This is a genomic window from Acinetobacter sp. CIP 53.82, assembly GCF_000369465.1.
GTDB classification, from domain to species: domain Bacteria; phylum Pseudomonadota; class Gammaproteobacteria; order Pseudomonadales; family Moraxellaceae; genus Acinetobacter; species Acinetobacter indicus.
The window spans coordinates 1,442,623-1,673,308 of sequence record NZ_KB850046.1 but is presented as its reverse complement, the minus strand read 5'-3'; the positions used below and the strand labels follow the sequence as shown (position 1 = coordinate 1,673,308).

The following is a 230,686-nucleotide window of genomic DNA, read 5'->3' as shown; positions in this document are numbered from 1 at the left end:
GCCGGTCACCACCGGTGGAAAGAAACGGATAATCTTGGCAAAAAACGGCGCCAGCAATAACCCGATTAAGGAGGAGGCAATCACCGCGCCCAGAATGGCATTAAAACCGCCACCCGTGGTGGCAATACCCACCATGGTGGCTACGCCGGCAAAGGACACGCCTTGTACCAGTGGCAAGCGTGCCCCGAAATATTTCACCCCCAAGGTTTGTAACAGGGTCGCCAGTCCGCCCATAAATAATGAAGCAGTAATCAAAATCCCGATTTGCGCAGCAGTTAAACCGGCCGCTGTGCCGACAATTAATGGCGGTGCCACAATACCGCCATACATGGTTAATACATGCTGTAAGCCATAAGTCAGGCTTTTTCCTGTCCCTAAAAATTCATCTTCGGGCGAAATATTCTGTTTGCTCGTTGTCATATGTAGCCCCACGCCGCAGCTTAGTGATGCTTTTCTCTGAAGCCATCCTTAAAAATATACTGGCCCTTGCCTGCATGTTGCAGACAAGCGCGATTCCTGCGGGATTGGAGCAATTACTATGCCATTTTAAAAAATCTGGCGGATTTTGCTGGTAAATCGGCACTAACATGAGGATGAGATGAACTAGTTAAAGACAGGAAAAAACAGAGAGATACTTTCTAAAATTTTAGAATTTTATCAATTACTTAGACCAATTTTTTTCATTCATAATTTTATTTTTCTACTCTGTTTAAGTAGATCACGCACGATGCTGTCCATGTATATAACTTGTAGCCATCCACACCCTGAAAAAGCGCTAGAGACTGTACAGTCACAGTGCATTTTCATAGCCATCTCGGCCAGCAGCAGCACTAAAATATATCCTGAGCCCGTGACTCTATGATCGTTAAGGATACACCTTACATCTACCGATACTGCCTCATCACGGTATTGGGGCAGTATTAAGCTTTGGCTTAAAACAGGTGCAAGAAGTTGAGCTGTTGCTTATAGCTTTTCAGCCAGTGCCTGCTGATGCGCCTGGGTAATGTCCTGCATTTGCTGATTCAGCTTGAGCATGTCCTGATAGGCCTGATTAAACTGTTTCAGGCCTGCATCTTCATAGAACATAAACAGGTTGTTTTTCATTTCCCAGCGATTATTTTTTAGAATCCCAAGCAGCACATAGGCCTGACTCAGGCTTTGTTTTTCCAGCTCAAACAGCACCGTGCCTTCATCATTCTGGCGGCTTTCCAGCAGAGATTCACTTAACTGACGGCGCAGGTGCGATTTAATCGGTAATTCTTCAATTTGGGCCAGCGCCTGTGCTTCATGTTCAGTCAGATGCTCCTGATATAGCTCCATCATAGCCTTGACCTGTGACAGCATGGCTTCAGTTTCGGCATAGTCCTGTTTTTTATCTTCATTCAGGCGTTTAATATCCAGAAACTGATCCCATTGCAACGCTTTCAGTTCGCGTAAATAGCTATTACGCGCTTCGGCACTTTGCACCAGATGGCTAATCACAAATTCAGCCATCAGGGCATAATCACCGCTTAAACGCGGATCGGACGGATCAACCTGAATCGGGGTCGACCAATCCTGCGCCTGTACATAAATCTGCTCGGCCTTTTCATACAGTACGTTCTGATATTCGTGTAATTGGGTCAGTTCTTTTTGTTGTGCCTGATATTGATAAAACATCAATCCAAACACGGCACAGGTCACGAGGACGATGATCCACACTATACGTCGCATATCCTGTCCTCTTGTTGTAGTTCTCGTTATCATAACGCTTTGTTGTTGTATCGCCCGTTTTTTAGACAAAATTATTCAACAAAGCACACAAAAGATCAAACAATAAAAATGACTTAAGTGATTTATTTTATTAAGCTAATTTTTTATTGTTTAGCTCATTTTGGAAAAATATAAAGTGATGAGGATGAAAAATACGGTTTGCTGGCGGCAAAGTACCCATCTCGGCTTTAATTCAGGCAAATCATCCCCATCAATAGTTGAAAACAAGGCAAAGAGAATATTCATGCGTGTAGATATCTGGTCCGATGTGGTCTGCCCTTTCTGTTATATCGGCAAAAAACGTCTTGAAGCCGCGGCAGCACAGGTCGGCGTAGAACTTGAGGTGCACTGGCACAGTTTCCAGCTTGACCCCGACGCACCGGAACGTCAGGAAATTTCCAACTCTGAACGTCTGGCGCAAAAATATGGCCGTACCTTGGCAGAAGTAGAAGACATGCAGCGCAATATTGCCAGCATGGCTGCTGAAGAAGGTATCCAATTTAACTGGGAACAGGCCAATTCCGGCAATACCTTAAATGCCCACCGCCTGATTCATCTGGCGCAAAGCAAAGGCTTGGGCAATGAAGCCAAGGAAGCCTTTTTCTACAGCTATATGACCCAAGGTCTGGCCATTGGCGAACGCGAAACGCTGGAAGATGTCGCTGCACGTATCGGTTTAAACCCGGTGGAAGTCGATGATGTGCTCGATTCCGATGCCTATGCCGATTTTGTGAAATTTGATCAGGATGTAGCGCGTGATCAGCTTAAAGTGACGGGCGTACCCTTTTTTGTATTTGACCAGCGCGTTGCTTTAGCCGGTGCCCAGCCACGGGAAGTGTTTGAACAGGTGCTGAAAAAAGCTTTGGAAACACCTACAGACAACGGCGCGCAATGTCAGGATGACCAGTGCGATGTACCGGAACAATAAGCAGTTACATCCTTAAGCATCGCTGCCATAAAAAATCCCCTTACGGGGATTTTTTTCTATGTACTTTATTCCACCAGGAAACTGATTTTTAAATTAACCCGATACTCGGTAATCTTATTGTCCTTAATCACCACTTTCTGTTCATTAATCCAGGCACCCTGCAGGTTTTTGACTGTTTCACCGACTTTGGCAATGCCGCTTTGAATGGCATCTTCAAAACTTTTATTACTGCTGGCATTCACTTCTACTACTTTTGCAATCGCCATGATTGATCCCTCAGTGTTGGTATAAACGTTCATCTTAGAATAAAAAAAAGACAATAAAAGAGCGCTTAACCATACCGCGTCAAAAACTTACATCTCTATACAGATCAAGGGATTTGTACAGAGATGACGCGTGGATGGGGCAAAAAATCTGGAGATTTTTTCATCTTAAAACAGGATGATCTCGTTCTTGTAAAAATCATCATTAATTTAAATCTTGTAGCTAAATGATTAGAGCAATTATTCTAATTTATTGTTTTTAAATGTTATTTTTTAACAAAAAGTCTTAAACTTGCCGATATGATCATTTTCTCTCAATCACAACGCGCTATCATAGCTGTTGTTTGAATACACTCTCTCACGATGACTTTTCTCCCAAGTCATCCTTTTTTGTGAAGGTAAGATTGATGAACTTTTTAAAAGCGCTTGGCCTGTTTATGGTCACCCTGTATGCAGCCAATGTATCAGCAGAAATGGTTTATGTACCAAGCTTCCCGACTGAAAAAGCCCACACTGAAACCGTGAGCAACGATCAGCCTGCAAGCGCTGAACAGAACAAAGAAGCTTAAGCACTTCTTTAAATACAAGCAGACCTCAGGTCTGCTTTTTTTATTGTGGTTTAGAACAATTCTGCGGCTGACACCTGATCCGACCGGACAATTTGAGACTGACATTTTTTGTCAATTCGGCAGCATGATCTGTTTATTCTCTGATTTAACTGAAATTTATCTAAAAAATTTTTTAATATTTCTTATATTGAAATCCCAATTTCTGTCATAAATGCCTAAAAATCCACAAAAGCTGACATTTTTTTTCATGTAATTTTTAGTGAAATACCTATAATCAAAGTGATCCAAAACAATTATTTAAGTACAGGTTGATGAGAGAGCAATGCACGAACTTCAAGCCCTGATTCAGAGAAAAATTTCTCCACAAGAGATTAATGTAGAAAATCTGGTGGCGCTGGCGGAACATTATTCACAGCCGCATTCTGCCGAATACAAATTGGTTGAACTGGCCCTGAATATTGTCCTGGCCAGTTATCTGGAAAAAGCACAACAACTGGTTTAAGTTTCCACCATGAATACTTTAGAAAAATCCCGGCTGATTAAAGAACTGCATGACCTGACGGGCGCGCTGGAGCGTCGTTCCTTGAGTCTGTATGAAACTGCCAAGGCCAAAAGCCGGATTAAAAGTATTTTTGTTGAATGCGACCAGCCTCTGTTTAAAAAGCAGATTCTGGCCTATAAGACACAGGTGCAGCCGGAACGTTCTGCCGAAGAATTTGCGCGTGACACCATTTATGCACGTTCTTTTCGGGGCGTGTTTCAGCAGGTCGAGGCGCTAGAACAGGCCTTATATGCCCAGCCCGATTCAGGTTGGGCCATCTTGTATCAGCCCGCCTCCGGCTGGCAAATCTGGCTGATTCCGGCACCCGCACGTACTGCCCTGCTCAGTGACTGGGGCAATCTGGAACAGGTCTATCGCTGGATGTTGCAACAGCAGCATCAGTATCGCAGTCTGCACACCGATCTGGAATTACTTAACCAGCAAAACTATGCCGCAACGCAGGCCTTTCAGCATACCGTCGCAGCACGTTCATCTGTAGCGATAGAACCTGAAGAAGCAGCTCAGCAGTTCAAGCCTACCAAAGCCGCACCTGTTCAGCCTGAACAGCAAGCAGATTCCGTACCCGAAGCAGAGTCTAGCGCCCGTCATCTGCTGCTCAATCAGCTCAGCTGCCCGATTTCCGAATTACCCCTGGACCATCTGCCGGCGGAAAAACTGTGCCGGGTATTTTTACCAGCCCGGCCTGAAGTGATGCAGTATGCCGATGTGCTGGTTCATGATGCAGAGCAAGCAGCTCTGCTCAAGCGCCCCGGTTATGTGGCCGAGCAGATCAATGCCCAAGGTCGTTTTATTAAATATCTGGTCTTGTTTGGCGCCTTGGATGCCATGCAAGCCACCCGTTTTGCCCACGCCTTTAGCCAGCAGCATGAACATGAAATTGCCGCAATTCGTGAAATAGACAGCGCTGTACTGGAAAGCCAGCTGTTTGCGCTGGACAGTCTGTTTCAGTGCTATCAACATGCCGAGCAGATGATCTGGCACAAAGAAGATTATTATCCGTTTATTCCGCTGCACCTGATTCATACCCAGAAATTTATCCAGTTTGAGGAAACAGCAGCCACGCTGGCCACCCCGCTGATTTTATTAAAAGAGCGACAAAAAATTCGCCTGATTCATGGCCAGCAGCGTTTACAACTGGCGCGTACCGAACCGGCCTATCCCTATATTCTGCTCGATCGTCAGCAGGGCGTGAGCTGGCAAATCATTCAAAAAGTCTTGAATCACCTGCCTGCGCCGGTCGACCCTTTACGTCTGGTTCAGGCCATTCAACGGCTCACCGCCAGTTAATGTTTATGTTTTTGTAGCTGCATCTTGCTTTTCGCCTGAAGATTTTCAACACTAGCAAAAAGAGCTTAAAGATCAGTAAATAATGCCAAGAAAAGTACATTTTATAGCGCCATCATTATTATTATTTTGCCTGTTAGGCAGTGGATATACGGTTGCAGACAACAATACCAACCTGGAGACAGAACCGCAGACCGCACCACCAGGTTATGAGGTGCCGCTGGTGCCCGAAACTGAGGCGGGTAATGGTTTTTTCTATACCCTGCCGCGCCTGATTGATGCCACCCCGACCATTTTGCCGGAACAGTCGAATGAACCGATTGTGCCGCCCACGCATGAAACCGAAGAACAAAGCTGGGTAGACCGGCGCCAGAAACAGATTCGCCACTGGGCAGACAATACCGCACATAAAATTGATAACTGGTTTGGAGAAACCAGCCCAGAGGAACCGGCCTCTGCGACCTTGCGTATTCTGGTCGACAGTCGCTGGAACAAATATGATGACTACGATATTAAACCGCGGGTACGTGGCCGGATTAAACTGCCGACGCTGGAACGCAAATTAAGTCTGGTCTTTGGTGATGACTCACTGGATAACGAACTGCAAAACAGTGTTGCCATTACCAATGAAAACCCCAGCAACAGCCCGGACAAAACCCTGGATGGTCGACGGGCGCGTGAAGACAACAGCTCCCTGGCCTTACGCTGGTCTGACTTCACTGAACGCTTACCCTTTGAAACTGATGCCGACCTCGGGGTGCGTTCTGGCGATGATATTTATGCCCGTTTAAAAATTGCCAAGGACTGGGAACTGGTCAATGATTTTTCCTTTCATGCCGAGCAGATTTACCGTTACGGCCTCGACAGTGAAAACTATTTAAGAACCAACCTGGAACTTATTCATGCCCGGCCTGATCATCCGTTTTTAAGCAACCAGTTTAGCCTGACCTATGCCGATGAACAGGATGATGACCTCAGATGGGACAATTACAGCTTTAGACAGCACCAGTTCTTCCACGGCAACCGTTTTAACTACGGACTCTACACCGGCGGTTATTATCATAATGATGATTTACGCCTGAACAGCTGGGGACCGTTTGTGTCCTGGCGTCAGCCGTTCTTGCGTGAATGGTTTTTTGTGCAGGGCGACCTGAATTACTATAATGATGACCGTGAAGACCGCAGCCATTTCCCGAGTGTCTTGCTGCGTTTAGAAGCCCTGTTCTAAAGCCGTCAACAATATAATCGTGCATTAAAAAACCTCCCGCAGGAGGTTTTTTTAATAGGCTTATTTTAAGAGCAGACTGTTGATGCGTTTCAGGTACTCTGCCGGATTTTCTGGCAGTCCCCCTTCTGCAATCAGGGCCTGATCAAAAATCACATTGGCCAGATCATCAAACTGAGCCGAACCTTGCAGTTTTTGCACCAACGGATGCTGCGGGTTAATTTCCAGAATCGGTTTCATTTCTGGCACCGGCTGACCGGCATCTTTCAGCATCCGGATCAACTGTGGCGACAATTCCCCATCAGCCGTAACCAGACAGGCCGGAGAATCAACCAATCGTGTGGTCACGCGCACTTCTTTGGTTTTATCTTTCAGCGATTCAGACAGCTGCTCCACCACTGGCTTAAACTGCTCTGCCGCCTGTTCCAGTGCCTTCTTCTCTTCAGCATCTTGCAGATCGCCCAAATCGACCGCACCTTTAGACACGTTTTGCAGCGGTGTACCATCAAACTCATGTACGAAGTTCATGGCCCATTCATCAACACGTTCAGTCATCAGCAGGACTTCAATGCCTTTTTTCTTGAACAGCTCCAGCTGCGGCGAGTTCTTGGCCGCGGTCAGGCTATCTGCGGTTACATAGTAAATGGCTTTCTGGCCGTCCTGCATCCGCGCTTTGTAATCTGCCAGTGAGGTGCTGACCTCATCCTGGGTGGAGGTCGCATAGCGTAATAATTTCAGGATACGCTCACGGTTACCAAAGTCTTCGCCCAGGCCTTCTTTTAAGACCGAACCAAATTCACGATAGAAAGTCTTGAAGTTGTTCTGGTCTTTTTCATCTTCAGATTTGGCCAGACCATCCAGCATGGTCAGCACACGGCGTGCGTTACCTTCACGTATGGTTTTCACATCGCGGCTTTCCTGTAGCAGTTCACGGCTGACGTTCAGCGGTAAATCGGCGCTATCCACCACACCCTGTACAAAGCGCAAATAGTTTGGAATCAGGTTGTCAGCATCATCCATAATAAACACGCGTTTGACATACAGCTTGATGCCAGCTTTGGCTTCGCGGGTAAAAATATCATGTGGTGCTTTTGGTGGAATATACAGCAACTGGGTATATTCGGTGCTGCCTTCGACACGGTTATGCGACCAGGCCAGCGGCGCTTCAAAATCATGGCTCAGGTTTTTATAAAACTCGATATACTGTTCTTCGCTAATCTCGTTTTTACTGCGGGTCCATAAAGCACTGGCCGAGTTAATCGCTTCCCATTCATCAGTTTTCACATACTGGCCGCCTTTTGGCTGTTCACCTTCCGCTACTTCCTCTTCCTGCCAGACTTCTTTTTGCATTTGAATGGGCAGGCTGATGTGATCAGAATATTTATTGATAATCTGCTTCACTTTATAGCTTTGCAGATAGTCCAACGCATCTTCACGTAAATGCAGGATGATGTCGGTGCCACGACCTTCCTTGTTGATTTGCTCGACTTCAAATTCACCGGTGCCACCGCTGATCCAGCGTACACCTTCCGATGCGTCCAGACCGGCACGGCGTGATTCTACGGTAATTTTATCGGCCACAATAAAGCCAGAGTAGAAACCCACCCCAAACTGGCCAATCAGCTGGGCATCGGCTTTTTGATCACCGGTCAGCTTGGACATAAAGTCTTTGGTGCCGGATTTGGCAATGGTCCCCAGGTTATCAATCGCTTCCTGCTGGCTTAAACCAATACCGTTATCGGAAATGGTCAGGGTATTGTTCTCTGCATCCAGACGCACACGCACGCGCAGGTCCGGATCATTTTCATAATATTCAGGATGGTTGATGCCTTCAAAACGCAATTTATCGCAGGCATCAGAGGCGTTAGAAATCAGTTCACGCAGAAAAATTTCAGGGTTGGAATAAAGAGAATGCGTCACCAAATGTAAAAGCTGAGCCACTTCAGCCTGGAAACTGTGTTTTTGTGCGCTTTGTTCGCTCATTCATCACTCCTTAAATTGACAGCATTGTTGTATTGGAATGCCTTATGAATTGGAGTGAGGCGACGATTTTTCAATAGGAAAACAAAAAAATATTAAAATGGGCCCTGCTGATAGACCCGCTGCATATACTGCTCCAGCTTTTGCTGACGCATCTGGTAAACCTGGGTCAGACATTCAACCGACTGGCCACAGCGGTCACGCAGGGCCAGCCAGCGCACCTGTTCATCCCGTATAGCCGAACGTGTCCCCATCGGTACCAGACGGTTAATAATTTTATAGGTGGTGGCCATCTTCACATCGGCATCATTAACATTACGATATTCACAAATGGCATGTTCGGTTGGGGTTTGAGCACGTTCACAATTAAAGCTGGCTGCAGCGGCAGGCAGGCTGATCAAACTGGCGAAGACCAAGGCAAAGGTTGTATTTCTATTCATATTTGATCTTCTCACTTTTTCATTTCTTTCATTTCATTCACTACAAATTAAATGAAAACGAATACTTAACTCAATATTCTGATTTTGTTCTATTGTTATCATTTTGCAATAAAAAGGCCCCATCACCAGGATGGGGCTACGCTGAATTTTATTATTGGTACTTTTTTATAATTAGAATTTGTAGCTATAACCGATGGTGTACACCATTGGATCGATATCTAAATCGAAGCTTTCTAGACCTTCAATTTGAACTTCTGGGCTGATTTGTGCATAACGTGCATCAAAGAATACGCCCCAGTTTTTGGCATCTGCAGGCTGGAAGTTAAAACCAATCTGGCCGGCAAAACCAAAATCTTCTTTTACTTTAATATCAGCATCAGCTAAGGCATTTTTACCACGCTCATCCCAAGCCACAAATGCGGTACCACCGACACCAATGTACGGTGTAAAACCGGTATTGTTTTTAAAATGGTATTTTGCCGTCAGCGTTGGTGGTAAATGTTTAATACGTACCACATCTGTACCCGCTAACTGAACATCATGGTTAATTGGTGCAGCTAAAAGCAGTTCTGTCGAAATATTGTCATTAAAGAAATATTCAACTGAGGGGGTAAATGCATATTCATGATCTGCCTCAACTGTTGCGCCGCCGAGATTATAATCGCCTGTAGGTGCTACAACCGAACCGCCCAGCTTGACTTGCCATTGGCCTGCCATCACAGAAGCAGAAAGACCCATTAATGCAACGAGTGTAATTTGCTTTAACATTTTAATACCCCACTGGAAGATTATTTATTCAAAAATTAAACATTAATTAATAATAAACACGTTAGAAATTAATATGCAATACTTATCCGATATAATAATTTTATATTATTTTCAAACTATTGATTATTAAATTAATTTATTTTAACCAACCACACAACTTGGTTTTAAATACCAACCTTCTTTATCAAGATTAAATAATAATATTCAGATTAAAATACTCAGGTTTATTTTAAAAGCTCTATAATATATATTTTAAATACATCTATTATTAGATTATCAGAATAATTATAAGATTTATTATAAATAACCCGGATCCTGCTTAAGCCGATGATTCCTTAATTTGAATTGTTGGCTTATTTTGATGGGTTAATTGATATGCATATAGTGAGGCGTAAATTCCACTCAGAAATCCATGAAGACTACGTGCTTGACTCGTCACTAAATTGTATTGCCCCTTCAATAAACTGAATAATGTTTCTATCTTATTGCGTTGTCTTAGGTGATATTCATCTGATGCACAGAGTTGAATAGCCCGCATATTCTTTCGATGATAAGTAATCAAATCAATACCTTGATCTTTCAATCTGATTTTTAATTCTTGGCTGATGTAACCTCGATCCCCGTAAAGTTTTGCTTCTATACCAGCAACCAATTGCTCAACCATTTTTATGTCAGCAACATGTCCATTCGATAAAGCAGAACAGGCAATTTCACCAAATTGATTCATCGCAATATGTAATTTACAGCCATAAAACCAGCCCATTGAGCTTCTACCACGTGATGCAATTTGGACTAATGATTTATGACGCTGAATACGTTGATTTTTACAAACTGGCAGAGTTGTTGAATCAATCCATAAATATTGTGTAGCTTGGTCTTTCATCAGCGCCACATGTAAAGCGTGTAGGGCCAATTGGTGCATATTGATCAGATGAATCATCCTTTGATAGCAAGGCAAGTACTTAAATAAATGGCTTTTATCTTCTTTTAACCAGGTGAAAAAGGCTTTGAAATTATTGAAATGAGAGCATTTGTACCAAATGGCAATAAAGCAGATTTCTGAAATTGTGAGTTGAGCAGTTCTGATTCTTAAGGAACCACAGTTTTGTTTGAGAAACTCCCAATAAGTTGATTCAAATTTAAGAAAAAAATCATCAATTACGCAGAATAATTCGGTACTATTGAACATCAGGACTAGAGTTGTGAGTTTGGTGTGGTAACTCAACTGATGGCTCTAGTCCTCTTATTTTTCAAGTCAATTTCTTATCCGCGATTCAGGTTATAAATACATCTATGATTCAAAAAAAATCCCGGGATTTTATTCCCGGGATATTTCAGGTTAAAGCACCATGGCGGCAATCCAGCCAAAAATCATCAGCGGGATATTAAAGTGAATAAAGGTCGGCACTACACTGTCTTTCATATGGTCATGCTGACCATCCATATTCAGGCCTGAGGTTGGCCCCAAGGTCGAATCCGAAGCAGGTGAACCGGCATCGCCCAGTGCAGCCGCAGTCCCAATGATCGCAATAGTTGCTGCAGGACTAAAACCAAATTGAATACAGAGCGGTACATAAATAATCGCCAGAATCGGAATGGTAGAGAATGATGAACCGATACCCAGAGTAATCAGCAAACCAATCAACAACATTAAAAAGGCTGCAAGTGCCTGGCTATTACCAATCCAGTCAACCGATGCTTCAACCAGCGCAGAAACCTGTCCTGTTGCCTCAATCACAGCAGCAAAACCTTGCGCAGCAATCATAATAAAGCCAACCAGTGCCATCATCCGCATACCGGTAATAATAACATCGTCCGCTTCTTTCCACTTAAAGATCCCGGCACAGCTCAGAATCGCTACACCAACCAGACCGGCCAGAATCATCGAATCTGAATACAGCTGCACGCCAAGGGTTACCAGAATCGCAATGACTGCCATCCAGATGGTGAACGTCGCCACTTCAGGTTGACCTGATTTTTGTGCCACACCCATTTCAGCCGAAATGCTTTGCTGCTCTTCAATATGCACGTCTTTATATTCACGTGGCTTACGGTATGAGAAAAACACCGCGATCAGCAAACCGACAAACATCCCGAATACCGGAATGGCCATCGCTGTTGGAATCTGGTCATAGCTGATCTCAAATCCATACGGCTTGCCAAAGGTATTAATATTATGGCCCAGAATATCATTCAGGAAGATGGCGCCAAATCCGACCGGCACCAGCATATAGGTGGCCACCAGACCAAAGGTCAATAAACAGGCCACCAGACGACGGTCCAGTTTCAGGTGGTTAAATACCATCAACAATGGCGGAATCAGCACCGGAATAAAGGCAATATGTACCGGAATCACGTTCTGGGAGAATACCGCGGCAATGGCCACCACCAGGAAAATAAAGTATTTGACCCGGTTTTGCGCTTTCAGATCGGCCTCACCCTTTAAGGTGTGAATCATTTTATAGGCCAATAAATCAGGTAAACCTGAACGCGCCAGAGCCAGTGCAAAAGCACCTAAAATACCGTAGGCCAAAGCAATTTTAGCACCACCGCCCAGGCCATTATTAAACGCCTCTAAAGTACCTTGCAGGCCCAAACCAGCCAGCAAACCACCCGTAACGGCACCAATGACCAGTGCAAAAACAACAGGAACACGTGCCAACGACAGCCCGAACATGACTGCGATGGCGGCAAGAATTGCAAACATAAGAAAAGACGGATCGAGAAAAAACGCTATTTTATCAGAGATTGATCGCTATTTAGCTGCTGTTGTTGCGCTGTCCGATATTTGTCTTGACCTTGCCAGTAACAGTCAAATTAACTGCCTGATTTTGAAAATGCAAAATCCCGAAGATGTTGAGCAATCCGCTCCGGCTGGCTTAAAATTGCCCAGTGATTGGCCGCAATCTCCACTCGCTGGAAGTCTGCTGCCCAGTTCGGCACTTCATCAATCAGCTCTGGACTGACAAAGCGGTCTTCGGTCAGTACCACGGCCTGTACCGGACAAATCGCCACACGCTGACGTGGTTTGAGCAAACGTGGGATAAAATTGGCCCGATACAGGTTGACGCCATATTGACCATCTTGCTGGATATTCGGGTTTAAGGCCAGACCCGGGCGTTGCTCCAGCTGCTGTACCATTTTGCCCCAGCGCTCTGCACTCATGTATTGCCACACCGTCGGTGCCAGTAAGGGCAATTGAAACACAGCGATATACCAGGACTTGCCCAGCTGTTTTAAGAATTTAGTCTTACCCTGCTGTAACTGGGCACGCATCCAGAATGCAGCATGGTCCAGACAAGGCCCGGAAATGCTGCTGTAAGAAAGAATCCGCTGGCGAAACCGGGCATCGGTCACCGACTCCCAGGACTGAATTGAACCCCAATCATGCGCAGCCAGATGAAATGGCCGGTTGGGCAGCACTGCATCCACCACAGTCAGTAAATCTTCAGACAGGCGTGCCAGCCGATAATCATGAATATGCTTTGGAATGGAAGACTGACCGGCCCCACGCACATCATAGGTCACAATATAAAAATCCTGAATCAGCTGGGTAATAACAGCTTCCCAGACTTCCTGATTGTCGGGATAACCATGAACCAGTACCAGCGCCGGATTGTCCGGCTTGCCCCAGCTTTTGACATACAGGCGCTGCTGGTCTGAGGTATGAATCCACTGCGTATGAGCGTGCATGATGACATCCTGTTCTGTTTATGGGTGATTTCTTGTATTGGCTGTTTATTGGCAAGTGCAGTCAATCAAATCAATGCCACCTGCCGGTTTCTGTTCTAGTATGCAGATCAGTGCAATAAAAATAATTGACCCTTATGAGCCTTTTAAAAAAACTACAGACAATTCCGACCCTGTCCAAATTCCTGATCAATCGCTATGCCCCCTATCGCGGCGCCGGTATTGCGGTCGAGAAAATGGATCTGGCCAATTACCACATTCGTGTCAAAATGCCACTGACGCGTAAAAACCAGAATATTGTTGGGGTGCATTTTGGCGGTAGCCTGTATGCCATGGTCGATCCGTTTTATATGCTGCTGTTGATGCATCATCTTGGCTCAAAATATATTGTCTGGGATAAGGCCGCGACCATCCGCTTTCTAGCGCCCGGTCGCAGTATGGTCTATGCCGATATCCGCCTCAATGCCATGGAGGTCGCTACCATTCGGGAACTGGCCGAGAATTATGCACCGGTATATCGCAACTACCGCCTGAATATTTTTGATGAAGCCGGCGTACGTATTGCCGAGGTAGAAAAGACGGTATACATCCGCCGCAAAAAGCCGCATGCTGCCGGCTAAATAAAAAAGCGCTTATCTTTAAGCGCTTTTTTTATGTGAGATCGTCTAAACCAGACTTAGCGGTTCTGCTCAATCGCGGCACCTGCACCGCCACCAATCGCACCACCAATCGCTGCACCAGTACTACCACCGAAGATGCTTTTACCTACCGCAGAACCAATTGCACCGCCGACACCACTATAGGTCGCGTTACGGTTTGAACCATCCTGGGTTTTACTACCGACCGCTGCACCGGCACCACCACCAATGGCTGCACCTGCAGTACCGCCGACATTACCACCGACACCACCACCAATTGCACCACCTAAGGCCGCTGCACCAATACGCTGTTCATTTGGAGACATACTTTCACAGCCGGCCAGCATAAAGGTAGATAAGGTGGCGGCTGCCATAACACCGATAACTTTTTTCATGATCGCTCTTCCCCTGTTTTGGTCATAGCTTTAGCTTATTCGATATTGATGGGTCGAATCTGAGCAATATGTTACCAACTTGGTAACCAATAGAGGATTTATGTAAAAACACCCGCTTTGCAGCAGCAACCCGGCCCATCTAACGCCAAAGTACAGCGCGATACACTTTTTTCAGGCATAAAAAAAGACGCCCGAAGGCGTCTCTTGGTTGTCATTTCACCAGCTTAGAATTCCTGGTTAAATGCCTGACTTAATGCTTGGTCTACATCAGAGAAGTCATTTTGCAGTTCAAATTCTGCAGCTTCTGCTTCCTGACGACGACGCTCTAAGTGGTAAGCCAAACCTGTACCCGCTGGGATCAGACGACCAACAACGACGTTTTCTTTCAGACCACGTAGATCATCTTCTTTACCGGTTACAGCCGCTTCAGTTAACACACGTGTGGTTTCCTGGAACGATGCAGCAGAGATGAACGAATCCGTCGACAGCGATGCTTTGGTAATACCCATCAACTGGCGATCAAACTTCGCTGGGAACTTGTTCTGTGCAAGTACAGCCTGGTTTTCTTGAACCACGCGGATGTAATCCACCTGTTCGCCTTTGATGAAGCTGGTATCACCACCGTCAGTGATTTCAACTTTACGCAGCATTTGACGTACGATGACTTCAATATGCTTGTCGTTGATTTTTACACCTTGCAGACGGTAAACGTCCTGAACTTCGTTCACGATGTAGTTGGTCAACGCCACTTCACCTTTCAGACGTAAGATGTCATGCGGGTTTTGTGGACCATCAGAAATGGTTTCACCACGGTTCACATGCTCACCTTCGAACACGTTAATAGTACGCCATTTCGGAATCAGCTCTTCGTAGATCTCTGAACCATCATCCGGGGTAATCACCAGACGGTTCTTACCTTTGGTCTCTTTACCGAAGCTCACGATACCGGACACTTCTGCCAAAATCGCATGCTCTTTTGGTTTACGTGCTTCGAACAAGTCAGCAACACGCGGCAGACCACCGGTAATATCACGGGTACGTGAAGATTCTTGTGGTACACGACCAATAACGTCACCGACACCAATGGTTTCGCCATCGCGAACCGAAAGAATAGTGTTTTGTGGCAGGAAGTAGAACTGTTCACCACCGTCCACGGTGTCTAACACAACAGCAGGACGTAAATCTTTACCTGACGCAGGACGTGAAGTCACTGGCAAGATTTCGATTGTGGTCATACCGGTTGCATCATCCGTTTTCGAGGTTACAGTGACACCATCAGCAATCTGGCTGAAACGTACTTTACCTGCAACTTCAGTTACCAGCGGATGGGTATGCGGATCCCAAGTCGCCACGATACCGCCTGCTTCTACCGCTTCGCCATCTTTCAGCAAGATTGACGCACCGTAAGGCAGTTTATAGCGCTCGCGCTCACGACCTAAGTCATCTGCAATACCAATTTCACCTGAACGAGAGGTCGATACCAGGTGACCTTTGGCATGTTGTACAGTTTTCACGTTGTGGAAACGTACGGTACCTTTGTTTCGTACTTGAACACTGTTGGCAGCCGAAGTTCGGCTTGCCGCACCACCCACGTGGAAGGTACGCATGGTTAACTGTGTACCTGGCTCACCAATTGATTGAGCAGCCATTACACCCACAGATTCACCCGGGTTCACCAAGTGACCGCGTGCAAGGTCACGACCATAACATTTCGCACACACACCGAAGGTCGATTCACATGATACTACTGAACGTACTTTCACTTCGTCGACACCTTGCTCTTCCAGGAAGTTGGCAAGTTTTTCGTCAATTAAGGTGTTACGTGGCAGGATCACTTCATCTGAACCGGCTTTCTTCACGTCTTCAGCAACCACACGACCCAGTACTCGCGTACCCAGGTTCTCGATCACGTCACCGCCCTGAATGAATGGTGTCATCACCAGACCAGCCATGGTGCCACAATCTGGCTCAGTGATCACCAAGTCTTGCGCAACGTCAACCAGACGACGCGTCAGGTAACCCGAGTTCGCAGTTTTCAGTGCAGTATCGGCCAAACCTTTACGCGCACCGTGCGTTGAAATGAAGTACTGAAGTACGGTCAAACCTTCACGGAAGTTCGCCTTAATTGGCGTTTCAATGATCGAGCCATCCGGCTTCGCCATCAGACCACGCATACCTGCAAGCTGACGAATCTGAGCTGCCGAACCACGGGCACCAGAATCCGACATCATGTAGATCGAGTTGAATGATTTTTGCTTCTCGTCTTCACCCTGTTTGTTCTTCACAGTAGTGAAAGACAAGTTGTCCATCATCGCTTTCGCTACCTGGTCATTGGTACGTGCCCAGATATCGACGACTTTGTTATAACGTTCACCAGCAGTGACGAAACCTTGTTCGAACTGTTGTTCGATTTCACGAACTTCAGCTTCTGCCTTGTCAATAATCGCCTGTTTGCTTGGTGGAATAACCATATCTTCCATACCAACCGATACACCTGAACGCGTCGCTTGACGGAAGCCCAAGTACATTAATTGGTCAGCAAAGATTACCGTGTCTTTCAGACCCAGTTTACGGTAGCAAGAGTTGATTAACTTAGAGATGTTTTTCTTGGTCATCTCAACGTTAATTTGCTCGAAGCTCAAACCTTCTGGCACAACTTCCCAAAGCAGGCAGCGACCTGGCGTGGTGTCTACAACAATAGTTTGTTGCTCACGCTCACCGTTGTCATTGATGACAGTTTGGTATACACGCGCTTTTACGCGAGCGTGCAGATCAACCTGACCGGTTGCAAGGGCACGGTTAACTTCATGCGTATCTGCGAACACCATGCCTTCACCTTTGGCATTTACCGCATCACGGGTGATGTAGTAAAGACCCAAGACCACGTCCTGAGACGGTACGATGATTGGCTCACCGTTGGCTGGAGACAGAATGTTGTTGGTCGACATCATTAACGCACGCGCTTCTAATTGCGCTTCAAGTGTTAATGGTACGTGTACCGCCATCTGGTCACCGTCGAAGTCGGCGTTGAACGCAGCACAAACTAGCGGGTGCAGACGGATCGCTTTACCTTCAATCAGGATCGGTTCAAACGCTTGCAGACCCAAACGGTGAAGGGTTGGCGCACGGTTCAACATCACTGGATGCTGACGAATCACAGATGCAAGAACGTCCCAAACTTCTGGCGTCTCGCGCTCAACCATTTTCTTCGCAGCTTTAATGGTAGTGGCTTGACCAGACGCTTGCAGTTTCGCAAAGATGAACGGCTTGAACAGTTCCAGCGCCATTTTCTTCGGAAGACCACATTGGTGCAAACGTAAAGTAGGACCTACGGTAATCACCGAACGGCCTGAATAGTCAACACGTTTACCCAACAAGTTCTGACGGAAACGACCTTGCTTACCTTTGATCATATCGGCCAAAGATTTCAGCGGACGTTTGTTCGAACCGGTAATCGCACGACCACGACGACCGTTATCAAGCAATGCATCTACAGACTCTTGTAACATACGTTTTTCGTTACGTACGATGATGTCTGGCGCTGCAAGGTCAAGAAGACGCTTCAAACGGTTGTTACGGTTAATCACACGACGGTAAAGGTCGTTCAGGTCAGACGTTGCGAAACGGCCACCTTCAAGCGGAACCAGCGGACGAAGGTCTGGCGGAAGTACTGGCAGTACATTCATCACCATCCATTCTGGCTTGTTGTTCGACTCTTTGAACGCTTCCATCAATTTCAAACGCTTAGACGCTTTTTTCAGTTTCGTCTCAGAGGTTGTTTGTGGAATTTCTTCACGCAGGCGTGAGATTTCGTTTTCAAGATCGATGTCTTTTAACAGGTCCTGAACTGCTTCTGCACCCATTTTCGCTGTGAATTCATCACCGTGCTCTTCCAACGCATTGAAGTATTCTTCATCGTTCAGAAGCTGGTATTTCTCAAATGGAGTCATACCTGGGTCAGTCACTACATAAGATTCGAAATACAGAACACGTTCGATATCACGTAAGGTCATGTCTAATAACAGACCGATACGGCTCGGCAGTGATTTTAAGAACCAGATGTGTGCTACTGGAGAAGCAAGCTCAATGTGACCCATACGTTCACGACGAACTTTTGCAGTTGTTACTTCAACGCCACATTTTTCACAGATGACGCCTTTGTATTTCATACGCTTGTATTTACCACACAAGCATTCGTAATCTTTGACTGGACCAAAGATTTTGGCACAGAACAAACCGTCACGTTCTGGTTTGAAGGTACGGTAGTTAATGGTTTCAGGCTTTTTAACTTCACCATGAGACCACGACTTAATCATTTCTGGTGACGCAAGACCAATACGGATGCGATCAAACTCTACAGGAGCATGACCGTCTGAGTCCGTCTTTTTGCGCATGATATCGAGCAAGTCTTTCAATTTTTTTCTCCGTGTGCCGGTAAGATTTTCACTTTCCGACTGGGTCACAAATATTGTTTTTTAACTGAATTTTAATCTCCCTCAGTCCCCCTTTGTTAAGGGGGAAGCCCCTCTTTTATAAAGAGGGGTTTGGGGAGATTTAATGGAGATTCTTAGTCACCATTTTTCAGTTCAATGTTGATACCTAAAGAACGGATCTCTTTGGTCAATACGTTGAACGATTCAGGCATGCCCGGATCCATATAATGGTTGCCATCTACAATATTCTTATAGATGCGGGTACGGCCTTCAACGTCATCCGACTTCACAGTGAGCATTTCTTGAAGCGTATAAGCTGCACCGTATGCTTCCAGTGCCCAGACTTCCATCTCACCGAAACGCTGACCACCGAATTGTGCCTTACCACCCAGCGGCTGCTGTGTTACTAATGAGTAAGAACCAGTTGAACGCGCATGCATCTTGTCATCAACCAAGTGGTTCAGTTTCAGCATGTACATGTAACCAACAGTGACAGGACGGTCGAAACGCTCACCCGTACGGCCATCATACAATACGGTTTGACCGGTACGTGACAGACCCGCAAGTTCAAGCAAGTCTTTGATCTGACCTTCTTCAGCACCGTCAAATACAGGTGTTGCCAATGGAACACCAGCACGCAGGTTGCCAGAAAGCGCCAAGATTTCATCATCCGTCAGGCTGTCAAGATCTTCTTGCTCGCCGCCCACCTTGTTGTAAATCTTGTCCAAGAATTCACGCAGTTCAAGAATGGTGCGCTGTTCTTTCAGCATCTTGTCGATCTGATCACCCAGACCTTTGGCTGCCATACCTAAGTGCGTTTCTAGAATCTGACCCACGTTCATACGCGATGGTACACCAAGCGGGTTCAGTACCACGTCTACTGGTACACCGTTGGCATCGTATGGCATGTCTTCAACTGGCAGAATGTTGGATACAACACCCTTGTTACCGTGACGACCCGCCATCTTATCACCCGGCTGGATACGACGTTTCACTGCAAGGTAAACTTTAACCACTTTCAGTACGCCAGTGGTCAGTTCGTCACCTGTAGACAGTTTGCGTTTCTTCTCAGCGAATTTCTCGTCAATTTCAAAGCTCTTCTCTTTCAGGAAGGTTTGAATTTGCGTTAAACGTTCCGCAATCGCTTCGTCACTTGGCTGGATTTCAAGCAGATCAACCAGTTCAAGACCAGACAGCATATCTTCAGACAGTTTGTCGCCACGTTTAGTGCCGCCACCGCCATTCGATTCCTGACCTTTTAACAGACGAACAATACGTTCACGTGCTGCTTCTTCGAAGATTTTGTATTCTTCTTTCAAGTCTTTACGGTATGCATCAAGCTGCGCTTTCTCAATCGCCAGTGCACGTTCGTCTTTTTCCAGACCATCACGGGTAAAGACCTGAACGTCAATGACTGTACCTTTGGTGCCCGATGGAACACGTAAAGAGGAGTCTTTTACGTCCGCTGCTTTTTCACCGAAGATGGCACGAAGCAGTTTTTCTTCAGGCGTCAACTGGGTTTCACCTTTTGGCGTAACTTTACCCACCAGGATGTCACCGGCAGTCACTTCTGCACCGATGTAAACAATACCTGATTCGTCCAGTTTAGACAGCGCAGCTTCACCGACGTTTGGAATATCAGCCGTGATTTCTTCAGCACCCAGTTTGGTATCACGTGCAACACATGACAGTTCCTGAATGTGAATCGACGTTAAACGGTCTTCTTGAAGCACACGCTCAGAAAGCAAGATCGAGTCTTCATAGTTGTAACCATTCCAGGTCATGAACGCCACGCGCATGTTTTGACCCAGCGCCAGTTCACCGCCATCTGTCGATGGACCATCCGCCAGGATGTCACCACGTGCAACTTTATCGCCTAAACGTACGACAACGTTCTGGTTGATACAGGTGTTCTGGTTTGAACGCGTGTATTTGATCAGGTTGTAGATATCTACACCTGCTTCACCCGCGATCATTTCATCTTCATTCACGCGAATTACGATACGTGATGCATCAACAAACTCGATCACACCACCACGGCCTGCAACCACACACACACCTGAGTCACGTGCCACATTGGCTTCCATACCCGTACCAACCAGCGGCTTGTCCGCGATTAATGTAGGTACGGCCTGACGTTGCATGTTTGAACCCATCAATGCACGGTTGGCGTCATCATGTTCAAGGAATGGAATCAGCGATGCTGCAACAGAAACCACCTGCTGAGCAGATACGTCCATATGAGTCACTTTTTCAGGTGACATACGTACGAATTCACCGTGGTGACGTACAGAAACGAATTCTTCAGTCAGGTTGCCGTCCTGATCTACAACCGAGTCGGCCTGTGCAATCACAGTCCCTACTTCTTCAATCGCAGACAGATATTCAACTTCGTCTGTTACACGACCATCAACCACTTTACGGTATGGCGTTTCCAAGAAACCGAAGCTGTTGGCTTTGGCATAAACAGACAGCGAGTTGATCAAACCAATGTTTGGACCTTCAGGCGTTTCAATTGGACATACACGACCATAGTGAGTCTGGTGTACGTCACGCACTTCGAAGCCTGCACGTTCACGGGTCAAACCACCTGGACCAAGCGCCGATACACGACGTTTGTGGGTGATTTCAGACAATGGGTTGTTCTGGTCCATAAACTGAGACAACTGGCTTGAACCAAAGAATTCTTTGATGGCTGCAGCCACTGGCTTCGCATTGATCAGATCTTGCGGAGACAGGTTGTCAGTTTCAGCTTGTGATAGACGCTCTTTTACAGCACGCTCAACACGTACCAGACCCACACGGAACTGGTTCTCGGTCATCTCGCCCACTGAACGAACACGACGGTTACCCAAGTGGTCGATATCGTCGACTTCACCTTTACCGTTACGGATTTCAACCAATGTTTTCAGTACATCCGTGATGTCTTCGTTCGACAGGATGCCTTCAACTTCGCGCGACTTCTGGTCAGTACCCACTTCATAAGGACGACCCAGACGACGGTTGAACTTCATACGGCCGACTGGTGACAGGTCATAACGCTCAGAAGAGAAGAACAGGTTGTTAAACAGGTTCTCAGCTGCTTCTTTGGTTGGTGGCTCGCCTGGACGCATGACTTTGTAGATTTCAACCAGTGCTTCTTCACGACCTGTAGTCGTATCGGCACGTAGCGTATCTGCAATGAATGAACCGCGGTCGATGTCGTTGGTGAACAGGATATTGAACTGCTTCACGCCGCCTTCAGCCAGCTTCACCATCACTTCATGGCTTAACAGTGTGTTGGCCGGAATCACATCGCCATCTTTCAGCACGATGTCTTCGGCAGTAATGCGCTCATACAGGTATTCATCCGGCACTGACAGTTTGGTCAGACCAGAGCCTTCCATTTGACGAACATGACGTGCGTTGATACGCTTACCTTGTTCAACAATGACTTTACCATCGGCATCAGTGATATCGAATTGTGCCATTTCGCCACGCAGACGTTCTGGAATCAAGTCGATCTGATAGCTACCCATATCCAGGTAAACAGGAACTTTTTCGTAGAACAGGTCAAGAATCTGTTCGTTGTTATAGTTCAGGGCACGCAGAACCACAGTCGCTAGTAATTTACGACGACGGTCGATACGTACATAGACTAAATCTTTGGCATCAAATTCAAAGTCTAACCATGAACCACGGTAAGGAATAATACGCGCTGAATACAGCACTTTACCGCTTGAGTGAGTCTTACCTTTGTCATGGTCAAAGAATACGCCTGGTGAACGGTGTAATTGCGATACGATTACACGCTCGGTACCGTTGATCACAAAAGTACCGTTATCCGTCATCAATGGCATTTCGCCCATATAGACTTCTTGTTCACGTACGTCTTTGATTGATTTCGTTTCACGATCTTTCAGGATCAAACGAATTTTAACGCGCATTGGTGCCGCATAAGTTGAGCCGCGAAGGATACATTCACGTACATCAAACTCTGGTTTACCAAGACTATACTCAACAAATTCTAAAGCAGCATTGCCAGAATAACTTTCTATAGGAAAAACTGAACGAAATGCGGCTTGGAGACCGATATCTTCGCGGTTTTTTGGAGATTTGCCATCTTGCAAGAAAGTACGGTACGAGTCGACTTGAATCGCCAACAGGTACGGTGCTTCCATGACTTGGGGCAATTTACCAAAATTCTTACGGATCCGTTTCTTTTCGGTATATGAGTATGCCATCTGGAGTCCTCGGAAAGTAAACCAAGCCCGCCTGCAGAACGGGCTCAGAAGGAATTACGCAGGCCGATATGGCCACCACTCTTTACAAATGCTGCAATTTTTAGTGGTATTAAAACGCTTAACAATATTTTTTAACATTGAAAAATATTGGTAAGCGTTTGATTGTTATCTTTATTTTTAATTTGTATGAAATTTATATCATGCAAACAAAAATCGAGCCGATTATTGTAACGCAAAAAGGCTGATGACCCAAGAGCCATCAGCCATTTTTTGGAGTCGATTATAAAAAAATCGACTCCCCTTAAGCTATTACTTAAGTGTAACTGTAGCACCAGCTTCTTCAAGTTTCTTCTTAAGCTCTTCGCCTTCTTCTTTAGAAACGCCTTCTTTAAGTACTGCTGGAGCACCTTCAACCATGTCTTTCGCTTCTTTAAGACCAAGGCCAGTCGCTTCACGAACTGCTTTAATTACTGCAACTTTGTTTGCACCGAAAGAAGTCAACTCAACGTTGAATTCAGTTTGCTCTTCAGCAGCAGCAGCGCCAGCGCCTGGAGCAGCAGCAACTGCAACAGCAGCAGCAGATACGTTGAATTTCTCTTCGAAAGCAGAGATCAGTTCAACAAGTTCAAGAACAGTTTTTTCAGCAACTGCGTTTAAAATTTCTTCGTTAGTTAAAGCCATGAGAATAACTCCAAATGGAAATTGAATGGTGTGTAAATTGATTTAAGCTTAAGCTGCTTCTGACTCGTTTTTCTCTTTGAGTGCTGTAATAAGGCGACCCAATTTCGAAATAGGAGCTTGAAGAACGTTTGCAAGCATAGTAAGCGCTTTTTCTTGGTTCGGAAGATTTGCAATCACGCTAACTTCAGCACCTTCATAAACCTTGCCGTCAAATGCAGCAGCTTTAAGTTCAAATGCTTTGTTTGTTTTAGCGAAATCTTCGAACAAGCGTGCAGCTGCACCCATGTCATCTTCAGAAGTCGAGAAAGCTAAGATTGTTGGACCAACAAGAGTTGCATTCAAGATATCGAATTGAGTACCTTCGAATGCACGCTTAGCCAAAGTATTACGCACGATACGAGTCGTAACACCAAGCTTACGCGCTTCAACACGTAAAGCAGTTAATTGCTCAACGGTTAAACCTTGATAGTCAGCAACAACAGCAGAGAACGCGCGAGAAGCAACTTCGTTTACTTCTGCTACGATCTGTTTTTTGTCTTCGATAAGAAGAGCCATTGTAAAACCTCCTAACGGTGATTTATGTACCCACAAGGGATACACTCCCAATTCGTGAATTCATCACTGAACTCACACGCGGAGGAGGAATAAATCACACCACCGCGTCTACGCAGGCTGGAATTTTAAGAGAAGAGCATAAAACTCCCCTCGCCTGAGGTCTTTGACGCTGATAAATTCTCATTTACCAATTCAAAGTCCGCCTGAATGTCCCCTCTCCTTTCAGGAGAGGGCTAGGGAGAGGTTTAACCCTCATCCCAACCTTCTCCCAGAGGGAGAAGGAGACCTTTCAGGACTTTAAAATTCTGTCTAAGTTAAACTTAGTTAGAAACGTTGTTTACATCAACAGTCAGACCAGGACCCATAGTTGAGCTTAGAGTGATCTTTTTGATGTATACACCTTTAGAAGTCGCAGGTTTTGCTTTCTTCAGGTCAGCTACAAGAGCTTCAACGTTTTGACGAACAGCTTCAGCAGTGAAACCTACTTGACCGATCGCAGCGTGGATGATACCCGCTTTGTCTACACGGTAACGTGCTTGACCAGCTTTTGCATTTTTAACTGCAGTTGCTACGTCAGGAGTAACCGTACCCACTTTAGGGTTTGGCATTAAGCCACGTGGACCAAGGATTGTACCTAATTTACCTACAACGCGCATTGCATCTGGAGCAGCAATTACTACGTCAAAGTCAAGGTTACCCGCTTGGATGCTTTCAGCCAGGTCATCAAAACCAACTACGTCCGCGCCTTCAGCTTTAGCAGCTTCAGCAGCAGCGCCTTGAGCAAACACAGCTACACGTACAGTTTTACCTGTACCTGCAGGAAGTGTAGTCGCGCCACGAACAACCTGGTCAGATTTACGAGGGTCAACACCTAGGTTTACAGATACATCCAAAGATTCTTTGAATTTAGCTGCAGGAAGGCTGTTAAGAACTTGTACTGCTTCTTCCAAAGTATAAACTTTGTTTGCTTCTACAGCAGCAGCAATGGCTTTTTGACGTTTAGTTAACTTTGCCATGTCTTATAGCTCCACTTCCAAGCCCATAGAACGTGCAGAACCAGCGATGGTACGTACACGCGCGTCTAAGTCAGCACCAGTTAAGTCTGGTTCTTTCGTAGTCGCGATCTCTTCTAACTGAGCACGAGTCAACTTACCAACTTTAGTTTTGTTTGGTACAGCTGAACCCTTCTGGATACCAGCAGCTTTCTTAAGCAGAATAGCAGCAGGTGGAGTTTTCATGATGAATGTGAACGACTTGTCGTTGTACACAGTGATCACTACTGGAATTGGAAGACCAGCTTCAACTTTTTGTGTCGCAGCATTGAATTCTTTACAGAATGCCATGATGTTAACACCACGTTGACCCAGTGCAGGACCAATTGGTGGAGATGGATTTGCTTTACCAGCTGGAACTTGCAGCTTGATATAGCCGTCAATCTTCTTAGCCATTTTCAATTACCTCTGGGTACAAACGCCGCTAGGCTCCCCAATGATTTCTAAGTAACGATACCGTTACAACAACAATGCCCGATCCATAACAAATCGGGCGTTTTCAACCAGCAGTGAATTAAACTGATTTTTCGACTTGGCGAAATTCCAGCTCAACCTGTGTTGGTCGATTGAATACATTAATCGTCAACGTTAAACGCGACTTGTCGTAAAGGACTTCTTCCACCACGCCTTTAAAGTCGGTGAATGGACCGTCAATTACCAGTAATTCTTCGCCTGGTTCAAACATCGTCTTCGGACGAGGTGCTTCACCAGTATTGCGTACACGTGCAAGAATCGCATCAGCTTCACGCTGCGTAATTGGCGCAGGTTTTTCCGGTGTACCACCAATAAAACCTAATACTTTTGGACATTCTTTTACAATGTGCCAAGTATCATCATTCATTTCCATTTCGACTAGCACATAGCCCGGAAAGAATTTACGCTCAGATTTACGTTTCTTACCATCCTTCATTTCTACCACTTCTTCGGTAGGAACCAGGACTTCACCAAAGCTATCGGCAACAGCGCTACGCTGGATTCGATCATTAAGCGAACGCATCACTTGTTTTTCATAACCAGAATAGGCATGAATAATGTACCAACGTTTCATAGCTCTCTTACCCGATAATAAATTTAATTGCCCAACCTAAAACGTAGTCAAAACACCACAATAAAATGGATGCTACAACTACAACTGCAAGTACGTGCCAAGATGTGGTCACTGTCTCTTGCTTGGTTGGCCAAGTCACTCGACGCAGCTCGATTCGTGAATCTTTCAATAAACGAACAAAGCCTTTGCCTTGATGGGTGGCGTATAATAAACCTAAAGCCACTACGATACAAGCCAAAATTACCCCAACGCGCACCCAAATATCATTTGCCGGTGCCCAGTACGCTGGTAGATGCTGATTCACCATGGTTGCCGCAATGAATAAAATCAAGGCGATAATCCACAACACGTAGTCTAATGGAGAACCCGAATTTACAACTTCAGCAGGATTATTTCTTTGAGGAATTGGCGCTTCGCTTAATGCGTCACGCGATTTATCATTCGACATTTTTGTACTCGTCGTAGGATTCGCGACTTATTATATGACCAGTTTTGCCAGCATCAAGCTTTTTTTGAAAAATGGCAGGCCAGGAGGGACTCGAACCCCCAACATTCGGTTTTGGAGACCGACGCTCTACCAATTGAACTACTGGCCTGTAGAACAAGCCGAAATCCGCAAACTTCGGCTTGTGAAACTTATTTTATAATTATGCAGTTACTTTAGCAACTACACCCGCACCTACAGTACGGCCACCTTCACGGATCGCGAAGCGTAAACCAGCGTCCATTGCGATTGGGTGGATTAATTCTACTGACATTTCAACGTTGTCGCCTGGCATAACCATTTCAACGCCTTCTTTCAGCTGGATCGCACCAGTTACGTCCGTAGTACGGAAGTAGAACTGTGGACGGTAACCATTTAAGAATGGAGTATGACGGCCACCTTCGTCTTTAGAAAGTACGTATACTTCTGCGTCGAATTTAGTGTGCGGCTTGATTGAACCTGGTTTAGCAAGTACTTGACCACGTTGAACTTCTTCACGCTTAGTACCACGTAGAAGAACACCACAGTTCTCGCCAGCACGACCTTCGTCAAGAAGCTTACGGAACATTTCAACGCCAGTAACAGTTGTTTTCGCTGTATCTTTGATACCAACGATTTCAACTTCTTCACCCACTTTAACGATACCAGTTTCTACACGGCCAGTTACAACTGTACCACGACCAGAAATAGAGAATACGTCTTCGATTGGCATCAAGAATGCTTGGTCGATTGCACGTACTGGCTCTGGAATGTAAGAGTCAAGTGCTTCAACAAGAGCAACAACAGCGTCTTCGCCGTATTGACCAGCTTCACCGTTAAGTGCAGCAAGCGCTGAACCACGGATTACTGGAGTGTCGTCGCCTGGGAAGTCATAAGTAGAAAGAAGTTCACGAACTTCCATTTCAACCAGCTCAAGCAGCTCTTCGTCGTCAACAAGGTCGCATTTGTTTAAGAATACAACGATGTAAGGTACACCTACCTGACGAGAAAGAAGGATGTGTTCACGAGTTTGTGGCATTGGACCGTCAGTCGCAGCACATACAAGGATCGCACCGTCCATCTGAGCAGCACCAGTGATCATGTTTTTAACATAGTCGGCGTGGCCTGGGCAGTCAACGTGAGCGTAGTGACGAGTTGGAGAATCGTATTCTACGTGAGAAGTGTTAATTGTAATACCACGTGCTTTTTCTTCTGGAGCAGAGTCGATTGCAGCGTAATCTTTCGCTTCACCACCGAATTTCTTCGCACATACAGTTGCAATTGCAGCTGTTAAAGTTGTTTTACCATGGTCAACGTGACCGATTGTGCCCACGTTAACGTGTGGCTTATTACGTTCAAACTTAGCCTTAGCCATGTTTATTTTCCTCGTTTACGTCGAACACAATCTGAGTAATACCCAGCCTCGACATATCGCCTAAAAAACTAGACACTTAATACTTAAAAAGCAGACTAAATAGCCTGCTTTCTTTAAATCTAATGCAACCAAGTTGCTAAACTGTATCTGGAGCTCTTATCGAGATTTGAACTCGAGACCTCTCCCTTACCAAGGGAGTGCTCTACCACTGAGCTATAAGAGCGATCATCTTCGATGATGGAGCGGGAGACGAGGATCGAACTCGCGACATGCAGCTTGGAAGGCTGCCGCTCTACCAACTGAGCTACTCCCGCACATTGTTGGTAATGTACCACTTCATTCGAAGTTAATGGTGGTGGGAGAAGGATTCGAACCTTCGAAGCTTACGCGGCAGAGTTACAGTCTGCTCCCTTTGACCGCTCGGGAATCCCACCAATATCACACTTATTGCAGTGCTTGTTCTTTACTTCACATCTCGAATTCTCTAAGATGGTGCCGGCACACGGATTCGAACTGTGGACCTACTGATTACAAGTCAGTTGCTCTACCAACTGAGCTATGCCGGCGTTTCTTAGTGTTTCGTACGTTTCGTATCGGAACGGTGTGCAGTTTAGCAAAACTTGAAATCCGTGCAAGTGTTTTTTTTAAAAAAACCGTCAAAAACTCACAAAATCAATCCGTTTGACGATAATTCAACCGCTTTGATCACTGCGCGAGCTTTTATTTGGGTTTCATTCCACTCAGATTCAGGATTTGAGTCGGCAACAAGGCCTGCGCCAGCCTGCACATAGACCTTATTTTCACGAATAACACAGGTCCGAATCGCAATCGACATGTCCATTTCGCCATGCCAGCCTAAATAACCAACAGCACCACCAAAAATTCCACGTTTTACTGGCTCAACTTCGTCAATAATTTCCATGGCACGGATTTTTGGTGCCCCAGAAAGTGTGCCTGCCGGGAAAGTTGCCTTAAAAACATCCAATGCATCAACATCATCGCGCACTTCACCTTGCACATTGGACACAATATGCATGACATGCGAATAACGTTCGATCACCATTTGATCAGTCACCTGCACTTTACCAATTTTTGAGACGCGACCAACATCATTACGACCCAAGTCAATCAGCATTAAATGCTCGGCAATCTCTTTTTCATCAGAAAGTAAATCTTTTTCCAGGGCCAGATCTTCTTCTTTGGTTTTACCACGTGGACGTGTGCCAGCGAGTGGACGCACGGTGGCAATACCATTTTCCAGACGCGACAGGATTTCCGGCGATGAACCGACAATATGAAACGGGGTGTTATTGTCCAAGGTTCGCCCTTGCACCAGGAACAGATATGGTGATGGATTAAGGTGACGTAAAGCGCGATAGACCTGTAACGGCTCACCATCAAAGTCAGACACCATACGATGTCCCGGCACCACTTGCATGACATCACCAGCACGGATGTATTCTTTAACCTTCTCAACCGAAGCAATAAAGTTGTCATGCCCAGTTAAAGATTCAAAATGCGGTGCCATATGAGTCTGTGCTTGCAGATTCACCGGTGTCGCCAGCAACTGCTCCAGCGCATCCAGTTGTGCCTGTGCTTTCTGATAGGCATCAGCATCATTACTATCGGCGTGCACAATCAGGAATAAGGTATCTTTTAAGTTGTCAAACACGATCACGGTTTTAGACAGCATCATCCAGATATCTGGCAGGCCCACCGGATCGGCGTCTGGAATATTGTTCAGGCGCGGTTCGATATAACGCACGGCGTCATAGCCAAAGTAACCGACTAGTCCACCAGTAAAGCTTGGCAACGCCGGTAAATCGGCCTGTGTTGGCACTTTAAACTGGGCCTGGAAATCACGGATAAACTGGAAAGGATCACTACACGGCTGCTGTAGCAGTTCGCCATTGGCCTGCTGAATGGTCAACCGCCCTTCATTGCAGGAAAACACGGTTGACTCGCCCAGGCCAATAATCGAATAGCGCGCCCAGTTTTCACCACCTTCAACAGATTCAAACAGATAAGCCTGTTCATGCTCTTTTAAACGCGCAAACACAGACAATGGGGTTTCGGTATCGGCCAGACGCTGACGGTAGACAGGAATCAGGTTATAGCCGGCAGCTTGCAGTTGTTGATATTGGGCTTGAGTGGTCATGTTGAATCTCTTTCATTTTCGCGGGGTCATAGGAAGGTTGCTGGTAGGTGCTGACTTAGTGACGCCATCGAAAAACTACACAATCACTCATTGCGGTGTCCTTTTACATCTATTCTTACATTAGGAAGCTAATAATTCTGTCAGATTATCCACCACTTGCTGCGGCTGACAATCATAAATACTCTCGCCATGATTATAGCCATAGCTGACTACAATACAATCAATACCGGCACGACGTGCGGCTTCCACATCATTGGAAGAGTCGCCAATCATCAACACTTGGGATTTTTCTACCCCAAAGGTCTCAACACAGTGCAATAACTGGCGTGGATGCGGTTTACGTTCGCTAAACCGATCACCACCAATCACATCAACAAAATAATGGCTCATGTCCAGTGCATCTAAAATGGCGCGTGATGGCAGCTCGGGCTTGTTGGTGACACAGATCATTTTTTTCTGCTGCTGTTTGCCCCATTCCAGAAACTCCAGAATTCCGGCAAAAGGCTGGGTATCCAGACAAGGATCGGCATTGTAAATTCCTAGGAAAGTTTCCAGCAGCTGCTGATGCTGATCGGGATGCACCTCTCCGGTTAAATGCAGCAAGGTGCTGTGACAAAATACCGAGGTGCCTTTGCCAATCCAGGTGCGTACCTGTGCTTCGGTGACCATGGGCAGCTGCAAGGCATTCAGGCTCATATTCATGGCACGATACAGATCGGTGGCTGAATCGACCAGCGTACCGTCCAGGTCAAATAAAATCAGCTCACGGGTGTCAAGTTTGGCCACAGACATTTTGGTCCTCTCAAAAAATAAAGGCATGCCAAAGCATGCCTCGATTGTATGCTGTGTCGCGGTTTATTTAAACAACAGCCAGGCAATAATTGCCAGGATCACCAGCACAATAATGGTCATCAGGCCAACAGAGGCATTTTTCTGCTGCTCTTTTTCCTGCTCAACGCGTGATACAGGCTGCTCAACCGGTACCGGTTGTGGCTCTGGGGTGGCCGCGCTTAAATCGGTCCCTTCAGGAATTGGGGCCGGTTTTGGTACACCGACATTGGTTGGCATGCCATCACGTGTCAATTGTACCGATGCATCACGCTCTTTCAGCTCAGGCATACCCTGATCATTCATCTGCTGTGCCGGCGTTTTCACTGCTACAGTTTCTGTCGGCTCGGCTGCAGTAGCGGTTTCCACCACATCCAGCTCAGGAATCTGTTCTACTTCGGTGCCTGCAGGCGCAAGCGGCTCATCTGCCAACAGTTCCGGTTTGGCTGGTGCCAGGACTGAAAATTTAAAGCTGGCAAACTGGACAATATCACCTTCATGCAACGGAGTTTCCTGCTCAATCCGCAGGTCATTCACAAAGGTGCCATTGGATGAATTTAAGTCTTGTACCCACAGGTCTTCAGCTTTCAGTAACAACGCAGCATGTTTGCGTGATACTTCAGCCGACTGCAGCACCACATCAGCTTCCTGATGACGCCCCACCAGCATGTCACGATCAACACTAATTTCCTGCCCGGTAAATTCACCCGTAATTGCTTGTAATTTCCAAGTCATAGCGAACTTCTCTTTAAATTTTTGCCCATCATAACATGCTCAAAACCAGATTCCATGTCCGCTCTGTTAAGAGCGCGGTCTTAAGGTGGTCGTGGTGGTGGTATTGGTAGTATTGCTGACTTGCGGGCTTAAGGTCTGACGCTGCAGCGCCGGTTCTACCGCAACGGGCGTGGTCACCACAGCCGCCCCCGACTGTGCCGCAGGGGTCGCGGATGGCACCTGCTGATAACGGGTTTGATTTAGTGGAGTTTTAGACACTGGCACCCGCTGCTGATAGATATCTTCCACCCGCTCCGGCAGTTTGGCAAAATTACCATCCTGATCCAGTGCCAGTTGCAGACTATACAGCTGACTATAACGCTGCTGCGAAATCCGGCGGATATCATTCTGATCCCCAACAATGGTCGGGTGAATAAAGATCAGCAGATTACGCTTCTGATTGGACTTACCATCGGAACGGAATAAACGTCCCAGTCCTGGAATGGCACCCAACCCCGGCACGGCCTGGCGAGAATAGGCAGTGTTATCTGAAATAAGACCACCCAAGACAATAGTCTGACCATGCTCGGCCAGAATTGAGGTTTTAATTGCGCGTTTGCTGGTGACCAAGTCCTGCGCCTGACCTTTGCTGGATTTAACCCCAGAAACTTCCTGTTCCACTTCCAGACGCACTGTGCCATTTTCGCCAATGTGCGGCACCACTTTTAGGGTGACCCCGACGTCCTTACGCTCAATGGTGGTATAGGGATTGACGGTACCATTTCCGGTACTGACCGAACCGGTGACAAACGGTACGTTCTCACCAACCACAATATAAGCCTCTTCATTGTCCATGGTGACAATGGATGGGGTCGATAGCAGATTGGATTTGGTGGTTTCTTTTAAGGCTTGAATCAGCGCACCATACAAACGGCGTGAACCATCACTACCTTCCTGATAATCCCCCAGCACCAGTGAGGTACCCGCACCAATCGCACCACCGGCACCCGCTGCACCTCCAGTTAGATAGCCGGCGGCAATATTTTTCAGGCTGGAACCCAAGTTATCAAAATTGATCAGGCCAATGCCACTGCTTAAATCACCCAAGGCCCATTGCACGCCAAGCTGATCGGCATCGGTGCCTTCTACTTCAATAATCGCGGCTTCAATGAGAACCTGTTGACGGCGTGTATCCAGCTGTTGAATCGCAGATTCAATTTCACGCATCAGCTGTGGATCGGCTTTGACCACCAAGGCGTTCTGGCTACTATCGGCAATAATACTGACGCCATTGCCATTAAAGCTGGTGATCTGGCTCTGCTGATCAAAACCGTTATTCAGGGTAATACTTGGCGAGGTACTGCCCGTGCTATTGCTGGATGTACTGTTACTGCTGTTATTGACCAGATTGCTAACGCTATTATTACTGCTGTTTTTCGTATTGGAAGATGAACTGCTGACCGCCTGCCCCGATACTAGCCCTTGCAGAATTTCCGCCAGGCTTTGCGCACTGGCATATTTTAAGCGAAAGACTTTTAAGCCGCCGAGACGGTCGGCCGCCGGCACATCCATCATTTCAATCATCTGGCGGATACGCTTGCGGGTGGCGGTATCACCTTTAATGATAATGCGATTGGTCCGGTTATCCGCCACAATTCGCACCCGCGAACCTTTGAGATCTTTGGCATTGCCGGTCGAACTCATTGACTCCAATAGCCCGATCACTTCTTCGGCCTGACTGGACTGTAGCGAGATGGCTTCAATATCATTTTGGCCGGTGCCATCCAAATTACGGATGATATTTTCCAGCTGATAGATATTGCTGGCCCGGTCCGAAACAATCAGGGCATTGGTGCCAGCCACCGCAGACAGGTGGGCAAATTGCGGCATTAAAGGCCGTAAAGCCGGAATCATGTCATTGGCATTGGTATTTTCCAGCCAGATGACCCGGGTCACAATCTGGTCGCCGCGCGCATTCTGGCGTGCATCAAACGGAATTCCGGAGCTTTTGACATTGTTATCTGGCACCAGCTTGATGGTATTGCCCGAGGGAATAGCCACTACCCCATTAACATTAAGCACGCCCAGAAACAGGTCATAGACTTCATTGCGGTTCAACGGCTTGTTGGAAATGACCGTGACATTGCCGCGCACCCGCGGATCAACCGCGAAGTTCTTACCGGTAATATCGGCCACTTCATTAATAAATGCAGTCAGGTCAGCATCACGTAAATTAATTTTCCAGGTTTGTGCATAGCTCGCCGTACTTACCATAGCCACCAGAGGTGCGCCGACCACCAATGCCCAAAGCGGACGCTCATGATTTAATAAAGCCATAATCTACCGTGTTTCCTAACCCTATAAGGTGACAAATCCGTCACTTAAAATCTTGTTGTACCGTGATGACCTGGTCACCACGCTGAACTTCCAGTCTGACCTGACCCTCCTGTCTTGCCTGTTCCAGCAATTGGGCTTCATTTTGCCCTTGTCCGACAGTCTGACCATTTAAGGATAAAATCCGGTCGCCTGGTTGTAATCCCAATCTGCTTCTGAGTGCCGCCGGTGTCCGTGCGGTAATTTCATAGCCCTGACCATTGCCACTATTCACGCCCATATCCTGTAAATAGCGTTCCCGGTCTTGCTGAATCTTTTGCACTGCCTGACCAATCGCATTTTGCGCAGTTGTTGCCGGTGCCGGATTTCTGTTGGGTGCAGCTGGGCTTTGTGTCGGCACAATCGGCTGATTCAGCCCGTTTTCAATGCCTTTAAACTCTATCTCACGGGTGGCGCCACTGCTATGACGCAAAACCACCCGATCCCAGTACACTTCAGCCAACTGATAACCACTGCCTTCAATCACATCGCCGACGCGATAGCGCTCTGCCACCTCATTGACTTTGAGCACGGCAGAAGAAAACTGGTTGGGATAACCGACCATCACGCCTTGTAATTGAAGGTTCAGATTGTCTTCGGCCTGCGTACGCTGGCTCGCTTCATGAAACAAGGCAAAACTGCTGATATTCGGTACACGCAGCTGCTGCGAACCCAGTTCGACCCGATCCAGTTGCATCGCTTGAGGCGGCGCCAGTAATAGCCAGAACAGACTGGCCAGCTTCCAGCATAAATACAGAATCAGCAGCGCCAGCAATAACGGTGCGACACGATCGGCCTGTTTCAGCTGGATAGCCTGCAGCTGCTCCCAGATTTTCTGCATCAGAAGCCTCCCTTGAACAGCGGCTGGCGGGTACTGATTACATAGGTATCGGCACCAGCCTTACCTTCATAAGAAGGAACATGCATCAATAAACGCTGGGTCAGCTGCACATCCAGCATCATCTCCTGATCCAGACTCAGGTTAATCATTTTCTGGTCACGTGCATCACGCACATCAATTTTCAGTTTTCCGCTTTCATCCGACAGTGTGCCTTTCAGCGTTGGCACGGTCATGCGCTCTTGACGCTGGGCAAACTGATAGACCAGCTCCCCGCCGGCCCAGTTCAGCTGACCTTGCGCCTGGGCGAACCCTTGCTGCTTGTTATAGTTCAGATCAATATTTTGTAATTGAATCGGATTGGTCGGCCATTGCCAGTCGACCAGGGTTTTTAGAGTTTCTGGCGCAACACGGCCGTGTACAGCGTTCAGCATGAAGGTCCCAAAACGGTAACCCATCACGCCTTTTAGTTCGGTATGACCACTATGGATTTCAACATCGGCTGCCACTTTCAGCAATAACAGGTCTAAAGGACGCGTATTCCAGCTTAAGCTGCCACGCAACTGTCCCTTGTGCCAATCTGCCTGCCCCTGCCAGATGTTGCCACTGACATTATGTAAACTCTGATTGTTTTTATAAAACTTTGAAATTAACCAAGCTGCAGGAATCTGTAATAACACAAAAATTAAAAAAGCAATGATGGCGAAAATCCACCACGTGATGTATCTCGGTTTCTTTATCATTCCACCACGACCAACCTATCTAATGCATTCATGAACAAATTGTTATTTTCATGCACACATTATGCACACTTTTTTTACAACACCAACGGATACACATAAAAAAACCAAGCAGTTCTGCTTGGTTTCGACACTCTAGTGCGCTTAGATGACAATCTGATGAAGTTTAGATCAAGAAGTCTTCAAGCTTGGCACCTTTTTCCAGTTCTGCCACTAACCAGCGCGGTTGCTTACCACGACCTGTCCAGGTTTCATTGGCATTGGCTTTATTACGATAACGCGGCTCTACCGATTTACGTACATTCTTTTTACGTTTAGACGCACCAAACTCAAGAATCTGTTCAATGCTTAAACCCGCATTTTCAGCAATTGCCAAAATCTGATTATATGCATCTTCAACTGCCTGGTCCTTTTTCGATGCAATTAATGCTTCCGCTTCTTCCTGCAAGCGCTTTAATTGTTCTACAGACAAATTACTAATATCGGGCATCATATTTACTCCACAAGTATGCTTTTATATTAATTTACTTCAATTGCATTAATACATCATATTTTTATCTGAATTAAGTTTCAATCATTATTTGAAATGAAAAACAATTATTAACAGAGATAAATAATCTATTTATTCGGGATTAGAATTAATCCAGATAATGCCCCACACTATTTTCCAAAGCCAAAATATGCTGCCGAATCGACTCGGGTAATGGCATTTTCTGCATACTTTCAGAATTCACACAAACCATGATGGCTTCTGCACTCGCGACTACAGCCTGTTGCTGCTCGCTCCATAATATATAATGCATGCGAAAAGCACTATTTCGGATTTCCTCAACCCGTACACCTATTTTTAAGGTATCCGGATAAAATACCGGACGCATATATTTGCACTGATTTGATGCCACTACCGTCGAAAAGGATTGCTGCATCATTCTGATCTGATCCATATAATGAATGCGGGCACTTTCAATATAGCGGTAATACATCACATTATTGACATGACCGAGCGCATCCATATCGCCCCATGCCACCACTTGTTGATGAATTACTGGATAATCGGTTAATTGCATGCGACTTTACCTAGATTTAAATTTTCATGAAATGACTATTATTTTCAAACACCAGATTTAACTGCTGCTGTAAATGTGGTTGATCTTTTAATGCTGATTTAATTCTTAAATAGTTCATTAAAATATGTTCCGGATATAAATCTAGAAGCTGTGCTGCGTCGTCATGACGACCGGTAGCTTCCAATATATGCCATTTGGCAAAACTCAATACCGGTAAAGCAGGATATTGCTGTTCCCATTTATTCAGATAATCTTCAATCTTGAGATAATCTGGTGCCGGTTTTAATAGCTGCTGCTGGAACCATAAATAGAACACATCCTGATGAAACTGTTCACTCAGCAAATGCACCGCCAGATGTTCCTGCTGCTCACCCATATCACTTAAACGTGCCAGCACTTTTAACCACAGCACTTTAATCGCATACGGCTGGCTAAACATCTGCCCGGACAGGTTGCAATAACGCTGTTTTAAATCCTGTAATGCTTCCGGTGTAGCCTGCTCAAAATGCTGCAAGATTTGCTCAAGCCATAACTGCTTGCTGTCCAACCCTAAATGCCCATATTGAGTCGCACGCAAATATAACCACGGATATTGCAGTGCAAACTCCCCCCACAGTGCGGTTAAGCGCTGTTCATAGGCCTGTTTGACATCTTTGAGCCACGGCGACAGTTGATGGCCATTTAAAAATTCCAGATGGGTCAGGGCTTTTTCCGGTTGCTGCTGCGCCAGATAAATTTCAATACGCTGCAACTCGGCCAGCTCAAAGGCCATGGCATTGCTCTGGTTTAACATCTGCAAGGCCACCGGATAATCCTGCTGCATCAGCGACAGGCGTGAATGAATCACGGCTTTTAATAAACCAGACTGGTTAAATACCTGACGGATAAAGGCGTCCTGCTCACGCGCGGCATCCAGCAGCCAGATTACTGCCATTTGCTCATAAGGATGTAAATGCTGGAAATCAAACACCGCCGCCTGCTTACGCTGTTCACGGCTTAAATAACGCTTTAGCATCACCCAGATCAGCTGCACCACCAGACTGATCAGCATTAATAAAATCAGCAGCACCCAGATATTGGTCTGTAGCTGCCAGTCACGCCAATACAGATAAACATAGCCCGCGCCATAGCCATAACTGAATACACTGAGCAAGGCCACCAGCACCAACGTGACCAAGACATAGGCCAGAACAATCTGCTTCATGATCATTCATCCAATAAGGTGCGGCTGGTCAGCACCGGCACAGGAATCACGGTCAGGCTCTGAATTTCCGCCAATTCAGCGCTTAACTGCTGCGCCCCCCGATCCGGCAGCAGCTGTAACAGATGAAAAATTTCAGTCAGCTCCTGCTGATAATTCAGATATTGGCCTTGTCCTAATAACTGACGTGCCAGTAATAAACGCAACTGCGCTTCTTTTAACAGCAATTGACGCTGACTAAGTACAGTCGCTGGCTGCTCGGCGGCTTCCAGTTTCAACCACTTATGCCAGAAGGCCGGATTGGCCTCTTGCGCCGGCTGCAGTTGTGGCTGCTGGATTTCCTGACGCAACAGCTGATCCAGCTGCTGTAGAGCCTGAGTGACCTGCTGCTGCTGGGCACTGCGCTGTGCCGCAAATTGCTGGATCAGCTGCCGGTCTTTGCTCAGGGTTTGATGCAGGCTTTCGGCCAAGGCCGGTGACAAAGCCCACTGATTCAGCTGAACATCCAGCACTGCCAACTTTTCCAGTGCATACGGATATTGCGCCTGCTTTAAGGCAAATTCGATAAGTTCCAGCTGCTGTTGAAGCATCTGCTGCGGCGTGATCGTGGTCTGGCTGATCTGCACTGTAGTATTAGTTGCAGGCGCACTTGAAGATGCTGACGGTGAAGGATTGCTACTCTGGCGCTGCAAAGCCACCAGCTGGTCATTGAGATTGGCGCGGCTTTTTTCCGCCTGATGCATACTCTGAGACAATTCGGACTGCTGCGCCGTTATTTTAAATACGTCATAGCTCAGCTTTAACATCCAGGCCAAGCCGATGATCAATAATAAAATAAGTAGCTTCTTCATGCGTGTCCTGATTTAAGCTCAATCTGCTGCAGTATTGTTTCTGTTTTTAAATTCGTCAACTTGATCAGTTGAAAACGGGTGTGATGCTGTTGTTGATAATCCATCAACAGCGCTTCCAGGCGGTCACCCAACACCAGATAACGCCCCCGGTTCAATAATTCTTTTTGCGCTTGACTCAGCCGCAACCAGTTTAACCAGCTGGCCTCACTGCTAATCAGCATCCAATAGTCCCGGTGCTGCTGCAGTTGTGGCAATAGCGCGGGCATCTGCTGAATGGACGCAGCCGGACACTGACGCTGATATAAAATAAAATTCAGAATCTGCATTCCGGCCTGTTGCAGGCTGTCCATCATAAACTGACGACCGCCTTCACCGCGCCAGAAGGCAATACATGAACCGGCCGCCAGGGATTTTAATAAAGGCAGTTCCAGCATCCCTTCCGAGGTTTCAACCTCCGGCACGGCGCTCGAAATTCCGTATTCTGCCAGTACCTGCGCCGTTTTTTCACCAACCGCAATCCACTGTACATGTTGTAATTGATCGAGATGAATACCGCTTTGCGCCAGATACTCCATCCCGATGTGTACCGCGGTCGGGCTGACCACCACAATCCGCTGCGCCTGCAGTAATTGCTGGTACAGCTGTGCCAATGCATCGGACCAGGGACAGGCCTGTAATTCCAGCAGAGGCAGCTCAATCACCGACCAGGCCTGTTGCCTTAAAGCCTGTGACAAGGCACAGGCTCGATCGGCCGGGCGGGTATTAATAAACAGCATCTTAATATAAAGCTTTTAGCAGCTCACCTGCCCCTTGTGCCAACAGGTTCTGTGCCAGTTGTTCACCCAGCTGTTCGGCCTGCTCGGGTGCGGCACTGAGCTGTGCGCTTAACAAGGTCTGGCCATCGACACTGCCCACCCGGCCTTCCATCGACAGCTGGCCATCTTTTAAAGTGGCATAACCGGCAATCGGCACCTGACAGCCACCTTCCAGATAAGCATTAAACGCACGTTCTGCGCGTACACAGACATTGGTTTCATCATCCATCAACGGCAAAATCAGCTCGAGTACGGCCTGATCATTAGTCCGGCATTCCAGCCCCAAAGCGCCCTGACCCACGGCCGGCAAACTCACTTCAGGCGCGAGCGTATGACGAATCCGCTCACTAAGGCCCAAACGCTTCAGGCCGGCACTGGCCAGAATAATCGCATCATATTGACCTGCATCCAGCTTGGACAGACGGGTACCAACGTTACCGCGCAAATCGATAATCTCCAGGTCAGGGCGTGCTTTTAAAATCTGGCATTTACGGCGCAAACTGGACGTTCCGACTTTGGCACCCTGCGGCAAGTCCTGAAAGCTGGCATAAGTATTGGACACAAAGGCATCCAGCGGATCTTCACGCTCGCAAATCACCGCCAGGCTTAAGCCTTCTGGTAGCGCCATTGGCACATCTTTCATGGAATGCACAGCAAGGTCAGCACGACCATCTAGCAAAGCTGCTTCTAATTCTTTGACAAACAGTCCCTTGCCCCCAATTTTGGCTAAGGGGGTATCGAGAATTTTATCACCCTGGGTCACGAAGGTGACCAACTCCACGTTTAGACCGGCATGTAAGGCTTCTAAACGCGCACGAATGTGTTCCGCCTGCCATAATGCCAGCGGGCTTTGTCGAGTTGCAATTTTCAGGGTGTTCATCATGTCAGTGAAAGCAAATAAAAGGATTCCCTTAAACTTAACCTGATCGCTTGAAAATGCAAGTCAATTTGCACCCTGAGATGGCGAAAAAGCCATTTCAACCGGTGCTTACAGTTTCTGAATACGTTCTCTTAAGGTCGGTAAATGACGACGGCTTACTGCCAGACGTTCTTCCAGTTCACGACAACGCACCTGATACTGACCGGTATTAATCACTTCCAGTCCTTCAAGATAATGAATCGAGACCAGCGCATTGCGATGAATCCGAATAAACTGGTCGGCAAATTCATGCTCCAGATCTTTTAAGGTTTCGTCAATCAGCACACTGCCATTTTTATGGCGCACGGTGACATATTTTTGATCTGCTAAAAAATAATAAATATTTTCTACAGGCACCAGTTCAACACCACGATAAGTTTTCGCCGTGATCTGGTGGCGTTTTATATTCAATTCTTCCATATTTTCTTTTTGTTTTATGTGACTCAGCTGGGCTTGCGTGAGTTTGGTTAAGTGATCTAAAACCTGCTGCAATTCCTGTTGCATGACCGGTTTTAACAAATACCCTTCTGCCTGCGATTTAAATGCATCAAGTGCATGCTCATCATAGGCGGTACAAAAGACAATTGCCGGCATGGGGTCAAGCTCGCGCAAATGCTGGGCGCAGCTTAGTCCATCCATTTCTGGCATCTGAATATCTAATAACACGACATCTGGCTGATGTTCATCTGCTAGCTCAATGGCCTGCTCACCATGACTGGCGGTTGCCACCACCTGATGTCCAAGTTGAGTCACCAAGCGGGCCAAACGCTCAGTTGCAAGAGGTTCATCATCACAGATCAGAACATCCATTTATCCCTCCTTTACGTTAAATCATTTATTTTTATAGCTTAACGTGAATTTTTTTTTATTTATATGGATACTGTACCACGGTGGTATACATGCCCTCCCCTGCATACGTTTGAAAGACCACCTTTCTTCCATAAAAGGCGCGTAGACGCTGTTGCACATTTTGAATTGCAATACCATGTCCTTGTCGTAAATTCATTTTAGCGTTTACGTAAGGGTTTGTAATGACGATATTGACTTGATTTTCCAAAATTTCTACCAATACGCTAATGGTACTCGGTCTGGAAATTTTTTCAACACCATGAAAAATACTATTTTCCAGTAAAGGTTGTAAAGTTAATAAGGGAATTTGTACCTGACTGAGCAGTTGCGGCTGTTCAATTTTCCATTCCACCTGCAAGCGTTCACCCAGACGAATCTGCTCAATCTCCAGATAACGCTGGCATAATTCAACTTCTTCCTGCAGCTTGACCAGCTTGACTTCCTGTAAACTGGCACGAAACAGACGTGACAGATTGAGCAGCATCTGCTCGGCTTTTTCAGGATCAATCGCAATCAGGCTAATGACATTATTTAAACTGTTGAATAAAAAATGCGGATGGATACGCGCTTGCAAGGCATGCACCTTGGCCTTTAGAGCACTTTGCTCGCGCAGATAATTCTGTTCGCGCAAATATAAATAGCGAAAACAGAATGCTCCCAGCAAGATGCCATAACTTAAATGCAAATCCAGCCCGGCCCCCAGCTCGGCTGCAGTCAAGTCACGCAGATGAAAATTCTGGCCAAAATGCGTCAGCAGATTCAGGCTTAAAGTAGTCACCAGTACAATCAGCTGTAGCAATAAAAAACCAAAACCGAGCGAAAAGCCCAGACTCATCCGACCCAAACGTCTTTGAAAATATTCAATAAAGGCAGTAAAGGCCAGTAACACCCAGTTAATATACAGCACATATTGCAGCAGTCGTGAACCGGTTAATGCCTGCCAGCCTTGCGCTTCAGCCAGTGCCAGCACCATGGCCAATACATTGCTGGCAATAAATAATTCAATTAGATGTTGCCAACGCCCTATTTTCGTAAAAAAATAACTGTAATTTTTTTCATCAGCCGTATCTGCAAAAGATGATCTCACCTGCCCTTCGGCAAGTGATTCCGAATTTGTTATACTCGTTTTCAAATTACTGCTTTTTATTCTATTGAGCCGACATGACCACATCTTCTAATTCCTCAAATCCGTCACAAACCCAGACTTCGGGTATGTGGGGCGGTCGTTTCTCTGAAGCTACTGACGCATTTGTTGCTGAATTTACAGCATCTGTCCAATTTGACCAACGTTTTTATAAACAAGATATTGCCGGTTCAATCGCCCATGCAACCATGTTGGCCAAAGTTGGCGTGCTGACTGCACAGGAACGTGACGACATCATCAACGGCTTAAACACCATTAAAGCCGAAATTGAAGCGGGTCAGTTTGAATGGCGTATTGACCTTGAAGATGTGCACATGAACATCGAATCACGCCTGACCCAGCGTATTGGCATTACCGGTAAAAAACTGCACACCGGCCGTAGCCGTAACGACCAGGTGGCGACTGATATCCGTCTGTATGTGCGTGATGAAATTGATGCCATTTTAGAATTATTGAAAAAACTACAAACTGGTATTCTAAGCCTGGCGGCAAAAAACACTGACACGATTATGCCGGGCTTCACCCATTTACAAACTGCTCAACCTGTGACTTTTGGTCACCACCTTATGGCCTGGTTTGAAATGCTGGTACGTGACTCTGAGCGCTTAATTGACTGCCGTAAACGTGTGAACCGTATGCCACTCGGTTCAGCTGCACTGGCAGGTACAACCTATCCAATCGACCGCGCCTATACCGCAGAATTACTGGGCTTTGATGCCGTGGCTGAAAACTCTTTAGATGCAGTATCTGACCGTGATTTCGGGATTGAATTTAACGCTGCGGCATCGTTAATCATGATGCACCTGTCACGTATGTCGGAAGAACTGATTCTGTGGACCTCAGCCCAGTTTAAATTTGTGAATATTCCTGACCGTTTCTGTACCGGTTCATCGATCATGCCGCAAAAGAAAAACCCGGATGTCCCTGAACTGGTTCGCGGTAAAACCGGCCGTGTTTATGGTGATTTAATGAGCCTGTTGACCCTGATGAAAGGTCAACCACTGGCGTATAACAAAGACAACCAGGAAGACAAAGAGCCTCTGTTTGATGCAATTGATACTGTACGTGGTTCACTGATGGCGTTTGCTGACATGATTCCGGCATTGGTGCCTAACATTGCAGAAATGCGTGAAGCGGCGCTGCGTGGTTTCTCTACTGCAACCGACCTTGCGGATTACCTGGTGAAAAATGGCGTTGCTTTCCGTGATGCCCATGAAATTGTTGGTAAAGCGGTCGCACTGGGCGTACAGGAAGGCAAAGACCTGTCTGAACTGACCCTGGAACAGCTGCAGCAGTTCTCTGACCTGATTCAGGCCGATGTATTTGAAAAAGCCCTGACTCTGGAAGCTTCAGTGAATGCACGTAACCATATTGGGGGGACTGCTCCGGCACAAGTCGCTGCTGCGATTGAACGCGCCCACGCCCGTTTAGAGCAACTTTACGCTTAATCTTAAATTCGGAGTATGGATATGTCTCGACAAGTATTTTGCCGTAAGTATCAACAAGAAATGGAAGGCTTGGACTTTGCCCCGTTCCCGGGTGCCAAAGGTCAGGAATTATTTGATACCGTGTCTAAACAGGCCTGGAACGAATGGCTGAAACATCAGACCACGCTGATCAATGAAAAGCGTTTAAATGTGTTTGAAGCAGATGCGAAAAAGTTTCTGGAAGAACAGCGCGAAAAATTCTTCAATAATGACGAAACCTTAGAAAAAGCCGAAGGGCTAAAGCCTGAGTAAAACTTAAAGCGCTGCTTTAAGTTTTACGCAAGACAAGGACGAAGTCCGCGTAGGCTTTCATGCAAAAAGAATCTCCATTTTTTGGGGATTCTTTTTTATGCACGGTTATACAAATTACGCAAGACAAGCGAAGCGCGTGGGCTTAAATTTGAAAGGCTCCAGAAATGGAGCTTTTCTTTTACTCTATCCAAACCCAAGATCAATCACTGCACATAGAGTTCTATCTCGGAAGATGCTTTTAGCCTTTAATCCACAAAAATTTCATCGATAAAAAATGAATCCCTCTTCATTCACCCATTTCAGGCTTGGCACAGAAAAAGTAGATGAACTTTGTTGTTTTCCAGCCGCAAGCTCCCTGTTTATAGTGAGCTTAAGGTGATTGGTTTTTATTGAATTGACAGGTATATCTGGACAACTATAAAGTTTTACTTCACCAAAATCAGGGGTTTATAATTTAGATTAAAATTAACCTATTTAACCGATTGGTATTGTAACTGGCCGATACATTTGTTCATAAAACTCAACATTAGACTACAATAAGCTTAAAGATTTCCGCGCATCATCTTCCTATAATAACAATCAAGGAGATGGAAGCATCTCTTATAATAGATATAAATATCCCCGATTTCGATCTCAGATTTCCCCCAAAATCTGGGATTTTTTTTATCCATTTTATGCGTAATCCATAAAAAAAGCCTGAAATTATTTCAGGCTGTTTCTGGTATTCAAACTTAGCGTTCTTGAACTTTCTGTTCAATTTCTTCCATGCTGGTATGACGCACATCCAGACCTTTGACCATATAAATCACTTGCTCGGAAATATTACGCGCATGGTCACCAATCCGCTCTAGGGAACGCAGTACCCACATTACATTGATGACACGGGAAATATGACGCGGATCTTCAATCATATAGGTCATTAAGGTCCGGGTGGCCGACTGGTATTCACGGTCGATATCGGCATCGGCCAGCAGTACACGTAAAGCCTGATCGACATCTAAACGGGCAAAAGCATCCAGCGCATCATGAATCATGACTCGCACCTGGTTGCCAATATGACGGGTTTCCATATAACCGCGCGGCGAGCCACCTTCTTCACACAAGCTTTGTGCAATCCGGGCAATTTTAGCCGCTTCATCACCAATACGTTCCAGGTCGGTATTGGCCTTGCTCATGGCAATCACCATGCGCAGGTCAATTGCAGCGGGATGACGGCGCGCCAAAATCAGGGTTAATGCTTCATCAATTTCAGTTTCCAGACGGTTCACCGCATTGTCCTGAAATTGCACCTCTATTGCCATCGCGGCATCTGTGTCCAGCAATGCATGAATCGCATTGGCCACCTGCTGCTCTACCAAGCCACCCATGGTCATGAATTTTGTATTGACATCCTGTAGATCTTCATTAAATTGAGAAGAAATATGGTGATTTAACACAGGATTATTTGGACTCAAGAGATGTACTCCAATGCAATAATAACGGACTTATTTGATCATTGATTATTAAATCACATTAAACATTAAGCTTTTATGACAATTTAAACAAGTGCCCGATTGCATCATTTTATTTTATTGAAATTTAAGGTTTTTCTATTAACCACAAGTTCATCTCAGCCAGATCTTTTTCACTGAGTTGCCCCACCGATGCCCGGAGGCGCAGCACATTAATCAGATAATCATATTTGGCATTCAAATAGTCCTGCTTGGCCGAAAAAGCATTACGCTGGGCCAGCAGGACATCGACCATGGTTTTTAGGCCTTCATGATATTGGGCACGGGAGGCGCGCGATACCAGTTGCGCCGATTGCATGGCCGCCTGTCGTGCCTGTAACTTGGATTGATCGGTTTCCACCTGCAAATAGGCACTTTTTACATCGGTATTGGCTTTACGGATCGCCGCATCCAGCTCGGCTTCGGCTTTATCGACATTCACCGCTGCTTTCTGGATATTGCGCTGGGTACGGCCGCCGGTAAACACATTCCAGTTCATTTCAATACCGACCTGATCAAACTGACCATCCTGAGAAATCCGGCTTTGTGGCGTCTGCTTGTTATAGCCATAAGTGCCGACCGCTTCAATTTGCGGATAACGCGCGGCCTGCTCGACCCGTTTCTGGTCTTCAGCATAACGCTGCTGCAAGCGGGCCTGCAAAATGGATAGGTTCTGACTTTGCGCCAACTCGGTCCATGCCTCTAAACTGGCCGGATAAGGTTTTTGGAACTGAAAGTCATCTCGCAGTACCGCCAGATTTTCACGATATGGCCCGATCAGCTGTGCCAGTTGTTCCTGTGCCAGCACCAGCTGAACATGAGTGGCAATCCGGTTGGCCTTGGCATTTTGATATTGCGCCTCGGCTTCGCTGACATCACTGCGCGCAACCAGTCCTTCACGCAGCTTGGCATTCATCATGTTCAGCTGTTCCAGCAGCGCCTGCTCTTCCTGTAAATAGGCGGTGGTTAAAGACTGCTGACGTAGCACATTAAAGTAGGCTTCGGCCACATTTAAAATATGCTCCTGCTTTTGCAGTCTTAAGGTGACTTCACTGAGACTGAGTGAGGTTTTGACCTGTTTTAGGCCTTCCCAGGCATCCCAGCGGAATAAAGGCTGGCGTGCAGTGACACTCACCTGACGGGTGGTGGTTGCTGAAGGCGACAGGCTTTCAGAGCTGACTGGAAAACTTGGAATTGTCGCAGCATTGGCGTCCTGACTGCGCCGGGTGATATTGCCAGACACAGTCACGGTCGGCAGCAAATTGCCTTTGGCAATGCCTAAATTCAGTTGATCGGCTTCATATTGCAGCAGATTGGCCTGCCAGTTCGGATCGGTGGCTTTGGCACGCTCATAGGCCTCGACCAGATCCAAGGCTTGCGCCCAAGGGCTAAACAACAGCAGGCCCAATACACATATTTTTTTCTTCATTTTATTCGTTTAACTCATCTCGCCAAAATGGCCATGTCTCAGTCAAGCATTGACTCAATTTGCTCCATAGTAGCGATTTATCGCATTTTTTTCGTATGTTTTTGATTATTTTTTTATATTTTACCGCTTTAACTCAAGCAGCAAGCTGTCCAGTTGAGTTGAGCCAGGAGCGCACTCACAGCCATGTAACCAAACTTCAGCACAACGCTACAATTCACCGGCCCGAAGCTGGTTACAATAGCGCCATACATTCCGCACTTGTTATTTTTTTGCTGCTTTTTTAATTGGGTTATCGTGAAGCTTATTTCTCCCCGCTGGCGTACTTTACTGCTCAGTTTATGTTCTGCAATGGTTTTGACCGCGTGTCAAAGGCCAGAACCTCCTGTGGTCATTGAACAGAAGCCGAAGCAGGCTGTGGCTGAACAGGCGGTCGATTTAAAGTCGATCTGCCGCGGTATTGAACAGGAAATGCGCGAGATTAACCAGCAGCGCACCACCTTTGCCCTGGAACAGATTAACCAGGATTTAAAAGTCTGTTTGCCACTAATGGATTTCCCCGACCAGCAGCATCTGCTGGAACTGTCTGCCCAGATGTACCAGAATTTTCTGAAAGTCGAACGTACCGCCCAGCAGCAGACCGCTTTTGATCAGTATGCCTTTGATCTGGCCCAGCATCCCACCATTCAGCAAAGCCATTTCGAACAGTTTGCCTTACGCGACCAGTATCTGCTGAAACACAAAGGTCAGGCCTATGTCGACCTGTATGATGCCGGTGAAGGGCAACTGGTCTATCGGCGTAATCCGCAGTACCTGGCTCGTATTTTTGCGCCTTATCTGCCCGATGCCGAACGGATTTTTATTGAAAATCTGGCCGAACAGAATATGCAGCGTCCGATTCGTGATGGCGGCCTGACCATTGATGCCCAGGAAGTGGTGCGTCGCGCCCTGTTCTGGGAAGATTATGTCAAAAACTATCCTGACAGCAGTTATATCCGCGATGCGCGTTATCTGGATCAGGTCTATCGTATGTTCCTGTTTAAAGGCACCTTAAATACCCCGGTTTCAGACAGCTATGAAGCAGAATATGCGATTCAGCCCAGTGTCTGGTATGAAATTGAAAAGCTGGCCAAGCTGGAGCAGTCACGACTGGCAGATCAGGCGCGTAAATTCCACAGCTTTGTACAGATGTCGCCACAGGAACGGCGTAACCGTATTCCAGTCAGCCTGACCGCACAGGAACAAAACAATGAACGTGCCAACACCCTGGCGCTAAAGCAGCTGTCCCATTATCTGGATTTACCGCTAAACGGCTTAAGTCCGACCCGTGACTGTTTTAGCGATGCGGTCTGTATGCCTTATCAGAATAACTAAGCCACCCACCAATTTGGCAGTTTTATCACTGGCCTTTTTAAGCCAACCTGTTAAGATTTAAGCAGCTTGACGGAGCGCGAGTAAATCCTCGCTGAGATTGTGTAATTGTCTAACCGTATAGATGATTAAGCACAAGTACCGTTGAACCTGATCAGGTTAACACCTGCGTAGGAATCAAGCGCAACTAAACCTTAAGTTTCGATTTATTATTCAGGATAAATCCGTTTCGTTTTGGTCGTGCTTGATTCGTTGATGCTCTTCATAAGGATCATGGTATGAACCAATTAACGAATCTTTCTTCCGAGGCTATTTCTGCTCAACACGAGCAAGATGCCAAAGACCTCACCCGTATTTTACCCGCTTCGAGCAAAGTCTATATCCAGGGCTCACGTGAGGATATCCGTGTCCCGATGCGCCAGATTGAACTGACCGAGACCCCAACCAGTTTAGGCGGTGAACACAATCCGCCGGTAATGGTCTATGACACCTCTGGCGTTTACACCGACCCGGAAGTCAATATTGATCTGAACCAGGGTTTACCGAATGTGCGTGAACGCTGGATTGAAGAGCGTAACGATACAGAAATTCTGGATCAGCTCAGTTCTAAATTCGGTCAGGAACGCCTGCGTGACATCCGCACTGCCGACATCCGTTTTGCCCATATCCAGAAACCGCGCCGGGCCAAACGCGGGCATAACGTGACCCAAATGCACTATGCCAAACAGGGCATTATTACTCCGGAAATGGAATACATCGCCATCCGTGAAAACCTGCGCCAGCAGCAAGGCGTCGATATGCGCCAGCATCCGGGACAAAACTTTGGCGCACAAAATCTGCGTGAAATTACCCCGGAATTTGTACGTCAGGAAGTCGCTGCCGGCCGCGCCATTATTCCCGCCAACATTAACCACCCTGAAATTGAGCCGATGATTATTGGCCGTAATTTCCTGGTGAAAATTAATGCCAATATTGGTAACTCGGCACTGGGTTCCGACATTGCCGAAGAAGTGGCGAAAATGACCTGGGCCACCCGCTGGGGCGCCGATACCATCATGGACCTATCGACCGGGAAAAATATTCATGAAACCCGCGAATGGATTATCCGCAACTCGCCGGTGCCAATTGGTACCGTGCCAATTTATCAGGCGCTGGAAAAAGTTAACGGCGTAGCAGAAGACCTGACCTGGGAAATCTTTAAAGACACCCTGATTGAACAGGCCGAACAAGGTGTGGACTACTTCACCATTCATGCTGGGGTACTGCTGCGTTATGTACCGCTGACCGCCAACCGCCTCACCGGTATTGTGTCACGTGGTGGTTCAATCATGGCACAGTGGTGTCTGGCGCATCATGAAGAAAACTTCCTGTATACCCACTTCGATGAAATCTGCGAAATCATGAAAGCCTATGACGTGTCGTTCAGTCTGGGCGATGGTCTGCGTCCGGGCTGTATCCAGGATGCCAATGATGAAGCACAATTCAGCGAACTTCGCACCTTGGGCGAGTTAACGCATCGCGCCTGGGAACATGATGTGCAGGTGATGATTGAAGGCCCGGGCCATGTGCCAATGCATATGATCAAGGAAAATATGGATCTGCAACTGGAAGTCTGCAAAGAGGCGCCGTTCTATACCCTTGGTCCGCTAACCACCGATATTGCACCGGGCTATGACCATATTACCTCGGCCATTGGGGCCGCCATGATTGGCTGGTATGGCACGGCCATGCTGTGCTATGTGACGCCAAAAGAGCATTTAGGTCTGCCGAACAAGAAAGATGTTAAAGACGGTATTATCACCTACAAGATTGCTGCACATGCCGCCGATCTGGCCAAAGGCCATCCGGGTGCGCAGGCGCGTGACAATGCCCTGTCCAAAGCCCGCTTTGAATTCCGCTGGGAAGATCAGTTTAACCTGAGTCTGGACCCGGATACGGCGCGCAGTATGCATGATGAAACCTTGCCGAAAGAAGCACACAAATCGGCGCACTTCTGTTCGATGTGTGGACCGAAATTCTGCTCCATGAAAATCACCCAAAATGTGAGAGATTATGCGCAAAATCAGAATCTTGCTAAAGAAGCCATGCAAAGCGACACAGAGGTTGCGGAAGGTCTCAAAGCCATGAAGGAGACCTATCAACAGACTGGTCAAAAATTGTACCACGACGTCTAAACTATCGAAAAAGAGTTTGTGTTCCATTTAATCTCAGTTAGGATGAAAACTGATGTTCTTCATCCGTATGATGTTTTATGGAAATACTTAAACAGGCGACCTATGGTCGAAATGAACTGCGCATTCAACAGCGTGAATTCTTGTTTCGTGGCTTTATTCAGGTTGAAAAAGTCAGTCTGAGCCATCGCCTGTTTAATCAAAACCACTATACACCGGTCATTCATCGGGAGTTGATTCAACGCCCGGAGGCAGCCGGTGTATTGTTATATGATGAAAAAAAACATAAATTTGCATTAATAGAACAATTTCGTATTGGGGCAATGGATGATCAGGATTCTCCCTGGCAACTCGAAGTCATTGCGGGCGTACTCGATGGTGATGAATCACCGGAAAGCTGCATTCGCCGTGAAACCCTAGAAGAATCAGGCTGCGAAGTTGAAGAACTGCAGCATCTGTTTACCTTCTATCCTTCTGCAGGAGCTTGTGCGGAAATCTTTCATTTATATAGTGCGAAAGTAAATTTGCCTGAACAAGGCGGTGTGTTTGGTCTTAGTGAGGAAGGCGAAAATATTCAATTGCATATTTTTGAGTATGAGCACTTACCGATCTTATTGGCCAATGGTCGGCTCAGGAATGCGCCGCTGATCATCGCCCTGCAATGGTTACAACAACAAATTAAACCATAAGGAATGTCTAAGGGGTCAGGCATGACTTTTATAAGCAAAAATACACAAAGCTGGACCATCGTCCAGATTTCAGACACACATTTAATGGATCAGGAAGACCTTAAATTTGTGCAGATGAATCCGGAACACAGCTTTCATGGCATCATGCGTGATATTCAGCAACGTTATCCTGAGCTGGATGCCATTGTTCATACCGGGGATCTGGCACAGGTGCCGGTGCCGGCGACCTATGCGCGCTATCTGGCATTTATGCACCGCCTGAATATTCCGTTTTATCAGATTCCGGGTAATCATGATGAAGTCGAATATTTTCCATTTCACCAGCAGCAAAACCGGGTACATGCCATTCATTTGGGTCGCTGGACCATCATGCTGCTGAACAGTGCGGTCAAGAATCAGATTGATGGCCGGATTGAACCCTCCCAGCTCGCGCAACTGGACCAGCTGTTAACCGAACATGCCGGCCAGCATGTGATTCTGGCCTGTCATCATCATCCTTTTGCCATGCAGTCGCATTGGGTCGATCAGCACAAACTGAAAAATACCGCAGATCTGACTGAAATCATGGCCAAGCATCAGAATATTAAAGCGGTTTTATTTGGCCACGTGCATCAGGATTCACTGAACATCTGGAACAATATTCCTTTTTATTCAACGCCTTCGACTTCAGTACAATTTAAACCGCATAGTGATGATTTTGCCCTGGGACAGGAAGCACCGGGCTATCGGGTCTTACATTTAAAGGACAACGGCGAGTTCGACACACAGGTGCATCGTGTTGAAAATTTAGTCGGTCAAATAAATAATGAAATTTCAGGTTATTAACTTTTCATTTTAATCTTTTTGCTTTAAGTTATGGCTGCGAAGGAAAACGTGATACGACGAAATCCAAACATCAAAGACTATCAATATACATAAAAAGTCTATATGATGACGACCCCCGAAGGGATAATCTTCTCCTTGGGAGTGGATAAAAACACTTGCATATCACCATATTTTTTGCGTATAGATAATACGTATATGATGAGGAATGCCCTACATGGCGAATGACAACCAAAATCAAGTCTTGGACGAACAAACAGATGTTGTAGAGGAAAAATCTACAAAGCGCGTGCGTAAGACAAAGCCAAAGGCGTCAGAAGGTGGTTCTACTGCTAGCTTATTTGGTATTGAGCCTTATCAGCCGAAAAAAAATGAAGAATATATGTCTGAGGGCCAGCTTGAGCACTTCCGTCAGATTCTCTTGGCCTGGAAAGCTGAGCTGATGTCTGAAGTTGATCGTACGCTAAACACAATGCAAGATGAAAATACTGCATTGCCTGACGTAAACGACCGCGCCACTCAGGAAGAAGAGTTTGCCATCGAGTTACGTACCCGTGACCGTGAACGCAAACTGATCCGTAAAATTGAACAATCCATTGAAGCCATTAAAAACGATGACTACGGTTTCTGTGAAACCTGCGGCATCGAAATTGGTTTACGCCGTTTAGAAGCGCGTCCAGCTGCGACTTTGTGTATTGACTGCAAAACTTTGGCAGAAATCAAAGAGAAGCAAAATAACGGTTAAGCATGTCTATTCGTAATCCCTCCCTGCCCCTCCCTTTGATAAAGGGAGGGAAAGCTGAAGAGAATTACGTGGGCCGGTTTGCGCCATCGCCAACCGGCCCTTTGCATTTTGGTTCCCTCATTACCGCGGTGGCCAGTTATTGCGATGCCAAGGCCCAGCATGGGCGCTGGCTGGTCCGTATTGAAGACACTGACATTCCCCGTATTTATCCCGGCAGTGAAGCGCATATCCTGCGTTCTTTAGATGCCTTTCAGTTCGAGCCGGATGGTGAGATTCTGTTTCAAAAAGACCGTTTGGCCATTTACGAAGACGTTCTTGAGCAACTCGCCGAGCAAGGCTGGGTCTATGCCTGCCAGTGCACGCGTAAAATGCTCGGTTCCAATCATATTTATGCTGGCACCTGTCGCAATCTGCAACTCCCCTTTGCACAGCAGGCCATCCGCCTGAAAGTGACCGATACAGACATCTGCTTTGAAGACCGCTTGCAGGGCCGGCATTGCTCCAACCTGCAACAAGATCTGGGGGATTTTGTCTTAAAACGCCGTGACGGGATTATTAACTATCAGCTGGCCGTGGTGGTCGATGACTATCTGCAAGGCATTACCGATGTCGTCCGCGGCGCAGACCTCTTGGACAATACCGAACGACAGATCTGGCTTGGGCGGGTGCTGGGCTATCCGGAACTGCGCTATCTGCATTTGCCGCTGGCCATGAATGATCAGGGGCAAAAACTCTCCAAGCAGAACCTGGCCCAGCCGCTGGATTTAAATCAGGCTCCTCTGCTATTACAACAGGCGCTCACGGCTTTGCACCAACCCCCGGTAGTTTTAGACACCCCGGCACGTATGCTGCAGCAAGCCATTGCCCAGTGGTCAATTGACGCCATTCCACATACAACTCAGCTACAGGGCAGCTACGCATAACTACACAATTTGCGCTAATCTAGAAAAAAATAACTGCAAGATGGGATTACTATGTTTTTTATTTTCGGGATTGGTCCAAAAACCAAAGTGCTGGAGAAAAACCAGTTTGTCTGTCCGGTCTGTCGCACCCGCACCAGCTATGAACTGAAGCAGCAGCGCAATTATTTTTCCTTATTTTTTATTCCTTTAATTCCGCTATCCAAAGCCAAAGGCAGCTTTGTCAAATGTCTGAACTGTAAAACGGAAATGCCAAGCACAGTGTTGCACCATGCTCAGCCAGATCCATTTCAGCAGAGCAATCTAGAAGCTTGATTCCTCACGGCTTGGATTGGTCTGCTGGGTAGTACTTTCAATTTTCAGAATCAGACTGACCATCACCGCACACATAATTAGCGATGAACCACCATAACTGATAAATGGCAGGGTCAGCCCTTTAGTCGGCAACATGCCCATATTCATGCCGGCATTCACCAGAATCTGTAACAGGAAGATGATGCTGATCCCATAAGCCAGATAACCAGCACGTAAATACTGATGTCGCAAGGCACGATGACCAATGCGAATACAGCAGACCAGCATGGTGAAAGACAGGCTCAGCACCACCAGGATACCAAAAAAGCCAAATTCTTCGCCTAAAACGGCCAGCATAAAGTCGGTATGCGCTTCCGGCAGATAGGACATTTTCTGGATACTATGCCCCAACCCCACCCCGGCCCATTCACCCCGGCCAAAAGCCATTAAGGCATTTGACAGCTGATAACCGGCCCCGAGCGGATCATTCCACGGGTTAGAGAAAGACATTAAACGTTCAAAACGGTAGGGCTCAAACACCACCAGGAAGGTAAACGCACCCAGCATCGCACCCAAGGCAATCCCGAACTGAATCAGTGGTGCACCGGCCAGGAAGAACACCCCGAGCATGGTCAACGCAATCACCACAGTCGCACCCAAATCCGGTTCTGCCATAATCAGGCCCACAGTCGCCGCCATAATCACTGCCAGCCGTACCAGACCTTTAATATTATTACGCACTTCTTCGGCACGACGTACCACGTAGTCGGCGGTAAAAATCGCCATCATCACCTTGGCCACTTCTGAAGCCTGCAAGGTAAACCCGGCCACCCGAATCCAGCGTTTAGAACCATTGACTTCGGTACCGACCACCAGTACCGCAATCAGCAAGGCAATGGTAATAATCCATAAAAAGAAGGTGTTATTGAACCAGAGGTTTAAGGGAGCTTTATACACGGTATAGGCGGCAATTAGCGCTACCGCAATTGATATACCATGCCGCAGTACATAATGGAAGGCATTTTCATGCATACGCTCGGCATAGGGCATTGAGGCAGACGCCACCATAATCGAGCCGATACAGAGCAAGGCCAATACGCTAAAAATGAGCACATTGCGCACATTCACTTCGGCCGGTAACCGCGGTAACCAGCGCTCATAGACCTGATTGATTTTATTGATCGTTGTCTGAGCAAAGCCAGCCATATCCCAAATCCTTATTATTCTTGACCAAGTTCGTTGACATAAGCCACGAACTGACGACCACGTTCCGGATAGCCCGAGAACATATCAAAACTTGCACATGCAGGTGACAATAACACGACATCCTGCGGCTGGGTATGCTGCTGGCACAGTGTGACCGCCTGTTGCAGACTGTCGGCATGGAGCAGCGTGGTAGTGCCCTGTACCGCCGCTTCAATCAGCGCGGCATCTTCACCAATCAACACTGCCAGTTTGGCGTATTGACTGAGCGCCTGACGCAGTGCCTTAAAGTCCTGGCCTTTGCCCTGCCCGCCTAAAATAATGGCCACCTGACCACCATACGGCTGAATTGCTGCACCCAAGCCTTCCAGTGCCGCAAGGGTGGCACCAATATTGGTGCCTTTGGAGTCGTTATAATAACGCACGCCTGCGACCTCTTCGACGAATTCACAGCGATGCTCCAGACCTTTAAAGCTTTTTAAGGTGTTCAGCATGCTGTCCATCGGCAGGCCAATCGCTTCACCCAGCGCCAGACAGGCCAAGGCATTGGCAATATTATGCGTACCCTGAATATACATGTCGCTGCTTTTCAGCAGACGTTCACGGCCACGCGCCAGCCAAATGGTGCCATCTGTTTCTTTTAAAATACCAAACTGGTTGATATCTGGGGCATTCAGACCAAAGCTCTGCATAGGGGTGGTATCTGGCACCAGTGGACGGGTCAGTGCATCATCACGGTTATACACCACCTGTTTCACGCCCTGAAAAATACGGTGTTTGGCGGTGTGATAACCGAGCATGTCACCATGACGGTCCAGATGGTCTTCACTCATGTTCAGCACCACCGCCACTTCAGCATTCAGGTTTGAAGTGGTTTCTAACTGAAAGCTGGAAAGTTCCAGAATATACAGCTCCGGATCATCTTTGGTTAAATCCAGCGCCGGACGGCCCAGATTACCCCCAACCGCGACCTTCTTGCCAGCATCGGCAGCCATCAGGCCAATTAGTGTGGTTACGGTACTTTTGGCATTGGAACCGGTAATGGCCACAATTGGCTTGTCAGTGGCACGGCGCAAAATCTGGATTTCACTGACCACCCGAATGCCCTGCGCTATTGCCGTCTGAATTTCTGGCAGTTTTGGATCAAGCCCCGGAATGATGATAATTTCTTCAGCAGACAACAGCAGTTCCTGGTCAAACTGGCCAAAACTGGTCTGAACCTCGGCCGGAATCTGGTCATAACCGGGGGGTGTCGCTCGAGAGTCTGTTACGGCAACGCGGTAGCCCTGATCATGCAAGAAGTTGACTGCTGCAACACCTGAAATGCCAAGACCTGCCACAACTTTTAATCCACCGCGTTGTATTAACATTTGAGCTCCATCAATGATTTGGATTTTAAACTGCGGAAATGTTAGCACTTTGGGGTTTTGAATGCTTTTTCTGTTTGCAGTTTCTGGAAAAAATTTTGTGTCAGTGCGTAAAAAAGCCGTCATAGAGATGACGGCTTTTTTGATGCTCAAGGGCTTACTTCCACTTGCCCCCTTGTACTTCAGTTTTCTTGCTGGCCTGCTCCGACACCGGACAATCACAGCCACCGCCACAACCGGCAGCCATTTTCGGTCTGAACCATTTGCCCAGCGTGTGCCAGCCTTTTGCCGTACAGGCATCCGACAACTTCAGAAAGACTGAATTTGAAGTCTTCGGGAATACCTTTTTGAAGACCACCAGCGTGCTCCACATCACCAATACCGCCACAATCAATACTTCAATCATTTCAGTCTCCTTTTTTTGTTTCGGCTTAAGCCAACAGGTTGGATGCAATCTGATAGGTCAGGAATGACATCAAATAGGCCAGACCAAACAGATACACGGTCATAAAGCCCACTGTTTTCCACGATGCCGTTTCACGGCGTACCGTGGCCAGCGTCGCCAGACAGTGCGGCGCATAAATAAACCAGACCAGTAGCGATAAACCGGTCGCCAATGACCAGCCCAAGTCACCACCGCTGCTGATGATGCTGGCCAGACCATCGGCCATGGCATCTTCATCCCCTGACAGGGCGTAAATGGTACCCAGTGCTGCCACCACCACTTCACGGGCTGCCATTGCTGGAATCAAGGCAATACAGATCTGCCAGTTAAAGCCCAGTGGGGCAAAAATTGGCTGCATGATATGGCCCAGCATCCCGGCAAAGGTATAATCAATCGCCGGCATGGTCGCGCCTTCTGGCGGCTGCGGGAAGGTACACAGGAACCAGAGCAGAATCGACAGGGCAAAGATGATGCCACCAACCCGTTTCAGGAAGATTCGGGCGCGATCCAGCAACCCAATCCAGACGTTTTTGATGTCCGGGAAACGGTAACTTGGCAGTTCCATCAACAGCATGTGATCGGATTTGTCTTTCTGGAAAAACTTCAGCACAAAAGACACGCCCAGCGCACTTAAAATACCAGCCATATACAGCGCAAACAGCACCAGACCCTGCAGGTTAAACAGGCCCCATACCGTTTGTTCCGGAATAAAGGCAGCAATTAACAGCGCATACACAGGTAAACGTGCGGAACAGGTCATCAGCGGTGCCACAAAAATAGTGGTTAAACGGTCACGCGGGTCGCTAATACTGCGCGTTGCCATAATCCCCGGAATCGCGCAGGCAAAGCTGGACAGTAACGGAATAAAGGCACGGCCACTTAAACCGGCTTTAAACATCAGTTTATCCAGCAAGAATGCAGCGCGCGGTAAATAACCGGATTCTTCCAGCATCAGAATAAAGAAGAACAGAATCAGAATTTGCGGCAGGAACACCACCACACCACCGGCGCCGGCAATAATCCCGTCCACCACCAGACTGTTCAGTAAAGGATGGGCAATACTGCCACCAATTACTTCACCCAGCCAGCCAAAGAAGGTTTCAATCCCGTCCATAAATGGGGCTGCCCAGGCAAAGACCGCCTGGAAAATGATAAACATCATGACCGCCAGACTGACCAGACCCAGCACCGGATGCAGGAACACCTTATCGAGGAAATCGGAACGTTTATCTTCCTGATCGACGTATTGCACCACATCATTCAGCAGGGTTTCGACCTTCTGATGGGCATCGCCTTTCAGACCGGTCAATTCGGTATGTGGCAGCGCATATTTACCCTGATCCAGCGCATTCATCAGGTTTTCAATCCCGGAACGGCGCACGGCCACGGTTTCTACCACCGGCACACCGAGGCGCTCAGACAGTTTCTGGGTGTTGATCTGCATGCCACGACGACGCGCTTCGTCCATCATGTTCAGCACCAGCAACATTGGACGACCCAGTTCAATCATTTCCAGTACCAGACCCAGATGCAGCTTCAGATTGGTGGCATCAACCACACACAGGAAAGCATCCTGCTGGCCTTCTTCTGCCAGTTTGCCCTGTACCACATCACGGGTAATGGCTTCGTCCGGGCTGGCAGCATTCAAGCTATAAGTGCCAGGTAAATCCAGCACCCGTACCGGCTTGCCTGAAGGTAAATTAAAATGACCGACTTTACGTTCGACCGTTACGCCGGCATAGTTGGCAACTTTCTGGCGTGTACCAGTTAAATGGTTGAATAATGAGGTTTTACCGCAGTTAGGATTCCCTACAAGGGCAATACGTAAGGCATCACTCATGTAGTGACTCCATCTTCAATTTCAATTTTCTCTGCTTCATTTTTGCGTAAGGCAAAACGGGTAAAACCGACCTGAATCAGAATCGGGTCCCCGCCAAAAACACCTTTGGTAATGACCTGAACGCGCGTGCCCGGCACAAACCCCAATGTTTCCAGACGGCTGGCCACCAAGTCATTGTGTGACTCGCCCCCCTCATCCTGCCGGATAATCTGGCGGATAATGGCCGTCTGCTTTACCTTTAACTCTGATAAACGCACTGTGAAATTCCTAAGCTCTTTTAAATAGTATACAAACAAATGAGAATAATTAACAAATAAGGATTGATTACGTTTCCGTTCTTATATCACATCGACAGCCCGGAAAAATTACTCTACATTGGAGAATTCCAATGATCTTGATCGAATTCTTAAATTAAAGTGATCCACATGCTCAATAAAAAGCCCCGCATTCCTGCACCTGTCACCATTCCGGAACATTTAAGCTATTTGCAGGGCTTTCGCGATCATCTAGTAGCACAAACCGTCAGTCCACATACCCGCAATGCCTATCTGTCCGACTTAATGTTATGCAGTGCCTGCGTGCCCAGTTCGATGCTGGACTGGAGTCATGATGATATTTCCGATGTCCTGATTGAATTGACCAAACAGCAAAAAAGCCCACGTTCGATTGCCCGCTGCCTATCGGCCTTAAGGGCTTTTTATAAATTTCTGCGTGAACAGAAACTGCGCGCCGACAATCCGGTCGCCGCACATAAAACCCCAAAACTGGGCCGGGCCTTGCCCAAAGATCTGTCCGAAGCCGATGTTGAAGCGCTAATTCAGGCACCGGATGTCAATACAGCGCTGGGCCTGCGTGACCGGGCCATGTTTGAAGTGCTGTATGCCTGTGGGTTACGGGTGTCTGAATTGCTGAATTTACGTCTGGAGCTGATTAACCTGAAACAGGGTTATTTGCGCATTGTCGGCAAAGGCAATAAAGAACGTCTGGTGCCTTTAGGCCAGGTCGCCTGTGAATGGGTAGAACACTATCTGCAAGAGGCGCGGCCGCAGCTATATAAAACCAGCACCGATTATTTATTTCTGACCCAGCATGGCGGCATCATGAGCCGGCAGAACTTCTGGTATGCGATTAAACGCTATGCACTACAGGCCGGGATTCAGGCCGAATTATCGCCGCATACCTTACGCCATGCCTTTGCCACGCATCTGCTCAATCATGGCGCGGACCTGCGCGTGGTGCAAATGCTGCTGGGGCATAGCGACCTGTCGACCACACAAATTTATACCCATGTCGCGCAGATTCGCATGCAGCAGCTGCACGCGACCCATCATCCTCGCGCTTAACCGCACTGCCGAAATACGACCAAGAAGTTTTCGATCGGTCATTTTTTTTTGTTATGCTAGCCTCCTTGTTTTTATATCGATAAGAAAAGGGTTAGCAATGACATTTACCCGCGCGAAAATTGTAATGGCCATGACACTTGCTGCAGGCCTCGGCCTGACGGCATGCTCGAGCAATAATGATGAGAAAAAACAAACCACGCTTACGGCCAGTGCACCGGCAACCGGGGAAGCCTCTACCCTTTCTGAACGTAATGCCCAGCAGCGTCTGGTCAAAACCCTGGAACAGCATTTTAAAACTGCTGGCATTCAGGCCAAAATCACTGAAGTCAAAACCACGGAAGTCCCGAATCTGTACTGGGTCAGCCTGGAAGGCATGTCTGCAGTCTATGCCACCAGCGATGGCAAATACATTTTCCAGGGCGATGTGATCCGTTTAGGCGACAAACAGCTACATAACGTCGGTGAGAGCCTGCAAGCCGGCACCAATAAACAGATTTTTGCCAGCCTGAAAGAGCAGGACCTGCTGATCTATAAAGCCAAGGGTGAAACCAAACACATCATTTATGTGTTTACCGATGTCAGCTGCCCATACTGCCACAAGCTGCATGAACATATGGATGAGCTGAACAGCCAAGGCATTGAAGTACGCTATATTGCCTGGCCACGTGGCGAACAGTTTATTCCGGCCATGGAAAGCGTCTGGTGTAGCCAAGACCGCCATGCGGCCTTTGATCAGGCCATTGCCGGTGCTGAACTGCCTGCCGCCAGCTGCAAAACGCCAGTACGTGAACACTATCAGCTGGGTCTGAATATCGGGGTGAACGGTACCCCGGCAATCTATAGTGCAGACGGGGTCTACCTCGGTGGTTATCTGTCGCCAAGCGAATTGCTGAAGCGTTTAAATAACTAATTTTAATGGGTTAAATTACTGTTTTTTATAGATCAAGAGAAAGTGATTTCTACGCTAGAGTCTTCAGCTTTTTTTAGCTATGATCTAAGCTCGCTTAAAATTGATTAAATATGGAGTGTGACGTGAAACCAGTTCGTCTGGCAATCCTCGGTCTTGGTACTGTGGGTGGTGGTGCCCTTAAACTATTAAAAGAAAATGCTGCTGAGATTAAACGTCGCACCGGTCGTGAAATTGAAATTACCTATGTCGGCACCCGTCGTCCGCGTCCAGACCTGAACCTGCCAGAAACGGTCAAACAAAGCTCGGACCTGCTGGATATCGTGCGTCAACCGGATGTAGATGTCGTGGTTGAAGTCATGGGTGGGATTCATCCTGCATATGAAGTCATTATGGAAGCGATGAAACACGGCAAACATATTGTCACCGCGAACAAAGCCTTGCTGGCTGAACACGGTAATGAACTGTTCAAAGCCGCTGATGATCATGCCGTTCAGATCGCCTATGAAGCTGCGGTAGCTGGTGGTATTCCAATCATCAAGGTGATCCGTGAAGGTCTGGCCGCGAACAAGATTGAATGGCTGGCAGGTATCATTAACGGTACCGGTAACTTCATCTTAAGCGAAATGCGTGAAAAAGGCCGTGCCTTTGCCGATGTGCTGAAAGAAGCGCAAGAACTGGGTTATGCCGAAGCTGATCCAACCTTCGACGTTGAAGGTATTGATGCAGCGCACAAGCTGACCATTCTGGCCTCATGTGCATTTGGTATTCCGCTGCAATTTGACAAGGTGTACACCGAAGGCATTAGCAAAATTACCGCACAAGATGTCAAATATGCCGAAGATTTAGGTTTCCGCATCAAGCATTTAGGGATTGCACGCCGTACCGATGCCGGTATTGAGTTGCGTGTGCATCCAACCCTGATTCCTGAAGAAGAACTGATTGCCAATGTAAATGGCGTGAAAAATGCGGTGCTGGTGCAGGCCAATGCAGTCGGTCCAACCCTGTATTATGGCGCCGGTGCCGGTGCAGGCCCGACCGCTTCAGCAGTGGTTGCTGACGTGGTCGATATTGTCCGTGACATCTCCTATACCGAAGACGGTGCAGGGACAATTCCGCAACTGGCCTTCGAAGCCTTAACCGACTTGCCAATTTTAAGCCGTGAACAGATGACCACGGGTTACTATATTCGCATTAATGCCGAAGACCAGACCGGTGTACTGGCCGATGTCACCACTATTTTAAGCCGTGCCGGTATCAGTATTGATGCCATCATGCAGCAATCTCGCTTAAAAGACCTTATCCCTATCGTGATTCTGACTGACCCAGTTCAGGAATCAAAAATGGATGAAGCGTTACAACGAATTCAAGCTTTGCCTGTGATTCATGGCGAAATTGTACGAATTCGTTTAGAATCGCTTGATAATTAATCGGGTCAAGGGGAATATTTCCCCTTGCCAAGCTCTACACACAATTGGAACATCATCATGTCGAATGCCAATCGTTATACTGGTTTAGTTGACCGTTATCGTGACCGTTTACCAGTGTCTGCAACTACACGTGCAATCTCTCTCGGTGAAGGGAATACCCCGCTAATCAAGCTTGAGAACATTCCACGTATTATTGGCAAGAACGTTGAAATTTATGTGAAGTATGAAGGCTTAAACCCGACAGGTTCATTTAAAGACCGTGGTATGACCATGGCCGTAACCAAAGCGGTTGAAGAAGGTTCAAAAGCCATTATCTGTGCCTCCACCGGTAACACTTCTGCAGCGGCAGCAGCCTATGCAGCGCGTGCTGGTATCAAAGCGTTTGTCTTAATTCCTGAAGGCAAAATTGCCATGGGTAAAATGGCACAGGCCATGATGTACGGTGCCATCACCATGCAGATTCGCGGTAACTTTGACGATGGTATGCGTCTGGTGAAAGAAGTGGCCGATCAGGCTCCTGTAACCATCGTAAACTCGATCAACCCGTACCGTCTGCAAGGTCAAAAGACCATTGCCTACGAAATCGTGGATGAACTCGGCCGTGCCCCAGACTACCACTGCCTGCCAGTTGGTAACGCGGGCAATATTACTGCACACTGGATGGGTTATACCGAAGCTGTGGCTAACCAGCCTGCAGACCAGTTTGAACAAGTGGTGTATGATGCGGCAACGGATGCCTTTACTGGTCCAAAACCGGAAGGTTTACCAGTTATGGTCGGTTATCAAGCCTCTGGCGCTGCGCCATTCTTACGTGGTGCGCCAGTTGAAAACCCGGAAACTGTAGCCACTGCAATCCGTATTGGTAACCCGCAAAGCTGGAACCATGCCAAAGCTGTAGTTCGTGATTCACAAGGCTGGTTCGATGAACTGACCGATGCAGAAATTCTGGAAGCTCAGCGCATGCTGTCCATGTACGAAGGCGTGTTTGTTGAGCCTGCATCTGCAGCATCCATTGGCGGCGCGATGCGTGACATTAAAGCCGGTAAAATTGCAGAAGGTTCGGTGATTGTATGTACTGTTACTGGTAACGGTCTGAAAGATCCAGACACTGCAATGAAACAATGCCAGGATGCGGTGATGCTGTCAATTGACGCCACTATGGATCAGGTTCGTGATTCTATCCTTTCAAACATGGATCAATAATTCCGGTTTGAAACAAAAATCCCTGCTCATGCAGGGATTTTTTTATGGCTGAGGTTTTAAGTTCTGCACGATTTCGCACAGAACAGTTCAGCTTAAATCCGTTTTGGTAACTGGCTGGTCCAGGACATTAAACGGGTGGCATCGTTATTACGCGCCTGGGTATTGCTGGCCCCTAAAATAATCACCACCGCCGGACGTGAATTTAAAGTGGTGTGCATCACCAGACAACGCCCTGCTTCATTAATAAAGCCGGTTTTAGACAGGTTAATATTCCAGCCACCATTACGCACCAGCGAATTGGTATTGTTCGATTTCAGCACCCGATAACCTAGGTTAAAGTCATAGCTTGGCGTGGTCGAAAACTGGCGAATCAGGCCATATTGTGACGCGGTACTGACCAGAATACCTAAATCACGCGCCGATGATACATTGCGTGGGTCCAAACCGGTCGATTCGGTAAAGCGAGTCGAATGCATGCCCAGCTCACGCGCTTTGTTGTTCATGGCAGCCACGAACGCGCTGCGTCCACCTGGATAGGTACGCGCCAGCGCTGCTGCGGCCGGGTTTTCTGATTTCATTAAGGCAAATAATAAGGCTTCAGCACGGTTCATCTTGTCGCCCACACGCAGGGTCGAACTGGAGTTCTTGCCTGCTGCACCGGCAAAATCAATCTGCTGCAAGGTAATTTGCTCAGACATATTTAAACGCGCATCCGCCGTCACTACCGCAGTCATCACTTTGGTAATTGAAGCAATCGGCAACGCGGTATTGGTATTTTTACTGTACAGCACTTCACCGGTATTGGCATCCATCACCAGTGCGGCACGTGCGTTCACAGTGGGCTGGTTGCTATAGGATGCAGTATCCAGAATCGGGCTGGTTCTACTAACCGTGCTGGCGGGCGCCGGTGTGCTGGAACTGCGTACCGTGGTGGTAATTTTGGTTGAGCCTTGTGGTGACGGTTCCACCACCTGCTCGGTCACAGAAGTCGTGGCGGTGGTCATCACATCGCCATTCAGCAGCTGATTGGCCTCTTCAGATGACCAGCTTAGCGTTGCCTGGGCGTTACTCCCCGAGGAAGGGTTCATGACGATTTCAGCAGTACTGACTGAACTCATGCCGAGCAGAACCGATGCTCCCAGCACATGCATTAATAACTTCTTAGAATTTTTCACTATTGCTTACTCAACTCAGGGAGGTAAGATACATTTGCGTATTACCTCAAATATGCCTTACATTTACAACACAGCACGGAACCAATTTTAGCCTCCGACATTGTGCAGAATTTTTCACTTTAGGTTAAGAATAGGATGGCCAATTTTGTCGGTTGATTGCAAGCTAATTTTGCTATATGTAACAAAAAAGATGATTTTAGTGAGAGGGAGAGTCTAGGTGATCACAGTTTTAGTGGTAGATGATCATGAATTGGTTCGTACCGGCATCTGCCGTATGCTCGAAGACCACACCGATGTTCAGGTCATTGGACAAGCTGAATCTGGGGAAGAAGCCATTAATCTGGTGCGCCAGCATCATCCCAATGTGGTCCTGCTTGACGTGAACATGCCGGGCATTGGCGGGGTGGAAACCACGCGCCGTTTATTACAGACTGCCCCGGAAACCAAGGTATTGGCGGTCAGTGGTCTGGCCGAAGAACCCTATCCTTCTTTATTACTCAAAGCCGGTGCCAAAGGCTATATCACCAAAGGTGCACCTGTCTCGGAAATGGTGCGTGCCATTAAAAAAGTCATGCAGGGCGGTAAATATTTTAGTGCCGATATTGCCGAGCAACTGGCCAGTTCCTACCTGTCAGACACCCAGCAATCACCGTTCGACAGCCTGTCGGAACGTGAAATGCAGGTGGCAATGATGGTGGTGAACTGTATTAGCGCGCAGGAAATTGCTGACAAGCTGTTCGTCAGCGTGAAAACCGTAAACACCTATCGCTACCGTATTTTTGAAAAACTGAATATCGACAGTGATGTCAAACTGACCCATCTGGCCATTCGCTACGGATTAATTAAACCTTAAGCGGTTTAAGCCTCATGGATATCCGCCGTACGCAAGCTGAACTGAACCAGTACCATCTCGGGCTATGGTACGGGGCGTATCGGCTGATAATTGCCTTCTGTTTGCTGCTGATTTATTTACTCATCACTCAAACTCTCAATCATGATTATCAGCATCCACGGCTGTATGCCGCCAGTCTGGTGCTGTATTTTATTTTTAGCTGTGCCCAGCTGCTGTATTTTCGCTATGTCCGGCACAGGATTCCGCTACAACTCACGCTGATTTTCAGTGTTGATGTACTGGTGCTCAGCAGCCTGACCTTTGCGCTGGATGGACCGAGCCTGCATTTAAGCCTGCTGTTTGTGATTGCGATTTTCGCCGCGACGTTATTGCTGGAAAAAAGCAAGGCGCTGTTCATTACCCTGGTGGCAATGATTTGTGTCACCTATCAGCATTTTGTTGGCACATTACTGGATTTTTCCTCTCTAGATCGCATCGGGCAAAGTGCCCTGCTCTCGTTCCTGTTTTTTATTATTTACCGTTTTGGCCAGATTGCCGTCCGCCGTTTCCAGATTCTGGAGCACCTGAACTTTTCTCAATCACTGGAACTGAACCGGCTAAAGAATATTAACCGCTATATTCTGGAACAGACCGATATGGGCTATCTGGTGCTGGATGAAAACTGCCATATTATGGTCAGTAATCCGGCCGCCTGCCATTTGCTGGGTATTAATCCGCTGTATGCTTTCGACAAATATCCACTGTATAAAGTACAGCCCGACCTGTTTCAATTATTGCAGTTTGACCAGCTCTCTAACGGCGAAAAATTCCAGTTTGAATCGCAGCTCAGTCATTTCCTGATCCAGATTCAGGTACAAAAGCTGGTGGTGCCGCAGCAGACCTTAACCTTGCTGGTGCTGCAGGATGCACGGCAAATCAACCAGCGTGTGCAGCAACTGAAACTGGCAGCACTGGGCCAGCTTTCGGCCAGTATTGCCCATGAAATCCGTAATCCGCTGGCGGCCATTGTCCAGGCCAATCGCCTGCTGGCCGGCAGCGATACCGATCAGCAGCAGATGCTGAGCCAGATGATTGACAAGCAGTCGCAGCGCATTGACAAGATCATTGATGACACCCTGAGCATGGTTAAAAATAAGGAAACCACACCGGTGCAGATTGATCTGGCGCGTTTTATTCCGCAGCTGATCCAGGATGATCTGGCCGATCTGGCCAGCCAGATTCAGGTCAGCCAGCCCGAACCTCTGCAGATTCTGTTTGATGAATCCCAGCTGCGTCAGGTGCTGATTAACCTGATCCGTAATGCCCAGCGCCACAATGCGCCGGATCATCCGATTGAACTACAACTTTATCGCCAGCAGGACACGGTCTATATGGATGTCAAAGATTATGGCAGCGGCGTGGCTTCACATGATATTCGCTACCTGTTTCAACCATTTTTTAGTACCGAAATTAGCGGAACTGGTTTAGGATTATACTTATCACATAGTTTCTGCGAGGCCAATCGGGCCAAGTTGCGCTATGTAGAACAAAAACAAGGAGCATGTTTCAGGATTGAATGCTCACCTGTTGACGTAAATAAATAGTTTTTTGGGGAAGTTTAGTGGAACAACCACTCGTTCTCTTCGTCGATGACGAGGAAGATTTATGCACGCTCATGCAAATGACATTGGCGCGTATGGGGATTCAAACACACGTGGCACACCGGCTGGAGCAAGCACGTCAGCTGCTGTCCAGTCATCACTATGACGCCTGCATCACCGATCTGAATTTACCTGATGGCAATGGCCTGCAACTGGTCGAGCTGATTGCCCAGCATTTTCCGCAGCTGCCGGTTGCGGTGCTGACGGCCTATGGCAATATGGAAATTGCCATTGCCGCACTCAAAGCCGGGGCCTTTGATTTTGTCAGCAAACCGATTAACCAGAAACACCTCGAACAATTGCTGGAAAAAGCACTGAATCAGCCGCTGTTTAAAGCACATAGTCAGGAAGCGGACCAGCTGGAACAGCGGATGCTGATCGGGCAATCTCTACCGATTCAGCAACTGCGCACCACCCTGAAAAAAATTGCCCGCTCGCAGGCACCGGTGTTTATTAGCGGTGAATCGGGCACCGGGAAAGAAGTGGTGGCCAATCTGGTGCATCGCCTCAGCAACCGCAGTGACGGGCCTTTTATTGCCATCAACTGTGGCGCGATTCCGGGCGATTTGATGGAAAGCGAATTCTTCGGCCATAAAAAAGGCAGCTTTACCGGTGCAGCACAGGACAAACAGGGCCTGATCCAGTCAGCACACGGCGGTAGCCTGTTCCTGGATGAAATTGCCGAACTGCCGCTCAATATGCAGGTGAAACTGCTGCGCGCGGTGCAGGAAAAACGGATTCGTCCGGTCGGTTCCGATACGGAAATTGATGTTGATTTCCGGATTATCAGCGCCAGCCATCAGGACCTGGAAGCATTAGTCCAGCAAGGCCGGTTCCGTCAGGATCTGTTCTTCCGGATTCATGTGATGGATATTGTGCTGCCGCCACTGCGTGAGCGCGGTCAAGATATTTTATTGCTGGCCCAGCATTTTATTCAGAAAATTGCCCAGGAATGGGATATACACAGCAAAACCCTGTCGGAACGTGCCCAGCAGTTTTTGCTGGAACAGTATTATCCGGGTAATGTGCGTGAGCTGCGCAATATCATCGAACGTGCCATGACCTTGAGTGATGATGATGTGATTGATCTGCCGCATCTGCAGACCGCACCGTTACGCAAGATGGCGCCACTGGCCGAGCCAGAAACCGACACTGCAACACCGGTTACAGCCGATGCCCTGCCCGCTGCTCCGCGTAAACTGCCGGAAGAAGGACTGGAGCTGTTTCTGGAGAAAATCGAAAAAGAGATTTTGCTGAATGCGCTGAATCTGACCCATTGGAACCGGACTTTGGCTGCGAAAAAACTGGGGATGTCGTTTCGTTCCCTGCGTTATCGACTAAAGAAATTCGGACTGGATACCGATGAATAAGGTGCGAACCCTGCGCCTATTTATGACTTAACAGCAGCTCTGCAACATGGTCCAGATAATTGTCTTCTTTCATATCCTGTTGCAGTGCATAGCGCTGGTTCGGTTCAATCCCGACCCCTTCAATCATTTTGCCTTGCGGGGTGTAATAGTGAGAAACCGTCATTTGTAAGGCGGTGCCATCTGACAGCGGAAACAGCTTCTGTACCACCCCTTTGCCATAACTTTTTTCACCAATCACCCAGGCACGGCCATGATCTTTTAAGGCGGCAGTAAACACTTCTGCAGCCGAGGCCGAACGCTGGTTAATCAGCACACCGACCTTTAGATTCTGGAATTCAAAACTCGGTAAAGCCTGAAATTGCTGGTCGCCTTCAGCGCGGCTTTTGGTAGAAACAATCACGCCCTGATTCAAGAACAGATCGGCTGATTCGACTGCCGAGGACAGCAAACCGCCCGGGTTATTGCGCAGGTCAAACAGTACCGCCTTTAGCCGTGGTGTGCTGTACTGTTCGATCAGTTCCTTGATTTCATTGGCAGTATCTTGCTGGAAGACTTTGACTTTAATCAGTAGTACCTGATTACTCAGCATCTGCGCCTGAATATCGGTTTCGACTTTTCTGTTGCGTACCAGACGAATCGGCTGCGCGCTTGCGGTCAGTTGCAAGGTGATATTGGAGCCAACCGCGCCCATCAACAAGGCATTGACCTGATCCTGATTGAGCTTTTGCAGTTCCTGATTGTCGATTTTAAAGACCGAAATACCATTACGCAGGCCCTGTTTGGCCGAGTCGGCATCGGGTCTTAAATTGTGGATCTGCCATTGATGCTGCTGGGCATCGTAACGTAAATTAAAATCAACCGAGGCCAGATCACCTTCGGTATATTGCACCAAGGCACGGTAATCTTCGGCATTCAGATAACGCGAATACTGGTCCAGTCCGGAAACCAGACCTTGAATGGCTTGAGCAAACAAAGCTTCGTCACTTTTTTCCGTGACATAATTGGCTTTGACCAGCCCATAAATTTTGACAAACTGCTGGATCGATTCGACCGGCACTTCCACATAGTCCTGCTCGGTGGTTTCTTCTAGTGCCAGCGGATCTTGATCTTCTGCCGCCCAGACAGGCAGGTTCACACACATCATCAATGTTGTTGCAACAAGCATGCGTTTCCAGTGTGGAACCATCCTTTCACCTATCTGTTGGCAGTTTATGGAGTCAGGGTAATTAAATTACGCCCTTGCATTTCTGCAGGAATTGGCAGTTGCATCAGACTTAATAAAGTCGGTGCTACATCGGCCAGAACACCACCTTCTGCAATCACCGCCTGGGTCGGGCCAGCATAAATAAACGGCACCAGCTCGGTGGTATGCTGGGTATGAACCTGACCACTGTCATAGTCCTGCATCTGCTCGACATTACCATGATCAGCAGTAATCAGCATATGACCCTGCTTGGCCATTACAGCTTCATACACACGGCCCAGACAGGTATCCACTGCTTCTACCGCTTTCACCGCTGCATCAAATACACCGGTATGACCCACCATATCGCCATTGGCATAGTTGACCACCAACAAGTCATATTCACCTGAATTGATCGCTGCCACCAGCTCATCCGTTACTTCATACGCGCTCATTTCTGGCTTGAGATCATAAGTCGCTACATTTGGTGATGGAATCAGAATGCGCTTTTCGCCCGGATATTCATCTTCACGGCCGCCACTAAAGAAGAAGGTCACGTGTGCATATTTTTCGGTTTCGGCAATACGCAGCTGGGTTTTACCCAGGTCTGACAGATATTCACCGAGCGAGTTTTTCAGTGCTTCTGGCATATAAGCCACAGGTGCATCAATGGTGGCCTGATAACGGGTCAGCATCACAAACTTGGCTAGCTGCGGCACCACTTTACGCTCAAAACCGGCAAAGTCGGTTTCCACAAAGGCTTTGGTCAGTTCACGGGCACGGTCTGCACGGAAGTTCATGAACACCACGCTGTCGCCATCCTGAATTGCCGCAACCTCACCAATACGGGTAGCTTTAACAAATTCATCGCTTTCATCGGCTGCATAAGCTGCGTCCAGACCAGCTACGGCGGTTGCTGCAGTACGGACTGCTTCACCTTCTGTTAACAAACGATAAGCCTGTTCTACACGGTCCCAACGGTTGTCGCGGTCCATGGCAAAATAACGGCCGATCATGCTGGCAATCCGGCCTTGGCCTGGATATTGGGCAAACAGGGCATCCAGTTTTTGCAAAGAGGGCTGCGCACTTTTTGGCGGAGTATCACGGCCATCCAGAAATGCGTGTAAATAAACAGTTGCACCACGTTTCAGCGCCAGCTCCGCCATTGCCACAATATGGTCTTCATGTGAGTGCACGCCACCTTCCGACAGCAGGCCCATTAAGTGCACGGCACCGCCCGCAGCTTTGGCTTTCTCGACTGCATCGACCAGCACTTCATGTTCAAAGAAAGCACCGGTACGGATATCTTTGGTAATACGGGTAAAGTCCTGATATAGCACACGGCCGGCACCCAGGTTCATATGGCCCACTTCGGAGTTACCCATCTGACCATCTGGCAGGCCCACATCTTCACCTGAACCTGAAATCAACCCATGCGGATGCTTTTCCTGCATAGCGGTCAAATTTGGACGTTGTGCCGCCAGGAACGCATTGTCCTCAACAGCTTCACGATGCCCAATACCATCCATAATGACCAGTACGTGAGGGATTTTGCCTGCAGTTGCATCCGTCATAGTTCACACTCTTTTAGTCTACAAATTAATCGCATATCTTACCGAATTTTCAGTTCGGACACCATGCACGGCTGATGGTTTCAACCGTGCCACACTATCGTTTTGTTCAATTGCCGGCTTATCGGGCGCGTTGCAGCAGATAACCACCCACCACAAACATCAGAATAATCGGGATAAACACAAACCAGGCCGGAGATGGCGCATAAATCAGGCTGGCATAACCGAGGAAATCCTGTAAATAGAAGAAGCCCAAGCCGACAAACAAGGCAATCACCAGACGGAAACCCATCGACTGCTGGCGCAGCGGTCCAAAAATAAAGGAACAGGCAATCAGCACCAGCGCAATCAGGGCAAATGGAGAACCAACTTTTTGCCAGAAAGCCAGCTGATAGCTTTTCGGCACCTGACTGTACTCATGCATATAGCTCATGAAGCTGACCAGCTGGCTGGGTGATAAATCTTCCGGGTCGATGGTGACCATGTGTACATATTTCGGTTGCAAAGCCAGCGATAAAGGCTGCGTGGCCTGCTGATCAGCAATAGCATTGCCCTCTGGCAGAATGTCCATTTGGCGGCTGTTTTGCAGTGACCAGGCGCCATCTTCGACAAACTGGCCCTGCTCGGCATTTAAGGTACCGCGTAAGCGGAAGTTATCATCAAAGTCGATGACCTGAATATTCTTCAGTGTGCCCTGCGAGTTGGCATAGTCAATATAAATAAAGCGCTGCCCTTCACGGGTCCAGTAGCCTTTGACTTCACCGAGTTCAGCCACGCTACGATGTTTCTTGACGCTTTCTGCGCGCTCATTGGTATAGGGAATCACCCATTCACTTAAGGCAAAAGACAGCACCACCAGAATGAGTGCCGAACGCACCACCCAGCCGACAATCCGCCACAGGCTGATACCAGCGGCACGCATCACAATCAACTCACTGTTTGAAGCCAGCGTGCCCAGGCCCAGCACCGCGCCAATTAATGCGGCAATCGGGAGAATTTCATACAGATAACCGGGCGCACCCCAGAGCACATGCCATAAGGCATCCAGCGCGCCATAGCCTTCTTTTAGGGAACCGAGTTCACCCAGATAGGTAAATAATACCTGTAAGCCGGACAACACCGCGGTTGCCCCCAACATCGCCAGTGCGGTCGTTTTGGTCACATGCTTGGCCACTATACGACGTGCGAACATATTAAGACCTCACTCGCTGAATCTGTTTCTTGATTTTGGGTGCCAGTTTCTGTTTACGCGAGAACAGCGCCGCCGCAATGGCATAGACCATCAGCACCAGCGGATAGGCCCAGATACCCATTTCTTCTTTACTGATCCGGGTTTTGACCGCCATTAGCGCCACAATCAGGCTGGCAAAAATCAGCAGGGCCGGAAACAGTTTTAAATAACGTCCCTGACGCGGACTGACTTCTGATAAAGCCACCGCCAGCAGCAGCGCCACCAGAATTGAAAACGGTACGAAGATGCGCCAGCCCAGCTCACTGGCCACCACCGGGTCCTGACGGTTATCCCACAATTGCCCGATTGGCAGGGCTTCCACTTCGGTGCTCTGGAATTTGGCTTCCTGATCACTTTCCAGACGCAAACGATAGCTGGCAAATTCAGCCTGAGAATACTGCGGACGATCCGGATAAATTTCATAACGGCGCCCTTCGACCAGATCGACCACATTGGCCGGATCATTGGACAGTTCAATCCGGGTCGCCTCTTTGGCCAGAATCATGATATCCGGTTTGCCCGGACGGTCAGCACGCTGGTAGAAGAAAATATCTTTCAGATTACGCCGGTCTTCTGACAGGTCGCCGGCATAAATGGTATATGGCCCCGAAGAGATAAACTCTTTTGGCCGCACCAGATCGAAACCGGTACGGACCGCCTGATTGGTGGTCAATTCTTCAAACTGGCGAATCCCCCACGGTGCTGCCCAAACCATCAGCATGGCCTGCACCGCCAGAAATACCACCGTCATCGGGACTAATAAACGTGCCAGTTGGTTACGACTGACACCGCTGCCATTTAACACTGCCATTTCATGATCGACATAAAGCCGGCCAAACACCAGCATCAGGCCAATAAAAAAGCCCAGTGGCAAAATCAGGGTTAAAAATTCCGGCAGACGGTAGCCAATAATGCTAAACAGAATCCCCGCATCCAGACGCCCCTGCGCGGCGACGCCAAAATACTTGATCAGCCGGCCACCCATCATGATCAAGGTCAATAAGGCAATCACAACCAAGGATGTCGACACAACTTGCTTGACCAGATAACGCCGAATAATCAAATTAATGCTTCCAGAAAACGAGGGAATAAAACTAGCGATAGTTTACCCGAATGTTGAAAATATAAAACCTATACTGTTGTTTCACATTGAAACTCTATTCATGAAAATGTTTCAATGGTTTAATGGTTTTAAAATTTTAAAAGGCCTATATAACGCATATGAAACTGACGATTCATCCGACATACCAAGACAATGTCACCGCAGCTGCTTTATTTATTCTGGTCGATGCCAATACCCTTCGTACAACCGCAGATCACTATAAAATCAAAAATTTAGATAGCATCACCCAGGCCGTACAATTTAAATCCGGCTTTAATGAAAGCTTAAGCCTGACAGCACAGGACAACTTGCCGGCATTCAGCCAGCTGATTGGCCTTGGTTCAAGCAGCGAATTACAGCCGGCTAAACTGGCCAAACTGGCGCAAACCATTGTAAAAACCGCACAGAAGAAATTTAGCAGTATTGCGGTAGATCTATCAGTCCTGCCACAAGAACTGCATTATATTTTTGCCTTGAGCCTGACCCAGGCCGCCTACGGTTTTGATGAATTTAAAACCAAAAAGAATGAATTTGTATTAGAGCAGATTCAATTGATTGCCACACAAAGCCCGTTAACTGCCCATCAGCTGAAATTTATTGAAGCGGTACATACTGGTCAGAATTTTGCCCGCGATTTAGGCAACCGTCCGGGGAACATCTGCTTCCCGGAATATCTGGCTGATCAGGCACTGGCACTGGCAGAAGAATTCCCGGATTTACTCAAAGTAACCGTGCTGAATGAACAGCATATGGCTGACCTGGGCATGGGTGCGTTCCTTGCGGTCAGCAAGGGTTCCGAGCGTCCGGGCCGCATGATTACCCTGGAATACAAGGCCAATCTTGAGCAGGCACCTATTGTACTGGTCGGTAAGGGTATTACCTTTGATACCGGCGGTATTTCCCTGAAACCGGGTGCTGGCATGGACGAAATGAAATTCGATATGTGCGGTGCAGCCTCAGTCTTGGGGACCGTACGTGCGCTGTGTGAATCACGCTTGCCGATTCATGTGGTGGCAGCCATTGCCGCAGCGGAAAATATGCCATCGGGCAAAGCCACCCGTCCGGGCGATATTGTCACCACCATGAGCGGTCAGACTGTCGAAATCCTGAACACCGATGCCGAAGGCCGTCTGGTGCTGTGTGATGCCCTGACCTATATCCAGCGTTTTAACCCGGCACTGGTCATTGACGTGGCGACCTTAACCGGTGCCTGTGTGATTGCGCTCGGTTCGGTGTTAACCGGTCTGTTCACACCAGATGATGAACTGGCACAGGAACTGACCCAGGCCGGCCAGCAGAGTTTTGACCGCGTATGGCGTATGCCGGTGATTGATGACTATCAGGAACAATTAGATTCACCTTTTGCCGATATTGGCAATATTGGTGGTCCAAAAGCCGGTTCTGTGACTGCAGCCTGCTTCCTGCAACGCTTTACTCGTGACTATCGCTGGGCGCATCTGGATATTGCCGGCACTGCCTGGAATTCAGGAACCCATAAAGGTGCAACAGGCCGTCCGGTACCGCTACTGATGCAATTCCTGGCCAACCGTGCAGAGCAGCATGGCTAAAGTCAGCTTTTATCTGTTTGAAAAAAGTCCTGAACGGCAAGTGGACAGCACTTGCCGTTTATGCCGGAAAATCCTGCGTGAACCACAGCGCATCTGGCTGTATAGCGCAGACCCGGCATTGCAACGGGCGCTGGATGAACGGCTGTGGAGCTTTGATGCCGGCAGTTTTATTCCGCATGGTATTGATGAGCCTACGGCACAGGTCTGTATTTCAGCGCAGTTGCCAACTGAAAATGATTGGATTGTGTTTAATTTTAACGAACAGGCTCTTGAACAGTTCGCCAAATTTAGTCACATTATCGAAATCATTGAAAATCATGAAACCGCCAAACAGCTTGGCCGGGAAAAATATAAACAATATCGTCGTTTAGGCATTGAGCCGCAAACCCACAAATTATAGAACCACCCCAAAGGAGATGCAGCGTGGCATTAAATGTTGGTCCAGATTTTAAACAGCGCTGGTTAACTGCGCCTGAAGCTGTGCGTCAGACCTTTATTGATGACCTGCATCGGATTAGTGAGGTGCTGCAACCGGACAGCGACCTCAAACGCTGGGTGGAGTACGATCAGCAGCAACAGCAACAGTCCTTTCAGAAAATTGATCAGGCCTATGCCGAACTGAAAATCCAGTTAATTGAAGAAGCGCGTATTCGCCGCCAGCAGATGCTAGAACAACGTCTGGCCCAACAACGCGCTGATCAGGCCGCGTATGCGCAGGCTCTGTATCAGGATGAACTGCAACAGTTTGCCGCGCAGACCGAAACTCTGGCCAGTTTACGCACCCAGCTGGATCAGGAGATTCTGGACTACACTGCGCGTTATCAGAAAAATCCGGAAAATGGCAGTTTCAATTTTGCCAAAGGCGTGCGTATTGCCGATGAGCAGATTCTGTCGGAACTCGACAGTGTCCGGGTACGTCTGGAACTGGAAGCCGAAACCCGGATTGAAGAAGCAGTACAACAGTTCCGCAGCCAGTTACAGGCCGCTGCCCAGGAAGAAATTGAATATATTTTAAAACATTCCCAATTTTCCAAAGAGACCTAAATGTCGGCCTTCTGGTACGAAAAACCCGGTACTCTATCAGTAAATACAGATTTAAGCCGGCCCATCTGAAAGATAAATCGGGTTGTGAGGCAGAATTTCTCGCCCGCATGTCATGAAAGTGAAATATTTTTGTCACAAGATAGTCATACTTTAAACAGCAGTACTGCTGCCTTTTAAAGTAAAAATTATTTTTATAATTAGGGTTTAAAATGGGTATCTTGACACAAATATCGAGCAAAATTGACCATCTGCATAGTGGTGAACAATGGCATATTACTGCTCAGGATTTATTAATCAGCCGTGCAGATTTCCAGTCGCTTTATATTTACCTGACCAAAGAAGCTGAAAAGGGTACATTTTCTTTGGCACCGGTTGCAGAAGCCAGTCCACGTTTAGGCGGCACTTCCGTCACAGTGATCAAGCACTAAGGTCAGCGAATTTCTCCCCGCAAGATAAAAGTCCACCCCGCGTGGGCTTTTTTGTACGTGCGGTTTTTCAGCACTGTTTATATTAAAAAATATGACCCAGCCACGACAGGATATTGCCCAGACCGTAACCGATGGCCAATAAAGACACAATCCAGATAATGCCACCGGCAATGTTATAGGCCGTAAAGCTGGCGATGGGCATATGTCCGGAACCGGCAGCAAACGGTGCAAAAGAACGGACAAAAGGAATAAACCGTGCAATGAGAATGGTTTTACCGCCATGCTTCATAAAATAGCGGTTGGTTTTGACGATATATTCCGGTTTGAAATAACGCGAATGGTCATTAAAAAACTTCAGCCCCAAGACCTTGCCGGTATAGTAATTCACGCTATAGCCAAGAATAGAGGCCAGGCACAGTAAAATCGCCATATAGTGTAAATGCACCACATCGGTGGTTGAACATAAGGCGCCAATGGCAATCAGCAGACTGTCTCCCGGCAGGAAAAACATAAATACCGAACCGGTTTCCGCAAAGATAATTAAAAATAAAATTGCATAAATCCAGACCCCATAGTTGTTGAGCAACACAGGCAGCCACTGTTCAAAATTTAGCAAAAAATCAATCATCTACACTTAACCAACGTAAGTTACTCTGTTTCGCGCAGCCTGAATTATCGCTAAAAATAAAAAAACAGTCTAATTTTTTCAATCAGACTGTTCTGTACAGCAGCGTCAGGACTTATTTTAAGAAGCCATTTTCGGCCAGAAAGTCCATGCTGATTTTTGACTGTGCCGTGGTTTCTGCGGCTTTTTCACCGAGCAGTAAACGCTCGATATAACGCGCCAAAACATCCACTTCCAGATTGACTTTGCTGCCAGTTTTCCAGGTACCAATATTGGTACGCTCTGCGGTATGCGGAATCAGGTTCAGGCTGATTACACTGCCACGCAAATGGTTAATGGTCAGGCTGATGCCATCTACAGTCACCGAACCTTTTTCGGCCAGATATTTGGCAATTTCAGCCGGTGCAGTCACTTCAAAATATAAAGAACGCGCATCTTCACGCACCAAGGTAATTTCACCCACGGCATCGACATGACCACTGACAATATGTCCGCCAAAACGGGTGGTCGGTAACATGGCTTTTTCCACATTCACCGGCTGGCCAACTTTCCAGTTACCTAAGGTAGTCCGGTTTAAACTTTCCCGTGACACATCGGCCGCGTACCAGTTATCGCCCCACTCAATAACGGTCAGGCAGATGCCGTTGGTGGCAATAGAATCCCCCAGATGGACATCGGACATATCCAGATCGGTCTGAATACGCAGGCGGACATCACCACCGACACTTTGCAGGCTGTCCACTTTGCCCACGCTTTCAATAATTCCTGTAAACATAGTCTTTTCTCTTATTGTCTCTAGTGCTTACCACAAGGCCAGTTGGGTGCTGACACCGCTGGTATCGACCCCGCCCAGCTCGGCAAAGTGATGCAACTGCCCCAGCAACTGCCGGATTGGCGGGCCAGACTTGGCATGAGTATCGGTAATCACAATAAATTCCAGTACTCGTGCACGTTCAGACTGACGCTGCTTGCTGACCCGGTAACGCGGTACATCCTGGGTTAACAGGCTGACCCGGCCACGTTTTAAATTGGCCTGCAACAAATCCACTGCACTGATATTGCCATCGGTGGAGTAACTGGTCAGGATATAACGTGCATTAATGGTTTCTAACAGTTTCTCATACGCTTCTTTGGCGTGCTTGGACGAGTTATACGGACTCGGACGCTCTTTGCGCCAAGCACGGTCAATGCCGCTCTTGAAGCCTTTGGTATCTGGCGTTGGTAAATCAACCTGATCCCACAAGGTTAAGGCATTTAACACATGATAGTTACTGCTATAAGCATGCTGGTTATATGGCGGATCTAAATACGCCACATCCACTTCAAAACCGCTCATCTGGTTGGCCAGATGCTGGGCATCAACACACCACATTTCGGCAGCCGGACGTTTCGGATCACCAATTTCACAGAAGCGGCTTGGGGTTAACCACAACAAAGATTCAATCCGTTCCAGTGCAGTCTGGGTTTTACCACCCCAGCCATGGTGGAAACTTTTAAAGACCCCGGAGGTGTTGCTGACAAAACTGGCCGAATACAACAAAGGCGCCAGCAGCGCGCTCATCTCGACATCATCAATCGCGCCTTGCGCCTGCCAGGTGGCAATCTGCTGGCGGATGGCATCAATACGCATCCCGTTACGGCGTTTAAAGAATAAACGGTCGCGGGTCGGATCATAAATTTCATCATTGCGTGGGCACAGGTTATGCGTGACCCAGCCTTTGACTTCTGGCAAACGGTTTAAATAATCAATCGCTTTCTGATAACCGCCCAGCTCTTTAAACGCCGGCGCTTCTACACAGGCCAAAATCGCATGATTCAGCGCATGGCTATACGGTTCCCAGTCATTGGCAATTACCCGATAGCCATTTTGTCGGGCCAGACGTGAAACCACGCCTGAACCGGCAAAAAAGTCAGCGAAGATCGGGGCGCGGCCGCCTTTGTTCAGGGTGCCGGTCTGCTCCAGCGCTTCCAGAATCAGATGTAACAGACGACGTTTATTCCCCAGATAAGGAACCAGCTGATGGAAAAGATATTCATCTGTCGTACGTGCGGCGTGACGACGTTTGTGATAAACCGTAGACTCTGAATTCATAACGTCTCTTGAGAAGGGGTTAACCTTAAGCGCACATCATCACCGAATTGAGTGACGTCGCAAAGTTTAAATCGAAGTTGTTGTGCCATACGCTCAAATTCTGCCTGAAACATGGCACGTGCAGACCGGCCTAACAGGGTCGGAGCCACATAACTGATCACTTCGTCGACCAGTTGCTGCTGTAAAAAGGCGGTCGATAGTGTCGCACCGGCTTCAATCAGCACATCATACAGCTGATACTGCTGCACCAAAGTTCGAAGTAGTTGATCCAAAGGCTGAACCTCGAGCTGGATCACGCCCAGCGCCTCAAGCTCGGCCCGATACGGACCCATCACCATCACACTGTCCGGCTGCTCGAGCAGCTTGGCGGTTAAGGGCAAGCGTCCCTGACGGTCCAGTACCAGCCGTTTCGGCTGGACAATGCTGCTGATGTCCTGATGTATCGCCAGCTGGCGGACATTGAGCTGACAGTCATCGGCCAGCACGGTTTCAATCCCGGTAATCACCACTGCTGAAATCGCACGCCAGTGCTGCACATCCAGACGCGCCGAATTGCCGGTAATCCATTTCGATTCACCGGAGGCCATGGCAGTACGGCCATCCAGACTTGACGCCACTTTTAAGCGGACATAAGGCTGACCCGTGGCCATGGCTTTTAAAAAGCCCAGATTCAGCTGATGCGCCTGCTGTTCCAGCACGCCTACCTCCACCTGAATTCCGGCATCGCGCAGAATCTGCACGCCTTTACCAGCCACCAGCAGATTCGGATCAGGACAGGCCACTACCACTCTGGCCACACCGGCTTCGACCAGACCTTTGGCACAAGGCGGGGTACGTCCATAATGCGCACAAGGTTCCAGAGTCACGTAAGCGGTTGCACCGCGGGCGGCATCGCCGGCATCACGTAAGGCAAATACTTCGGCATGTGGCTGTCCGGCACGCGGATGATAGCCCTCACCCACCAGCTGTCCGTCTTTAACCAGCACACAGCCCACATTCGGATTCGGTTTGGTCGAGTACTGTCCGAGTCGTGCCAGTTCAATGGCACGCTGCATCCAGATTTGGTCTTGAGTTAACTCGGACATGTCACCACTCTTGCGCGTTGAGCTTAGTATTCACGTTGCTGCATTTGTTCAATTTGACGGCGGAAGGCTTCCACATCCTGAAAGTCCTGATACACCGAAGCAAAACGCACATAGGCCACATGATCCAGCGAGAATAAAGACTGCATGACAATTTCCCCGATGGTGCGTGATTTAACATCACGTTCGCCCAGACGGCGGATTTGCAGCTGGATATCACTGAGTACCGTTTCAATCTGTTCCTGAGTCACGGGACGTTTTTGCAAGGCATGCATCAATGAACGGCGCAGTTTGGCTTCATCAAAGGGCTCATTTTTACCGTCCGATTTAATGACGCGTGGCATCACCACTTCATAACTTTCAAAGGTGGTAAAACGTTCACCACAGCTAATACATTCACGACGTCGGCGAATTTGACAGCCTTCAGCTGCCAGCCGTGAATCAATCACTTTACTGTCTGCGGCGTTGCAAAATGGACAATGCATAGTGGTTTAATTGAACAAATCCAGTTGATTTGAGAGTGTAGCAAAAAAACAGGATTTTGTAGAGTTTTACGCAATATATAGAAAAAAAACAGCCCTTTTGGGCTGTTTTACACAATATATTGATTATGCTGCTGAAAGATTATTCAACCCGTTCACCATGCTGGCTTAAATCCAGACCCATGCGTTCATCATCAGATTCAACACGGATACCAATTACCAGATCAATCACTTTCAGGATGATGAAGGTTAATACTGCAGAGTACACAATGGTGGCAATCACACCTTCCACTTGCACCCACAGCTGACCCATCAGGCTGGCAGGTGCCGCATCGCCCATAATGAATTCGCTGGCAAAGAAGGCGGTTAAAATTGCACCTACAATACCACCCACGCCATGCAGGCCAAAGGCATCTAAAGAGTCATCGGCTTTCAGGGCACGTTTCAGTGCAGTAATCCCCCAGAAGCAGACCACGCCACCAATCAGCCCCATGGCTAAGGCACCACCGACGGTGACAAAACCTGCTGCCGGGGTAATGACCACCAGACCGGCCACAGCACCTGAAGCACCGCCTAATACAGAGGCTTTACCACGGACCACTTTTTCAGTCACTAACCAGGCCAGTGCGGCTGCAGCTGCGGCAACTTGAGTCACCACTAAAGCATAACCTGCTGAACCATTGGCGCCCAGCGCAGAACCACCATTGAAACCAAACCAGCCTACCCACAGCAAGCTTGCACCCACCACAGTTAAGGTCAGGTTGTGCGGTGCCATCGATTCACGGCCCAAGCCCATACGTTTGCCCAGCATATAGGCAGCCACCAGACCAGCCACACCAGAGTTAATGTGTACCACGGTACCACCAGCGAAATCCAGCGCGCCATCATTGCCTAACCAGCCGCCACCCCAGACCCAGTGGGTAATAGGTGCATAGACCACCACCACCCAGATGGCAATGAACGCAACAAAGGCCCCAAATTTCATCCTCTCTGCAATCGAACCGCTAATAATGGCCACGGTAATAATCGCAAAGGTCATCTGGAAGATCACAAACAGAATTTCAGGAATGGTGCCACTCAAGGCATCAGTGGTAATACCGGCCAGCATGAACTTGTCCAAGCTGCCAATAAAGGCATTGCCTTCGCCAAAGGCCAAGGTATAGCCAATAATTACCCAGACCAGACTGACCACTGCGGCCGCAACAAAACTGTGCGCCATGGTGCTGAGGACGTTTTTCTTGCGCACCATACCGCCATAGAACAGGGCCAAGCCCGGAATGGTCATGAGTAGGACAAGTGCTGTTGAGACCAGAATCCAAGCGGTATCACCAGTGTCTAACACGGCTTCTTCTTCAGCCGCTACCACTTCAGGCAAAGCAGTTTCTGTAGTGATGATATCGCTTGATTCAATAAGCGCAGGTTCCACAGTATCATTTACTGTGATTTGTTCTGAAGGAGTTGGCGCTGTTACGGCTTCTTCAGCCCAAGTAACAGAACCACCCAAAAGCGCGCCGGACAAGCCGAGCGCAAGTAGCATTTTTTTCATTCGTATCCCCCAACCTAGTTTTTGTGAGTTATTAGGTACTCAGCAAACTTCGTGCCAATTGCTTAAACAGCATCTGCACCTGTTTCACCTGTACGAATACGGATGACCTGTTCCAGATTCGTCACAAAAATTTTACCGTCACCGATTTTGCCGGTGCTTGCTACACGGGTGATTGATTCAATCACTGAATCCACCATCTCATCACTAATGGCGATTTCGATTTTCACTTTTGGTAGAAAATCAACAACATATTCTGCGCCACGATACAGTTCAGTGTGACCTTTCTGACGACCGAAGCCTTTGACTTCAGTGACAGTGATCCCTTGAACACCAATTTCTGACAGTGCTTCACGCACGTCATCTAATTTAAAGGGTTTTACAATTGCAGTTACGAGCTTCATGTGTGTTTTCCTTCGGCTTATTTCACCAGTAAGGTTTTATGTTCAAATTTCATGCCAAAACTCCTAAGGTCGGGGGAAATTAGAAGTTACGGCATGTGATTTATTTATATCTTATTTTATACCTTTCTCATGCACCAATCTTCAAAAAATAAACATTTTTCTGTAGAGATTTACGATCTCCGGCATCGAATAAAACCATATTTCATCTGAAACACTATAGTCTGGGCCAGAGCAATGCTACACTGCGCTTTTCAGTCCACTGGAATGGAATTTATTATGATAGAAACCTTATTACAGGCCATCTTAGAACAGGTCGATCAACCGAAAAAAGACTTAGAACATAACCTGCGTGCCCTGCTAAGCGAAGCCGTCAGCAAAATGGATCTGGTGTCCAAAGAAGAGCTGGACCGTCAGCGCACTGCACTGAATAATGCCAATCTTCGTTTAAATGAACTGCTGCAGCAGGTAGAAGCACTCGAACAAAAGATTTTGAACAAAGAATAAGCACCTTCTTAGTGCAACAAAAGACGCATAACGACCAAAAATAACGCACCAAAACGGAACATAACAACAATGTCTTTTGCCAAAATTTATACGCGGGGTCTGCTTGGACTGAATGCCCCGTCTATTGAAGTTGAAGTCCATTTAAGTCAGGGTCTGCCCTCCTTAACCATTGTCGGTCTGGCCGAAGCCGCGGTCCGTGAAAGTAAAGACCGGGTTCGCTCGGCCATTATTAACAGTGGTTTTCAGTTTCCCACCAAACGTTTGACCATTAATCTGGCCCCGGCCGACTTACCCAAAGATGGCTCGCGTCTGGATTTACCGATTGCTTTAGGCATTCTGATTGCTTCCGGACAATTGCCCGAACAGGCCGCAGACAACCTGGAATTTATTGGTGAACTGGCGCTGGATGGCCAATTGCGTCCGGTCACCGGGACTTTAAGTATTGCCATTGCCTGTCAGGCGGCTGGTCATCAACTGGTATTACCGGAACCCAATGCGCAGGAAGCTGCACAACTGCCCGACTTTCAGGTGTTTGCGGCCAGTCATCTGAAACAGGTCTGTGAGCATCTGGCGCAGGCTGCGCCGCTGCAGCCTTTTGCAGCAAGCTCGGAAACCCGTTTGGAACGCTATGCTTTTGATCTGGCGGATGTCAAAGGACAGCTGCGACCTCGGCGTGCCCTGGAAATTGCCGCTGCCGGTGGCCATTCCTTGCTCTTTAAAGGTCCACCCGGTACAGGCAAGACTCTCTTGGCCTCACGTCTGGCCAGTATTTTGCCGCCCCTGAATATGCAGGAAAATCTTGAAGTTGCCAGTATCTATTCAATTGCCAATACCCCACATCGCTTTGGACAGCGGCCATTTCGCGCCCCACATCATACCGCTTCAGCGATTGCACTGGTCGGTGGTGGCTCGCATCCGAAACCGGGCGAAATTACCCTGGCTCATTTAGGTGTGCTGTTTTTAGATGAACTGCCGGAGTTTGACCGTAAAGTGCTGGAAGTATTGCGGCAGCCCTTGGAATCCAAAGAAATTGTGATTTCCCGGGCATCGCGGCAGATTACCTTTCCGGCCAGTTTCCAGCTGATTGCCGCGATGAACCCCTGCCCGTGTGGCTATGCGTTTAATCAGGATATTCGCTGCCAGTGTTCTTCGGAAATGATCAAGCGTTATCAGAACCGGATTTCTGGGCCATTACTGGACCGGATTGATTTGCATATTGATGTACCACCATTACAGGCCCATGAGTTACATGATAAAACTGCGGTGGAAAATTCAGATACGGTTCGCCAGCGGGTAATTCAGGCCTATGAACGGCAGATGCAACGTCAAGGTATGCTGAATATGAACTTAAGTCCAAAACAGCTGGAACAGTTTGCTGCCTTAGCCACACCAGCACAGAACATGATGGATCTGGCCCAGCAGCGCTTAAACCTGTCGGCTCGCGCCTATCATCGGGTCTTAAGAGTGGCGCGCAGTATTGCCGATTTGGCCGAAAGTAGCGAGATTCAAACTGCTCATTTATCGGAAGCGCTGTCTTATCGGGCGCAGTCCAGCCCATAAAACGCATCATTAAAAACAAGCTAAAAAAATAGCCCATTTCAAATGGGCTATTTTTTCAATGTGAAGCCTTAAATTAGAATGCCTTGGTCAATGTCACGACTGCGCCTGTTTCTACGCCACGTTCAACCGCATCTGGTGTGCCTGGACCATAGTCAATATCTGAACCCACCGCAGCCAGTTCTGCCGTTAAGCCTTCAACACCGGCAAAGGCATAAGTTACGCCCAATTTCCAGTCCACATAGCTGTCATCATCACCAAAAATCTCTTCATCTGCCACGGTATAGCCTAAAGCCGCCACTCCACCAAAACCGGTCGCACCAAAAGGTACGCTATAGGTAGCATTGAAATACCAGGCATCTAAATCTGCGCCTAAAAAGTCATTGCTGTAGTTCACTGCGGTGAGCAAGCTGGCATCTTTGACCAGCACATCATTAAAGCCAAGTTTTGCATAGGCTTCTAACCAGTTTAAATCACTTTCACTTGGATAAGCGTAGTACCATAAGCCCACATCCAGTAATGGCTTGCTCGCAAATCCATCTAAGGTTGTGGCATAACCGATATATGGGTCCAGCTCTAAATGGGCCGTACCGCCGAAATCGACATTCGAGCCCCACACCCCGGCATATACACCAGATGCATGTGACAGTGCGAAACCAGCTTGTACTGCAGGATCATTAAAGGTTTGGGTCAGACCACGATAACGGTAATCTGAAGTCAGCGCTGCAGTACCGCTAAATGATAAAGCAGATGCCGAAGTGTCTTCTGCTGCAGCCACGCTGAAGCTGGCAGTTGCGGCAATGAAAGCCAGTGAAAGTGTTTTGATAGAAAATTTCATTATTTGATCCCCTGCTGCATATTTCAATGCTTTTGTGTATTTGTTTCACTCACACAGGAGATAGCAATCCCTATGCCAACACTGGCATCTGTTCAAAAAGAATAATTTCAATTTTCTTTTAACTAGTTTTAACCTATTATTTTATATAAACTTTTAATATCAGATAAAAACTTAAGAACAGCATGATACTTTTTCAATCCCACTGATGTGCTGATCCTTTCGCTGCGTTGGGAGATAAACCAGATCATTTATATTTGCTTACATCATGCGCTATTTTGAGTCGCTTAATCATTCAAAAGCTTTTTGCTGCTTAAAAAAAGTGCAATCTTGCATTCCACTAGAATGCACTGATGCATGAGATAGTCCTAATCATAGCTTCAACGAAATGCATAAAAAATTCAGCGAGATAAATCTTGTATGTACGTTTTACTCCCTGTAAAGTGCCAAATTTTCCACATCTTCACACTGTCTAAAACCGCATAATCACAAATTATTTTTTGAATAAAAAGTATAAACACAGTACATTAAAGCGCGAAAATTGCCTTCCTGTTTTGAGAAGCAAATTTTCTGCAATATGACCCAGGAAGGGTGTTTTACAAGAGCAAGGATTGAAACTGTATACGCCAGCGTTTGCATTTTTCTCAAAGAAAAATGGATAAAACGGTATCTTTTTTACAAATTCCCTATAAAATTCTTCCGGTTTCTGGGTTCTTTTTAAACAAATTGAAACATAACATTCTGGATGAGGCTCTCTCCCAATGCTAAACGCGAAAAAATTAACATTAGCAGTCCTGGTACAAGCTGCTTTAATTTCTACAGCTGTTGCTAGCGAACAAAGTGAATCTAAAGGCTTTGTAGAAGATGCAAACGGTTCGGTTTTATTCCGTACAGGTTATTTGAATCGTGATAAAAAAGATGGACTAACAAACGATACAAGCTCTGCAGCTCAAACAGCAATAATTAATCTAGATTCTGGCTTTACCAAAGGTATTGTTGGTTTTGGTGCAGGTATCATTGGTGATGCTTCATTTAAACTCGGTAAAAATGGGCATACTGGTAACCAAATGATCCCAACGCATAGTCAAGATAATGCCGATGGAACTAAAGATGCCTATGATCATTGGGCACGTGGAGGTGCTTATGTCAAAGCACGCGTATCAAACACAACGGCTAAATATGGTACGCAAGTATCTGAAATTCCAGTAATTGCAAGTAATACTGCTCGTTTAACCCCTGAGTACTACACTGGTCTTTATATTGAAAGTAACGAAATTAAAGACTTGACGTTAATCGGTGGTAAATTCACTAAAAATCAATGGTCTAATGATATCAGCTCAGACCAACAAAATTTGGACAGTGCTATTTTCTGGGGCGCGAAATACAAGTTTAACGACCAAGTTAATGCCTCTTATTATGGGGTAGACGTTAAAGATAAATTAGATCGTCACTATGGGAATGTAAATTACAGCTTTCCTACAGCAAATGGTGCGACCGTAACTTTAGATGCAATGGGTTACAATACTAAATGGAAAGTTGGAGCAGCAACCACTGATCCACGCAGTGCGACTGAAGAATTGACTAACTCAATTTGGGGTGTATCTGCAAGCTATAACAGAGATGCACACAATTTGATGCTTGCATACCAAGATAATGCGGGCAACATAGGTTACGACTATGCTTACAACGCAGATGGTCTACAAAGCATTTATGTACCAAACTCATACTTATCCGACTTTAATGGTAACGATGAAAAATCTGTTGGCTTACAGTACAACTATAATTTTAAAAACCATGGTCTTCCAGGTCTAAACTGGACAACAGCATTCGTTTATGGTTGGGATATTGATGTAGCCGAAATAAATAATCCAGCACAAATTATCGACCAAGCTGAAGAACATGAATTCTTTAACCAAGTGAAATATACGGTTCAATCTGGTGCATTCAAAGATGCAAGCTTACGCTTACGTCACTCATACTTGCGCGCAAGTGATACTTACAATAATGCTTCTGGCAACTATGTAAGTAATGCTATCGGCTCAACCAACGAATGGCGTATCTGGTTAGACATCCCGGTGAAATTATTCTAATGTCCTGACGATGGTTTAAATCAAAAAAACCTGCACACTGTGCAGGTTTTTTTATGGCGTCCTCACTAAACAAGACAGCTCAGTGAGGGGGGAAAAGCCGTATTATTTTGCAGCTTCAATCGCTTTTAATACTTCAGCTTTGGCAACGTCTGCGCCTTCCCAACCGGTCAATTTCACCCATTTGCCTGGCTCTAAATCTTTATAGTGGGCAAAGAAGTGTTCAACCTGTTGAATCAGTAACGGTGGAAGATCGGTATATTCTTTCACGTCTTTGTAAATTGGAGTCAATTTGTCGTGCGGTACCGCGATCAGTTTCGCATCAATACCACCGTCATCTTCCATGTTCAATTTACCGACCGGGCGGCAACGAATTACTGAACCTGGTTCAACCGGATGTGGTGTTACCACCAATACGTCTAATGGGTCACCATCTTCAGACAAAGTATTTGGCACATAACCGTAGTTTGCTGGGTAGAACATTGCAGTACCCATGAAACGGTCGACAAATAACGCATCAGAATCTTTATCAATTTCGTATTTGATTGGCGCTGCATTGGCAGGAATTTCAATGATTACATAGATATCATTTGGCGCATCTTTACCCGCTGGGATATTGCTGTAGCTCATGGCATCACTCTTTCACAAATTAAATTTTTTAAACCGCGTCAATTATAACGGGTTTCGGCTATTAATGACTTCGCGATTATACATTCATGACATAAAAATAGATATTTTGCTGTGCAATCACGCGGTCAGTTTAATCACCAGCAGCAATAAACAGATCGGGCAAAGTAACGATAATAACCAGATAATCGAGCGCAACGTCGCCCAGTTGGCCAGATAACACAGCCCGTACAGCAGACGAAACACCAGATAGGCAATGCCAAAGGTCATAATAATAAACTGCGGAATCACCATATATTCGGCCAGTAAAATGGCGGCAATAAACAGCGGCAGACTTTCAAAGCTGTTTTGCTGGGCAGCATTGGCACGCGCCGCCAGACCGGTAGTATTGGCTAAAAAAGAACGTGGATTTTGATTATCTTCAGATTTAAAGCCGCCAGCCATTTTTGCAATTACTGCAAATAAATAAGGCAACAGGCAGGCGATTAGAATCAGATAGACGATTCCACTAATACTTTGCATCTATTTTTTCTCGTCGGAATTCTTCAAAACTTTATCATAGCATGGTGTTTTAAGCATAAATTTTGTTAAATAGGGTGTTTTTATTCATTGTGTAGGATTCATGATGGTCAATCCTGATCAAAAAGAAATGTTCGATGTACTTGAAAAACAGCGTCAGCATCAGCTGCAAGTCGATCGGGCCTTAAAAATTGTGATTCCCATTGTGGCCTTTTTATTAACGGTCATCTGTTCCAACCTGAACATCTGGTCGACCCTGTTTACCTTTATCGTATTGTGGGTGGCCCTGTATGCGGTGGGAATTAAACGTCTGCCTTTATGGCACTGGGTGACCGTAATTCTGGTGTATTGCCTGATTGATAATATTTTAAGTTATGGCAGTTTCCATTCCTCCGGTTTTAGCCGTCAGTTTGGCTCGATGTTTATTTTCCTCGGGGTGATGGGAGTCGGACGTCCTTACTTCGACCGCTGGCTAATGAAAAAAGAGCATTAAAAAAAGCGCCCTTAGGCGCTTTTTTTATTGCAGAATTTATGCAGTCTTACGTAGGTCTTTACGCAGGATTTTACCTACGTTAGATTTCGGTAATTCATCCATAAATTCAACATAACGTGGGCGTTTATAACCGGTCAGGTTTTCTTTCGCAAATGCCAGAACTTCTTCAGTCGTCAATGAAGGATCTTTCTTCACAACGAACAGTTTTGGCACTTCACCTGATTTTTCATCTGGTACACCAATTGCAGCCACTTCCAGTACTTTTGGATGTTTCGCCACGACTTCTTCAATTTCAGAAGGATAAACGTTGAAGCCAGAGACCAGAATCATGTCTTTCTTACGGTCAACGATTTTGATATAACCACGTGAATCCATAACACCAATGTCACCTGTACGGAAGAAACCATTAATCATCACTTTGTCGGTTTCATCTGGACGGTTCCAATAGCCTTTCATGACTTGTGGACCACGGATTGAAATTTCACCCTGCTCGCCCAATGCTACTTCATTGCCGGCATCATCCAGAATTGCCACTTCAGTTAATGGCAATGGAATACCAATGGTGCCACTGAAGGCTTCAGACGCTGGCGGGTTCGCGGTAGCCACCGGTGAAGTTTCAGATAAACCGTAACCCTCAATGATGTTGGTGCCAGTCACTTTTTTCCAGGCTTCCGCTGTAGATGGTAATACAGCCATACCGCCGCCCATCGCCATTTTCAATCGGCTGTGATCAAGCTGTTTAAACTCTTCATTGTTCACAAGTGCATTGAATAAGGTGTTCACCGCAGGGAAGAAAGTTGGTTGATATTTGCGTAATTCTTTCATTACCGCAGGTAAGTCACGCGGGTTTGGAATCAATACGTTTGCCTGACCTTTATACATCCCGTAAAGCGCGCACACCATAAATGCAAAAATGTGATACAGCGGCAATGCACAGAAAATACGGTCATCTGGCTGACCATCTTGCGCACCAAATTTACTTTGGAAAATACCATCGCATTGCAGCATGTTTGCCACAAGGTTGCGATGCGTTAATTCTGCACCTTTAGATACCCCTGTCGTACCACCAGTATATTGCAGTACTGCCGTATCGCTTAGGGTCAGGCTTGGACGCTTGTAGTTGCTGACATTGGCTTTCGACATGGCTGCATTAAACTTGACATGACCCGGAAGGTCCCACGCCGGAATCTGTTTGCGTACTGAACGTAAGACAAAGTTCACCAAAGTACCTTTTAAGGTACCAAGCATATCCCCCACAGAAGCAACCACAACGTGTTTGACTGGGGTTTTACCCAGAATCGCCTGATATACAGAAGCGAAGTTTTCAATAATCACCAGCACTTCTGCGCCAGAGTCATTTAACTGATGCTCAAGTTCACGTGAGGTATACAGCGGGTTTACATTCACCAGCACCAGACCGGCACGGAATACACCCAACGCCACCACTGGATATTGCAGAACGTTTGGCATCATCACTGCAACACGTGTGCCTTTGGCCAAGCCCAGACCTTGCAAATAGCTTGCAAATTTACGGCTTGCTTCTTCCAGTTCAGCAAAGGTCAGCACTTTATCCATAAAGATAAAGGCATCACGTGAACCAAACTTCTGGAAATTACGTTCAAAGATATCAACCAGTGACGTATTCTCTGGTGGCAACTCTACAGTTTCTGGAATCCCTGTCTTTCGGTATTCTTCAAACCAAATTTTTTCCATAATGCCAATCTCTCCAATCAGTAATCCTTAGTATTCAACTGTTTTATACACTGCCGCACTTCATTTTTTGGCTTGTTTATGTACAGCAGTGGATCCATTTTCACGAATTCGATTCATATATAACGTATTTTATGTAAACAACGCTAGTCTTATCTCTGAATCAACAGTTTATTTGCTTTTTGATATCCCCGTGGTAAAAGCTGTCCCTTAGTTCCTCTCTTACCGATATACTTCTGCAAGTCATCACCTTTTAATTTTAACTGCTGTTGTCCTGCAAACACTTGAATTATTTCATCTAAATTTAGCATTGTCATGGATACAATCTGATCTTTCGGTTCAAGTTGTATCAATTTATTACCTTTACCTTTGTTCAGCACCGGTAATTCTGCCAGATCAACAATCAGTAAACGGCCGGCAGAACTGAGTAGCGCAACATGACTGAACTGCTCAATAGTTTGCAGATTCATCACGCTGGCGCCTTCAGACAGGCTCAGGAAAGCCTTACCGGCTTTGGCATTGGTATCCAGCTGTTTGGCTTGGGTTTTAAAGCCATAACCTTTGCTGCTCATGACCAGAATTTCAGCCTGATCTTCTGCCACAAACACCTGTTTAAAGCCGACCCCGCTGGCCGGTGATAAACGTGAACTGAGCGGTTCACCCAAACCACGCGCCGATGGCAGGCTGTTAATGGCCACACCATAACTGCGTCCAGTGTCATCCAGCACATAGGCACGCTGGTTGGATTTGCCTTGGGCGTGACTTAAATACTGGTCGCCAGCACGGAAATTCAGGTTTTCGGCATCGACATCATGGCCTTTGGCACAGCGAATCCAGCCAGCTTCAGACAGTATCACGGTTACCGGATCGGCCGGCAGCATGTCCTGTTCATTAATGGCAGTGGCTTCAGCGCGCTGCACGATTGGTGAACGGCGGTCATCACCAAACTTTTTGGCGTCGTCTTTTAACTCCGTAATAATCAGGTTTTTTAATGATTCCGGATTGGCCAACTGTTCACGAATTGTGGCAGCTTTGGCCTCGAGTTCTTCCTGTTCGCGACGGATTTCCATTTCTTCCAGTCGGGCCAGATGGCGCAACTTGAGTTCCAAAATGGCTTCAGCCTGAATCTCATCAATACCAAAGTGCGCCATCAGCTCTGCTTTGGGATGATCTTCTTCGCGGATAATGCGGATCACGGTATCAATGTCTAAATAGGCAATCAGCAAGCCGGCCAGAATATGCAGGCGTTTTTCAATCTTGTTCAGATGATATTGCAGGCGGCGTGTGACGGTATGTTTACGAATCTCGATCCATTCCAATAAAATCTGGCGAATCGATTTGACCTGTGGACGACCATCGGCACCAATCATGTTCATGTTGACCCGATAGCTTGATTCCAGATCGGTGGTTGCAAACAGATGGCTCATCACTGCATCGGCATCAATCCGGTTGGAACGCAGCACAATCACCAGACGGGTCGGATTTTTATGGTCCGACTCATCCCGTACATCGGTCACCAGTGGTAGCTTTTTGGCCTGCATCTGGTCAGCAATCTGGGTAATGACTTTTGAGCCAGAGACCTGATACGGTAAATCACTGATAACAATTTCATTTTTTTCAATGGTATACACCGCACGCATGCGATAACTGCCGCGTCCAGTGGTCTGAATCTTTAACAGTTCATCTGGCGGGGTAATTACTTCAGCCCGGGTCGGTAAATCCGGGCCAGGAATATATTCTGCAACCTTGCTATCGCTTAAATTCGGATTACGGATCAGGGCGATGGTGCCTTTAATGATTTCACGCAAGTTGTGCGGCGGAATATCGGTGGCCATACCCACGGCAATGCCGGTGGTGCCATTGAGCAGGATATTTGGAACCCGTGCCGGCAAGGTCACTGGCTCTTTTAGGGAACCATCAAAGTTGTCCTGCCAGTCGCAGGTGCCCTGACCGAGTTCAGACAGTAACAGGTCACTATATGCGGATAATTTGGCTTCGGTATAACGCATTGCGGCAAAGGATTTTGGATCATCCGGTGAACCCCAGTTGCCCTGCCCTTCAATAAATGGATAACGATAGCTAAACGGCTGCGCCATTAACACCATCGCTTCATAACAGGCCGAGTCACCATGCGGATGGTACTTACCCAGCACATCACCGACCGTACGTGCAGATTTCTTTGGTTTACTGCTTGGCTTGAGACCCAGCTCGCTCATGGCATAGACGATACGGCGCTGTACCGGTTTCAGGCCATCGCTGATATGAGGCAATGCACGGTCCATAATCACGTACATGGCATAGCTGAGATATGCTTGTTCAGTAAATTCTGCTACGGAACGGTTTTCTGTCGCATGATGCGCGAGGCTTGTCATAACAACCTGTAATCCTAAATTAATGCGTTATAGTTTTGACGTTCTTATGCTATGCCGCAGCCGCGGCCAGCACAAGGGTAGCCGATCACACTCTGCGACAATTTATGTCTTATGGCGTAAAAATATCCATTTTAGGCGCGTCAATCAACTGAAAAATACACAAGTCTGACTGCACGTTGAAAAACATATTCCAGAAATAAAAAAGATGCGCCGGCACAATAGCCAGCGCATCTTGCATTGTCTGTATGAGCGGCTGCTTATAAACCAATCGACTCCAGGGTCTTGCCGCGGGTTTCCTCACCCAGCAGCACAATCACCAGTGCCACGGCCAGCAGCACCGCGGTAAACATCATAAATACATAGCTAAAGCCGTTGTGCATCACCATCATCTGGGTCACCACCAAAGGCGCAACAATACCGCCCATACGGCCCACCGCCGAAGCCCAGCCGGAACCAAAGGCACGGATATTGGTTGGATACTGTTCCGGCGTATAGGTATACAGCACACCCCAGGCGCCTAGGTTAAAGAAGGACATCAGGCAACCCCAGAACACGATCATGCCGACGCTGCTGGCCTGTCCAAAGAAGTAGGCTGATACCGCACACAGCCCAATAAAGCCGGCCAGTGTGGCTTTGCGGCCAAGTTTTTCTACCAGCCAGGCCGCCGCAATATAACCCGGCAACTGCGCCAGAATCATGATCAGCACATATTCAAAGGACTGCACAATAGTATAGCCTTCCTTGACCAGCAGACTTGGCAGCCAGGTAAAAATGCCATAATAGGAATAGACAATGCCGAACCAGATCAGCCACAGCATGAGGGTACGGCGTGCAAATGGCCCCGACCACAGCTGGGCAAAGGAAATATTCTGTTTGGCTGCCACCGGTTTCACTTCCAGCTGTTCAATCACCTCGACGCCGCAGCGACGTTCCAAACTTTGTACTAGTTTGTGCGCTTCTTCGACCCGGCCGCGGTTAATTAAATACGGCACCGATTCCGGTACTTTTTTCCAGATGACCCAGGCATAGAGCGCCGGTAAGCCACCAATTAAAAAGGCCATATGCCAGTCAAAGGTCGGAATCACAAAATAAGACACCAGCGCCGCGCAGAGCCAGCCCAGCCCCCAGAAGCTTTCCAGTAGCACAATAAAGCGGCCCCGCACATGCGCCGGAATATATTCACTGACCAAAGTCACCGCAACCGGCAACTGCCCGCCCAGCCCTAAACCGACAATAAAACGGAAAAACAGTAACCAGCTTAAATTTGGGGCAAAGGCACAGGCCGCTGTGGCCAGGCTATAAATCACCAGGGTCGTGGCAAATACGGTTTTACGCCCAATCCGGTCGGCCAACCCGCCGGAGAACACCGCACCAATGGCCATGCCAACAAAACCAATTGACACCACCCAGCCTTTTTCTGCCGGGCTCATTTGCCAGTCTTCCGCCATTTTGGCCAGAATAAAGGAGATTAAACCGGTATCCATGGCATCAAACATCCAGCCCAGTCCGATAACCCATAGCAAGGTATAGTGGAACTTACCAATCGGTAAGCGTTGTACACGAGAAACTAGATCCATAATAAACGCTCTGACAGGGTGGAGAGGAAAACGCGGATGGCGCGCCTGGTTATTGTTATGACAACAGCAATCAGCTTTGATTTTAAAGACAATGACCGCTATCTGGATAGCGGTCATGCCGTTTAATTTATAGGAGATTTGTGGCTAGGAGGCATCTTTGGATGAGGCCGACTGCTCATCATCATCCTTATAAATGAATTTTGGCATTTCCAGACCAAAATAGATCGCAATTAAACGTAAGGTAAAACCAAAAATCAGCGTGGCGATAACGGTTAGTTCTAGCGACAGGCCAATTTCAATACAGACCCAATAGCAGATCACCGACACAAAAGAGATACTGGCATACAGCTCACGGCGGAACACCAGCGGCACATCATTACACAGAATATCACGCAGAATCCCGCCCGAGACGCCGGTCAGCACACCAGCCACTGCCGACACCACAAAACCGTGGCCCATTTCCAGCGCAATCTGGCAGCCAATAATGGTAAAGCCAATCAGGCCCAAGGCATCCAGCACCAGGAAGATGGAACGCAGATGGCGCATCCATTTGGCAATTAAAATGGTGACAAAGGCTGCCGCGCAGGTCAGGACCAGATATTCCGGATGCTTGACCCAGGTTAAAGGATAATGGCCCAGCAATACATCACGTACCGAGCCGCCGCCCAGTGCGGTGACACAGGCAATCAGGGTCACCCCGAACCAGTCCATGCTTCGCCGTCCTGCCGACAATGCACCTGTCATTGCTTCTGCAGTAATGGCAATAATATAAATGACCAACAGCAACATGAACTGCCCTTCTTTCACTAGGGGAATTGATGCGCGTTATCATAAGCGAAAATACGGCAAATGTTATAAAAATTGCGCACAACATTGCTTAAATTTCTTGCCCGAACCGCAGATACAGGGCTGTTTCATGGTGATCTGCTGATCGGTGGTCGGATCAAGAAAATACCACACACCCTGATGTTTGACGAAATGCGACACTTCATGATGTATCTGCGGCTGGTTGCCATCCTGATAATAGGCCTTGAATTCGACCTGGGCATGGCTTTTGTCCAGCTTTTCCTGAGCACTTACGATTTCCAGTTTTAACCACTGGTTGGCGCTGCTCCAGTCCCGAATAGCGGCCACATCCAGAGCCTGCTGCTGACCAAGTGCGGTGGTTTTGACAATATAATCAATCTGCTGCAAGGCAAAGGCACTATAGCGTGAACGCATTAGCTGAGCGGCAGTTTGGGCCTGCTGCTGACCTAAATGCAAAGGCTGGCAACAACTGTGATAAAACCCAGCGCCACAAGGACAAGGCTGTTCTGACATAAATATTTTCCAAAAAATAGCCTGACAATGCAGGCTATTTTAACGGAACTGAATCGGAAAACAGGAATATTCTGAGTGCTACTCGGCTGGCGGCTGTGGCAGCACATGCACCTTCTCGATTTTATGCCCGTCCATGGTGACCACTTCAAAAATATGATCATCAGCCAGCAGACGTTGGCCATTTTCCGGCAAACGGCCGAGATGGAACAGGATATAACCCGACAGGGTCGAATATTCTTCCAGCTCATTGACCAGATCACGACCGAGCAATAACGAGACATGGCGGATATCAGTTGAGCCATCCAGCATCAGGCTGCCATCTTCCAGGGTTTCTGCAACCGCGTCGAGGGTATCTTCATCCGGGAATTCACCGGCAATGGCTTCCAGTACATCAATCGGGGTGACCACACCTTCAATCGAGCCATATTCATTCAGTACAATTGCCATTTGCAGCGGCGCCTGACGCAGCTGTTCCATCACCATCAATACCTGCGCATTTTCATGCACAATCACCGGTTCGCGCAGATGTTTTTCAAAATCCAGTACGCCGGTTTCAATAAATTCATTCATGACCTTATGGGTCAGCACCACCCCGGCAATATTGTCCAGCTCGCCATGCACCACAATTAAACGTGAATGCGAGGTATTCATCAGCTGGGCCTGAATACTGTCCTGGTCTTCATCTAAATCCAGCCATTCCAGTTCCGGTCGCGGGGTCATCACCGATTTTACCGGACGCTCGGCCAGACTGAGTACGCCCTGCACCATCACGGTATGGTAGACGCTGTTCTCTTCGGCAAAGACTTCATCGGCAAAAGCACGCGTGGCCAACACTTCTTCCGGACTTGGATGCTCCGGTTCCGGCCCGTTCGGTTTGCCGCCGAGCATCCGCATCACCGCGGAAGCAGTGCGATAACGCAGGTCAGTGGTGGTGACCATTTTTTCCTGATTTTTGCGCATGGCTTGGTTCAGGAACTCGATCATCACCGAGAAACCAATCGCGGCATATAAATAGCCTTTTGGAATATGATAACCGAAACCTTCCACCACCAGCGAGAAACCGATCATCATCAGGAAGCACAGGCACAGAATCACCACGGTTGGATGTTTGTTAACAAAGTCCATCAGCGGTTTAGAGGCCCAGAGCATAATACCAATGGCAATGATCACTGCGATCATCATCACCGACAGCTCTTTGACCATACCCACCGCGGTAATCACACTGTCGAGCGAGAATACCGCATCCAGCACTACAATCTGCACAATCACCATCCAGAAAGTGGCGTGTACCGGATTTTCTTCTTTCAGCTGCGGCTTGCCTTCAATACGCTCACGCAGCTCCATGGTGCCTTTAAACAGCAGGAACACCCCACCAAACAGCAAGATCAGATCGCGACCGGAGAAGGGATGATCAAAAATATGGAACAGCGGATTGGTGAGAGTCACCACCCAGGCAATTGAAGCCAGCAGAATCAGGCGCATGCCTAGAGCCAGAATCAGCCCGACCACCCGTGCGGCGTTACGCTGTTCCGGCGGTAATTTTTCAGCCAGAATGGCAATAAACACCAGGTTATCAATACCCAGCACAATTTCCAGAATAATCAGGGTCAGCAAACCCACCCATGCGGCTGGATCAGACATCCATTCAAAAATCATGGGCGATGCTCCACGAATACCGTTTTGGCTGTGCGACAGCCAAGGCCGGCTGTTTCAAAACCTGGGGAATGAAAGGGAAAAAGAAAAGAGATTAAAAGCGACTGTTGTTGTATGGTGCGATAGTGTCCACTACCCATGACGGTTCTATTGTTGTCAAAAACAATTTCAGTATAGAAAAGATTGGCGCCAGAATCACTCTTTTTTTGGCCTGGTCACGGTTGTGCTGCATGCTTTAACAATTCTTTGCAATCACACTGCACGGCGCTGGCATTGTTTGTCATATTTTTTGCATAAGCTAGAGCAGACAAAAAGAACATGTTAAGGTGAAACAAGAATCATGAATAGCGTAGTAAAAATGACTGATAATTTAAAACATCCCTCTCCTAAAACAACACAACCTTTAATTGCTTTATATTGCGGCTCACGTTCTGGAAATAAACCGGTGTATCAGGAAAAGGCCGTGGCACTGGCACGCCGTCTGGCGGAAAATGGCTTTGGTCTGGTCTATGGCGGCGCCAGTATCGGTTTAATGGGCCAGGTCGCCGATGCCGTAGTTGATCACGGTGGTGAAACTGTAGGTGTGATTCCGGAATTTATGCTGGATTATGAAATTGCCCATCATCGTCTGACCGAGTTGCATATTGTACACAGCATGCATGAGCGTAAAGCCCTCATGGCCGAACGTGCCAGCGCCTTTGTGGCCTTGCCGGGCGGACTGGGTACCTTTGAAGAAATTCTGGAAATTGCCACCTGGGGCCAGTTGAACCAGCATCAAAAACCGATGATGCTGTATAACGTCAATGGCTTCTATAATGCGCTAATTGCCCAACTTGACCATGCCGTGACTGAAGGCTTCCTGCCGCCGCAGCACCGCGCCAAGCTGATTATCTGCAATCATGCCGATGAAATCCTGACTGCATTACATAATCTGGATGCCCCACAGCACGTTGCCATTTAAAGCGCTTGAACCCAAAAGTCCAGAAAGAAAAAAGCGAGCCGAAGCTCGCTTTTTTTGTACTTGATGTTCAGTCCATGCTTAGCCTGAAATCAGGTTATAGAACCATGGCAAAGTGGTCGCCAGGAATACCGACATGGCCAGACCAAACATCAGTTTCATCGCATCTTTGCTGACATTGCGTGAGGTACGGTATTTGCTAACCCCGTTCACAATCATTGAGATGGCAAATTCACGACCGGCCAACAGACCCAGGAATACCCAGGTGGTACTCATCGGGATATTGCTCCACTCTTTGAAAATCAGCAGGATCATTGCATAGATAAAGTCCACGATGGTCGCAGCACGTACATCGGTAACATCGGTTTTGGTATCGACAATCTTCTGGATGGCACCACCACGCTGGTACAGAATAACCCCCAGCAAGATCACAAAGACCGCAATGGCAAACATCAGGAATTCAAACGGTACCTGACGCGGCACATACACGAAGATGTTGGCCAGATCCTGAATCAGCCACTGGCTCCACAGGAAACCGGTAGATAACCATTGTAGAATCACCCATTTGGTCGAATGTTCCTGATCTTTGGTCTGGTTAAAGTACACCGTCATTTTGTTGGCCACAAAACGATAGATGATCAGCGCCGCCAAGAAGGCCACGGCATAGCCCATCATGGATTTGACCATCATCGAGCCCAAGCTCGCAGGAGAGAAGATGGTTAGTACCAGGAAGGTGGTACTGACCGGAATACCATATTTGGTCAGTAGCAACAGTAAAACTGGCGGCACAATATACAGCCAGGTAATTCCGCCTTCAGGGAACGGAATGGTTTCCAGTCGCCCATAAGAGGCATCACCGACGCCCGATGCATACCAGCCATAGACCAAGACCACAACCAGGATACTGCTGATATACACCCACAGTACCCACCAAGGACGATGGGAGTTAGAAGAAATAAAAGTCCCTAAGGTTTGAGGTACATCATTTCCGACAATAGAATAGGCCGCCAAACAGAAGCCGATTACCATTAAAAGTTCAATTGTCATAAGAACAAAGCCTATGTTCAAAAAGGGAACACCACCCCCTATCGGGCTGGCATTAGCTTAAAATGATGACAATACTATTTCAGTTCTATGACATTTTAGTGACAATAAAAATTTAAAATAAAAAAAGAGCACCGTAGTGCCCTTTCTCTTTTTTGCTCACTTATTTCAGGTTCAGCTGATATACCGCGGTGCTGCCGCTGACTTCATTGCCCACTACCAGTAATGGCTGGCCATTAGGCGAGTCCTTTGCCTCAATAAAGACCAGACCTTCCGGGCCTAAATCACCGGCCTGCCCCAGCTCAATTTGTTCAGTGCTCGCACTCATCTCACGGCTATTCAGATACTGCACAAAACTTGGTTCAGATGGAGTCGATACATCATAGACCATCACCCCGCCAGCACGTTCCAGACCAATAAAGGCAAAGGTTTTGCTGCCAATCTGGCCCAGCGTCACGCCTTCAGGTTCAGGGCCTTTGTTGTCACTGCGGTTATCCATGCCTGCTTCTTCATGGTTGGCATTGAAACTTTCCGGATGATGCTCGGCAATGTACTGCTCAAAATCATCCCCTGAATCCCAGACCAGTTCCAGACCATTTTGCGCACTATTTTCTGTCCAGATACTGACCGAGCGTGCACCAAAACTATAAAGATGGTCATATACCAGATTGCCGCGTTCATTCAGCTTTGGCGTACCATCGGCATTTTTCTGGTAGCCTTCAGTCCAGGTAATATTCAGACGACCCAGCAGATGATCTTTACGGCAGTCACCAGCATTGCCTGCCGTGGCACCGCAGTAACCAAAATTATCCGGATTCAGCTCGGCACCTTTGGCCAGCTGGCTTAAGTGTGCCGGTAAATCATCGCCTAAACGGCGGGAAAAGCCATCGGCATGTACCAGATGTTTCACTCGCCATTCTTCAACAAAACCTTTGCTGGTGTCGTTATTAAAATATTCTGGTGTGTCTTCGCCCCAGGCGCGCGCATCGCCTTCATTGGCGGTCACGATATAGGTTTTGCCGGCCACATCAAAGCTGGCAATTGCATCTGGCATATACAGACCGCGCACATTGGCCCAGGTCTGGATCTTAATACTGCCCGTTCCATCAACACCATCGGCATCGCTGACATCCATGCCATTGCCGTCCAGACCATGGTCTTTAAAGCCCAATGGATACACCGCCAGTACTTTGGCATTAACCACATCAATTTTGGCCAGCGCATTGTTTTCCTGCAATGCAGCCCAAGCCGTTTTGCCATCTTGCGATACCGTAATATATTCCGGTTCAAAATCCTGCGCCGCGGTCGCATTTGGCCCGAAAATACGCACGCCCTGGGCACGCAGCGCCGCTTCCTGTCCATTAAAGGCTTTAAAGTCTGCAGTGCGGACCACAGGCGCTGTTAAATTACTCAGCTGAATCACGGAAATTGAACCTTCCGGATCAACCTGATAATCATCAGATGGCTCACCTTCATTGGCCACCAGCAGGGTTTGACCATCCGGGCTAAAAGTCAGCATATCCGGTAAGGCACCGACCTGCACATGCGCCAGTTTGCTCAGATCTTTGGCCTGATACAGCGCCACATAACCCGGATCGGTTTTGACGGCAGCCTGAATCGCAATTGCCACAATACCGTTATGCACTGCGACACTGTTTACTTCCGCGCCTTCAGCAATATCATGGACCTGAATCTCGGCAATTTTAACCGGCTGATTTGGCTGGCTTAAATCGAGTACATCCAGCACCCCGGCCTGCGCATTGACCACAAACAGGCGTTTGCTGGCGGCATCATAGGCCGGAATTTCTGCGGCACTTTCTGCAAAAATGCCCGACTGATAGGCCCCGATTTTGCTCAGTTCAATGGTATTGGGGGTTGGATCGACCGGTGCAGGACTGACCTGATCATCATCACTGTTACACGCTGCCATCCCCACGGCCAACATGGCCACCCAAAGTGATTTCAATTTTAATTTCATAGGTTTAATTTGATAGTGTTTAGAATATGAACAATTTATAAACATCCGGTTGCAGTGCCATGACGTTTTGATTGCAGTTTTCTGACAGGGTCAGGCCGTCACGCGGCAACGCTTTAGATACGACATCCGCGCCAGATTGTTTTACACTAGGCAAAATTCCACCATGCCCACTAATTATGACTGCCACGCCAACCCATCAAGCCCTGCAACCCGAATTCAGATTGTTGGTGCTGCTGGTGTCGATTGGCTTTTTTATGCAGGGCCTGGATACCACCATCATCAACACCGCGTTGCCGGCCATTGCCGAGAATTTGCAGGAAGATCCACTGCGAATGCACAGCGTGGTGGTGGCTTATGTGTTGTCAGTGGCGGCCTGCATTCCCTTGAGTGGCTGGCTGGCCGACCGTTTTGGCGTGCGCAACACCTATTTTTCCGCCATTGTGATTTTCACCCTGGCCTCCATTGGCTGTGCCTATGCCAGCAGCCTGAATGAACTGCTGTTTTACCGGGTACTGCAAGGGATTGGCGGCGCGTTCTTATTGCCAGTTGGTCGTCTGGCGATGCTAAAAATCATTCCCCGCACCCAGTTTTTATCGGCCATGAGCCTGATGAGTCTGGCCGGTCTGATCGGCCCCTTAATTGGACCTACTTTGGGCGGCTGGCTGGTCGAAGTGGCCTCATGGCACTGGATTTTTCTAATCAATCTGCCGATTGGCATTTTAGGCGTCTTGATTACCTTTAAAGCCATGCCAAACATCACCGAGCCGAGCGTGCCGCAATTTGATTTCTGGGGATTTATCCTGTTATTGATTGCCATGGTCGGGCTGTCACTGGGCATTGAAAACGTGGCCAGTCCGCTGTACTCGCTGTGGTGGAGCATTGCGCTGGTCCTGCTCGGTCTGCTGAGTGCCGGCCTGTATGCCTATCATGCGCATACTCATCAGAATGCCCTGTTTCGCAGCAAGCTGTTCCGGCACCGGATTTATGCGATCGGGATTCTTGGGAACTCGATTGCCCGGCTGGCCGGCAATTCAATTCCCTTTTTACTGCCGCTGATGCTGCAACTGGCCTTTGGCTTTGAGCCCTTTGTGACCGGCCTGATGATGATTCCGACCGTACTCGGTTCGCTGGCCTCAAAACCGATTATCCGCCAGCTGATTCAGCGCTTTGGTTATCGTCAGGTGCTCATCACCAATACCTTGCTGGTCGGGGCCTGTATCGCCAGTTTTGCCCTGACCACGGCCGACACACCCATCTGGTTACGCGCGCTGCATTTCTTTATTTTCGGTCTGCTCAATTCACTGCAGTTTGTATCCATGAACACCCTGACCTTAAAAGATTTACCGCAGCAAGATGCCAGCAGCGGTAACAGCTTCCTGTCGATGATCATGATGCTGTCCATGAGTATTGGCGTGGCCTTGGCCGGAACACTGGTCAATCTGTTTAGTGCCTATTGGGGACCGGAGCAGGTGGTCGCGGCCTTCCATGCCAGCCTGATCTGTCTGGGCAGTATCAACCTGCTGGCTGCAATGATTTTCTGGAAAATTCCGAAAAACACCCCGGTCTAAAGCCGCGTGGAACGCTAGCCCCCGCGCAGCCTTCGCGTTATGATCAAAATTGAATTCCGAAGATCTGCCTTGCCTATGTCTGCACACCCTGCCCACCGTTCTGTCCAGCCCCTGACCTATGCTGCGGTTGCCATCTGCGGCATGGTGCTGATGGCGGCCTTGCTGTATTGGGGCGTGCTGCATACCCGGCCAGCCACCGCACAGGACTATCCGATTCAGGGCTTTGATGTTTCGCATCATCAGCAGCAGATTGACTGGCACAGGATTTCACCGGAAAAATACCGTTTCGTCTATTTAAAAGCCACCGAAGGCGGCGATTTTAAAGACCGTAAATTTCAGGACAACTGGCTGGCCGCGCATGAACAGGGCTTTCTGGTTGGCGCCTATCATTTTTATCGGCTGTGTCGTGATGGTCAGGTGCAGGCACAGAATTTTATCGACAGCGTTCCGAAACAGGCCAACAGCTTGCCACCAGTGATTGATCTGGAATACGACAGCAACTGCATCAACACCTATACCCGGGAACAGTTGCTGCATGAAATTGGGGTGATGCATGACGCGCTGCAACAGCACTATGGCAAACAGCCGATTTTTTACATTTCCAGGAATTTTTATAATATTGTACTGGTCAATCAGTTCCCGCAGGTGCCGCTGTGGGTACGCGAATATCAGGGTAAACCGGCCTTAAGCGGTAATCCCGACTGGATGTTCTGGCAATATAGCAATCGTGGCCAGATTACCGGCATTGCCACTCCGGTCGATCTGAATGCCTTTTATGGCGATGAACAGGACTGGCAACAGTTTCTGAAGGCCAACCAGATTGTGGAACCATCTAAAAATAGCGTGGATACAACCCCTTAATACTCATACCAACAAGATAAAAATAAAAGCTGACAGGAATATTGTGCGAATGACACTGAAATACAAGATTTTGTCAGGTCTGCTTGGCCTGATGTTACTGCTGATTGCACTCATCATCTATATACTGCAGCCTTCCGGAAAAGTGCAGGATTTCCAGCCGTGGCTGTATCAGCCGGCAGCAACCGCACCAGCGGGCTACACGGTCAAATTCTTTGGCGTATCGACCTTACTGTTTGATGATGGCCAGCAACAGCTGTTGATTGATGGCTTCTTTAGCCGGCCGAGTCTGAGTCAGCTGATGTTTGGTCAAATTAACAGCCAGCCAATCGTAATTGAACATGCGATTGAGCTCCATCAATTGCAACGAACGCAAGCCATTCTGGTGACACACTCGCATTATGACCATGCGCTGGATGTCCCTCTACTTGGCCAATTGCTGCCGCAGGCTAAAATTATTGGTTCCCGAAGCACGCTGAATATTGCCCGTGGTGCTCACTTGCCCGAAAGCCAGTTACAGCAGCTGGTACCTTTACAACCGATGCAGATTGGCAACTTTACTGTCACCGCTTTCCCGTCCCAGCATACTCCGCCAACTGCAGTGAATAATGATCTGGGTGAGGAAATCCAGCAGCCGCTGAGCTTGCCGGCGCGTTTTTCGGAGTTTAAAGAAGGCCATAGTTTTGACTATCTGATTGAGTATCAAGGCCACAAAAGTCTGGTCAAAGCCAGTACCGGTTTTATTCCCGAACAGCTTAAACCGCTACAGGTCGATCATCTGTTTCTGGGCATTGCCCAGCTATCCAGGCAACCGGAACAGTATCAGCAGCAGTATCTGGCAGAAACCTTGCAGCACCTAAAACCCAAGGTGCTGATTCCCATCCATTGGGATGATTTTTTCCAGCCGCCAGAACAGCCGCTACAGTTTTTACCACATCTGGCCGATAATACCCCGAAGAGTCTGAATACCGTGATCAAGGCCGCAGCACAACAACAGACCCAAGTGCTGCTGCTCGATCAACCGTATGCTTATCCGCTAATGACAGCCACGGATGTCGCGCGTTAAGATGGTGCCATGAGAAAAATCATTCATATTGATATGGATGCGTTCTATGCCTCGGTCGAGCTAAAAGAGCGTCCAGAGTTACAACATCTGCCGGTGGTGGTGGCATCACATCATCCGCGTGCAGTGATTGTGGCCGCGTCCTACCCGGCGCGGGTGTTTGGGCTGCGCTCGGCCATGTCAATGAGTCAGGGCCGGAAACTGTGCCCGCAGGTGATTGTACTGGAACCGAATTTCCAGAAGTACCGGGAAGTGTCGGCACAAATCCATCAAATTTTTCAAAAATATACTGCAATCATTGAACCGCTGTCGCTCGATGAAGCCTATCTGGATGTTAGCGAAAACCTGCAGCAGCTCCCCAGTGCCACAGAAGTGGCAATGCGCATCCGCGAAGATATCTTTCAGACCACTGGCCTGACTGCATCTGCCGGCGTGGCACCCAATAAATTTCTGGCCAAAATTGCCTCGGACTGGCATAAACCAAATGGCCTCTACGTAATCAAACCCTCGCAGGTGCAGGCCTTTATTCAGGATTTACCCTTAAAGAAAATTCCGGGCGTGGGCAAGGTCATGCAGGAAAAGCTGAAGGCCTTGGGTCTGGAAACCTTGGGCGATCTGCAACAGGTCGAAGAAGGCCTGCTGATTCAACGTTTTGGCAAATATGGCAAACGTCTGTTTTTATATGCACAAGGCATTGATGAGCGCCCCGTTCAGGCCGAACGCAAACGCCAGCAGATTTCCAAAGAAATCACCTTTGATGATGATTATGTCCTCAGCCAATGCACGCCCTACTGGCCACAGCTGCTGCAACAGGTCTGGGCCAGTCTGGAAAAAAAGCAGCTCTGTGCCCGCGGCGTGTCAGTCAAACTGAAACTGAAAAACTTTCAGGTGTTACAGCACAGCAAAAGCTTTCAGCATATTTTTACTCATCCGCAGCAGCTGGCACAGGCGTTACAGCTATTAATTGAGGAAATGCATATTTCGCCCCAAGAAAAGTTCCGGTTAATTGGCGTGGGAGTTTATCAACTGTCCTCACCAGCCCAGCAGCCACAGCTCAGCCTACTTTAGGCTTAAAATTGTGCAGGAATTGATCAAAAGAATAAAAATGATACAAAATGCGCTTCACAATGGGCAAAATTAGAGTAATCTATCTGCGCAATACATTTATCCATGTATGTGCTGAGATGCTGAAAATCACCTTTACTTTCAGCATGCTGTCCTGTGATTGGCGTGATGATCTATCCGAATATTACAGGACAACTCTGACGTTCCCATGGATGGCTGTATCGTCTCCCGCCTTGCTGTAACCTGCTTCTTTTTATCTGATTTTCTATCGCATTATCCCGATCTATTCCCTTCAGATCACCGGCTTTTTGCGTCCTAAAATTCCCATTTTTCAAATCAAAATCGCCACAAGATTGATGGATTTCTGTACCAACTCCGGCAGCGCTGGTGTTCTGTACTGGCGCTTCATGGCAATATAGTCACATTGCCAGAGCAGCCGAGGTGCTGCTTGCCCATCTACAGGATTTTGTTATGACCGTACAACGTTTACATGTCGCACAGCGCTATTCAGAAATTGCCATTTCAGGCCATCTGGTGCATTTGGCCGGCCAGCTGGCAGAAGACACCAGCCTGGATATTCGCGGTCAGACCCGCCAGACCCTTGAGATAATTGACCGTTTACTGGCTGAAGCCGGCACCGATAAAAGTCATATCATGTCAGTCATGATTTTCTTAAAAGATATCGAGCAAGACTATGCAGCCATGAATGAAATCTGGGATGCCTGGGTCGCCGATATTGAAGCGCTGCCCCGTACCTGTGTGGAAGCCAAGCTGTATCAGCCCGAAGTCCTGGTTGAAATGACTGTGGTCGCGGTTAAACCATAAAAATTTGAGATAAAAAGCATCTGTTTAGATGCTTTTTTTCAACCCAACGCGCCCATTCTGCGCGCTGAGGCCGGATAGAACGCCAATTTCTTTTTTGGCAGATCAAGCGCCTCCAGATTTTCAGCGCCCTCCAGTAACCCAAATTCTTCACGCAACTGCTGATATTCCGGCACCTGATCAAAGCTGATTACGGTATAACCGGCCATCCGCAGCAATTCATTCTGATACTGAATATGCTGACGTTTTAAGGTCAGGGTATCATCCAGGGTAATCACGGCCAGTACCTGATAAGCATCATCCAGCACCACAAAGTCCGCCACCATATTGCGGTATTTATTGCGGGTACGCGGCAGTTTGGTGGTCAGTAGCGCATCAAAAGACACATGGGTCAGCACGGTATGGGTCGGTAAAATTTCTTTCAGCCGGGTATAGGTCAGCTGCTCATTCAAACTGAAAATAGCGCGGCGTTTCAGGGTACTGTCGGTCTGGCGTTTGGCCTGAATGGCATGCCTGGCCGCCATGATGAGCAACCCTGCCAGAATAAGACTTGCGAGAATAATATAAACAGTCATGAGGTTAATCCTTTAATACTCTATTCTTATAATTTATTCGGTATCTCACCGATTATTTTTCAAATACAAGTATAACGTTTTGCTTATTATAAATAGGTTAAATTTAAGAAACTTAAAGCAATGCTGACGAAAGATGCATAAACACTGACAGTCTGTTGCAGAGCAAGTTTCCAGGAAAAACCATCTCCTTGTTTTTCCTCAAGCTAATGTATACCAACTTTTATGAGCTTCACAATTCTTTTCAAACCGATTGTCTGACAAATCCGACAAAATGTGAACCAGAAAAAGGACGCACTTGGCGTCCTTTCCTGATTTAAGCACGAGATTTTGGCTTAGACTTACCTTTGGCCTTTGCACCGCCAAATGGACGTTTTTCGCCGGTTTCACGTGGAGGCAAACCGGTATGCTGGGTCAACATCTGGCCTTTTTTCGGACGATTCGACTGACCCTGATTTTGCCCTTGGCCACGGTTGCCATGCTGACCGGTACGTTTCTGTGAATCTCCGGCCTGGGTCGAGTTTTTCTTACGCGCCGACTGATACTGTCCTTCCGTGCCTTGCGGCTGATAGGTCGGAATCAGATGCTGCTTGGAATTGCCAATCAAATCGGCACGGCCCATCTCTTTTAAAGCCTCACGTAACAATGGCCAGTTGTTTGGATCATGGTAACGCAAGAAGGCTTTGTGCAGACGACGACGTTTCTCACCCTTCACAATATCAACATCTTCGGTATAACGCGCCACTTTGGCCAGCGGGTTTTTACCGGTGTAATACATGGTGGTGGCGGTGGCCATTGGCGATGGATAGAAGGTCTGTACCTGATCGGCACGGAAACCATTCTTTTTCAGCCAGATCGCCAGGTTCATCATGTCGTAGTCGGTGGTGCCCGGATGCGCCGCGATGAAATACGGAATCAGATACTGTTCCTTGCCGGCTTCCTTGCTGAAACGATCAAACATTTGCTTGAAGCGGTCATAGGTACCAATACCGGGCTTCATCATCTTCGATAACGGACCTTTTTCGGTATGTTCTGGTGCAATCTTCAGATAACCCCCGACGTGGTGGGTCACCAGTTCACGCACATATTCCGGATTCAATACCGCCAGGTCATAACGCAGACCGGAACCAATCAAAATCTTTTTAATGCCTTTAATCGCACGTGCTTTACGGTATAGCTGGGTCAGTGGTGCATGATCGGTATGCAGGTTCTGACACACGCCTGGGAATACACAGGACGGCTTACGGCAGTTCTCTTCAATTTCCGGATCTTTACAGTGCAAGCGGTACATGTTAGCGGTTGGACCACCTAAGTCCGAGATAATCCCGGTAAAGCCCGGTGCGGTATCACGGATTTTTTCCACTTCACGTAGAATCGACTCTTCCGAACGGTTCTGGATGATGCGGCCTTCATGTTCGGTAATCGAACAGAACGTACAGCCCCCAAAACAGCCACGCATGATGTTCACCGAGAACTTGATCATGTCGAACGCCGGGAAACGTGCATCGCCATAAGCTGGATGTGGCAGACGTGCATATGGCAGGTCAAACACATAATCCATTTCTTCAGTGGTCAATGGAATTGGTGGTGGATTAATCCAGACATCACGCTCGCCGTGTTTTTGCACCAAAGCACGTGCGTTGCCCGGGTTAGTTTCCAAATGCAGAATACGGTTGGCATGTGCATATAGCACCGGATCATTAGCCACGTCTTCAAAAGATGGCAAACGAATAACCGCCAGTTCACGTGGTGGCAGTTTATGCTTAATGGCTTTTGAGGCCGGTTGCAGCTGAACAATCTGCGTATCGGCATCCAGGTTGTCGCCTTCACGGACAATCGGATTGGCCACCATTTCTTTTTGGAAATTCTGGTACTGGCTTAAGCTGTTACCCTTTTCTTTTTCAACTTCACAGCCATCAATATCTTCGGTCATCACATAGGGGTTGATGATCGGATCGACACGGCCAATGGTATCGACATCATTGGAGGCGATTTCGACAAACTTGGCTTTGGCCGCACGGTTATGTTTATTGATGATAAAGGCAGTACCGCGCACATCGGTGATATCGGTAATTTTTTCGCCTTTGGCCAGACGGTGCATCACTTCAATAATGGAACGCTCGCCATTACCGTACATCAATAAATCGGCTTTTGAATCCATCAGAATTGAACGACGGACTTTATCTGACCAGTAATCATAATGCGCAATACGACGCAGTGAACCTTCGATCCCGCCAAGCAACACCGGCACATCCGGGAAGGCTTCACGACAGCGCTGGCAATACACGGTTGCAGCACGGTCTGGACGTTTGTTCGGGACATTGTCTGGTGAATAGGCATCATCCGAGCGGATTTTGCGGTCCGCGGTATAACGGTTGATCATCGAGTCCATATTGCCGGCGGTGACGCCCCAGGCAATATTCGGTTTACCTAAGGCACGAAAGGCCTCGACATTGGTCCAGTCAGGCTGCGCGATAATTCCGACCCGGAAACCTTGCGCTTCCAGCACACGGCCAATAATACCGGATACAAAAGATGGATGATCAATATAGGCATCGCCGCAGACCAGAATAAAGTCACAGCTATCCCAGCCGAGTTGGTCCATTTCCTCGCGTGACATCGGCAAAAATGGCGCGGGTTCAAAACATGACGCCCAATATTTGTCGTAATCAAACAACGCTTTCGGCGCGGTTTGAGCGGTATAAGCAGTAGACATGGCTAGCAATTCTCGGCTGGCAGATGGAAGATCAGAAAAGATCGAAAGATGAAAGCCGAGTATTTTAGCATGAATTCCAAGTGGCTTGCTTGATTATAATTTATACAAAATCAAGTTTTTAATTTTTAATCTGTGCCGTGGGTGCAGTGCTGCTTAATTTTTTCAGATATAGGGTCAATATCAGGCCCAACAACAGCAGACTTGCGATAAAGATCAATAAGCCAGGCCAGTCCCAGCGCTCCCAGATCAGACCGCTACCACTGCCGAGCACGCTCGAGCCCAAGTAATAGCAGAACAGATATAAAGATGAACCCACCGCCCGATACTGTAATGATTGCACCGTCACCCAGCTGCTACAAAGAGAATGTGCTGCAAAAAAAGCAAAGGTAAAAATCAGCAGCCCGACTAACACGACCGCCAGCTGATTCAGTAACATTAGCGCCAGACTGGCCCACATCACCAGCAGCATCAACGGTAACACTTTTTCCCGGCCAAACTTTTGTCCCCACTGTGCTGCCCGTGGTGAACTGTAAATTCCAGCCAGATAGGCCACAGAAATCAGCCCGATCCAGGTTTGTGGCAAAGCAAAAGGCGCATCCAGCAGATGATAGCTCATGTAGTTAAATACCGAGACAAAGCATCCCATTAGAATAAAGCCCTGAAGAAACAGAATTCTTAATTTTGGATCGGCCAGATTTTTGGCAAAGGCCTGTTTAAAACGCGACAATTGAATTGGATAGGACTGGAAATTCCGGGAATTGGGCAACAGCCAGTAAAACAGAATCGCAATCGCCAGGTTAATCACACCAATGATTAAAGTTGCATATTGCCAGGAAATAAAATCCACCAGGACTCCGGCAATTAAACGGCCACTCATGCCGCCAATTGCGGTGCCTGAAATATATAAGCCCATGGCAAAGCCAACATCTTTGGCCGCAATTTCTTCGCCAATATAGGTCATTGCCACCGCGGCCACCCCACTGACTGCCATGCCAATCAGGACACGGGTGCTGAGAAAAAATGACCACTGTGGCAATAAGGCACTGGCTATTAACAGTAAGGCCGCAGAGAACAATGCCACGACCATAATCGGTTTACGCCCGACCCGATCTGAAATCAGGCCGGTAAATAATAGAGCGGCGGCCAAAGCAAAGGTCGAAAAAGATAAGGGAAAACTACTTTGGGTCGGACTGACCTGAAAGAACTGGGCCAGAATCGGCATCATCGGTTGAACACAGTACAAGGCAGAAAAGGAGGCAAAACCGGCCAAAAACAAAGAGAGAAGAATGGCCTTAAACTGAGGAGAATCGTGCTCAATTTGCTGAGTCTGGCTTTGGGAATCTGACATATACACTCCAATTATGTTATGAGTATACGCCGGTTCCGGTTAAATTGGGGGCTTCAATTTCAACCGATTAAAAGCTGGTTTAAACGGAGAGAAGAACCCTCGATAAATTCTACTTTCTTAAGCACACAAATTTTCTGCATAAAAAAATCCCCCTGCTGTTTAAGCTCGGGGGATTTTGAATAATGAGCTGGCGATGACTTACTCTCACATGGGTAACCCCACACTACCATCAGCGCTAAGAGGTTTCACTTCTGAGTTCGGGAAGGGATCAGGTGGTTCACTCTTGCTATTGTCGCCAGCACAACTGTTATGGACTTGTTCGGGTCTTAGTTACTTTGCTTAAGCTTGATGCTTTTGCATGTAATGCCTTACTTTGTTCCAAATGAGTTATTAACGGATTGGCCATTGGGTCTGAATTTTATTGTGTCGCATTAACTAAATCAAGGATTAGTTTAGAATTCAGCTTGATACAACAACTGTTTGGGTGTTGTATAGTCAAGCCTCACGAGCAATTAGTATTGGTCAGCTTCACATATCGCTATGCTTCCACACCCAACCTATCAACGTCCTAGTCTCGAACGGCTCTTTAGAGGACATGAAGTCCTAGGGAAATCTTATCTTGAGGTAGGCTTCCCGCTTAGATGCTTTCAGCGGTTATCCCTTCCGAACATAGCTACCCGGCGATGCGACTGGCGTCACAACCGGTACACCAGAGGTTCGTCCACTCTGGTCCTCTCGTACTAGGAGCAGATCCTCTCAAATTTCCAGCGCCCACGGTAGATAGGGACCGAACTGTCTCACGACGTTCTAAACCCAGCTCGCGTACCTCTTTAAATGGCGAACAGCCATACCCTTGGGACCTGCTTCAGCCCCAGGATGAGATGAGCCGACATCGAGGTGCCAAACACCGCCGTCGATATGAACTCTTGGGCGGTATCAGCCTGTTATCCCCAGAGTACCTTTTATCCGTTGAGCGATGGCCCTTCCATACAGAACCACCGGATCACTAAGACCTACTTTCGTACCTGCTCGACTTGTGGGTCTCGCAGTTAAGCGCGCTTTTGCCTTTATACTCTACGCGTGATTTCCGACCACGCTGAGCGCACCTTCGTACTCCTCCGTTACTCTTTAGGAGGAGACCGCCCCAGTCAAACTACCCACCAGACATGGTCCTCGTCCCGGATCACGGGACAGAGTTAGAACCTCAACATTACCAGGGTGGTATTTCAAGGACGGCTCCATTGGAACTGGCGTTCCAACTTCAAAGCCTCCCACCTATCCTACACAAGTAAGGTCAAAGTTCAATGTCAAGCTGCAGTAAAGGTTCACGGGGTCTTTCCGTCTAGCCGCGGGTACACTGCATCTTCACAGCGATTTCGATTTCACTGAGCCTCTGCTGGAGACAGCGCCGCCATCATTATGCCATTCGTGCAGGTCGGAACTTACCCGACAAGGAATTTCGCTACCTTAGGACCGTTATAGTTACGGCCGCCGTTTACTGGGGCTTCGATCAAGAGCTTCGCTTACGCTAACCCCATCAATTAACCTTCCAGCACCGGGCAGGCATCACACCCTATACGTCCACTTTCGTGTTTGCAGAGTGCTATGTTTTTAATAAACAGTTGCAGCGGCCTGGTTTCTGAGGCTGTCAACCGCTCAGGGAGCAAGTCCCATCACCGTCAACAGCGTACCTTCTCCCGAAGTTACGGTACCATTTTGCCTAGTTCCTTCAGCAGAGTTCTCTCAAGCGCTTTGGTCTACTCGACCTGACCACCTGTGTCGGTTTCGGGTACGATTCCAGTGTAACTGAAGCTTAGAGACTTTTCCTGGAAGCATGGTATCAGCCACTTCGCTAGTAAACTAGCTTGCTATCAGCTCTCAGCATAGAGCACCCCGGATTTGCCTAAGATGCATGCCTACAGCCTTCCACCTGGACAACCAACGCCAGGCTGACTTAACCTTCTCCGTCCTCTCATCGCATTACACTGAAGTATTGGAATATTAACCAATTTCCCATCGACTACGCCTCTCGGCCTCGCCTTAGGGGTCGACTCACCCAGCCCCGATTAACGTTGGACTGGAACCCTTGGTCTTTCAGCGAACGGGTTTTTCACCCGTTTTGTCGTTACTCACGTCAGCATTCGCACTTCTGATACCTCCAGCAGACTTCTCAATCCACCTTCATCGGCTTACAGAACGCTCCCCTACCACGTATACAATGTATACATCCGCAGCTTCGGCACATAGTTTTAGCCCCGTTACATCTTCCGCGCAGGCCGACTCGACTAGTGAGCTATTACGCTTTCTTTAAAGGGTGGCTGCTTCTAAGCCAACCTCCTAGCTGTCTATGCCTTCCCACATCGTTTCCCACTTAACTATGATTTTGGGGCCTTAGCTGGCGGTCTGGATTGTTTTCCTCTTGACTACGGACGTTAGCACCCGCAGTCTGTCTCCCGGATAGTACTCATCGGTATTCGGAGTTTGCATCGGTTTGGTAAGTCGGGATGACCCCCTAGCCGAAACAGTGCTCTACCCCCAATGGTATTCGTCCGAGGCGCTACCTAAATAGCTTTCGGGGAGAACCAGCTATCACCAGGCTTGATTAGCCTTTCACCCCTATCCACAAGTCATCCCCTGGCTTTTCAACGACAGTGGGTTCGGTCCTCCAGTTAGTGTTACCCAACCTTCAACCTGCTCATGGATAGATCGCCTGGTTTCGGGTCTACACCCAGCAACTATACGCCCTATTAAGACTCGGTTTCCCTACGGCTCCCCTATGCGGTTAACCTTGCTACTGAATGTAAGTCGCTGACCCATTATACAAAAGGTACGCAGTCACATCACAAAGATGCTCCCACTGCTTGTATGCATGCGGTTTCAGGATCTATTTCACTCCCCTCACAGGGGTTCTTTTCGCCTTTCCCTCACGGTACTGGTTCACTATCGGTCAGTCAGGAGTATTTAGCCTTGGAGGATGGTCCCCCCATATTCAGACAAGGTTTCACGTGCCTCGCCCTACTCGTCATCATTATGTGTGCCCTTTCGTGTACAGGACTATCACCCACTATGGTTGCACTTCCCAGAGCATTCCACTAAAACACACATAACTTAATGGGCTGTTCCCCTTTCGCTCGCCGCTACTGAGGGAATCTCAATTGATTTCTTTTCCTAAGGGTACTGAGATGTTTCACTTCCCCTCGTTCGCCTCAATACACTATGTATTCATGTATTGATACCTACCTTATGGTAAGTGGGTTTCCCCATTCAGACATCTCCGGATCAAAGGATATTTGCCGCCTCCCCGGAGCTTTTCGCAGGCTATCACGTCTTTCTTCGCCTCTGACTGCCAAGGCATCCACCACATGCACTTAATTACTTGACTATACAACCCCAAACAGTCGTTAATCCCTACAAGTAGGATTAAGACAATTAAATAAATAATCAATTATCTATTTAATCTACAGTTCGAAGTCCCGTGCACTTAAGCACCGTACAGCTTCAATCTAAATTCATATACCAAAACGCTTGATTCAGTTAATTTGCTAGTTCTCAATTCAATCTACGTTCATCAACCCGTCATAACAACGCGTTAACGTATATTGATTGAGTGAACAATTTATTTCAGACTCAATTTTGCCAATCTGTTAATGATTTACTGCATCCTCGTCGGACTGCAGTCAACTGTGATAAATCACAGAAGTTAACAAGACGCGCATATTACGCTAACTTCTTATTAATTTCTATAATCTAAGACTTCGTTCGATTAAAGCCTGCGCAAAGCATAGCTTTTTGCTTAAATTCCAAGGAAAAACGTTGTTTTTCTGATCTTGAAATTTGGTGGAGACTAGGAGAGTCGAACTCCTGACCTCCTGCGTGCAAAGCAGGCGCTCTACCAACTAAGCTAAGTCCCCAGCTTATCAATAAGTCAATGTTCTGATTTCTATTCGCTCTGCAATTGCTTGCTTGTCGTTAGTGGTGGGTCTGACAAGACTTGAACTTGTGACCCCACGCTTATCAAGCGTGTGCTCTAACCAACTGAGCTACAGACCCTCAGATACATCGTCATGAAGAACAACTTGTTGTGGATTCTTACTAATCGTCAATCTTTCGTTAAGGAGGTGATCCAGCCGCAGGTTCCCCTACGGCTACCTTGTTACGACTTCACCCCAGTCATCGGCCACACCGTGGTAAGCGTCCTCCCTAAGGTTAGACTACCTACTTCTGGTGCAACAAACTCCCATGGTGTGACGGGCGGTGTGTACAAGGCCCGGGAACGTATTCACCGCGGCATTCTGATCCGCGATTACTAGCGATTCCGACTTCATGGAGTCGAGTTGCAGACTCCAATCCGGACTACGATCGGCTTTTTGAGATTAGCATCACATCGCTGTGTAGCAACCCTTTGTACCGACCATTGTAGCACGTGTGTAGCCCTGGCCGTAAGGGCCATGATGACTTGACGTCGTCCCCGCCTTCCTCCAGTTTGTCACTGGCAGTATCCTTAAAGTTCCCATCCGAAATGCTGGCAAGTAAGGAAAAGGGTTGCGCTCGTTGCGGGACTTAACCCAACATCTCACGACACGAGCTGACGACAGCCATGCAGCACCTGTATCAGAGTTCCCGAAGGCACCAATCCATCTCTGGAAAGTTCTCTGTATGTCAAGGCCAGGTAAGGTTCTTCGCGTTGCATCGAATTAAACCACATGCTCCACCGCTTGTGCGGGCCCCCGTCAATTCATTTGAGTTTTAGTCTTGCGACCGTACTCCCCAGGCGGTCTACTTATCGCGTTAGCTGCGCCACTAAAGCCTCAAAGGCCCCAACGGCTAGTAGACATCGTTTACGGCATGGACTACCAGGGTATCTAATCCTGTTTGCTCCCCATGCTTTCGCACCTCAGTGTCAGTATTAGGCCAGATGGCTGCCTTCGCCATCGGTATTCCTCCAGATCTCTACGCATTTCACCGCTACACCTGGAATTCTACCATCCTCTCCCATACTCTAGCTAACCAGTATCGAATGCAATTCCCAAGTTAAGCTCGGGGATTTCACATTTGACTTAATTAGCCACCTACGCGCGCTTTACGCCCAGTAAATCCGATTAACGCTCGCACCCTCTGTATTACCGCGGCTGCTGGCACAGAGTTAGCCGGTGCTTATTCTGCGAGTAACGTCCACGCATCTAGGGTATTATCCTAGAGCGCCTCCTCCTCGCTTAAAGTGCTTTACAACCAAAAGGCCTTCTTCACACACGCGGCATGGCTGGATCAGGGTTCCCCCCATTGTCCAATATTCCCCACTGCTGCCTCCCGTAGGAGTCTGGGCCGTGTCTCAGTCCCAGTGTGGCGGATCATCCTCTCAGACCCGCTACAGATCGTCGCCTTGGTAGGCCTTTACCCCACCAACTAGCTAATCCGACTTAGGCTCATCTATTAGCGCAAGGTCCGAAGATCCCCTGCTTTCCCCCGTAGGGCGTATGCGGTATTAGCATCCCTTTCGGAATGTTGTCCCCCACTAATAGGCAGATTCCTAAGCTTTACTCACCCGTCCGCCGCTAGGAATCAGGTGCAAGCACCCTATCCCCGCTCGACTTGCATGTGTTAAGCCTGCCGCCAGCGTTCAATCTGAGCCATGATCAAACTCTTCAGTTAAAATCATTTTGTCACTTTATTCGAAGTGACCAAATCTGGCTCATCAATTTTCTGACTTAAATTTCGCTCAAATAAACTTCGAGTAATTTAAACCAATCAATTAATGAAAATATATTCGATTAATCAACCAGTAAAAATCCACACAAGTTGTTCTTCATAATCTCTTAATGATCTTCTCGATGCTTCGTCAGCATCAAGCTAGGTCGGCTATATTACTCTCTATTTTTAGAAAGTCAACATGCAATGTTGATTTTATTTCTAAACTTACCACCTAAACCAGAACTCAACCATTTTAGCTAAATCCTTGTTTATCAACAAGTTTTTATCAAAACCACCGCCGATGGATGTGCATTCTACAGGATTTCAGAGGGGTTGCAATACCTTTTTTAAAACTTCTGAAACGTGTGTTTATTTTATAATCCAAAAAATTTATAAATAATTGTTTTATTTATAAAAAATATTTTAAGAAAAATATTCGTTATTTTATTTGGAAATATCAATTTATATTAAGCTATTGAAATAAATAAAATTTTAAAAATAAAAAGCAGGACTTTCGCCCTGCTTTTTGTCTGCATTTCGAGCTAATTAGAATTTAAAGCTCATTCGTGCCCAATAATTACGGCCCACATTATTGAATTGCTCGTTGGCGGCTAAACCAATACCTGCATTCCCCATTTTATTGAGATGCTCGGTATACGTCTTATCTAGAACGTTGTCGATTCCCACAGAAAGATCAACCCCATCGGAAAGATGGTATGTGCCGTTTAAGGACAAGGTGCCGAAACCTGCGCTTTCTTTCAAGTCATAGCCCACAATATTGCCCTGGTTCTGGCTAATCCGGTTTTGACCATCTACGATTCGCCAATAGGCACCCAAGGTATAACGATCCTGGATATAACGTAAGTTTACACGACCTTCAAGCGGTGCAATCTGTGGTAACGGCGTATTGTCAGTGGTGTTTTCACCCCAGGCATACATTGCGCTAACATCTGCCTGAATCGCATCGCTAAATTGATATGCCAGCCCCGCTTCTGCACCCGCAATCGTGGCATCGACATTCTGGGTATGTGCTTCCAGCATACCCATACGGCCTGTTGGCAGATAATCGGTCAGTACAAAATCCTGAATCAACCCTGCATATGCAGACACCCAGGAGCTAAATGCACCATGCTCATGCTGATAACCAAAATCTAGCTGCAAAGTTTTTTCAGTATCAATGTTTTTAAAGGTATTGGTATTGCCATTTCCTGAAACGGGACTAAACAGTTCCCAATAATCTGGCATCCGTTCTACATAACCAAGCCCAATATAGGTTTTAGCATCATGATGAGGATGCTGATTTTCCAAACGGATAAAAGCACTCGGTAAGGTTTCCTGACGTTGCTGTGCGGTTTGCACGGCGTCTACTTCAACCTGATCGACACGAATACCGCCCACCAAACGATTCTGCTCACTCAGCTGATAACCCAACTCACCAAAAGCGCCAACAGACTGAAACTTCATATCTTTGATACGTGGTAAGGCATGATAGGCAATATTATTTTCTGTATCGGTCTTACGGATTGTGTGCTCATTATTTTGAGTATCAATACCCGTAATAAAATCTAGCTGATCCCACTCATGTGTCACTGCCAGACGTGCGTTTAAGGTTTTACGCGCCACGTTGGTGGCCATTTCCATCATAGGTTCAGGACGCAAACTATAGTTATCCATCACATGATCATTAAAGTTATAGTTAACCTGCGCTTCAATTTTCTTGATCACATCAGTGACGTTCTGTTTTTCAACCCGTAAACCCAGACTTTCACGGGCAAATTTGGAACCATCCATCATCCGGCCAGCATATACCGCTTCACCATCGGCTTTCCCCCCAGTCAGTTCGACCCAGGTATCTGCATCCGGGGTCCAGCCCAGTGCTACATCAGCATTCCAACGTTCCCAGTCCGATGGCACGGTATTGCCCTCACCATCCTGATAGCTATTCGATACCGAACGGTTGCTATTTAGGCGAATATATTTCTGCTCGTCGCCTGCTGCAACCTCAATATTATGATCCAGACGGCCAAATGAACCGGCCAGCACACTCAGTTGACCACGATAGTGCTGATCTTCATCAAACTGTTCCGGACGGCGCTCAAAAATCACGGTGGCAGCTGAACCGGTATTGGCATATTGCACGGTTTGTGGGCCTTTAATTACCGAAATCTGGTCATAACTTTCTGGTGAAATATAGGAGGTCGGTGAATCCATACGACTCGGACAGGCACCCAGGTTTTCTGTGCCATCGGTCAGAATTTTAATCCGCGAACCAAACATGCCACGGAAAGTCACATCGCCATTGGTACCAGCGCCACTGTTGACCGCGCTAAAACCGACAATACTTTGCAGATAATCTGCGCCATCGGTGGCTGGAATCGGTTGAATTGGCTGTTTCGGATCGGCACGGACAATCAGGCCGTTGGCATCATTGCCCTGATGCGCAGTCATCACAATAGGTGCCAGACTTTGGACGGGTGTTGGGATTTCTGCAAACACAACTGGTGAATAACAAGCAACACAAATCGCAGCCGCAAGAGGCTGTAAAAAGAATTTTGGCTGAGCCATTTTTCATTTCTCACTGGAATACATATAAAACACGGCTTAAGTCATTCAAGACCCAAGCAAAACAAACGCGGTTTTATGCAAACAGTGGCGGTGCCCTACCCTGAGGAATAAGAAATAGTCGTTGCAGTGCAAACCAGACATGCTGGAAAGCTTTTTCAAAAGCGATAAAACGCACTTGAATACGATCAAGCACTTCTTTCACACTGAGTTCTGGCGGTAAAACGAGATTGCCGTACACGGTACAGTACTGGCATTGATGATTGGCATCATGATGATTATGCCCGTCATCTGAAATGACTGGTTGATGCTGACTGTACAGATGTTCGGAATGGGCATGTCCATGCGCTGTATGATCAACCGGCAATAAAAGCGCACGCGTAATGGTTTCACAGACCGGTGCCACCTGATAGGCTTTCGGCAGCAAAGGCTGTAAAAAAACAGCAATCTGTAAAAATACTGCCATCAGTGAGAGCAGTAAACCACTACGAATCAACAAACATATATTCCTGCTTTTGACTGGCCCAAGTATAACAAAGCCCAATCGAAATTGGGCTGTTTTGTCCTGATCTTTTGGTCGCAGGGCTGTTTAGCGTTTAACCGCCACTTTCTGACGCTGACGCACCACTTTTTCGACTTTTTCACGGGCACGCTGGCGCTTTAATGGCGACAGATAATCGACAAAAAGCTTACCATTTAAGTGATCCATTTCATGTTGGATACAGACAGCGAGAAGTCCGTCCGCTTCTAACTCAAATGCTTGACCTTCAAGGTTAATTGCCTCAATTTTTACACGTGACGGACGCTCAACTTTGTCGTATATTTGAGGCACTGACAAGCAGCCTTCTTCATAAGGCTGGGTTTCTTCAGTCAATGGGGTAATTTTGGGGTTAATGAATACCATTGGTTGGTCTTTGTTTTCAGACAGATCCATAACAATCAGCTGAATATGACGGTCAACCTGCGTTGCAGCCAGCCCGATGCCGGGCGCTTCATACATGGTTTCAAACATATCTGCGGCGAGCTGACGAATTTCATCAGTAACTTCTTCGACGGGTTGTGCAATGGTACGAAGACGGGGATCGGGGAAACTTAAAATAGGTAATAAGGCCATATTACGTCCTCAGCTTTGCCATTGGTCAAATAACCGAATGAAGGAATGCTTCATCGAAAAAATGTATGTAAGATCGTTATTATAACGCAACTACATACATAATTTTAGGAATTATGATAATGAAAAAGGTTTTGAAGGGCACATCTTCTTTTCGTGCCTTGGGGTTAAAACAGCAGGCGCTGGCACTTGCTGTCTGTTTCAGTTTTGGGGTGGGCGCAGTCAGTACTGTACAGGCCGCACCGGCACGCAATATCAACCCACCGACCTTACAGGCCAATGCACCTAATGTGTATGTGGTGAAAAAAGGTGATACGCTGTGGGATATTTCCAAGAAGTTTCTGCAAAACCCGCTGCGCTGGCGTGAAATCTGGGCCAGCAACAAGCACGTGAAAAATCCGCACTGGATTTTCCCGGGAGATCGCCTGCTGATGTGTACCTATGATGGCCGCCCGATCATTGGTAAAGATGAAGGTGATGGCTGTGAAGGTATTATCCGTCGTTATACCGGTAACACCACCAGCCTGCAGCCGCAAATCCGGGTCGAGTCACTCAACAATACCATTCCGGTGATTCCACTGGAGTACATCCAGCACTGGCTGGAACGTACCAGCATTATTGCCCCTGAATCTTTGCAACAGACGCCTTATATTTTAGGCACGGCGGATCAGCGTGTCCTGGCGGCCAAAGGCCAGAATGTCTATGCCCGCGGTCAGGGTCTGCAAGTTGGCCAGCGTTATGCTGTGTATCGTGAAGGCGAACCGTATATCTTCACCGATGCCAACGGTAAAAAATACAATGCCGGTCTGGAGCTGACTCAGGTTGCATCCGGTATTGCAGTACGCGGTGAAAATGATATTACCACCCTGGAACTGACCGATACCTACAATGCCGAAGTGCGTCGTGGCGATCGTGTGCTGCCAGAATATGACCCGATGTTACCAACCCTGTTCTACCCGACCAATGCCGAACACATTGCAGCAGATGGCCAGGTGGTACGTGTGATGGGTTCAATTGGGACCGCGGCTAAACACAGTGTGGTCACCATTGACCGTGGTCAGGTGCACGGCGTGCAATCCGGTCATGTATTTGCTGTAACTCAAAAAGGCGAAGTGGTCACCGATCCGAAAACCCGTGAACGGGTGCAGCTGCCAGGCGAGCGGATTGGCTATGCCATGGTCTTTAAAACCTTTGACCAGCTCAGCTATGCCTATATTCTGGACAGCGAACTACCAATTAAAGTCGGGGCCGGTATTCAGCCACCGATTATGGAAGATTAAGGCTGAGGGATGAGCCATGCTGAATACGATATCACCCGGTCATCTCGCAACGATTCGCCTGTGGTATCTGGTTCAGCATTCACTCCCCAGCTTTTATAAATTAATCCGGCACTTCGGTTCGGCCGCTGCGGCCACCGAAGCCGGCAACCTGCAGCGCTGGGCAGAACTGGGACTGCATCAGAACCATCTGCAACGCGCACGGGATTTTCATCAAGCACAGGCACAAGCCGACTTCCAGCACTTGCTGCAGCGCGTCCAGCAACATACCGATTTTATTCTTATTCCCGAAGATGTCGGTTACCCCACCCAACTGCTGCCCTATACCGACAAGCCACCAATTTTATTTGGCCAAGGACAGGCACAACCTTTACTTCAGCCGCAAGTGGCAATTGTCGGCAGTCGCAAAGCCAGTCCGCATGGCCGGCAGGTGGCTTATGACTTTGCCTATTATTTAAGTGAAAAAGGCTTTTTTATTAACAGTGGCCTGGCGCAAGGCATTGATGAAGCAGCCCATCAGGGTGGCTTGAAACATCAACGTACCATTGCCGTGATGGGTACTGGTCTCGACCTCACCTACCCGGCCACACACCAGGGTCTGCGTGACCAGATTCTGCAACGGCATGGCACTATTATCAGTGAGTTCCTGCCACAGACCAAACCGCTACAGCAGCATTTTCCACGGCGTAACCGCATTGTCAGTGGACTTAGCCTGGGAGTGATTGTAGCCGAAGCCACGCTGGACAGCGGCTCGCTGATTACCGCCAAACTGGCGGCCGAGCAAGGTAAAACCGTGTTTGCCATTCCGGGACATATTTACAGTGAATTTCATCAGGGCTGCCATCAACTGATTCGGGAAGGCGCGATTCTGGTTGATCATCCGGAACAGGTCATTGAAGATCTGGCCTTGCCAACCCAATGGCTGAGCCAGCAGCAGGCGACCTTATCCGCTACAGCATCTGCAGCTGCCCACCCGACCTTACCCGAACATCTGTTGGCCCTATACAGCCAGCTGGACTGGGTCGGTAAAAACATGGACCAGCTGGCCAGCGAACTGCAACAGGAAACCGCCCATTTAACCGCTCAGTTAATGGAACTGGAGCTGCTCGGGATGGCAATGCAGCAATCGGGGCTATATCTGCGTTGTCGTCCATCGCAATAAGGTTCACAATAGTACACCCCGCATAACCTCGAAAGGTGTACCACATGATTACAACCTCTGTTGCCGAAGCAGCCACTTGTCTACAGCAAGGACAGGTGCTGGCCTATCCTACAGAGGCAGTTTGGGGTCTCGGCTGTGACCCGTATAACCAAGATGCTTTTATGCAGATTCTGCAACTGAAACAGCGTCCGATTGAAAAAGGCGTGATTTTATTGGCAGGTCATATTTCCCAGGTAGAACATTTGCTGCACAACCTGGCCGAACCACAGCGTCAACAGGTGATCGACTCCTGGCTCAATCCACCCGCAGAGCGTGCTACCACCTGGTTGTTGCCGGCAGGTGAGCATATTCCCAGCTGGATTAAAGGCCAGCATCCTAAAGTCGCGGTACGTGTAACCACGCATCCGCTCTGTGTCGCGCTATGTCATGCCTTTAGCGGCTTTATTGTATCGACCAGTGCCAATCCGGCCGGACAGGAACCGGCGCGCTCCCTGCAAGAGGCCAGCCAGTATTTTGGCAATCAGCTGAATTATTTAAATGGCGATTTGGGACTCAGCCAGTTACCTAGCCGTATTCTGGATGCTGAAACCGGTGCCGTGATTCGTGACTGAAGATCGGGCCAGAAATGAAAGAAATTTCAGGCAAAAAAAAGCTCAACCATATAGGGATGGTTGAGCATAAAAAAGGATGTGTATCAATCACATCCAGAGGGTATCGAAATCTCTGGGCATTTCAGCAACAGTCGCTGATCTGCGATGGAGCGTATTATGGGCGAACAGTTTAAAAAAAACAAATATATTTTAGCTCTTAAAAAGCAGCTTAAACCTATGATTAATCAATCATTATTTGAAAAAAGTTCAAATTATCTTACTCTTTTTAAAGTGCTTTTTAAAGAAGCTAAAAGCTACTCTCCTCGACTAAAGTCTATTTGCCTTTATTCACGAGATCATTCAAGCAAAAAATTAAGTTTGTTTGTTCGTTTTTTAGACAATTATTTGGCTTTTAGCAGCACTGGCGCCACAGTTTTTTTCTGGGCCAGCACAATTCCGAACAGAATAATCGCCCCACCAATACTGTGATAAATGGTCCAGGCCTCTTTTAACCAGACAAAGGCAATTAAAGCGGTAAACACCGGCATCAGGTTCATAAAGATACTGGTGCGGTTCGGTCCCAGACGCTGAATCGCCATCATCCACACCAAAGGCGCAATTAATGAAGGGAAAATACTGGCGTAGATCACGCTGCCGGCATTCGCCATATTGATAGCATCAAGCCCCAACCAGGCCACAAACGGCAGGTGATACAGCAGTGCAAACAGAATCTGCACATATAGGCTCAGCATTAACGGAATCTGCAGCTGCCATTTTTTCAGAAAAACCCCGTAAAAGGCATAGAAAAATACGGCAATAATCATCAGCAGATCGCCCCACTGACCACCGGCATGCAGCAAGCCCCAAGGATTGCCCTGCCCCATCACATAGATTAGCCCGGCAAAGGACAACAGGCTGCCAATAATGGCGTAGCGATTCGGAATATCGCGCAGAATCAGCATCGACACAAAAATGGTAAAAATCGGAATAAAGGCATTAATAATGCCCATATTGGTGGCGGTGGTGTAATGCGCAGCGGTATAGGCCAGTCCCTGATACAGCACCAGTCCAAAGGCACTCAGCACTGCCAGCTGTTTCAGATGCGGCACAATCAGGGCGCGTTCACGGATCACCCGCGGCAAAATAAATGGGGTTAGAATCAGAAAGGCAAAAAACCAGCGATAAAAACTGATGCTCACCGGCGAGATAAAGTCGGTCACATAGCGGGTCACGACAATATTCAGTGACCAGATCAGTACCGCGCTGACCGGTAAAAGAATGGCCCAAGACAGCATTTTTTCTTGCTGTGTCATATTCTGTTCCTTGTTGAGTCGATCGGCCTGAAGCAGACGCTGCTTCCTGCGCTGAATGAATGCCTTTTCACTTTATTTTTAAACTTTCCTTGTGCCCTCATTCTAGTCCAATTTAACTGCTTTGGGGCAGTTCGCGATGGTGAAATCTTGTGCTGCGTTCAAATTGCTCCATCACTCCACTTTGCTGGGATTCCGCACCTGCTTAAAATATGCCGCATTGACACAGCGCTATACAAAAATCTGCCAAAAGCCGCAGCAATAGGTCTTGCGGGATTGGGCAAAGCCCGTTACAACAGAGAACGACAATAAATCACTTTAGGATAAACACATGGCATCTGTATATGACATTCCGGTCGTGACCATTCAGGGTGAAGAAACCACACTGAACCAGTATCAAGGCAAGGTGCTGCTGATTGTAAACGTGGCTTCTAAATGCGGTCTGACGCCGCAATATGAAGGTCTGCAAAAGCTTTATCAGCAGAAAAAAGAACAAGGTCTGGAAATTCTGGGCTTCCCGGCCAATGACTTTCTGGCGCAGGAACCCGGCAGCAATGAAGAAATCCAGCAGTTCTGTTCGCTGAATTATCAGGTAGATTTCCCGTTATTTGCCAAAATTTCGGTAGTGGGTGAAGATAAACATCCGCTATATGCCCGCCTGACTCAAGCCATTCCTGAGCGAATCGGTGAAGGCCCGTGGTGGAAAGATCTGGTGGATTATGGTCTGACCCCAAATGAACCACCTGAAGTGCTATGGAACTTCGAGAAATTCCTGATCAATAAAGAAGGCGAAGTGGTGGCACGTTTTGCCCCAGATATTCAGGCCGATGACCCACGTATTGTCGATGCGATTAATGCCGAACTGGCGCGTTAATTGTTTACAGTAACAAAGAGGGTCGCGGCCCTCTTTTTTTATAGATCTAGACATCCATAAGCCACGCTAATCACACCGCCTGTTTGCCCTGGAAAATTGTTATTGCTTTGCAACAATCTGTTTTTTATTTAATTAAAGCCCCTATATTAAACTGCAAGATAAAAATTGTGATTGATCTTGCCATGAAACGCGCCTTTTCCCATTTTCTCCTGCCCTTGGGTCTGTTGAGCTCAGGTCTACTGCTGGTCGGTTGTGACCAGCCCAGCGCTCCGGTTTCGGAAGCCGATCCGGATACCGAAATCACCTCCCAGCAGCAAAGCCCAGCGCCACAAGCCGATTTAAAAAGCGGCAATATGTTTTATATTGTGCGCGATGTGGCCGATATGCAGCTGAAAGCCGGTGAGTATGTCGAGCAGTTACGCCAGACCCAGACCGAGCTGCAACAGGCCGTCAACAGTCAGGATCATCAACAGCTACAAAGCGCAGCCAGCAAATTGCAACAGCAATTACAGGGCTTTAATAGCGCCTTAAACAGTTTGAATTTAAAAAGTCAGGAAATTGACAATATTCGCCAGAACATTCTGCAAGCCAATGAACAGGTTCTGGCTTCGCCATTTTTAAATGGTCAGATTGACCTCAGCAAAGTCGACTTTGCCAAAATTCAGCAGCAGATGGGCACAGTACAATCTGAGATGGTGAAACTGGCCAGCATCCTGTTACAGTCAGAGAATGCTGAAAATACTGAAAGCGCAAACACTGATACTGAAAATCAGGCAGCAACTGAATCCTGATCCTCGGGCTCACTGCCCATCTGGGTGGTGAGCTTGTCTGATTCAGACAGTTTCTGGTCTGATTCTGATGGTTAAAATTTAAAAAAAATAATGAGTTCATTTAAAAATAAGAGGTCTGCCATGCAGCATCCACTGATTTATTCTGTTGTACCGGTGACATTCCGTTTAGATCTGAAAGATCCATTTATCTTCTGTGCCCATCATCTGGATCATTTTCCGGCTGGCAATGCCCAACTGGGTCCGCAAACGCCACCACAAAATAAAGAATACAATATGTATTATGGCAATGTGGTGCCCGGTTTCCCTGAGCACCCACATACCGGTTTTGAAACCATTACCTTAGTGGAACAAGGTGTGGTCGATCATTTTGATTCACTCGGCAATGCCGGTCGCTATGCCGCTGGAGATGTGCAATGGCTGACCACCGGCAATGGCGTCGAACACTGCGAGATGTTTCCACTCGTGCATGAAGACCAAGCCAACCCAATGGAACTGTTCCAGATCTGGTTTAATTCATCGCCTGAGCAGAAGCAACAGCCAGCTGATTATAAAATGTTATGGCGCGAGCAGATTCCGCATGTAATTGAAGCCAATGCGGCAGGCCAGAAAGCTGATATCCGGGTAATTTCCGGCCAGTTTAAAGAAACCGATGCCCTGCCACGCCCACCCCATTCATGGGCAGCGCCGGCTGAAAACAAGGTGAATATTTACCTGATTACCTTAGCGCCCGAAGCTGAAGTCACTATTCCAGCCACCAGCGCCAGTTCGACCCGCTTCTGTTATTTCTATCAGGGTAAGAGTTTAGAGCTTGAAGGTCAGCAGATGGACGTGAAACATCTGGCCGAACTAAAACCGGATGTCGAGATTCATTTAAAAGGCGGACTACTCGAATCCCGGATTCTATGGCTTGAAGGTGAACCAATTGGTGCACCGGTAGCCATGCGCGGACCTTTTGTACTAAATAGTGAAGATGAACTGAACGCTGCCTTTAAACGTTACCGCGACACCCATTTCGGTGAATGGCCATGGCCGAGTCCAGCACCGGTGTTTGAACGTAAACAGCCGCGTTTTGCGACTTATCAGGGTGGTGAGCATAAGGAATATCCTGAACAGCTCTAAATTCTATTTTTATGAGAACAGCTTGGCATGTTTCAGGCTATTTTTATGAAAAATTAAACAATGAAATTATCAGGGTTTGGAAAAATGGATATAGAGCTGGGTTAAGTAAAGATGAATGAAAGTCTTTAGATCAAAAGCAAGTGTTTGCGATTTACACCTTGCAGCAACCGCAAACACAGATGTGGAAATTATTATTTAGGAAGTTGAATAGAAGGCTTAGAACATTTGCCGCCTACTGCCAAACTGTATTTTTCAATCGCCTGCTGACCTTCAGTCTCATCAACCAATTTTACGTTTGCACCACCAACAAATACACCTGGTTTAATGTATTGTTGAACATAATAGTTTTTCCCACTTTGTGTAGTTACGTTCAGGTGATTAGGAGAAAACTCTGATTCTGTAGACACAATATGTGTTTTACCACCTTCTACCTCTGTATAAAAATAAACACCACGTGCAGTTTCACCCAAGCACTCACCATTAACCCAAATATCTTTCTTGAGTCCTGCACCTACAACGCTATTCGAGCGGTACACATAGATTCCTGCTTGACCTGCTTGTGGCGCTTGAATCTTTTTTTGTTGCTGCACTGCTTGTGGATCTGCTTTCGGAACCGAAGCACAACCAACAAAACCTAATGATAATAATAGCGGTAAAATAATTTTATTTGACACCCCAAATTCCCCTTATTTATTTTTTAAGAGCATGAGATATAACAAATATATAAGTTATTTACTAATATATTCCATTAAATAGTATTCATAAAAAAACCACCCTTTCGGGTGGTTTCTTCAATCTTAAACCAGCAATTACATTGCGCGGTTTTTGATTTTGCGGATCGTTTCCAACTGTGCAGCAGTTTCTGCCAAAGCAGCCAAAGCAGCAGCAGCGTCCAAATCGCTCTTTTGATTCGCCAGCAATTGTTCAGCGTGTTTACGCGCTTCAATAATTGCCGCTTCATCCAAGTTTTCTGCACGGACTGCAGTATCTGCAAGAACCGTAACAACGTGCGGTTGAACTTCTAGAACACCACCAGATACATAGATTAATTCTTCTGTACCATTTTCCAAAATAACGCGGATCGCGCCAGGTTGGAGCAAAGTTACCAGCGGAGCGTGGCCAGGCATAATACCCAACTCACCGCCAGCACCTTTTGCAATTAGCATAGTTACAGTGCCAGAGTACAAAGACTCCTGAACACTTACAACGTCACATTGCATAGTCGCCATGAGAACCTCCTAAATTAGGTAGCTAATTAAAGTTTCTCGGCTTTAGCAATCACTTCGTCAATACCACCAACCATATAGAACGCTTGTTCTGGGATGTGATCGTATTCACCAGCTAGAAGACCTTTAAAGCCACGAATCGTTTCTTTAAGCGGTACAAGTTTACCAGGCGCGCCAGTAAATACTTCAGCTACGTGGAACGGTTGAGAGAAGAAACGTTGGATCTTACGTGCACGGTATACAGTAAGTTTGTCTTCTTCTGACAATTCGTCCATACCAAGAATTGCGATAATGTCTTTCAGTTCTTTATAGCGTTGTAGAACGTTTTGAACTGCACGAGCAATTTCGTAATGCTCAGTACCAACTACCAGTGGATCTAACTGACGTGAAGTTGAGTCAAGTGGATCGATCGCAGGGTAAATACCTTGAGAAGCGATGTCACGGCTCAATACAACAGTTGCATCCAAGTGAGCGAACGTTGTAGCAGGCGATGGATCTGTTAAGTCATCGGCAGGTACGTATACCGCTTGGATAGACGTAATCGAACCAGACTTAGTCGATGTAATACGTTCTTGAAGAACACCCATCTCTTCTGCAAGTGTAGGCTGATAACCTACTGCAGATGGCATACGGCCTAGAAGTGCTGATACTTCAGTACCTGCTAGTGTATAACGGTAGATGTTGTCAACGAACAATAATACGTCACGGCCTTTACCGTTTTCGTCTTTTTGATCACGGAAGTACTCAGCCATCGTCAGACCAGTCAACGCTACGCGTAAACGGTTACCAGGTGGCTCGTTCATCTGACCGTAGACCATTGCTACTTTGTCTAGAACGTTAGAGTCTTTCATCTCGTGATAGAAGTCGTTACCTTCACGAGTACGCTCACCAACACCAGCGAATACAGATAAACCTGAGTGCGCTTTAGCGATGTTGTTGATCAACTCCATCATGTTTACAGTTTTACCAACACCGGCACCACCGAACAGACCAACTTTACCACCTTTCGCGAACGGGCAAAGTAAGTCAATGACTTTAATACCAGTTTCTAGAAGGTCAGTAGAAGCTGCTTGTTCTGCATAAGAAGGCGCTTGACGGTGAATTGGTAAACGCTCTTCAGTTGCAACTGGACCAGCTTCGTCGATAGGGCGACCAAGAACGTCCATGATACGACCAAGTGTCGCTGTACCTACTGGTACAGAGATCGGCGCGTTAGTGTTAGTTACGTTCAAACCACGTTTAAGACCTTCAGTAGATCCCATCGCAATTGTACGTACAACGCCGTCACCAAGTTGTTGCTGAACTTCTAAAGTAGTTTCAGTGCCATCAACGTGAAGAGCGTCATAGATCTTAGGAACGCTGTTGCGTTCAAACTCGACGTCGATAACCGCGCCGATGATCTGAATGATACGACCGCTACTCATTGCTGTCTCCTCAATTCAAAATAATGTTAAACGGCAGCGGCACCACCAACGATCTCAGAAATTTCCTGAGTAATCGCGGCTTGACGCAGCTTGTTATAAATAAGTTGTAGGTTCTTGATAAGCTCACCTGCGTTATCTGTCGCAGCTTTCATTGCGACCATACGTGCAGATTGCTCACAAGCGATGTTTTCAATCACACCTTGATACACCACAGACTCAATATAACGAACCAATAAACCATTCAGCAGTTCTTCTGCTTCTGGTTCATAGATATAGTCCCAACCGTATTGACGGTTCAGGGTCTTGTCTTCTTCAGCAGCTGCTAAAGGAACAAGCTGTTCGATTTTTTGATTTTGAGTCATGGCATTGACAAAGCCGTTGGACACCAGATAAATACGATCTAACTCGCCTTTATCATAAGCGTCTAACATCACCTGTACAGAACCAGATAACTGTTCAAGACTTGGTGTATCACCTACGTTTGTAGTTGCACCTAGTACTTTACCGCCGTAGTTTTTAAAAAACGAAACCGCTTTTTGACCAATTAAAGCAAATTGAACTTCAATTGACTGCTCTTGTTGCTGTTGTACGTGTTTGACCACTTTTTTGAACAGGTTAATGTTCAAACCGCCTGCCAAACCACGATCTGAAGAAACAATGATATAGCCAACGCGCTTCACAGGACGTTCAACCATATAACGGTGTTTATATTCAGGATTCGCTTGTACCAAATGAGCAATTACACGGTGCATATTTTCGGCATACGGACGGCCTTGAGCCATGCGCTCTTGCGCACGACGCATCTTAGAAGCAGCTACCATTTGCATCGCTCGAGTAATCTTCTGCGTGCTCTTGATACTAGCTACTTTGGCGCGAATTTCTTTTAAGTTTGCCATACGCTTAACCTAGTATTCGAAGGCCCTTTCGAGCCCTCGAAGGTTGATCCGTGAACCAAACCAATACTAATTAGCAAAGTGCTAAATTAGTAAGTTTGAGTCGCTTTAAAGCTTTCAATACCTGCTTTGATTGCAGCTTCGATGTCTTTGTTGTAATCACCAGTTTCATCGATTTGTTGCATTAACGCAGCGTGCTCTGAACGGAAGTAAGAAATTAACGCAGCATCAAAGTCTACGATTTTCTTCACTTCAACGTCAGCCATGTAGCCTTCGTTAGATGCATAAACTGAAACAGCCTGGTCAGCAATTGAGTAAGGCGCATATTGTTTCTGCTTCATTAACTCAGTTACGCGTTGACCATGTTCAAGTTGCTTACGAGTTGCTTCGTCAAGGTCAGAAGCGAACTGAGCAAACGCTGCCAATTCACGGTATTGCGCCAAAGCGGTACGGATACCACCAGACAATTTTTTGATGATCTTCGTTTGAGCCGAACCACCAACACGCGATACAGAAATACCGGCGTTCACCGCAGGACGAATACCCGCGTTGAATAATGATGTTTCAAGGAAGATCTGACCATCAGTAATCGAAATTACGTTAGTCGGTACGAATGCAGATACGTCACCTGCTTGAGTTTCAATAATCGGCAATGCAGTTAATGAACCAGTTTGGCCTTTAACTTCACCGTTAGTGAATTTCTCAACATAGTCAGCAGATACGCGAGAAGCACGTTCAAGTAGACGTGAATGTAGATAGAATACGTCACCTGGGTAAGCTTCACGACCTGGTGGACGACGAAGAAGCAATGAAATTTGACGGTAAGCAACAGCTTGCTTAGACAAATCATCATAAATAATTAACGCGTCTTCACCACGATCACGGAAGTATTCGCCCATTGTACAGCCAGCATAAGGCGCCAGATACAGCATTGCTGCTGGATCAGCTGCAGCTGCTGCTACAACAGTGGTATACGCCATAGCGCCAGTTTCTTCCAGCTTGCGTACTACGTTCGCGATAGTCGATTGTTTTTGACCAATTGCTACGTATACACACTTAATGCCAGAGTTTTTCTGAGCGATGATCGCATCGATCGCCATAGCTGTTTTACCAGTCTGACGGTCACCAATGATCAACTCACGCTGACCACGGCCAACTGGGATCATTGTATCTACTGATTTATAACCAGTTTGTACAGGTTGATCCACTGATTGACGCCAAATTACGCCTGGTGCTACTTTTTCTACAGCATCAGTTAATTTCGCATCAATTGGGCCTTTACCATCAATTGGGTTACCCAAAGCATCTACGACACGGCCTAAAAGTTCTGGACCAACCGGAACTTCTAATACACGACCTGTACAACGAGCTTTTTGACCTTCTTGAAGGCCTAAGTAGTTACCTAAAACAACGACGCCCACTGAATCCTGTTCTAGGTTCAGTGCCATACCGTATAAGCCGCCGTCGAATTCGATCATTTCACCGTACATTGCATCAGCAAGACCGTGAATGCGCACAATACCGTCGGATACCATAACAATGGTACCTTCGTTTTTAGCGGTCGCGCTGGTGTCCAGATCGCCGATACGCTGTTTAATGAGCGCACTGATCTCGGATGGATTCAGTTGTTGCATTGCGCTATACCTCAATCTTTTTAAAGTTCAGTCTTCTTATATGCAATTACGCAAGAAGACGAGTCCGCATTTTTTCAAGCTTGTTAAGCGCAGAATCATCTATCACTTGGTCGCCTGCACGAATAACAACACCCGCGATTAACGCCGGGTTGACTTCTACTACAATAGAAACCGTGCTGTTGAAACGCTTTTCCAGCGCCGCTTTCAACACTTGTTCTTGGTCAGCAGACAATGGGAAAGCCGATTCAATTACGACGTCCACATTGTTGTTATTCTGTGATTTGAGCTGTTCATATTCTGCTTGAATTTCAGGCATTAAAGACAAACGATCATTTTCAGCAAGCAAAGTCAAAAAATTTGACAATGCTGCAGTCTGGTCTTCACCTAAAACTTTTGCAAAAACACTCACCTGCTCTGCAGGAGTAAGCTCAGGGCGATTTAAGTAAGCTGAAAATGCTTCGTCTTGTACCGCAGCACTGAGCAATGCTAGTGCTTGTGACCAACTGTCAGTTGCACTTTGCTCAGAGGCATAAGCATATGCTGCTTTCGCATATGGGCGTGCCAACGTCAAGAGTTCAGCCATATTTCGCCTCGCTTAAAGTTTAGCAGCCAGCTGGTTCAGCATGGCATTGTGAGCTTCTGCGTCAACTTGCTGGCTAAGAATTTTCTCAGCACCGGCAACTGCCAAAGCAGCGACTTGTTGACGTAATTCTTCGCGAGCAGCATTGATTTCAGTATCAACAGCTTCTTTCGCCTGTTGACGGATACGCTCACCTTCAGCAGATGCTTGAGTACGCGCTTCTTCGACCAATTGTGCTGCACGACGGTTCGCTTGTTCGATCAATTGAGCCGCTTGTGCTTTCGCTGCGTCTAGCTCTGCCTTAACTTGTGCTTGCGCATCAGCAAGGTCAGCTTTTGCTTTTTCAGCAGCATTTAAGCCATCAGCGATGCGACGCTGACGCTCACTAATCGCATTGATTAGTGGTGGCCATACAAACTTCATGCAGAATGCGACGAAAATCGCAAATGCAATCGCTTGGCCAATCAATGTGAGGTTGATATTCATTGCTATTCCTCAAATAGTGGATTTTTGGGAATTAAGCTGATTAACCTACAAATGGATTAGCGAAGATGAAGAACAAGCCAATACCAACACCGATCATAGGCACAGCATCAAGAAGACCCGCGATTAAGAACATACGAGTTTGAAGTTGTGGAGCCAATTCTGGCTGACGTGCAACAGCTTCAAGGAAGCGACCGCCCAAAAGACCAAAACCAATCGCAGTACCTAAAGCACCGAAAGCGATCAAGATAGCAGATGCAATTGCAACTAGACCTAAAGTGAGTTCCATGAAAAATTCCTCAGAGGTTAGGTTTTATACCAAATTAAATTAAAAAATTGTGCCCAACCATCCGGTGACAGTCAGGCAATACCATTAATGCTTTTCGCTTGCCATGCTCATGTACACGATTGTCAACATCATGAAAATGAATGCTTGTAGCGTAATAATCAAAATGTGGAAAATCGCCCAAGGCACAGACAATGCCCACTGGATCCAGAACGGTAATAACGCGATAAGAATGAAGATTAACTCACCCGCATACATGTTACCGAACAGTCGTAGAGCCAATGAAACTGGTCGCGCCAAGAAAGTAGTCAATTCCAACAATAAGTTGAATGGAATTAAAAGCACTTTAGCAACTGGATTACTTGGGTTAAATGGGTTAAGTGCCAACTCACCAACGAAGCCGCCAACACCTTTCTCACGAATACTATAGAAAATAATTAAGAAGAATACAGAAATAGACATACCTAAGGTAATGTTTGGATCTGTAGTCGGAACAATTTTAAAGTAAACCTGATGAGGGTCCACACCCAGCATAGATGCAATCGCCTGTTGAGCTACATAAGGAATAAAGTCAACAGGGATTAAATCCATCAAGTTCATGAGGAAAATCCACACGAAAATGGTTAATGCTAAGGGTGCAATTAATCGAGACTTCCCATGGAAGGTATCACGTACACTTGAATCTACAAACTCGATAATCACTTCAATTACTGACTGGAATTTACCAGGCACGCCTGAATTTGCAGCTTTCGCGACAATCCAGAACAATAAACAGAAGATCAGACCAAGTCCGATAGACCAACCCATTGAATCCAAGTGAATAGCAGTGAACCCCATCTGTTGAGCTTCTTCAGCAGACTCAGCCAACTTCCATGAACCGTCTGGCATTTTGCCGTACGTCATGTTGGTCAAGTGATGCTTGATATACTCGGTCGAAGTAAGGGCATGTTCTTCAGCAGCCATAAATCACACCTGGTCAATGTCAAAAACAAAAGAGGGAACGAATATCGCGTGCTGCTTGATATCTCGCTCATCTCCTAAAAACTTTTCAATTTTTGCTGCGCCTATACTCGTTTTTGTAGACGTGACACCCAAAACGGAGCGACCCACGACATGGCCTGAACGAGAATAAAACCACAAAACAATGCAACCGGAGACAACGGCTCGACATTGCTTAAAATTAAAATGAATCCTACGATCACAATCGCAAACTTACCGAGCATGCCCCTATACATGTTCGACAGAACTTGTTTAGATGCTCTCGCGCCTGCTGCGCGGAACGACTGCCAGGAAAAATAACAACTTGCAACCCAACATACCAATGCACCAAGTGCGGCACTCAAGGCGGCTGTAGCATCTTTGAATATCCAGGCAATCAATGCAGCAACAGGTATCATGAATGCTTGCAAGAAGACCAAAGCTTTCGCTAATCGTCGGTCAATCAAGCGACTAGTTCGGCTCATTTACTTTCCACTCACAGCATAAATGCTTGACAAGTTTAACTGATGATCGTTTTTTATCGCAGGCATTATAGAGTTACACCCCTGAACATGCAATCTTTTCCCGATCTTAGTCGTATTTTTTTGCACAACTGTAACCGTATTGTCATAATTCAAATTTGCCGCCAAAACGCGCTATTTTTGCGCATTTATTACACATTTTTGCGTTTGGGTAGCCAATTTCTGCCAGGCCTGCACAAAGTCCCCTGCCCCACTCATACTTTCGTCGACCATTTGAAACACAATCGGATTCAGGCGCTGATACTGGCTCTTGCTGGCATGACCTTCGGCCAGTAAACACATTTTCGTGTTTGGACGATGATCATTCATATATTTAATTTGCGCCACCGTCGGAGCGACATGCGGATCATGGGTCAGTGCGCCGGCAAACTTCAGGTTCAGCGGACGTTCCAGATATTGATAGGCATCATGATAAGACCAGTAGGCTTTGGCCGAGGCTTTGCTTTTAAACTTGTCTGCGGTCAGGAGCAGCTCTTGGGCAAAGGCATGGGCATTGGCCCAGTACTGTTCACGCTGCTCAGGCACCTGCTGGGAACGCAAGGCCGCAATAAAAAAGCCGATACGGATGGCATTGTTCGGATCAAGCCAGACATGCGAGTCAACTGTATCTTTTAATGCTGCACCACGAGGGCTACGCTGTGGTAGCGTTTGCAAAATGCCAGAATCTAGCAATGAAATAGCTTTGCTCTGATTGCTGAACAGTTTTTCTAGAGGCGCTTCATGCGCTTTGCCCAGCCAGATCACCAGACCTGCATCCTGAATGGTCTTGCGATGTGCAGGAGTCAAACTGACATCATGTCCGGTCTGGTCGGCCAATAATAAGGTCGGGGTTTCTATGCCTTGTGTAATTTCCTTGGCAATCAGATAAATCGGCTGTGTCGAAATAACAAGACTTTGAGACCAACTCAAGGTACTGAACAAAGCCAGAGCACAGAAGGCGAAAAAACGGGACATGAGCGCAAAATCATAAAACAGGATAGATGTTATATTATAACAAAATAACAAAAATACCTATGTATAATCGAATCTGACTATACTTCATGTTAAAATTTAATGTCCGATTTTCCTCCTACATTTCCTTGGGGTAGCTATGAGCTTATGTTCTCATGAACATCATGATGCATTACATGGCGTGCACGACCATCAAAATATTGAGCAGCGTCTTGCTGAAGCCGAAAGTCTCTGTGCCGCCACAGGTGCTCGCCTGACCCCACTTCGTCGTGAAGTGCTGGAACTGATTTTAAATGCCTCGGGCCCGATGGGGGCATACGACCTGCTGGCCAAAATTAAAAGTGAGTCAGATCGTCCGGCGGCACCACCAACCGTGTACCGCACCCTCGACTTTTTATTAGAAAAAGGGCTGATTCACCGTTTAACTTCTATTAATGCCTATATTCCCTGCTGCCATCCGCGTGAAGGCCATCAGGCGGCGTTTTTAATTTGCACCGAATGTAAAGTGGTCAAAGAAGCTTCTGCACAGGGTTTACTGCAGCAACTGGCAGAGCTGTCGGCTTCGGATCACTTCACCGCCCATCACAGTATTATCGAGATTTCTGGTTTATGTCAGCACTGCGCCAGCAAACGCTAAGTCCTGCGCCGCTGATTCGTCTTGAACAGATTCAAGTCCGGATTGATGAGCGTGATATTTTAAAACAGGTCGATTTCTCTTTACATGAGAAAGAAATTGTCACGCTCATTGGTCCGAATGGTGCCGGCAAATCGACGCTGATTAAAGTCATGCTCGGTATTGTCAAACCCACGGCTGGCAAAGTACTGGCCGCTAAAAAACTGAAATTCTCCTATGTACCGCAGAAATTCAATCCTTCGCATAGCTTGCCGTTAAGAGTCAAGGATCTGCTGGCTTTAGAAAAATGTAGCAGCGCTTTAAAAGCAGAAATTATCCGCGATACCGGTATTGCCAAGCTGGAAAATTCCAAAGTGCAGCAATTGTCAGGTGGTGAACGGCAGCGCGTGTTACTGGCCCGCGCCTTATTGCGCCAACCGGATGTGCTGGTGCTGGATGAACCAATGCAGGGGCTGGATATCCAGTCGGAAGCCGAGCTGTATGACTATGTGCGTAGCCTGCCAGAAAAATATGGCTGTGCCGTGCTGATGGTCTCACATGATCTGCAATGGGTCATGCAAGGCACGCATCGGGTGGTATGTTTAAATAAACACATTTGCTGTAGCGGCTTGCCCGAAAGCGTGCAGCAGCATCCGGAATATCAGGCCATTTTTGGCACCAACCGGGTGTTCTATCAGCATCATCATGATCATTGTGCGCATGGCGACCATGCTGAGCCGTGCCAGCATGATTCCCGTCCCCATATTCACCCTGAACCGGAAGTCTAAACCATGATGGATTGGTTATCGTTATTACTTCCGGCCTGGATCATGGGCACTTTACTGGTGTTTCTAACCGCACCGCTCGGCTGTCTGATGCTATGGCGCCGGATGTCTTTTTTTGCCGATACCATGGCACATGGCACCTTATTGGGTGTAGCCATTGCCGGCGCCTTGAACTTACCGCTGTGGATGGGTGTTACGTTTTTAGCCTTATTATTGGTCGGTATTCTTTGGATTCTGCACGATCCGCGCTTACCGAATGATGCCCTGCTGGCCTTATGCTCTGCGACCCTGCTCTGCTCCGGTCTGCTGTTTATCCAGCACATTCCAAGCCTGCGCCCGGAACTGCTCAGCTACCTGTTTGGTGATCTACTCACGATCTCCTGGGCTGATTTACCCATCTTTGCGCTGGTGATTGCCGGTGCACTGCTGGTTTTATATAAATATTGGCAGGCTCAGATTCAGATTGCGATTGATCCGGATATTGCTGCCAGTGAAGGTATTCATGCCCAGTGGCAACGTCTGATTTTTATGTTGCTGCTGGCCCTGTTTACGGTTCTGGCATTACGCGCGGTCGGCTCGCTATTGATGGGTGCGCTGCTGGTGATTCCGGCGCTCACGGCACGACTGCTGGCGCATTCTCCGAAACAGATGGTGATTTGGGCTTTTGTGATTGCACAAATTGGGGTAACGGTTGGTTTATGGTCCAGCGCCGGCTTAAATACCTCGACCGGTCTGACTATTGTGCTGACCATGGCGGTGATTTTTGCCCTGATCTTTACCATACAGAAATTTAAAAAACTGGCCTAAACAATCAACCGAAAGGTTCCATCTAGCCCTCTCCTCTTTATCATTGAGAGGGGAAAATCAACATCTATTACTGATGCACCAGACTTAATAAAAATGCAGCACCAGCAAACAGACCGGCAAACGTCCGGTTCATGACTTTCTGCTGACGCGGTGACTTTAACAATCTTAAAACCTTAGCTGCCAGGCCGGTATAGCCCGCCATCACAATCAGATCAATCGTAATCATGGTTGCTGCCATAATCAGATATTGAATCCACTGCGGTTTGGATAAATCCAGAAATTGTGGCAAGACAGCCAGCAAAAATACAATCGCTTTCGGATTGCTCATATTCACCAGAAAACCGTTCAGCAGCAGTCGTCCAGCTGATTTCTGTGGTAAATCCTGCCGGATTTCAATCGAGTGTACCGGCGCTTTCCATTGCAGATAGGCCAGATACAGCAGATACGCTACCCCGAACCATTTCACTGCCAGAAAAGCCCAAGGCGTGGTCGCAAATAGCACGCCCGCGCCGGCCGCCACAATCGCAATCTGTACCAGCAGCGCCAGTTGCAGCCCGATGGCATTCCAGTAACCATGACGAAAACCGTAATTCAGCCCACTCGACATCGAGGCAATCGCACCTGCGCCCGGCGACACACTAATCACCCAACAGGCCAGCATATAGGCCAGCCAAATCTGATAAGACATGGTAATTCACCACAAAAATGACAGATTATTATATGACGATTCATCTTTTAAGTGCGCAGTAAAGAGGCAATAAAAATCTGATCCAGAGACTGTTAAGCTGCTACCGGTTCAGGCACAATAGTTTTAGTGATTGATTATTAAAAACTTAGGAGCCATGAATGACAGCTCAATCTGTAATCTTGCCATTACCTTCAGATCATGCCCGTTTTATTGTTTTACGTTTAAAAGATTTAACTCTTGAGCAATTAAAAGAAAAATTAGCTGATCTTTTTAATACCCGTGATCGCCTGATTACCCAGCATCCTCATGCACAAATTAAAACTGCCGTGGCCTTTGGACCTGAACTTTGGGCACAACTGTACTCCCAAACTCCAGCTGGCTTTAAGCAGTTACAACCGATTGAAGGCGCATTCCAGATGCCTGTCGTACCGGCAGATGTACTCATTCATATTGCCAGTGCCCGTGCGGATATCTGTTTTGCCCTGAGCCAGTCTTTCTTTGAGGGTATTCAGGATCAGGTTGATGTTCTGGATGAGCGGGTCTGCTTCCGCTATTTTGATGGCCGCGACATGACCGGCTTTATTGATGGCACAGAAAACCCGCAATTCCCGGATGACCGTGCTGAAGTCGCTTTACTGGGCGAAGATGCCGGCATTTTTGAAGATGGTTCCTTTGTCTTTGCCCAGCGTTATGCACATGATTTAGATAAATGGAAACGTCTGAAAGTCGATGCACAAGAACAAGTGATGGGTCGAACCAAACTTGAGTCGATTGAGCTGGATGATGAGGTGAAACCTGACAATGCCCACGTCGCCCGTACCGTGGTTGAAGATGATGAAGGTGAAGAAATGGAAATTCTGCGTCATTCCCTACCGTATGGGGATGGGCAAGGTGACCAAGGCTTATTCTTTATTGCCTATACCAAGGATTTAACCATTCTGGATGCGATGCTTGAGCGTATGTTTGGCACCTCGGGAGATGGTATTCATGACCGTTTACTGCATTTTGTCACCGCTTTAGATGGCGCTTACTACTTCGCTCCAAGTGAAGAGTTGCTGGAAACAGTGCTGGAAGGATAATTTATAAAGCCGACGAGAGTCGGCTTTTTTAGTAATAATTTAAAGTTATCAGCTAGCGTTTAATTTCTCAGAGTGATATTTAAATTAAATATTAATTTCAAAAACAGGTTGCGTTAATTTTATTTAAATTAAATCTAGTTTCATCGAGATCTTTAACTTCTTTATTAATTGGCGTATATGTTGCCCCCCAAAATTCATTACCTTTTGAGATAAACGTAAAACTGGCTACCTCTCTATTATCCTCTAATTCTTTATAGGTTGTTTCCAATGCTTTTGACTCATCATCATAAATAACAGTTTTTACTTCCTTTAACTTATGAAAGGAAGTAAAAGGTCTATGGATTATTCTAGAGTTGTATCTATCAAAAGCAATTTCTATCTTCGATGTATCATCCTTTAGACAATAGTATACTTCAGATATAAGTGTTTCACTTGTTTTTGCACAAGATATCATTGAAAATAAATAAATTATTATAAATATAAGCTTTTTAACCACTTAATTTTCTCCTAGCTAATACTTCTGCTCTTTCCTGTGTGTAGCCATATCTCTTAGGTGGTTTAAATTTTTGATTCTTGGAAAGTTCAATAAATCTTGCATAACCTTTTCTTGCTTCACTTAATGATTTTGTACATCCAATTTTCTTGTATTCAGGGTCATGCCACAACCCCCAACCAAATACCTCACCAACCATATCATTAACTATACTATTCTCTAATTTAAAATCATCTAACGAACTTAATAAAGATTGATCAATTATTTTACAATTCCCAACTTTTAAAATTTTAAAGGCTCTCAATAAATATGCTTTTCTATTTTCTCTACCCCCATGATTATCATTATCAAAATGATTAAAACCACCATTAATTATTGCAGAAACACCTATCAAATCATTTTTTAAAGCAAGTTCATTTAGGTCTCTAGCTTTACCCTTCCTCCAAAACCATGCTGCAGAATCAACAGCATACTTAGGACTAGAAATTTTAACTCTATTTACTCCTGTAAAGTCTTCACCTTTAAACTTACCATAAGCAATATAATTATCTTTCCAAGTTAATTGAATAAGCCCTCTTCCTTTATATCCACCATAGTTATTTTTTTCATATTCAGCCGAAACTCGCTCTTCTAAATACTTGTACTCACTAGTTTCTAAAAATGTTTGTGAAATAAAATAGGCCTTTTGTATACATTTATCTATTTTATAAATTTTAAATGAATCATTAATTGGTGCTATAAATTTAGATAAGTGCTTTGTACTTCCTACTGCCAAAGCCTTTAAATCATCCAAAGTGATATCTCTTCCACATGCACAATCATGTAGCTTTATATTCTGCTCAATTATTGGCTCATTTTTTTCAGTCAAACCTTTAACAATATCAACATCTAGATGTAATTTAATAGCTTCCTCTTTAACTCTTTTGGCCACATAACTTACTGGATCTAAAGGTTTTCCATCTGGTTTGAGTACAGTAAATTGTAATCTCTGCCCAACCATACTTATTAACGGCAGTTTTCCATTGGAAATCGAATAAACCTTTTTCTTCCCGGTAGCTACAATTAACATCTCAATATTTGTTTTTTCAATAACGTAATTACTACCTTCACGATCTACAAGTGTTAGTGTAGAAGTACTTTTAAACTTTTCATAGGGTTCATCTAATTGAATCAGAATAGGTTTTTCTGTGCCATTACCTGAATTAAGCGATCTTTTTAAAACAAACTCATCATTCGATGTTAAGGCTAAAAATTCAATATCACGATTAGCCGAAGAGAGGACTTCAACTCTTCCTTGATCATCTGTAATACGTTCAAAACTTTTCTTTCCCTTTGGTCGTGTTTGTATCGGAAAATTAGCCATAATCTTTCCATGAACATCAACCACTTGAAAAGGTGTTACCACCAAACCATTCTGAGAAATCGTACTATTCATTTGTCGATATTCTTCAATGGTGTTAGGTAACTGAATTTTTATAGGATGCTCTGAAGAGGAGAGTGTCGAAGAATTAATGACCTTCACCACAGTATAATCAGATGCCTTCGGTGGTTTTGCTAAAATTTCTACCATCCGATTAGGAGAAGCTTGAAAGACAAATAAGCCATCTGTATCTGTTTTCTTCAGATTCTCTCTCGATGAATTTTGATAACGTGATTTCACCTTCAGATTTCTGACATATCGTCCAGATTTATCATAAAACTTAGAGGTAATGGTCACCAGTTTACTCATGATTCAATATCCTCGTGTGTAGACACCTCATCCTCCTGATCTTCTTCTATTTCTTCGAGCAAATAATCAATCTGTTCATCACTCAATGCTCCACTCAAATGTGTATGCAAAGAGTTAAAGCCCAGTGCAATAAAGTCAGTTGACTGCGGCGTATAGAACCTAAAAGTACTCAATTGATGTTGTTCATTTAATATGGATTTATTGGTTTTCAGAAGCTTTCCATCAGTTTGATCAATCACAAAAATTTCTTTTTCTCCTGCAGATGAGCTATTCCATTGATAATTGATCTGATTACTAAATAATGTTGCCATCTGAGGTAAGCTCATCTTCGGTTCAACCACATTCTGTGGCTGTAAAAACAGATGCTGCCCCGCTTTCACCTCAAATTTACTTGCAGTCGTAGGAAATATCCCTGAAGCATTTATTCTTAGTTGCGAACCGCCTGCGGTCAGTACGATTTCTTTCGCACTGGTGATGTCGACATTTGCCTCAGTCGAAATAATCTGCACCCCTTTTCTGGCAATCAGGTCTGCGCCATCCCCTTGGGCTTGAATCTCGACTTTGCCTTTACCAGCATATAAGCGTGCACCCTCTTGTGCTGCAAATAAACTTAGTTTCTGGCTAGCATGTGCAATCAAAGACTGCTGTGTGCTGAGGTTAATACTCTCTCCGGCACTGTGGCTGATCTGACCATCGGCAGAGAGATGTACATCTTGCTGGCTACTCAGCGCAATAGAATTTGGTGCGCTAAGAATCATTAAGGCCTGTTTAAAGGCAGCGGCTTTATTTTCATCCTGCTGTTCGATCTGCTCTAAAAAGTTCTTTAAGTTATCGAGAACTTCTAAAGGATCGGTCTGCTGGTTTTTGGCCACTTCACTTAAGGCTTGGGCATTGCTCAGTGAGCTTTCAATCTGGCTATTGGCTTCACTGGCATCGAGATGGTTGCCTTCTGCCTGTGCCTGTGGATGGGTGGAAATCAGCAAGCCTTCTCCGGCACGGACCGCACCCCACTGATCGGTTCTGAGCTCAAAACCTTCACCACGGCCATCACTTTCAGCGCTGGCTTTGGGATGACTTAAGTTCCCCAGGTTCAGTTGGGTCGCACCATGGCTGCTTTGCAGCTGAGCAGAAATCTGCTTCGGAGTATCATCAAAACGCAGCTGGTTAAAGCCACTGCCTTCAATTTCCTGTGAGCGGATCCCGCTGAGTTTTTTGGTGTCGGGTAGTTGGCCTTGTTGGTCGAATTGGGTTGGCGAGCGTTCTGCTTCATGTAGACGACCCACGACAAATGGCCGATCGATGTTACCGTCGAAGAAGTCGATCACCACAATTTCATTAATCCGTGGCAGGAAACGTGCCCCGTAGCCTTCTCCGGCCCAAGGCGTCAGTACATCGACCCAGGCGGAATCGGTGTCATTGTCATTACTGCCGGCCCCGCCATCATGCTGATGGTCATCACTGCGGGTAAACAGGAAACGGACTTTAATCCGTCCCCATTCATCGACATGGATGCTTTCGCCAGCAGGACCGACTACCCGGGCGCGCTGTGGATGAGCCGCCGGTCGGTGCTGTAGTGGATGGTATTCCGGTACCGTATGGATGTTGCGACGTTGTAAGGTTAAGGTATTGCCTTGACGTTCATCCGGGTGTTGTTTTTGTTGAAAACTAAAATGGCTATGCCAGTGGCTCTGGCTGAGTAGCTGGTTGATCTGCTGATTGAGGTCTTTAGGTAAGTTGTTCTGGTTATAGAACTGTTTGCCGGTAATTAGAAATTCTTTGTCTGCTGCGCTGTGCTGGTCAATTTCCGGGTGTTCATTCAGTTCAAACCAGTAGCCGACCTGGGCATCACGGACGGTGGAATGGGCACTAAAGTATTTGGATTGCAGGTCGTGGTAGTGACTGAGGTTCTGGTTCAGTTTGTCCAGCTGGTTATTAGAGGATGCGGTGGCCTGGTCTTCGCCATTTAAATCCTGCATCCAGGCCGGGCTGATCTGCCAGGCTTGTTCCAGGCTCAAGCTGGCATTGTCCTGATTATGGCTGTGCTGGTGTTTGCTTTGCACTGAACCGGCGCCTTCTTCCTGGCTGAGACTGTCTGACTGCCAGCGTTGCAGATGTACGGCCGTCGGTTGCAGGCTGCGCTGGGCAATCAACTGGGTGATGCTATCTAATTGTTCGGTGGCACTGGAGCGATGAAAGCGGATACTGCGGCGGTTTAAGGCACTATACTGGCTGTTGTCATCAATCAGGCGCAGTTTCTGGGCCTGAATCGGGCTGCTGGAATGTACAACCTGTAACTGGGCTTCATCAATCAGCCAGTTAATCCCTTCACTGCGCCAGAGTCGGGTCAAAAAGTCATAGTCGGTTTCATTGGACTGCATGATAAAGGGACGCACATCCAGTTCCTGGGTCAGGCCAGTTAAGTCCAGGGTTAGGCTGGCAGCAAAGAGCGGGCTTTTGTTTTGCCATTCTTTAAATAAGATCTCACTGACCTCGCGCACGCTTTTATTCATAAACACGCGGCTATTACGGCGTTTATGCCAGAGTGCAGTCGGATCTTCTAGCGTGAGTTTATAGAGGGTGAGTGAGCCATCACTCTGGCCTTGCGCGGCTGCGGTGATGATGCCGCTGCTGCGAAACAGCTGGCCCTGGTCAGTGACCTGATCGACGGCAACCTGCGCGCCGATAAACTGTTTTAACGGAATCTGGGCATTGGTCGAAAGACAGATCAGTTCGGCATGTAAACCGTCATTGAGCTGGTGTTCACCATCGATGCGCTGTAAAAAAACATCGGCATTTAAGGCAGGCTGAGAAAATTGAATATGGAGGGCACGTTTTTGTGGGCTGAGGCCGGCCTGCTCCAAGGCAGTATGGATATGAACACGGGTTATCATTGTTATAAAAGCTATTGTTTTAATTTGCCCCGATTCTAAACAATGCTTATTTTTTAATCCAGTCTCCCGCTTTCATTTCGGGGCTACAAACCGCCTGTTTCCGACCAGTTGCGATCAACAGCTGCCCTAAAAAAAAGGAGCCGAAGCTCCTTGTTGTGTTTGTCTATATTTTAGAAGGTAATCCGGCGATAACTGCGGTATTCCGGTTTCCAGAAATTCGCCTCAATGGCCTCTGCCAGTAACTCGTCACTGATTACTGGTGCTACACCGGCCAGCATCGCCGCTTTAGCCACTTTAAAGGCAATAATTTTCGAAACCTTCTGGATTTCATTTAAATCCGGCAGCAGATCGGCCGTTGGATCGAGCAGCATCGGCGAACAGTCTGCCAGTGCATTACTCGACGCCATCAGCATACTGTCTGTGACTCGGGTCGCGCCGGAGGCGACTACACCCAAACCAATACCCGGGAAAATATAGGAGTTATTACACTGTGAGATATGATAAATCTTGCCATGATAATTCACCGGTGCAAATGGACTACCAGTTGCAATCAGCGCCTTACCTTCAGACCATTGCAGGATATCAGCCGGCACCGCCTCAACCCGTGAGGTTGGATTCGACAGTGGCATTACAATTGGTCGCTCACAATTTTCCGTTAGTGTGCGAATAATTTCTTCGGTAAACAGCCCCGGCTGACCCGATACACCAATCAGTACCGTTGGTTTGGCATGTTTGACTACATCGAGTAGTGAAATCATGTCATCGGCATTGCCCCAGGCTGCAACCCGTTCAGGCGGCTGTGCCAGTTTGCGCTGGAAGTCCAGCAGATTCGGCTGGTTTTCGGTGATCAGGCCAAAACGGTCAACCATAAATACCCGCGCACGCGCTTCGGCATCGCTTAAACCTTCATACATCATCTGCGCAATAATCTGCTCGGCTATGCCGCTACCAGCAGAACCGGCACCGAGGAAAGCCACCACCTGATCTTTCAGCTGTTTACCAGCGGCACGTGAGGCAGCAATTAAACTGCCCACCGAAACGGCTGCGGTGCCCTGAATATCATCATTAAAACAGCAAATCTGGTCACGATATTTGTTTAACAATGGCATCGCATTGTTCTGAGCGAAATCCTCAAACTGGATCAGCGCTTTTGGCCAGCGGCGCTGGATCGCGGCAATCACTTCATCAACAAAGGCATAGTATTCATCGCCGGTAATCCGCGGCTGATTCCAGCCCATATAAATTGGATCATTCAGCAGTTGCGGGTTGTTGGTACCTACATCTAAAGTAATTGGCAAGGTATAAGCCGGGCTGATCCCACCACATGCGGTATATAAGGATAATTTGCCAATCGGAATCCCCATCCCGCCAATCCCCTGATCACCAAGACCTAAGATGCGCTCGCCATCAGTGATTACAATCACCTTCACGTTTTTCTTGTTCACATTTTGCAGAATGTCATCAATATGGCCGCGGTCCGGATAGGCCAGGAAGATGCCACGATGACGGCGGTAAATATCAGAAAAACGCTGGCAGGCTTCGCCAACCGTCGGGGTATAAATAATCGGCATCATTTCACTTAAATGATGCTCAATTAAGTGATAGAACAGGGTTTCGTTGGTGTCCTGAATATTTCTTAAATAAATATGCTTGTTGATGGCATCGTTAAACGACACATACTGCTGATAGGAGCGCTGACTCTGTTCTTCAATGCTCTCGATGGCATGTGGAAGTAAACCGTGGAGATTAAAATGGCGGCGTTCCTCTTCTGTAAATGCACCGCCTTTATTAAGCAAAGGCAGCTCCAGAAGCGTGTTTCCGGCATAAGGGATGTAAAGCGGTTTTTTGGTGGCTGAATTCGCTGATGTCATTTCCGATCTCATTATTCGATGATCCAGAAGGAGGCTCAAAGCAAAAGTTCCTCTGGGAGATAAGCTAGCTTAGCCCGTTTTGAGGACAATGGGGTATTTAGAAAATTGATAATGATTTGTGGATAATTTAGGTACTGAATAAATTTGTCCAATCCGGCATCCAGTCACGAAATAACGCTTTCCCGAAGCTCAAAATGCGGTTTTTTATGCCCAAATCAATCCCCTGCCTGTTTAGCTTACAAATCCTCGACCCATCAGGATGTAGTTTTTCGCTGTTTTTCTGTTACATGCAGCCAGTGCAGATTTTTCAATTGGCCTCAATTTGGGTATGCTCTGGGGCAAAACACAACGACATATTTAAAAATCATGTATATCAAGCCATGGATTACACTGGGCGGTTTGGCCGCTGTGCTGGGGTTAGGCGGCTGCCAGACCCTTTCCAATACCACTGAAAAAGTCAGCGATCAGGTGACCGGTTTATTCTCCGCTAAAGACAAAGCACCGAAAATCGACAAAGATGGCGTGGTCGATATCAGTAAAAAAACCCTGGAGCAATTGGAAAAATTTACTGCCAGCATGCCGACTCAACAATGGGTCTATATTGAAAATGAACAGCTGGGACGCTATCAGCTGAAAAACAAGGCTCAGGATGGAGTGATTCTGACTCTGGCCCTGCACTGCAAGATCAGCAGCCAGCGACCGACCTTCTCGCTCAGCAATGCCGAAGGCAAACCTCTATTAAAGGCTTATGATCCGAATGCCGGACAGATCCAGTTCCTGCTCGACAATCAGAATTATGGCAATCCTTTTAATGTACATACCGATGAGCCATTGAAACGCTTCCAGGCAGCCATTGCGCAGGCCAAGGTGATCAAGATTTTTAATGCCTCCCGGCTTTATACCTTCCAGAATGGCAATGCCGATCTGCTGAGTAAACCGGTGTCCTGTCAGGAGTCTGGTGCATCGGGCTAAATGCTATTTGGGTGCCCCCGGCATATCCACCAGCATCGCGGTAAAACGGCGCACCAGCGGCAACACCACCAGCACCACCGGAAAGGCAATGGCCCAGGAAATCATCCAGTTCTGGAACCACAGTGTGATCAGCCCCTCGACCCAGCCCAGCGCACGCAGCATATTGACCATTGAAATAATACCGCTCATCAGGCCAGACAGCAGCAGCGGCATAATAATGCCCGCCCATTTTGCTGGCAGTTTAGGAATATTGGCGATGATTACAGGACGTTTGGCGTGCATGCGTGCTCCTACAGCGGGACAAATCCGTCATTGATCAGGTCATTTCATGGCCATGGTAGCATTTTCAGGCTACAGATGGCGCAGAATGTCGGACAATCTTCATTCACTACAAATGGGTTCACCTAAAGACAGTGAAATTTGCTATATTTGCTGTTTTTCTGCGACATTTATTTTTCGACTGATTATGAATACGGCAATCCAAGCAGCTCTTGAACATGCAGTGCAATCCCTTCAAGCAGAAGGTGTCCTCCCAGCAGACTGGAACAACACCAGTAATTTGACGCGAACCAAAGACCGAAGCCACGGTGACTTTGCCTCAAATATCGCCATGATTGCCTCTAAAGCTGCGGGCATGAAGCCGCGTGATCTGGCCGAAAAAATTCTGGCTGCATTGCCAGAAGTGGCAGATATCAGCAAAGCAGAAATTGCCGGTCCGGGTTTTATCAACTTCTTCTTAAATGCCGACCAGCGTTTTGCCATTCTTGATCAAATCCAGGCACAGCAAGACCAGTTTGGTCGCACCAAGGTCAACGCGGGCAAACGTATTCAGGTTGAATTCGTTTCTGCCAACCCGACGTCCAGCCTGCACGTGGGTCATGGTCGCGGTGCCGCTTACGGCATGACCGTTGCCAATCTGCTCGAAGCCACTGGCGCAACCGTAGATCGTGAATACTATGTGAACGATGCCGGCCGTCAGATGGATATTCTGGCAACATCAACTTACTTACGTTATCTGGAACTGACCGGTCAGGAACTGGTGTTCCCGAAAAATGCCTATCAGGGTGATTACGTCAAAGAAATCGCGCAAAGCATTATCGACCAGGATGGTGATGCTTATGTACGTCCAGTGGCCGATGTCTATAAAGATGTACCGGAAGATGTGCAGTATGCAGCCGAGCCGGATGCAGAAGGCAACAAGGTGGTCCTGTCTGGCGACAAAGAAAAACACATTGATGGTCTGATTTTCAATTCACAGACTTTAATTGGTGAAGGCTATCGCGTATTCCATCAGGCGGCTTTAAAAGCCATTCTGGATGATATTAAAGATGACCTCGGTGAATTTGGCGTAACCTTTAACCAGTGGTTTAGCGAAGCTTCTTTAACTGAAAAAATTGATGAAGCGCTGCAAACACTGGATCAGCGTGGTTATCTGTATGAGCAAGATGGCAACATCTGGTTTAAATCGACTGAGTTTGGCGATGAAAAAGACCGCGTGGTCAAACGTCGTAATGGTCAAACCACTTATTTCGCTTCAGACATTGCGTATCACCTGAACAAATTACAACGTGGCTATACCGACCTGATTGATATCTGGGGTTCTGACCACCACGGTTATATCTCCCGTGTAAAAGCTGCAATTGATGCGATGGGTTATGACTCGAAAAAACTAACTGTTTTACTGGTGCAGTTTGTGAGCTTATGGCGCGGCGGCGAGATGGTTCAGATGTCTTCCCGTTCTGGCCAGTTCGTGACCTTGCGTGACCTGCGTAAAGAAGTCGGTAACGATGCAGCGCGCTTCTACTATGTCATGCGTAAATCTGAACAGCACATCGACTTTGACCTGGATTTAGCAGTCTCACAAAGCAAAGACAATGCGGTGTATTACATCCAGTATGCGCATGCCCGTATCTGCCGTATGCTGGAAAAAGCAGCCAGCACAGGCGTGAATTTTAATGCGCTTGACGCGCGTCAGTTTGCGGCCAAGCTGGAACTGGAGGCTGAAACTGAAATTCTTGCCAAGCTGGCGGCCTATCCTGAAATTGTGACCCGTGCTGCCAATGTCTGCGAACCCCATCAGGTGGGTAACTACTTGAAAGAATTAGCAGCTTTATTCCACGGCTGGTATAATGAACACAAAGTGCTCAATGATGATGCTGCGCTTACTCAAGCCCGCTTATTGCTTTCAGTAAACGTACAACAAACCTTGCGCAATGGTTTAGAATTATTGGGTGTTTCTGCACCTGAAAGCATGTAAACCAAGACATTCTTCTGCTGGGCAGGCGTACCATCACGCACCTGTCCAGCCAATCAGCCAATAATCAGAATAAAGAGGTTCCCTCGTGTTTGGAAAAACGCAACGCGGTGTATCAGAACGACCAAATAAGCCCAAAAAACCACTCATTCCGACCTGGTTAGGCACACTGGTGGTGATTCTGGTCGTGTTATGTTTCGCAGTGGCCTTAATGCTGTGGAAGCCGTGGGAACCTGTGCCACCAAAAGGCCAGATCACTTCTGAACATTATCAGGAAGACACCAACAAGGATTACCGCTTCTATGACCTGCTGCCCCAGCAACAGGTAACACCAATTCCGGAGCAGGCCGTACCTGAAACCCAAGAACAGACGGCAGTGGTGATTGTCGAAGCGCCAATTGTTGAGCCGGCAGCGCCCGCAGCCGCCAGTGAAGCGACGGCGGGCATCACGCCAACTGAACCACCCGTGGCCGCGCCTGCCAGCTACATTCTGCAGGTCCGCAGCTATACCGATCCGGATGCCGCCGATGCACGTCGTGCTGAAATTATCCTGAATGGTCTGTCTGCCGATGTGGTCAAAACCGTAGAAAGTGGTGAAACCTGGTATCGGGTAATTTCGGGGCCGTATACCTCTGCAGAGGCGGCGCTAATTGCCCAGCAAACCCTGCAACATAGCGGGATTGATTCGATTGTGGTGAAACGCCAATAATAAAAAAGATGCGCAAGCATCTTTTTTTATAGCTTCAAATTTTGTTTAGGCCAACTGTGCCTCTAGCTTCTGTTCACGAGCGAACGCCCGCTGATAGCCCTCGCGCTGTGCCAGTCGCTGCAGATAACGCTCAATCTGCGGATATTTGCCATCAGTACGGCTTTGCAAGGCCTGTAGCGGAAAGGCCATCTGAATATCCGCAAAGGAAAATGTGCCGGCAAAATAGTCATGTGTGGCCAGATAATCTTCCAGAAACTGGATATGATCTTTGAGTCGCGGCTGAATAAAACCCTGCTGGATACCTTCACTGACTTTTGCTGCCACCGGACGAATCAGCCAGGGTGCGCGCTGCGGCACTTTACTGGCCACCAGCTGCATCACCAGCAATGGCATCAGTGAACCTTCGGCATAGTGCATCCAGTAACGGTACTGCTGCTGATCGGCCGGATGTGTTGGCTTGAACTGCTGCGCCGGATCATACTGTTCCTGTAAATACTCTAAAATCACCGCAGATTCGGCAATCGGCTGCTCACCATCTGTCAAAATTGGTGCCTTACCCAGCGGATGCACCCGTTTTAACTCGGGTGGTGCGGCAAAACTCGGTAAACGGCGATAAAATTCAATCTGATAAGGCTGGCCCAGTTCTTCTAAGGCCCACAAAATACGAAAGGAACGCGACTGTTCCAGATGATGCACAGTAATCATAATGACACTCTGATTGTTTTTCTTGAAATAAAGAACCACCGGCCACCTTGACCGGTTGCGGCAACTCAGCATCATCAGGCCCACCCATCGATCGCGACGCTTGGGCCTGAAGTTCAATTCATCATGCCTGCTTAACGTAAAGCACGCATTTTATCTGGCAGGGCCGGTGCTTCCAGCCGTGGCCCATTATAATCTGGAATGCTGCCAAAACGCGGGTCCTGATTGACCCACTGGTCACGTGCCTCACTCAGCTCGTCCTGGGTACGTCCGACAAAGTTCCACCATAGTAAAATCGCGGATTCAAATGGCTCACCGCCCAGTAACAGTACGCGTGCACCCTGGTGCAGTTCAATCTCAATGTCCTGCAGACCCGGCTCCAGCACCACCATATTGTCTTCGTTCAGTTCATGCTGGTTAATATGCGCCGTGCCTTCTAGCGCCATAAAGCCATATTCAAAGGCCGGATTCAGCTGAAGCCGGGTGCGCACCGTTTCTGCCGCAGTTAAGTCCACTGCCAGTAACGGGCTATGCACCTCAACCGGCGAGCGGGTTTCCAGAAACTCCCCGACCAGCACGGTAAATTCAACCCCATCTCGTGACACCACCGGTAATTCAGGATAATGGTCAAAACGCGGCGGCATATTGCGCTTGGCATCCGGCAAGGCAATCCACAGCTGGGCCGCATGCATGTGGGTTTCCTGCTCTGGCGCGACTTCGGTATGCGAAATCCCCTGCCCGGCCGTCATCAGGTTAACCTGTTTCGGCCGGATCAATTGTTTGGAACCGACACTATCGGTATGCATGAGGGTGCCTTCAATCATCCAGGTAAAGGTTTGCAGGCCAATATGCGGATGTGGTCCGACATCTAGCCCGTCACCCTGCGGAAAGCTGACCGGACCGGCATGGTCTAAAAAGCACCAGGCGCCAATCATGCGTTTATGCCGGCTGGGCAAGGCGCGTTTAATGACGGTGCCCTGCCCGATTTCTGCACGGCGCAGCGGCACTTCCTGAATAAACTGCTGGATATATTTTTCACAATCGTCTGAATGGGACAGTTCGGTATAGTTGGCATTGGTCATAGTTGTATCCTAACTCTGGCGATGTTCCATGTCGCTCATCTTGTTGTTTATCTTATACGCGGATGCTGCATGAGTTTGCTATAGTTCAGTTAATATGCAGCATTCTCCTGGCAGAACAATCAAAAAATCGCTTTTTGTTGTAAGGATTCATGTGAGCACCAGCGCACAATTTCCTCTCTTTTCCTGCCGTTTTGAGGCTTTTTTTCAGCAAATTACCCATATTTAGGGAGGTCTTTTTTTAATCGTCAAAGCTATACTATTACTTTGATTTTATTAAAGACTTGGGGCAATTCTATGAAGATGGGAAATCGGATTAGAATGTCGACGAATTCAACAGATCTTGCACCCGATGATTCGGATCGACATATTTTACAAGCGTCAGAGTGCGACCTGGAAAGTCGTCAGGTCCTGGAACAGGCCCTGCAAGATCCGGCTGCCCGTATTCCGCCCCAGTTTGAAGACTATTTTTATAAATTCCAGACCATTCACCAGAAGCTGTATTTACAACAGGTCAATCACATTGGCCAGCTGGCATTTTTACTGTACTTTTTCGCCGATTATTTTGTACTGCCCGATGTCAGTCTGCTCTCCGGTATCGCCAGAGTCATCGTGATTGTACTGGCCATCAGCATTAATTATTTCCTGTTCAAATATGTGAAAGATATCCGGATCCATGACCAGATTTTACCGGTCGGCACGCTGGTTTGTGCCGGCCTGTGGTTTTATCTGATGTCCTTGTCGAACAGCCCCTATATCGATATCTATATCTATGCCTCGGTCATTTTTGTGGTGCTGGCCAATTTGTGTATTCAGGTACGCTTTAAGCCGGCGCTATATACCTCGTTTTTAATCAGTACTGTGGTGTTTTTAGGCGTATCTAACTTAACCAGCGCCATTGAAACCATTATTTTTGCGCTGGTCTATCTGCCAATCTGGCTGTTCAGTTTATATATCAGCTGGACCAATACCCTGAATGCACGGCGTAATTTTCTCAGAACCATGCTAAATGACTGGAATTTCCATATTCTGCAAGAGTTGGCACATACCGACGAGCTGACCCAGCTCAGCAACCGCCGCCAGTTTGTGCATATTGCCGAGCATAAGGTACATGAATGGCCGCAGCATGCTTCGACCTGCCTGCTGATGTTTGATGTCGATTATTTCAAGCAGATTAATGACACCCATGGTCATGATGTCGGTGATCAGGTGCTGCAGACCATTGCTGATATTGCCCGTAAGGAAATGCGGCGCAAGGATATTCTGGCGCGTTTTGGTGGCGAGGAATTTACCGCTTTACTCACCGAAACCAGTCTGCAGGATGCACTGCTGATTGCCGAACGTTTAAGAACCAAAATTGCCCAGCACCGGATTTATATTGGCCAGAATATCAGCCTGAATTTTACCGTTTCGATTGGCGTGTCTGAGCTTAAAGCCGAACAGCCCGATTTAACCACATTAATTAAAGAAGCTGATATTGCCTTATACGCGGCCAAACAGCATGGCCGTAATTGTGTGCTGCATTATGATATTGGCATGAGCGAACCGAAAAAACCGGCCTGCCCGTCCAATATTTCCTGGGTGGTTTAAATACAAAAAGAGCGCCGAGGCGCTCTTTTTTAAATAGGGCTTCTAAACTGCCGCGCACCTTGTGCCCATTTTAAAAGCGGTGCTTTAAAATGGGCTCATGGCGTAATTCAAGCACGAAGTAATGCTTCGTAAAACCCACTGCCGCGGGCACAGCCCTTGGCGTAATTCAGGCGGACAGCAGTACTGTCCGAAAGCCCTGAATTACTCCCACTCTATTGTAAACAAGACATTTTTATCTTTTATATTCAATGGCTTATTTTCCTGCTAATTGGTAATACCATGAAAAATACCATGCTCAGAAAAGGCTTAACAATATTTTGAAAAATTGCCTACTGAGCGCTGCCGCACAGCTCCATAGGCCGCTTTCCTGGCTTTGCTTCCAGATGTATGCTATTCTGCTCCTGCAGCTAATGGATCACCGCAAACAGGTTACTCGCCTGGGGATTCCCTTTCGACCCGAGCATCCGTATGAGACTCATGCTCGATTATTATTATTATAGAAGCCCCCATGAATAAATCGCTCATCATTTTCGGCATCGTCAACATAACCTCGGACAGTTTCTCCGATGGAGGCCGGTATCTGGCGCCAGACGCAGCCATTGCGCAGGCGCGTAAGCTGATGGCCGAGGGGGCAGATGTGATCGACCTCGGTCCGGCATCCAGCAATCCCGACGCCGCGCCTGTTTCGTCCGACACAGAAATCGCGCGTATCGCGCCGGTGCTGGACGCGCTCAAGGCAGATGGCATTCCCGTCTCGCTCGACAGTTATCAACCCGCGACGCAAGCCTATGCCTTGTCGCGTGGTGTGGCCTATCTCAATGATATTCGCGGTTTTCCAGACGCTGCGTTCTATCCGCAATTGGCGAAATCATCTGCCAAACTCGTCGTTATGCATTCGGTGCAAGACGGGCAGGCAGATCGGCGCGAGGCACCCGCTGGCGACATCATGGATCACATTGCGGCGTTCTTTGACGCGCGCATCGCGGCGCTGACGGGTGCCGGTATCAAACGCAACCGCCTTGTCCTTGATCCCGGCATGGGGTTTTTTCTGGGGGCTGCTCCCGAAACCTCGCTCTCGGTGCTGGCGCGGTTCGATGAATTGCGGCTGCGCTTCGATTTGCCGGTGCTTCTGTCTGTTTCGCGCAAATCCTTTCTGCGCGCGCTCACAGGCCGTGGTCCGGGGGATGTCGGGGCCGCGACACTCGCTGCAGAGCTTGCCGCCGCCGCAGGTGGAGCTGACTTCATCCGCACACACGAGCCGCGCCCCTTGCGCGACGGGCTGGCGGTATTGGCGGCGCTGAAAGAAACCGCAAGAATTCGTTAACTGCACATTCGGGATATTTCTCTATATTCGCGGTTCAGCAGGCATGTCCCCTTTGAGGGCGACCCGACGACAGGATAATCGACCTTATGGTGCGCAAATATTTCGGCACAGACGGTATTCGTGGCAAAGCCAACGAAGGCGCGATGACGGCGGAAACCGCCTTGCGCGTCGGCATGGCGGCTGGCCGTGTCTTTCGTCGCGGTGACCACCGCCATCGTGTCGTGATCGGCAAGGATACGCGCCTGTCGGGCTATATGCTTGAACCCGCGCTCACAGCCGGTTTCACCTCGATGGGCATGGACGTATTCCTTTTTGGCCCGCTGCCGACAACGTATAGGAAGAATAAACGCCCTTTTCACCCAAGTCCAACAGCTTTGGACCGCAGTTGACTCTTTCGACACCCCTGCGATGCAACCCAATCCGGCTGACGGGGAGCCAGCAACGCTGAAAATTTACCCTCCTCTTTCCCACTAGCGGCTCCTTTTCCGACAACCAGCACGGCGGATCCCTGCCGCGGCGCTGTGAACGCAGCATTTTGATTGGTATCGTTGGCCTTCAGGCTCGTCAGTCAAACAGACCCAGGAGCAGCTCAGCCGGTGGCGCCCGGCTTTCGGGTAACGCCCTGGTCCCGCTGGTTTCGGCTTTGTGCTTCAGGTGATCAAGGATCTGCTTGATCACTATAGGGTCTTCAATGCAGGCGATGACTTTCATGGCGCCGCCGCAGCCGCTGCAGGTCTCGATGTCGATATTGAAAACACGCTTGAGCCGTTGCGCCCATGTCATCGACGCTCGCCGTTGTGCTGGTGTTGCCGGTTCATCAGCCACCCTGACCTTGTTGCCCCTGCCCCGTTTTGCCGGCGTGACCAACGCCCGGTGCCGACTGTTGGGTGCGAACACCCCGTGGAAGCGGGTTAGGTTGACTCTGGGCTTCGGTACCAGGGCGGCCAGCCTTGCAATGAAATCCAATGGTTCGAAAATGACGTGCGTGGTGCCGTCCCGGTACGGCGTCTTGAGCTGGTAGCGCACGTTGCCGCCTCGTGTTAACGACAGCCGCTTCTCGGATACCGCCGGGCGGCTGATGTACCGGCACAGCCGTTCGAGCTTCTTGCGTTCATCGGCCCTGGCCGCCACGCCGGCGTGCAGGCTGGACCCGGCTACCTTGCCAATCCCGTCACCGAACGGATCACCACTGGTCGGCAGAGTTTGCAAAGTGAACACCTTTCGCCCCGCCTGTGAACCGACAGCGATACGGTAAGTGATCGAGTGCCCCAGCAGGGGTGTCATCGGGTCGTCATCCACCGCATCCGAGGCCAGATAGCTGTTTTCGACATCCCGTTCCAGCAGGCCTTGCCGTTCCAGATAGCGACCCACCCGGTGGGCGATGGTGTGCGTCAGCTGGGTGAGCTCTGGGCTGGTCGGCGCCTTGACCCAGCGGAAACGCGCTGAGCCGTGGGATTGCTCGACATACACACCGTCGAGAAACAGCATGTGGAAGTGAACATTCAGATTGAGCGCCGATCCAAAACGCTGGATCAGGGTGACCGCGCCCGTCTTGGCCACTTGGTGGGTATGGCCCGCTTTCTTGACCAGGTGCGTGGCAATGACGCGGTAAACGATGCCCAGCACCCACCCCATGATCTCGGGCCGGCTGGCAAACAGGAAACGCAGCTGAAACGGGAAGCTCAACACCCACTGACGCATGGGTTGTTCAGGCAGTACTTCATCAACCAGCAAGGCGGCACTTTCGGCCATCCGCCGCGCCCCACAGCTCGGGCAGAAACCGCGACGCTTACAGCTGAAAGCGACCAGGTGCTCGGCGTGGCAAGACTCGCAGCGAACCCGTAGAAAGCCATGCTCCAGCCGCCCGCATTGGAGAAATTCTTCAAATTCCCGTTGCACATAGCCCGGCAATTCCTTTCCCTGCTCTGCCATAAGCGCAGCGAATGCCGGGTAATACTCGTCAACGATCTGATAGAGAAGGGTTTGCTCGGGTCGGTGGCTCTGGTAACGACCAGTATCCCGATCCCGGCTGGCCGTCCTGGCCGCCACATGAGGCATGTTCCGCGTCCTTGCAATACTGTGTTTACATACAGTCTATCGCTTAGCGGAAAGTTCTTTTACCCTCAGCCGAAATGCCTGCCGTTGCTAGACATTGCCAGCCAGTGCCCGTCACTCCCACTCGATTGTAAACAAGCACACAAAACCCTTTAGTGACAACAATTTGCAAGAACTATCAGGCTCAGTGCCATGAAAAATACCATGACCAGATCATGAGGTTGAACACGGCTTGCGCCGGCAGCGTTCACGCTCCTGGTCGGCGATCTCGCCCGGCTGCAATGCTAGCTCAGCATCGGTCATGCGCTCCAGCACGTCGCGTAGGCGGATGGTGCAAGGAATGGGCGGCAGCTCGAACTCATAGCCGCCGGCGATCATTTCGGCCGCAATCTCCTCGGTGATGAAAAACGGCTCGTCGTCTTGGTTCGGCTTCTTCATGCCCTTTCCTCCTGGCGCTCATCCTGGCCGACAGCGGCCAGGGCATCGGCTTCCGTCAATGCGTCCTCCACGAACGCGCCGTGCTGCTTCGCTTCGGCCTGGCTGACCTCGGCCCATATCCGTTTCACCTGGGCCGCACTGTACCCGGCCAGCTCGGCGGTCTTGTTGATGCTGTAGCCGGACTTGCGCAGCGCGACAACTTGGGCGCGGCGCTTCGGATCAGCACGGCGGCCCTTGTACCGCCCGGCCTGGCGGGCCAACTCAATGCCTTGGCGCTGGCGTTCGCGCCTGTCCTCGTAGTCGTCGCGGGCCATCTGCAAGGCCAGGCGAAAAAGCATGATCTGCACGGCTTCCAGCACGATCTTGGCGACGCCCTGGGCCTCGGCCGCCAGGTCGGATAGATCGACCACGCCAGGGACGGCCAGGCGTGCGCCTTTGGCCTGTATCGAGGCCACCAGGCGCTCGGCCTCGGGCAAAGGTAGGCGGCTGATGCGGTCGATCTTCTCGGCAATGACCACCTCGCCGGGCTGTAGGTCGCCGATCATGCGCAGCAGCTCAGGCCGGTCGGCGCGTGCGCCGGATGCCTTCTCACGGTAGATGCCGGCGACGTAGTAGCCGGCGGCCTTCGCGGCCGTAGTGATCGCCTCTTGGCGTTCCAAGTCCTGCGCGTCGGTGCTGACGCGCAGATAGACCCGCGCCACCATCGGCGCGGCTACTGGCTTCGTCCTGCGCATACTTGCGGGCTCCTTTGGGCATACTCAAATGCACCCATCTTAAACTGGCAGGCCAATTTATCACATATCGATCTAAATGCGCCTAGCTCATTTTTACAGCTTAAATGAGCTATTGAGCACACTCCATATTTCGACTATTATTGAAACATGGAAACGATAAATGCTGTAGCCGCCCTGGCGGCCATCGCTCAAGAATCGCGCCTCGCGGTGTTCCGGCTTCTCGTCCAGGCCGGCCCCGCCGGCATGGCCGCCGGAAAAATCAGCGAAGCGGCCGGCATCCCGCCGTCTTCGCTATCCTTCCACCTGAAAGAGCTGGCACACGCCGGCATGGTCACGTCGCGGCAAGAAGGCCGATTTGTGATCTACGAGGCGAACTTTTCGACGGCCACTAACCTGGTGGCCTTTCTCACGGAAAACTGCTGCGGCGGCCAGGTGTGCAACCTGTCTTGCACCACGGAAGCCGGGAAGGTGTTGGCATGAGACTTCGCCATCTTTCCGACCCCGATTCTTTGCCCGCTTTGGACAAATCCTTTGCCATCGAGCGCCCGGCGCTCGGGCTGGCACCCGACGCCCCGCCGGTGCGTATCCTGCTGCTGTATGGCTCGCTGCGCGCCCGCTCGTTCTCACGGCTGGCCGTCGAGGAAGCGGCCCGGCTGCTGCAATTCTTTGGCGCAGAAACACGCATCTTCGACCCGTCCGATTTGCCGTTGCCCGATCAAGTGCAAAGCGACGATCACCCGGCCGTCAAGGAGCTGCGCGCCCTGTCCGAGTGGTCAGAGGGACAAGTCTGGTGCAGCCCGGAACGCCACGGTCAGATTACCAGTGTCATGAAGGCGCAGATTGACCATCTGCCGCTTGAAATGGCCGGCATCCGGCCGACCCAAGGCCGCACCCTGGCCGTGATGCAGGTATCCGGCGGCTCGCAGAGCTTCAACGCCGTGAACACCTTGCGTCTGCTCGGCCGCTGGATGCGAATGTTCACCATTCCGAACCAGTCGAGTATCGCCAAAGCGTTCCAAGAGTTCGACGCGGCGGGCCGCATGAAGCCCTCGCCGTACTACGACCGAATAGCCGATGTGATGGAAGAACTGGTGCGCTTCACGGCGCTGGTACGGCCGCACCGTGAAGCACTGACAGACCGCTATTCCGAACGGAAAGCGGCCGGCCACGTCATCGACGAGGCCACCGATCTTTCATCCATCGCCATTGCTCCCCAGCCACTACCAGAAAGCGAAACATCATGACCGAAAGAATCTATAACGTCCTCATCCTCTGCACCGGCAATTCGGCGCGCAGCATCATGGCCGAAGCTCTCATCAACACGATGGGGCAAGGGCGCTTCCGCGCCTACAGCGCCGGCAGTCACCCAACCGGCAAGGTCAATCCCTTCGCCGTCGAAAAGGTGGAGTCGGTGAATTACCCGACCGAGAATCTGCGCAGCAAGAGCTGGGACGAGTACGCCACGCCCGACGCACCGAAGATGGACTTCATCATCACCGTCTGCGACAACGCCGCCGGCGAAATGTGTCCGGTGTGGCCTGGTCAGCCGATCTCGGCGCATTGGGGATTTGAAGACCCGGCCGCCGTCGAAGGCACTGACGCCGAGAAGCGCCGGGCCTTCGAACAAACCTTCCGGCACATGATGAACCGCGTCCGCCTGTTCGTGAATCTGCCTCTCAAAATGCTTGACCAGACGGCCATCAAGCGCGAGCTGGCGAACATCGGCAAGACCGAGCAGGAAGCATGAGCGCCGGCGCACAGGCCATCGCCGCGAAGCCGCGCCAGGCCCCGATGAGCGGCTTCGAGCGTTACCTGACGCTGTGGGTGGCCCTGTGCATCGTCGCCGGTGTTGCGCTCGGCCAGGGCCTTCCTGACGTGTTCCAGGCCATAGGCCGCATGGAAGTGGCCCAGGTCAATTTGCCGGTGGGCCTGCTGATTTGGGTAATGATCGTCCCGATGCTGGTCAAGATCGACTTCGGGGCGCTGCACCAGGTCAAAGAGCATTGGCGCGGCATCGGCGTCACGCTGTTCGTGAATTGGGCCGTCAAGCCATTCTCGATGGCCCTGCTGGGGTGGCTGTTCATCCGACAAGTGTTCGCTCCGTTCCTGCCGGCCGATCAACTGGACAGCTACATCGCGGGCTTGATCTTGCTGGCCGCCGCGCCCTGCACGGCAATGGTGTTCGTGTGGAGCCGCCTTACCAACGGCGACCCGCTTTTCACGCTCTCGCAAGTGGCTCTGAACGACGCCATCATGATCGTGGCCTTCGCGCCCATCGTCGGCCTGCTGCTGGGCATGTCCTCGATCTCGGTGCCTTGGGACACGCTGCTGATTTCGGTCGTGCTCTACATCATCGTGCCGGTGATCCTGGCGCAGCTCTTGCGGCGGCATCTGCTCAAGCAAGGACAGGCCGCCTTTGAACGGGCCATGCAGAAGATCGGGCCGTGGTCGATGGCCGCGCTGCTGCTGACGTTGGTTCTACTGTTCGCCTTCCAGGGCGAGGCCATCATCCGGCAGCCGTTAGTGATCGCCATGCTAGCCGTGCCGATCTTGATTCAAGTGTTCTTCAATTCCGGGTTAGCCTACTGGCTGAACAAGCGGGCGGGGGAAAAGCACTCTGTCGCCTGTCCTTCGGCCCTGATCGGTGCCAGCAACTTCTTCGAGCTGGCCGTGGCGGCCGCCATCAGCTTGTTCGGTCTGCACTCCGGCGCTGCATTGGCAACCGTGGTCGGCGTCCTGGTCGAAGTGCCGGTGATGCTGCTGGTCGTGCGCGTGGTGAATCGCTCGAAGAGCTGGTACGAACGAGGTTGAACATGAGTAGGAAAAAACTGAGGAAATGATTGCAGATTGCCGCGCCGGCCGCTTCCTGGCGCATTCGATCACTGACCTGGAACACCTAGTATCCATGCTTGCTGAGGTCGCCCGATGACAGACCCAAAGAACCTAGAGAACAGGCTGCATGAGAAGGCCGACCCGGCCCGCGCCGTTTCCACTGGTCGGGTGCGCTACACACTGGCCGAACTACTGGCCGACGCGGAAGCATCCGGGGCTTACCCGCTGCCGCCGGAGGAACGCGAATGGATGGATGCGCCGTCTGTGGGTCGGGAATGGCCAAACAGTGAAGATTGAAAAAGGCGGCCAGTTCGAGTGGCCGCCCTTTCGTCATTAGCTGCACGCTTGGCGCAAGGCGTTCATTGCTTCTTGAAAATCAGCCTGTGTCGCCCGGCCCGTTTCAGCTTGGTAGTACACCACCATAAAAGCATTAGCGACGGCTTCGGCCAATGGCCCAAGGCTCCGCGCTTCCGCTTGGTTGATGTACTCCAAAGAAGAAAGAATAGCCGCTGCTTGATGCACTGCTTGCCCTGGTTCGATAATATGTTGTGTTGTCATAATTCACCTCTCCAGTAGGTGTTGATTGAAAGTGCCGGGCTGGTTGTGGCCAGCCCGGTGCGCCTACAGGTACAGCCCCGCCGCCTCCGCGAATGCTGACCGCTCATTCCTGCCGCCATTAACCTCAATACTTATCGGCTTAGTTTCGCTCTCTCTCATAGGGTCTGGCCGTGATACAAAAGCGGCTGTTTCTGTCTCTGCATCGACCTCGGTCGATTGATCACCCAGCGGCGAAATAAATACCTGGCTGACTTCTTCCCTTGGCGCTTCATCCAGGGCCGCCAATGCGGCCATGTATGTTGATGTCGTCATCGTGCTAACTCCTGACTTCGTTACTATCTGGGCCAGAATCGGCGCCCAAGCTATTGCCCTCGAACTGGCCAGATTGGCTTGCTTCTTTCGGCTCCATGCTTTCGCGTATCGAAGCAGCCAGTTTTCCGCCTGTGGTTTCGCTCACTCGCTCCTGGAATCCCTGCTTCACTTGAGAGCCGACACCCTTGGCTAACTCGGAGGCCGTGCCTGTGGCCAGCTTCGCGGCCTTGGCAAAGCCGCCACCGCTTGAGCTACTGCCGCTGTCACCAAAGCCAGCCGCTTGGGCGAATGGGCTACTGCCAGCAGTACCCGCTTCACCACCACCGTTTCCGCCACTGCTGACAACTGACCCCATGCTGGACATGTCACCGCCGGTTTCCATACTCGCTGATGCTTTCTGAAAAGCCGCTTGGAGTGCACTTGCACCTCCGGCTGCACCGGCTGCGGCACCCATAACCGCTTTACCTGCCAGGGCAGCGCCGCCAGTTGCCATACTGGCCGCCGTCACCGCCGCCCCAACTGCCGCACCCGCACCGAAGTTTCCAATTCCACCGGCTGCGCCAATACCACCACCAGACACAAGACCAGAAATCATCGGCGGAACTTTGTTGACCAAGAAAAGCAAGATGACCGATATAACCAACATCACGGCCAGTTCCTGGGATGCCATGTTCTCGCTGATTTGCGTGTAGTAGTGATTGATGAACTCTTTGCCAATCGCAACCAGAAGCACCATTGCCATAAGCTGTGCGGCCAGGCCCAGCACGGTCTTGTAGTAATTGATCGCCATGTCGGAAGTCCAACGACTTCCACCAAAGCCAAGGAAGAACACACCGGCATACAACAGAATCCAGGCTGATGCGAGCAACAGCAACAGGTTGACCGCAATCAACGCCAGGACAAACAAAACAGCCAGGGCCATTAGCTCCATGACCAGAGCAGTTGCCATCTGCCGCCATCCCAGCTCCGAGGTGGCCTGTACTGTGCGGTTGTATAACTCGAAACCAAGATCAAGGATGCTGGAGGGCCCAAGATTGCTATTGGAAAGTCCCCCCGCCTGCGCGCCCAGAGTTTGCAATGACTGAACAATCGTACCGGCGATATTCATGCCCTGGTTCGCATTCGTCAGCAACCACCAGAAAAAGCCGGTGAAGATCGTGAAGCGAACGAACTCCGCGAAGAACTCGCCAATGTCGGCCTTGCGCAAAGCCATCATGCCGAATGTCCAGACCATCGAAATCACAACCAGCGTCCAGAACAAACGCGATGCAGCGGACTCAATAGCTGGCCCCCATGTTGCGGCAGCATCATGAAAACGCTTGAGCACATCATTCATAACACCGCTGCTACTTAGCTCCTGCGCCATTGCAGGTTCAGCCAGCACCATTGTGGCGACCATCATCAAGCCACCTAGAGCAATTTTCTTTCTCATGGCGACCACCTCAATAATCATCTTTAGGGCTGGGCTTGAACTCCCACTGACGCATCTGCTTGGCCTTCTGGAATGCTCTGCATTCCTCGGTAAAGGCCTCTCGGTTCGCTTCGCTGCGCATTTCATTCAGTGCTGCCTGGAACGCATCGGGGGCACACGTCGCCGCATTTGGTTCGGGCATCCTTTCCTGTTCACATCCAGCCAACAACAGCAACGTAGCCGCGGTAGTAAAAAAGATTTTTTTCATCTCACCGCCTCCCTAGTAGTTGTCTGCCGGACTCGGGCGAAACGTCCAGGTACGCATTTGCTCGGCCCTGGCATCACCTCGCGCCTCGGCATCGAGTTCTGCTGCAATCCGGGCTGCCTCCGCGTTGTGTTGGGCGGTCAACATGGTGCGAATCTGCAAGAGCTGATTGGCCTGCTGGCTGGCGAGCTGGTTGGCGTAGCCGATGGCCTGTAGCTGGCCAGTTGCACCCTGGGCCGCGCCTTGCAGCCGCTCCAGGGTACGGGCGTCATCCTTCAAAGCCTTTTGCTGGTCGGCAACGGTCTGGAACAGGGCATCGTTGGCCTTCTTTTGCGACTCTGACGCCAGGCGGCGGTTCTCTTCCATCGCTGCCTTTTCGGCCGGCGTGCATCCGCCGCTGCCGTTGAAGCATGGCGAGCTGCGGTAATAGGCCACGTCCTGAAACTTGGCCAGGTAACGATCCAGGCTGCCTAGCTGGTTCTCGTAATAGGCCAGCGTGTTTTGCGCGGCAATCAGCCGGTTGATCGTAGTCTGCGCCTGATCCCAGATATACGCGGCTGGGGCCATCGTGTTCTGGAGCTGATTTTCGTACTGCTGCAACTGGGTCTGGTACTGCTCAATCTGCTTGAGCGTCTGCGCCACCGACTCGATGGCCGTCATGATGTTCTGGGCCAGGTTGCCGCCGTCGATGACGGGGATACCAGCTTGCACAGGGGCGGTGGTAGTGGTGATAAAGCCGGTTGCGAGTGCAACGGCTAGAGCGGTTTTTTTAGCCGCTAAAATTTTGGACTTCATGGTCGTACTCCGTCGATGAAAAGAAGGCATTGCCTTGACCAAGCGTTGTGCTTGTTCTCGGCAACGTTTCATCGAAGAGCTACGCCACTAGCTGATCGGTATTGCCCTTGGCGCTGAGGCCCGGACTTACAAACGTAAAACTACTCTGTTTTTTTATCGCTTTCGGACAAGCCAACTTCCCGGCCAATCTCTTCAAGCTCTAGCGGCTGTACTGCCGCCGTCAGTATTTCGCGTATTTCCGCGTCGGTGCTCCTATCGTTGAGCGCTGCTCGAACTTTCAACGCACGGTGCACCTCGGCGGGTAAATTCCTGATAAGCACATTTGCCATATCAATACCCTTTTGGTGTACCCGACAACCATGCTATCAAAGATATTAAAAATAGCAAGACCTATACTCTTGCAACCGGCGGTAGCCGATCAGCCCCGCAGGGCAGGATTCCCGTTGAGTGCCCCCGGCGCGAATAAGGGACAGTGAAGATAGATAACCGGCTTGCCGGTTAGCTAACTTCACCCATCCTGCCCGCATTTCACCCACTATTGAAAATCTAGCGCATATCGAACGTAAAGCGTTTTATCGTCAAACAAACACCGATTCTTGGCAACATAACCGTAATCGTCACCAAATCGGCCTGCAATCGACATAGTCGCTTCAAAATCGCTGCTCAATCGGCTTTAAATCGGAACCTAAAATGCCAACAATCGACACAAACCATTCGCCCCGATGGGGCGAGTTGGACGCCAAAAAAGAAGGGCATAACCCGCCCCTCAAGTGTCAATGAACACAAGAAATTTGCCTCCCCTCCCGTCATACCACTAAGGCGACGTATTGATACTTGAGGGGCAACCTTTCCTGATGTTGACACCTTCACGCAGGTTACTGGTTATGGGCGTCCAACACACACGGCTCATTCCTGCTTGGTAATAATAAGAATAATAATCTTCTTATTATTCTTACCGAACGAATGGGCACTGCTTAGCCATTTCACGTTTCGAGCCAAGGTTTCAGTACAGATAACTACAAGTGCACACAGCGGCCCTCCAGCACCGTTAGACGCAGATTCTGCTTCAGCTCATGGAATAAGGGACTCCGGGTTGTTTTCCCCTCTCACAAGGCGTTTCAGCGGCCACTGAAGCCGCCTTCTCTTCTTGGCGTTAAACCATCGGCCTATGGCCGATTGATAAAGCCCGCCAGGGCTTTATTGGCAAGGTCAGAACGCGCCCTCAAGGCGCGAGCTGCACCGCGCATGATGGATTATCTTTAGATAATCTTGGATGGATTTCCCAAACTGCCCGCAAAGCAGCGCACCGTCTGGGTTTTCCAAATTGGGACGGGGAACGTTACGACGGCAGAAGGGGAGCGTTACGACGGTAACAAGGGAACGTTACGACGGTAAACGGGTGCAGTTGCCGTGGGGCCAGGCCTCTTGATCTCCCATTTTCCCTTGGCGTATTCGTTCACTACCCAACCCACGGCGGCAAGTTCGGCCAGTGCCTTCCGGGCAGTCTGACGGCGTTTTTTCATAGCTTCGGCATTGGCTTCATCTGGCCAGACATAGCCGCAAAGCGTGTCCAGTTCCACGCGCCCGGATTTGCCGGGGTCGATCCAGCCGCATAGCCGTTGGTGCATCAGCCGTGCCGGATCAGTCTGTAGCACCCGCACTTCCGCCATGTCGATACGGGCATATGGACGATGCCCCAGGATCGCTTCGGCAATACGCGGATTCAGGGCAACCCATAGCCTGCCGTCCGTCTCGTCAAAAGCATGACTCATCAGGTGGAACGCGGCTTGCCGCCGTCCCTTCGTCACAAGGATGGTGACGTTCGACATGCGCAGCAGGCTGGCTTTGAGCGCCTTGATGTTGTCGCCGCTATCCGTCATGCCCGTTTCTGAGAGCAGTTTGGTCAGGCTCTCACGAACCACCAAGCCGTCTTGCTCAATGGCTTCGAAACGGGGTTCAAGGAATAGCCGTAGCTGTCGCCCCGTCTCACTGGTCGGTTCCGGGGTTAGCAAGATGCCGTTCGGGCCGCCAAGGGCCACGATGCCTTGCAAAAGACGCATATCATCGGCCCCGAGAGGTTCGAATCCGACGAAACGCATGGATTCGTCCTCGCCAAAGGTGTAGGTCACGTCCAGCTTGCAGCGTTTGCGATCGCCACGCTTGAGGCTGCGGAACAGGCCAGGTGCCAAACAGTGCGCGGGATCATGTCGGACGTGGGTCAGGTCATGCTTAGGCTTCTTCACGCTGTCTCCTTTTCACCTTGCACTGCCGCTCCAGTACAGCAGGCTTCAACACGCCGCCGTCGTGCCGTCTAAACCAGAGTTCTTGAAAAGGTGCGCCATAGTTGGCCTTGCTGACGCCAAAGCGGACAAAATACCCACGCTGACAATCATCGACCCCCAGTATCTCGGCCTCGCCTTGCGTCATGCCGGATAGGTACGATTGCCAACGGATGTTATCAACCAGTACGGACGATCCACGACTGGCCTGCTGTTGATCGCCCGACCCCATCATGGCTGCGCTTTTACTCGCGTGGTGCAGAAACACAATGGAGCAGCCTGTATCAGCGGCTATGGCCTCCATGTGCCCAACAACCTGCGCCATCGGCCCGCTAGCGTTCTCCTCCTCAATGTGGAAGCGCCGCAAAGTGTCCAAGATCATCAAGCGACGACCTTCAGCGGCTCGTTTGAGAGCATCGAACCAGCTAGCAGCCATGATGTTTGGGCATTTACCGATCAAGGGTTCAATGAGCAAACCATCAGCCACGGCTTGCCGTTCCGCTGCGCTGAGGTGTGCCCCAAGGGCGTGCAGACGATGGTGAATAGCGGCCGGTGGATCTTCAGCAGGCAGATAGACCACTTGCCCGGTGGGAAACTCGCCTATTTCAAGTAAATCAGGCCCGCCTGCAATCTGTGCAGCCAATTGAAGGGCCAACATGGATTTACCAGCCCCACCAGGCGACACAAGAGCACCAACAGTGCCAGCAACCATATTAGGCAGAACATAATCAATGGGTGGCGGCAATTCCGTGAAAGCCGCCATAAGATCAAGAGCCATATAACTAGCCCTCTATAGGGCCAGGTCGCGCAGCTTGATCACCCGATGATTTACGTGCCTCAATCCACTCTTCGACCTCTGACAAATCCCAGGCGACATTTCTACTGGTTAACGCGATACGGCGTGGAAAATCCCCTCGCTGCTCCAGGTTATAAATTGTTCGTGTCGAAAGCGGGATCATCTCCAGGAGCTTCTTCCTGTTGATGAGGGTCTTTATATTTTGCATGGGTCAATACCTCTCAAATGAATAGTTGCTATTCATCGAGTAGCTGCGCGAAGCAGCTAATCGGTAATTGACCTGCCCGATGCCAATGGCGGCCTTATTTATAAATTCACGGCATCAACTTCAATGCTATCAAAGATAGCAAAAACATCAACCCTTACTGCCTCCCGAAGTCCACTCATCAATCATATCGGCCCAATCCTGCAACATCGCCGCCCGCTGCTCGCGGTACTCAGCCTTGTTGTAGACAGCCCTCACGCCCTTCTGCTCGTGCGCCAGGCACTTCTCGATCCAGTCGGTGTTGTAGCCGGCCTCATGCAACAGCGTGCTGGCTGTGCGCCGCAAATCATGCGGTCCGAACTTGGTAAGTGACTTCCCATCTTTCTGCGCCGCCTTGTAAGTCAGCGTCAGCACCTGGTTAAGTGTGGCAGCGCTCATCGGCGCATCCGAGTCGTACCGTGATGGCAAAACGAAGTCGGAACCACCGGCAAAGGTTTTCATGGCAATGAAAATATCCAGAGCCTGCTGGGACAGAAATACCAGGTGCGGGTTACGGCGTTTCATCCGCTCCTTTGGAATCGTCCACAACGCTTCGCTGAAATTGATCTCGCTCCAGGTCGCATTGGTCAGCTCGCTCTTGCGCACCATCGTCAGCAATAACAGCTTGGCCGCCGCACGGTTTGTTGGGCTTGTGCCCACTCGCTCCATGTACTGGTACATCAGCCCAATTTCTTCTGGCGTCAACGCTCGGTCACGTGGCTCGAATCGAGCGATGCTTGTTGGGCGCACCAGTTCTGCCGGGTTTTCGACCTTCTGCCCACGCTCGATGGCCCAGCGAAATACCTGCAACACGATTTCACGCACATGAACGGCGGTGGCCGGTGCGCCTCGCTCAACAATGGCATCAGCCAGCGCCCGCAAGTCTTCGTGGGTGATCTCCACCAGCTTCTGATTGCTGAATTTCGGCTTCAGCTCACGCTCATAAACCGAGCGGCGCATATCGCGGGTGGAGTCGGCCATCTGGTAGCCACGCAGCCACTTCTCCGCCCAGGCACCGAACGTCTCTGCATCTTTCACCCGCGCCTTGTCTCGGGCTTTCTCCTTGGCCGGCGACTTGCCCGCCGCAACCATCTTCTTGGCGTCACCCAACAGCTCGCGGGCTTCGGCCAGGGTGATGCCACCGACACCATAACGCCCAAAGGTGATGGTCTCCTGCCGACCGTTGATTGAGTAGTTGTAACGGAACGAGATGGAGCCGGCTGGAGTCACTGCCACATAGAGACCTTCCCGGTCATTCACTTTGTAGAGTTTGTCCCTGGGCTTGAGATTGCGCAGCTTGGTATCGGTCAGCATGTACCTTGTCCTTCTTCGTCTCCGATACCATGCTGAAAAAATCTCGAATTTATCGTATTTTTTCTTACGAAACAGTAACTTATAGAATATTAATACCATGAACACACAAAAGAACGCAGCATGGTATCGGCATCAATCATGGCATCGCCAAACCATAATACCAGCTTTAATGCCATGCTCAAACGGTGCTTGGCGCTTCCTCCCGTTGCCAGATCGTGCCAAACACAAACAAAAAAAAGCCCGCAATTACGCGGGCTTAGCGGCATTTCATGCCATCAGGTGCCTGGCTGTGCCAGACGCGGAATCATTCCCATTCAATTGTTGCAGGTGGTTTAGACGATACGTCATATACCACACGTGAAACATCTTTAATCTCGTTCATGATACGGGTTGAAATACGATCTACCAGATCATATGGCAGGTGCGCGAAACGTGCTGTCATAAAGTCAACTGTTTCAACGGCACGCAGGGCAACAACCCAGGCATAACGACGGCCATCACCCACCACACCCACTGATTTCACTGGTTGGAATACAGCAAAGGCTTGTGCAGTTTTGTCATACCAGCCGCTGGCACGCAGTTCCTGCATAAAGATGTCATCAGCCAGACGTAAAATGTCGGCATATTCTTTTTTCACTTCACCCAGAATACGCACGCCCAAACCTGGACCCGGGAATGGATGACGGTAAATCATGCTGTGTGGCAGACCTAAAGTGGTGCCCAGTTTACGTACTTCATCTTTAAACAGGTCACGTAACGGTTCAACCAGTTCAAAAGCCAAATCATCCGGTAAACCACCCACGTTGTGGTGTGATTTAATTACATGCGCCTTGCCCTGTTTGCTGGCGGCAGATTCAATCACGTCTGGATAAATCGTACCTTGTGCCAGGAATTTCACACCATCTAATTTACGTGCTTCTTCAGCAAACACTTCAATAAATTCACGGCCAATAATCTTACGTTTCGCTTCAGGATCAGTGACCCCTGCCAGTGCAGACAGGAAACGGTCTTCAGCATCGGCACGAATCACGCGGATCCCCATGTTGTCAGCAAACATTTGCATAACCTGGTCGCCTTCGTTTAAACGCAGCAAACCGTTGTCTACAAATACACAGGTCAACTGATCGCCAATTGCTTTATGCAGCAATGCAGCAACCACGGAAGAATCCACACCGCCTGACAGACCCAGCAGTACTTTTTCATCGCCAATCTGTTCACGTAGCTGTTCTACACGCAGGTCGATAATGTGCTCTGGTGTCCACAGACCGCGACAGCCACAAATCTGGTGTACGAAGTTCGACAGTAATTCTGCACCTTTAGAAGTGTGCGTTACTTCCGGGTGGAACTGGATGCCGTAGAAACGACGTGTTTCGTCAGATACCATGGCAATTGGGCAGCTTGGAGTTTGCGCTGTCACCTGGAAACCTTCCGGAATACAGGCAACTTTATCGCCGTGGCTCATCCAGACATGCAGCTGGTTTTCACGGTCTTGCAGGTTACCAATCAGCTGGTCACGCACCACGATGTCTACTTCTGCATAGCCAAACTCATGGACAGTACCTGGCTCAACTTTACCGCCAAGCTGTTCGCACATGGTTTGCAGGCCATAACAAATGCCCAATACCGGCACACCCAGTTCAAACACCACTTGTGGTGCACGCGGGCTGCCTTCCTGGTGAACGCTTTCAGGTCCACCCGACAAGATGATACCGTTTGGATTAAATGCACGAATGTCTTCTTCAGACATGTCATAGGCATACATTTCAGAATATACGCCAGCTTCACGAACACGACGTGCGATGAGCTGACTATATTGAGAACCGAAATCCAGAATCAGGATACGATCTTCAGTAATTTGAGTATTGGTAGTCATGACAAACAACTATGAGAGGCAAACGAATATAAGCGCCGTATTCTAGCATTTTTTCTGCGCATTAAACACAAGATTCAGATCAGTCTGTGCTGATCCCCGAATCAGGCCGCTACCGGCAGATATTCCCGCCCCTCTTCTTCAATAGTATTTTTTATTTATTGGGCAAAAAAATAAGGCAGCCGGAGCTGCCTGTACTGAATGACGGGACATCATTTCCCTGCATCACATCTTATTTTTCAATCAGATGATCCAGACTCAGTTTACCTGCACCTTGCAGCACCAATAGCAGGAAACCACCTGAAATCGCCAGGTTCTTCATCAGGTTAACTGCATCTTCCGGTGCACCATGGAACATAAATGCAGTCAGCAAACTGAATACTGCCAGTGCCAATGCCACCAGACGGGTTTGCAGACCCAGTAAAATTGCCAGACCACCACCCAGCTCCAGCAGAATCACCAGCGGTAACAGGCCACCCGGCACCCCCATCGCTTCCATATAGCCCACCGTTGCGCTATAGCCGGCAATTTTGCCCCAGCCCGACACAATAAAAATATAAGCCAGCAAGACACGCACCAGTAGCAGCGACAGGTTGTTTAAGGCAGGGGTTTGAAAGATTTTGGCAACCACAGTATTTGGATTAAACATGAGAGAACCTAGAGCAGATCAGTAAAAAGATGCTGCTATCTTAGGGACTGACCGAAGATCAAAAAATCACCATTTCAAAGATGTATCGTTGCAAATTTAGAATGATGACAGCGGAAATTTATTTACGTTTTTCTACTGACTTTCACCAACCGGACTGATAGGATTTGACTACATTTCTGCTTGTTTTTCCCTCATGGAACTGATTGATTTTATCCTGCATGTTGATGCGCATTTACTTGAGTTCATTACCAATTATGGGGTCTGGATTTATGCCATCCTGTTTCTGATTATTTTTGTTGAAACCGGTCTGGTGGTGATGCCCTTTTTACCGGGAGACAGCCTGTTATTTGCAGCCGGTGCGCTGGCGGCCTCGACCGGTGCCATGGATCCGTGGTTATTGGGCGGCTTACTGTTTATTGCCGCTGTCTTGGGCGATACCCTGAACTATCATATTGGTAAATATATTGGGCCACGGGTATTTGAAATTGAATCACGCTTTATTAATAAAAAACACCTAATTGCCACCCAGCAATTCTTTGCCAAGCATGGCGGTAAAACCATTATTTTTGCCCGTTTTGTGCCTTTTGCCCGCACCTTTGCCCCTTTTGTTGCCGGTGCCGGGAGCATGAACTATAAATACTTTCTAACCTATAACGTAGTGGGCGCTTTCTGTTGGATTGGCTCATTTATTACCCTGGGTTATCTGTTTGGTAACATGCCAATTGTGAAAGAGAATTTTACCTATCTGATTTTTGGCATCATTATTTTAAGTGTCTTGCCGGGGGTGATTGGTTTTGCCCGCCAGAAGCTGAAAAAGCAGGTCCGCGCTTAAGCGAAAAAGCGCAGAATAACCGGAAAAGCACACAGCACCAGCAACATGGCCGATCCTTTATACAAGAGATCGGCTTTTATTTGCTTGGATTCTCCCGATAAAATCGCGCGACCAAAAGACATCCAGAACAGCGCAGTCGGCAACAGCACCAGACAGAACACTGCATAGACCATCAAGAAATTGGTCGGATTATCCCAGGTTTCAGTCGGTAAAATCCCGGCAGCAAAAAGTAGTGCCTTGGGATTTTTTAAGGTGGCAAAAAACAGCTGATGCGGGCGGATAGACGGGTTGAGCTGGTTATGCTTGACCAGATGCGCATGCTTCCACAAATGAAAAGCCGTCCACAGCACATATAGTGCGCTCAAGCCATGCAGAATATGGCTTAAATACGGCCAGATTGGGACGGTCAGATGAATCAGCAGCGCCCACAAACTGATGGCATATAAATAGCCAAGCAGCTCGGCAGGCACAAATAAACTGGTTCTGGCAACTCCATGTTGATGTGCTGAACTTGCAAGCAAAGCATTGGTTGGTCCCGGAATAAGCAGAACCGCAATCATTGCCAGCACAAACAGCCAACTTTCAATCATAGACACCTGAAATTACCTGAAATTAGGCGCACACCTTATATTAATTTGATAAAAACTGACAAGTTTTTCTCACGACTGGGAGGATATTTGGACAGATAAAAAAGCCTTTATTTTTATTTAAATTTAAGATTTTTAATAATTTTTTCTGAAACATTTTGCTAAGATTTTTCACGCCGTGACTCGCATAAACTGCCAGCCCAGCGTGAAAAATGTGAAGCCTTAACTGGCCTGCTTGGTGCGTACAACAATTGGACAGCCTTTAAAACGCGCCGCCTGCACAATGGCTTCCTGCTCGCCCAGCACCCGTGCCAGTTCAGTATTTTTGGTATTCGATGATTGTCCCATATTGACCGAAACACTTGGGCCAATGCCCCAGCCGCCACGACTGCCCCATCCTCCGCCAAGACCCACCCCCACACCAACGCCGGTCCGTTTAGGCGCCTGTACGCCCTGATCAATATAGGACTGAATCCGGTTATATTCGCTTTGCAGCTGCTGACAGTTCAGCGCCTGATAATGTGTAGGCGAGACATAGGTCGGTTTAACCGTCGTGGCACAGGCACCCAGCAGCAAGGTTCCGGCAGCCAGCAGGCTGATATACAGTGTTTTCATGCCCATCTCAGGATTGTTTCTGTTCAATCTCATTGAACAACGATTGATAGGCCTGCGTCAATTTATGATCTGTAGCAAAATGAATAAGCGGCAGATTTTTATGATGCGACTCTTTCATGATGACTGAGGGTGGCAGCATGCTGTTAAATACCGGTAACTGCTCCTCTTTCAGCTGCTCGACCACTTCTCGTGGCAGCTTGGCCTGGGCCTGGAACTGGTTCACCACAATGCCTTCAATCTCCAGCTCGGCATTATGATCTTCCTGGGTTTCCAGCACATTTTCAATCAGGCTGTGCAGGGCACGTTTGGAAAACACATCGCAGTCAAACGGAATTAATACCCGGTCAGCCGCAATCAGCGCCGATAAGGTAAAGAAGTTAAACGCCGGCGGTGTATCAATAAAGACCCGCTCATAACGCCCGGCCAGTGAGGCCAAGGCATCCCGCAATTTATAGATTTTATGTTTGCTTTCTAAGGCATGGGCCAGACTGCCCAGGTCCGGACTGGCTGGAATTACATCCAGATTTGGAAAGGGCGATTGATGCACATAGGCTTCCAGACCTTTGGCGCGGCTTTTTAAGATCGAGCCCAAGGCATTGCCAATTAAGCCTTTGCTTTGGGTATTGCCCAGCACTTCTTCAAAATAGTTCTGGATATTTGGCTCTAGTGCCGGCTTATGGGTGGAATAGGTGGCATCATCCCCCAGTAAATACTGGCTGGAGTTGGCTTGCGGGTCCAAATCAATGACCAGGGTTTTAAAGCCCTGATGGGCACTGATGGCGGCCAGATTGACCGTAATACTGGATTTTCCAACGCCGCCTTTCTGGTTAAAGACCACACGTGTTCGCATGTCTATCCCTCTGATTTTATATTCTAATTGGCTCAAGTGTAGCGAAGTATAGCCGAGAGATAGACATTATTGTCGAACAATTAACCAAAACTTGGCTTGATCATTACCAAGGCGATAATCGCCAGTAATGCAACCAGGGCTATGCCCCAGCCGGCGCGGCGTTGCACCAGTAAAATACTGTCCGTTTTACGGTAGGCTTTCATTAACGAAGACAGCATCACCAGGAATAAAATGATTTTGGCATAAAACCAGGTTTCGACCTGAAAATCCTTTAATGCCAGCAGCACAATTCCGGTTACTACTATCAGCGTAACCGATAAATGTTGTAGCGCCACCCATAGTGTGCGTCCGGCCGGATTGGGCTGGTTGCCCTGCACGCCTTTAAATAAGGTCAGGCCACGGGCCAGCAGAATGACCAGCAATACGCTGACGCTGGTCATATGAATAATTTTAAGTAAAAGTTGGGTTTCCATGAACTGTTCTGATCTCTATTTCTTGTTCCGGGTTATTGTTTCGGGGCGTGGGCACATTCCGGGCTTGAGGTATCCTGTCCTTGCCATTCATCCTGAACAAAGGCATGAATCGCCAGCGCATGAATCTTGCTTGGACTTAACAGATCACCGGCCGCGGCATAGACCTGTTGATGGCGCTGTACCAGACGCAAACCGGCAAACTGTTCACTAACGATTACCACTTTAAAATGAGATTCCTTCCCCGGATAATAGCCGCCGTGGCCAGAAGATTCATTCACCACGTCTAAATGTGTCGGGTTCAGGGTGTGTAAGCGTTCAATCAGTTGTTGTTCTATGCTCATGATCATGCATCCAAAAAGGCCTGAGATTGATCTTAGTATACCCTGTTCTTTTTGCGATATTGTGGCGACCGGCTGAAAACCGGCTTTTTCCCGCCTGAACCGCCGCTATTGGCTGATTTCACAGCAGAAATCATCTAAACCTTGGTCAAAATGGCTTTTATTTATGCAATCAGCATAAGTTTTTTCACAAAGTTATTGACCCTGTTTTTGCATAATGTATTATACACCGCATGCGGGAATAGCTCAGTTGGTAGAGCACAACCTTGCCAAGGTTGGGGTCGCGAGTTCGAGTCTCGTTTCCCGCTCCAAATTCTTTTTTGTTCATTTTTTAAAGTAAAAAATTGATCGACCCTGCGGGAATAGCTCAGTTGGTAGAGCACAACCTTGCCAAGGTTGGGGTCGCGAGTTCGAGTCTCGTTTCCCGCTCCAAATTCAAAAAGCCCTGATCGAAAGATTGGGGCTTTTTTTATTGCCTATTCTAAAATTTTTGAACCTAACCCCAAGCCTGTTCGCCATTCCTATTTTATCTGGCTGATTTAAATCGTAGTCTAAATGTATAAAAGCGTTTTTAAAAAACTCCCAGTTTTTACGGGCTGCTGTTTATATTTTTATACAGATCAATTGCTTAAATATTCTGCACAATTCAAGCTTTTTCCAGACGCCGGCCCTTTTCAAGCCAGCAGCCACTGTGTATAACAATGAAGCAGACCGGGAAACGGATAAGCATAGGCAAAACCTACGAAAAAGCGTTAGACTATGCCACAATTAATGTCATGAAAATGTCCGTTGAGACAAAAAGAAGGTGAAGGTTGATGCCGCTCAATACAGTTGAAGAGCTCGTAGCAGATATCCGTGCAGGAAAAATGGTTATCCTGATGGATGATGAAGATCGTGAAAATGAAGGCGATTTAGTCATGGCTGCCACGCATGTTCGCCCGGAAGACATCAACTTTATGATCACCCATGCGCGTGGTCTGGTTTGCCTGACTTTAAGCAAAGAACGTTGCCAGCAGTTAAATCTACCACTCATGGTCGATGCCAACGGTGCTCAGCATGGCACCAACTTTACCCTGTCGATTGAAGCCGCAGAAGGCATCACCACCGGAATTTCCGCGGCTGAACGTGCGCATACCATTCGCACGGCGGTTGCTGCTCATGCCAAACCGGCCGATATTGTCCAGCCGGGTCATATTTTCCCGCTGATGGCGCAACCAGGTGGTGTGCTGCACCGCGCCGGACATACTGAAGCCGGCTGTGACCTGTCCCGTTTAGCCGGTCTAGAACCTGCTTCGGTGATTTGTGAAATTATTAAAGAAGATGGCACCATGGCGCGCCGTGCCGATCTGGAAGTGTTTGCCGAAAAACACGGTCTGAAAATGGGCACCATCGCCGACCTGATCCATTACCGCATGACCAATGAACAAACCGTTGAGCGTCTGGATCAGCAGACTATTGATACCGAATATGGCAGCTTTGACCTGTATCGTTACCGTGAACTGGGTAACCCGGATATTCATCTGGCGCTGGTCAAAGGTGAGCCAAAAGATGGCGTGACCACCGTTCGCGTGCATGGTTTTAACCCAACCCGTGACCTGCTAAAACTGAACAAGCAGGATGGTGAACCGGCCTGGAACCTGGACCGTGCCTTAAAAGAAATCGCCAGCAGCGATCGTGGCGTACTGGTCTGGATTGGCCAGCGTCATCTGCAGGATTTAGGTCCGGCACTGGACAGCTTAAATGCACCGAAGAAAAGCAAATCCAATGCGGCGCTGTCTCAGCAGTATCAGACCATTGGTGTCGGTGCACAGATTTTACGTGATTTAGGTGTTGAAAAAATGAAGCTGCTCAGCTCGCCATTACGTTTCAATGCCTTGTCCGGCTTTAACTTGGAAGTGGTGGAATACGTCACCGCACAACAAACAACTTAAGAAATCATCGAGGTTTGCTATGGCAGTTCGCCGTATTGAAGGTATGTTACATCTCGCGAGCGAAGGCCGTTACGCGATTTTAGTTGGTCGTTTTAATAGCTTTGTGGTGGAACATTTGCTGGAAGGTGCCATCGACACATTGAAACGTCATGGTGTATCAGAGGATAATATCACTGTTGTTCATGCACCAGGGGCGTGGGAACTTCCGGTTGTTGCGAAAAAACTGGCAGCATCTGATCGTTTCGATGCCATTATTGCACTGGGCGCGGTGATTCGTGGCAGTACGCCTCACTTCGACTTTGTTGCAGGCGAATGTGCCAAAGGTTTAGGCGTGGTTGGCCTGGACACTGGCTTACCGGTCATTAACGGTGTATTGACTACGGATAGTATCGAACAAGCGATTGAACGCTCGGGTACAAAAGCAGGTAATAAAGGTAGCGAAGCTGCTTTAACTGCAATTGAAATGGTTAACTTGTTAAAGGCTATTTAACGCTATGTCGCAAACACTTCAAGCAACTTATGCAGCAAAACGTAAAGCACGTCGTTTTGCTGTACAAGGAATTTATGAATGGCAGATGAGCCACAATCCGGTGCACGAGATTGAAGCACGCACGCGTGTCGAAAATGCCATGCACAAAGTGGATCTCGGCTATTATCATGAATTGTTGACTCAAGTGGTTGCCAATCATGAAGCATTGGATGCGCTCTTAATCCCTGTGCTTGACCGCGAAATTGATGCCCTTGACGGCGTTGAACTCGCAACCCTTCGTCTGGGCGCCTATGAATTGAAAGAACATCTGGAAATTCCATATCGCGTGGTTTTAGACGAAGCCATTGAGCTGGCAAAACATTTTGGCGGTGCAGACAGCCATAAATACATTAACGGTGTTCTTGACCGTTTGGCCAGCTCATTACGTGCAGCAGAAAAACAGCAATCTAAATAATTGACAGATTGATGCGATGGCTGAGTTTTCCATTATTGACACCTATTTCAATCGGCAGCACGGCAGTTCTGTCGACTTAGGTGTTGGTGATGACTCAGCCGTGCTGACTCCTCCCCCACAGCAACAGCTGGTGATTTGCGCCGACACGCTGGTTGCTGGACGACACTTCCCACTAGAGACTGATCCACATGCCATTGGCTGGAAATCTGTTGCAGTCAATCTCTCCGATATTGCTGCCATGGGTGCCACGCCGCACAGTATTCTACTAGCCTTGAGCCTACCCCAAATTGATCACGACTGGCTGAAAGCCTTTAGCCAAGGTCTGTATGATTGCTGCGATCAATTTGGGGTGCGCTTAATTGGTGGAGATACCACCCAAAGTCCGCATTTAACCTTATCCGTGACCGCCTTGGGCTGGATAGATACCGGTCAGGCGATTACCCGCGCCGGTGCCCAGCCGGGCGATTATATCTGTGTCAGCGGCACCGTCGGTGATGCCGCCTTTGGCCTGAAGCATCCAGGTCATGCACTGCAGCAGCGTCTGGATTATCCAACCCCGCGCTGCGAACTGGGCCAGCAACTGAAAGGTCTGGCCTCGAGCATGATTGATGTTTCGGATGGCTTGGCCCAAGACTTGGGACATATTCTTAAAGCCTCAAAGGTTGGCGCCACGCTGGATCTGGATCTGTTACCGCTTAGCGACACTCTGCGTCATTTACCTGACACACAGCGCTGGCAATATGCGCTGGCTGGCGGCGATGACTATGAACTGTGCTTTAGCATCAGCCCACAGCATTTTGAACAACTTTTACAACAACCGCTGAATGTCCGCGTTACCAAGATTGGACAAATTCATGCAGCACCCGAACTTCATTTTGTGCAGAATGGCGTAGATCATTCGCTCCAATTCCAGGGATACCAACACTTTGCCTAAACCTGCCATTCATTTTAAAGCGATGAGCTGGCCCGACCGCCTGGTTGTCTTCTGTGGGGTAGGGTTTGGATCAGGCCTGTTACCCAAAGCTCCCGGCACCTTCGGCTCGGCTTTTGCGCTGCTATTTATTCCGCTGTGGCTGTGGCTTGGTTTTGCCTATTCGGTTGTGGCGATTCTGCTGATGTCACTGGTCGGGATTTATATCTGCGGGCAAACCGCACGGGTGATGGGCGTCCATGATGATGGCCGTATTGTCTGGGATGAATTTGCCGGACAGTCGATTACCTTTTTACCGCTGATCTATTTTGGCCAGATGAATACGCTATGGGTCATTGCAGGCTTTGCCCTGTTCCGGCTGTTTGATGTCTGGAAACCCTGGCCCATCCGGGTGATTGACCGTCAGGTCGATGGCGGCTTTGGCATTATGCTGGATGATCTGATTGCCGGACTCTGGGCAGCAATCTGTATTTTAATTTATCTTTATTTTATTTTGGTTTAGCAATAACTAGGATTATACATGTCTACCACCGTGATTATTCTTGCCGCAGGGAAAGGAACGCGTATGCGCTCCAGCCTTCCGAAAGTGCTTCAACCCCTTGCAGGACGCCCGCTTCTGGGTCACGTGATTGAAACGGCACAACAATTACAAGCAGATAATATTATTACCATTTATGGCCATGGCGGCGAACAGGTACAACAGGCCTTTGCCCATGAAACGGTTCAATGGGTGGAACAGGCCGAGCAGCTCGGGACCGGACATGCGGTCCAAATGGCGCTGCCGGTACTGGGTCAGGATGGTGTTTCAATTATTTTATCCGGTGATGTGCCGTGCATTAGCCAGGCCACCTTAGAGCAACTGGTCGAGGCCAGTCAGGCTACCGGTATTGGTCTGGTCACGCTGACCCTACCAAATGCGACCGGTTACGGCCGTATTGTACGTGACAATGGCCAGATTCAGGCCATTGTTGAACATAAAGATGCTTCTGAGGCCCAGCGCCAGATTCAGGAAATCAATACCGGCATTTACTGCGTTAGCAATGCCAAACTGCATCAGTGGTTACCAAAGCTGTCCAATAACAATGCGCAGGGCGAATACTACCTGACCGATATTGTGGCCATGGCCATTGCCGATGGCATGCAGGTGGCTTCGGTTCAGCCGGAACGTGCCTTTGAAGTCGAAGGTGTCAATGACCGGGTGCAACTGGCCGCCTTGGAACGTGAATTCCAGAACTTCCAGGCCAAACAGTTAATGCAGCAAGGCGTGCATCTGATTGATCCAAGTCGCTTCGACTTACGTGGTTCACTCAAAGTAGGTCAAGACGTACGTATTGACATCAATGTGATTATTGAAGGTGAAGTTGAGCTCGGCGATCGCGTTGAAATTGGCGCAGGCTGTGTGATTAAAAACAGTAAAATTGCGGCCGGCACCAAAGTTCAGCCGTATAGCGTCTTTGAAAATGCTATTGTCGGTGAAGATGTACAGATTGGTCCATTTGCCCGCCTGCGGCCGGGTGCAGTGCTGGCCAATGAGGTGCATATTGGCAACTTTGTTGAAGTCAAAAACACCCAGATTGGTGTTGGCTCCAAAGCCAATCACTTTACCTATTTAGGCGATGCAGAAGTCGGTGCCGGTTCCAATATTGGCGCAGGCACCATTACCTGTAACTATGACGGCGCCAACAAATTCAAAACCATCATTGGTGATGCAGCCTTTATTGGCTCAAACAGCTCGCTGGTGGCACCGGTAACCATTGGCAACGGCGCAACGGTGGGTGCCGGCTCGGTAATTACCCGTGATGTGGCTGACCATAGCCTAGCCTTTGAACGCTCAAAACAGTTGAGTAAAGATAATTATCAACGTCCCCAAAAACTGAAAAAATAAGAGGAAAATATTATGTGTGGTATCGTCGGTGGCGTTGCAGAACGTAATGTTAGCAATATCCTGATTGAAGGCTTAAAGCGTCTGGAATACCGTGGCTATGATTCTGCCGGTCTGGCGCTAATCAATGGCGGTCATGTATTACGTGAACGTCGTGTCGGGAAAGTGGCCAATCTGGAACAGGCGGTTATTGAAGCCGAATTAACCGGTTCGTTGGGGATCGCACACACACGCTGGGCGACTCATGGCAAGCCAACTGAAAACAATGCCCATCCGCATATTTCAGGCAATGTGGCAGTGGTGCATAACGGGATTATTGAAAACTTCCAGGAACTCAAAGATGATCTGGAAGCGCTTGGCTATGTGTTTACCTCGCAAACCGATACCGAAGTGGTTGCGCATCTGGTCAATGATGCCCTGAAATCCACCCCAAGTTTACTGGAAGCGGTGAAACAGGTAGTGCCACAGCTCAAAGGTGCCTATGCACTCGGTATTATCCATACCGATCATCCGGATGAACTGATCACGGTTCGTGAAGGTTCACCACTGGTGATTGGTGTCGGGATTGGCGAGAACTTTATCAGCTCGGATCAGCTGGCCTTGTTGCCAATCACCAATCGCTTTATTTATCTGGAAGAAGGTGATATTGCCCGTTTAACCCGTGAAACCATTGAAGTTTTTGTTGATGGTCAGCTGGTGAATCGTCCGGTGAAAGAGCTGGATGCGACGGTCAGCAATGCCTCTAAAGGTGAATACAAGCACTACATGCTCAAAGAGATTTATGAGCAGCCAGAAGCGATTCAGCAAACCATTTCTCAGGCCTTAAATGGCAATGCGCTGCGTGAAGACTTTCTGGCCCAGGCCGAGCAGGACTTCGCCAGCATCCAGCAAGTGCAGATTATTGCCTGCGGTACCAGTTACCATGCCGGCATGATTGCCAAGTACTGGTTTGAACAGCTGATTGATGTACCATGTCAGGTCGAAATTGCCAGCGAATACCGCTATCGTACGCCAGTGATTGTTAACAACACCCTGTATATCTGTATTTCCCAATCGGGTGAAACGGCCGATACCTTGGCTGCACTACGCGATACCCAAAAACGTGCTGCAGTCAAAGCGCTAAACATCTGCACCATGGCAATTTGTAACGTAGCCACCTCATCAATGGTACGCGAAACCCATCACAGCCTGTTAACTTTGGCTGGACCGGAAATTGGCGTAGCATCAACCAAAGCCTTTACCACGCAACTGGCTGCGCTGATGCTGCTGATTCTGAAGATCGGTCAGGTCAAACAGAGCATTGCTGAAAAAACCGTTACCGAGATTATCGCGGAATTGTGGCACACGCCAAAAGTGATTCTGGATACTCTGCAGCATAACCCGGCGATTCTGCACTTATCCGAGCTGTTTGTGGAAAAGAACCACTGCCTGTTCCTCGGCCGTGGCACCCAGTTCCCGATTGCGCTTGAAGGTGCCCTGAAGCTGAAGGAAATTTCCTATATTCATGCCGAAGGTTATGCCGCCGGTGAGCTGAAACATGGTCCGCTAGCTCTGGTCGATAATGAAATGCCGGTGGTGATTCTGGCACCAAAAGATGACATGCTGGATAAACTGAAATCCAATATGGAAGAAGTACAGGCCCGTGGTGGTGAGCTGTTTGTCTTTGCCGATGAGCACAGCGGCATTAAAACCAAAGAGCGTCAGCATGTGGTACATATTCCATCAATCAGTGCGGTGCTGGCACCAATTGTCTACAGCATTCCGGTCCAGCTGCTGTCCTATCATGTTGCGGTACTGCGCGGTACCGATGTGGATCAGCCACGTAACCTGGCCAAATCGGTGACGGTAGAATAAGCAAAACAGAAAAAGGCTGGTTCACCTGTGCTTAGACAATATAGTTTTAAACTAAACATTAAAGTTCTAAACTGTAACAATATAGTTCTAAACTAGACATTAAAGTTGTAAACCTGATAAACCCAGCTATACTGATTAAAAAGTGGCTGGGTTTTTCTATGAGTAGAGCACCGAGATTTTTCACACAAGAACAAATTAGCAAAAGAATAACAAGTGGTCATGGACAAGGTATGGGAAAAGATTACCAACCATGGCTGACTATTCAGGACGTACCTTCTCATGGGGTATCTCATCGTATTTACTCTCATAAAACGCAGAGAGTTCATCATTTACTTTCAAATTTGGAACTGTACGTTTTTTTGATTTTAGATTGGTCTAGCTCTGTTCAGGATATACGGGAACAATTCCCTTTGAATCTAGATGACACAAAAGAAATCTGTTTAGAGCAGGGTTTGAGACATCCAAGCATACAAGGCTCAGATCAAGTCATGAGTTCCGATTTTCTGATTGATACGAATAATAAGAACAAGCCTCAATTTGTAATTCAGGTAAAGCCTTTAAAAGAGCTATTAAAAGAAAGGACTATTGAAAAACTAGAAATTGAACGTCGATACTGGGCACTCAAAGAAATTCCGTGGAGTATTGTGACTGAACAAAATATTCCTACAACTGCCCGAAAAAATCTCGAATGGTTAAGCCCCTTTGTTACAGAACATATAGATCCTGATATCTGGGACAAACTACATTTAATTTCTTATTATTTTTCAAAGAAACCAAGTGTTTCCATCATTAAACTTTGTAAAGAGGTTGATGTTCAGGAAGGAACTACAGCTGGAACAACCCTACAATATCTAAGAATACTCATAGCAAATCGTTTGATCAAATTTGATATCCAACAACCATTCCAAAAGTTAAAAGGTTCTGACCTAGAATTTGATTTAGAGGTATCTTATGTGGCGAACCAATGAAGTCGTTAAATTTGATGAAAGCCACTACCGGATTTTATTCTTTCAATCTGGAGAAATCATATGGATTAATATGGAGGAAACCAAAGGTGTTCCCTCTTTAGTTCTTGAAGAGCAACTTTCACAATGGATTGATGAAAAACGTTTATTTAGAAGTTCAGACCCTTTTGAGTATCTAAAGTCTATAGAACCACCCATAAATTCAGTCGCTTTTGAAAAACGTGCTCAGGCTTATCAAATTATTGAACCAATTATATATGACAAAGGCTGTTTTAATGAAGAAATTAGAGCTAAACGGGTTCGTTTAGTAGAACAAAAAAATATCGCAACTAAAGCTACAATATACAAATATCTCCGCCGCTATTGGCAAAGAGGTCAAATTCCAAATGCTTTACTACCAGATTATAGAAATGCTGGAGCACCAGGCAAGCCAAGAACCTTGGCAGGCACTAAAAAATCAGGAGCAAAGCGTAAATTTGGCGACGGGACTGGTATTAAAGTCACGCCAGAAATAGAAAGGCTCTTTCGGTTAATAGCTGAGTCTGAATTATTAAATGATAAAAAAATTAATATCACATCTGCTCATCGAAAATTTGAAGAACTTTTTGTCCAACATTACCCACATATAAAACAGGCAGATATTCCGACACGTAGACAGTTTGACTATTTCTACAAACGTGAATACCAACTTCCACAAAGAATAGAGGCTAGAACACCTGTATTAAGTTTCCAAAAAGATATACGACCATTAAGCGGGACTGCTACAGCAAATACGCTTGGGCCTGGTAGTCGTTATGAAATTGATGCAACTATTGCTGATATTTATTTAGTTGCTGATGATGACCGAAGTAAGATTTTAGGTCGTCCCACACTTTATGTCGTGGTTGATGTTTTTAGTAGAATGGTGGTTGGTTTCTATATTGGCTTTCACAACCCATCATATGTTGTTGCTATGCAAGCTATTGTAAATGCTTGCAGTGATAAAGTTGATCTATGCAAGATGTTTGGGATTGATATTCAACCAGAACAATGGCCAACGATAGGTTTGCCGGATGCCATTCTTGCTGACCGTGGCGAAATGATGAGCCATCAAGTCGAACGTTTAATCTATGGTTATAATGTTCGTATTGAAAATGCACCTGCTTATCGAGGGGATGCTAAAGGAATTGTTGAGCGCTACTTTGGAACGTTACAGGCAGAATTCAAACCCTATGCCCCTGGCGTAGTAAAAGGAAACCGTATTAAAAAACATGGCGAAAGTGATTACCGCCTTGAGGCAGCTCTGCCCATTACAGCATTTACCAAGATGATCATAAAGACAATACTTTATCGTAATCAGCATCATGTATTGGATACTTATGACAGAGAGGCCGATTTCCCTCCAGATTTACCTTCTATCCCATTACATATATGGAATTGGGGTATTCAAAACCGCACAGGTCATCTTCGCATCGTAGAACCAACACCTTTTCGGATCATGATACTACCTCGTAAGAAAGTTTCCATTTCTACTTCTGGCGTCAATTTATGGGGACTGTATTACATTGGATCAGAGATACTTAGAGAGGGTTGGCTACATCGTAGTAAAGAAGTCTCTCGCCCACAGGATCTTCAAGCTGCCTATGATCCAAGTAATGTAGATAAGATATATTTATTTCCGAAACATGATAGTACGATCTATTGGGAATGCTCTTTATCAACTAAAAGTCGTCAATTTTCGGGTAAATCATTTTGGCAAGTCTGGGAAATACAAGATCAAGAAAAAAATCTACATGCAATTGGAAAAGATAATAGCAAAGCTGCTCGTAGAGAGCTGGATCAATTTATTCGTGACACCATTGCTGAAGCAAAAAAAATGGCGACCAACTCTGGTGTGTCAAATCGTCAGCGTTTATCTGAAATTAAATCAAATAAAAAATCTGCTCGTGAAAATGAAAAATTATCAGATAATTACTCGAAGACTGATAAACACCCTAAAGATAAAGGAACGATTATTTCATTTAAGCCAAAGCAAGATGAATCAAGTTATCCACAATTCGTTCCAGGTTTTTTTGATGACGAGGATGACCAATCATGAATAATCTAATAACAGATGCTGAGTATCATGACACTGGTGTGCATGCTTACAAAGGTAATCCTTTCATCGAAGCTTTACCTCCCATTCAAGAGCCTTTTGAAGATACAAAAATTCTCATCTCTAAAGTAACACCTACCCTTGACGATCTAAAGCAAAAAAGAGTTATTCGTGCTCATAATATTCATCAGATCACTGGCTCATTTTTCCAACCTTTAGCAATGCATATGCTATTGAGTGAGCGTATTTCTCTCATGATTCGTGGAGGATATGTCGGTCGGAATCCAAACACAGGAAAATTGCAACAACATCTACAAAATGGCTATGAACGTTTGCAAAAAGGTGACTTGGATGCAAAACGCTTTGATGGAGCTGAATCAACTGCCCATAGCATGGCTATCATTGGGTGTTCAGGTAGTGGTAAAACAACATCCTTACGAAGAATACTAAACACATATCCTCAAGTCATTTTTCACCCAACATTAAATCGTCATCAGATCGTCTACTTAAAAATAGATTGCTCTCACGATGGTTCACTTAAAGAGCTTTGTCTCAATTTTTTTCGAGCAATTGATAAAGTCATCGGCTCAAATTATGAGAAAAAGTATGGTATGAAAAGACATGGCGTAGAAACCATGCTTGCTCTCATGGCTCAAACAGCCAATATGTTTGCGTTAGGCCTCTTAGTCATTGACGAAATTCAACATTTAAGTCGAGCAAAGTCTGGTGGTTCAGAGAAAATGCTCAACTTTTTTGTCACGATGAGCAATACCATTGGAATTCCTGTACTTTTTGTTGGGACGCCTAAAGCAAGAGACATCTTTGATCTTGATCTACGTTCCAGTCGACGTGCAGCTGGTCTAGGTTCTATCTTTTGGAACCCAATTTCACAATACCTACCTGATCAGAAGAGTCAAAACCCTGAGTGGATAGCATTTACCAATACACTTTGGAAATTGCAGTACTTGCAGAAAAGAGACCCTATTTTAAGTGATGAGATTCGAGACACTTGGTTTGATTTGAGTCAAGGTATTCTCGATATTGTAGTGAAACTTTTTATTTTGGCTCAATTACGTGCCCTCGCAACGGGAGCAGAAAAGATTACCGTAGAGCTGCTGAAACGTGTTTATGAGGATGAACTAAAACTTGTCCATCCTATGCTTAGTGCATTACGTTCAGGTATACCTGAACGAATCGCTCAATTCTCAGATCTTGCTGTACCCGATATGGACAAGAAAATCATCCTTCTTATTCAGAAAATCTCTGCATCTACTGTTGAGTCCGAAGAAGACCGAGCCTTAAAACAGTTGAGTAATGATGATCAGCGACGTATCTATTTAATGCTAAAAGATGAATTTCCATCAGACTCCATCATCTTTGCTATTCAAAAAATTGTAGAGTTAAAACCCCAAATATCTAGACAACAGCTCTTGGCTTCTATTATTCAGGCAATGGAGACAGATAATACAACTTCTCAAGTTACAGTAACCAAAAAGAAAAACCAACGGATCGGCTTAAAGCAATGGAATGAACTGGAGGATACCGATCTTCGTCATATTTTTTCGATGAACTCAACTAGCCCAGAAAGTATCTATACCCAATTAAACCATCACGGTTTAATTCTACAAATGTCAGACCTGTTGTCATAGTATGGGGTAAGAATCATGTGGAATTTTCCAACACCGCTTCCCGATGAACTAATTTACAGCACCGTCGCTCGTGCTGGATTACACCATGGTATTCAAAGTCCCAAACAGCTACTTGATGAGGTTTTTCAAGATCGGAAAGTCGTTGCTACAGTAGACTTACCTAGCCACTTAAATGCTATTGTACATTTATTACAGCGAACTGATCGTTTTGTTTTAATAGACCTGATTTACAAACATACCATGTTTGGCTTATATGCACCCTTTGTTCAGGAATCCCATCGACTAAAAGCAATCACTTTAATGACTGAGCAGGCATCTGGTTCTGTTCATCTTATGTTTGGTCTAAATGCTTCCAGAGTCCCCAACAAAAATAAGTTTCATTACTGCCCAATCTGCATACAACAGCAACGAGAAACGTATGGAGAATATTTCTGGAACAGGGCTTGGTTTGTACCTAACCTTCCAATATGCCTGAAACATAATTGTTCACTTCTGTCTCAAGATTATATTCAACAACAGCATCGACACCTTTTCTTACCGTTGTTGCCAAACCAAACTCAGGACCTACCTGAACCCTACTTTAAGGAAGATTTTATATTAGGACAAATGTCCGTAGAGTTATTACAACTTGATCCTCAGCCATCCCCAAGCCATGAACAATGGACTAAGTTTTATCTAGAAATTGCTGATGCAAAGAATTGCCGTAGGGGCAGTCAGGTTCGCCATGAACAAACTTATGAGCAAGTGATTAACAAATTTAAATATGTATATCTCAACTCTAAGAATTTAGGGATTAATCCTGATCAAGATACTTCATGGCTCAAAACTATTTTTAGAAAGCATCGCAAAGCCTTTAGTTTTTTAGAGCATTGTATTGTCTGGTCTTCATTTATACCTGAAATGACACCTAAAGACATTCTGCAATATGTCAGCTCTATTTCAGCAAACCAATATTTTGTAAAACGACCTACTTCTACGGACAATATTCCCCCTGTAAAAATAGAGGAGATGAGACAGAAATGGCAAGATATCGTGCTACTTCATGGTGTAACGTCTGGTCGTAAAATTAAATCAGGCCAAGCAACTTATATATGGCTATATAGAAATGATCAAAATTGGCTCCTAACCTTTAATTCAAAACATTTGTCAAAACCCCAAGTCCGAAAAAATAAAGTAAATTGGCCTATACGTGATTTTTCAATAACCAAAGAATTATTCAAAATTTTATATCGTTCAAATGATGACTTAGCTTGTCCAAGAATGTCAAAAAGTTGGTTTCTCAATCAATTATCCAAAGGAAATTCCATTTCCAAAAATTTGCACCAACTGCCTTTAAGCTCCAAATTTCTTTCAACTTATTCTGAAGATACAATAGCTTATCAAATACGGAGAATTACCCATGCCATGATCAGGCTTGGGTATACAGAGTACAGTACTAAAGATAGATGGCGGATATTGCGACTTGCAGGATTAAGTAAAGAAAGAATTACTCAAGAAGCCCAAATTTTCCTAAATATGATTTGTGAGAAGATTTATGCATATTAAAAGCCTCCCTTTAGATACATTAATTACAGGTATAGGACGACTATTTAAATATGAAAATAAACCATGGTTTATTAATTTGTGGGGAGAATCCGAAGAAACTAAAAAGGGATATTACACCTCTTTTTCCCATATGCATTTATTGACTAAACGTCGAATTATCAACTCTACCAAAAATGAGCATCGAAAGTCTGGATTTCACCTAAAATTTACATGCCCCCCTCCAGCAGAATGGATATCTTTTGCTCAATCTAAATCACAATTTCACTTTTTTGGGTTTGATGCTTTGGCAACGTTTTCAAATGAAGCACAAACCGTTAAAAATATTCATATTGAATTACCACAGCTTGAGTTAGCAAGAGCTTTCTTCTTCCAAAACGCTTACCTAACTCGATCAGCGCTTGAGTTGAATGTACTGGCAGAAGATTTTGATATTCAGAACAGGGCTGATCATTACCTGATTAATGTTCTTCCTTCATGTGAAGGCTCCCTTGCACTTACTCATTTCAATAAACCTGGATTTCGTCGATTTCTTGCATATTTACTCCTAAATGAAAATATAAGAGCTTCATATGAAAGTATCGCTCAACAGTGTCAGGCTTTTGAAAGAATTAATAATACGCAAAGAACATGGGACTTTAGTTTCATCCCTCCCAATTTAACAGACGTAAACATTGAAGCATACGGTTATTACGACAAGCTAACCAATACATTCAAAATTAATGAAATTATTGGCTTTTCTGGGCTCTACGCCCATATTGATAAGCCTGTTTATTTTCATCATGATAAATTTTCTGGAGCATCAAAAAAATCGGGTAATACCAGTACCATACCACCAAAGCCGAATCATGCAGAACCCAAACTGAATGATGAGGAGGAAGCAACACCCAGCAATAAGCCCACAATTATAGATAGCCCAACTACTTTACTTGATTTTGATGATCCATTTGAAACTAAGAAAGTCGCAGATAAAACTGGTTCAAAAAATGATGTTATCGTGGATGATGCCCGAGAGTATATTGAGGAATTAATTGGTGATGTGAATACTGATGAACCAGGAATTAGCGGTACAGTTAAAGCTGGTGATTTTGAGGGTGCAAAAGATCAAACTAATGATGCACATTTATATCTAGACCGTTTCTCAGCCTTTATACAGATGCTTTATAAACTTGAGGAAAATTATGGAATACAGTATTCATTAACTTTAAAAACTCTGCCTGAAGTAGAAGGATTTACCAAACATCTAAAAACCGATAATAATCCACGCTGTATTGCTGAAGTGCATTTCCTATATCAGGGTCAGCATTTCATTTTATTGGAAGTTGATACATCCGATAATGCAACACGCCTTTCGACACAATTATTGACGATAAAAAATATGAATTGCTGGGAAGAAGATTATGAAAAACTTCGTAAGTTTGTGGTTCAAAAAACTCTTAACTGGCCAAATAGCTTTATCAAAAAAATAGCAATTCAACACATTAGATTTAATCATCCACGTATTGATGATAGCCAAAAAGTCTCTATTGAAGACTTGGAGGGTTGGGCCACTCGAATTTATATAGGATTAAATAAATAGACATCTAAGGGTTTATTATAGATATATAACTGCTAGTCTAAAGCCTGTTTATAATACAAGATTAACAGCGTAAATCTGAATAGATATATTTTTCTAGGAGAGTGATAGCTGTGCAATATAGTCTTTTATTGGGTCTCCAAAGATTAAAGTTACATTATCAAAGACGCGCTTTCTATTATTTTGGCTAGGAGCCCTTGTCACCCCTAGCAAAAATTCGCCCCCCCTTCATTCCTTGTTTAATTATATATCAGCGTAATAGTAGCCTGTGCTTGAACCAGCGTTGCAGATACAGTGTTAGGCTGAATGACTGTAAATTGACGCTCCAACAGATTTGGTGCTGTAGGCAAACGATGGTTTGAATCTGTCGTATGCTTGTATTTACGTGCAATCCTGCTACGTAAACCAAGCTTTTTAAGCATTCTTCCAACGGTTCGTTCGCTCATGCTGTAACCTAAATCATGCATGTCATGTACCAATGAAGGTGCACCCAATCGTGCATGATGCTGCCAATATACGGCTTTTAAATCATTATATTTTTGCGCTGTATTGGCCTGGCGTTTTCGCCAGGCATAATAGCCTGAAGTACTGACACCCAGGCATTTACAGACAGAAGATACAGTGACTCCATTCACAGCTAGATCTTGAATTACCGTGTACTTTTCTTGGAATGATCTGTCAGAAAGTACACATGCGCTTTTTTAAGATGTCATTGGCTTCCCTGAGCTGTTTGACTTCTTTCTCTAATTCCAAGATCCGCTGTTGTTCTGGTGAAAGTTGACGTTTGCTTGAACCTGCCGGATTGGTTTCACGAATCCATTTATCTAATGTTGAATAACCCACACCTAATTTCTGGGCGATTGCAGCTACAGACTCGTGTGAGTTTGAAAGTGCATAATCAATTGCTTGCTGTTTAAATTCAGGACTTGAGCAGCATTGCTGCGCAAGATAGCCATTTCTTGTATCTCCAAAGTTAACGTTACGTTATCTTTAGAGGGAAGTACTGTCCATTATTTTGGCTAGGATCAATTTGCCTGAAGGCGAAGGTATAGACTGGAATGTGGTGATCGTAGATGCCACAGAAATTCCGATACAACGGCCTAAAAAACCAGAAGAAAAGCTATAGTGGCAAGAAGGAAGGCTCACACCTTCAAAGTTAAAGCTATCATTCATTATAAAACTCAGAAAATTTTGAGTTTATGTACCAGTCGCGGTGCTGTACATGATTTTGAACTCTTTAAACGTAACTTGAATCAGATTCATGTGGGTGTCTTTATCCTTGCAGATAAAGGTTATCAAAGGATTTACACAGTATATCCGAATAGCCTATTACCATTAAAAGCAAAAAAGCATTGTAAGCTATATCCCGAACTAAAAATCTATAATCAAGAAATCAATAAAAGAAGAATAGGCATTGAGCATGTATTTGGTAGCTTAAAAACCTTCGAAATCCTTGCTGAGCGATATCGTAACAGAGGAAAAAGACTCAGTTTGAGATTCAATTTAATTGCTGGAATCTATAACTTGGAGCTGACTAAAAAATGATTTATGAAAGAAGTCTATTATTGACATGGATAATATGCTGAATGATAATGATTATAAAAATTATTTATCTTATCTTGAGGGGGAACTACAATCTTTTATAACAGAATTAAAAATGAATAAGTTTTTGATTCATATATTAATTGTATTTTTTATAATCTATTGGGTATTTGTATGCGTGAATTAACACTAAAAGAATTGGATTTAATTTCTGGAGCGGCTGCTCAAGTTCCAGTAATGGTTGGTGGAGCTGTTATTGGAGCCGTCGGGTATGCTGGTGCCGTTATTGGCGGACAAGAGTTTTCTTGGGCAGAATTAGGACTAGCAGTTACAGGGGGAGCTATTGCTCCAATGGCTGGCGGTGCAAAAGTTGCTACCATGGTCACAAAAGAACTACTTCATTCTATGAATTCGGCATTCGCAGCGGGTGTTCTGAGTGGTGCTTTGGGCAATCAGCCAGACAAAGAAAAAGAAGATGGGAATGGGTATTGTGAGGATGGTGGCAATTATTAAAAATTGAGGAGTAGTTTTTATGTCGTGGATTCATTATTTCTTATTAGCGATAGTTTTGTTATTTGTATTTCAAGGAATTTATTATCTATTTAACAAAAAAATATATACTTTCAGAAATCCTCTATTGCCCGCAGTTATTGCTGTTTTTTTTGCAAGTATAGTGACTTGTATTGAATCATACTTTATTTAATATAAGCTTATTTGTAATAGCTGTTTTTTTATGTACTTTATTGGCTGATAAACTCAGCCAATTTTATTTATAGCTGGGTTGTTATGCTACTAAATTTCTCTCTTGATAAAGATATTTTTAAAAATGATTTTTTATATAAAAAACCTTATTTATTTAAAAGTGCAATTGATTCATCTGGTATTTCTTGGAACGACGTAAATGAGCTTTATAGTCGTGGTGATATTTCACATCGCGACTTTAAATTGATGAATGGTTATGAGGTACCCAAGAAAGAATATATAGAATCATATGAGTGTTTGGGAGTGATAGAATATCGTTGTATTACTTCTGTACTTTATAAATACCTTAGAAATGGAGCAACTTTAGTCCGTAATCGAATTAGCAATGAACCATTTGTTGATCAAATTAGTAAGCAGATTGCTACTTTTGCAGAAGCTCGTACTCTAGTTGGAGGGTATGCGGCATTTAGTTCTAAATCTTCCTATAAAAGCCATTGGGATACTAGGGATGTTTATGCTGTTCAATTATTAGGACGGAAACGTTGGATATTAAGAAAGCCTAATTTTGAATTTCCTTTGTACATGCAACAAACAAAGAATTTTCCAGATATAAAAGAACCAGAAGAAATCTACATGGACGTGATTTTAGAAGCTGGAGATATTTTATATATACCTCGTGGTTGGTGGCATGATCCATTACCTTTAGATGAAGAAACCTTTCATTTAGCTGTTGCAACCTTTGCACCGACAGGTTTTGAATATATGCGCTGGTTGCAGAATATCATGCCTGGTATTCTAGACTGTCGTAAAAATTTTACTAACTTTGAAAATGATGTTGAGATGATCGACAGTTTTAGTCATCAAGTTGCTGAAATTATCAAAGATAAAAATTATTATCAAAGTTTTATGGTGCACCATCTGGCAGAGCAATCTGTACCCTCCATGTTATCATTAGACATATTAGGGAATGGTAAAATTAATCATTTAAATCATAACCAAAAGCTATATTTGAATGCAAGTATATTATATTATTTTGATGAAGGTTTTGTGATCATTAATGGCAATAAAATTAATATCGATGGTATTAGTTTGAGTTTAATTCAATACTTATTTGAGAATCCCTATTCAACTGTAAAAGATGTCTTAGATCAATTTAATGAATATTCTCTAGAAAAAATTAATAAGTTGTTATTTCAATTATCAATTGAAAATGTGATTGAGCTGGTAATGTAAAGTTATAAATGAGCTCTAATTTATTTCGAAAAGAAGCCCTAGATGCCAAACAGGCTAAATGGACGGGAACTATCATTCTATCCCGTCCATTTAGTTTTACCTATTTGACAATCTGTGCCTTATGCATTGCTTTAGTGATTATCGCTTTTGCAATATGGGGGAGCTATACCAAACGTAGTACAGTCCAAGGACAATTGATTCCGCAATCAGGGCTGATACAGGTTTATACAACACAATCAGGTACGATTCTTAAAAAGAATGTGCACGAAGGACAAACAGTTAAAAAAGGCGATATTCTTTTTACAATTTCAACCGCCAGTTATGGTGAACAAGGTAGTATAGCCGATGCTTTAGCGAAACAAACGCAATTAAAAGAGCAATCCATACGAAATGAAATCACTCGAATGCGCTTTATTCACCAAGATGAGAAGCGAACAATCAATAATCAGATTGGTTTGCTGAATGGGACTTTGGTTAAGGTTGAAAATTTAATTGCTAATCAGCGGGAACGTGTCAATCTAGCTAAAAAAAATCAACAGCGGTATGGCAATATACTTCATGAAAATGCAATTTCTCATGAAGAGTTTGAAGCAAGAAAAATAGATTATCTGGATCAGTTGGCTCAATATGAGTCATTACAACGTGAAAAAGTATCATTAGAAAAACAGCTAACGGAGCAGCAAATTAGCTTGTCAGGATTAGAAAATAGACAAAATAATCAAATTGAGCAGTTGGAGCGGTTGTTATCGAGTAATACGCAAGAATTAATCGAAATGCAATCTAGGCAGCATATTGCCATACAGGCGAATTCATCTGGCGTTATAGGTACCATTAATGCTGAAGTTGGACAGTTTGTTGATTTATCTAAGCCTTTATTGACGGTTCTTCCTGAAAATACAGCATTGATTGCACAGCTTTATGTGCCTAGTCGGGCCATTGGGTTTGTCAAAGAGGGCGATCAGGTTTTACTACGTTATCAAGCATACCCCTATCAAAAATTTGGTCATGCAAAAGCACAGGTTTTATCTGTAGCAAAAACGGCATTGGCAAGTCAGGATCTACAAACAATCGGAATTATCTCACCACAAGAACAGCTTAATAATGAACCTGTGTATTTGGTAAGAGCAAAGCTCGATAAACAGATGGTGAAAGCTTATGGCAACGATATGCCTTTACAGGTGGGTATGACCCTTGAAGGCGATATCATGCATGAACAGCGTAAATTGTATGAGTGGGTTTTAGAACCATTATTTAGTATTACAGGAAAACTATAGTCCATGCGTTATCTTGATCGTTTATCTTTAGGTCTTGGTCGAAAAGTTCCTGTAATATTACAAACAGAGTCATCAGAATGCGGACTAGCTTGCCTCGCAATGATTGCAGGCTATTATGGTTATGAATCAGATCTTTTAACCTTAAGGCAGAAGTATCCTATATCCCAAAAAGGAGCAACGCTTACAACTTTGGTTAAGATTGCCAATAAGTTGCACCTCACGACCCGACCTCTAAAACTTGAATTGGATGAATTAAATCAATTAAGACTACCATGTATTTTACATTGGGATTTGAACCACTTTGTAGTTCTCAAGAGTGTATCGACAACAAAAATAACAATTGTTGATCCCGCTTTTGGGGAAAAAGTATTCACCTATGATCAGGCTTCCTCACATTTTACAGGGATTGCTTTAGAATTATGGCCTGATTCTAATTTTGAAGAAAAAAAAGATAAAACAAGTATTCGTATTTTTAAATTATTTGGTGAAATTAGAGGCTTATGGAAATCTTTAGGGCAAATTCTTATTCTTGCTTTAGTCCTAGAAGTCTTTTCCCTAGTAAGCCCATTCTTTATGCAGTGGGTAATTGACCATGCTATTGTTTCAGCTGATCTAAATTTGCTCACGACCTTAGCAATCGGTTTTGGCCTGTTAATGATATTGAGTAGCCTAATTAGCTTGTTGCAAGCATGGGTGGTCATGCATATGGCAACTACATTGAATGTACAATGGAAAGCCAATATTTTTCATCATCTGGTTAACTTACCGACCATTTTTTTTCAGAAACGACATCTAGGCGATATTATCTCTAGATTTGGCTCGATTGATGCAATTCAAAGAACGCTGACAACATCATTTATTACAGCCATTCTAGATGGTCTAATGACGATTTTCACATTAATTTTAATGTTCTTATATAGTACAAAATTGGCATGGATCGCTGTGATCACTATGCTGTTGTACGCGGTTATTCGTTGGATCTGGTATTACCCTTTAAGACGAGCGACAGAAGATCAAATTGTCCATGCTGCAAAACAAAATACTCATTTTATGGAAACCATGCGTGGCATAAAAACTATCAAACAGTTTGAAAAACAGGACTATCGACAAGCAACGTGGTTAAGCTTATTTGTAGACCAAATTAATGCAGGATTGACGACACAAAAACTTAACCTCATGTTTGGGTTTGTCAATACATTACTGTTTGGATTGCAGAATATTATCATTGTATGGTTGGGCGCAACTCTAGTCATTGAAGGTGAGTTTACCGTTGGTATATTAATGGCCTTTCTTGCCTATAAAAATCAGTTTGGTGGACGAGTGAGTTCTTTGATTGATAAGTATGTTGAAGTCAAAATGCTTAGTCTACATGGTGAACGTTTAGCGGACATCGTTCTTACTGATCAAGAAAAAACCGATAGCTATTCATTCGTTCCAGAATTATCAGAACAACAAAAAACAGGAATTGATGTTAAATCTCTCAGATTCAGGTATTCAGAAGATGAATCTTGGATCATTCATGGCATTAACTTTAATATTCCAGAAGGACAATCTGTAGCAATTGTAGGTCCTACTGGTTGTGGTAAAACTACACTAATGAATTTGCTTTTAGGTAATTTAACACCAGAGCATGGTGAAATCAAAATTGGCGGGCAAAGTATAAAAAATATTGGTTCTAATAAACTCAGAAATTTTATCGCCTATGTTGCCCAAGATGATGTGTTGTTTGCAGGTTCCATTTTAGAAAATATTAGTTTCTTTGATGATGGTGCTCAGCAAGATTGGGTCGAACAATGTGCAAAAATGGCATCTGTACACGATGAAATAATGGCGATGCCGATGGGTTATCAAACACTAGTAGGCGATATGGGCAATATTCTGTCTGGAGGACAGAAGCAAAGAATATTATTGGCAAGAGCATTGTATAGAAAACCTAAGATCTTATTTTTGGATGAGGCAACGAGTCATTTGGATATTATAAAAGAAAAAGAGATCAACAATATGATTAAGTCACTCAATATCACCCGAATCATTATTGCTCATCGTCCAGAGACGATTTCATCGGTTGATCGTATTATTGCTTTAAATAATGGTCAAATTGTGAGTGATCAAATGCTTTAGTCTTTTTAATAACTTAGATTAGCATTTGAAGTACAACACCATGTTGTTGCCCCATACCCAAGTTACGTCTTAAATTTGGTGGTCTGGAAGAAATTCAACCTTTGAATGTTTATGTGACAAAGTCTCATTCAGATTAAAAAAAGCAGATGCTTTCACATCTGCTATAGTGCTAACGACCAATCTTTTTTGTTTTAACAACTGAATCAGGTTGAAATGGTCTCACCAACTGGTAATTCACCCTTCTTTAAATAGCGATAACTTTGAATCACCAATAATATTGCTGCCAAACTGATTCCACAGGTCAGCACCAGCCAGATTACGTCTACATTGGCACGTTCCTGAAGCCATCCACGAACCCCCATTAAATAACTCAATGGAATAATCACCAGCCAATAACAAAACAGAATCACAAAGAGTGGTTGCATAAATTGCTGCAAACCGCGAAGCACACCAGATGCCACTGTTTGGATCGCATCAAAAATCAGGAAAACTGCTATAAAAGACATTAAGCCAGCGGCAATGTTTAATACTTCAGCATCATTACTAAATAAGCCTGTCAGTGGCTCTGCAAATGCAACCAATAGTCCTGCAATCACAACACCATAAATCAGGGTAATCACTGCTACAGCAGCGCTGGTGGCAAGCTTAGATTGATGATCATGCGTTGCAGAAAAATACGCCACGCGAATAGTGGTTGCACTACTGATGGCAATCGGAATCATGATAATTAACATCGCAATATTAATCACAATCTGATGTGCCGCAATGGCCTTTGCTCCAAGTTGTGACGCAAAAAATGCTAATGTTGCCAAAGCTAGAATTTGTAGAACTAAAGTGATACCAATCGGTAGACCTTGCTTTAATAATTGCAAGCTTTGTTGAATATTGACCTTTGCTTTGTTTGTTTTAAGTTCTGGAACAGCTTTTGCCACCAATTGATACATACAAAAGCAGGCAATATAGGCACTGATCGCAGTGGCAAGTCCTGTTCCTGCACCACCTATTTCAGAAATAAAACCAATGCCCTTGACCAATACCACACAAAGCAAAGCATCACAAAATAACAAGATGAGATATGTCAGTATAATCGGTTTCAGCAAACTATGACCTTCACTGATAAATCTGAATAAAGTCATATACACCAGTCCAGGCACACCAAAAGCCACAAAATGCAAATACTGTTTGGCAATACTCGCCACTTGTGGGTTTTCAATAAGCCAAGGACATAAAAGTGCCAACAGTTGAATCAATATAAAGCCAAAAATTGACAATAAAAATGCCATTTTTTTACCTTGTTGTATGAGCGTCGCGATCTCAGCTTTGTGAGCTTGTTGCACGGCTGAAATTTTTGGAACCAATACATACAGAACACCTGTAAATAATATAAAAACAGGCGTCCACATATTGCTGCCCAGTCCAATACCAGCTAAATCAATATAATGGTAACGCCCCGCTACTATGGTATTGATCACACCCAAGGATGCCTGACAAATCTGAATTAAAATTAAGGGCAACGCCAGCTTTAATATCGGCAAGCTAATATCTTTGAGCATATTCATATATTTTCCATCTTGCCTTTAATGTGCCTTGCTTAAACGCCAATAGCCTTTAATATGGTTATTTTTTCCAGACAGTTTGCGTTCATTACGGAAATAATGTCGAATCTGTTTTGCTGCGTTATTTTCTAAAGCACCCCATACCTGATCGAGTTGATCGAATGTTTTTAACAGCTCAACAGTTTGACTGCCCTGCTCATGCACAGCTCCAGTAATTTTTTGAAGGTTGGTATTTTCAGGAAAGCTAAAATCATCAAAATAAGTGAAATCCACAGCATCAGCACTGAGTAAAATCACAATCGGTGGAATTGGGTTTTTCCAAAAATCTAAGATACCTGCCAATGCTGGAAAAGCGGTTTCATCCGCAATCAGTACTGCTTGCCCCTCATGCAAATGCTCGTGCTTATCATCGGTTTCGGTACGGCTGGAAATTAAGGATCCTGTATTGAGTTGTTGTACCCACTGGCTTCCTGGACTAGCCCCATGGGTAAACACATCGACATAGCCGAAATGTAAATCTTCCCCATTTGAGCCATGCGCAAACGCTTTTCTTAAGGTATAAAGACGCACATCTTTATTCATGCTTTCCATCAATTTTTGGCGTTTAGGCGCAGATAAATGCTTCATCAGCCATAAGAAACCACGATCGAACAGATTCTTTAAGGTGTCACTTTTATTGGAAGTACTCTGCTGTACCACAGGTACTTTTTCTACGACTTTTAAAATAAAGCCATAGGCATAACCAGCATAATAATTTGGTAAAGGTATTTGGCTTTTAATGGTGAGACGAGTGATATTTGGAGTGACTTGCGACTTCGCCACCACTTCAAAAAACTGTTTGGCATTGTTGCTAAATTCAATTTTTTGTTTGGCAAATGAGTTATACGCTAAATAGAGAATTTGCTCTTCTAAATCACCTTTTAACTCAAAGTGAATAAACAAATCTTGTTTAATCGATGAAGATGGAACTTGTGTATTGAGCAAAATACCTTCTTCATAAATGTCAGCAATAACAGCATCATGTATGTCATTATTTTTGCCATAGGTCTGCGCAATAATCAGCAGTTCTTTACGATGATCCTGATTCACATGATCCATAATATCAAGTTTACGATCTTGATCTTTAATTGTGGTGAAATGTGCCATGATGCCGCCTAAATCCTAAATAAAAATATAAAATGGGATAAATCTTGAGCATTAATGTGCTAAATGTTCTGCATCAGCAGGCAATATTTTCCATGCCAATATTGCAACAGCTAAAGCACAGAAAAAGGTCAACATCACCACAGCCGTATAACCGATACGTTGTGCCAATGCGAGACCCAATGCTGAATAGGCGAAACCCATAAAGACTACTAAGCTGAGTTGTAAACTAAAGAATGTCGCCTTTGCTGGCATACTGGAAGCACGATCCATAATCATAGTAGATAACGTAGCCATCACTCCGGGGTTAGCAATGAAATAACCAAATATCGCCAAATAAACTAAAGGTTTTGAGGTATAGCCAAGCGTCAGAGGAATAAATAGCAACAAGGTTAAACCTTGTATAATCGTGAGAGTAATCAATGCCTTATTACGCTGTAATCGATTGATCAATAGCGTTGCTAAAAAAGCAGAAAAAACACCCACGATTGAGCCAAAGATTTTGATGGCAAAACCAATGTCCACCAATGACCATTTCGCATCTACCAGCATCGGATTTAAAATGCCAAAAACAGCCGTAAAGCCGATAGGATAAATAAACAACAATAAAAACCAGCGTCGGTATTTATAAATAAAAACTTTGAGCTGTTGGCCTAAACTTTTAAATTGAGCAGTGATCGTACGATGTGGATTAGCATAGATATCATCTGGCTCACGGTAAAACAGCAACTGAATACACGTAATGGCGGTCAATACGGCAAGCACTGTCAAAGCCCCTTTCCATTGCAACCACGGATAAAGGATTAACAGCAAACCACCGCCAATAATATTGCCCAATAAATTGCTGGCATATTGAATGCTATTGGCAAACTGACGTTCAGACGCCTGAAAAATCTTACTGGCCAAACCATCAATTGCGACATCTTGTATGCTCATAAACAAAGTATAGACAATGAACAAAATCAACACGATGGAAAATTGACGTTGAATATCGAGCCAGCCACAAATCACGAGTAAAATCATCATGCAGAATTGAGCAAAAATAAGCCAGCTTCGATATTGCCCTTGAAAAAATAATCTAAAGCTATCAACAAATGGTGCATACAAAATTTTACCGAGCATCGGAATCGCAATTAAATTCAGCATAGCCAATTGATCTAATGCAATACCACTTTGTCTTAAAATGGCAAAAGCAGCTGACATAATAAATGCCACACCAATGTATTGCGTAGTGTAAGTGCTGATCAATAAAACCCATGGCTTCGATATATTCTTCATAATGCGATATACTCATACCCTTTTGCAGTTGTGTAGATTTCAGATTAAAAATCAATTTGCATTGATAATTTATAACTACGTGGATCACCACCTACACCCACATAGCCATTCCAAACCCCTGCCCAATGTTTTTTATCAAATACATTGTCGACACCACCACGGAACACCACGTTATGCTTGGCGATATTGGTGGCATAACGTCCGCCTAAATCGAGCACAAACCAATCTGGAATTTTTTGCGTATTGGTATCATTGGCATATAAGCTACCTGTATAGGTGGTATTGGCAGTTAAAGTTAAACCTTCAACAGGTTGAACATCCCATTCCAGCCCAAGATTGGATTGCCAATGTGGAATACCTTTGACATCATTGCCATCCATTAAACCACCAGCTGTTTTTTTCCATTCAGCTTCGAGATAGGACACACCACCCAATAGACGTATGTCTTTAACAATTTCACCTGCAGTGGTCCATTCAATACCGCGGTTACGTTGTTCACTTTCGCTATAATTGCGATTGGCATCTTGCGCTAAATCATTTTTAGTAATTTGGTAGATACTGAGGGTATTTTTAAATTTACCCATATCCCATTTTGTGCCGACTTCATATTGTTTCGACTTATACGGTTTAAAGGTTTTTTCAGCGACTAATGGATTGCTTGGATCAGTAATGGTGCCCCCTTGCGATAAACCTTCAATGTAGTTTGCATACAGTGATAATGTGTTGTCCCAAGGTTTAACCACGAAGCCGACCATTGGCGTTACAGCACTTTCATCATAGTATGGGCTACTTGGCAGGCCTGTTAAAATACTATAACTTTGCGATTTTACATTTTGATGCCGCACCCCTAAAATCAACTGATACTTGTCATCTAATGTAGACAGCGTATCGGCAAAGGCAAAGCTGGTTAGCGTAGTGTCTAGTGTTTTAGGCGTATACGTTGGAGGTGAAGCAATCAGTGCTGGTCGTGTTGGTCGGTAGATATTTGATGCCCAAGGTGTCCCCATCACCAAGCCCATATGCGTATCTTGATCAAGTGAATTGGCACTAATCACGACATTATGTTTGATTGCCCCTGTATTAAACTTACCTCGGACCCCTAATTCCCCTGCATCAACATTAGTGTTGTTGGCATTCATACGCGATACAGCCATATAATCGCCATTGGGCTGTACTGCATTGCCTAAAGCATTATTGGCAATTACACCTACACCGTTTTGACGTTTCGTCCCCGCAGATGCAAATGCAGTCCACTCTGGTGCAAAGTCATATTCAACATGGGCAATTGCCCCACGTGTTTTGGTATGCGAATACGACCCAGGTTGATGATTCAATTTTGAATCTGGCGCTTTAGGTACAACTGATGTTGCAAACGACACCATCAGTGGTTGTCCACCATCGAGTTTTTCGTTGATGTCATATAAATCTAAACTGGCACGGAATTTTTCGCCTTTATAATCAAATGCCGCAGAACCCAAATAACGGTTTTCTTCTTGACCGTCTAATGCTTTATCACCTAAGGACTTTAAGGCATTGACACGGACACCAAACTGATCCTCTTGTCCGAAACGGCGTCCAACATCGATATGTGCGCCAAAAGTCGAATCCGATTTATAGGTCGTGGTTAATCGTGTAATGTCTTCAGAAGTTGCTCGCTTGGGTACGACATTAATCACGCCACCCACTGCCCCACCAATGGACATACCATTGAGTAATGCACTGGTCCCTTTAAAGACATCGACACGTTCTAAAAATTCGGTTGGCACACGGTTATGTGGTAAAAGCCCAAATAGACCATTCCAAGCCAATTCATGACTTTGCGTGTATAGACCACGAATATTGAAATATTCACCAATCCCCCCTTTAGAGAAAACACTTCGAACTGAAGGTTCACTTCTTAAAGCATCTGCCACTGAGGTTGCTTGCTGGTCAGCAATATATTTTGAGGTATAGCTAGTAATACTAAATGGGATATCTAGATCCTGCTTATCCCCCAACATACCGACTTGACTGGTTTTACTAATTTGCCCTGCCGATAAAGTTTGATCTTGGTCTGCTGAGACAACAATTGTGGGGAGTTGTTGTTCTGAGGGACTTTGCTCAACTGAATGGTTTTGTTTTGAATTTTCAGTTGCATCCAATGTTTGGATATTTAAATCAGTCAAATTATCCCCAGCCAACACATATTGTGAAGACAATAAAACCAAACTTAAAAATAAAGCGGATCTTTTTAGTTGATATGTGGAACTCATTGTGCACCTTGGAGAGAGAAGGTTCTATATAAAGTGCATGGAATGTTATCAAGAATCATTCTCAAGTAATAAAATAATCCGAAATTAATTCATGAAATAGGGAAAGCTATTGTTTTTAAATCATTTTTCAAAAGATATTGAGACTGAAGATTTTCGATAGATTGACACAGAAGCTTAGGGTGTTATTTTAATAAATACGCAAATGATTCTCATTTTAATTTTATGACTTCTATAAATATCTCTACGCCGATTCATCTATTTTGTGTTCCCTCTGCAGGTAGCAGTGCGTCAATCTACAGTACGTGGAATCAAGCTTTCGATGAAAATATTCGTGTGATTGCACTTGAATACCCTGGTCATGGACGAAAGATTCAGCAGCCACTCAGTAACAATCCTGATGAGTTAGCAAAACAATTTACACAAGAGATTTTGAGCTATGGAGATGTCCCTTTCGTACTTTTTGGGCATAGTGTCGGTGCATCACTCATTTGGAAAATTGAGGAAAAATTACAACAAGCAAACGCAGATCAAAACTTAATTTTAAAAATAGTCAGTGCACGACCGTCGCCACGTTTTCAAAGCATCATTCATCGCTATAGTGAGATTTCAGATGAGCAGATTGTTCAGGAACTCAAACTGTATAACAACTTTCCAGATGAAATTTTAAATCATCCTAGTGCCTTAGAATTCTTCCTCAAAATTATTAAAAATGATTTTATTTTAAGTGACAATTTACTCAAAAAATCAATTCAAAAATCCATAATTCCACTCATGGCGATTTTTGGTGAAGAAGACCCATACATTAATAATCATGACATTATGCAGAGTTGGCAAGACCTAACTGAAGAATGGTTTGGTGCATATTCAGTTCGTGGGGATCATTTTTATTTTCTAAACCCTGAAATTTTGCAAGAGGTCGCTGAACTGATTCAAAATAAAATTGAATATATCGCAAAAAAATCTCTTGCAAAGCCTGTGGCTTAAATCGACAGCTCACAATGTGCAATACAAACACTTTAAGACATGCCGATGTAAACATCGCGAAACAATATGCTCAGCATAAAAAACTGATGTTTAAAGATGAATGTTTAGAATACAGCATTTTGGACATTGAACCACAAAGTATTCATCAAATTCGAATACTTAATATGAATGAACAACGTCTTCATTGCTTGTATTCACAATATAAAATATTCATGCCCTTTCACGTGACTAGAGCAAGTTTAAAACGTAAAAGTGAATTTTTTATTGGCCGCTTAGCTGCTCAATTTGCCTTAGCAACACTCGGAGATTACACAAACTTTATTATAAAAAAAGGTGAACGTGGTGAACCTTTATGGCCACGATATATTCGTGGAAGCATTAGCCACAGTATGTCAAATTGTACACATGGTATTGCCATTGCAACTGCTGCAAAACATCCTACCCAGTTTACTGACGGTATTACTCAATCAAATTCACAATATGAAACTCAAATTTTAGGTGTGGATGTTGAGATCAAACAAAATATTGAAATATTTAAAGAAAATCCAAACATTCTAAATAGTTTGATGAGCGCTCAAGAACACAAACAATTAATCCCTTTTCTTCCCCAACTCAATTGCCTTCATTTAATTGTATTTTCAGCTAAAGAAAGCCTTATAAAAGCAGTCTACAACAAATATCAGACGCTTATTTTCTTTGAAGCCATTCATTGCATTGGCATTCAGCCATCAACAAATACTTTAAGTTTTTATATTCCCCAAATCTCATCTGAACTCAGCACTGGGCAAATAATTGAAGTGAATTACCTCGAGTCCGAGCATGAAATCATCACCTATTGCTGCTTACCCATTTCCTCAAACCAAAGAGTACACAACGATGCATAAAAATACTTTGATTGAAACCATTTTCATTATTTTGGTCTCTTCAATCGTTGCGTTTATTGTTTCGAGTATTTTTATTTATTAATACATACGGAACTTTGAAAACATTTAAGGGCACAGATATTAGATCAATAAAAATCAAAATAATGCTTAGGGCGTGTCCTCATTTGGCTTTGCACCAAATAAATATGCAAGCTATACGGATCATAGATTTATAATTGCGTGCTAGTTTATCAAATCGAGTTGCAATAGCACGGAAATGTTTTAATCTCGCAAAAGCATTTTCAACTAAATGTCTTAATTTATATAGATATTTATCAAATTCCTTATTCGATCTCTTACTGTTTGATCTCAATGGAATAATGGAAATCATATTCTTGTTCTTGGCACATATTCTAATGTGCTCAGCATCATACCCCTTGTCAGCAATGAGATAAGTTGCCTCGCCTACAATATCAATCAGTTGTTTTGCAACTTGACTGTCGTGGACGTCACCCCCCAGTGATTTTAAAATCAATCGGTAATCCATTCGCGTCGGTTGCAAGATGTATTTTTGTTATTCGTCCACCGCGTGATTGTCCAATTGCTCTTTCGAAACCATGCCGAGCTCCACTTGCATATTGATGCACGCGTATGTAGCTTCCATCAATGAATACCCATTCCTGATCCATAATGCCTCGTAATCTAAAAAAAATTTATCCCATAATCCCTTACTTGCCCAGCGATTAAAGAGATTGTAAGCAGTTTGCCAAGGGCAAAGTTCTTGAGGAATATCACGCCATGTCGCACCCGTACGTAGTTTCCATAAGATGGCTTCCATGATATTTCTACTGTTTTTTGAACAGTAACAACCGTGTAATCGCATCGTATCTTGAATTTGCTGCCAAATATCATCGGTGAGGAGAGTACGTGCCATTGAAAAAATATAGAAATGAAAAGAGCTTAAAGGAGGATTTTAAGTATTTAAAACCAATTCTTCAAATGAAGACACGCCCTAGCATCATTTTGATTTTGTGATGTATTGACAATCTACTAATCAATTTTCAACGAGACATTTATCAGCTTTTTTTCGCTTAAACGTTTTATAATAATGACCGCACTGCTGATAAAATTTTTCTCGATAACAGTGATACAACATCGCTGTTTTTTCCTGAAGCTGAATTGTGCCTTGGGGTTCTAGTGCAATGTCAGCTCGAATCTTTTCATAAACAGACATGGTTTGATCTGGTTCACCCACCACTTTTTCGGCATTGGAATGTTCAAAAATGAGAAAACTCAGCATACGCATCACAGCCCGAAAATGTCCTTGACCCACTGCATCTTCACTGAGTAATACATGCCAGCCCAAATCATCTTTTTTAGCATCATAATAAAGCGCTAAACGGTCGCGTTTGGCTTCATAAATTTCTAAATAACCGACATCTTTTCCATCTATTTGCACGATATATAAATGCTGATGATCATCACAAAGCATACGTTCAAAATACACGGCAAGTTCTAACTCAGGTTTATTGAGTTGCCACTGCGGTATAATATGCGGTTGATGCATCCATTTGACCAATAAAGATAAATCTTTAGGTAAAATAACATCACGCAAGGCATAAGATGTCTGATGTTCTGCATATTCAAAAAAATTCGGTAATGCTTTTGATATTGTCATCATGACGAATATCCTCTTTTCAAATGACAGCAAAATTTAAAAAATGAGTGGGATGCTTTATGTGAAAAGCATCCTAAAATTGAATCAGTTCAATGCATAATATTGCAGTGGCGGAAAACCATTAAATTCGATAGAGCTATAACTGGTAGTATATGCTCCTGTCGATAACCAGTACAAATGGTCGCCAATTTCTAAAGACAGTGGCAATTCATATTTTTTGTTCTGATACATAATGTCCATACTGTCGCATGTTGGACCTGCCAAAATAATGTCATCACTCTGTCCTGTTTTTTTACACACGATGGGGTATTGAATCGCCTCACCCAACGTTTCAATCAAGCCGTTAAAAACGCCGACATCAGTATAGACCCAACGCTTAGTCCCTGATTGTGGACGCTGTGAAATCAGCACAATTTCTGAGACTAAAATGCCAGCATTACCTACCAAAGAGCGTCCAGGTTCTAAAATAATTTGCTCCAATTGATATGGTTTAAACATTTCAAGTGCTGCATTAATTTGCTTCGAATAGCTCGCAAAAGCTTCGGTTTGTTGTACATATTGCGCAGGTAAACCACCGCCTAAATTGAGCATTTTTAAATGAATCTGATGGTCATTCACCAACACATCAAAAATCGCTTTTGTTTCTGCTAAAGCGCTGTCCCACAAATCAATTTTTCGTTGTTGCGAACCTACGTGAAATGAAATTCCATAAGGAATTAAACCCAATTCCTTCGCTTTTACTGCCAGTCGGATTACACATTCTGCATTACAACCAAACTTGCCAGAAAGTGGCCAATCGGCTGTTTCAGAACCATCAATCGACAGTCTAAAAAACACTTTCGAACCCGGTGCATATTGCGCAATATTATTTAAGTCGGCATCAGAATCGGTCACATATAGACGAATCCCTTGTTCATAAAAATATTGGATATCCGCACGCTTTTTAATGGTATTGCCAAAGGCCAAGCGTGATGCATCTACACCAAAAGCCTGAACTTTTTTCAGCTCGTTGACCGAAGCCAAATCGAAACTGGAACCTATACGACATAGACGCTCAATCACTTCATTGGCTGGATTGGCTTTCAGCGCATAATAAATATCGGCATTGGGAAAGCCCTGTTTCAGTTCCAAATAATGTTTTTCAATAACGCTTAAATCTAAAACCAAAAATGGTGTGGCTTTGGTTTTCAATAAATCATCCAAATACTCTTGAATATTGCTTTGAAAATAGTGTGGGAAATTCATTTTAAAATCCTAAAAAGAGAGTTCAGTACTGTGTGACTTTGCTGTTGTTTTTACAGGTGTCACGATTTCTTCAGTTGTAGGTGCAAACTCCTGATAGGCAATACGTTTTTCCACAGGATAAACTTCACGACCTAAAATGGTGTTAATGATGATGGCATTGCGATAACACCCCATGCCCAAGTCTGGGACGGTAAAACCATGCGAATAAATACCAATGTTCTGCGCAAAAATCGTGTTGTCATCGTTAATGCTGTAGTTCCAGTTCAGCGCAATACGACCTTTGCTGTCCCAATTGATTAGCGTGCGAATTGGTGTCAGACATTCAGGGATTTTGTATTCATAACCAAGTGCCAGGATCAGCACTTCACTTTCCAATTTAAAGCGCTTATTAATGTCTGAATTTTTAAAGGTCAGATTTAAATGATTGCTCTGTTGTTCAACAGCATCTAAAGCACAATTTGGCATCATGCGAGTTGGAATGGGTTGGTGTAACGACTTTTGATAGAGCAGATCGTAAATACGATTCACAAAACTCAGCTCAATACCTTTGTATAAGGCATTCTGAGAACCAATCACTTGATCACGTTTATCTTCATCCAATGAATAAAAATGCGAGGTGTAATCGGGTGACGTGTATTCCAGTGTCAATTTACCCAAATCCATCGAAAAGAAATGCGGTGCTTTAGTCAGCCAATTGAGTTGATAGCCATGCTGATCAATTTCCGACAACAAGTCATAATAAATTTCGGCACCGCTTTGTCCGCCACCCACAATGGTGATCGACTTTTTAGTTAAATAATCTTTTTTATGACGTAAATAATCTGCACTGGACTGAATCTGTTCAGGATAACCCTGACAGAATTTAGGTGTAATTGGGGTGGTTCCTGTGCCCAAGACTAGATTTTTAGTCACCACCTTCATTTCACCTTGAGGCTGTTTTACACGTACGGTGTAGAGCTGTCGAGATTCATCATAATCAATCCGCTCGACAAAGCTTTTGAAATGCACATTTTCCAGTTGCTCAGCCGCCCATTTGCAATACAAGTTGTATTCGGCACGCAAAATAAAGAAACTTTCTCGAATAAAGAACTGATACAATCGATTGTGTAACTTTAAATAATTTAAAAACGAATAGTTATTTTTCGGATCGGCAAAACTGACCAAATCGGCAATAAATGGAATTTGCAAAGTACTGCCTTCAGGCATAATGCCCGAATGCCAATCAAATTCATCTTTACTATCAAAAAAAATTGTACTGAGTTCATTCAAGGGTTGAGTCAAACATGCCAGTCCTAAATTAAACGGACCAACGCCAATGCCAACGATGTCGTAAATATGTTGTGAATTCATTTTTTGCTCCGTCTTATCCCAGTTTTTGTCGATTGACTTTGCCCACGTGGGTATATTTAAAATCTGCCACGACTTCGATTTCATCAGGGATTTTGAAATGCGCAATATTTTTACTAATCAAAAATTTACGAATATTTTTTAAGTTGATTTCACTGTCATCTAACTTTGGAATGATGATGGCTTTAATACGTTCACCTAAATAATCGTCACTGACGCCAATCACACAAACATCTTTCACCGATGGATATTGCAAAATAAATTCTTCAATTTCACTTGGTGTGATTTTTTCACCAGAACGGTTGATCTGTTCCTTTTCACGCCCCGTAACCACAATATTCAGATTTTCATCTAAATAACCAATATCACCCGTTTTATAGAAGCCATCTTGCGTAAAGGCACGCTGGTTAATTTCAGGCAAGTTGTAATACCCATTGATGGTATAAGGACCACGGGTTTGAATATGCCCGATCGCATTGATTGGCAAAGCATTGCCATCCTGATCAGCAATACGGATTTCATCTAAATGCGACAGCTTTTTACCTTGGGTTTGAATGGTAATTTGGTCTGAATCATCCAAGTGTGTGAAATTCACCAAACCTTCAGCCATGCCATAGACTTGCTGCAATTTGACTTGCAGGGTGTCAATAATCTGCTCGGCAAGCGAAGGTAACAATTTGGCACCACCGACTTGCACCACTTGCAAGCTGGATAAATCATAATCTTTGAGACTTTCAGCATTGAGCCAAAGCGTGGCAATAGCAGGAACTAAAGAGACTTGCTGAATTTGGTATTTTTCAATCAATTCAAAACAAACACGAGGATGTGTCAACTGACTGAGTACCACTGTGCCACCTACATAAAACACCCCCAGAAACCCAGGTGAGCTCATGCAGAAATTATGCATCACAGGTAGTACGACCAACTGTTTGGTGTCCTGAGTTAGCCCAGCAACGTCGACGCTTTTTTCAATCGAGTAAATGTAGTCCGCATGAGTGCGAGGAATCAGTTTTGGTAAACCTGTGGTTCCACCTGAAAGTTGTAAAAATGCGATATCTTCAGATTCACTCTGTGCGCGTAAATTGAAGGCAGGCGCAACACCTTGTAACTGTGGCAATGACGCTTCAATGCTCGATCGACTCACAATACTTTCTCTAAACCACAACTTAAAATTGGGTTTAGAAAATTCTTCACAAACGTCGGTTGCAGTACTTTCATTGGCGGAACCACACAGTTTAATAAAACCTACTGCACGGCTTTGTCTTGCAATATTTTCAATTTCATATGAGCCATGACCATGCAAGCAAAATACAGGTCTTGCACCAATGGCATATAAACCAAAAATCACAATAAAAACTTCAATCACATTCGGCGACTGCAATAAAACAAAGTCGGTTTCACGAATACCCTGTTGTTTTAAGTAAGTGCCATAATGAATCGCATAGTCATATAACTGCTGATAGGTCAGTTGCTTATCATCTTGTATGACGGCTACACGCTGTGCAAAGCGGTCTTTTAAACTTGCCAACAATTGAAAATGGGTTTGAGATTTCCAGCAACCTTCATCTCGATACTGCTGAGCTCTCGATTTGGGAAATGGCACATAGCCCAGTTGAATATCTTGTTCTATAAACATGACTGAATCCTTTAAACGGCCATTTCTGGAAGTTGAATGCTACTCAATTGACGACGAATGTCTCGAACATCAATATTCATCGACTCATCAGATTGGGTATCAATATCGATAAATCGGCTTAAGACCTGATGTGCAACCTGTCGAATCAACTGAATCTGCGTGTCGTTATAACGATTAACACGGTAGTTAATTACAACTCTTAAGCGCTCGTGCTCAGAACTTGGTTCTTCGTAGATTTCATAATGCAGACCGAATTTGGCCGTATCTCGTTCAGGTTCAATCAGTTCAAAACCAATTTCATGACCTGAATTGAGTTGGAATGAACCTGTTAAAGCATTTTGAGCATGTAGTTGCACATAGACTTCGTATGGACTCTCCGTCCATTCTTCCCCTTCAGCGCGAATATTCTCTTCAACAATGGCAAATGGAATATCGGCATATTCTTGTGCTTTAAAAATGTTATTTTGAACCTGTTGTACCAAGTCTTTGATAGTTAAGTTTTCATCTAAATGGGTGTTATGCATCACTACATTGGTAAAATAGCCCATGGTGTCCTGATACAGCGGATCTTGACGACATGCGACCGAAGTCCCTGTTAAAATTTTACGTCCTGCACCTAAATAATGACTTGCCAACACCATTGCGGCATAGACCACATAGAACAGTGATGATCTATACTCACGTGCCAATGCGTACAATTGCTCAACTTGAAAAGCCGTAAACCCAAATTCAACGGCAGCCCCTGCCACATCTGTGTCTAATGTTTGATCTTGCTCATCATGTGCTGTTGCATACGCTGGCAATAACGGCGGCTGTTTCTTTATTTTTCCAATGGTATCGACCCAATACTGGATATGCGTTTGCAAGGTAGAATCATCTTGTGCCATCGCATATTCATGGAATTGACGTGGTGTTTGTTCCCAAACGGGTGCTTGTCCTGCGACTCGGCTGGTATAGGCTTGAATTAACTCTCGCATCAAAATACCCGACGACCATTCATCCACAGCAATGTGATATAGCAACATTGATAAAATATGCTGTCCTTGTTCATCTTTCATAAAACGAACACGAATGGGAAACTCATGCATCAAATCAAAAGAATGATTGGCTTCAGCACGTAAAATCTGCTGTGCACTTTGCGCTATCTGATGTTCAGAACCCCAGAACCAGGGATGCTGCTCCAGCTGCTGCATGGGAATAACTGTTTGGAATATATCGCCCTGATCTGCACGTACAAAAATACTGCGCAAGGCATGGTGACGTTTTAAAATATCCAAGAATGCTGCATAAAAAGCCTGTTCATCAACGTCTTCACTAAAGCGAAAAGCAAATGGAATGTTATACATCGCATCACGCCCCTGATCCGAAAAGCCCATAAAGGCTTTTTGCAACAAAGTCAGCGGTGCAACAATGTCACGGTCGTCAGCCACCACTTGATTATCTTCGCTGAGCGCATTCGACTGTTGCACATATTGCGCTAATTCACGTGCAGTCGGCGCATTAAAGAAATCGGCGATTTTGATCACTAAACCATGTTGGCTTTGTAATTTACCAATCACCCGAGTGGCTAAAATAGAATGTCCACCAAAATCAAAGAAGTTGTCGTCAACTTGTAAATTGCTGTTCATCAATACAGCTTGGAACTCTTGCAAAATCAATTGCATTGCTGATATATCAATTTTCTTACTTGATACTGAATTTTCAATATGTTGTGATGAACTTTGAGCTTGAGAATTGGTTTGTGGCTGAAGTTCTTGCTGTGTCGTTACTGCAAAAATCAGATCAGCTTCTGTCCATGTCGCAATATCTGCGTCTAAGAAATCAAGCCATTGTTCCAGTAATAATGGACTTATACTTTTCGATAGTTTTTCGCCTGTGGTCAGCTCAAAGTGAATTTCATCACCTTTGACTTGGAACGCCAAAGTCAGATCATAATCGGAATGAATCGGTGGTATAGCGATGGTTTCAACCGTCACACCTTCCAATTGAAGATACTGACTCGGTTCGACAAACTGGGTAATCAGTACATTCGGAATCGTATTGCGCTTGGTTTTGGTTGCCGACAAAATCTGCTCAATGGAAACATTATTCGACATCCCTTGCAGAATTTGATTACGGACATTTGCAATGACGTTATTGATCTTATCCTGCGCTGTTTGGGGGTGTTTTGATTGATCTGCACGCGCGATACGAATGGGTAAAATATTCGAACTGGATTGAATTTTATCCAAACTCGATGCATCGTACTGCTCAACAATCGGCACAAATAGATCCAGCGAATTTTGACCGAGTAACTGATTTAAATAGCTGCCAAACAATGCCACCACCGTGTGGAAAATGGATGCTTGTGCCTGCTGGCTCAACTGTTGAATTTTGCCAACATGGACATGACTATAACAACGTACCGCTTTTTGTACATAATCAAAATCACGATGCTTCCCATATTCGGTCACTGGGGCTTGCACTTGAGTTGCCAAACAGAATTTTGGCCAAGTCATAGTGGTTAAACCCGTCGGGAAAGTATTTTTCCAGTACTGCAATGCACTGGTGCTGTCTTTCATTTTGGGTTGCAACGGCATTTGATGGGATTGATTTACGACAACACCAGTTGAATCAATCTGTTCATAATATTGACTGAGCTGAGTAAAAATCGGTTGCCATGCCGCATCATCTAATAAAATGTGATGACCTAAAATACCGAGAATCACCTCATCATTACTTTGTGGCAACAGACTAAACTGAATTGCAGGTTGCTTTGCCAAATCAATCGGTTGCTGTAACCATGACAGTAAGTATTGAATTGCGTCTGTTTCCGACTGCACCACATGAATCTGAAGCGCTGTGGATGCTTCTTCTGCATGGAATTTAGTTAAAACGCCTTCGTCGTCCAAGTCATAACGTAAATTTAAATTCGACTGCCCGACATACAATTTTTCAATTGCCCGAGATAAACGTGCAATGTCGATTTTACCTGTCAGACGAAGCGCTAAAATAAATGGACCTGAAGATGCCAATGGATCTTGCTGATGCATCATCCATGCACGTTCTTCTGCAAATGAAACCTGCGGCTGTGCTTGAGTTTCTACAATGGCAGACTGTAATGAATCCTGAAGATTCGATGTTGTTGGTGTAGATGCAGCTTTCTGATCAGAAAGACCAATATCCTGTAATTTACTGGCAAATAAGTTAAACAACTCATCGCTCATGATACTTTGCTGATGACTCATAATTTGCCCTATTTATTTCTGATCAAGTTGCGATTCAATGTTATGCACGATCTCACCTACAGTTTTGCATTTGGCTAAATCAGACAATTGAATTGCAGTATTGAGTTGTTGTGAAAGATGCTTGGCCAAACGACTTAAATGCCCCGAGGTCATACCGAGTGCCAAAATTTCAGTGTCCAGCAATACGTCAGATGATTCTTGTTGACTCGGCAATGAACGCTGTAAATGCTCAATTACCTCTTGAGCAATGGAAGGTCTCGCCAAATCAGATTGTTTAGAATGACGATGATATTTTGGTGAATCTTTTTGTAGATTCATTTTTGAATCAAAAACTTGTGTATTTTTTGAGGATGCTGTTTGTGCATAGGTCTGATACAGAAAATCTTGCGCAGTTTGCTTTAATGCTTTGCGGTCAATTTTGCCATTCCGTGTAATCGGGAATTGCGCTAATGACACCCATCGAGATGGAATATGTGAATTTGGCACATAATCCTGTAAGAACTGACGCAGTTCAGATGGACGAATACTGTTTAAAGCAGCTTCTTGAGTGGTGTAAATTGCGACGAGTTCATTGCCTTCATAGACAGGATTGGTGCATGTGGTGACTACACAATCAGTAATTTGAGGATGTTTTAATAAAGCATTTTCTACTTCAGATGCGGCAATACGCACCCCACGAACCTTTAAATAACCTTCATCACGACCTGCAAAAATAATGTTGCCATCTTCACGCAAATAACCTTTATCACTCATACGAAAGACACGGTGTACTTCACCATTTGGAAGTGTTAAAAGTACAAAATCTTTCTGTGTGATTTTGCCATCCAGCAGGTAGCCATTAGCAAGGTTAATCCCCGACATATAGAGCTGCCCAACAACACCTGGCGGACAAAACTCACCCCATGGATTTAAAATGTAATATCGGTTATGCACCATCTCCTTGCCATAAGGAATTACATCGACATCTTCAGGGGTAATTTCATGCCAGATGCTCCAAATGGTGGTTTCGGTTGGACCACCAATCGAAATCAGACGCGTATTTGGTAAAATTTCACGTAATTTTTGCACCACAGACGGTTTGACATAATCACCGCCTTGGTTAATTAAGCGAATACTTTGTAATTGTTTCGGGTCGGCTGAAGTCAACAACATATCTGCCATCGCAGGGACTGTACACCAAATCGACACCTGATAACGTTCGATCAGATCAGCCCACGCCACTGCGCTCTTGGCTTCTTCCAATGTTGGCACAACTAAACTACCTCCCACTGAAAGTGGTGCCATCAGATCAAAAATTGACATGTCATGATGGAACGGCGTCGCAGCTAGATGAATATCATTCTGGTTAATACACCAAAAATCAATGGTTTCTTGCAACACATGAGCTGTGGCGCGGTTATTCAGTACCACACATTTTGGTGTACCCGTACTGCCTGATGTATATAAATAGTACGCGGGCGACGCATCATGACGATGTTGCCAGATAATTTCCGATTCAAACGCAGACTCCGCACTGCCCGAATGTAATTGACCGTGTGCTGAATCTTTTAAAATTTCATCAATATTTAATGTCAGCAAACCTTCAACGGGCGCAGTTGAAATGGCTAAATCTGCATGGCTGTTAGATAAAATATATTGTTGTCTGAGTGACGGCGAATCCATATCAACAGGCAACCAAATAATTCCAGATAACGCACAAGCCAAAACGGCATAAATATGCTCAGGGCTTTTACGTAAGCAAATCGCAACGACTTGATGTTGTCGGATTTGTGCCAAATCTAAAGCACGACGGACTTTGGCGACATTAGCACCCAATTCAGCATAAGAGATGGTTTGATCTGCATAAATGAGTGCAGTTTTATCGGGAATTTGTTCAAACAGATTGCGCTGAATATTGGCTAAATAATCCCCCACTTCAACATGGGCATAATCATCAGCAATAACGGCATCATCGTCTAATGTTGCGACATGAGAAAAACGTTTTGGTTGTTTTAATTCTGTCTCGAGCTGGTTTAAATCATGGAGTCGTTTTGATAAAGCCTCTGCCATATCTTGAACCATGGCAGGACTTAAAGCTTGTTCAATATAATCAAGGTCAATGACCAAATCTGAACCTGCCGAAAATGAGAGTCGAATATCTAAAGCCAATTGCGGGGTTTGTGTTTGACCACTCACATAGCGCATAGCACTAGATTCGCTCAGCTTCACCCAAGACAGACCATTGGTTACAGCCACAGGCAATACAATGGATTCTTGCAGGTGTTTAATCAAATACTTTGAAAGCTCTATCCCCGAATACGAGCTATGTGCCATAGCCTGCAAAATTTGTTTTTGCGTGTCTTTCACTTGATCGACAAAACCTAGATCTGGACAGTATGCATAGTCGACCACAATAAATGAGGAACTATTACCTACACGTTTATGCAAAGCAGAATGGGATACAGGCATTGAAACGAGTAATTTTTGTTCCTCCGTCCAGTGTGAAATCACATCTAAAACGAGCGTGGTTAAGAGTGCATTGGGAAAAACTTTATATTGCCCAGCCAGTTTAGATACAGCATCAAACTTGGCTTTTTCAATCACGACTGTTTGCCGTGCATAGACAGGTGTATCAATACTTTCCAAGGCATTTGCCCAAGGCAAAGGATGTAATTCTTCAACTTGAGACAGTGCGTTATGCCAAAAATCACGATCCTTTTCAGTCGCATCAAAAAAACTAGAATGATTTTGTTGAGCATCGAGATTTTGATCTTTATCTAAAAGATTTAAATCTTGGTTCACATCAAAAAGCGAATTTAAAATGACTGAAATTGAATAACCATCGATGATTAACCCATCAAAACTGGTCAATACCACCGTTTGCTCTTCAAAAGTTTCAGGTAATTGAATCCATGCGATTTGCCAAGGCGGAGTACTTAAATCATGCGAAAAATGGCGATATTCATCGCGTAAGATTTCCAGTTGAATGGTCGCTTCCATGCTGTTGAGATGCGAAAGATCATAGACTTTCAACTGTTGATTGAGATTTATTTCAGGCTCAATCACTTGCATCAATTGCATTTCATCGATGGTGGTACGTAATGCAGGATATAATGCAATCAATTGAGTCAAACGCTGAGTCAGTGTTTCAACATCCATTCGCCCATGAAATTCTTGAAAGTCATGCATGGAAGATTGGCTCAGTGGAAACATTTTACTTTTACCGAGTAGGTAAGCTCTTTGCATTGCAGTTAAGGGTGTTGAATTCATTGTTTATTTCCCCTCGATCACTTGCATAAAGACTTCAGCAATACGCTGTGCAGTGTCAGGCAGTTTTTGTTCTAAAAGTGCGGCGATATTTTTTGCATTACGCTGTGTAAAAATATCCACCACGCTGATATCGGCATTCTGAAAATATTGGTTTAAAGCTGCGACCAAGTGCGTCGCTAGCAAAGAATCTCCACCTTCATCAAAAAAATCCAAATGACTGTTGGCTTGCGATTGCGGGATTCCGATAATTTTCGCCATCATCAACGTCACGACTTTTTCAAGTACTGTGGTTTCTTCAAGCTGTGATGCATCCGATTGCTCTAATGGCTCATATTTTGTGAGTAAACCATTCAGCTGTTCAGACGATAACGTTGCAGTAAAACTTTGAATTTCATCGACCACATAGTTGTGATCAGGAATTAAATACGCTGGCAAAACTTCGGCATAGGCTTTGAGCAAATCTGCGGATGACTGCTTTTGATGAAGGTTTAATACAGCCACAATCGTGGTTTTTGATTGATCCTGAAGCGTATAAACTTTCACCTGTTTGATGAAGGAGAGCTGAGCAATTTGGTCTTCAATATTTTTAACTTCAATGCATTGACCATTTTTCAAGATCAACTGATGTGACTGCTCAAACAGATGCAACCGACCTTGATCATCGCTATACGCTTGAATACCTGTCTCGATCCATTCAGATTGATTGGATGGATCTGTTGTATGGGCATTTGAATGATCAAAACTCAGCACCAAGCGACCTAAAACCCAAGCTGGGCAATCCGTATCTAGACCATTTACGACACGATAAGGTGTATTTGCATTTGTTTGAGGAAACTTAGCAAAGAGCGGTGCAGGTAATTGTACTTTCACCTGTTTCGGTTGCTGGTTGTGCGGTGCAAGCTGTTGAGACAATGCATTTAAGGATTGAGTAAGTACAGAGCTACCCACCGTCAGGACATGCTGGATCGACTGAATATAATGATCAAACATGCCTTGAATGACATTCGGTTTAAACGCATGGCTCCGAATATCCCAATTTACAGCCAAACCTTGATTAAAATAGGCAATCTGTACATCTAAATCGACTTTTGGACCTTGGGAAATACACCATACAGGTTGCCCCAATGTACGCTGTAATTGCTCAGAGAATATCTCGCCTTCATCCAAAGCGGAGGTAAACACAATTGGAGAAATTTCCAGTTGTTGACGATGCTTGGATAAATCGCGCAGTACATGAATCCCACCATAGCGGTAATGTTCATGAATTTGATTGACATCATGCTCAATTCGTTTCGTCGTTTCTAGCAAAGTTTCAGCGGGGTTCAGCTTTAAACTGAGTAAGCTAATCTGAGTAAAATCTCCCACCACATGCTCGATATTTTGCCCATATGGCTCGCGAATAAACGCAGGTAAATTCAGGCGAAATTCAGGTTGAGATGCCCAATTTGCAATTGTTTGCGCAAAGAGACTTAAACATAAACTTCCTACAGATACACCTTGAGTCTGTGCCAAACTTTGTAAACGAGCACGTTCATCTGCATTAAAAATATGGATGAGACGTTCAAACTGATGTGGGTCTTGTCGTAACCCTTCAGCAATAACCGGTAATAGCGGTGCAGGTGCAATGGCATCGAGCTGAGATTGCCACCATTGTTGATCTTGCTGAATTTTTTCTTGTAAATTAACATCATGACGGCGTTGCGCTAGATAATTAAAATATCCGATACCATCCAAGTTTAAATCTGCACGTTCTTCACCCTGGTACAAAGCACTTAAGTCTTCAACCACCACTAAAAAACTTTGCGGATCAATTGCCGACATATCAGAGTCAATATGCAGAATATGACGATGCTCAGGTAAAAGCGTTAACTGCACATCCAACACTTGCCCTTTAGCAATGTCTAATTGCTGATGACTTAATCGTTTCCGTTTGGCTTTTAAATGCTCCTCTATTGCAGTTGAATCCAGTTGAGTTAAATCCTCTATCTGAATTTCTTGATGGTCAACTGATTGGATAATTTGCTGACCGTCACGAATGGATGCACTTAACATCGGATGGCGCTGAATTAACTGTTCAAATGCACATTGCAATTGTTCGAGATTTAAATCTGTTCCCTCAAATTCCATATACAAATGTGCCGACACGCCTTCGGTTTCTCGCCCTGCCCAATAGGCATATTGCATATCGGACAATGCAACGGTTTGAGTCGGTAGTGTGTCTAACCATGCAGGTAAAATTGAATTTTGCTTAGGCTGTTCGCTCTGCACAGCATCAACCGATTTTGTATTCTCCTGAATAAGGCTCTGCCAATCGTGTACAGTCGGTGACATGGCAAAATCTGCATAAGACAGCGCCGTGTTATATTTTTTCTCAAAATGATCGACTAACTGCATGATCGCCAATGAATGCAACCCATGTTCAATCAAATTATCTTCAGGTTGAATTTGAATGCTATCAATTTGCAGAACATGGTGAATGTCTGCGGTAATTTCTTGTTGTAATTGCATTGTCATCCTCCCTTTATTGACCTAAAGTTGCGCCACCATCAATCACCAAATCGTGCATGGTGATATGCGAGGCTTGATCACTGATGAGGAACATCACTGCATGGGCAATGTCTTCGGTTAAGGCAATTTTCTGTAGAGGAATCCCAACTTTGTACTGCGCTAAATTGCCGTGAATGGTCTGTTTTTCGCCGGAAGCATCTTTCCAAAGTTGGCGAAGCATAGGCGTTGCGGTTGAACCAGGTGAAACAATATTGACGCGGATGCCATATTCAGCGAGTTCCAACCCCACAGTTTTACTAAAACTGGTCAGCGCGGCTTTAGATGCACCATAGGCTGCCATCTTCATGCGAGGCACATGTGCAGAATTTGACGACACCATGACAATATTGCCGTTTCTCTTTTCACGAAAATATGGACTTAAATGCTTTAAGAAATAAAACGGAGCAAAGGTATTGACTTCAAAGGTTTGCAACCATGCATCTTCTGGCAATGTGTCGTGTTCATCCAAATGCAGTACTCCAGCTGTATTGATGAAATAATCTGGTGGAGAAGTTTTCAGAAGCTTTTGGCAGAGCGATGAAATCTGCACAGCATCACGAACATCACATTGATGAACTTCGTAACGATCACTTTCGACAATGTTATTCGTTGATAAATCAAAACCGACGACATATATATGTTGTGCAATCAGCCGTTGCATAATTTCTGCACCCATGCCCTGATTCACGCCAGTCACCCATGCAATTTTGGTATCAGCTGAATGAGTGAGGGTTGGTGATTTCTCTTGTGTTTCTGCTTCTTTCATGAAAATTCCTTATCTAATTTCGATTGATCTTGAAATTTATGAAGCAATCACACTTTGAGCATCTTCAACGACCCCCAAGTTACGATGGACATACTGCAATGCAAATAGATGATCCTGAAGACTAAAATCAGCTACAGAATCCCCGACCACAAAAGGCTGGATACCATTCATAAACGCCTCTGCAGCAGTTTGAAGCACACCAATATGGGCGTAGACACCACAAATAATCAGCTGATCTTTTCCCATTTCTTTTAATTGGTTTTGCAAATTTGAATGATAAAAAGCGCTATAGCGCCATTTGGTCAGTACAACATCGTGTTGTGTTGGCGCTAATTTCTGAACAATTTCAGCTTGCTCAGGATATGCGGTTAAACCAGGTCCCCACATATCATTCAATAAGGCACGATCTTCATCGTTTTGTTTTACGGGCTGTGCCGTGTAAAACACAGGAATATGATTTTCCACACACCATGCTTTCATTTGGGCGATATTGTTAATCACCTCCTGAATCAATGGAGAATCTTCACCATAAAAATTAATGAAATAATCCTGCATATCGTGGATCAATAAAGCCGCACGATTCTTTTCAATTTTCCATTTCACTTTTGCCGCTGGATAATCTTGTTTAAACGGAAGCGGATAGCTTTGAATTTTTGGAATTGCCATGGTGATGCCTATATATCGTGTATTAGTTATAAAGTGTGTGTCTTCAAGGATTAATCTGGCCGTGTATGCTGTAAAGCTGTATTGGGCTTAATCAAGTTTCACAAGTCGCATTCAAGGTTTTCAGTAAGGTTTGCATTTTTGCTTCTGTTTCATTCCATTCGAGTTCAGCTTCCGAACCCTTTACGATGCCTGCGCCTGCATATAATCTGAGGTTGCGTTCAGACAATAAGCCACAGCGAATGGTGACAGCCCATTCACCATTACCATCTGCATCCATCCACCCGACCAAACCTGCAAAGTAGTTTCGGTCGTAACCTTCGTGCTCCAATATGAAATGTTTAGATAACTGGGTTGGCGAACCACATATGGCAGGCGTAGGATGGAGAGACAATGCCAAGGCTAATGCGTTGGTTTGTTCGTTTTTCAACTGCCCTTCAAAAACGCTAGACAGATGCAGCATGGTGGTGGTTTTTAAAATTTCAGGTTGTTCTGAAACGCTTAACTTTTGACAAAAAGGTTTTAAGTTTTTAAATACACTGTCGACGACAATTTGATGTTCATGCAAATCCTTCGTTGATGCATATAAATCTTCAATGTTTTTTTGGTTGATCCGATCATCTTCACTTAAAGGCCGAGACCCTGCTAAAGGGTTACTTTTGACAATATGACCTTGTTTAGAAATGAGTAATTCTGGACTCGCCCCTAATAGATGAGCATTGTCTTCTACAGGTATAACAAAACTAAACGCATGTTGATTTTGAGCAGCCAGTGTATGAACTAAATCATAAGGACTTTGTTGATGCGAGAGTTCGAAGTCAACAGCTTGAGAAAGCACAATTTTCTCTAAATTGTTGTGATCAAACTGTATTAATGCTTGATCAATTGCATTTGCAAACTGCTGTTTAGACACCAGTCTTTTCTGACTGTTTAGTTTGAATGAACCAAACTGTTGTTGATGTTCAAACTGAGTGAATGATGCTGTATTTTGCTTTTGATGTTGTCGATAAAAGTGCAACATCGACGGCTGAGTTGTATCAAATGGTATTGCGCCAATGACAACTGGATTTGAGTCCTGATCTTGAGTAACATGCTTAAATGCAGCACCAATCGTATCCAAAAGTTGTTGCTGATTTTCAGCTGCTAATCTAATTGTTTCAACTCTTTCAGATGTATAAAGATGATAATTTTGGGTCAAGAAACAGGATGCTTCAATATCCTCTTGTGCCCGATGAGATGTACCATCAAACCCTAAACTCATATAATTCATAAAGCCTCCTTTGCTCAAACACGTGTCATGTTTTAGTTGAACCGTCACTAAAATTTTCTACACGAATCGGCTTATGTAGATGATATTGAGAATTATTATTATTTAAAACAAAGAATCCGATGTATTTTTTAAAGTGTTGGGAAAACTCATAATTTTTAAAATAATTTAGCGTTAAGCAGGTGATGTTTTTTTGAATCTAGATGGTCGTATTTCAATAAAGTTATTTAATAAAAGAGTACATAATTTCTTTAAATTTAAAGTGTTTAAGATTTAACTCATTGACAGAAATTTGCTGAGTTTCTTATGAAATGCTATTGACTTATACAAAATCATAAATGAAAATGATTCTCATTTAATATTCCAACGAGTGCTCACAATGTCTATTTATATTGATTCACATAAAGCTGTACTCAAACAAGTTGGTGATATATTTTTAGATATGTATTCACCTCTCCCCAACCATCATCTCAATCAATTCAATCCGTCTGACGGAGATGGTTATAGTGAAATTTATGATTTCGGTAAGCTCTGCGTGGGAAAGGGCAAATATTGGGTCGATCGGCCATTAAAGATGAGTGCTGAGTCGCCAAGCAATGCTTTTGGAATCACCATGTTATTGTCAGGGACACATCATATTAAGAATCACCGTAGTAATCATGAATACCAGATTCGCTCACCTATGATTATCCTAAGAAAAGGAAGCCTAGGTTTACAGACTATCTATCTTCAAGAACACAAAAAAATGGCTTTAATTACATTAGATTTTAATGAAACTTTTCTAGAAATTATGCAAACTAGTTTTCAGCATCATGATTTGGCAAAATTTTTCTTAGCGGATCCCAATCCTGCACTTAAAACCATCAATATTCCGAATAAAAATGTACTTCATCAGGCACATTATTTATTAAATCTTCCTCCTGCACAGTCATCTATTGATTTATTGCATTTAGAAGGGGCAGCTTTAGAGCTGATGAGTCTGTTATTGGATCAACATAGCAAGTCAAATCAAATTCCTGCCCCTATTCATAAGAGTATTATGATTTTAGAGTCAGAATTTGAACAAAAAATCACAATTCGAACTTTAGCTAAGCGTGTCGGTATAAACGAATGTGGTTTAAAACGCCTATTTAAAGAATATACAGGAAAAACAATTGGTCATTATTTACTGGAAACTCGCATGAAACATGCTCAAATATTATTGAAAGATGGTGTTTCAGTTGAAAATGTAGCTAATCAGGTTGGTTACAGTAGCGTACAATATTTTAAGCAAATTTTTGAACAGCATTTTGGTTATAGTTGCTAATTATGTTTCCATATTTAGCCGAGTACTTTTATGTATACACTTTATAGCGCTTAGGTTTTTACCCGATTAAATACACATTAGATATTTTTTAAATGTTTTTCATTTAATTTTTACTTGAAAATACAATCCATGATTCTATCGTTTTTCGCTTTACTAATTTTTAAAGGCTAAATAGATGATAACAAGAGGAATAATAAAATTGATCAGAAAAAGGGGAATTTCTTCCACAAAGTCATACCCTAAACTTATACTGTGATACATATTCCAACTGACTAAGCATACCTAAAGTGGCAGAAAAATCGGTAATCGCCCCTAAAAACAATAGTATCTAAAACCCAAAAAATAAAGTAAATTACTAAAAAATAAATGCTTTTGGTAAAACTTATGTGGTCGGATATTGAGTCAAATATAGACTTTTTAAACTATTCTGAAGCATCAGAAATTATTATCAATGTACTTCAGAATCCTCAGATGCTGCCTATCTCAATAGGCGTATTTGGGTCTTGGGGAACTGGTAAATCCACTATCTTAAATCTAATTAAAAACAATCTAGAACATATTGAAAACCATGATGATTATGTCATTATTAGATTTGATGCTTGGTTATATCAGGGGTTTGATGATGCTAGGGCTTCACTATTAGAGGTCATCAATACTGAAATTTCTAAATTAGTTAAACAAGATGAAAAATTATACGAAAAAGCATTAAGTATTGGAAAAAGAATTAATAAATTGCGAGCTCTAGGTTGGGCTGCTGAGGGCACAGCTTTAGCTTTTGGCGTTCCTACATTTGGTCTACTCTCAAAAGCCATTGATTCTATTGGCAATGGAATCAATGGCAGTGCTGGGGATAAAGATGCACAGCACGTCACTGAAGCTATTAATAAAGGAAAAGAAAGCTTAAAAGATATTCTTAACGAGGAAAAAAGTTCAGCACCAAAAGAGATTACTGCTTTAAAAAATGAATTTGAAGATTTATTGGAATCTTTAAACAAAAAAGTTATTGTTTTTGTTGAAAATTTAGATCGATGCCTTCCAAAGCAGACAATTGAGACTCTTGAATCATTAAGACTATTTCTATTCATGAAGAATACAGCTTTTGTTATAGCTGCTGATGAAGAAATGGTGAGATTTGCTGTCAAAGATCATTTTAATGGGATTGATGAAAGACATATAACCGACTATCTAGATAAACTTATTCAGTTTCCTGTAAAAGTACCTCGTATTAGTACAAGAGAAGTGCGAGCTTATTTATTCTTATTGTATGCATCTATCCATGAAAACTATGCAACAGAAACGGCTAAACTAGAAAATCTTCGAAATGGATTGGAATCGAATCTGAGGCTTTCTTGGAAAGATGATCCAATTAAGGTTAAAGATGCCCTTGCCTTATTAGATGAACAGGCAGTTGATACACTTAATCTCTCTAACAACTTTTATGTCTCTGATCGTATAGCACATCTTCTAGCTGAGAATAAATACATTGAGGGTAATCCACGAATTGTAAAAAGAATGCTTAATGTCATTAGTATGCGTCAAATGATTGCTAGCGCTAGAAAAATGCCTAACGATATTGGGTTAATCACAAAAATGGCTTTATTCGAAAGATGTTGTAATTCAAAAAGTGTCTCTCTTTTATACAATACAATTAACAGTTCATCAGATGGTAAACCTAAAATATTAGAAGAATTAGAAGAATTAACAAATGATATAGATACATTTAAAAGTAAATTACCGAAGGAATGGGAAGAACATCATGATTTCTTATTTAGTTGGTTTAGCCTAGAACCAAAGCTAAAAAGTGTAAACCTTAGACCTTTAGTATATTTGAGCAAAGAGACTGTACCTTTAAGAACTATAACAAAAGGCTTATCTAGTGATGGTGAAGCTGCATTAAAAACTTTATTGAAAGTTACGAATTCTTCTTCTAAAGCAGCAATTCAAGCTATTGGGAATATTCCTGTAGGTGAAGAGTCATTAGTTATGAACCTAATATTAGATGAATTAAATAAACATACTCATTGGGGTTCAAAACCAAATGGCTTCATAGGCGCATTTTTATTAGCTAGAGAACTAGAAGATACTAGACCTCAGTTTATACATTTCATGAACACGGTCATGGTGGAAAAAACTCCATGGTTTAGCTTATTGATAAGTAAAGAAAAATGGTTTCCAAAAAATTAAGGGGGATATAAATTATGGGAACATCTACCTCAAGTAAAGGGCCAGGTAGTAAATCACCATTAGTGCCTTCATGGGCTAATAATGATGGTCAAGGCCCAGGTAACAATCAATTAGAGCAACGTTTCAGAGGATTTCGAGCTACCTTAGGACAAGCCGCTTTAGCTAACGGGGGAAATACAAATACTCTAAAGAAAGCTCTTGGTCATTATGCAAAGAGCGCTACTGGTGGTAAATCTAATGGAGCTAGACGATTTAGCTCTATGGTGGGAGCCGGCGGTAGTTTATTTGATACCTTAAAGTCTTTGCAATCAGGTTCAGATACTAAGTTTCTAAATCTTTCTAATTTACAAGGGCAACCTGTAGATGTCGTAATTGATCAAATCATTGACTCTATTATCGACATTAACGGAGACTCAGAGCGTATTAGAGCTGCAATGAATGAAGCTCTAGCAGAGGCTTTAGATGGATTCTCGACTTTCGATTTTTCAAAAATTACCGATGATATTATTGTAGATATGATGATTAATTATCTCACCCAATGTATTTTTGAACAAATTATTCTAGATTCGAAAACAGCATTAGATAAAGCTGATACACCAGAAAAAGTAGAAATGATTGAATCAAGCCTATTGGAATTAATTAAAACGTCAGTTGATTTGAATTTTGGAATACATTTAGAAAACATCAATACACTTAACAAACAAGACATTGAAACAATACAAAAAAATGCGATCCAAGATATTTGGAGTGAATGGGAGGATAACTTAAATGATTGAGCTCTATTTTGATACAGATAACACTCAGTTACCGCCTTTATCAGATAGTTTGATTCCTGTTCATCTATATGGTTCCCCAGCACAAAATGGTCAATATGCAAGTATTGGTCGCCCTTTATTGAATGAAATAAAAAGGATCAAAGAGGATTTAGATGAAACAGCATTAGATTTTTTGACTATAGCTATGGCCATTACCGCAGCTGATACATTTGTTGAGAGAAACAAACAAGCTGAAGATGGATGGTGTCGAGAATTTAAGCTTTCAATTCCACTTATCAATCCAAATTTATGGCTTCCGCAAATTGAATTATTGAAAGAAA

General features: G+C 46.2%; 203 protein-coding genes, 9 tRNA genes, 3 rRNA genes, 3 pseudogenes and 1 riboswitch (2 of these 219 running past the window's edge). Of the genes and pseudogenes, 83 read left to right on the top strand and 135 right to left on the bottom strand.

The window, feature by feature from the left end; genetic code table 11:
• Positions 1-420, bottom strand: the start of a protein-coding gene (locus F905_RS13425) for a nucleobase:cation symporter-2 family protein (RefSeq protein ID WP_005181726.1). 942 nt of this gene lie to the left of the window's left edge; only the first 420 of its 1,362 coding nucleotides appear in the window; the start codon lies at positions 418-420; its stop codon lies beyond the left edge, outside the window.
• A 543-nt stretch (positions 421-963) separates the two neighbouring features.
• Positions 964-1,713 (bottom strand): hypothetical protein, encoded by a 750-nt coding sequence (locus F905_RS13420; protein ID WP_005181725.1) that lies wholly within the window; start codon positions 1,711-1,713, stop codon positions 964-966.
• Positions 1,714-1,996: 283 nt separating this feature from the next.
• On the opposite strand from F905_RS13420, the gene F905_RS13415 reads away from it, so the two are divergent.
• Positions 1,997-2,680, top strand: a complete 684-nt coding sequence (locus F905_RS13415) for a DsbA family oxidoreductase (protein ID WP_005181718.1) — start codon at positions 1,997-1,999, stop codon at positions 2,678-2,680.
• Positions 2,681-2,745: 65 nt separating this feature from the next.
• Here the strand turns inward: F905_RS13415 and F905_RS13410 are convergent, their stop codons facing one another.
• A complete protein-coding gene (locus F905_RS13410; RefSeq protein ID WP_005181715.1) occupies positions 2,746-2,946 on the bottom strand; it encodes a dodecin family protein in 201 nt (66 codons plus the stop codon).
• 404 nt (positions 2,947-3,350) lie between these two features.
• On the opposite strand from F905_RS13410, the gene F905_RS15545 reads away from it, so the two are divergent.
• From F905_RS15545 to F905_RS13395, 4 genes and pseudogenes are all read left to right on the top strand, one after another.
• Positions 3,351-3,512, top strand: coding sequence for a hypothetical protein (locus F905_RS15545; protein WP_005181712.1), 162 nt, complete (start codon positions 3,351-3,353; stop codon positions 3,510-3,512).
• Between the two features lie 322 nt (positions 3,513-3,834).
• Positions 3,835-4,014, top strand: coding sequence for a hypothetical protein (locus tag F905_RS13405; protein ID WP_005181710.1), 180 nt, complete (start codon positions 3,835-3,837; stop codon positions 4,012-4,014).
• A gap of 9 nt (positions 4,015-4,023) precedes the next feature.
• Positions 4,024-5,361 carry a hypothetical protein gene (locus tag F905_RS13400; protein ID WP_005181709.1) on the top strand — a complete coding sequence of 446 codons (1,338 nt, stop codon included), beginning with the start codon at positions 4,024-4,026 and terminating at the stop codon, positions 5,359-5,361.
• Positions 5,362-5,623: 262 nt separating this feature from the next.
• A pseudogene (locus F905_RS13395) lies at positions 5,624-6,586 on the top strand (hypothetical protein); the annotation flags it as partial.
• A 60-nt stretch (positions 6,587-6,646) separates the two neighbouring features.
• On the opposite strand, the gene htpG reads toward F905_RS13395, so the two are convergent.
• The 6 genes from htpG to F905_RS13365 form a co-directional block, all read right to left on the bottom strand.
• Complete coding sequence (gene htpG, locus F905_RS13390; RefSeq protein WP_005181707.1) at positions 6,647-8,566, bottom strand: molecular chaperone HtpG; 1,920 nt, start codon at positions 8,564-8,566, stop codon at positions 6,647-6,649.
• A gap of 92 nt (positions 8,567-8,658) precedes the next feature.
• The gene (locus F905_RS13385; protein ID WP_005181705.1) at positions 8,659-9,003 is read right to left on the bottom strand and encodes a lysozyme inhibitor LprI family protein; all 345 of its coding nucleotides are present in this window, start codon (positions 9,001-9,003) and stop codon (positions 8,659-8,661) included.
• A 171-nt stretch (positions 9,004-9,174) separates the two neighbouring features.
• Complete coding sequence (locus F905_RS13380) at positions 9,175-9,771, bottom strand: OmpW/AlkL family protein (protein ID WP_005181701.1); 597 nt, start codon at positions 9,769-9,771, stop codon at positions 9,175-9,177.
• A gap of 319 nt (positions 9,772-10,090) precedes the next feature.
• A complete protein-coding gene (locus tag F905_RS13375; protein ID WP_034598122.1) occupies positions 10,091-10,960 on the bottom strand; it encodes an IS982-like element ISAcsp2 family transposase in 870 nt (289 codons plus the stop codon).
• Between the two features lie 150 nt (positions 10,961-11,110).
• Complete coding sequence (locus F905_RS13370) at positions 11,111-12,478, bottom strand: Na+/H+ antiporter family protein (protein WP_005181697.1); 1,368 nt, start codon at positions 12,476-12,478, stop codon at positions 11,111-11,113.
• A 110-nt stretch (positions 12,479-12,588) separates the two neighbouring features.
• A complete protein-coding gene (locus F905_RS13365) occupies positions 12,589-13,464 on the bottom strand; it encodes an alpha/beta fold hydrolase (RefSeq protein ID WP_005181695.1) in 876 nt (291 codons plus the stop codon).
• Positions 13,465-13,598: 134 nt separating this feature from the next.
• Here F905_RS13365 and F905_RS13360 point away from each other — a divergent pair, with 134 nt between their 5' ends.
• Complete coding sequence (locus tag F905_RS13360; protein WP_005181693.1) at positions 13,599-14,081, top strand: PaaI family thioesterase; 483 nt, start codon at positions 13,599-13,601, stop codon at positions 14,079-14,081.
• Between the two features lie 56 nt (positions 14,082-14,137).
• Here F905_RS13360 and F905_RS13355 read toward each other — a convergent pair whose 3' ends face one another.
• The 29 genes from F905_RS13355 to F905_RS13215 all read right to left on the bottom strand — a co-directional run bounded on the left by F905_RS13355 (position 14,138) and on the right by F905_RS13215 (position 42,848).
• A complete protein-coding gene (locus tag F905_RS13355) occupies positions 14,138-14,494 on the bottom strand; it encodes a hypothetical protein (protein ID WP_005181692.1) in 357 nt (118 codons plus the stop codon).
• A 224-nt stretch (positions 14,495-14,718) separates the two neighbouring features.
• Positions 14,719-18,909, bottom strand: coding sequence for a DNA-directed RNA polymerase subunit beta' (rpoC, locus tag F905_RS13350; protein ID WP_005181690.1), 4,191 nt, complete (start codon positions 18,907-18,909; stop codon positions 14,719-14,721).
• 152 nt (positions 18,910-19,061) lie between these two features.
• Positions 19,062-23,150: a DNA-directed RNA polymerase subunit beta gene (rpoB, locus tag F905_RS13345; protein ID WP_005181688.1), complete on the bottom strand. Its 4,089-nt coding sequence runs from the start codon at positions 23,148-23,150 to the stop codon at positions 19,062-19,064.
• 309 nt (positions 23,151-23,459) lie between these two features.
• A complete protein-coding gene (rplL, locus tag F905_RS13340) occupies positions 23,460-23,831 on the bottom strand; it encodes a 50S ribosomal protein L7/L12 (protein WP_004774018.1) in 372 nt (123 codons plus the stop codon).
• Between the two features lie 48 nt (positions 23,832-23,879).
• Positions 23,880-24,386: a 50S ribosomal protein L10 gene (rplJ, locus tag F905_RS13335; protein ID WP_005181686.1), complete on the bottom strand. Its 507-nt coding sequence runs from the start codon at positions 24,384-24,386 to the stop codon at positions 23,880-23,882.
• A 320-nt stretch (positions 24,387-24,706) separates the two neighbouring features.
• Positions 24,707-25,402, bottom strand: a complete 696-nt coding sequence (gene rplA, locus F905_RS13330; protein ID WP_005181684.1) for a 50S ribosomal protein L1 — start codon at positions 25,400-25,402, stop codon at positions 24,707-24,709.
• A 3-nt stretch (positions 25,403-25,405) separates the two neighbouring features.
• Positions 25,406-25,834 (bottom strand): 50S ribosomal protein L11, encoded by a 429-nt coding sequence (gene rplK / locus F905_RS13325; protein WP_004868049.1) that lies wholly within the window; start codon positions 25,832-25,834, stop codon positions 25,406-25,408.
• A 118-nt stretch (positions 25,835-25,952) separates the two neighbouring features.
• A complete protein-coding gene (nusG, locus tag F905_RS13320) occupies positions 25,953-26,486 on the bottom strand; it encodes a transcription termination/antitermination protein NusG (protein WP_005181681.1) in 534 nt (177 codons plus the stop codon).
• A gap of 7 nt (positions 26,487-26,493) precedes the next feature.
• Positions 26,494-26,934, bottom strand: a complete 441-nt coding sequence (gene secE, locus F905_RS13315) for a preprotein translocase subunit SecE (protein ID WP_005181678.1) — start codon at positions 26,932-26,934, stop codon at positions 26,494-26,496.
• Positions 26,935-27,006: 72 nt separating this feature from the next.
• Positions 27,007-27,082, bottom strand: a tRNA-Trp gene (locus F905_RS13310).
• 51 nt (positions 27,083-27,133) lie between these two features.
• Positions 27,134-28,324: an elongation factor Tu gene (gene tuf / locus F905_RS13305; RefSeq protein ID WP_005181676.1), complete on the bottom strand. Its 1,191-nt coding sequence runs from the start codon at positions 28,322-28,324 to the stop codon at positions 27,134-27,136.
• Between the two features lie 148 nt (positions 28,325-28,472).
• A tRNA-Thr gene (locus F905_RS13300) sits at positions 28,473-28,547 on the bottom strand.
• A gap of 15 nt (positions 28,548-28,562) precedes the next feature.
• A tRNA-Gly gene (locus F905_RS13295) sits at positions 28,563-28,638 on the bottom strand.
• A 36-nt stretch (positions 28,639-28,674) separates the two neighbouring features.
• Positions 28,675-28,758, bottom strand: a tRNA-Tyr gene (locus tag F905_RS13290).
• Positions 28,759-28,814: 56 nt separating this feature from the next.
• Positions 28,815-28,890, bottom strand: a tRNA-Thr gene (locus tag F905_RS13285).
• Between the two features lie 98 nt (positions 28,891-28,988).
• Entirely contained in the window at positions 28,989-30,482 is a 1,494-nt protein-coding gene (gene trpE, locus F905_RS13280) for an anthranilate synthase component I (protein ID WP_005181673.1), read from the bottom strand.
• Between the two features lie 120 nt (positions 30,483-30,602).
• Entirely contained in the window at positions 30,603-31,274 is a 672-nt protein-coding gene (gene gph / locus F905_RS13275; protein ID WP_005181670.1) for a phosphoglycolate phosphatase, read from the bottom strand.
• A 63-nt stretch (positions 31,275-31,337) separates the two neighbouring features.
• The gene (locus F905_RS13270; protein WP_005181667.1) at positions 31,338-32,045 is read right to left on the bottom strand and encodes an FHA domain-containing protein; all 708 of its coding nucleotides are present in this window, start codon (positions 32,043-32,045) and stop codon (positions 31,338-31,340) included.
• A gap of 66 nt (positions 32,046-32,111) precedes the next feature.
• Positions 32,112-34,361, bottom strand: coding sequence for a type II secretion system secretin GspD (gene gspD, locus F905_RS13265; protein ID WP_005181664.1), 2,250 nt, complete (start codon positions 34,359-34,361; stop codon positions 32,112-32,114).
• 40 nt (positions 34,362-34,401) lie between these two features.
• A complete protein-coding gene (locus F905_RS13260; protein ID WP_005181661.1) occupies positions 34,402-35,238 on the bottom strand; it encodes a type II secretion system protein N in 837 nt (278 codons plus the stop codon).
• Positions 35,238-35,978, bottom strand: a complete 741-nt coding sequence (gene gspN / locus F905_RS13255; protein ID WP_005181650.1) for a type II secretion system protein N — start codon at positions 35,976-35,978, stop codon at positions 35,238-35,240. Before gspN ends, F905_RS13260 begins: the two co-directional genes overlap by 1 nt.
• Before the next feature lie 163 nt (positions 35,979-36,141).
• The gene (locus tag F905_RS13250) at positions 36,142-36,468 is read right to left on the bottom strand and encodes an H-NS histone family protein (RefSeq protein WP_005181647.1); all 327 of its coding nucleotides are present in this window, start codon (positions 36,466-36,468) and stop codon (positions 36,142-36,144) included.
• A gap of 145 nt (positions 36,469-36,613) precedes the next feature.
• Complete coding sequence (locus F905_RS13245; RefSeq protein WP_005181644.1) at positions 36,614-37,042, bottom strand: acyl-CoA thioesterase; 429 nt, start codon at positions 37,040-37,042, stop codon at positions 36,614-36,616.
• 16 nt (positions 37,043-37,058) lie between these two features.
• Positions 37,059-38,246 carry a hypothetical protein gene (locus tag F905_RS13240; RefSeq protein WP_034598119.1) on the bottom strand — a complete coding sequence of 396 codons (1,188 nt, stop codon included), beginning with the start codon at positions 38,244-38,246 and terminating at the stop codon, positions 37,059-37,061.
• Positions 38,247-38,248: 2 nt separating this feature from the next.
• On the bottom strand, positions 38,249-39,094 hold the full coding sequence (locus F905_RS13235) for a hypothetical protein (protein ID WP_005181639.1): 846 nt from the start codon (positions 39,092-39,094) through the stop codon (positions 38,249-38,251).
• A complete protein-coding gene (locus F905_RS13230) occupies positions 39,091-39,870 on the bottom strand; it encodes a uroporphyrinogen-III synthase (protein WP_005181637.1) in 780 nt (259 codons plus the stop codon). The genes F905_RS13235 and F905_RS13230 overlap by 4 nt, the downstream gene beginning before the upstream one ends.
• Position 39,871: 1 nt before the next feature.
• The gene (gene hemC, locus F905_RS13225) at positions 39,872-40,789 is read right to left on the bottom strand and encodes a hydroxymethylbilane synthase (protein ID WP_034598116.1); all 918 of its coding nucleotides are present in this window, start codon (positions 40,787-40,789) and stop codon (positions 39,872-39,874) included.
• A 108-nt stretch (positions 40,790-40,897) separates the two neighbouring features.
• The gene (locus tag F905_RS13220; RefSeq protein ID WP_005181633.1) at positions 40,898-41,638 is read right to left on the bottom strand and encodes a LytR/AlgR family response regulator transcription factor; all 741 of its coding nucleotides are present in this window, start codon (positions 41,636-41,638) and stop codon (positions 40,898-40,900) included.
• A 55-nt stretch (positions 41,639-41,693) separates the two neighbouring features.
• On the bottom strand, positions 41,694-42,848 hold the full coding sequence (locus tag F905_RS13215) for a sensor histidine kinase (protein WP_005181627.1): 1,155 nt from the start codon (positions 42,846-42,848) through the stop codon (positions 41,694-41,696).
• Between F905_RS13215 and argH the strand changes: the two genes are divergently transcribed.
• Positions 42,839-44,269 carry an argininosuccinate lyase gene (gene argH, locus F905_RS13210; protein WP_171065096.1) on the top strand — a complete coding sequence of 477 codons (1,431 nt, stop codon included), beginning with the start codon at positions 42,839-42,841 and terminating at the stop codon, positions 44,267-44,269. The two genes, F905_RS13215 and argH, sit on opposite strands and share 10 nt — an antisense overlap.
• A 21-nt stretch (positions 44,270-44,290) precedes the next feature.
• Positions 44,291-44,560, top strand: coding sequence for an oxidative damage protection protein (locus F905_RS13205; protein WP_005181625.1), 270 nt, complete (start codon positions 44,291-44,293; stop codon positions 44,558-44,560).
• A 731-nt stretch (positions 44,561-45,291) separates the two neighbouring features.
• Here F905_RS13205 and phoU read toward each other — a convergent pair.
• Both phoU and F905_RS13195 read right to left on the bottom strand, forming a co-directional pair.
• The gene (phoU, locus tag F905_RS13200; protein ID WP_005181619.1) at positions 45,292-46,014 is read right to left on the bottom strand and encodes a phosphate signaling complex protein PhoU; all 723 of its coding nucleotides are present in this window, start codon (positions 46,012-46,014) and stop codon (positions 45,292-45,294) included.
• Between the two features lie 124 nt (positions 46,015-46,138).
• Positions 46,139-47,479, bottom strand: a complete 1,341-nt coding sequence (locus tag F905_RS13195) for a multidrug efflux outer membrane protein AbuO (protein WP_005181618.1) — start codon at positions 47,477-47,479, stop codon at positions 46,139-46,141.
• A 348-nt stretch (positions 47,480-47,827) separates the two neighbouring features.
• On the opposite strand from F905_RS13195, the gene F905_RS13190 reads away from it, so the two are divergent.
• The 7 genes from F905_RS13190 to F905_RS13160 all read left to right on the top strand — a co-directional run bounded on the left by F905_RS13190 (position 47,828) and on the right by F905_RS13160 (position 54,509).
• Positions 47,828-48,850 (top strand): hypothetical protein, encoded by a 1,023-nt coding sequence (locus F905_RS13190; protein WP_051065025.1) that lies wholly within the window; start codon positions 47,828-47,830, stop codon positions 48,848-48,850.
• Between the two features lie 60 nt (positions 48,851-48,910).
• Positions 48,911-49,041: riboswitch (TPP riboswitch) on the top strand.
• Between the two features lie 84 nt (positions 49,042-49,125).
• Complete coding sequence (gene thiC / locus F905_RS13185; protein WP_005181616.1) at positions 49,126-51,021, top strand: phosphomethylpyrimidine synthase ThiC; 1,896 nt, start codon at positions 49,126-49,128, stop codon at positions 51,019-51,021.
• Positions 51,022-51,098: 77 nt separating this feature from the next.
• Complete coding sequence (locus F905_RS13180) at positions 51,099-51,707, top strand: NUDIX domain-containing protein (protein WP_005181612.1); 609 nt, start codon at positions 51,099-51,101, stop codon at positions 51,705-51,707.
• Between the two features lie 21 nt (positions 51,708-51,728).
• The gene (locus tag F905_RS13175; RefSeq protein WP_005181605.1) at positions 51,729-52,532 is read left to right on the top strand and encodes a metallophosphoesterase; all 804 of its coding nucleotides are present in this window, start codon (positions 51,729-51,731) and stop codon (positions 52,530-52,532) included.
• Between the two features lie 214 nt (positions 52,533-52,746).
• Complete coding sequence (gene dksA, locus F905_RS13170; protein ID WP_005181603.1) at positions 52,747-53,274, top strand: RNA polymerase-binding protein DksA; 528 nt, start codon at positions 52,747-52,749, stop codon at positions 53,272-53,274.
• 2 nt (positions 53,275-53,276) lie between these two features.
• Positions 53,277-54,197, top strand: coding sequence for a tRNA glutamyl-Q(34) synthetase GluQRS (gluQRS, locus tag F905_RS13165; protein ID WP_005181600.1), 921 nt, complete (start codon positions 53,277-53,279; stop codon positions 54,195-54,197).
• 51 nt (positions 54,198-54,248) lie between these two features.
• A complete protein-coding gene (locus F905_RS13160) occupies positions 54,249-54,509 on the top strand; it encodes a zinc-ribbon domain-containing protein (protein WP_005181597.1) in 261 nt (86 codons plus the stop codon).
• Here F905_RS13160 and ftsW read toward each other — a convergent pair.
• The 5 genes from ftsW to F905_RS13135 all read right to left on the bottom strand — a co-directional run bounded on the left by ftsW (position 54,498) and on the right by F905_RS13135 (position 59,600).
• The gene (gene ftsW / locus F905_RS13155; RefSeq protein ID WP_005181595.1) at positions 54,498-55,694 is read right to left on the bottom strand and encodes a putative lipid II flippase FtsW; all 1,197 of its coding nucleotides are present in this window, start codon (positions 55,692-55,694) and stop codon (positions 54,498-54,500) included. The two genes, F905_RS13160 and ftsW, sit on opposite strands and share 12 nt — an antisense overlap.
• 14 nt (positions 55,695-55,708) lie before the next feature.
• Positions 55,709-57,061, bottom strand: coding sequence for a UDP-N-acetylmuramoyl-L-alanine--D-glutamate ligase (murD, locus tag F905_RS13150; protein WP_005181594.1), 1,353 nt, complete (start codon positions 57,059-57,061; stop codon positions 55,709-55,711).
• A gap of 154 nt (positions 57,062-57,215) precedes the next feature.
• The gene (locus tag F905_RS13145; protein WP_005181592.1) at positions 57,216-57,464 is read right to left on the bottom strand and encodes a DUF6587 family protein; all 249 of its coding nucleotides are present in this window, start codon (positions 57,462-57,464) and stop codon (positions 57,216-57,218) included.
• A gap of 25 nt (positions 57,465-57,489) precedes the next feature.
• The gene (feoB, locus tag F905_RS13140) at positions 57,490-59,343 is read right to left on the bottom strand and encodes a ferrous iron transporter B (RefSeq protein ID WP_005181591.1); all 1,854 of its coding nucleotides are present in this window, start codon (positions 59,341-59,343) and stop codon (positions 57,490-57,492) included.
• Positions 59,340-59,600, bottom strand: a complete 261-nt coding sequence (locus tag F905_RS13135; RefSeq protein WP_005181588.1) for a FeoA family protein — start codon at positions 59,598-59,600, stop codon at positions 59,340-59,342. Before F905_RS13135 ends, feoB begins: the two co-directional genes overlap by 4 nt.
• A gap of 168 nt (positions 59,601-59,768) precedes the next feature.
• Here F905_RS13135 and xerD point away from each other — a divergent pair, with 168 nt between their 5' ends.
• The 4 genes from xerD (at position 59,769) to thrC (ending at position 64,226) form a co-directional block, all read left to right on the top strand.
• On the top strand, positions 59,769-60,686 hold the full coding sequence (gene xerD / locus F905_RS13130) for a site-specific tyrosine recombinase XerD (protein ID WP_005181586.1): 918 nt from the start codon (positions 59,769-59,771) through the stop codon (positions 60,684-60,686).
• 97 nt (positions 60,687-60,783) lie between these two features.
• On the top strand, positions 60,784-61,596 hold the full coding sequence (locus tag F905_RS13125) for a DsbC family protein (RefSeq protein WP_005181584.1): 813 nt from the start codon (positions 60,784-60,786) through the stop codon (positions 61,594-61,596).
• Positions 61,597-61,718: 122 nt separating this feature from the next.
• Positions 61,719-63,023, top strand: coding sequence for a homoserine dehydrogenase (locus tag F905_RS13120; protein ID WP_005181583.1), 1,305 nt, complete (start codon positions 61,719-61,721; stop codon positions 63,021-63,023).
• A 57-nt stretch (positions 63,024-63,080) separates the two neighbouring features.
• Positions 63,081-64,226 carry a threonine synthase gene (thrC, locus tag F905_RS13115; RefSeq protein ID WP_005181581.1) on the top strand — a complete coding sequence of 382 codons (1,146 nt, stop codon included), beginning with the start codon at positions 63,081-63,083 and terminating at the stop codon, positions 64,224-64,226.
• A 92-nt stretch (positions 64,227-64,318) separates the two neighbouring features.
• Here thrC and F905_RS13110 read toward each other — a convergent pair whose 3' ends face one another.
• Positions 64,319-65,401: a serine hydrolase gene (locus F905_RS13110; protein ID WP_127799456.1), complete on the bottom strand. Its 1,083-nt coding sequence runs from the start codon at positions 65,399-65,401 to the stop codon at positions 64,319-64,321.
• 217 nt (positions 65,402-65,618) lie between these two features.
• Between F905_RS13110 and F905_RS13105 the strand changes: the two genes are divergently transcribed.
• The 3 genes from F905_RS13105 (at position 65,619) to F905_RS13095 (ending at position 69,264) form a co-directional block, all read left to right on the top strand.
• Positions 65,619-66,254, top strand: coding sequence for a response regulator transcription factor GacA (locus tag F905_RS13105; RefSeq protein ID WP_005181577.1), 636 nt, complete (start codon positions 65,619-65,621; stop codon positions 66,252-66,254).
• Between the two features lie 14 nt (positions 66,255-66,268).
• Positions 66,269-67,837, top strand: coding sequence for a sensor histidine kinase (locus tag F905_RS13100; RefSeq protein ID WP_005181575.1), 1,569 nt, complete (start codon positions 66,269-66,271; stop codon positions 67,835-67,837).
• Between the two features lie 71 nt (positions 67,838-67,908).
• The gene (locus F905_RS13095) at positions 67,909-69,264 is read left to right on the top strand and encodes a sigma-54-dependent transcriptional regulator (RefSeq protein ID WP_042119426.1); all 1,356 of its coding nucleotides are present in this window, start codon (positions 67,909-67,911) and stop codon (positions 69,262-69,264) included.
• 16 nt (positions 69,265-69,280) lie between these two features.
• On the opposite strand, the gene F905_RS13090 is transcribed toward F905_RS13095, so the two are convergent.
• From F905_RS13090 to lptF, 4 genes are all read right to left on the bottom strand, one after another.
• Complete coding sequence (locus tag F905_RS13090) at positions 69,281-70,450, bottom strand: S41 family peptidase (RefSeq protein ID WP_005181572.1); 1,170 nt, start codon at positions 70,448-70,450, stop codon at positions 69,281-69,283.
• 23 nt (positions 70,451-70,473) lie between these two features.
• The gene (gene gpmI / locus F905_RS13085; RefSeq protein WP_005181570.1) at positions 70,474-72,021 is read right to left on the bottom strand and encodes a 2,3-bisphosphoglycerate-independent phosphoglycerate mutase; all 1,548 of its coding nucleotides are present in this window, start codon (positions 72,019-72,021) and stop codon (positions 70,474-70,476) included.
• 118 nt (positions 72,022-72,139) lie between these two features.
• On the bottom strand, positions 72,140-73,210 hold the full coding sequence (gene lptG, locus F905_RS13080; protein WP_005181568.1) for an LPS export ABC transporter permease LptG: 1,071 nt from the start codon (positions 73,208-73,210) through the stop codon (positions 72,140-72,142).
• A gap of 1 nt (position 73,211) precedes the next feature.
• Complete coding sequence (gene lptF / locus F905_RS13075; RefSeq protein ID WP_005181567.1) at positions 73,212-74,312, bottom strand: LPS export ABC transporter permease LptF; 1,101 nt, start codon at positions 74,310-74,312, stop codon at positions 73,212-73,214.
• Positions 74,313-74,470: 158 nt separating this feature from the next.
• On the opposite strand from lptF, the gene F905_RS13070 reads away from it, so the two are divergent.
• The 4 genes from F905_RS13070 (at position 74,471) to F905_RS13055 (ending at position 77,391) form a co-directional block, all read left to right on the top strand.
• The gene (locus F905_RS13070; RefSeq protein ID WP_005181565.1) at positions 74,471-75,919 is read left to right on the top strand and encodes a leucyl aminopeptidase; all 1,449 of its coding nucleotides are present in this window, start codon (positions 74,471-74,473) and stop codon (positions 75,917-75,919) included.
• Entirely contained in the window at positions 75,912-76,319 is a 408-nt protein-coding gene (locus tag F905_RS13065; protein ID WP_005181563.1) for a DNA polymerase III subunit chi, read from the top strand. Before F905_RS13070 ends, F905_RS13065 begins: the two co-directional genes overlap by 8 nt.
• 23 nt (positions 76,320-76,342) lie before the next feature.
• On the top strand, positions 76,343-76,963 hold the full coding sequence (locus tag F905_RS13060) for a cell division protein BlhA (protein ID WP_005181562.1): 621 nt from the start codon (positions 76,343-76,345) through the stop codon (positions 76,961-76,963).
• A gap of 209 nt (positions 76,964-77,172) precedes the next feature.
• On the top strand, positions 77,173-77,391 hold the full coding sequence (locus F905_RS13055) for a hypothetical protein (protein WP_005181560.1): 219 nt from the start codon (positions 77,173-77,175) through the stop codon (positions 77,389-77,391).
• 82 nt (positions 77,392-77,473) lie between these two features.
• On the opposite strand, the gene F905_RS13050 is transcribed toward F905_RS13055, so the two are convergent.
• The 7 genes from F905_RS13050 to glnK form a co-directional block, all read right to left on the bottom strand.
• Positions 77,474-78,019: a VTT domain-containing protein gene (locus F905_RS13050; protein ID WP_005181559.1), complete on the bottom strand. Its 546-nt coding sequence runs from the start codon at positions 78,017-78,019 to the stop codon at positions 77,474-77,476.
• Between the two features lie 112 nt (positions 78,020-78,131).
• The gene (locus F905_RS13045) at positions 78,132-78,791 is read right to left on the bottom strand and encodes a riboflavin synthase (RefSeq protein WP_005181557.1); all 660 of its coding nucleotides are present in this window, start codon (positions 78,789-78,791) and stop codon (positions 78,132-78,134) included.
• 27 nt (positions 78,792-78,818) lie between these two features.
• Positions 78,819-80,108, bottom strand: a complete 1,290-nt coding sequence (locus tag F905_RS13040) for a DNA adenine methylase (RefSeq protein WP_005181555.1) — start codon at positions 80,106-80,108, stop codon at positions 78,819-78,821.
• Entirely contained in the window at positions 80,105-81,193 is a 1,089-nt protein-coding gene (ribD, locus tag F905_RS13035) for a bifunctional diaminohydroxyphosphoribosylaminopyrimidine deaminase/5-amino-6-(5-phosphoribosylamino)uracil reductase RibD (protein ID WP_005181553.1), read from the bottom strand. Before ribD ends, F905_RS13040 begins: the two co-directional genes overlap by 4 nt.
• Before the next feature lie 23 nt (positions 81,194-81,216).
• Complete coding sequence (gene nrdR / locus F905_RS13030; RefSeq protein ID WP_005181550.1) at positions 81,217-81,675, bottom strand: transcriptional regulator NrdR; 459 nt, start codon at positions 81,673-81,675, stop codon at positions 81,217-81,219.
• Between the two features lie 139 nt (positions 81,676-81,814).
• Entirely contained in the window at positions 81,815-83,218 is a 1,404-nt protein-coding gene (locus F905_RS13025) for an ammonium transporter (RefSeq protein WP_005181548.1), read from the bottom strand.
• 62 nt (positions 83,219-83,280) lie between these two features.
• Complete coding sequence (glnK, locus tag F905_RS13020; RefSeq protein WP_004650081.1) at positions 83,281-83,619, bottom strand: P-II family nitrogen regulator; 339 nt, start codon at positions 83,617-83,619, stop codon at positions 83,281-83,283.
• Positions 83,620-83,895: 276 nt separating this feature from the next.
• On the opposite strand from glnK, the gene F905_RS13015 reads away from it, so the two are divergent.
• Together F905_RS13015 and F905_RS13010 are read left to right on the top strand one after the other, a co-directional pair.
• Entirely contained in the window at positions 83,896-84,123 is a 228-nt protein-coding gene (locus F905_RS13015; RefSeq protein ID WP_005181545.1) for an accessory factor UbiK family protein, read from the top strand.
• Positions 84,124-84,192: 69 nt separating this feature from the next.
• A complete protein-coding gene (locus tag F905_RS13010; protein ID WP_005181543.1) occupies positions 84,193-85,683 on the top strand; it encodes a YifB family Mg chelatase-like AAA ATPase in 1,491 nt (496 codons plus the stop codon).
• Positions 85,684-85,756: 73 nt separating this feature from the next.
• Here F905_RS13010 and F905_RS13005 read toward each other — a convergent pair whose 3' ends face one another.
• Positions 85,757-86,521: a TorF family putative porin gene (locus F905_RS13005; RefSeq protein ID WP_171065130.1), complete on the bottom strand. Its 765-nt coding sequence runs from the start codon at positions 86,519-86,521 to the stop codon at positions 85,757-85,759.
• Positions 86,522-87,276: 755 nt separating this feature from the next.
• On the opposite strand from F905_RS13005, the gene F905_RS13000 reads away from it, so the two are divergent.
• On the top strand, positions 87,277-88,605 hold the full coding sequence (locus F905_RS13000) for an OprD family outer membrane porin (protein ID WP_005181539.1): 1,329 nt from the start codon (positions 87,277-87,279) through the stop codon (positions 88,603-88,605).
• A gap of 102 nt (positions 88,606-88,707) precedes the next feature.
• On the opposite strand, the gene ppa is transcribed toward F905_RS13000, so the two are convergent.
• Together ppa and F905_RS12990 are read right to left on the bottom strand one after the other, a co-directional pair.
• Entirely contained in the window at positions 88,708-89,232 is a 525-nt protein-coding gene (gene ppa / locus F905_RS12995; protein WP_005181532.1) for an inorganic diphosphatase, read from the bottom strand.
• Between the two features lie 117 nt (positions 89,233-89,349).
• Positions 89,350-89,751, bottom strand: a complete 402-nt coding sequence (locus F905_RS12990) for an MAPEG family protein (RefSeq protein WP_005181530.1) — start codon at positions 89,749-89,751, stop codon at positions 89,350-89,352.
• 103 nt (positions 89,752-89,854) lie between these two features.
• Between F905_RS12990 and F905_RS12985 the strand changes: the two genes are divergently transcribed.
• Positions 89,855-90,241, top strand: coding sequence for a hypothetical protein (locus F905_RS12985; protein ID WP_005181526.1), 387 nt, complete (start codon positions 89,855-89,857; stop codon positions 90,239-90,241).
• Between the two features lie 36 nt (positions 90,242-90,277).
• Here the strand turns inward: F905_RS12985 and F905_RS12980 are convergent, their stop codons facing one another.
• The 6 genes from F905_RS12980 to F905_RS12955 form a co-directional block, all read right to left on the bottom strand.
• Complete coding sequence (locus F905_RS12980; RefSeq protein WP_005181524.1) at positions 90,278-91,954, bottom strand: long-chain-fatty-acid--CoA ligase; 1,677 nt, start codon at positions 91,952-91,954, stop codon at positions 90,278-90,280.
• A gap of 149 nt (positions 91,955-92,103) precedes the next feature.
• On the bottom strand, positions 92,104-94,323 hold the full coding sequence (gene parC / locus F905_RS12975) for a DNA topoisomerase IV subunit A (RefSeq protein ID WP_005181522.1): 2,220 nt from the start codon (positions 94,321-94,323) through the stop codon (positions 92,104-92,106).
• Between the two features lie 257 nt (positions 94,324-94,580).
• Complete coding sequence (locus F905_RS12970; protein ID WP_005181520.1) at positions 94,581-95,900, bottom strand: niacin transporter NiaP; 1,320 nt, start codon at positions 95,898-95,900, stop codon at positions 94,581-94,583.
• Between the two features lie 144 nt (positions 95,901-96,044).
• A complete protein-coding gene (locus F905_RS12965) occupies positions 96,045-96,689 on the bottom strand; it encodes a trimeric intracellular cation channel family protein (protein ID WP_005181518.1) in 645 nt (214 codons plus the stop codon).
• Between the two features lie 63 nt (positions 96,690-96,752).
• Entirely contained in the window at positions 96,753-97,220 is a 468-nt protein-coding gene (locus F905_RS12960; protein ID WP_005181516.1) for a YchJ family protein, read from the bottom strand.
• Between the two features lie 78 nt (positions 97,221-97,298).
• Positions 97,299-98,876, bottom strand: a complete 1,578-nt coding sequence (locus F905_RS12955) for a TerC family protein (RefSeq protein WP_005181513.1) — start codon at positions 98,874-98,876, stop codon at positions 97,299-97,301.
• 337 nt (positions 98,877-99,213) lie between these two features.
• On the opposite strand from F905_RS12955, the gene F905_RS12950 reads away from it, so the two are divergent.
• On the top strand, positions 99,214-99,834 hold the full coding sequence (locus F905_RS12950; RefSeq protein ID WP_005181508.1) for an LOG family protein: 621 nt from the start codon (positions 99,214-99,216) through the stop codon (positions 99,832-99,834).
• A 78-nt stretch (positions 99,835-99,912) separates the two neighbouring features.
• Here F905_RS12950 and F905_RS12945 read toward each other — a convergent pair whose 3' ends face one another.
• Both F905_RS12945 and F905_RS12940 read right to left on the bottom strand, forming a co-directional pair.
• A complete protein-coding gene (locus F905_RS12945) occupies positions 99,913-100,878 on the bottom strand; it encodes a hypothetical protein (RefSeq protein WP_005181504.1) in 966 nt (321 codons plus the stop codon).
• Positions 100,879-101,038: 160 nt separating this feature from the next.
• Positions 101,039-102,853: a choice-of-anchor I family protein gene (locus F905_RS12940; RefSeq protein WP_005181499.1), complete on the bottom strand. Its 1,815-nt coding sequence runs from the start codon at positions 102,851-102,853 to the stop codon at positions 101,039-101,041.
• 176 nt (positions 102,854-103,029) lie between these two features.
• Here F905_RS12940 and mdtD point away from each other — a divergent pair, with 176 nt between their 5' ends.
• The 5 genes from mdtD to F905_RS12915 all read left to right on the top strand — a co-directional run bounded on the left by mdtD (position 103,030) and on the right by F905_RS12915 (position 108,232).
• A complete protein-coding gene (gene mdtD / locus F905_RS12935) occupies positions 103,030-104,421 on the top strand; it encodes a multidrug transporter subunit MdtD (RefSeq protein WP_005181486.1) in 1,392 nt (463 codons plus the stop codon).
• Between the two features lie 75 nt (positions 104,422-104,496).
• A complete protein-coding gene (locus F905_RS12930; RefSeq protein WP_005181481.1) occupies positions 104,497-105,282 on the top strand; it encodes a glycoside hydrolase family 25 protein in 786 nt (261 codons plus the stop codon).
• Positions 105,283-105,331: 49 nt separating this feature from the next.
• Positions 105,332-106,345 (top strand): MBL fold metallo-hydrolase, encoded by a 1,014-nt coding sequence (locus F905_RS12925; RefSeq protein WP_005181478.1) that lies wholly within the window; start codon positions 105,332-105,334, stop codon positions 106,343-106,345.
• A gap of 9 nt (positions 106,346-106,354) precedes the next feature.
• Positions 106,355-107,410 carry a DNA polymerase IV gene (gene dinB, locus F905_RS12920; RefSeq protein WP_005181477.1) on the top strand — a complete coding sequence of 352 codons (1,056 nt, stop codon included), beginning with the start codon at positions 106,355-106,357 and terminating at the stop codon, positions 107,408-107,410.
• A 468-nt stretch (positions 107,411-107,878) separates the two neighbouring features.
• On the top strand, positions 107,879-108,232 hold the full coding sequence (locus tag F905_RS12915) for a RidA family protein (protein ID WP_005181474.1): 354 nt from the start codon (positions 107,879-107,881) through the stop codon (positions 108,230-108,232).
• Positions 108,233-108,270: 38 nt separating this feature from the next.
• Here F905_RS12915 and F905_RS12910 read toward each other — a convergent pair whose 3' ends face one another.
• The 11 genes from F905_RS12910 to def form a co-directional block, all read right to left on the bottom strand.
• Entirely contained in the window at positions 108,271-108,804 is a 534-nt protein-coding gene (locus tag F905_RS12910) for a DUF2726 domain-containing protein (protein WP_005181471.1), read from the bottom strand.
• Positions 108,805-109,117: 313 nt separating this feature from the next.
• Positions 109,118-111,517 (bottom strand): YgiQ family radical SAM protein, encoded by a 2,400-nt coding sequence (locus tag F905_RS12905; protein WP_005181468.1) that lies wholly within the window; start codon positions 111,515-111,517, stop codon positions 109,118-109,120.
• Between the two features lie 118 nt (positions 111,518-111,635).
• The gene (locus F905_RS12900; RefSeq protein WP_005181467.1) at positions 111,636-112,865 is read right to left on the bottom strand and encodes an MFS transporter; all 1,230 of its coding nucleotides are present in this window, start codon (positions 112,863-112,865) and stop codon (positions 111,636-111,638) included.
• Positions 112,866-113,050: 185 nt separating this feature from the next.
• Positions 113,051-113,165: ribosomal RNA gene (rrf, locus tag F905_RS12895) — 5S ribosomal RNA — on the bottom strand.
• 191 nt (positions 113,166-113,356) lie between these two features.
• Positions 113,357-116,247: ribosomal RNA gene (locus F905_RS12890) — 23S ribosomal RNA — on the bottom strand.
• 453 nt (positions 116,248-116,700) lie between these two features.
• A tRNA-Ala gene (locus tag F905_RS12885) sits at positions 116,701-116,776 on the bottom strand.
• 62 nt (positions 116,777-116,838) lie between these two features.
• A tRNA-Ile gene (locus F905_RS12880) sits at positions 116,839-116,915 on the bottom strand.
• A gap of 61 nt (positions 116,916-116,976) precedes the next feature.
• Positions 116,977-118,514: ribosomal RNA gene (locus F905_RS12875) — 16S ribosomal RNA — on the bottom strand.
• Together the 16S, 23S and 5S rRNA genes with 2 tRNA genes alongside form the textbook arrangement of a ribosomal RNA operon.
• A gap of 585 nt (positions 118,515-119,099) precedes the next feature.
• Positions 119,100-121,118 carry a TonB-dependent copper receptor gene (locus F905_RS12870; protein WP_005181465.1) on the bottom strand — a complete coding sequence of 673 codons (2,019 nt, stop codon included), beginning with the start codon at positions 121,116-121,118 and terminating at the stop codon, positions 119,100-119,102.
• A 73-nt stretch (positions 121,119-121,191) separates the two neighbouring features.
• Entirely contained in the window at positions 121,192-121,614 is a 423-nt protein-coding gene (locus F905_RS12865) for a DUF2946 family protein (RefSeq protein ID WP_005181463.1), read from the bottom strand.
• Between the two features lie 90 nt (positions 121,615-121,704).
• Positions 121,705-122,229, bottom strand: coding sequence for a peptide deformylase (gene def, locus F905_RS12860; protein ID WP_005181462.1), 525 nt, complete (start codon positions 122,227-122,229; stop codon positions 121,705-121,707).
• A 119-nt stretch (positions 122,230-122,348) separates the two neighbouring features.
• On the opposite strand from def, the gene F905_RS12855 reads away from it, so the two are divergent.
• Genes F905_RS12855 through F905_RS12845 form a run of 3 tightly spaced genes read left to right on the top strand, consistent with a single transcriptional unit; the run spans position 122,349 to position 125,276 of the window.
• Positions 122,349-123,506, top strand: coding sequence for a LysM peptidoglycan-binding domain-containing protein (locus F905_RS12855; protein ID WP_005181459.1), 1,158 nt, complete (start codon positions 122,349-122,351; stop codon positions 123,504-123,506).
• A gap of 16 nt (positions 123,507-123,522) precedes the next feature.
• A complete protein-coding gene (dprA, locus tag F905_RS12850; protein ID WP_005181456.1) occupies positions 123,523-124,665 on the top strand; it encodes a DNA-processing protein DprA in 1,143 nt (380 codons plus the stop codon).
• A 44-nt stretch (positions 124,666-124,709) separates the two neighbouring features.
• Positions 124,710-125,276 (top strand): L-threonylcarbamoyladenylate synthase type 1 TsaC, encoded by a 567-nt coding sequence (locus F905_RS12845; protein ID WP_005181449.1) that lies wholly within the window; start codon positions 124,710-124,712, stop codon positions 125,274-125,276.
• 380 nt (positions 125,277-125,656) lie between these two features.
• Here F905_RS12845 and F905_RS12840 read toward each other — a convergent pair whose 3' ends face one another.
• A complete protein-coding gene (locus F905_RS12840; protein WP_005181447.1) occupies positions 125,657-126,568 on the bottom strand; it encodes a DMT family transporter in 912 nt (303 codons plus the stop codon).
• A gap of 328 nt (positions 126,569-126,896) precedes the next feature.
• Here F905_RS12840 and F905_RS12830 point away from each other — a divergent pair, with 328 nt between their 5' ends.
• The 3 genes from F905_RS12830 to F905_RS12820 all read left to right on the top strand — a co-directional run bounded on the left by F905_RS12830 (position 126,897) and on the right by F905_RS12820 (position 129,349).
• Positions 126,897-127,439, top strand: a complete 543-nt coding sequence (locus tag F905_RS12830; RefSeq protein WP_005181445.1) for a glutathione peroxidase — start codon at positions 126,897-126,899, stop codon at positions 127,437-127,439.
• Positions 127,440-127,621: 182 nt separating this feature from the next.
• Entirely contained in the window at positions 127,622-128,230 is a 609-nt protein-coding gene (locus F905_RS12825) for a hypothetical protein (RefSeq protein ID WP_005181443.1), read from the top strand.
• Between the two features lie 120 nt (positions 128,231-128,350).
• A complete protein-coding gene (locus tag F905_RS12820; RefSeq protein WP_005181442.1) occupies positions 128,351-129,349 on the top strand; it encodes a pirin family protein in 999 nt (332 codons plus the stop codon).
• A gap of 191 nt (positions 129,350-129,540) precedes the next feature.
• Here F905_RS12820 and F905_RS12815 read toward each other — a convergent pair whose 3' ends face one another.
• From F905_RS12815 to F905_RS12765, 11 genes are all read right to left on the bottom strand, one after another.
• Positions 129,541-130,023, bottom strand: coding sequence for a DUF2846 domain-containing protein (locus F905_RS12815; protein WP_005181435.1), 483 nt, complete (start codon positions 130,021-130,023; stop codon positions 129,541-129,543).
• 135 nt (positions 130,024-130,158) lie between these two features.
• Positions 130,159-130,578: a F0F1 ATP synthase subunit epsilon gene (locus F905_RS12810; RefSeq protein ID WP_005181432.1), complete on the bottom strand. Its 420-nt coding sequence runs from the start codon at positions 130,576-130,578 to the stop codon at positions 130,159-130,161.
• 26 nt (positions 130,579-130,604) lie between these two features.
• A complete protein-coding gene (atpD, locus tag F905_RS12805) occupies positions 130,605-131,999 on the bottom strand; it encodes a F0F1 ATP synthase subunit beta (protein WP_005181429.1) in 1,395 nt (464 codons plus the stop codon).
• Between the two features lie 26 nt (positions 132,000-132,025).
• Complete coding sequence (gene atpG, locus F905_RS12800; protein ID WP_005181426.1) at positions 132,026-132,895, bottom strand: F0F1 ATP synthase subunit gamma; 870 nt, start codon at positions 132,893-132,895, stop codon at positions 132,026-132,028.
• Positions 132,896-132,981: 86 nt separating this feature from the next.
• Positions 132,982-134,526 carry a F0F1 ATP synthase subunit alpha gene (gene atpA, locus F905_RS12795; protein WP_005181412.1) on the bottom strand — a complete coding sequence of 515 codons (1,545 nt, stop codon included), beginning with the start codon at positions 134,524-134,526 and terminating at the stop codon, positions 132,982-132,984.
• 46 nt (positions 134,527-134,572) lie between these two features.
• Positions 134,573-135,109: a F0F1 ATP synthase subunit delta gene (locus tag F905_RS12790; protein WP_005181408.1), complete on the bottom strand. Its 537-nt coding sequence runs from the start codon at positions 135,107-135,109 to the stop codon at positions 134,573-134,575.
• Between the two features lie 12 nt (positions 135,110-135,121).
• Positions 135,122-135,592 carry a F0F1 ATP synthase subunit B gene (locus F905_RS12785; protein ID WP_005181403.1) on the bottom strand — a complete coding sequence of 157 codons (471 nt, stop codon included), beginning with the start codon at positions 135,590-135,592 and terminating at the stop codon, positions 135,122-135,124.
• Between the two features lie 40 nt (positions 135,593-135,632).
• Positions 135,633-135,878 carry a F0F1 ATP synthase subunit C gene (atpE, locus tag F905_RS12780; RefSeq protein WP_000424060.1) on the bottom strand — a complete coding sequence of 82 codons (246 nt, stop codon included), beginning with the start codon at positions 135,876-135,878 and terminating at the stop codon, positions 135,633-135,635.
• 84 nt (positions 135,879-135,962) lie between these two features.
• Complete coding sequence (gene atpB / locus F905_RS12775; RefSeq protein WP_004970145.1) at positions 135,963-136,838, bottom strand: F0F1 ATP synthase subunit A; 876 nt, start codon at positions 136,836-136,838, stop codon at positions 135,963-135,965.
• A gap of 101 nt (positions 136,839-136,939) precedes the next feature.
• On the bottom strand, positions 136,940-137,338 hold the full coding sequence (locus F905_RS12770; protein WP_005181400.1) for an ATP synthase subunit I: 399 nt from the start codon (positions 137,336-137,338) through the stop codon (positions 136,940-136,942).
• Positions 137,339-137,509: 171 nt separating this feature from the next.
• Positions 137,510-138,349 (bottom strand): metal ABC transporter solute-binding protein, Zn/Mn family, encoded by an 840-nt coding sequence (locus tag F905_RS12765; protein ID WP_005181397.1) that lies wholly within the window; start codon positions 138,347-138,349, stop codon positions 137,510-137,512.
• A 136-nt stretch (positions 138,350-138,485) separates the two neighbouring features.
• Here F905_RS12765 and F905_RS12760 point away from each other — a divergent pair, with 136 nt between their 5' ends.
• From F905_RS12760 to znuB, 3 genes are read left to right on the top strand one after another with little or no spacing between them, the layout of a single operon-like run.
• Entirely contained in the window at positions 138,486-138,983 is a 498-nt protein-coding gene (locus F905_RS12760) for a transcriptional repressor (RefSeq protein ID WP_005181393.1), read from the top strand.
• Positions 138,956-139,747 (top strand): zinc ABC transporter ATP-binding protein ZnuC, encoded by a 792-nt coding sequence (znuC, locus tag F905_RS12755; protein ID WP_005181390.1) that lies wholly within the window; start codon positions 138,956-138,958, stop codon positions 139,745-139,747. The genes F905_RS12760 and znuC overlap by 28 nt, the downstream gene beginning before the upstream one ends.
• 3 nt (positions 139,748-139,750) lie before the next feature.
• Positions 139,751-140,551 carry a zinc ABC transporter permease subunit ZnuB gene (gene znuB / locus F905_RS12750; RefSeq protein WP_005181388.1) on the top strand — a complete coding sequence of 267 codons (801 nt, stop codon included), beginning with the start codon at positions 139,751-139,753 and terminating at the stop codon, positions 140,549-140,551.
• Positions 140,552-140,618: 67 nt separating this feature from the next.
• On the opposite strand, the gene F905_RS12745 is transcribed toward znuB, so the two are convergent.
• The gene (locus tag F905_RS12745; protein ID WP_005181385.1) at positions 140,619-141,239 is read right to left on the bottom strand and encodes a LysE family transporter; all 621 of its coding nucleotides are present in this window, start codon (positions 141,237-141,239) and stop codon (positions 140,619-140,621) included.
• A gap of 158 nt (positions 141,240-141,397) precedes the next feature.
• On the opposite strand from F905_RS12745, the gene F905_RS12740 reads away from it, so the two are divergent.
• Positions 141,398-142,318: a Dyp-type peroxidase gene (locus tag F905_RS12740; RefSeq protein ID WP_005181383.1), complete on the top strand. Its 921-nt coding sequence runs from the start codon at positions 141,398-141,400 to the stop codon at positions 142,316-142,318.
• Between the two features lie 97 nt (positions 142,319-142,415).
• Here the strand turns inward: F905_RS12740 and F905_RS12735 are convergent, their stop codons facing one another.
• The 4 genes from F905_RS12735 to F905_RS12720 all read right to left on the bottom strand — a co-directional run bounded on the left by F905_RS12735 (position 142,416) and on the right by F905_RS12720 (position 149,302).
• Positions 142,416-142,814, bottom strand: coding sequence for a hypothetical protein (locus F905_RS12735; protein WP_034598110.1), 399 nt, complete (start codon positions 142,812-142,814; stop codon positions 142,416-142,418).
• Positions 142,807-144,540, bottom strand: a complete 1,734-nt coding sequence (locus F905_RS12730) for a glycoside hydrolase family 19 protein (RefSeq protein ID WP_005181377.1) — start codon at positions 144,538-144,540, stop codon at positions 142,807-142,809. Before F905_RS12730 ends, F905_RS12735 begins: the two co-directional genes overlap by 8 nt.
• Positions 144,537-147,431, bottom strand: coding sequence for a type VI secretion system Vgr family protein (locus F905_RS12725; RefSeq protein WP_005181375.1), 2,895 nt, complete (start codon positions 147,429-147,431; stop codon positions 144,537-144,539). Before F905_RS12725 ends, F905_RS12730 begins: the two co-directional genes overlap by 4 nt.
• A gap of 170 nt (positions 147,432-147,601) precedes the next feature.
• Positions 147,602-149,302 carry an NAD-dependent malic enzyme gene (locus F905_RS12720; protein WP_005181371.1) on the bottom strand — a complete coding sequence of 567 codons (1,701 nt, stop codon included), beginning with the start codon at positions 149,300-149,302 and terminating at the stop codon, positions 147,602-147,604.
• Between the two features lie 366 nt (positions 149,303-149,668).
• Between F905_RS12720 and F905_RS12715 the strand changes: the two genes are divergently transcribed.
• Positions 149,669-150,274 (top strand): hypothetical protein, encoded by a 606-nt coding sequence (locus F905_RS12715; RefSeq protein ID WP_005181368.1) that lies wholly within the window; start codon positions 149,669-149,671, stop codon positions 150,272-150,274.
• 3 nt (positions 150,275-150,277) lie between these two features.
• Here F905_RS12715 and F905_RS12710 read toward each other — a convergent pair whose 3' ends face one another.
• Positions 150,278-150,556, bottom strand: coding sequence for a DUF2798 domain-containing protein (locus F905_RS12710; RefSeq protein WP_005181365.1), 279 nt, complete (start codon positions 150,554-150,556; stop codon positions 150,278-150,280).
• Positions 150,557-150,740: 184 nt separating this feature from the next.
• Between F905_RS12710 and argS the strand changes: the two genes are divergently transcribed.
• On the top strand, positions 150,741-152,531 hold the full coding sequence (gene argS, locus F905_RS12705; protein ID WP_034598281.1) for an arginine--tRNA ligase: 1,791 nt from the start codon (positions 150,741-150,743) through the stop codon (positions 152,529-152,531).
• 85 nt (positions 152,532-152,616) lie between these two features.
• Entirely contained in the window at positions 152,617-153,237 is a 621-nt protein-coding gene (locus F905_RS12700; RefSeq protein WP_005181359.1) for an SPOR domain-containing protein, read from the top strand.
• 45 nt (positions 153,238-153,282) lie between these two features.
• On the opposite strand, the gene F905_RS12695 is transcribed toward F905_RS12700, so the two are convergent.
• Both F905_RS12695 and F905_RS12690 read right to left on the bottom strand, forming a co-directional pair.
• Positions 153,283-153,942, bottom strand: a complete 660-nt coding sequence (locus tag F905_RS12695; RefSeq protein WP_005181356.1) for a glutathione S-transferase family protein — start codon at positions 153,940-153,942, stop codon at positions 153,283-153,285.
• A gap of 131 nt (positions 153,943-154,073) precedes the next feature.
• Positions 154,074-155,021, bottom strand: a complete 948-nt coding sequence (locus F905_RS12690; RefSeq protein WP_005181352.1) for a pirin family protein — start codon at positions 155,019-155,021, stop codon at positions 154,074-154,076.
• 318 nt (positions 155,022-155,339) lie between these two features.
• Here F905_RS12690 and F905_RS12685 point away from each other — a divergent pair, with 318 nt between their 5' ends.
• The 3 genes from F905_RS12685 to F905_RS12675 all read left to right on the top strand — a co-directional run bounded on the left by F905_RS12685 (position 155,340) and on the right by F905_RS12675 (position 158,321).
• Positions 155,340-156,608 (top strand): GGDEF domain-containing protein, encoded by a 1,269-nt coding sequence (locus tag F905_RS12685; RefSeq protein ID WP_005181349.1) that lies wholly within the window; start codon positions 155,340-155,342, stop codon positions 156,606-156,608.
• A gap of 508 nt (positions 156,609-157,116) precedes the next feature.
• On the top strand, positions 157,117-157,932 hold the full coding sequence (gene sul2 / locus F905_RS12680) for a sulfonamide-resistant dihydropteroate synthase Sul2 (RefSeq protein ID WP_001043260.1): 816 nt from the start codon (positions 157,117-157,119) through the stop codon (positions 157,930-157,932).
• Positions 157,933-158,018: 86 nt separating this feature from the next.
• On the top strand, positions 158,019-158,321 hold the full coding sequence (locus F905_RS12675) for a phosphoglucosamine mutase (RefSeq protein ID WP_000251875.1): 303 nt from the start codon (positions 158,019-158,021) through the stop codon (positions 158,319-158,321).
• Between the two features lie 175 nt (positions 158,322-158,496).
• Here the strand turns inward: F905_RS12675 and F905_RS12670 are convergent, their stop codons facing one another.
• The 3 genes from F905_RS12670 to F905_RS12660 form a co-directional block, all read right to left on the bottom strand.
• Complete coding sequence (locus tag F905_RS12670; protein WP_001120888.1) at positions 158,497-159,990, bottom strand: IS91-like element ISCR2 family transposase; 1,494 nt, start codon at positions 159,988-159,990, stop codon at positions 158,497-158,499.
• 210 nt (positions 159,991-160,200) lie between these two features.
• Positions 160,201-160,425 (bottom strand): hypothetical protein, encoded by a 225-nt coding sequence (locus F905_RS12665; protein WP_000743213.1) that lies wholly within the window; start codon positions 160,423-160,425, stop codon positions 160,201-160,203.
• On the bottom strand, positions 160,422-161,159 hold the full coding sequence (locus tag F905_RS12660; RefSeq protein WP_001366550.1) for a recombinase family protein: 738 nt from the start codon (positions 161,157-161,159) through the stop codon (positions 160,422-160,424). The genes F905_RS12665 and F905_RS12660 overlap by 4 nt, the downstream gene beginning before the upstream one ends.
• Before the next feature lie 147 nt (positions 161,160-161,306).
• Here F905_RS12660 and F905_RS12655 point away from each other — a divergent pair, with 147 nt between their 5' ends.
• The 5 genes from F905_RS12655 (at position 161,307) to F905_RS12635 (ending at position 164,288) form a co-directional block, all read left to right on the top strand.
• Positions 161,307-161,639 (top strand): ArsR/SmtB family transcription factor, encoded by a 333-nt coding sequence (locus tag F905_RS12655; RefSeq protein WP_000447876.1) that lies wholly within the window; start codon positions 161,307-161,309, stop codon positions 161,637-161,639.
• Positions 161,636-162,403 (top strand): arsenical resistance protein ArsH, encoded by a 768-nt coding sequence (arsH, locus tag F905_RS12650; RefSeq protein WP_001239389.1) that lies wholly within the window; start codon positions 161,636-161,638, stop codon positions 162,401-162,403. The genes F905_RS12655 and arsH overlap by 4 nt, the downstream gene beginning before the upstream one ends.
• A complete protein-coding gene (locus F905_RS12645; protein WP_000140066.1) occupies positions 162,400-162,906 on the top strand; it encodes an arsenate reductase ArsC in 507 nt (168 codons plus the stop codon). Before arsH ends, F905_RS12645 begins: the two co-directional genes overlap by 4 nt.
• Positions 162,903-163,970 (top strand): ACR3 family arsenite efflux transporter, encoded by a 1,068-nt coding sequence (gene arsB, locus F905_RS12640; RefSeq protein WP_001272375.1) that lies wholly within the window; start codon positions 162,903-162,905, stop codon positions 163,968-163,970. The genes F905_RS12645 and arsB overlap by 4 nt, the downstream gene beginning before the upstream one ends.
• 114 nt (positions 163,971-164,084) lie before the next feature.
• Positions 164,085-164,288, top strand: coding sequence for a hypothetical protein (locus F905_RS12635; RefSeq protein ID WP_000131871.1), 204 nt, complete (start codon positions 164,085-164,087; stop codon positions 164,286-164,288).
• Between the two features lie 36 nt (positions 164,289-164,324).
• On the opposite strand, the gene F905_RS12630 is transcribed toward F905_RS12635, so the two are convergent.
• From F905_RS12630 to F905_RS12575, 12 genes are all read right to left on the bottom strand, one after another.
• Positions 164,325-164,549 (bottom strand): type I toxin-antitoxin system ptaRNA1 family toxin, encoded by a 225-nt coding sequence (locus F905_RS12630; protein ID WP_000211355.1) that lies wholly within the window; start codon positions 164,547-164,549, stop codon positions 164,325-164,327.
• A gap of 63 nt (positions 164,550-164,612) precedes the next feature.
• Entirely contained in the window at positions 164,613-164,861 is a 249-nt protein-coding gene (locus F905_RS12625; RefSeq protein ID WP_000213809.1) for a hypothetical protein, read from the bottom strand.
• 4 nt (positions 164,862-164,865) lie between these two features.
• Positions 164,866-166,293: a P-type conjugative transfer protein TrbL gene (gene trbL / locus F905_RS12620; protein WP_001405816.1), complete on the bottom strand. Its 1,428-nt coding sequence runs from the start codon at positions 166,291-166,293 to the stop codon at positions 164,866-164,868.
• A gap of 10 nt (positions 166,294-166,303) precedes the next feature.
• Positions 166,304-166,540, bottom strand: a complete 237-nt coding sequence (trbK, locus tag F905_RS12615; RefSeq protein WP_000718002.1) for an entry exclusion lipoprotein TrbK — start codon at positions 166,538-166,540, stop codon at positions 166,304-166,306.
• Between the two features lie 12 nt (positions 166,541-166,552).
• Complete coding sequence (gene trbJ / locus F905_RS12610; RefSeq protein WP_000836966.1) at positions 166,553-167,332, bottom strand: P-type conjugative transfer protein TrbJ; 780 nt, start codon at positions 167,330-167,332, stop codon at positions 166,553-166,555.
• A gap of 140 nt (positions 167,333-167,472) precedes the next feature.
• Positions 167,473-167,661 carry a FitA-like ribbon-helix-helix domain-containing protein gene (locus F905_RS12605; RefSeq protein ID WP_000024442.1) on the bottom strand — a complete coding sequence of 63 codons (189 nt, stop codon included), beginning with the start codon at positions 167,659-167,661 and terminating at the stop codon, positions 167,473-167,475.
• Between the two features lie 1,032 nt (positions 167,662-168,693).
• Positions 168,694-169,575 (bottom strand): replication protein C, IncQ-type, encoded by an 882-nt coding sequence (gene repC, locus F905_RS12600; RefSeq protein ID WP_000743064.1) that lies wholly within the window; start codon positions 169,573-169,575, stop codon positions 168,694-168,696.
• A complete protein-coding gene (locus tag F905_RS12595; protein WP_001162384.1) occupies positions 169,562-170,389 on the bottom strand; it encodes a helicase RepA family protein in 828 nt (275 codons plus the stop codon). Before F905_RS12595 ends, repC begins: the two co-directional genes overlap by 14 nt.
• A 4-nt stretch (positions 170,390-170,393) precedes the next feature.
• Positions 170,394-170,615 carry a helix-turn-helix transcriptional regulator gene (locus F905_RS12590; protein WP_001179606.1) on the bottom strand — a complete coding sequence of 74 codons (222 nt, stop codon included), beginning with the start codon at positions 170,613-170,615 and terminating at the stop codon, positions 170,394-170,396.
• A gap of 147 nt (positions 170,616-170,762) precedes the next feature.
• Entirely contained in the window at positions 170,763-171,965 is a 1,203-nt protein-coding gene (locus F905_RS12585) for a tyrosine-type recombinase/integrase (RefSeq protein WP_000954590.1), read from the bottom strand.
• 304 nt (positions 171,966-172,269) lie between these two features.
• Complete coding sequence (gene guaA, locus F905_RS12580; RefSeq protein ID WP_005181347.1) at positions 172,270-173,838, bottom strand: glutamine-hydrolyzing GMP synthase; 1,569 nt, start codon at positions 173,836-173,838, stop codon at positions 172,270-172,272.
• Between the two features lie 229 nt (positions 173,839-174,067).
• Entirely contained in the window at positions 174,068-174,484 is a 417-nt protein-coding gene (locus tag F905_RS12575; RefSeq protein ID WP_005181346.1) for a DoxX family protein, read from the bottom strand.
• 193 nt (positions 174,485-174,677) lie between these two features.
• On the opposite strand from F905_RS12575, the gene F905_RS12570 reads away from it, so the two are divergent.
• Positions 174,678-175,316, top strand: coding sequence for a DedA family protein (locus F905_RS12570; RefSeq protein ID WP_005181345.1), 639 nt, complete (start codon positions 174,678-174,680; stop codon positions 175,314-175,316).
• On the opposite strand, the gene F905_RS12565 is transcribed toward F905_RS12570, so the two are convergent.
• From F905_RS12565 to F905_RS12545, 5 genes are all read right to left on the bottom strand, one after another.
• Entirely contained in the window at positions 175,313-175,906 is a 594-nt protein-coding gene (locus tag F905_RS12565; RefSeq protein ID WP_005181344.1) for a LysE family translocator, read from the bottom strand. The two genes, F905_RS12570 and F905_RS12565, sit on opposite strands and share 4 nt — an antisense overlap.
• A gap of 219 nt (positions 175,907-176,125) precedes the next feature.
• Positions 176,126-176,518, bottom strand: coding sequence for a hypothetical protein (locus F905_RS12560; RefSeq protein ID WP_005181343.1), 393 nt, complete (start codon positions 176,516-176,518; stop codon positions 176,126-176,128).
• A gap of 7 nt (positions 176,519-176,525) precedes the next feature.
• Positions 176,526-177,368 (bottom strand): ParA family protein, encoded by an 843-nt coding sequence (locus F905_RS12555; protein ID WP_005181342.1) that lies wholly within the window; start codon positions 177,366-177,368, stop codon positions 176,526-176,528.
• 80 nt (positions 177,369-177,448) lie between these two features.
• The gene (locus tag F905_RS12550; protein WP_005181341.1) at positions 177,449-177,841 is read right to left on the bottom strand and encodes a SirB2 family protein; all 393 of its coding nucleotides are present in this window, start codon (positions 177,839-177,841) and stop codon (positions 177,449-177,451) included.
• 32 nt (positions 177,842-177,873) lie between these two features.
• The gene (locus tag F905_RS12545) at positions 177,874-178,182 is read right to left on the bottom strand and encodes a BolA family protein (protein ID WP_005181340.1); all 309 of its coding nucleotides are present in this window, start codon (positions 178,180-178,182) and stop codon (positions 177,874-177,876) included.
• 232 nt (positions 178,183-178,414) lie between these two features.
• Between F905_RS12545 and F905_RS12540 the strand changes: the two genes are divergently transcribed.
• From F905_RS12540 to F905_RS12475, 14 genes are all read left to right on the top strand, one after another.
• Positions 178,415-178,490: transfer RNA gene (locus F905_RS12540), tRNA-Gly, on the top strand.
• Between the two features lie 45 nt (positions 178,491-178,535).
• A tRNA-Gly gene (locus F905_RS12535) sits at positions 178,536-178,611 on the top strand.
• A gap of 383 nt (positions 178,612-178,994) precedes the next feature.
• Positions 178,995-180,110 (top strand): bifunctional 3,4-dihydroxy-2-butanone-4-phosphate synthase/GTP cyclohydrolase II, encoded by a 1,116-nt coding sequence (gene ribBA, locus F905_RS12530; RefSeq protein WP_005181339.1) that lies wholly within the window; start codon positions 178,995-178,997, stop codon positions 180,108-180,110.
• Between the two features lie 19 nt (positions 180,111-180,129).
• The gene (gene ribE, locus F905_RS12525; RefSeq protein WP_005181338.1) at positions 180,130-180,600 is read left to right on the top strand and encodes a 6,7-dimethyl-8-ribityllumazine synthase; all 471 of its coding nucleotides are present in this window, start codon (positions 180,130-180,132) and stop codon (positions 180,598-180,600) included.
• A gap of 4 nt (positions 180,601-180,604) precedes the next feature.
• The gene (nusB, locus tag F905_RS12520) at positions 180,605-181,054 is read left to right on the top strand and encodes a transcription antitermination factor NusB (RefSeq protein WP_005181335.1); all 450 of its coding nucleotides are present in this window, start codon (positions 180,605-180,607) and stop codon (positions 181,052-181,054) included.
• A gap of 16 nt (positions 181,055-181,070) precedes the next feature.
• Positions 181,071-181,988: a thiamine-phosphate kinase gene (gene thiL, locus F905_RS12515; RefSeq protein ID WP_005181332.1), complete on the top strand. Its 918-nt coding sequence runs from the start codon at positions 181,071-181,073 to the stop codon at positions 181,986-181,988.
• Between the two features lie 22 nt (positions 181,989-182,010).
• Complete coding sequence (locus F905_RS12510) at positions 182,011-182,487, top strand: phosphatidylglycerophosphatase A family protein (RefSeq protein WP_162182857.1); 477 nt, start codon at positions 182,011-182,013, stop codon at positions 182,485-182,487.
• A gap of 18 nt (positions 182,488-182,505) precedes the next feature.
• Entirely contained in the window at positions 182,506-183,870 is a 1,365-nt protein-coding gene (gene glmU, locus F905_RS12505; protein ID WP_005181326.1) for a bifunctional UDP-N-acetylglucosamine diphosphorylase/glucosamine-1-phosphate N-acetyltransferase GlmU, read from the top strand.
• A 12-nt stretch (positions 183,871-183,882) separates the two neighbouring features.
• Positions 183,883-185,721, top strand: a complete 1,839-nt coding sequence (glmS, locus tag F905_RS12500) for a glutamine--fructose-6-phosphate transaminase (isomerizing) (protein WP_005181325.1) — start codon at positions 183,883-183,885, stop codon at positions 185,719-185,721.
• 158 nt (positions 185,722-185,879) lie between these two features.
• Positions 185,880-186,689 carry a heteromeric transposase endonuclease subunit TnsA gene (locus tag F905_RS12495; RefSeq protein WP_031989189.1) on the top strand — a complete coding sequence of 270 codons (810 nt, stop codon included), beginning with the start codon at positions 185,880-185,882 and terminating at the stop codon, positions 186,687-186,689.
• Positions 186,673-188,763 (top strand): integrase catalytic domain-containing protein, encoded by a 2,091-nt coding sequence (locus F905_RS12490; RefSeq protein WP_000269331.1) that lies wholly within the window; start codon positions 186,673-186,675, stop codon positions 188,761-188,763. The genes F905_RS12495 and F905_RS12490 overlap by 17 nt, the downstream gene beginning before the upstream one ends.
• Positions 188,760-190,409, top strand: coding sequence for an AAA family ATPase (locus F905_RS12485; RefSeq protein ID WP_005181320.1), 1,650 nt, complete (start codon positions 188,760-188,762; stop codon positions 190,407-190,409). Before F905_RS12490 ends, F905_RS12485 begins: the two co-directional genes overlap by 4 nt.
• A gap of 15 nt (positions 190,410-190,424) precedes the next feature.
• Positions 190,425-191,954, top strand: coding sequence for a TnsD family Tn7-like transposition protein (locus F905_RS12480; protein ID WP_005181318.1), 1,530 nt, complete (start codon positions 190,425-190,427; stop codon positions 191,952-191,954).
• Positions 191,944-193,530, top strand: coding sequence for a Tn7-like element transposition protein TnsE (locus F905_RS12475; RefSeq protein ID WP_005181315.1), 1,587 nt, complete (start codon positions 191,944-191,946; stop codon positions 193,528-193,530). The genes F905_RS12480 and F905_RS12475 overlap by 11 nt, the downstream gene beginning before the upstream one ends.
• Positions 193,531-193,808: 278 nt before the next feature.
• On the opposite strand, the pseudogene F905_RS15260 reads toward F905_RS12475, so the two are convergent.
• Positions 193,809-194,430 (bottom strand): annotated as a pseudogene (locus F905_RS15260) (transposase); the annotation flags it as partial.
• A gap of 222 nt (positions 194,431-194,652) precedes the next feature.
• Here F905_RS15260 and F905_RS12465 point away from each other — a divergent pair.
• The 5 genes from F905_RS12465 (at position 194,653) to F905_RS12445 (ending at position 200,399) form a co-directional block, all read left to right on the top strand.
• A complete protein-coding gene (locus F905_RS12465) occupies positions 194,653-195,072 on the top strand; it encodes an IS5/IS1182 family transposase (protein ID WP_005181313.1) in 420 nt (139 codons plus the stop codon).
• Between the two features lie 171 nt (positions 195,073-195,243).
• Entirely contained in the window at positions 195,244-195,582 is a 339-nt protein-coding gene (locus tag F905_RS12460; protein WP_001208763.1) for a hypothetical protein, read from the top strand.
• Positions 195,583-195,855: 273 nt separating this feature from the next.
• Positions 195,856-197,004, top strand: coding sequence for a JmjC domain-containing protein (locus tag F905_RS12455; protein WP_000925820.1), 1,149 nt, complete (start codon positions 195,856-195,858; stop codon positions 197,002-197,004).
• A gap of 8 nt (positions 197,005-197,012) precedes the next feature.
• A complete protein-coding gene (locus F905_RS12450; protein WP_000097731.1) occupies positions 197,013-198,278 on the top strand; it encodes an HlyD family secretion protein in 1,266 nt (421 codons plus the stop codon).
• A 3-nt stretch (positions 198,279-198,281) separates the two neighbouring features.
• Complete coding sequence (locus F905_RS12445) at positions 198,282-200,399, top strand: peptidase domain-containing ABC transporter (protein WP_005181308.1); 2,118 nt, start codon at positions 198,282-198,284, stop codon at positions 200,397-200,399.
• Positions 200,400-200,602: 203 nt separating this feature from the next.
• On the opposite strand, the gene F905_RS12440 is transcribed toward F905_RS12445, so the two are convergent.
• The 4 genes from F905_RS12440 to F905_RS12425 are packed head-to-tail and all read right to left on the bottom strand — an operon-like array spanning position 200,603 to position 206,628.
• Positions 200,603-201,958, bottom strand: a complete 1,356-nt coding sequence (locus F905_RS12440) for an MATE family efflux transporter (RefSeq protein ID WP_001056738.1) — start codon at positions 201,956-201,958, stop codon at positions 200,603-200,605.
• 18 nt (positions 201,959-201,976) lie between these two features.
• Positions 201,977-203,101: a siderophore-interacting protein gene (locus F905_RS12435; protein WP_005181304.1), complete on the bottom strand. Its 1,125-nt coding sequence runs from the start codon at positions 203,099-203,101 to the stop codon at positions 201,977-201,979.
• Positions 203,102-203,152: 51 nt separating this feature from the next.
• Complete coding sequence (locus tag F905_RS12430) at positions 203,153-204,376, bottom strand: MFS transporter (protein ID WP_000790348.1); 1,224 nt, start codon at positions 204,374-204,376, stop codon at positions 203,153-203,155.
• 44 nt (positions 204,377-204,420) lie between these two features.
• Positions 204,421-206,628: a TonB-dependent receptor gene (locus tag F905_RS12425; protein WP_000099781.1), complete on the bottom strand. Its 2,208-nt coding sequence runs from the start codon at positions 206,626-206,628 to the stop codon at positions 204,421-204,423.
• 222 nt (positions 206,629-206,850) lie between these two features.
• On the opposite strand from F905_RS12425, the gene F905_RS12420 reads away from it, so the two are divergent.
• Positions 206,851-207,612, top strand: a complete 762-nt coding sequence (locus F905_RS12420; protein WP_000200755.1) for a thioesterase II family protein — start codon at positions 206,851-206,853, stop codon at positions 207,610-207,612.
• 164 nt (positions 207,613-207,776) lie between these two features.
• Entirely contained in the window at positions 207,777-208,496 is a 720-nt protein-coding gene (locus F905_RS12415; RefSeq protein WP_227508404.1) for a 4'-phosphopantetheinyl transferase family protein, read from the top strand.
• A gap of 160 nt (positions 208,497-208,656) precedes the next feature.
• On the opposite strand, the pseudogene F905_RS15250 reads toward F905_RS12415, so the two are convergent.
• The 11 genes and pseudogenes from F905_RS15250 to F905_RS12355 all read right to left on the bottom strand — a co-directional run bounded on the left by F905_RS15250 (position 208,657) and on the right by F905_RS12355 (position 226,094).
• Positions 208,657-209,409, bottom strand: a pseudogene (locus tag F905_RS15250) (IS5 family transposase).
• Positions 209,410-209,529: 120 nt separating this feature from the next.
• On the bottom strand, positions 209,530-210,156 hold the full coding sequence (locus tag F905_RS12400) for an N-hydroxyputrescine acetyltransferase (RefSeq protein ID WP_000988323.1): 627 nt from the start codon (positions 210,154-210,156) through the stop codon (positions 209,530-209,532).
• Positions 210,157-210,237: 81 nt separating this feature from the next.
• Positions 210,238-211,398, bottom strand: coding sequence for a type III PLP-dependent enzyme (locus F905_RS12395; protein ID WP_001010592.1), 1,161 nt, complete (start codon positions 211,396-211,398; stop codon positions 210,238-210,240).
• A 9-nt stretch (positions 211,399-211,407) separates the two neighbouring features.
• Complete coding sequence (locus F905_RS12390) at positions 211,408-212,748, bottom strand: putrescine N-hydroxylase (RefSeq protein WP_001088061.1); 1,341 nt, start codon at positions 212,746-212,748, stop codon at positions 211,408-211,410.
• A 13-nt stretch (positions 212,749-212,761) separates the two neighbouring features.
• Positions 212,762-214,381 carry a (2,3-dihydroxybenzoyl)adenylate synthase gene (locus F905_RS12385; protein WP_000469474.1) on the bottom strand — a complete coding sequence of 540 codons (1,620 nt, stop codon included), beginning with the start codon at positions 214,379-214,381 and terminating at the stop codon, positions 212,762-212,764.
• 11 nt (positions 214,382-214,392) lie between these two features.
• A complete protein-coding gene (locus F905_RS12380; protein ID WP_005181290.1) occupies positions 214,393-217,608 on the bottom strand; it encodes a condensation domain-containing protein in 3,216 nt (1,071 codons plus the stop codon).
• A 12-nt stretch (positions 217,609-217,620) separates the two neighbouring features.
• Positions 217,621-220,857 carry a non-ribosomal peptide synthetase gene (locus tag F905_RS15735; RefSeq protein WP_005181288.1) on the bottom strand — a complete coding sequence of 1,079 codons (3,237 nt, stop codon included), beginning with the start codon at positions 220,855-220,857 and terminating at the stop codon, positions 217,621-217,623.
• A 3-nt stretch (positions 220,858-220,860) separates the two neighbouring features.
• Complete coding sequence (locus F905_RS12370; protein ID WP_005181285.1) at positions 220,861-223,365, bottom strand: condensation domain-containing protein; 2,505 nt, start codon at positions 223,363-223,365, stop codon at positions 220,861-220,863.
• Positions 223,366-223,378: 13 nt separating this feature from the next.
• Entirely contained in the window at positions 223,379-224,170 is a 792-nt protein-coding gene (dhbA, locus tag F905_RS12365) for a 2,3-dihydro-2,3-dihydroxybenzoate dehydrogenase (RefSeq protein WP_000656488.1), read from the bottom strand.
• Between the two features lie 36 nt (positions 224,171-224,206).
• Positions 224,207-224,836, bottom strand: a complete 630-nt coding sequence (locus tag F905_RS12360; protein WP_000997095.1) for an isochorismatase family protein — start codon at positions 224,834-224,836, stop codon at positions 224,207-224,209.
• A 91-nt stretch (positions 224,837-224,927) separates the two neighbouring features.
• Positions 224,928-226,094 carry an isochorismate synthase gene (locus tag F905_RS12355; RefSeq protein WP_370541914.1) on the bottom strand — a complete coding sequence of 389 codons (1,167 nt, stop codon included), beginning with the start codon at positions 226,092-226,094 and terminating at the stop codon, positions 224,928-224,930.
• Between the two features lie 385 nt (positions 226,095-226,479).
• Here F905_RS12355 and F905_RS12350 point away from each other — a divergent pair, with 385 nt between their 5' ends.
• The 4 genes from F905_RS12350 to qatC form a co-directional block, all read left to right on the top strand.
• Positions 226,480-227,406 (top strand): helix-turn-helix transcriptional regulator, encoded by a 927-nt coding sequence (locus tag F905_RS12350; protein WP_000029751.1) that lies wholly within the window; start codon positions 226,480-226,482, stop codon positions 227,404-227,406.
• 384 nt (positions 227,407-227,790) lie between these two features.
• Positions 227,791-229,590 (top strand): KAP family P-loop NTPase fold protein, encoded by a 1,800-nt coding sequence (locus tag F905_RS12345; protein ID WP_005181271.1) that lies wholly within the window; start codon positions 227,791-227,793, stop codon positions 229,588-229,590.
• A 14-nt stretch (positions 229,591-229,604) separates the two neighbouring features.
• Positions 229,605-230,366, top strand: a complete 762-nt coding sequence (locus F905_RS12340) for a hypothetical protein (RefSeq protein ID WP_000537344.1) — start codon at positions 229,605-229,607, stop codon at positions 230,364-230,366.
• Positions 230,359-230,686 carry the 5' portion of a Qat anti-phage system QueC-like protein QatC gene (gene qatC / locus F905_RS12335; RefSeq protein WP_000571785.1) on the top strand. 995 nt of this gene lie beyond the right edge of the window, so 328 of the gene's 1,323 nt are visible here — the first part of the coding sequence; the start codon lies at positions 230,359-230,361; its stop codon lies off the right edge, out of view. The genes F905_RS12340 and qatC overlap by 8 nt, the downstream gene beginning before the upstream one ends.

Bases quoted from the DNA above. Each gene is read 5' to 3' on its own strand.
- F905_RS12660 (WP_001366550.1), bottom strand. From the start codon at position 161,159: ATGCGCAGGACGAAGCCAGTAGCCGCGCCGATGGTGGCGCGGGTCTAT.
- dksA (WP_005181603.1), top strand. From the start codon at position 52,747: ATGGCGAATGACAACCAAAATCAAGTCTTGGACGAACAAACAGATGTT.
- F905_RS12855 (WP_005181459.1), top strand. From the start codon at position 122,349: ATGAAAAAGGTTTTGAAGGGCACATCTTCTTTTCGTGCCTTGGGGTTA.
- rplL (WP_004774018.1), bottom strand. From the start codon at position 23,831: ATGGCTTTAACTAACGAAGAAATTTTAAACGCAGTTGCTGAAAAAACT.
- feoB (WP_005181591.1), bottom strand. From the start codon at position 59,343: ATGAGTGATGCCTTACGTATTGCCCTTGTAGGGAATCCTAACTGCGGT.
- F905_RS13055 (WP_005181560.1), top strand. From the start codon at position 77,173: ATGGGTATCTTGACACAAATATCGAGCAAAATTGACCATCTGCATAGT.
- F905_RS12990 (WP_005181530.1), bottom strand. From the start codon at position 89,751: ATGCAAAGTATTAGTGGAATCGTCTATCTGATTCTAATCGCCTGCCTG.
- F905_RS12655 (WP_000447876.1), top strand. From the start codon at position 161,307: ATGGAAACGATAAATGCTGTAGCCGCCCTGGCGGCCATCGCTCAAGAA.
- gspD (WP_005181664.1), bottom strand. From the start codon at position 34,361: ATGGCTTTATTAAATCATGAGCGTCCGCTTTGGGCATTGGTGGTCGGC.
- arsH (WP_001239389.1), top strand. From the start codon at position 161,636: ATGAGACTTCGCCATCTTTCCGACCCCGATTCTTTGCCCGCTTTGGAC.
- F905_RS12415 (WP_227508404.1), top strand. From the start codon at position 207,777: ATGAATGAACAACGTCTTCATTGCTTGTATTCACAATATAAAATATTC.
- F905_RS13240 (WP_034598119.1), bottom strand. From the start codon at position 38,246: ATGAAGCAGATTGTTCTGGCCTATGTCTTGGTCACGTTGGTGCTGGTG.
- F905_RS12820 (WP_005181442.1), top strand. From the start codon at position 128,351: ATGCAGCATCCACTGATTTATTCTGTTGTACCGGTGACATTCCGTTTA.
- F905_RS12390 (WP_001088061.1), bottom strand. From the start codon at position 212,748: ATGAATTCACAACATATTTACGACATCGTTGGCATTGGCGTTGGTCCG.
- glnK (WP_004650081.1), bottom strand. From the start codon at position 83,619: ATGAAGCTCGTAACTGCAATTGTAAAACCCTTTAAATTAGATGACGTG.
- F905_RS13420 (WP_005181725.1), bottom strand. From the start codon at position 1,713: ATGCGACGTATAGTGTGGATCATCGTCCTCGTGACCTGTGCCGTGTTT.
- F905_RS13220 (WP_005181633.1), bottom strand. From the start codon at position 41,638: ATGGATGTTCTGATCTGTGATGATGAACCTCTTGCAACTGAGCGTTTG.
- F905_RS12665 (WP_000743213.1), bottom strand. From the start codon at position 160,425: ATGAAGAAGCCGAACCAAGACGACGAGCCGTTTTTCATCACCGAGGAG.
- F905_RS13355 (WP_005181692.1), bottom strand. From the start codon at position 14,494: ATGAAAAAAGTTATCGGTGTTATGGCAGCCGCCACCTTATCTACCTTT.
- atpB (WP_004970145.1), bottom strand. From the start codon at position 136,838: ATGGCTGCTGAAGAACATGCCCTTACTTCGACCGAGTATATCAAGCAT.
- F905_RS12745 (WP_005181385.1), bottom strand. From the start codon at position 141,239: ATGTCTTATCAGATTTGGCTGGCCTATATGCTGGCCTGTTGGGTGATT.
- F905_RS13070 (WP_005181565.1), top strand. From the start codon at position 74,471: ATGAAACTGACGATTCATCCGACATACCAAGACAATGTCACCGCAGCT.
- F905_RS13095 (WP_042119426.1), top strand. From the start codon at position 67,909: ATGCAAATGACATTGGCGCGTATGGGGATTCAAACACACGTGGCACAC.
- F905_RS12825 (WP_005181443.1), top strand. From the start codon at position 127,622: ATGAAACGCGCCTTTTCCCATTTTCTCCTGCCCTTGGGTCTGTTGAGC.
- F905_RS12965 (WP_005181518.1), bottom strand. From the start codon at position 96,689: ATGTTGCTGTTGGTCATTTATATTATTGCCATTACTGCAGAAGCAATG.
- dhbA (WP_000656488.1), bottom strand. From the start codon at position 224,170: ATGAAAGAAGCAGAAACACAAGAGAAATCACCAACCCTCACTCATTCA.
- F905_RS12715 (WP_005181368.1), top strand. From the start codon at position 149,669: ATGTATATCAAGCCATGGATTACACTGGGCGGTTTGGCCGCTGTGCTG.
- tuf (WP_005181676.1), bottom strand. From the start codon at position 28,324: ATGGCTAAGGCTAAGTTTGAACGTAATAAGCCACACGTTAACGTGGGC.
- F905_RS13125 (WP_005181584.1), top strand. From the start codon at position 60,784: ATGACATTTACCCGCGCGAAAATTGTAATGGCCATGACACTTGCTGCA.
- glmS (WP_005181325.1), top strand. From the start codon at position 183,883: ATGTGTGGTATCGTCGGTGGCGTTGCAGAACGTAATGTTAGCAATATC.
- sul2 (WP_001043260.1), top strand. From the start codon at position 157,117: ATGAATAAATCGCTCATCATTTTCGGCATCGTCAACATAACCTCGGAC.
- F905_RS12490 (WP_000269331.1), top strand. From the start codon at position 186,673: ATGTGGCGAACCAATGAAGTCGTTAAATTTGATGAAAGCCACTACCGG.
- znuC (WP_005181390.1), top strand. From the start codon at position 138,956: ATGTCAGCACTGCGCCAGCAAACGCTAAGTCCTGCGCCGCTGATTCGT.
- F905_RS13380 (WP_005181701.1), bottom strand. From the start codon at position 9,771: ATGTTAAAGCAAATTACACTCGTTGCATTAATGGGTCTTTCTGCTTCT.
- F905_RS13050 (WP_005181559.1), bottom strand. From the start codon at position 78,019: ATGATTGATTTTTTGCTAAATTTTGAACAGTGGCTGCCTGTGTTGCTC.
- F905_RS12480 (WP_005181318.1), top strand. From the start codon at position 190,425: ATGTGGAATTTTCCAACACCGCTTCCCGATGAACTAATTTACAGCACC.
- trbJ (WP_000836966.1), bottom strand. From the start codon at position 167,332: ATGAAGTCCAAAATTTTAGCGGCTAAAAAAACCGCTCTAGCCGTTGCA.
- F905_RS13195 (WP_005181618.1), bottom strand. From the start codon at position 47,479: ATGAAGAAAAAAATATGTGTATTGGGCCTGCTGTTGTTTAGCCCTTGG.
- rpoB (WP_005181688.1), bottom strand. From the start codon at position 23,150: ATGGCATACTCATATACCGAAAAGAAACGGATCCGTAAGAATTTTGGT.
- dinB (WP_005181477.1), top strand. From the start codon at position 106,355: ATGAGAAAAATCATTCATATTGATATGGATGCGTTCTATGCCTCGGTC.
- F905_RS13415 (WP_005181718.1), top strand. From the start codon at position 1,997: ATGCGTGTAGATATCTGGTCCGATGTGGTCTGCCCTTTCTGTTATATC.
- def (WP_005181462.1), bottom strand. From the start codon at position 122,229: ATGGCCTTATTACCTATTTTAAGTTTCCCCGATCCCCGTCTTCGTACC.
- F905_RS12360 (WP_000997095.1), bottom strand. From the start codon at position 224,836: ATGGCAATTCCAAAAATTCAAAGCTATCCGCTTCCGTTTAAACAAGAT.
- F905_RS12725 (WP_005181375.1), bottom strand. From the start codon at position 147,431: ATGATAACCCGTGTTCATATCCATACTGCCTTGGAGCAGGCCGGCCTC.
- F905_RS12730 (WP_005181377.1), bottom strand. From the start codon at position 144,540: ATGAGTAAACTGGTGACCATTACCTCTAAGTTTTATGATAAATCTGGA.
- F905_RS12830 (WP_005181445.1), top strand. From the start codon at position 126,897: ATGGCATCTGTATATGACATTCCGGTCGTGACCATTCAGGGTGAAGAA.
- F905_RS12385 (WP_000469474.1), bottom strand. From the start codon at position 214,381: ATGTTTATAGAACAAGATATTCAACTGGGCTATGTGCCATTTCCCAAA.
- F905_RS12915 (WP_005181474.1), top strand. From the start codon at position 107,879: ATGACCGTACAACGTTTACATGTCGCACAGCGCTATTCAGAAATTGCC.
- F905_RS12955 (WP_005181513.1), bottom strand. From the start codon at position 98,876: ATGATTTTTGAATGGATGTCTGATCCAGCCGCATGGGTGGGTTTGCTG.
- gspN (WP_005181650.1), bottom strand. From the start codon at position 35,978: ATGATAAAGAAACCGAGATACATCACGTGGTGGATTTTCGCCATCATT.
- dprA (WP_005181456.1), top strand. From the start codon at position 123,523: ATGCTGAATACGATATCACCCGGTCATCTCGCAACGATTCGCCTGTGG.
- F905_RS12380 (WP_005181290.1), bottom strand. From the start codon at position 217,608: ATGAGTCATCAGCAAAGTATCATGAGCGATGAGTTGTTTAACTTATTT.
- F905_RS12630 (WP_000211355.1), bottom strand. From the start codon at position 164,549: ATGACAACACAACATATTATCGAACCAGGGCAAGCAGTGCATCAAGCA.
- F905_RS12670 (WP_001120888.1), bottom strand. From the start codon at position 159,990: ATGCCTCATGTGGCGGCCAGGACGGCCAGCCGGGATCGGGATACTGGT.
- F905_RS15735 (WP_005181288.1), bottom strand. From the start codon at position 220,857: ATGAATTCAACACCCTTAACTGCAATGCAAAGAGCTTACCTACTCGGT.
- parC (WP_005181522.1), bottom strand. From the start codon at position 94,323: ATGACAAGCCTCGCGCATCATGCGACAGAAAACCGTTCCGTAGCAGAA.
- hemC (WP_034598116.1), bottom strand. From the start codon at position 40,789: ATGAACACCCTGAAAATTGCAACTCGACAAAGCCCGCTGGCATTATGG.
- F905_RS12970 (WP_005181520.1), bottom strand. From the start codon at position 95,900: ATGGATCTAGTTTCTCGTGTACAACGCTTACCGATTGGTAAGTTCCAC.
- ribD (WP_005181553.1), bottom strand. From the start codon at position 81,193: ATGTCCGAGTTAACTCAAGACCAAATCTGGATGCAGCGTGCCATTGAA.
- lptG (WP_005181568.1), bottom strand. From the start codon at position 73,210: ATGTTCGCACGTCGTATAGTGGCCAAGCATGTGACCAAAACGACCGCA.
- F905_RS12570 (WP_005181345.1), top strand. From the start codon at position 174,678: ATGGAACTGATTGATTTTATCCTGCATGTTGATGCGCATTTACTTGAG.
- F905_RS13040 (WP_005181555.1), bottom strand. From the start codon at position 80,108: ATGAATTCAGAGTCTACGGTTTATCACAAACGTCGTCACGCCGCACGT.
- F905_RS13175 (WP_005181605.1), top strand. From the start codon at position 51,729: ATGACTTTTATAAGCAAAAATACACAAAGCTGGACCATCGTCCAGATT.
- thrC (WP_005181581.1), top strand. From the start codon at position 63,081: ATGTCGAATGCCAATCGTTATACTGGTTTAGTTGACCGTTATCGTGAC.
- F905_RS12485 (WP_005181320.1), top strand. From the start codon at position 188,760: ATGAATAATCTAATAACAGATGCTGAGTATCATGACACTGGTGTGCAT.
- F905_RS12900 (WP_005181467.1), bottom strand. From the start codon at position 112,865: ATGTCAGATTCCCAAAGCCAGACTCAGCAAATTGAGCACGATTCTCCT.
- F905_RS12370 (WP_005181285.1), bottom strand. From the start codon at position 223,365: ATGCAATTACAACAAGAAATTACCGCAGACATTCACCATGTTCTGCAA.
- F905_RS12550 (WP_005181341.1), bottom strand. From the start codon at position 177,841: ATGGAAACCCAACTTTTACTTAAAATTATTCATATGACCAGCGTCAGC.
- F905_RS12445 (WP_005181308.1), top strand. From the start codon at position 198,282: ATGCGTTATCTTGATCGTTTATCTTTAGGTCTTGGTCGAAAAGTTCCT.
- F905_RS13000 (WP_005181539.1), top strand. From the start codon at position 87,277: ATGCTAAACGCGAAAAAATTAACATTAGCAGTCCTGGTACAAGCTGCT.
- gluQRS (WP_005181600.1), top strand. From the start codon at position 53,277: ATGTCTATTCGTAATCCCTCCCTGCCCCTCCCTTTGATAAAGGGAGGG.
- trpE (WP_005181673.1), bottom strand. From the start codon at position 30,482: ATGACCACTCAAGCCCAATATCAACAACTGCAAGCTGCCGGCTATAAC.
- F905_RS12765 (WP_005181397.1), bottom strand. From the start codon at position 138,349: ATGTCCCGTTTTTTCGCCTTCTGTGCTCTGGCTTTGTTCAGTACCTTG.
- argS (WP_034598281.1), top strand. From the start codon at position 150,741: ATGAATACGGCAATCCAAGCAGCTCTTGAACATGCAGTGCAATCCCTT.
- atpE (WP_000424060.1), bottom strand. From the start codon at position 135,878: ATGGAACTCACTTTAGGTCTAGTTGCAATTGCATCTGCTATCTTGATC.
- F905_RS12930 (WP_005181481.1), top strand. From the start codon at position 104,497: ATGTCTGCACACCCTGCCCACCGTTCTGTCCAGCCCCTGACCTATGCT.
- atpG (WP_005181426.1), bottom strand. From the start codon at position 132,895: ATGGCAAACTTAAAAGAAATTCGCGCCAAAGTAGCTAGTATCAAGAGC.
- F905_RS13405 (WP_005181710.1), top strand. From the start codon at position 3,835: ATGCACGAACTTCAAGCCCTGATTCAGAGAAAAATTTCTCCACAAGAG.
- F905_RS13180 (WP_005181612.1), top strand. From the start codon at position 51,099: ATGGAAATACTTAAACAGGCGACCTATGGTCGAAATGAACTGCGCATT.
- F905_RS12760 (WP_005181393.1), top strand. From the start codon at position 138,486: ATGAGCTTATGTTCTCATGAACATCATGATGCATTACATGGCGTGCAC.
- F905_RS12575 (WP_005181346.1), bottom strand. From the start codon at position 174,484: ATGTTTAATCCAAATACTGTGGTTGCCAAAATCTTTCAAACCCCTGCC.
- F905_RS12690 (WP_005181352.1), bottom strand. From the start codon at position 155,021: ATGACCAATGCCAACTATACCGAACTGTCCCATTCAGACGATTGTGAA.
- rplA (WP_005181684.1), bottom strand. From the start codon at position 25,402: ATGGCAAAGTTAACTAAACGTCAAAAAGCCATTGCTGCTGCTGTAGAA.
- F905_RS12460 (WP_001208763.1), top strand. From the start codon at position 195,244: ATGCGTGAATTAACACTAAAAGAATTGGATTTAATTTCTGGAGCGGCT.
- F905_RS13250 (WP_005181647.1), bottom strand. From the start codon at position 36,468: ATGATGCCCGATATTAGTAATTTGTCTGTAGAACAATTAAAGCGCTTG.
- F905_RS12870 (WP_005181465.1), bottom strand. From the start codon at position 121,118: ATGGCTCAGCCAAAATTCTTTTTACAGCCTCTTGCGGCTGCGATTTGT.
- argH (WP_171065096.1), top strand. From the start codon at position 42,839: ATGACCACATCTTCTAATTCCTCAAATCCGTCACAAACCCAGACTTCG.
- F905_RS12625 (WP_000213809.1), bottom strand. From the start codon at position 164,861: ATGACGACATCAACATACATGGCCGCATTGGCGGCCCTGGATGAAGCG.
- rplK (WP_004868049.1), bottom strand. From the start codon at position 25,834: ATGGCTAAGAAGATTGACGGCTATATCAAGCTGCAAGTTCCAGCTGGT.
- mdtD (WP_005181486.1), top strand. From the start codon at position 103,030: ATGACTGCCACGCCAACCCATCAAGCCCTGCAACCCGAATTCAGATTG.
- F905_RS12560 (WP_005181343.1), bottom strand. From the start codon at position 176,518: ATGAAAACACTGTATATCAGCCTGCTGGCTGCCGGAACCTTGCTGCTG.
- murD (WP_005181594.1), bottom strand. From the start codon at position 57,061: ATGTTAATACAACGCGGTGGATTAAAAGTTGTGGCAGGTCTTGGCATT.
- F905_RS12845 (WP_005181449.1), top strand. From the start codon at position 124,710: ATGATTACAACCTCTGTTGCCGAAGCAGCCACTTGTCTACAGCAAGGA.
- F905_RS12355 (WP_370541914.1), bottom strand. From the start codon at position 226,094: ATGAGTTTAGGGTTTGATGGTACATCTCATCGGGCACAAGAGGATATT.
- arsB (WP_001272375.1), top strand. From the start codon at position 162,903: ATGAGCGCCGGCGCACAGGCCATCGCCGCGAAGCCGCGCCAGGCCCCG.
- F905_RS12720 (WP_005181371.1), bottom strand. From the start codon at position 149,302: ATGACATCAGCGAATTCAGCCACCAAAAAACCGCTTTACATCCCTTAT.
- F905_RS13245 (WP_005181644.1), bottom strand. From the start codon at position 37,042: ATGCAATTAACCGATTATCCAGTAATTCATCAACAAGTGGTGGCATGG.
- F905_RS13045 (WP_005181557.1), bottom strand. From the start codon at position 78,791: ATGTTTACAGGAATTATTGAAAGCGTGGGCAAAGTGGACAGCCTGCAA.
- ftsW (WP_005181595.1), bottom strand. From the start codon at position 55,694: ATGGCTGGCTTTGCTCAGACAACGATCAATAAAATCAATCAGGTCTAT.
- F905_RS13065 (WP_005181563.1), top strand. From the start codon at position 75,912: ATGGCTAAAGTCAGCTTTTATCTGTTTGAAAAAAGTCCTGAACGGCAA.
- F905_RS12810 (WP_005181432.1), bottom strand. From the start codon at position 130,578: ATGGCGACTATGCAATGTGACGTTGTAAGTGTTCAGGAGTCTTTGTAC.
- F905_RS12635 (WP_000131871.1), top strand. From the start codon at position 164,085: ATGACAGACCCAAAGAACCTAGAGAACAGGCTGCATGAGAAGGCCGAC.
- znuB (WP_005181388.1), top strand. From the start codon at position 139,751: ATGATGGATTGGTTATCGTTATTACTTCCGGCCTGGATCATGGGCACT.
- F905_RS12940 (WP_005181499.1), bottom strand. From the start codon at position 102,853: ATGAAATTAAAATTGAAATCACTTTGGGTGGCCATGTTGGCCGTGGGG.
- F905_RS12905 (WP_005181468.1), bottom strand. From the start codon at position 111,517: ATGTCTACTGCTTATACCGCTCAAACCGCGCCGAAAGCGTTGTTTGAT.
- F905_RS12685 (WP_005181349.1), top strand. From the start codon at position 155,340: ATGTCGACGAATTCAACAGATCTTGCACCCGATGATTCGGATCGACAT.
- F905_RS12960 (WP_005181516.1), bottom strand. From the start codon at position 97,220: ATGTCAGAACAGCCTTGTCCTTGTGGCGCTGGGTTTTATCACAGTTGT.
- rplJ (WP_005181686.1), bottom strand. From the start codon at position 24,386: ATGGCTCTTCTTATCGAAGACAAAAAACAGATCGTAGCAGAAGTAAAC.
- nrdR (WP_005181550.1), bottom strand. From the start codon at position 81,675: ATGCATTGTCCATTTTGCAACGCCGCAGACAGTAAAGTGATTGATTCA.
- nusB (WP_005181335.1), top strand. From the start codon at position 180,605: ATGTCGCAAACACTTCAAGCAACTTATGCAGCAAAACGTAAAGCACGT.
- F905_RS12695 (WP_005181356.1), bottom strand. From the start codon at position 153,942: ATGATTACTGTGCATCATCTGGAACAGTCGCGTTCCTTTCGTATTTTG.
- F905_RS12450 (WP_000097731.1), top strand. From the start codon at position 197,013: ATGAGCTCTAATTTATTTCGAAAAGAAGCCCTAGATGCCAAACAGGCT.
- F905_RS13145 (WP_005181592.1), bottom strand. From the start codon at position 57,464: ATGATTGAAGTATTGATTGTGGCGGTATTGGTGATGTGGAGCACGCTG.
- thiC (WP_005181616.1), top strand. From the start codon at position 49,126: ATGAACCAATTAACGAATCTTTCTTCCGAGGCTATTTCTGCTCAACAC.
- F905_RS12645 (WP_000140066.1), top strand. From the start codon at position 162,400: ATGACCGAAAGAATCTATAACGTCCTCATCCTCTGCACCGGCAATTCG.
- F905_RS13230 (WP_005181637.1), bottom strand. From the start codon at position 39,870: ATGCTGTTTATTAATACCCGCCCGGCCGATCGAGCCTGTGCCTTGTCA.
- F905_RS12510 (WP_162182857.1), top strand. From the start codon at position 182,011: ATGAGCTGGCCCGACCGCCTGGTTGTCTTCTGTGGGGTAGGGTTTGGA.
- atpA (WP_005181412.1), bottom strand. From the start codon at position 134,526: ATGCAACAACTGAATCCATCCGAGATCAGTGCGCTCATTAAACAGCGT.
- F905_RS12345 (WP_005181271.1), top strand. From the start codon at position 227,791: ATGTGGTCGGATATTGAGTCAAATATAGACTTTTTAAACTATTCTGAA.
- F905_RS12555 (WP_005181342.1), bottom strand. From the start codon at position 177,368: ATGCGAACACGTGTGGTCTTTAACCAGAAAGGCGGCGTTGGAAAATCC.
- F905_RS15545 (WP_005181712.1), top strand. From the start codon at position 3,351: ATGAACTTTTTAAAAGCGCTTGGCCTGTTTATGGTCACCCTGTATGCA.
- F905_RS13400 (WP_005181709.1), top strand. From the start codon at position 4,024: ATGAATACTTTAGAAAAATCCCGGCTGATTAAAGAACTGCATGACCTG.
- trbL (WP_001405816.1), bottom strand. From the start codon at position 166,293: ATGAGAAAGAAAATTGCTCTAGGTGGCTTGATGATGGTCGCCACAATG.
- F905_RS12985 (WP_005181526.1), top strand. From the start codon at position 89,855: ATGGTCAATCCTGATCAAAAAGAAATGTTCGATGTACTTGAAAAACAG.
- F905_RS13260 (WP_005181661.1), bottom strand. From the start codon at position 35,238: ATGCAGAAAATCTGGGAGCAGCTGCAGGCTATCCAGCTGAAACAGGCC.
- F905_RS13385 (WP_005181705.1), bottom strand. From the start codon at position 9,003: ATGAATAGAAATACAACCTTTGCCTTGGTCTTCGCCAGTTTGATCAGC.
- F905_RS12495 (WP_031989189.1), top strand. From the start codon at position 185,880: ATGAGTAGAGCACCGAGATTTTTCACACAAGAACAAATTAGCAAAAGA.
- F905_RS12425 (WP_000099781.1), bottom strand. From the start codon at position 206,628: ATGAGTTCCACATATCAACTAAAAAGATCCGCTTTATTTTTAAGTTTG.
- F905_RS12980 (WP_005181524.1), bottom strand. From the start codon at position 91,954: ATGGAAAAAATTTGGTTTGAAGAATACCGAAAGACAGGGATTCCAGAA.
- thiL (WP_005181332.1), top strand. From the start codon at position 181,071: ATGGCTGAGTTTTCCATTATTGACACCTATTTCAATCGGCAGCACGGC.
- F905_RS12950 (WP_005181508.1), top strand. From the start codon at position 99,214: ATGAATAGCGTAGTAAAAATGACTGATAATTTAAAACATCCCTCTCCT.
- ribBA (WP_005181339.1), top strand. From the start codon at position 178,995: ATGCCGCTCAATACAGTTGAAGAGCTCGTAGCAGATATCCGTGCAGGA.
- secE (WP_005181678.1), bottom strand. From the start codon at position 26,934: ATGTCGAATGATAAATCGCGTGACGCATTAAGCGAAGCGCCAATTCCT.
- F905_RS13370 (WP_005181697.1), bottom strand. From the start codon at position 12,478: ATGTTTGCAATTCTTGCCGCCATCGCAGTCATGTTCGGGCTGTCGTTG.
- F905_RS12790 (WP_005181408.1), bottom strand. From the start codon at position 135,109: ATGGCTGAACTCTTGACGTTGGCACGCCCATATGCGAAAGCAGCATAT.
- F905_RS12400 (WP_000988323.1), bottom strand. From the start codon at position 210,156: ATGATGACAATATCAAAAGCATTACCGAATTTTTTTGAATATGCAGAA.
- gpmI (WP_005181570.1), bottom strand. From the start codon at position 72,021: ATGACGGATGCAACTGCAGGCAAAATCCCTCACGTACTGGTCATTATG.
- glmU (WP_005181326.1), top strand. From the start codon at position 182,506: ATGTCTACCACCGTGATTATTCTTGCCGCAGGGAAAGGAACGCGTATG.
- htpG (WP_005181707.1), bottom strand. From the start codon at position 8,566: ATGAGCGAACAAAGCGCACAAAAACACAGTTTCCAGGCTGAAGTGGCT.
- F905_RS12420 (WP_000200755.1), top strand. From the start codon at position 206,851: ATGACTTCTATAAATATCTCTACGCCGATTCATCTATTTTGTGTTCCC.
- F905_RS13215 (WP_005181627.1), bottom strand. From the start codon at position 42,848: ATGTGGTCATGTCGGCTCAATAGAATAAAAAGCAGTAATTTGAAAACG.
- nusG (WP_005181681.1), bottom strand. From the start codon at position 26,486: ATGAAACGTTGGTACATTATTCATGCCTATTCTGGTTATGAAAAACAA.
- F905_RS12785 (WP_005181403.1), bottom strand. From the start codon at position 135,592: ATGAATATCAACCTCACATTGATTGGCCAAGCGATTGCATTTGCGATT.
- F905_RS13025 (WP_005181548.1), bottom strand. From the start codon at position 83,218: ATGAAAAAAATGCTACTTGCGCTCGGCTTGTCCGGCGCGCTTTTGGGT.
- F905_RS12840 (WP_005181447.1), bottom strand. From the start codon at position 126,568: ATGACACAGCAAGAAAAAATGCTGTCTTGGGCCATTCTTTTACCGGTC.
- F905_RS13235 (WP_005181639.1), bottom strand. From the start codon at position 39,094: ATGAAGAAGCTACTTATTTTATTATTGATCATCGGCTTGGCCTGGATG.
- F905_RS13375 (WP_034598122.1), bottom strand. From the start codon at position 10,960: ATGTTCAATAGTACCGAATTATTCTGCGTAATTGATGATTTTTTTCTT.
- F905_RS13160 (WP_005181597.1), top strand. From the start codon at position 54,249: ATGTTTTTTATTTTCGGGATTGGTCCAAAAACCAAAGTGCTGGAGAAA.
- F905_RS13410 (WP_005181715.1), bottom strand. From the start codon at position 2,946: ATGGCGATTGCAAAAGTAGTAGAAGTGAATGCCAGCAGTAATAAAAGT.
- gph (WP_005181670.1), bottom strand. From the start codon at position 31,274: ATGTCTGTGGCCAAACTTGACACCCGTGAGCTGATTTTATTTGACCTG.
- ppa (WP_005181532.1), bottom strand. From the start codon at position 89,232: ATGAGCTACAGCAATATCCCAGCGGGTAAAGATGCGCCAAATGATATC.
- F905_RS13015 (WP_005181545.1), top strand. From the start codon at position 83,896: ATGATAGAAACCTTATTACAGGCCATCTTAGAACAGGTCGATCAACCG.
- F905_RS13205 (WP_005181625.1), top strand. From the start codon at position 44,291: ATGTCTCGACAAGTATTTTGCCGTAAGTATCAACAAGAAATGGAAGGC.
- F905_RS12710 (WP_005181365.1), bottom strand. From the start codon at position 150,556: ATGCACGCCAAACGTCCTGTAATCATCGCCAATATTCCTAAACTGCCA.
- F905_RS12595 (WP_001162384.1), bottom strand. From the start codon at position 170,389: ATGGCTCTTGATCTTATGGCGGCTTTCACGGAATTGCCGCCACCCATT.
- xerD (WP_005181586.1), top strand. From the start codon at position 59,769: ATGCTCAATAAAAAGCCCCGCATTCCTGCACCTGTCACCATTCCGGAA.
- F905_RS12770 (WP_005181400.1), bottom strand. From the start codon at position 137,338: ATGAGCCGAACTAGTCGCTTGATTGACCGACGATTAGCGAAAGCTTTG.
- F905_RS12395 (WP_001010592.1), bottom strand. From the start codon at position 211,398: ATGAATTTCCCACACTATTTTCAAAGCAATATTCAAGAGTATTTGGAT.
- F905_RS12440 (WP_001056738.1), bottom strand. From the start codon at position 201,958: ATGAATATGCTCAAAGATATTAGCTTGCCGATATTAAAGCTGGCGTTG.
- F905_RS12430 (WP_000790348.1), bottom strand. From the start codon at position 204,376: ATGAAGAATATATCGAAGCCATGGGTTTTATTGATCAGCACTTACACT.
- F905_RS12605 (WP_000024442.1), bottom strand. From the start codon at position 167,661: ATGGCAAATGTGCTTATCAGGAATTTACCCGCCGAGGTGCACCGTGCG.
- F905_RS12585 (WP_000954590.1), bottom strand. From the start codon at position 171,965: ATGCTGACCGATACCAAGCTGCGCAATCTCAAGCCCAGGGACAAACTC.
- F905_RS12565 (WP_005181344.1), bottom strand. From the start codon at position 175,906: ATGATTGAAAGTTGGCTGTTTGTGCTGGCAATGATTGCGGTTCTGCTT.
- F905_RS12590 (WP_001179606.1), bottom strand. From the start codon at position 170,615: ATGCAAAATATAAAGACCCTCATCAACAGGAAGAAGCTCCTGGAGATG.
- ribE (WP_005181338.1), top strand. From the start codon at position 180,130: ATGGCAGTTCGCCGTATTGAAGGTATGTTACATCTCGCGAGCGAAGGC.
- F905_RS12910 (WP_005181471.1), bottom strand. From the start codon at position 108,804: ATGACTGTTTATATTATTCTCGCAAGTCTTATTCTGGCAGGGTTGCTC.
- guaA (WP_005181347.1), bottom strand. From the start codon at position 173,838: ATGACTACCAATACTCAAATTACTGAAGATCGTATCCTGATTCTGGAT.
- F905_RS13365 (WP_005181695.1), bottom strand. From the start codon at position 13,464: ATGCACGCTCATACGCAGTGGATTCATACCTCAGACCAGCAGCGCCTG.
- F905_RS12925 (WP_005181478.1), top strand. From the start codon at position 105,332: ATGACACTGAAATACAAGATTTTGTCAGGTCTGCTTGGCCTGATGTTA.
- F905_RS13100 (WP_005181575.1), top strand. From the start codon at position 66,269: ATGGATATCCGCCGTACGCAAGCTGAACTGAACCAGTACCATCTCGGG.
- F905_RS12340 (WP_000537344.1), top strand. From the start codon at position 229,605: ATGGGAACATCTACCTCAAGTAAAGGGCCAGGTAGTAAATCACCATTA.
- trbK (WP_000718002.1), bottom strand. From the start codon at position 166,540: ATGAAAAAAATCTTTTTTACTACCGCGGCTACGTTGCTGTTGTTGGCT.
- F905_RS13270 (WP_005181667.1), bottom strand. From the start codon at position 32,045: ATGACTTGGAAATTACAAGCAATTACGGGTGAATTTACCGGGCAGGAA.
- F905_RS13360 (WP_005181693.1), top strand. From the start codon at position 13,599: ATGAGCCTTTTAAAAAAACTACAGACAATTCCGACCCTGTCCAAATTC.
- F905_RS13090 (WP_005181572.1), bottom strand. From the start codon at position 70,450: ATGGTTCCACACTGGAAACGCATGCTTGTTGCAACAACATTGATGATG.
- F905_RS12545 (WP_005181340.1), bottom strand. From the start codon at position 178,182: ATGAGCATAGAACAACAACTGATTGAACGCTTACACACCCTGAACCCG.
- F905_RS12455 (WP_000925820.1), top strand. From the start codon at position 195,856: ATGCTACTAAATTTCTCTCTTGATAAAGATATTTTTAAAAATGATTTT.
- F905_RS13010 (WP_005181543.1), top strand. From the start codon at position 84,193: ATGTCTTTTGCCAAAATTTATACGCGGGGTCTGCTTGGACTGAATGCC.
- F905_RS13190 (WP_051065025.1), top strand. From the start codon at position 47,828: ATGGTTTTGACCGCGTGTCAAAGGCCAGAACCTCCTGTGGTCATTGAA.
- F905_RS12350 (WP_000029751.1), top strand. From the start codon at position 226,480: ATGTCTATTTATATTGATTCACATAAAGCTGTACTCAAACAAGTTGGT.
- F905_RS12475 (WP_005181315.1), top strand. From the start codon at position 191,944: ATGCATATTAAAAGCCTCCCTTTAGATACATTAATTACAGGTATAGGA.
- F905_RS12435 (WP_005181304.1), bottom strand. From the start codon at position 203,101: ATGGCACATTTCACCACAATTAAAGATCAAGATCGTAAACTTGATATT.
- F905_RS12740 (WP_005181383.1), top strand. From the start codon at position 141,398: ATGACAGCTCAATCTGTAATCTTGCCATTACCTTCAGATCATGCCCGT.
- F905_RS12945 (WP_005181504.1), bottom strand. From the start codon at position 100,878: ATGACAATTGAACTTTTAATGGTAATCGGCTTCTGTTTGGCGGCCTAT.
- F905_RS12675 (WP_000251875.1), top strand. From the start codon at position 158,019: ATGGTGCGCAAATATTTCGGCACAGACGGTATTCGTGGCAAAGCCAAC.
- atpD (WP_005181429.1), bottom strand. From the start codon at position 131,999: ATGAGTAGCGGTCGTATCATTCAGATCATCGGCGCGGTTATCGACGTC.